Source organism: Aminobacter aminovorans, assembly GCF_900445235.1.
Taxonomy (GTDB): domain Bacteria; phylum Pseudomonadota; class Alphaproteobacteria; order Rhizobiales; family Rhizobiaceae; genus Aminobacter; species Aminobacter aminovorans.
In genome coordinates this window covers 4781150-4995958 of the sequence record NZ_UFSM01000001.1, presented here as the reverse complement: position 1 = coordinate 4995958, position 214809 = coordinate 4781150, and the positions used below count along the sequence as shown (strand labels likewise).

The 214809-nt window shown below is 63.4% G+C and carries 208 protein-coding genes, 4 tRNA genes, 1 other RNA gene, 2 pseudogenes and 1 riboswitch (1 of these 216 running past the window's edge); of the genes and pseudogenes, 120 read left to right on the top strand and 95 right to left on the bottom strand.

What is annotated here, in order from left to right:
* Positions 1 to 907: 907 nt before the first annotated feature.
* From rpsT to DY201_RS24625, 7 genes are all read right to left on the bottom strand, one after another.
* On the bottom strand, positions 908 to 1174 hold the full coding sequence (gene rpsT, locus DY201_RS24655; protein WP_067965745.1) for a 30S ribosomal protein S20: 267 nt from the start codon (positions 1172 to 1174) through the stop codon (positions 908 to 910).
* Positions 1175 to 1309: 135 nt separating this feature from the next.
* A complete protein-coding gene (locus tag DY201_RS24650; protein ID WP_115733491.1) occupies positions 1310 to 2083 on the bottom strand; it encodes an enoyl-CoA hydratase in 774 nt (257 codons plus the stop codon).
* A gap of 50 nt (positions 2084 to 2133) precedes the next feature.
* Positions 2134 to 3024: a bifunctional DNA-formamidopyrimidine glycosylase/DNA-(apurinic or apyrimidinic site) lyase gene (mutM, locus tag DY201_RS24645; RefSeq protein ID WP_115733490.1), complete on the bottom strand. Its 891-nt coding sequence runs from the start codon at positions 3022 to 3024 to the stop codon at positions 2134 to 2136.
* On the bottom strand, positions 3017 to 4255 hold the full coding sequence (locus DY201_RS24640) for a phosphopentomutase (protein ID WP_115733985.1): 1239 nt from the start codon (positions 4253 to 4255) through the stop codon (positions 3017 to 3019). Before DY201_RS24640 ends, mutM begins: the two co-directional genes overlap by 8 nt.
* Before the next feature lie 110 nt (positions 4256 to 4365).
* A complete protein-coding gene (locus DY201_RS24635) occupies positions 4366 to 4962 on the bottom strand; it encodes a TadE/TadG family type IV pilus assembly protein (RefSeq protein WP_245432091.1) in 597 nt (198 codons plus the stop codon).
* A 73-nt stretch (positions 4963 to 5035) separates the two neighbouring features.
* Entirely contained in the window at positions 5036 to 5545 is a 510-nt protein-coding gene (locus tag DY201_RS24630) for a TadE/TadG family type IV pilus assembly protein (RefSeq protein ID WP_245432090.1), read from the bottom strand.
* Positions 5546 to 5733: 188 nt separating this feature from the next.
* Positions 5734 to 6159 carry a pilus assembly protein N-terminal domain-containing protein gene (locus DY201_RS24625; protein ID WP_115733487.1) on the bottom strand — a complete coding sequence of 142 codons (426 nt, stop codon included), beginning with the start codon at positions 6157 to 6159 and terminating at the stop codon, positions 5734 to 5736.
* A gap of 367 nt (positions 6160 to 6526) precedes the next feature.
* Between DY201_RS24625 and DY201_RS24620 the strand changes: the two genes are divergently transcribed.
* The 9 genes from DY201_RS24620 (at position 6527) to DY201_RS24580 (ending at position 15460) form a co-directional block, all read left to right on the top strand.
* Positions 6527 to 6700 carry a Flp family type IVb pilin gene (locus DY201_RS24620; RefSeq protein WP_115733486.1) on the top strand — a complete coding sequence of 58 codons (174 nt, stop codon included), beginning with the start codon at positions 6527 to 6529 and terminating at the stop codon, positions 6698 to 6700.
* A gap of 156 nt (positions 6701 to 6856) precedes the next feature.
* A complete protein-coding gene (locus DY201_RS24615) occupies positions 6857 to 7378 on the top strand; it encodes an A24 family peptidase (RefSeq protein WP_115733485.1) in 522 nt (173 codons plus the stop codon).
* Positions 7379 to 7505: 127 nt separating this feature from the next.
* Positions 7506 to 8321 (top strand): Flp pilus assembly protein CpaB, encoded by an 816-nt coding sequence (cpaB, locus tag DY201_RS24610; RefSeq protein WP_115733484.1) that lies wholly within the window; start codon positions 7506 to 7508, stop codon positions 8319 to 8321.
* Positions 8318 to 9844, top strand: a complete 1527-nt coding sequence (locus tag DY201_RS24605; RefSeq protein ID WP_115733483.1) for a type II and III secretion system protein family protein — start codon at positions 8318 to 8320, stop codon at positions 9842 to 9844. The genes cpaB and DY201_RS24605 overlap by 4 nt, the downstream gene beginning before the upstream one ends.
* Positions 9845 to 9858: 14 nt before the next feature.
* Positions 9859 to 10569: a CpaD family pilus assembly protein gene (locus tag DY201_RS24600; RefSeq protein WP_165916074.1), complete on the top strand. Its 711-nt coding sequence runs from the start codon at positions 9859 to 9861 to the stop codon at positions 10567 to 10569.
* A 21-nt stretch (positions 10570 to 10590) separates the two neighbouring features.
* Positions 10591 to 11874, top strand: coding sequence for a CpaE/TadZ family protein (locus tag DY201_RS24595; RefSeq protein WP_115733481.1), 1284 nt, complete (start codon positions 10591 to 10593; stop codon positions 11872 to 11874).
* 29 nt (positions 11875 to 11903) lie between these two features.
* Positions 11904 to 13397: a TadA family conjugal transfer-associated ATPase gene (locus tag DY201_RS24590; RefSeq protein ID WP_115733480.1), complete on the top strand. Its 1494-nt coding sequence runs from the start codon at positions 11904 to 11906 to the stop codon at positions 13395 to 13397.
* 28 nt (positions 13398 to 13425) lie between these two features.
* Positions 13426 to 14439, top strand: coding sequence for a type II secretion system F family protein (locus tag DY201_RS24585; protein ID WP_115733479.1), 1014 nt, complete (start codon positions 13426 to 13428; stop codon positions 14437 to 14439).
* 4 nt (positions 14440 to 14443) lie between these two features.
* On the top strand, positions 14444 to 15460 hold the full coding sequence (locus tag DY201_RS24580) for a type II secretion system F family protein (protein WP_115733478.1): 1017 nt from the start codon (positions 14444 to 14446) through the stop codon (positions 15458 to 15460).
* A gap of 74 nt (positions 15461 to 15534) precedes the next feature.
* Here DY201_RS24580 and DY201_RS24575 read toward each other — a convergent pair whose 3' ends face one another.
* Positions 15535 to 16344, bottom strand: coding sequence for a tetratricopeptide repeat protein (locus DY201_RS24575; protein ID WP_115733477.1), 810 nt, complete (start codon positions 16342 to 16344; stop codon positions 15535 to 15537).
* Positions 16345 to 16477: 133 nt separating this feature from the next.
* On the opposite strand from DY201_RS24575, the gene DY201_RS24570 reads away from it, so the two are divergent.
* From DY201_RS24570 to DY201_RS24560, 3 genes are all read left to right on the top strand, one after another.
* Complete coding sequence (locus DY201_RS24570) at positions 16478 to 17842, top strand: leucyl aminopeptidase family protein (protein WP_115733476.1); 1365 nt, start codon at positions 16478 to 16480, stop codon at positions 17840 to 17842.
* Between the two features lie 151 nt (positions 17843 to 17993).
* Positions 17994 to 18344 (top strand): MarR family winged helix-turn-helix transcriptional regulator, encoded by a 351-nt coding sequence (locus DY201_RS24565; RefSeq protein ID WP_067967155.1) that lies wholly within the window; start codon positions 17994 to 17996, stop codon positions 18342 to 18344.
* Positions 18341 to 19201 (top strand): C40 family peptidase, encoded by an 861-nt coding sequence (locus tag DY201_RS24560; protein WP_115733475.1) that lies wholly within the window; start codon positions 18341 to 18343, stop codon positions 19199 to 19201. The genes DY201_RS24565 and DY201_RS24560 overlap by 4 nt, the downstream gene beginning before the upstream one ends.
* A 381-nt stretch (positions 19202 to 19582) precedes the next feature.
* On the opposite strand, the gene DY201_RS24555 is transcribed toward DY201_RS24560, so the two are convergent.
* The 7 genes from DY201_RS24555 to DY201_RS24525 form a co-directional block, all read right to left on the bottom strand.
* Complete coding sequence (locus DY201_RS24555) at positions 19583 to 20533, bottom strand: 2-hydroxyacid dehydrogenase (protein ID WP_115733474.1); 951 nt, start codon at positions 20531 to 20533, stop codon at positions 19583 to 19585.
* A gap of 18 nt (positions 20534 to 20551) precedes the next feature.
* Entirely contained in the window at positions 20552 to 22183 is a 1632-nt protein-coding gene (locus DY201_RS24550; RefSeq protein ID WP_115733473.1) for an ABC transporter ATP-binding protein, read from the bottom strand.
* A complete protein-coding gene (locus DY201_RS24545) occupies positions 22180 to 23322 on the bottom strand; it encodes an ABC transporter permease (RefSeq protein ID WP_115733472.1) in 1143 nt (380 codons plus the stop codon). Before DY201_RS24545 ends, DY201_RS24550 begins: the two co-directional genes overlap by 4 nt.
* Positions 23322 to 24428 carry a microcin C ABC transporter permease YejB gene (locus tag DY201_RS24540; protein ID WP_115733471.1) on the bottom strand — a complete coding sequence of 369 codons (1107 nt, stop codon included), beginning with the start codon at positions 24426 to 24428 and terminating at the stop codon, positions 23322 to 23324. Before DY201_RS24540 ends, DY201_RS24545 begins: the two co-directional genes overlap by 1 nt.
* Before the next feature lie 45 nt (positions 24429 to 24473).
* Positions 24474 to 26345 carry an extracellular solute-binding protein gene (locus DY201_RS24535; protein ID WP_115733470.1) on the bottom strand — a complete coding sequence of 624 codons (1872 nt, stop codon included), beginning with the start codon at positions 26343 to 26345 and terminating at the stop codon, positions 24474 to 24476.
* On the bottom strand, positions 26342 to 28222 hold the full coding sequence (locus DY201_RS24530) for an extracellular solute-binding protein (protein WP_115733984.1): 1881 nt from the start codon (positions 28220 to 28222) through the stop codon (positions 26342 to 26344). Before DY201_RS24530 ends, DY201_RS24535 begins: the two co-directional genes overlap by 4 nt.
* 154 nt (positions 28223 to 28376) lie before the next feature.
* Positions 28377 to 29027, bottom strand: coding sequence for a c-type cytochrome (locus tag DY201_RS24525; RefSeq protein WP_115733469.1), 651 nt, complete (start codon positions 29025 to 29027; stop codon positions 28377 to 28379).
* 199 nt (positions 29028 to 29226) lie between these two features.
* Between DY201_RS24525 and DY201_RS24520 the strand changes: the two genes are divergently transcribed.
* Both DY201_RS24520 and DY201_RS24515 read left to right on the top strand, forming a co-directional pair.
* Positions 29227 to 29955 (top strand): 3-deoxy-manno-octulosonate cytidylyltransferase, encoded by a 729-nt coding sequence (locus DY201_RS24520; RefSeq protein WP_115733468.1) that lies wholly within the window; start codon positions 29227 to 29229, stop codon positions 29953 to 29955.
* 37 nt (positions 29956 to 29992) lie between these two features.
* Positions 29993 to 30859: a prephenate dehydratase gene (locus tag DY201_RS24515; RefSeq protein ID WP_115733467.1), complete on the top strand. Its 867-nt coding sequence runs from the start codon at positions 29993 to 29995 to the stop codon at positions 30857 to 30859.
* Here the strand turns inward: DY201_RS24515 and DY201_RS24510 are convergent.
* The 3 genes from DY201_RS24510 to DY201_RS24500 are packed head-to-tail and all read right to left on the bottom strand — an operon-like array spanning position 30856 to position 33120.
* Positions 30856 to 31734 carry a phosphotransferase family protein gene (locus DY201_RS24510; protein ID WP_115733466.1) on the bottom strand — a complete coding sequence of 293 codons (879 nt, stop codon included), beginning with the start codon at positions 31732 to 31734 and terminating at the stop codon, positions 30856 to 30858. The two genes, DY201_RS24515 and DY201_RS24510, sit on opposite strands and share 4 nt — an antisense overlap.
* Positions 31731 to 32672: an NAD(+) diphosphatase gene (nudC, locus tag DY201_RS24505; protein ID WP_115733465.1), complete on the bottom strand. Its 942-nt coding sequence runs from the start codon at positions 32670 to 32672 to the stop codon at positions 31731 to 31733. The genes DY201_RS24510 and nudC overlap by 4 nt, the downstream gene beginning before the upstream one ends.
* 28 nt (positions 32673 to 32700) lie before the next feature.
* A complete protein-coding gene (locus tag DY201_RS24500; protein ID WP_115733464.1) occupies positions 32701 to 33120 on the bottom strand; it encodes an HIT domain-containing protein in 420 nt (139 codons plus the stop codon).
* Positions 33121 to 33273: 153 nt separating this feature from the next.
* Between DY201_RS24500 and DY201_RS24495 the strand changes: the two genes are divergently transcribed.
* From DY201_RS24495 to DY201_RS24480, 4 genes are all read left to right on the top strand, one after another.
* The gene (locus tag DY201_RS24495) at positions 33274 to 33714 is read left to right on the top strand and encodes an anthrone oxygenase family protein (protein WP_115733463.1); all 441 of its coding nucleotides are present in this window, start codon (positions 33274 to 33276) and stop codon (positions 33712 to 33714) included.
* Between the two features lie 65 nt (positions 33715 to 33779).
* An RNA gene (gene ffs / locus DY201_RS24490) (signal recognition particle sRNA small type) lies at positions 33780 to 33876 on the top strand.
* Positions 33877 to 33998: 122 nt separating this feature from the next.
* Positions 33999 to 35816 (top strand): DNA polymerase III subunit gamma/tau, encoded by a 1818-nt coding sequence (locus tag DY201_RS24485; RefSeq protein ID WP_115733462.1) that lies wholly within the window; start codon positions 33999 to 34001, stop codon positions 35814 to 35816.
* Between the two features lie 18 nt (positions 35817 to 35834).
* The gene (locus DY201_RS24480) at positions 35835 to 36158 is read left to right on the top strand and encodes a YbaB/EbfC family nucleoid-associated protein (RefSeq protein WP_115733461.1); all 324 of its coding nucleotides are present in this window, start codon (positions 35835 to 35837) and stop codon (positions 36156 to 36158) included.
* 75 nt (positions 36159 to 36233) lie between these two features.
* On the opposite strand, the gene DY201_RS24475 is transcribed toward DY201_RS24480, so the two are convergent.
* Positions 36234 to 37274, bottom strand: a complete 1041-nt coding sequence (locus DY201_RS24475; RefSeq protein WP_115733983.1) for a zinc-dependent alcohol dehydrogenase family protein — start codon at positions 37272 to 37274, stop codon at positions 36234 to 36236.
* Positions 37275 to 37488: 214 nt separating this feature from the next.
* Between DY201_RS24475 and DY201_RS24470 the strand changes: the two genes are divergently transcribed.
* From DY201_RS24470 to DY201_RS24460, 3 genes are all read left to right on the top strand, one after another.
* On the top strand, positions 37489 to 38181 hold the full coding sequence (locus DY201_RS24470) for a cell wall hydrolase (protein ID WP_115733982.1): 693 nt from the start codon (positions 37489 to 37491) through the stop codon (positions 38179 to 38181).
* Positions 38182 to 38271: 90 nt separating this feature from the next.
* The gene (gene recR / locus DY201_RS24465; RefSeq protein ID WP_115733981.1) at positions 38272 to 38877 is read left to right on the top strand and encodes a recombination mediator RecR; all 606 of its coding nucleotides are present in this window, start codon (positions 38272 to 38274) and stop codon (positions 38875 to 38877) included.
* Between the two features lie 25 nt (positions 38878 to 38902).
* Positions 38903 to 40315: a lytic murein transglycosylase gene (locus DY201_RS24460; RefSeq protein WP_245432089.1), complete on the top strand. Its 1413-nt coding sequence runs from the start codon at positions 38903 to 38905 to the stop codon at positions 40313 to 40315.
* Between the two features lie 145 nt (positions 40316 to 40460).
* Here the strand turns inward: DY201_RS24460 and DY201_RS24455 are convergent, their stop codons facing one another.
* Both DY201_RS24455 and DY201_RS24450 read right to left on the bottom strand, forming a co-directional pair.
* Positions 40461 to 41462: an LLM class flavin-dependent oxidoreductase gene (locus DY201_RS24455; protein ID WP_115733460.1), complete on the bottom strand. Its 1002-nt coding sequence runs from the start codon at positions 41460 to 41462 to the stop codon at positions 40461 to 40463.
* A 117-nt stretch (positions 41463 to 41579) separates the two neighbouring features.
* Positions 41580 to 42632 carry an LLM class flavin-dependent oxidoreductase gene (locus tag DY201_RS24450; RefSeq protein WP_115733459.1) on the bottom strand — a complete coding sequence of 351 codons (1053 nt, stop codon included), beginning with the start codon at positions 42630 to 42632 and terminating at the stop codon, positions 41580 to 41582.
* Between the two features lie 219 nt (positions 42633 to 42851).
* On the opposite strand from DY201_RS24450, the gene DY201_RS24445 reads away from it, so the two are divergent.
* The gene (locus tag DY201_RS24445) at positions 42852 to 43280 is read left to right on the top strand and encodes a DUF6481 family protein (RefSeq protein ID WP_115733458.1); all 429 of its coding nucleotides are present in this window, start codon (positions 42852 to 42854) and stop codon (positions 43278 to 43280) included.
* 242 nt (positions 43281 to 43522) lie between these two features.
* On the opposite strand, the gene sugE is transcribed toward DY201_RS24445, so the two are convergent.
* Both sugE and DY201_RS29180 read right to left on the bottom strand, forming a co-directional pair.
* Complete coding sequence (gene sugE / locus DY201_RS24440; protein ID WP_115733979.1) at positions 43523 to 43837, bottom strand: quaternary ammonium compound efflux SMR transporter SugE; 315 nt, start codon at positions 43835 to 43837, stop codon at positions 43523 to 43525.
* Positions 43838 to 43992: 155 nt separating this feature from the next.
* Positions 43993 to 44232, bottom strand: coding sequence for a hypothetical protein (locus DY201_RS29180; RefSeq protein ID WP_165916066.1), 240 nt, complete (start codon positions 44230 to 44232; stop codon positions 43993 to 43995).
* Between the two features lie 38 nt (positions 44233 to 44270).
* On the opposite strand from DY201_RS29180, the gene DY201_RS24430 reads away from it, so the two are divergent.
* Both DY201_RS24430 and DY201_RS24425 read left to right on the top strand, forming a co-directional pair.
* Positions 44271 to 45248, top strand: a complete 978-nt coding sequence (locus DY201_RS24430) for a cation diffusion facilitator family transporter (RefSeq protein ID WP_115733457.1) — start codon at positions 44271 to 44273, stop codon at positions 45246 to 45248.
* Between the two features lie 42 nt (positions 45249 to 45290).
* Positions 45291 to 45692 (top strand): GFA family protein, encoded by a 402-nt coding sequence (locus DY201_RS24425; RefSeq protein WP_115733456.1) that lies wholly within the window; start codon positions 45291 to 45293, stop codon positions 45690 to 45692.
* On the opposite strand, the gene DY201_RS24420 is transcribed toward DY201_RS24425, so the two are convergent.
* Positions 45689 to 46942 (bottom strand): DNA recombination protein RmuC, encoded by a 1254-nt coding sequence (locus tag DY201_RS24420; protein ID WP_115733455.1) that lies wholly within the window; start codon positions 46940 to 46942, stop codon positions 45689 to 45691. The genes DY201_RS24425 and DY201_RS24420 overlap by 4 nt on opposite strands.
* Positions 46943 to 47045: 103 nt before the next feature.
* On the opposite strand from DY201_RS24420, the gene def reads away from it, so the two are divergent.
* From def to truA, 4 genes are all read left to right on the top strand, one after another.
* Positions 47046 to 47576, top strand: coding sequence for a peptide deformylase (gene def / locus DY201_RS24415; protein WP_115733978.1), 531 nt, complete (start codon positions 47046 to 47048; stop codon positions 47574 to 47576).
* A gap of 116 nt (positions 47577 to 47692) precedes the next feature.
* Complete coding sequence (fmt, locus tag DY201_RS24410; RefSeq protein ID WP_115733454.1) at positions 47693 to 48628, top strand: methionyl-tRNA formyltransferase; 936 nt, start codon at positions 47693 to 47695, stop codon at positions 48626 to 48628.
* Positions 48625 to 49134: a GNAT family N-acetyltransferase gene (locus tag DY201_RS24405; protein WP_115733453.1), complete on the top strand. Its 510-nt coding sequence runs from the start codon at positions 48625 to 48627 to the stop codon at positions 49132 to 49134. The genes fmt and DY201_RS24405 overlap by 4 nt, the downstream gene beginning before the upstream one ends.
* A 22-nt stretch (positions 49135 to 49156) precedes the next feature.
* A complete protein-coding gene (gene truA / locus DY201_RS24400; protein WP_115733452.1) occupies positions 49157 to 49909 on the top strand; it encodes a tRNA pseudouridine(38-40) synthase TruA in 753 nt (250 codons plus the stop codon).
* A 3-nt stretch (positions 49910 to 49912) separates the two neighbouring features.
* Here truA and DY201_RS24395 read toward each other — a convergent pair whose 3' ends face one another.
* A complete protein-coding gene (locus tag DY201_RS24395) occupies positions 49913 to 50452 on the bottom strand; it encodes an Lrp/AsnC family transcriptional regulator (RefSeq protein WP_115733451.1) in 540 nt (179 codons plus the stop codon).
* 48 nt (positions 50453 to 50500) lie between these two features.
* On the opposite strand from DY201_RS24395, the gene DY201_RS24390 reads away from it, so the two are divergent.
* A complete protein-coding gene (locus DY201_RS24390) occupies positions 50501 to 51667 on the top strand; it encodes an MFS transporter (RefSeq protein WP_115733450.1) in 1167 nt (388 codons plus the stop codon).
* Between the two features lie 16 nt (positions 51668 to 51683).
* On the opposite strand, the gene DY201_RS24385 is transcribed toward DY201_RS24390, so the two are convergent.
* Entirely contained in the window at positions 51684 to 52280 is a 597-nt protein-coding gene (locus tag DY201_RS24385; protein WP_115733449.1) for a transporter, read from the bottom strand.
* Between the two features lie 10 nt (positions 52281 to 52290).
* The gene (gene dapE, locus DY201_RS24380) at positions 52291 to 53478 is read right to left on the bottom strand and encodes a succinyl-diaminopimelate desuccinylase (protein ID WP_115733977.1); all 1188 of its coding nucleotides are present in this window, start codon (positions 53476 to 53478) and stop codon (positions 52291 to 52293) included.
* A gap of 210 nt (positions 53479 to 53688) precedes the next feature.
* Here dapE and DY201_RS24375 point away from each other — a divergent pair, with 210 nt between their 5' ends.
* Both DY201_RS24375 and DY201_RS24370 read left to right on the top strand, forming a co-directional pair.
* Positions 53689 to 55476, top strand: a complete 1788-nt coding sequence (locus DY201_RS24375; protein WP_115733448.1) for a diguanylate cyclase — start codon at positions 53689 to 53691, stop codon at positions 55474 to 55476.
* Between the two features lie 102 nt (positions 55477 to 55578).
* Complete coding sequence (locus DY201_RS24370) at positions 55579 to 56598, top strand: 2-dehydropantoate 2-reductase (protein WP_115733447.1); 1020 nt, start codon at positions 55579 to 55581, stop codon at positions 56596 to 56598.
* Here the strand turns inward: DY201_RS24370 and DY201_RS24365 are convergent.
* The 4 genes from DY201_RS24365 to dapD all read right to left on the bottom strand — a co-directional run bounded on the left by DY201_RS24365 (position 56595) and on the right by dapD (position 58961).
* Entirely contained in the window at positions 56595 to 57293 is a 699-nt protein-coding gene (locus DY201_RS24365) for a hypothetical protein (protein WP_115733446.1), read from the bottom strand. The two genes, DY201_RS24370 and DY201_RS24365, sit on opposite strands and share 4 nt — an antisense overlap.
* 23 nt (positions 57294 to 57316) lie before the next feature.
* Complete coding sequence (locus tag DY201_RS24360) at positions 57317 to 57688, bottom strand: DUF805 domain-containing protein (protein WP_115733445.1); 372 nt, start codon at positions 57686 to 57688, stop codon at positions 57317 to 57319.
* Positions 57681 to 58034 carry a DUF805 domain-containing protein gene (locus tag DY201_RS24355; RefSeq protein ID WP_115733444.1) on the bottom strand — a complete coding sequence of 118 codons (354 nt, stop codon included), beginning with the start codon at positions 58032 to 58034 and terminating at the stop codon, positions 57681 to 57683. The genes DY201_RS24360 and DY201_RS24355 overlap by 8 nt, the downstream gene beginning before the upstream one ends.
* Before the next feature lie 72 nt (positions 58035 to 58106).
* Positions 58107 to 58961 (bottom strand): 2,3,4,5-tetrahydropyridine-2,6-dicarboxylate N-succinyltransferase, encoded by an 855-nt coding sequence (gene dapD, locus DY201_RS24350; RefSeq protein WP_115733443.1) that lies wholly within the window; start codon positions 58959 to 58961, stop codon positions 58107 to 58109.
* Between the two features lie 143 nt (positions 58962 to 59104).
* On the opposite strand from dapD, the gene DY201_RS24345 reads away from it, so the two are divergent.
* Positions 59105 to 59944 carry an LOG family protein gene (locus tag DY201_RS24345; RefSeq protein WP_108609491.1) on the top strand — a complete coding sequence of 280 codons (840 nt, stop codon included), beginning with the start codon at positions 59105 to 59107 and terminating at the stop codon, positions 59942 to 59944.
* A 6-nt stretch (positions 59945 to 59950) separates the two neighbouring features.
* Here DY201_RS24345 and DY201_RS24340 read toward each other — a convergent pair.
* Positions 59951 to 60796 (bottom strand): annotated as a pseudogene (locus DY201_RS24340) (DUF817 domain-containing protein); the annotation flags it as partial.
* Positions 60793 to 61503, bottom strand: a complete 711-nt coding sequence (locus DY201_RS24335; RefSeq protein WP_115733442.1) for a pyrimidine 5'-nucleotidase — start codon at positions 61501 to 61503, stop codon at positions 60793 to 60795. The pseudogene DY201_RS24340 and the gene DY201_RS24335, both read right to left, overlap by 4 nt.
* A gap of 177 nt (positions 61504 to 61680) precedes the next feature.
* On the opposite strand from DY201_RS24335, the gene DY201_RS24330 reads away from it, so the two are divergent.
* The 3 genes from DY201_RS24330 (at position 61681) to DY201_RS24320 (ending at position 65375) form a co-directional block, all read left to right on the top strand.
* Positions 61681 to 62442 (top strand): GGDEF domain-containing protein, encoded by a 762-nt coding sequence (locus DY201_RS24330; protein ID WP_115733976.1) that lies wholly within the window; start codon positions 61681 to 61683, stop codon positions 62440 to 62442.
* A gap of 389 nt (positions 62443 to 62831) precedes the next feature.
* Positions 62832 to 64328 (top strand): MFS transporter, encoded by a 1497-nt coding sequence (locus DY201_RS24325; RefSeq protein WP_245432088.1) that lies wholly within the window; start codon positions 62832 to 62834, stop codon positions 64326 to 64328.
* 141 nt (positions 64329 to 64469) lie between these two features.
* Positions 64470 to 65375, top strand: a complete 906-nt coding sequence (locus DY201_RS24320) for a DMT family transporter (RefSeq protein WP_115733441.1) — start codon at positions 64470 to 64472, stop codon at positions 65373 to 65375.
* A 4-nt stretch (positions 65376 to 65379) separates the two neighbouring features.
* Here the strand turns inward: DY201_RS24320 and phhA are convergent, their stop codons facing one another.
* The gene (phhA, locus tag DY201_RS24315) at positions 65380 to 66213 is read right to left on the bottom strand and encodes a phenylalanine 4-monooxygenase (protein WP_115733440.1); all 834 of its coding nucleotides are present in this window, start codon (positions 66211 to 66213) and stop codon (positions 65380 to 65382) included.
* Between the two features lie 132 nt (positions 66214 to 66345).
* Between phhA and DY201_RS24310 the strand changes: the two genes are divergently transcribed.
* On the top strand, positions 66346 to 66822 hold the full coding sequence (locus tag DY201_RS24310) for an Lrp/AsnC family transcriptional regulator (protein WP_115733974.1): 477 nt from the start codon (positions 66346 to 66348) through the stop codon (positions 66820 to 66822).
* A gap of 7 nt (positions 66823 to 66829) precedes the next feature.
* Here the strand turns inward: DY201_RS24310 and DY201_RS24305 are convergent, their stop codons facing one another.
* Both DY201_RS24305 and argB read right to left on the bottom strand, forming a co-directional pair.
* Positions 66830 to 67612, bottom strand: a complete 783-nt coding sequence (locus DY201_RS24305; RefSeq protein WP_115733439.1) for a DUF1194 domain-containing protein — start codon at positions 67610 to 67612, stop codon at positions 66830 to 66832.
* 157 nt (positions 67613 to 67769) lie between these two features.
* Entirely contained in the window at positions 67770 to 68672 is a 903-nt protein-coding gene (gene argB / locus DY201_RS24300; RefSeq protein WP_172582946.1) for an acetylglutamate kinase, read from the bottom strand.
* A gap of 178 nt (positions 68673 to 68850) precedes the next feature.
* Here argB and DY201_RS24295 point away from each other — a divergent pair, with 178 nt between their 5' ends.
* From DY201_RS24295 to DY201_RS24275, 5 genes are all read left to right on the top strand, one after another.
* The gene (locus DY201_RS24295) at positions 68851 to 69390 is read left to right on the top strand and encodes a sigma-70 family RNA polymerase sigma factor (RefSeq protein ID WP_067965623.1); all 540 of its coding nucleotides are present in this window, start codon (positions 68851 to 68853) and stop codon (positions 69388 to 69390) included.
* A complete protein-coding gene (locus tag DY201_RS24290) occupies positions 69387 to 70118 on the top strand; it encodes an anti-sigma factor (protein WP_115733438.1) in 732 nt (243 codons plus the stop codon). The genes DY201_RS24295 and DY201_RS24290 overlap by 4 nt, the downstream gene beginning before the upstream one ends.
* A gap of 187 nt (positions 70119 to 70305) precedes the next feature.
* Positions 70306 to 70857, top strand: a complete 552-nt coding sequence (locus DY201_RS24285) for a fasciclin domain-containing protein (RefSeq protein WP_115733437.1) — start codon at positions 70306 to 70308, stop codon at positions 70855 to 70857.
* Between the two features lie 194 nt (positions 70858 to 71051).
* Positions 71052 to 71549 carry a peptide-methionine (R)-S-oxide reductase MsrB gene (gene msrB, locus DY201_RS24280; protein ID WP_115733436.1) on the top strand — a complete coding sequence of 166 codons (498 nt, stop codon included), beginning with the start codon at positions 71052 to 71054 and terminating at the stop codon, positions 71547 to 71549.
* Between the two features lie 92 nt (positions 71550 to 71641).
* Positions 71642 to 71974, top strand: a complete 333-nt coding sequence (locus tag DY201_RS24275) for an antibiotic biosynthesis monooxygenase family protein (RefSeq protein WP_165916071.1) — start codon at positions 71642 to 71644, stop codon at positions 71972 to 71974.
* A gap of 35 nt (positions 71975 to 72009) precedes the next feature.
* Here DY201_RS24275 and yihA read toward each other — a convergent pair whose 3' ends face one another.
* The 5 genes from yihA to rpmH form a co-directional block, all read right to left on the bottom strand.
* The gene (yihA, locus tag DY201_RS24270; RefSeq protein ID WP_067965613.1) at positions 72010 to 72672 is read right to left on the bottom strand and encodes a ribosome biogenesis GTP-binding protein YihA/YsxC; all 663 of its coding nucleotides are present in this window, start codon (positions 72670 to 72672) and stop codon (positions 72010 to 72012) included.
* Complete coding sequence (locus DY201_RS24265; protein ID WP_115733434.1) at positions 72669 to 73307, bottom strand: CatB-related O-acetyltransferase; 639 nt, start codon at positions 73305 to 73307, stop codon at positions 72669 to 72671. The genes yihA and DY201_RS24265 overlap by 4 nt, the downstream gene beginning before the upstream one ends.
* A gap of 358 nt (positions 73308 to 73665) precedes the next feature.
* Positions 73666 to 75483: a membrane protein insertase YidC gene (yidC, locus tag DY201_RS24260; RefSeq protein ID WP_115733433.1), complete on the bottom strand. Its 1818-nt coding sequence runs from the start codon at positions 75481 to 75483 to the stop codon at positions 73666 to 73668.
* A gap of 9 nt (positions 75484 to 75492) precedes the next feature.
* On the bottom strand, positions 75493 to 75861 hold the full coding sequence (gene rnpA, locus DY201_RS24255; RefSeq protein ID WP_067965606.1) for a ribonuclease P protein component: 369 nt from the start codon (positions 75859 to 75861) through the stop codon (positions 75493 to 75495).
* A 16-nt stretch (positions 75862 to 75877) separates the two neighbouring features.
* Entirely contained in the window at positions 75878 to 76012 is a 135-nt protein-coding gene (gene rpmH, locus DY201_RS24250; protein WP_008833937.1) for a 50S ribosomal protein L34, read from the bottom strand.
* A gap of 352 nt (positions 76013 to 76364) precedes the next feature.
* Between rpmH and DY201_RS24245 the strand changes: the two genes are divergently transcribed.
* The 6 genes from DY201_RS24245 (at position 76365) to DY201_RS24220 (ending at position 82029) form a co-directional block, all read left to right on the top strand.
* Positions 76365 to 77852 carry a sensor histidine kinase gene (locus DY201_RS24245; protein WP_115733432.1) on the top strand — a complete coding sequence of 496 codons (1488 nt, stop codon included), beginning with the start codon at positions 76365 to 76367 and terminating at the stop codon, positions 77850 to 77852.
* Between the two features lie 111 nt (positions 77853 to 77963).
* A tRNA-Arg gene (locus tag DY201_RS24240) sits at positions 77964 to 78040 on the top strand.
* 429 nt (positions 78041 to 78469) lie between these two features.
* Positions 78470 to 78546, top strand: a tRNA-Arg gene (locus DY201_RS24235).
* An 89-nt stretch (positions 78547 to 78635) separates the two neighbouring features.
* Positions 78636 to 79355 (top strand): transporter substrate-binding domain-containing protein, encoded by a 720-nt coding sequence (locus tag DY201_RS24230; RefSeq protein ID WP_115733431.1) that lies wholly within the window; start codon positions 78636 to 78638, stop codon positions 79353 to 79355.
* Between the two features lie 434 nt (positions 79356 to 79789).
* Positions 79790 to 80434, top strand: coding sequence for a carbonic anhydrase (locus DY201_RS24225; protein ID WP_115733430.1), 645 nt, complete (start codon positions 79790 to 79792; stop codon positions 80432 to 80434).
* Positions 80435 to 80547: 113 nt separating this feature from the next.
* A complete protein-coding gene (locus DY201_RS24220; RefSeq protein ID WP_115733429.1) occupies positions 80548 to 82029 on the top strand; it encodes an aldehyde dehydrogenase family protein in 1482 nt (493 codons plus the stop codon).
* A 75-nt stretch (positions 82030 to 82104) separates the two neighbouring features.
* Here DY201_RS24220 and DY201_RS24215 read toward each other — a convergent pair whose 3' ends face one another.
* Positions 82105 to 83859, bottom strand: coding sequence for an ABC transporter ATP-binding protein (locus DY201_RS24215; RefSeq protein ID WP_165916070.1), 1755 nt, complete (start codon positions 83857 to 83859; stop codon positions 82105 to 82107).
* A 231-nt stretch (positions 83860 to 84090) separates the two neighbouring features.
* Here DY201_RS24215 and DY201_RS24210 point away from each other — a divergent pair, with 231 nt between their 5' ends.
* The 7 genes from DY201_RS24210 (at position 84091) to DY201_RS24175 (ending at position 91891) form a co-directional block, all read left to right on the top strand.
* Entirely contained in the window at positions 84091 to 85116 is a 1026-nt protein-coding gene (locus DY201_RS24210; protein ID WP_115733428.1) for a BMP family protein, read from the top strand.
* A gap of 129 nt (positions 85117 to 85245) precedes the next feature.
* Positions 85246 to 86793 carry an ABC transporter ATP-binding protein gene (locus tag DY201_RS24205; protein WP_425358748.1) on the top strand — a complete coding sequence of 516 codons (1548 nt, stop codon included), beginning with the start codon at positions 85246 to 85248 and terminating at the stop codon, positions 86791 to 86793.
* Positions 86794 to 87066: 273 nt separating this feature from the next.
* Positions 87067 to 88116 carry an ABC transporter permease gene (locus DY201_RS24195; protein ID WP_115733427.1) on the top strand — a complete coding sequence of 350 codons (1050 nt, stop codon included), beginning with the start codon at positions 87067 to 87069 and terminating at the stop codon, positions 88114 to 88116.
* Positions 88117 to 88288: 172 nt separating this feature from the next.
* Complete coding sequence (locus DY201_RS24190) at positions 88289 to 89230, top strand: ABC transporter permease (RefSeq protein WP_115733426.1); 942 nt, start codon at positions 88289 to 88291, stop codon at positions 89228 to 89230.
* On the top strand, positions 89227 to 90519 hold the full coding sequence (locus DY201_RS24185; RefSeq protein ID WP_115733425.1) for an amidohydrolase family protein: 1293 nt from the start codon (positions 89227 to 89229) through the stop codon (positions 90517 to 90519). The genes DY201_RS24190 and DY201_RS24185 overlap by 4 nt, the downstream gene beginning before the upstream one ends.
* 81 nt (positions 90520 to 90600) lie before the next feature.
* The gene (locus DY201_RS24180; RefSeq protein WP_115733424.1) at positions 90601 to 90858 is read left to right on the top strand and encodes a hypothetical protein; all 258 of its coding nucleotides are present in this window, start codon (positions 90601 to 90603) and stop codon (positions 90856 to 90858) included.
* Positions 90859 to 90970: 112 nt separating this feature from the next.
* On the top strand, positions 90971 to 91891 hold the full coding sequence (locus DY201_RS24175) for a DMT family transporter (RefSeq protein WP_115733969.1): 921 nt from the start codon (positions 90971 to 90973) through the stop codon (positions 91889 to 91891).
* Between the two features lie 132 nt (positions 91892 to 92023).
* Here the strand turns inward: DY201_RS24175 and DY201_RS24170 are convergent, their stop codons facing one another.
* The 3 genes from DY201_RS24170 to DY201_RS24160 form a co-directional block, all read right to left on the bottom strand.
* Positions 92024 to 92506 carry a CAP domain-containing protein gene (locus tag DY201_RS24170; RefSeq protein ID WP_245432086.1) on the bottom strand — a complete coding sequence of 161 codons (483 nt, stop codon included), beginning with the start codon at positions 92504 to 92506 and terminating at the stop codon, positions 92024 to 92026.
* Positions 92507 to 92649: 143 nt separating this feature from the next.
* Positions 92650 to 95091, bottom strand: a complete 2442-nt coding sequence (locus DY201_RS24165) for a GcvT family protein (protein WP_115733422.1) — start codon at positions 95089 to 95091, stop codon at positions 92650 to 92652.
* A gap of 2 nt (positions 95092 to 95093) precedes the next feature.
* Entirely contained in the window at positions 95094 to 95978 is an 885-nt protein-coding gene (locus DY201_RS24160) for a choline/ethanolamine kinase family protein (RefSeq protein WP_115733421.1), read from the bottom strand.
* Positions 95979 to 96190: 212 nt separating this feature from the next.
* On the opposite strand from DY201_RS24160, the gene DY201_RS24155 reads away from it, so the two are divergent.
* Positions 96191 to 96955, top strand: coding sequence for a DeoR/GlpR family DNA-binding transcription regulator (locus DY201_RS24155; protein ID WP_115733420.1), 765 nt, complete (start codon positions 96191 to 96193; stop codon positions 96953 to 96955).
* Positions 96956 to 96964: 9 nt separating this feature from the next.
* On the opposite strand, the gene DY201_RS24150 is transcribed toward DY201_RS24155, so the two are convergent.
* Both DY201_RS24150 and DY201_RS24145 read right to left on the bottom strand, forming a co-directional pair.
* A complete protein-coding gene (locus DY201_RS24150; RefSeq protein WP_115733419.1) occupies positions 96965 to 98347 on the bottom strand; it encodes a sensor histidine kinase in 1383 nt (460 codons plus the stop codon).
* Positions 98344 to 99018, bottom strand: a complete 675-nt coding sequence (locus DY201_RS24145; RefSeq protein WP_067965571.1) for a response regulator transcription factor — start codon at positions 99016 to 99018, stop codon at positions 98344 to 98346. Before DY201_RS24145 ends, DY201_RS24150 begins: the two co-directional genes overlap by 4 nt.
* A gap of 305 nt (positions 99019 to 99323) precedes the next feature.
* On the opposite strand from DY201_RS24145, the gene DY201_RS24140 reads away from it, so the two are divergent.
* Positions 99324 to 99824 carry a class I SAM-dependent methyltransferase gene (locus tag DY201_RS24140; protein ID WP_245432085.1) on the top strand — a complete coding sequence of 167 codons (501 nt, stop codon included), beginning with the start codon at positions 99324 to 99326 and terminating at the stop codon, positions 99822 to 99824.
* A complete protein-coding gene (locus DY201_RS24135) occupies positions 99821 to 100435 on the top strand; it encodes a DedA family protein (protein ID WP_115733417.1) in 615 nt (204 codons plus the stop codon). Before DY201_RS24140 ends, DY201_RS24135 begins: the two co-directional genes overlap by 4 nt.
* Positions 100436 to 100490: 55 nt before the next feature.
* Here the strand turns inward: DY201_RS24135 and DY201_RS24130 are convergent, their stop codons facing one another.
* The 14 genes from DY201_RS24130 to DY201_RS24065 form a co-directional block, all read right to left on the bottom strand.
* The gene (locus tag DY201_RS24130) at positions 100491 to 100808 is read right to left on the bottom strand and encodes a hypothetical protein (RefSeq protein WP_115733416.1); all 318 of its coding nucleotides are present in this window, start codon (positions 100806 to 100808) and stop codon (positions 100491 to 100493) included.
* A gap of 42 nt (positions 100809 to 100850) precedes the next feature.
* The gene (locus DY201_RS24125) at positions 100851 to 101213 is read right to left on the bottom strand and encodes a nuclear transport factor 2 family protein (protein WP_115733415.1); all 363 of its coding nucleotides are present in this window, start codon (positions 101211 to 101213) and stop codon (positions 100851 to 100853) included.
* Positions 101214 to 101282: 69 nt separating this feature from the next.
* On the bottom strand, positions 101283 to 101759 hold the full coding sequence (locus DY201_RS24120) for a carboxymuconolactone decarboxylase family protein (protein ID WP_115733414.1): 477 nt from the start codon (positions 101757 to 101759) through the stop codon (positions 101283 to 101285).
* Between the two features lie 104 nt (positions 101760 to 101863).
* On the bottom strand, positions 101864 to 103429 hold the full coding sequence (locus DY201_RS24115) for an alpha/beta fold hydrolase (RefSeq protein WP_115733413.1): 1566 nt from the start codon (positions 103427 to 103429) through the stop codon (positions 101864 to 101866).
* An 87-nt stretch (positions 103430 to 103516) separates the two neighbouring features.
* A complete protein-coding gene (locus tag DY201_RS24110; RefSeq protein WP_115733412.1) occupies positions 103517 to 103768 on the bottom strand; it encodes a formate dehydrogenase subunit delta in 252 nt (83 codons plus the stop codon).
* Positions 103758 to 104585, bottom strand: a complete 828-nt coding sequence (gene fdhD / locus DY201_RS24105; protein ID WP_115733411.1) for a formate dehydrogenase accessory sulfurtransferase FdhD — start codon at positions 104583 to 104585, stop codon at positions 103758 to 103760. Before fdhD ends, DY201_RS24110 begins: the two co-directional genes overlap by 11 nt.
* A 7-nt stretch (positions 104586 to 104592) precedes the next feature.
* Positions 104593 to 107472 carry a formate dehydrogenase subunit alpha gene (gene fdhF, locus DY201_RS24100; RefSeq protein ID WP_115733410.1) on the bottom strand — a complete coding sequence of 960 codons (2880 nt, stop codon included), beginning with the start codon at positions 107470 to 107472 and terminating at the stop codon, positions 104593 to 104595.
* Between the two features lie 11 nt (positions 107473 to 107483).
* Positions 107484 to 109040, bottom strand: a complete 1557-nt coding sequence (locus DY201_RS24095; RefSeq protein WP_115733409.1) for a formate dehydrogenase beta subunit — start codon at positions 109038 to 109040, stop codon at positions 107484 to 107486.
* Complete coding sequence (locus DY201_RS24090) at positions 109037 to 109516, bottom strand: formate dehydrogenase subunit gamma (RefSeq protein WP_067965552.1); 480 nt, start codon at positions 109514 to 109516, stop codon at positions 109037 to 109039. Before DY201_RS24090 ends, DY201_RS24095 begins: the two co-directional genes overlap by 4 nt.
* Before the next feature lie 141 nt (positions 109517 to 109657).
* Positions 109658 to 110557: a LysR family transcriptional regulator gene (locus DY201_RS24085; RefSeq protein WP_115733408.1), complete on the bottom strand. Its 900-nt coding sequence runs from the start codon at positions 110555 to 110557 to the stop codon at positions 109658 to 109660.
* A gap of 63 nt (positions 110558 to 110620) precedes the next feature.
* On the bottom strand, positions 110621 to 110998 hold the full coding sequence (locus DY201_RS24080; RefSeq protein ID WP_115733407.1) for a VOC family protein: 378 nt from the start codon (positions 110996 to 110998) through the stop codon (positions 110621 to 110623).
* Between the two features lie 96 nt (positions 110999 to 111094).
* Positions 111095 to 111646, bottom strand: coding sequence for an SRPBCC family protein (locus tag DY201_RS24075; protein ID WP_115733406.1), 552 nt, complete (start codon positions 111644 to 111646; stop codon positions 111095 to 111097).
* A gap of 24 nt (positions 111647 to 111670) precedes the next feature.
* Positions 111671 to 112081: a DoxX family protein gene (locus tag DY201_RS24070; RefSeq protein WP_115733405.1), complete on the bottom strand. Its 411-nt coding sequence runs from the start codon at positions 112079 to 112081 to the stop codon at positions 111671 to 111673.
* Positions 112082 to 112109: 28 nt separating this feature from the next.
* Positions 112110 to 112523, bottom strand: coding sequence for a VOC family protein (locus DY201_RS24065; protein ID WP_115733404.1), 414 nt, complete (start codon positions 112521 to 112523; stop codon positions 112110 to 112112).
* 212 nt (positions 112524 to 112735) lie between these two features.
* Between DY201_RS24065 and DY201_RS24060 the strand changes: the two genes are divergently transcribed.
* Entirely contained in the window at positions 112736 to 113905 is a 1170-nt protein-coding gene (locus DY201_RS24060; RefSeq protein ID WP_115733403.1) for an Mrp/NBP35 family ATP-binding protein, read from the top strand.
* Between the two features lie 122 nt (positions 113906 to 114027).
* On the opposite strand, the gene DY201_RS24055 is transcribed toward DY201_RS24060, so the two are convergent.
* From DY201_RS24055 to pgi, 3 genes are all read right to left on the bottom strand, one after another.
* Complete coding sequence (locus tag DY201_RS24055) at positions 114028 to 114489, bottom strand: GNAT family N-acetyltransferase (RefSeq protein WP_115733402.1); 462 nt, start codon at positions 114487 to 114489, stop codon at positions 114028 to 114030.
* Between the two features lie 45 nt (positions 114490 to 114534).
* Complete coding sequence (locus DY201_RS24050) at positions 114535 to 115242, bottom strand: HAD family hydrolase (RefSeq protein ID WP_115733401.1); 708 nt, start codon at positions 115240 to 115242, stop codon at positions 114535 to 114537.
* A gap of 76 nt (positions 115243 to 115318) precedes the next feature.
* Positions 115319 to 116968, bottom strand: coding sequence for a glucose-6-phosphate isomerase (gene pgi / locus DY201_RS24045; RefSeq protein ID WP_425358747.1), 1650 nt, complete (start codon positions 116966 to 116968; stop codon positions 115319 to 115321).
* Between the two features lie 250 nt (positions 116969 to 117218).
* Here pgi and pdxR point away from each other — a divergent pair, with 250 nt between their 5' ends.
* Positions 117219 to 118712 carry a MocR-like pyridoxine biosynthesis transcription factor PdxR gene (gene pdxR / locus DY201_RS24040; RefSeq protein ID WP_115733400.1) on the top strand — a complete coding sequence of 498 codons (1494 nt, stop codon included), beginning with the start codon at positions 117219 to 117221 and terminating at the stop codon, positions 118710 to 118712.
* 277 nt (positions 118713 to 118989) lie between these two features.
* On the top strand, positions 118990 to 120579 hold the full coding sequence (locus tag DY201_RS24035) for a trimethylamine methyltransferase family protein (protein WP_115733399.1): 1590 nt from the start codon (positions 118990 to 118992) through the stop codon (positions 120577 to 120579).
* A 45-nt stretch (positions 120580 to 120624) separates the two neighbouring features.
* Here the strand turns inward: DY201_RS24035 and DY201_RS24030 are convergent, their stop codons facing one another.
* Genes DY201_RS24030 through DY201_RS24020 form a run of 3 tightly spaced genes read right to left on the bottom strand, consistent with a single transcriptional unit; the run spans position 120625 to position 122792 of the window.
* Positions 120625 to 121863 carry an NAD(P)/FAD-dependent oxidoreductase gene (locus tag DY201_RS24030; RefSeq protein WP_115733398.1) on the bottom strand — a complete coding sequence of 413 codons (1239 nt, stop codon included), beginning with the start codon at positions 121861 to 121863 and terminating at the stop codon, positions 120625 to 120627.
* Positions 121863 to 122180 carry a 2Fe-2S iron-sulfur cluster-binding protein gene (locus DY201_RS24025; protein WP_115733397.1) on the bottom strand — a complete coding sequence of 106 codons (318 nt, stop codon included), beginning with the start codon at positions 122178 to 122180 and terminating at the stop codon, positions 121863 to 121865. Before DY201_RS24025 ends, DY201_RS24030 begins: the two co-directional genes overlap by 1 nt.
* A 9-nt stretch (positions 122181 to 122189) precedes the next feature.
* Positions 122190 to 122792 (bottom strand): MSMEG_1061 family FMN-dependent PPOX-type flavoprotein, encoded by a 603-nt coding sequence (locus DY201_RS24020; protein WP_115733396.1) that lies wholly within the window; start codon positions 122790 to 122792, stop codon positions 122190 to 122192.
* A 144-nt stretch (positions 122793 to 122936) separates the two neighbouring features.
* Between DY201_RS24020 and DY201_RS24015 the strand changes: the two genes are divergently transcribed.
* Entirely contained in the window at positions 122937 to 124088 is a 1152-nt protein-coding gene (locus DY201_RS24015; protein WP_115733395.1) for an ROK family transcriptional regulator, read from the top strand.
* Positions 124089 to 124146: 58 nt separating this feature from the next.
* Here the strand turns inward: DY201_RS24015 and DY201_RS24010 are convergent, their stop codons facing one another.
* Complete coding sequence (locus DY201_RS24010) at positions 124147 to 124545, bottom strand: hypothetical protein (protein WP_115733394.1); 399 nt, start codon at positions 124543 to 124545, stop codon at positions 124147 to 124149.
* A 355-nt stretch (positions 124546 to 124900) separates the two neighbouring features.
* Between DY201_RS24010 and DY201_RS24005 the strand changes: the two genes are divergently transcribed.
* The 5 genes from DY201_RS24005 to DY201_RS23985 all read left to right on the top strand — a co-directional run bounded on the left by DY201_RS24005 (position 124901) and on the right by DY201_RS23985 (position 127407).
* Positions 124901 to 125254: an ArsR/SmtB family transcription factor gene (locus DY201_RS24005; protein ID WP_115733393.1), complete on the top strand. Its 354-nt coding sequence runs from the start codon at positions 124901 to 124903 to the stop codon at positions 125252 to 125254.
* Positions 125238 to 125699, top strand: coding sequence for an SRPBCC family protein (locus tag DY201_RS24000; RefSeq protein ID WP_115733392.1), 462 nt, complete (start codon positions 125238 to 125240; stop codon positions 125697 to 125699). Before DY201_RS24005 ends, DY201_RS24000 begins: the two co-directional genes overlap by 17 nt.
* Positions 125700 to 125811: 112 nt before the next feature.
* On the top strand, positions 125812 to 126261 hold the full coding sequence (locus DY201_RS23995) for a GFA family protein (protein ID WP_115733391.1): 450 nt from the start codon (positions 125812 to 125814) through the stop codon (positions 126259 to 126261).
* Positions 126262 to 126347: 86 nt separating this feature from the next.
* Entirely contained in the window at positions 126348 to 127118 is a 771-nt protein-coding gene (locus DY201_RS23990; protein ID WP_245432084.1) for a DUF899 domain-containing protein, read from the top strand.
* A 43-nt stretch (positions 127119 to 127161) separates the two neighbouring features.
* Entirely contained in the window at positions 127162 to 127407 is a 246-nt protein-coding gene (locus tag DY201_RS23985; RefSeq protein WP_131922453.1) for a hypothetical protein, read from the top strand.
* A 70-nt stretch (positions 127408 to 127477) separates the two neighbouring features.
* On the opposite strand, the gene DY201_RS23980 is transcribed toward DY201_RS23985, so the two are convergent.
* The gene (locus DY201_RS23980) at positions 127478 to 129280 is read right to left on the bottom strand and encodes an IlvD/Edd family dehydratase (protein ID WP_115733388.1); all 1803 of its coding nucleotides are present in this window, start codon (positions 129278 to 129280) and stop codon (positions 127478 to 127480) included.
* A 221-nt stretch (positions 129281 to 129501) separates the two neighbouring features.
* On the opposite strand from DY201_RS23980, the gene DY201_RS23975 reads away from it, so the two are divergent.
* Together DY201_RS23975 and DY201_RS23970 are read left to right on the top strand one after the other, a co-directional pair.
* Positions 129502 to 130239: a class I SAM-dependent methyltransferase gene (locus tag DY201_RS23975; RefSeq protein ID WP_165916078.1), complete on the top strand. Its 738-nt coding sequence runs from the start codon at positions 129502 to 129504 to the stop codon at positions 130237 to 130239.
* A gap of 97 nt (positions 130240 to 130336) precedes the next feature.
* Complete coding sequence (locus DY201_RS23970) at positions 130337 to 130789, top strand: SRPBCC family protein (RefSeq protein WP_115733386.1); 453 nt, start codon at positions 130337 to 130339, stop codon at positions 130787 to 130789.
* Between the two features lie 102 nt (positions 130790 to 130891).
* On the opposite strand, the gene DY201_RS23965 is transcribed toward DY201_RS23970, so the two are convergent.
* Positions 130892 to 132085 carry a TCR/Tet family MFS transporter gene (locus DY201_RS23965; protein ID WP_115733385.1) on the bottom strand — a complete coding sequence of 398 codons (1194 nt, stop codon included), beginning with the start codon at positions 132083 to 132085 and terminating at the stop codon, positions 130892 to 130894.
* A gap of 319 nt (positions 132086 to 132404) precedes the next feature.
* Positions 132405 to 133118, bottom strand: coding sequence for a TrmH family RNA methyltransferase (locus DY201_RS23960; protein ID WP_115733384.1), 714 nt, complete (start codon positions 133116 to 133118; stop codon positions 132405 to 132407).
* A gap of 153 nt (positions 133119 to 133271) precedes the next feature.
* Between DY201_RS23960 and DY201_RS23955 the strand changes: the two genes are divergently transcribed.
* The 3 genes from DY201_RS23955 to DY201_RS23945 all read left to right on the top strand — a co-directional run bounded on the left by DY201_RS23955 (position 133272) and on the right by DY201_RS23945 (position 135051).
* A complete protein-coding gene (locus tag DY201_RS23955) occupies positions 133272 to 133478 on the top strand; it encodes a ParD-like family protein (protein ID WP_115733383.1) in 207 nt (68 codons plus the stop codon).
* Position 133479: 1 nt separating this feature from the next.
* Positions 133480 to 134259, top strand: a complete 780-nt coding sequence (gene map / locus DY201_RS23950; RefSeq protein WP_115733382.1) for a type I methionyl aminopeptidase — start codon at positions 133480 to 133482, stop codon at positions 134257 to 134259.
* Positions 134260 to 134421: 162 nt separating this feature from the next.
* Positions 134422 to 135051 (top strand): HAD-IA family hydrolase, encoded by a 630-nt coding sequence (locus tag DY201_RS23945; protein WP_115733381.1) that lies wholly within the window; start codon positions 134422 to 134424, stop codon positions 135049 to 135051.
* 297 nt (positions 135052 to 135348) lie between these two features.
* Here DY201_RS23945 and DY201_RS23940 read toward each other — a convergent pair whose 3' ends face one another.
* Positions 135349 to 137700 (bottom strand): long-chain-fatty-acid--CoA ligase, encoded by a 2352-nt coding sequence (locus DY201_RS23940; protein WP_280959933.1) that lies wholly within the window; start codon positions 137698 to 137700, stop codon positions 135349 to 135351.
* A 454-nt stretch (positions 137701 to 138154) separates the two neighbouring features.
* Between DY201_RS23940 and DY201_RS23930 the strand changes: the two genes are divergently transcribed.
* The 13 genes from DY201_RS23930 (at position 138155) to DY201_RS23860 (ending at position 150360) form a co-directional block, all read left to right on the top strand.
* The gene (locus tag DY201_RS23930; RefSeq protein WP_115733378.1) at positions 138155 to 139750 is read left to right on the top strand and encodes an ABC transporter substrate-binding protein; all 1596 of its coding nucleotides are present in this window, start codon (positions 138155 to 138157) and stop codon (positions 139748 to 139750) included.
* 110 nt (positions 139751 to 139860) lie between these two features.
* Positions 139861 to 140865 carry an ABC transporter permease subunit gene (locus tag DY201_RS23925; RefSeq protein ID WP_115733377.1) on the top strand — a complete coding sequence of 335 codons (1005 nt, stop codon included), beginning with the start codon at positions 139861 to 139863 and terminating at the stop codon, positions 140863 to 140865.
* 9 nt (positions 140866 to 140874) lie between these two features.
* Entirely contained in the window at positions 140875 to 141783 is a 909-nt protein-coding gene (locus DY201_RS23920; RefSeq protein ID WP_115733376.1) for an ABC transporter permease subunit, read from the top strand.
* Between the two features lies 1 nt (position 141784).
* Complete coding sequence (locus tag DY201_RS23915) at positions 141785 to 142636, top strand: ABC transporter ATP-binding protein (protein ID WP_115733375.1); 852 nt, start codon at positions 141785 to 141787, stop codon at positions 142634 to 142636.
* On the top strand, positions 142633 to 143460 hold the full coding sequence (locus tag DY201_RS23910; RefSeq protein WP_067965486.1) for an ABC transporter ATP-binding protein: 828 nt from the start codon (positions 142633 to 142635) through the stop codon (positions 143458 to 143460). Before DY201_RS23915 ends, DY201_RS23910 begins: the two co-directional genes overlap by 4 nt.
* 342 nt (positions 143461 to 143802) lie before the next feature.
* Positions 143803 to 145410 (top strand): ABC transporter substrate-binding protein, encoded by a 1608-nt coding sequence (locus DY201_RS23905; protein WP_115733374.1) that lies wholly within the window; start codon positions 143803 to 143805, stop codon positions 145408 to 145410.
* A gap of 295 nt (positions 145411 to 145705) precedes the next feature.
* Positions 145706 to 146692, top strand: coding sequence for an ABC transporter permease (locus tag DY201_RS23895; RefSeq protein WP_115733372.1), 987 nt, complete (start codon positions 145706 to 145708; stop codon positions 146690 to 146692).
* The gene (locus DY201_RS23890) at positions 146689 to 147516 is read left to right on the top strand and encodes an ABC transporter permease (RefSeq protein WP_115733371.1); all 828 of its coding nucleotides are present in this window, start codon (positions 146689 to 146691) and stop codon (positions 147514 to 147516) included. The genes DY201_RS23895 and DY201_RS23890 overlap by 4 nt, the downstream gene beginning before the upstream one ends.
* Entirely contained in the window at positions 147513 to 148289 is a 777-nt protein-coding gene (locus tag DY201_RS23885; RefSeq protein WP_115733370.1) for an ABC transporter ATP-binding protein, read from the top strand. The genes DY201_RS23890 and DY201_RS23885 overlap by 4 nt, the downstream gene beginning before the upstream one ends.
* Complete coding sequence (locus DY201_RS23880) at positions 148286 to 149092, top strand: ABC transporter ATP-binding protein (RefSeq protein WP_115733369.1); 807 nt, start codon at positions 148286 to 148288, stop codon at positions 149090 to 149092. The genes DY201_RS23885 and DY201_RS23880 overlap by 4 nt, the downstream gene beginning before the upstream one ends.
* Entirely contained in the window at positions 149089 to 149592 is a 504-nt protein-coding gene (locus DY201_RS23875; protein WP_115733368.1) for an L-2-amino-thiazoline-4-carboxylic acid hydrolase, read from the top strand. Before DY201_RS23880 ends, DY201_RS23875 begins: the two co-directional genes overlap by 4 nt.
* A 154-nt stretch (positions 149593 to 149746) precedes the next feature.
* Entirely contained in the window at positions 149747 to 149935 is a 189-nt protein-coding gene (locus tag DY201_RS23870) for a YegP family protein (protein WP_115733367.1), read from the top strand.
* Between the two features lie 170 nt (positions 149936 to 150105).
* Positions 150106 to 150360 (top strand): GlsB/YeaQ/YmgE family stress response membrane protein, encoded by a 255-nt coding sequence (locus tag DY201_RS23860; protein ID WP_115733365.1) that lies wholly within the window; start codon positions 150106 to 150108, stop codon positions 150358 to 150360.
* 90 nt (positions 150361 to 150450) lie between these two features.
* Here DY201_RS23860 and DY201_RS23855 read toward each other — a convergent pair whose 3' ends face one another.
* Together DY201_RS23855 and DY201_RS28810 are read right to left on the bottom strand one after the other, a co-directional pair.
* Positions 150451 to 151374 carry an acyl-CoA desaturase gene (locus DY201_RS23855; protein WP_115733364.1) on the bottom strand — a complete coding sequence of 308 codons (924 nt, stop codon included), beginning with the start codon at positions 151372 to 151374 and terminating at the stop codon, positions 150451 to 150453.
* A gap of 269 nt (positions 151375 to 151643) precedes the next feature.
* The gene (locus DY201_RS28810; RefSeq protein WP_131922451.1) at positions 151644 to 151862 is read right to left on the bottom strand and encodes a hypothetical protein; all 219 of its coding nucleotides are present in this window, start codon (positions 151860 to 151862) and stop codon (positions 151644 to 151646) included.
* Between the two features lie 350 nt (positions 151863 to 152212).
* Between DY201_RS28810 and DY201_RS23850 the strand changes: the two genes are divergently transcribed.
* Positions 152213 to 152875: an aldolase/citrate lyase family protein gene (locus DY201_RS23850; RefSeq protein WP_165916069.1), complete on the top strand. Its 663-nt coding sequence runs from the start codon at positions 152213 to 152215 to the stop codon at positions 152873 to 152875.
* 23 nt (positions 152876 to 152898) lie between these two features.
* Here DY201_RS23850 and DY201_RS23845 read toward each other — a convergent pair whose 3' ends face one another.
* Entirely contained in the window at positions 152899 to 153228 is a 330-nt protein-coding gene (locus tag DY201_RS23845) for a hypothetical protein (protein ID WP_245432083.1), read from the bottom strand.
* Between the two features lie 173 nt (positions 153229 to 153401).
* Here DY201_RS23845 and DY201_RS23840 point away from each other — a divergent pair, with 173 nt between their 5' ends.
* The 3 genes from DY201_RS23840 (at position 153402) to DY201_RS23830 (ending at position 155913) form a co-directional block, all read left to right on the top strand.
* Positions 153402 to 153758 (top strand): cupin domain-containing protein, encoded by a 357-nt coding sequence (locus tag DY201_RS23840; protein ID WP_115733966.1) that lies wholly within the window; start codon positions 153402 to 153404, stop codon positions 153756 to 153758.
* Between the two features lie 410 nt (positions 153759 to 154168).
* Positions 154169 to 154924 carry a glycosyltransferase gene (locus DY201_RS23835; RefSeq protein WP_115733362.1) on the top strand — a complete coding sequence of 252 codons (756 nt, stop codon included), beginning with the start codon at positions 154169 to 154171 and terminating at the stop codon, positions 154922 to 154924.
* Between the two features lie 20 nt (positions 154925 to 154944).
* Positions 154945 to 155913, top strand: a complete 969-nt coding sequence (locus tag DY201_RS23830; protein WP_115733361.1) for a polysaccharide pyruvyl transferase family protein — start codon at positions 154945 to 154947, stop codon at positions 155911 to 155913.
* A gap of 100 nt (positions 155914 to 156013) precedes the next feature.
* Here the strand turns inward: DY201_RS23830 and DY201_RS23825 are convergent.
* Both DY201_RS23825 and DY201_RS23820 read right to left on the bottom strand, forming a co-directional pair.
* Positions 156014 to 156089 (bottom strand) — tRNA-Thr (locus DY201_RS23825).
* A 227-nt stretch (positions 156090 to 156316) separates the two neighbouring features.
* Entirely contained in the window at positions 156317 to 157279 is a 963-nt protein-coding gene (locus tag DY201_RS23820) for an NAD(P)H-dependent flavin oxidoreductase (protein WP_115733360.1), read from the bottom strand.
* Between the two features lie 259 nt (positions 157280 to 157538).
* Between DY201_RS23820 and DY201_RS23815 the strand changes: the two genes are divergently transcribed.
* Positions 157539 to 158633 (top strand): hypothetical protein, encoded by a 1095-nt coding sequence (locus DY201_RS23815; protein WP_115733965.1) that lies wholly within the window; start codon positions 157539 to 157541, stop codon positions 158631 to 158633.
* Between the two features lie 75 nt (positions 158634 to 158708).
* Here the strand turns inward: DY201_RS23815 and DY201_RS23810 are convergent, their stop codons facing one another.
* Positions 158709 to 160307: a cisplatin damage response ATP-dependent DNA ligase gene (locus DY201_RS23810; RefSeq protein ID WP_115733359.1), complete on the bottom strand. Its 1599-nt coding sequence runs from the start codon at positions 160305 to 160307 to the stop codon at positions 158709 to 158711.
* A 262-nt stretch (positions 160308 to 160569) separates the two neighbouring features.
* Positions 160570 to 161580: a ligase-associated DNA damage response exonuclease gene (locus DY201_RS23800; RefSeq protein ID WP_115733358.1), complete on the bottom strand. Its 1011-nt coding sequence runs from the start codon at positions 161578 to 161580 to the stop codon at positions 160570 to 160572.
* Between the two features lie 84 nt (positions 161581 to 161664).
* Here DY201_RS23800 and DY201_RS23795 point away from each other — a divergent pair, with 84 nt between their 5' ends.
* The gene (locus DY201_RS23795) at positions 161665 to 162573 is read left to right on the top strand and encodes a class I SAM-dependent methyltransferase (protein ID WP_165916068.1); all 909 of its coding nucleotides are present in this window, start codon (positions 161665 to 161667) and stop codon (positions 162571 to 162573) included.
* On the opposite strand, the gene DY201_RS29175 is transcribed toward DY201_RS23795, so the two are convergent.
* Entirely contained in the window at positions 162570 to 162743 is a 174-nt protein-coding gene (locus DY201_RS29175) for a hypothetical protein (protein ID WP_165916067.1), read from the bottom strand. The genes DY201_RS23795 and DY201_RS29175 overlap by 4 nt on opposite strands.
* A gap of 214 nt (positions 162744 to 162957) precedes the next feature.
* Between DY201_RS29175 and DY201_RS23790 the strand changes: the two genes are divergently transcribed.
* Positions 162958 to 165459, top strand: a complete 2502-nt coding sequence (locus DY201_RS23790; protein WP_115733357.1) for a ligase-associated DNA damage response DEXH box helicase — start codon at positions 162958 to 162960, stop codon at positions 165457 to 165459.
* Entirely contained in the window at positions 165456 to 166169 is a 714-nt protein-coding gene (pdeM, locus tag DY201_RS23785) for a ligase-associated DNA damage response endonuclease PdeM (protein WP_115733356.1), read from the top strand. The genes DY201_RS23790 and pdeM overlap by 4 nt, the downstream gene beginning before the upstream one ends.
* A 149-nt stretch (positions 166170 to 166318) precedes the next feature.
* Here the strand turns inward: pdeM and DY201_RS23780 are convergent, their stop codons facing one another.
* Positions 166319 to 166771 (bottom strand): MerR family transcriptional regulator, encoded by a 453-nt coding sequence (locus DY201_RS23780; protein WP_067967102.1) that lies wholly within the window; start codon positions 166769 to 166771, stop codon positions 166319 to 166321.
* A gap of 441 nt (positions 166772 to 167212) precedes the next feature.
* Between DY201_RS23780 and DY201_RS23775 the strand changes: the two genes are divergently transcribed.
* From DY201_RS23775 to DY201_RS23720, 12 genes are all read left to right on the top strand, one after another.
* On the top strand, positions 167213 to 170950 hold the full coding sequence (locus DY201_RS23775) for an SEL1-like repeat protein (protein ID WP_115733355.1): 3738 nt from the start codon (positions 167213 to 167215) through the stop codon (positions 170948 to 170950).
* Between the two features lie 176 nt (positions 170951 to 171126).
* On the top strand, positions 171127 to 172053 hold the full coding sequence (locus DY201_RS23770; protein ID WP_115732510.1) for a sulfite exporter TauE/SafE family protein: 927 nt from the start codon (positions 171127 to 171129) through the stop codon (positions 172051 to 172053).
* Complete coding sequence (locus DY201_RS23765; protein ID WP_115732511.1) at positions 172053 to 172835, top strand: TIGR02186 family protein; 783 nt, start codon at positions 172053 to 172055, stop codon at positions 172833 to 172835. The genes DY201_RS23770 and DY201_RS23765 overlap by 1 nt, the downstream gene beginning before the upstream one ends.
* A gap of 349 nt (positions 172836 to 173184) precedes the next feature.
* Complete coding sequence (locus DY201_RS23760) at positions 173185 to 174981, top strand: acyl-CoA dehydrogenase (protein WP_115733354.1); 1797 nt, start codon at positions 173185 to 173187, stop codon at positions 174979 to 174981.
* Positions 174982 to 175017: 36 nt separating this feature from the next.
* A complete protein-coding gene (locus DY201_RS23755; protein WP_172582945.1) occupies positions 175018 to 176217 on the top strand; it encodes an acyl-CoA dehydrogenase family protein in 1200 nt (399 codons plus the stop codon).
* Between the two features lie 11 nt (positions 176218 to 176228).
* The gene (locus tag DY201_RS23750) at positions 176229 to 176630 is read left to right on the top strand and encodes a DUF4259 domain-containing protein (protein WP_115733352.1); all 402 of its coding nucleotides are present in this window, start codon (positions 176229 to 176231) and stop codon (positions 176628 to 176630) included.
* Between the two features lie 78 nt (positions 176631 to 176708).
* Positions 176709 to 177917, top strand: coding sequence for an acetyl-CoA C-acetyltransferase (locus DY201_RS23745; protein ID WP_115733351.1), 1209 nt, complete (start codon positions 176709 to 176711; stop codon positions 177915 to 177917).
* A 22-nt stretch (positions 177918 to 177939) separates the two neighbouring features.
* Complete coding sequence (locus DY201_RS23740) at positions 177940 to 180159, top strand: 3-hydroxyacyl-CoA dehydrogenase NAD-binding domain-containing protein (RefSeq protein ID WP_115733350.1); 2220 nt, start codon at positions 177940 to 177942, stop codon at positions 180157 to 180159.
* A 6-nt stretch (positions 180160 to 180165) separates the two neighbouring features.
* Positions 180166 to 180711: a thioesterase family protein gene (locus tag DY201_RS23735; protein ID WP_165916136.1), complete on the top strand. Its 546-nt coding sequence runs from the start codon at positions 180166 to 180168 to the stop codon at positions 180709 to 180711.
* 74 nt (positions 180712 to 180785) lie between these two features.
* Entirely contained in the window at positions 180786 to 181091 is a 306-nt protein-coding gene (locus DY201_RS23730; protein ID WP_115733348.1) for a hypothetical protein, read from the top strand.
* 137 nt (positions 181092 to 181228) lie between these two features.
* Positions 181229 to 181879, top strand: coding sequence for a S24 family peptidase (locus DY201_RS23725; RefSeq protein WP_115733347.1), 651 nt, complete (start codon positions 181229 to 181231; stop codon positions 181877 to 181879).
* 1 nt (position 181880) lies between these two features.
* Positions 181881 to 182684: a thermonuclease family protein gene (locus DY201_RS23720; protein WP_115733346.1), complete on the top strand. Its 804-nt coding sequence runs from the start codon at positions 181881 to 181883 to the stop codon at positions 182682 to 182684.
* 1 nt (position 182685) lies between these two features.
* Here the strand turns inward: DY201_RS23720 and DY201_RS23715 are convergent, their stop codons facing one another.
* Together DY201_RS23715 and DY201_RS23710 are read right to left on the bottom strand one after the other, a co-directional pair.
* On the bottom strand, positions 182686 to 183153 hold the full coding sequence (locus DY201_RS23715; RefSeq protein WP_245432082.1) for a GNAT family N-acetyltransferase: 468 nt from the start codon (positions 183151 to 183153) through the stop codon (positions 182686 to 182688).
* Between the two features lies 1 nt (position 183154).
* Positions 183155 to 184804 carry a lysine--tRNA ligase gene (locus DY201_RS23710; RefSeq protein WP_115733345.1) on the bottom strand — a complete coding sequence of 550 codons (1650 nt, stop codon included), beginning with the start codon at positions 184802 to 184804 and terminating at the stop codon, positions 183155 to 183157.
* A 153-nt stretch (positions 184805 to 184957) separates the two neighbouring features.
* Here DY201_RS23710 and DY201_RS23705 point away from each other — a divergent pair.
* A pseudogene (locus DY201_RS23705) lies at positions 184958 to 185358 on the top strand (tellurite resistance TerB family protein).
* A gap of 13 nt (positions 185359 to 185371) precedes the next feature.
* On the opposite strand, the gene DY201_RS23700 reads toward DY201_RS23705, so the two are convergent.
* Together DY201_RS23700 and ppk2 are read right to left on the bottom strand one after the other, a co-directional pair.
* The gene (locus DY201_RS23700) at positions 185372 to 186214 is read right to left on the bottom strand and encodes an ABC transporter substrate-binding protein (protein WP_115733344.1); all 843 of its coding nucleotides are present in this window, start codon (positions 186212 to 186214) and stop codon (positions 185372 to 185374) included.
* Positions 186215 to 186796: 582 nt separating this feature from the next.
* Positions 186797 to 187735 carry a polyphosphate kinase 2 gene (gene ppk2, locus DY201_RS23695; RefSeq protein ID WP_115733343.1) on the bottom strand — a complete coding sequence of 313 codons (939 nt, stop codon included), beginning with the start codon at positions 187733 to 187735 and terminating at the stop codon, positions 186797 to 186799.
* Between the two features lie 98 nt (positions 187736 to 187833).
* Between ppk2 and DY201_RS23690 the strand changes: the two genes are divergently transcribed.
* The 5 genes from DY201_RS23690 to DY201_RS23670 all read left to right on the top strand — a co-directional run bounded on the left by DY201_RS23690 (position 187834) and on the right by DY201_RS23670 (position 192168).
* Positions 187834 to 189111 carry an ATP-binding protein gene (locus DY201_RS23690; RefSeq protein WP_115733342.1) on the top strand — a complete coding sequence of 426 codons (1278 nt, stop codon included), beginning with the start codon at positions 187834 to 187836 and terminating at the stop codon, positions 189109 to 189111.
* 139 nt (positions 189112 to 189250) lie between these two features.
* The gene (locus DY201_RS23685; RefSeq protein ID WP_207904377.1) at positions 189251 to 189520 is read left to right on the top strand and encodes an autorepressor SdpR family transcription factor; all 270 of its coding nucleotides are present in this window, start codon (positions 189251 to 189253) and stop codon (positions 189518 to 189520) included.
* The gene (locus DY201_RS23680; RefSeq protein WP_115733341.1) at positions 189517 to 190167 is read left to right on the top strand and encodes an SdpI family protein; all 651 of its coding nucleotides are present in this window, start codon (positions 189517 to 189519) and stop codon (positions 190165 to 190167) included. Before DY201_RS23685 ends, DY201_RS23680 begins: the two co-directional genes overlap by 4 nt.
* Positions 190168 to 190337: 170 nt before the next feature.
* Positions 190338 to 191063 carry a phosphate signaling complex protein PhoU gene (gene phoU / locus DY201_RS23675; RefSeq protein ID WP_115733340.1) on the top strand — a complete coding sequence of 242 codons (726 nt, stop codon included), beginning with the start codon at positions 190338 to 190340 and terminating at the stop codon, positions 191061 to 191063.
* Positions 191064 to 191154: 91 nt separating this feature from the next.
* Positions 191155 to 192168 (top strand): magnesium and cobalt transport protein CorA, encoded by a 1014-nt coding sequence (locus DY201_RS23670; protein WP_115733339.1) that lies wholly within the window; start codon positions 191155 to 191157, stop codon positions 192166 to 192168.
* Between the two features lie 94 nt (positions 192169 to 192262).
* Here DY201_RS23670 and DY201_RS23665 read toward each other — a convergent pair whose 3' ends face one another.
* Positions 192263 to 192781: a GcrA family cell cycle regulator gene (locus DY201_RS23665; protein ID WP_115733338.1), complete on the bottom strand. Its 519-nt coding sequence runs from the start codon at positions 192779 to 192781 to the stop codon at positions 192263 to 192265.
* A gap of 353 nt (positions 192782 to 193134) precedes the next feature.
* On the opposite strand from DY201_RS23665, the gene DY201_RS23660 reads away from it, so the two are divergent.
* The 3 genes from DY201_RS23660 to DY201_RS23650 all read left to right on the top strand — a co-directional run bounded on the left by DY201_RS23660 (position 193135) and on the right by DY201_RS23650 (position 196370).
* Entirely contained in the window at positions 193135 to 194328 is a 1194-nt protein-coding gene (locus DY201_RS23660; RefSeq protein WP_115733337.1) for an aspartate aminotransferase family protein, read from the top strand.
* A gap of 15 nt (positions 194329 to 194343) precedes the next feature.
* Positions 194344 to 195261 carry an ornithine carbamoyltransferase gene (gene argF / locus DY201_RS23655; protein WP_115733336.1) on the top strand — a complete coding sequence of 306 codons (918 nt, stop codon included), beginning with the start codon at positions 194344 to 194346 and terminating at the stop codon, positions 195259 to 195261.
* A gap of 116 nt (positions 195262 to 195377) precedes the next feature.
* Positions 195378 to 196370: an Hsp33 family molecular chaperone gene (locus DY201_RS23650; RefSeq protein ID WP_115733335.1), complete on the top strand. Its 993-nt coding sequence runs from the start codon at positions 195378 to 195380 to the stop codon at positions 196368 to 196370.
* Positions 196371 to 196451: 81 nt separating this feature from the next.
* On the opposite strand, the gene apaG is transcribed toward DY201_RS23650, so the two are convergent.
* On the bottom strand, positions 196452 to 196844 hold the full coding sequence (apaG, locus tag DY201_RS23645) for a Co2+/Mg2+ efflux protein ApaG (RefSeq protein WP_115733334.1): 393 nt from the start codon (positions 196842 to 196844) through the stop codon (positions 196452 to 196454).
* 224 nt (positions 196845 to 197068) lie between these two features.
* The gene (locus tag DY201_RS23640; protein ID WP_115733333.1) at positions 197069 to 198262 is read right to left on the bottom strand and encodes an O-succinylhomoserine sulfhydrylase; all 1194 of its coding nucleotides are present in this window, start codon (positions 198260 to 198262) and stop codon (positions 197069 to 197071) included.
* A gap of 43 nt (positions 198263 to 198305) precedes the next feature.
* Positions 198306 to 198383, bottom strand: a riboswitch (SAM riboswitch).
* Positions 198384 to 198524: 141 nt separating this feature from the next.
* On the opposite strand from DY201_RS23640, the gene DY201_RS23635 reads away from it, so the two are divergent.
* Both DY201_RS23635 and DY201_RS23630 read left to right on the top strand, forming a co-directional pair.
* Positions 198525 to 199613 carry a 2'-deoxycytidine 5'-triphosphate deaminase gene (locus tag DY201_RS23635; protein ID WP_115733332.1) on the top strand — a complete coding sequence of 363 codons (1089 nt, stop codon included), beginning with the start codon at positions 198525 to 198527 and terminating at the stop codon, positions 199611 to 199613.
* A gap of 109 nt (positions 199614 to 199722) precedes the next feature.
* Positions 199723 to 200505, top strand: a complete 783-nt coding sequence (locus DY201_RS23630) for an ABC transporter substrate-binding protein (RefSeq protein ID WP_115733961.1) — start codon at positions 199723 to 199725, stop codon at positions 200503 to 200505.
* Positions 200506 to 200642: 137 nt separating this feature from the next.
* On the opposite strand, the gene DY201_RS23625 is transcribed toward DY201_RS23630, so the two are convergent.
* Together DY201_RS23625 and DY201_RS23620 are read right to left on the bottom strand one after the other, a co-directional pair.
* Positions 200643 to 200716 (bottom strand) — tRNA-Gly (locus DY201_RS23625).
* Positions 200717 to 200814: 98 nt separating this feature from the next.
* Positions 200815 to 202641 (bottom strand): glycosyltransferase, encoded by a 1827-nt coding sequence (locus DY201_RS23620; RefSeq protein ID WP_115733331.1) that lies wholly within the window; start codon positions 202639 to 202641, stop codon positions 200815 to 200817.
* A 116-nt stretch (positions 202642 to 202757) separates the two neighbouring features.
* Between DY201_RS23620 and DY201_RS23615 the strand changes: the two genes are divergently transcribed.
* On the top strand, positions 202758 to 203747 hold the full coding sequence (locus DY201_RS23615) for a UDP-glucuronic acid decarboxylase family protein (protein WP_115733960.1): 990 nt from the start codon (positions 202758 to 202760) through the stop codon (positions 203745 to 203747).
* Positions 203748 to 203765: 18 nt separating this feature from the next.
* Here DY201_RS23615 and DY201_RS23610 read toward each other — a convergent pair whose 3' ends face one another.
* Positions 203766 to 205754 (bottom strand): diguanylate cyclase domain-containing protein, encoded by a 1989-nt coding sequence (locus tag DY201_RS23610; RefSeq protein ID WP_131922518.1) that lies wholly within the window; start codon positions 205752 to 205754, stop codon positions 203766 to 203768.
* Between the two features lie 236 nt (positions 205755 to 205990).
* Here DY201_RS23610 and DY201_RS23605 point away from each other — a divergent pair, with 236 nt between their 5' ends.
* Entirely contained in the window at positions 205991 to 206254 is a 264-nt protein-coding gene (locus DY201_RS23605) for a DUF6460 domain-containing protein (RefSeq protein WP_115733329.1), read from the top strand.
* A 24-nt stretch (positions 206255 to 206278) separates the two neighbouring features.
* Here DY201_RS23605 and DY201_RS23600 read toward each other — a convergent pair whose 3' ends face one another.
* Positions 206279 to 207175, bottom strand: coding sequence for a histone deacetylase family protein (locus DY201_RS23600; protein WP_115733328.1), 897 nt, complete (start codon positions 207173 to 207175; stop codon positions 206279 to 206281).
* A gap of 49 nt (positions 207176 to 207224) precedes the next feature.
* On the opposite strand from DY201_RS23600, the gene DY201_RS23595 reads away from it, so the two are divergent.
* Positions 207225 to 208652 carry an MATE family efflux transporter gene (locus DY201_RS23595; RefSeq protein ID WP_425358746.1) on the top strand — a complete coding sequence of 476 codons (1428 nt, stop codon included), beginning with the start codon at positions 207225 to 207227 and terminating at the stop codon, positions 208650 to 208652.
* Here DY201_RS23595 and DY201_RS23590 read toward each other — a convergent pair.
* On the bottom strand, positions 208628 to 209704 hold the full coding sequence (locus DY201_RS23590) for a quinone-dependent dihydroorotate dehydrogenase (protein ID WP_115733326.1): 1077 nt from the start codon (positions 209702 to 209704) through the stop codon (positions 208628 to 208630). The two genes, DY201_RS23595 and DY201_RS23590, sit on opposite strands and share 25 nt — an antisense overlap.
* A complete protein-coding gene (locus DY201_RS23585; RefSeq protein WP_115733959.1) occupies positions 209701 to 210048 on the bottom strand; it encodes a DUF952 domain-containing protein in 348 nt (115 codons plus the stop codon). The genes DY201_RS23590 and DY201_RS23585 overlap by 4 nt, the downstream gene beginning before the upstream one ends.
* Before the next feature lie 112 nt (positions 210049 to 210160).
* Here DY201_RS23585 and DY201_RS23580 point away from each other — a divergent pair, with 112 nt between their 5' ends.
* Both DY201_RS23580 and DY201_RS23575 read left to right on the top strand, forming a co-directional pair.
* Positions 210161 to 210598, top strand: coding sequence for a hypothetical protein (locus tag DY201_RS23580; protein WP_425358745.1), 438 nt, complete (start codon positions 210161 to 210163; stop codon positions 210596 to 210598).
* A 152-nt stretch (positions 210599 to 210750) separates the two neighbouring features.
* Positions 210751 to 211407 (top strand): response regulator transcription factor, encoded by a 657-nt coding sequence (locus tag DY201_RS23575; protein WP_115733324.1) that lies wholly within the window; start codon positions 210751 to 210753, stop codon positions 211405 to 211407.
* Between the two features lie 59 nt (positions 211408 to 211466).
* Here the strand turns inward: DY201_RS23575 and DY201_RS23570 are convergent, their stop codons facing one another.
* On the bottom strand, positions 211467 to 214809 hold the 3' portion of the coding sequence (locus tag DY201_RS23570; protein ID WP_115733323.1) for a PAS domain-containing hybrid sensor histidine kinase/response regulator. The gene runs 152 nt beyond the window's last position; the window shows 3343 of its 3495 coding nt (coding positions 153-3495); its start codon lies off the right edge, out of view; it ends in the stop codon at positions 211467 to 211469.

Here is a 214809-nt window from a genome sequence, read left to right as displayed (position 1 = left end):
TTCATTGCCCTCGATCAGTTCGCCGGTAAAAAGAAAGCCCGCATTTGCTTCCCTTTCGATGCCGCTTTGCATTGTTTGCAATCCCTAACCTTCGGTCCTCGTTGCCGAGTGGGGACGCGCCGCTCGCGTCTCCATCGGTATATGTTCATTCGGGATGCTTGCCGTTTCCGGCGGAGCCCCAGTCACCTTCCTCTAGCGCCATGCAGCGCTTTCGGAAGGCCAGTGCCGCGGGGGCGGCAGCACCAGGCAAATGCGTAGCCATCCGGCGAAATCGCCGGTGCGATGCAAAGTCACCATGCCGTGTATCCCCACACGCCCCAAGTATACTTCGAAGTGGACATACCTCCCCCGGACGCGGATTCCATCCACGCCGAGAACGCCGCCGATTTTGTGGCTTTGCAGAGGGCTTGCTGCCCGTCCCTTCGATAAAAAGACCTTACAAAAATCGCTGTGGACAGGGCAAGGCCGAGTCTAACCCGTTTTTAATGAATCTGCTTACCTCGGCTCCGGATTCAAAGCTTGTCGGTACCCCTCAAAGGGGCAAAGCCGTTGTGATTCAAACCCTTTTCCGGGGATCGAAAAAAAGCGCAGGCGGTCCGAAATATTTTTAAAAGAATCCGCTTGACACCAACTTGTCCCCCGAGCCCTGCGGGCAGCTTGAACAAGCTGTGGATGACCGTTCATAAGTCTATGAAATTAAAGGGTAATTTCTGCCAGGCTGAGTCTGGTTGTAGAGCTGCTTCCGACAGTTGTAGTTATCAGAATAGCCGCATATGCCGGCAAAATTTCGACCCCCTGGAGACCCTGCTCGGACGGCCCTTCAGACGGGTTTTTCGGCCCCATGCCGGCAAAAGAAAAACCCGGCTGGTTAGGCCGGGTTGGTCAGAAATCCAATTGCTTGCAGGGCTTAGGCGGAAAGCGCCTTGAGCCGCTGTGCCAGACGCGAAACCTTGCGCGAGGCGGTGTTCTTGTGCAGGACGCCCTTGGTGGCGGCGCGCATCAGTTCCGGCTGGGCGGCGTTGAACGCGGCTTCTGCCTTTGCCTTGTCGCCCGAGGCCAGTGCCTCTTCGACCTGGCGGACATAAGTCCGTACGCGCGAGCGGCGGTTCTTGTTGACCGCTGCGCGGCGGGCGATCTTACGCGTTGCCTTCTTGGCCGAGGAGGTATTGGCCATGGTGCCTCTCTTTGATCTCTAGGTGGGCGCTCGCGGGTACCCGCAGAACGCAAAAATAAATCGGGCGTCCCTGGGGGGCGCCTCAGTTGGTGCGGCTTATAGTTCAGCTTGGTGCCAACGTCAACGCGATTCAGGTCAGCGGTTGCGGAAATTCGCAGTCCTTTTCTCAGCAAAGGCCGCCATGCCTTCCTTCTGGTCGTCGAGCGAAAACATCGAATGGAACACGCGGCGCTCGAAGCGCAGCCCTTCCGCCAGCGTTACTTCATAAGAACGATTGACCGCTTCCTTGCACATCATCACCGCCGGGAGCGAGAAGTCCGCGATCTTTGCCGCTGCCTTCATCGCCTCTTCCATCAGGTCGGCCGCAGGCACGACTCGCGAGACGAGACCGGAGCGCTCGGCTTCGGCGGCATCCATCATCCGGCCGGTCAGGCACATGTCCATCGCCTTCGACTTGCCGACGAAGCGTGTCAGGCGCTGCGAGCCGCCCATGCCGGGCATGACGCCCAGCGTGATCTCAGGCTGGCCGAACTTGGCCGAGTCGGCGGCGATGATGAAGTCGCACATCATGGCGAGTTCGCAGCCGCCGCCCAGCGCGTAGCCGGCGACCGCCGCGATCATAGGCTTGCGGTTGGCCGCAAAAGTCTCCCAACCGGAGAAGAAGTCCTCCATATAGGCGTCGACATAGGTCTTGCCCTGCATCTCCTTGATGTCGGCGCCAGCCGCGAAGGCCTTGTCCGAGCCGGTGATGACGATGGCGCCGATGCCCTGGTCGGCTTCGAAGGTACCGGTGGCGGCAAGCAGCTCGGCCAGCACAAGAGAATTGAGCGCATTGAGCGCCTTTGGACGGTTGAGCGTGATCAGCCCAACCTTGCCGCGTGTTTCCACGATGATCGTTTCATAGGCCATCTTGCGGCTCTCCCTCTCTCGCTGCGTCAACGATGAGACGTTGCTCTATCTCAGCGCTGGCACTGGCGGCAATAGAAGGTTGAGCGCCCGCTCTGCACGATGCGCTCGATATGGCCCGCACAGCCGCTGTGCGCGCAAGGTTCGCCCGCGCGGTCATAGACGGAGAAGGAGTGCTGGAAGTAGCCGAGCGAGCCGTCGGTGTGGACGTAGTCGCGCAGCGAGGAACCGCCGGCGGCGATGGCGTCGGCGATCACCTCCCGCACCGAAATTGCCAGAAGCGTCGCTCGCTCCTTCGCCACCTTGCCGTTGCCGGCAATCGTCCCGGCGGCCCGCGTCGGCGAAAGTCCGGCGCGCCACAGCGCCTCGGAGACATAGATGTTGCCCAGCCCAGCGATCAGCCGCTGGTCGAGCAGGGCGGCCTTGAGCGGGGTCTTCTTGCCCTCGAACAGCTGGGCGAGGAGGCTACCGTCGAGCGTGTTGCCCGTCGGCTCGACGCCAAGTCCCTGCAGCATCGGATGCTCGGTGCCGTTGCGCTCGGCAAACAGCATGAAGCCGAACCGCCTGGGGTCGTTGAAGACGACGCGTGCGGGAACACCTTTCGGATCCGCGACGTGGAAGACGACGTGATCGTGCGTCTCCGACTTCGAGCGTTCGTGATGGAAATTACCCGGTGTAGCTTCGTCCTCGTCGGTTTCGACGCGGAACGAGCCGGACATGCCGAGATGGCAGATCAGCAGCGGAGCATCCTCGACATCGGCGATGAGATATTTGGCGCGGCGGCCGAGCGAGGTGATCTTCCGGCCAGCGAGGCGCTCGCCGAACTTGTCGGGGAAGGGGTAACGCAGATTGGGGCGGCGGGTCTCGACGCGCTCGATGCGCGCGCCTTCCAGCACCGGCTGCAGTCCGCGCCGCACTGTCTCGACTTCGGGCAATTCAGGCATGGCTGGCGATCGTCTCCAGGAAGGAGTTGCCGTGGCGGCCGGGCGCCAGGCTGAGATGTTCGGCCACCGTTTCGCCGATGTCGGCAAAGGTCGGCCTCAACCCGATATCGCCGCCGGAACGGCCCTCGGCTATGCCAATCACCGGGATGCACTCACGCGTGTGGTCGGTGCCGGGCCAGGTCGGATCGTTGCCGTGGTCGGCGGTGAGGATGAGCAGGTCGTCCGGCTTCAGCCGCGCGAAGGCCTCGGGCAGGCGCCTGTCGAAGGCTTCGAGTGCAGCGGCATAACCCGGCACGTCGCGGCGATGACCGAATTCGGTGTCGAAGTCGACGAAATTGGCGAACACCAGGTCGCCGTCCTGGGCATCGTCCATGGCGCCAAGTGCCTTGTCGAACATCGCCATGTTGCCGACACCCTTGCGGATTTCGCTGATGCCGCGATGGGCAAAGATATCGCCGATCTTGCCGATGCCGATGACTTTGCTGCCGCGCGCGGTAAGCCGGTCGAGCAGCGTGGCTGCCGGCGGCGGGGTGGCATAGTCACGGCGGTTGGGCGTGCGCTGGAACGTCTCCTTGCTCTCGCCCAGGAACGGACGGGCGATGACCCTGCCGATCTTCAGCGGGTCGACGAGGCGGCGGACGAGCTGGCACAGTTGGTAGAGCCGCTCCAGCCCGAAATGGGTTTCGTGTGCTGCTATCTGCAGCACCGAATCCACTGATGTGTAGCAGATCGGCTTGCCTGTCCTGACATGCTCCTCGCCGAAGCGTTCGATGATTTCGACGCCGCCGGCATGGCAGTCGCCCAGAATGCCCGGGATCTTGCCTTCCCTGATGATCGCTTCGGTCAGCGAGGCAGGGAATGTCGGAATGGTCTGCGGAAAATAGCCCCAGTCGAAGGTAACGGGCAGGGCGGCGATTTCCCAATGGCCTGATGGCGTGTCCTTGCCGCTCGAGATCTCCTGGGCAGCGCCATGAAAGGCGCCTGTGCGGAGCGGCGCGTTGCTTGCAAACTCGAAGCCGGTCGCCCGCTTGGCCGCCAAACCGAGCCCGAGTGATGTCATGTTGGGCACCAAGAGCGGGCCGCTGCGCAGGCCTTCGCGATCGCCACGGCCGTCGGCGCAGGCGCGCGCAATATGTCCAAAGGTGTCCGAACCGACGTCGCCGAAGCGCGCGGCGTCGGCCGCGCCGCCAATGCCAAAGGAATCGAGGACGAACAGGAATGCACGCGCCATCTGATAAGGGCTCTCGGTTGCCAGTCCGCCAGACATAAGATCAGTTGCCGGCAATGGCAATTATCCCGCCGGACGGCAGCTGACAGGCTAGCTTGCTGGATCGAAGCCGCTCAGCAGTCGGAACAGGGGATCGACGCGCTCATGCGCGGGCGCAGATAATAGGTCTCGGACATAGCGATGCCGTCGAAAGCCGCTGCCAGGCCGAGGGTAGGCTTGCTCGTGGCCGCCCAAACGATGACGGGCTTGTAGTCAAGGTCGCTTTGGACGCGGATCAGGAACGTGCCTTTGACCTTGAGCGCCGTTGGAACAGTCGTAGGAGCGTCTTTTGGCGCATCCACCGAGGCCGTGCCGTTCACGAGTTTGCGCGACCACACAACCCTTACCTTGGGTGTCGCTTCATCGGTGACCTCGATCTGCGTGATCACGATCTTGCCAACGCTGCGATTGTAAGGCTGCAGGATTGCTTCGCCGATCTTCATGATCGCATCGATTTCGCTTTTGGTGATGGTCTGCTGCTGGGTGATGAGATCGGCGACCATCGAGCCGACACGGCTGACCTTCTTGTTGGTCTCGATCCCTTGCGAAACCTCCATGGTCACGAAATAGAGTGACAACAGCAACGGCGCGATGATGGCGAATTCGATGGCGGCAACGCCACGCCTGTCGCCGACCAGAGCGTGTGCGCAAGACCGCCAACGCCCCAGCATGGATCGTGCTCCCGCGCAGAAAGACATGCTGCCCCTTTTCCCAACCCCGGCTGTTGAAAGCCGATCAGTCCACTCAGTCGTTAAATGGCTCGTTCTGCCAGGTGACGGTCGCATATTGCAAAGTCTTGCCGCCCTTGAGGTTCGACATCGACGCGCGCATGAAGTCCGTGATGACTGGCCACTTGTAGATGACCTGCAACATGTTCTTGGACATTGATGGACCTGGCGTCACGGCGAAGCCTGTCGTGTCGATATCCCGGTCACCGGTCAATTTCAGCTTGACCTTCGCCGCGTCGGCAAAGGTCGGATAGCTGCGCAGATCGACGAGAAGCTGGTCCTTGCAGTCCTTAGACACCAAGATTTCCATCTTGGCGCAAATCTTGTCCTTCAACGTTTCTTCCGTGAAACCGGCGGCCTTGACCTGACCTGTACGCAACTGCCGGGCGACTTCGTCAGCGGCGTTGGCCAATACCTGCTGGCCGGCGAAGGCAATGCAGCTTTCCAGAATGGCAAACACCAGCAAGGAGAATGGAATCGCCAGTACGGCGAACTCGATCGCCGTACTGCCGCTCTGGTTCCACATGAACCGGGCAAGGAAGCCTGGCCTGGGTCCGTTCATGTCATTGCTTTCTGCACTCATGTCCCGACCGCTTCTGTGGTTCGCGTCGACCTATAGAGGAAAGCTGTTGAAGTCCGGTTTGAATGATCCGGAAAATTGCGCAGACCCGATTTGCCGGTCGCTAACCATGCCGCCGCGGCTGAGGGGCCAACTCATTGGCTGGCGTTCATTTCGCTCTCGGACATCCGCTCGGCATCGCTCTTATAGGAACTCTCGCAATAGGGCGTGCATGAGAGCGTCTGCACCTCCGAGCGCCGGTAGATCCGGACGGACGAGGCGTCGTGGCGGATGACGGTCACCTGCTCGTCGACGATCGGGCTGCCATCGGCATCGAGTACGACAAGGTTGGTGACGCCAAAGCCCTTGCCGGTGAGCACGATGGTCGAGGCGTCCTGAATCGCCGCGTCGGCGATGGCCGAGTTGCCGACAACGATGGTGTCGGCGGCGCGAGAAAGCCGCACGATCTTGGCCTGGTTCATCGTCACCTCTATGCCCGCGCCGGCATATGCATGCGTCGCAGCGGCGAACGATGCCAGCCAGATGCAGGTTCCCAGGAAATAAAGGTTCGGCTTAGCCATGATCGGCGCCCCCTCGGCGGCTGTCGGTGTCGGTCCACTGTTCAATGGAAGATGAACGACTTTGGTGAACCAACGGTTAAGCGCAGGGTAGGGACAACCATAGGACGAACGCTCCTTTCTGTCGGCGCGTTCGAAAATATCCATATTGCGGCTGCAAAACGTCGTAGCCCTGAGACGGCTGCATTTCCGACAATTGTCAGGTTCTGCTTAGGTTGGGATTAACCAAAGGGAGCCAAGTCGCAGGGAAAGGATTCGGTAAGGCTATTTCTTAAGTCGATCGAAAGAGCTCCCCGCTAGGTTGCAATCATCCGATCGACGACAAAGAAATGTTGGCGGAAGTGCTGTAACACGGAGCAAGGAGCTTACAATGTCTAACCTCATCGCACGTTTTGTTAAGGACGAATCCGGCGCGACCGCTATCGAATACGGTCTGATCGCCACCCTGATCGCGCTTGCCATCATCACCGCTGCTACCAGCGTCGGCACGCAGCTCAGCAGCCGCTTCTCGGCAGTGGCGACGGCGCTGACGCCTGCCCCGTGATATGGGCTTAATGCCTTTCGGCGCCTTGCCGGTAAGGTCTGCGAAAAGGCTGCTCGCACGAGCAGCCTTTTTTGCTTTTTCAGGCGCTGATGCTTCACCTGGCTTTAACGCCACGGTCCTAGTGTCGCTCAGGCTCTGGATGACGGATGGAAAACCATGCTGGAAGCGTTGATTTTTGTCGTTTTTCCTTTCTGCATGATGTTCGCGGCCATCTCGGACATGTTGTCGATGACGATTGCCAATCGCGTGCCGTTGTTGCTGCTCGCTGTGTTTGTTGTCGTTGCGCCGCTGACAGGGATGGCGTGGTCTGACATGGGCATGCATATAGCCGCCGGCGCCTTGTTGCTGACTGTCACTTTTGGACTGTTTGCTCTGGGTGGCATGGGTGGCGGCGATGCCAAGCTCATTGCTGCCACCGGCGTCTGGATGGGCTTTGGCATGCCGCTGATGGAGTACCTTCTCACGGCGACGATCCTTGGTGGCGTGTTGACGCTTGCGATCCTTGTGTTCCGCAGTTCGCCGCTGTCGCATGTCGTTGGCCGCAACATGCTTCTCAAGAACTTTTCCGAAGATGCCAAGGGCGTACCCTATGGCATCGCGCTCGGTTTGGGTGGCCTCTTGGCCTATCCCTCGTCACCATTGGTGGTCTGGGCGGTGGACCGTTTGGCCGCGCAATAGCTGCGGCCCCACCCTGCGTAAGAAACAATTAATCACGCTCGTAAGGATTGCATTAACCATAAGTTGACGATTGCCTATGCAAAGTCCGGCTTGGCTTGATGGGGTGCCAGGGCGAGGTTTCGGACAAATGGCTGCATCGCGACTGATGATATTGGGCGTGGCGGTCGCTGCCGCAGGCGGCGCCGGTTTTGTCGCCAAAAACATGGCGGCCCCGCCGCCGCCGGAGGTCATCGTTGAATCCGGCCCGCAGCAGCCGCAGATAGCGCTCACCGATGTGCTGGTTCTGACTGGCGACGTGCCCATGGGCGCCACTGTCGAAAACAACATCGGTTGGCAGCCCTGGCCGAGCGACGGCGTCAATCCCAACTTCATTACCCGGAATGCCGAGCCCGAGGCGCTTGAGAAGTTCAAGGCCTCGGTGGCGCGCCTTGCCATGTACAGCGGCGAACCGCTGCGCAAGTCCAAGCTGATCGGCGAAGGCCAGAGCTTCATGTCGGCCGTGCTGCCGTCCGGCATGCGCGCGGTTGCCACGACGATTTCCGCCGACACGTCGGCTGGCGGCTTCATTCTGCCCAACGATTATGTCGACGTCATCATGACACGCCGCGCCGACGCATCGAAGTCCGGCGGTGGCTTCACAACCGAGACCATCCTCAGCAACATCCGTGTGCTGGCCATCGATCAGGCCATCCAGGAGGACGAAGAGGGCAAGAAGGTCAAGGTCGGCGAGACGGCGACGCTGGAGCTTACCCCGCAACAGGCCGAAATCATCACGGTGGCGCAGCAGATGGCTGACCGGTTGACGCTGGCGCTGCGCTCGGTTGCCGACACACAGCAGAAGAACCTTGCCGAGGCCGACTACCTGGTTTCGGGTTCCGGCAAGCGCGGCACCGTGCGGCTCATCAAATCCGGCGAGATTTCTGAATCGGGAGCAAGGAAATGAGATCCTGCATCAGATTCCTGGCGACTGCCACCGCTGCACTTGGCATTTTTGCCGCAGGTGCTATCGCTACCGATTTCTCGTCGGCATCGGCGGCCCAGGCCAAGGTCGGCTCGAACAACGTCACCAGCCAGCGCGTCAAACTGGGGCTCAACAAGTCGGTGGTCATCGATCTGCCGAACGACGCCTATGACATCCTTGTCGCCAATCCGACCGTTGCGGACGCCGTCACCCGTACGGCCCGCCGCATCTATCTGTTCGGCAAGGCTGTGGGTGAAACCAATATCTTCGTCTTCGGTCCCAATGGCGAGCAGATCGTCAGCCTCGATCTCGCCGTCGAGCGCGACGTCGCCGGCCTCGAGGACTACATCAAGCGCTTCATTCCCGGCGCCGACATCAAGGTCGAGTTGCTGAACGACAACGTCGTGCTGACCGGCACCGTCGATACGCCCCTCGATGCCAAGCGCGCCGTCGACCTGGCGACTATCTTCGTTACTGGCGGTGAGGCCACGACCGGCCAGTATTCGCAGACCGCCACCGGTGGGTCCGAAAACGGCGGCGTCGACATCAACAACCCCGACCAGACACGCCAGAAGAGCAAGATCGTCAACCTGCTCCAGATCGTCGGCGACGATCAGGTCATGCTGAAGGTTACCGTCGCCGAAGTCAGCCGCAACATAATGAAGCAGCTTGGCGTCAACATGCTGGGTGGTGGGGTGAGCGACGGCATAAGATGGGGCGTAGGATCCGCCATACCAGGTGGCCTTGGCGCACCTTTGGCAATGGGCGGAGAGGGCACCTTCAGTCTGTCAAAAGATGGGCTCGGTGCCTCGATCAACGCGATGGAACAGGCCGGCGTGATGAAGACGCTGGCGGAGCCGACATTGACAGCGGTCTCGGGCGAGCAGGCGACTTTTCGCGTCGGCGGCGAATTCAACATGCTGCAGGAAGTTCAAGGCGAGAAGCGCAACAACGAGGGCGACGTAACCGACCCGGGCGGCCTCCGTTACGAGCGCGTCGAATACGGCATCAGTCTTGATTTCAAGCCAGTCGTCCTTTCCGCAGGACGTATCAGTCTAAAGATTCGTACGGCTGTATCCGAACCAACCAACGAATCGCCGGGTCTCGCTGGCGGAGGCCCAATGTTGCCGTCCCTGCGCAAGCGTCTCGCCGACACGACCGTTGAACTTCCTTCGGGCGGGTCGATGATGATTGCCGGACTTGTTCGCGACGACGTCAAGCAGGTGATGGGCGGCGTGCCCGGTCTGTCAAAAGTGCCGATCCTCGGTACCTTGTTCCGCAGCCGCGACTTCATACGCAACGAGACCGAGCTGGTCATCATCGTGACGCCATATCTTGCTCGCCCGACCCCGCGTAACGAACTCGCCAAGCCCGACGACAATTTCAACGCCGCCAGCGATGGTGCCGGCATGTTCCTCGGCCGCGTTAACCGGGTCTACGGCACCATGAAAACCGACAAGCCCATGGGCCGCTACCACGGCGTCGTCGGCTTCATCTACAAATGAGTGGGGATAGGGGCATGTCTCAGGCAATCTTCACACGCACCGCCGGTCGCGACAGATCGGCCAAAGCGCGCTCGTTTTGTTCACTCCTTGCAGTTGCGACGGTGGCGTTGCTGGCCGGCTGCGCCAATCGCGACAGCGTCGTCGTCGGCTCGATCCCGGATGACTATCGCACCAATCATCCGATCGTCATCGCCGAGAAGAACCAGACGATCGACATCCCGGTCGGTGCTGGCGATCGCGGCATCACCAGGGGCCAGAAGGTCACCTTTGAAGGATATCTGCAGAATTATGATCGTCAGGCAGCGCCCACACTGACGATCATGACGCCATCAGGTGGAGCCAACGACGTCGCCGCGTCGCATGCGGCGCGCGGATTGATGAACATCGCGATGAAGGCGGGCGTTCCCAGGAACCGGATCGCCGTCACCAGCTATCAGACCGAATACCCAGAGGCGTCTTCGCCGATCCGCGTCGTCTATCCGGCGATGCGGGCACAGACGGGACGCTGTGGAAGATGGCCAGCGGACATCGCCGACACCACCGAAAACAAGCTCCACGCCAATTTCGGTTGTTCCTATCAGAACAATCTCGCTGCGCAGATTGCCAACCCGGCGGACCTGCTCGGGCCGCGCAAGCAGAGCGAGATTGATGCCGAGAATCGCAACGTTGTGATTGATCAGTATCGAAAGCCGCCGGCCGCTTGGGATCCGGAAACGTTCTATTGATATGGCTAGGGGCAGTCTGACATGAGCAATCTCGCCTACGATTCCCCGCCCGAGGGTGCCGAGCTGTCGCAGCATGACCTCGATGTCATGCAGACATTGCGGCCGGTGCCGCGTATCTCGATCCAGGCATTCTGCGAGACAGACAGCGTCGCCGGGCCGATTGGCCGCGCCGGCGAGGACCGTCGGATGGCCAAGGCCCATCTTCAGGTCCATATGGGTGGCATCGAAACTGCCATCGAAGTCTATAGTGGTGCGCCGACGCCGAACCTCATCATCCTGGAATCGCGCAGCGAACCCAAGAGCCTGCTTGAGGCGCTGCACCGGCTGTCGGAATACTGCGACCCCAGCTCCAAGGTCGTGGTCATCGGCCACTACAACGACGTAGCACTCTATCGCGAGCTGATCCGCTCGGGCATTTCGGAATATGTCGTGGCGCCGGTTTCCACGGCGGATGTCGTCAGTGTCATCTCCTCGATCTTCGTCGACCCCGATGCCGAACCGATCGGGCGCTCGATCGCCTTCGTCGGCGCCAAGGGCGGCGTTGGCTCGTCCACCATCGCCCACAATATCGCCTGGGCGATGTCGAGCCTGTTCAAGTCCGAGGTCGTTGTGGCCGACCTCGATCTGGCCTTCGGCACAGCCAACATCAATTTCGACCAGGATCCCGCCCAAGGTATCGCTGAAGCGGTGTTTGCGCCCGAACGTGTCGACGAGGTCTATCTCGATCGCTTGCTCGCGCAGTGCGCCGAGCATCTGTCACTGCTTGCCGCACCGTCTACGCTTGAGCGCGTCTATGATTTCGACGCCGAGGCCTTCACCTCGATCATCGACACGGCCCAGCGCAGCTCGCCGATGCTCGTGCTCGACGTGCCCCATATCTGGAGCGGCTGGAGCAAGAACACGCTGCTCCGCGCCGACGAGGTGGTCATCACGGCGACGCCGGAGCTGGCCAATCTGCGCAACACCAAGAACATGGTCGACATGTTGAAGCGGCTGCGGCCCAACGATCCACCGCCCAGGCTGATCCTCAACCAGGCAGGCGTGCCGAAACGGCCGGAAATATCCGCCAAGGATTTCACGGAGCCACTCGGCATCACGCCGTTGGCGGTCATCCCGTTCGATCCGCTGCTGTTCGGCAATGCGGCCAACAATGGACGCATGCTGGGCGAGATGGATGCCAAGAATGCGATCGTCCAGACGATCAACGAGATCGCTCATGTGCTGACCGGAAGGTCAGAGGCCAAGGCCAAGAAGGCGTCTGCGCTTGGTGGAATTCTCAATCGGCTGAAGGCTCGCAAGAAGTAATGCCATTGCGGCGGAGGTGTTAGTCGATCATGTTTGGCAGGAGAGGCAACGACGACGGTAATCGCCCCACGCCGGGCTTCCGTCCGCTCGCAACGACGACGCCCCCCGCGGCGCCACAAGCCGGCGATACGCTGGTTGCCCCGCGCCCGGCGACGGCCGCGCCGGCAGCCGCATCGCGGCGCAACTTCGAGCCGACGCCCTCTTTTGCGCCCGAGCCTCGCAAGGCACAGCGCGAGCGCAGCGAGAGCTACTACGACACCAAGAGCCAGGTGTTTTCGGCGCTGATCGACACCATCGATCTGTCACAGCTTGCCAAGCTCGATTCCGACAGTGCCCGCGAGGAAATTCGCGACATCGTCAACGACATCATCGCGATCAAGAACTTCGCGATGTCGATTTCCGAGCAGGAAGAGCTGCTCGAGGACATCTGCAACGACGTGCTTGGCTATGGCCCGCTCGAACCGCTGCTGGCGCGCGACGAAATCGCCGACATCATGGTCAACGGCGCCAAGAACGTCTACATTGAGGTCAATGGCAAGGTCGAGCAGACCTCCATCCGCTTCAGAGACAACCAGCAACTGCTCAACATCTGCCAGCGCATCGTCAGCCAGGTCGGTCGCCGCGTCGATGAATCCTCGCCGATCTGCGATGCGCGCCTGCCCGATGGCTCCCGCGTCAACGTCATTGCGCCGCCGCTGTCGATCGATGGCGCCGCCCTCACCATCCGCAAGTTCAAGAAGGACAAGCTGACGCTCGATCAGCTCGTCAAGTTCGGTGCGATTTCGCAGCACGGCGCCGAAGTGCTCAAGATCATCGGTCGCGTCCGCTGCAACATCATCATTTCTGGCGGTACCGGCTCCGGCAAGACGACGCTGCTCAACTGCCTGACCAACTATATCGACCGCGACGAACGCGTCATCACCTGCGAGGACTCGGCGGAACTGCAACTGCAGCAGCCGCATGTCGTCCGTCTCGAAACGCGTCCGCCCAACCTGGAAGGCGAGGGCGAAGTGACGATGCGCGACCTCGTCAAAAACTGCCTCCGCATGCGTCCGGAGCGCATCATCGTCGGCGAAGTGCGCGGACCGGAGGTGTTTGATCTGCTGCAGGCGATGAATACCGGCCATGACGGTTCGATGGGCACGATCCACTCCAACAGCCCGCGCGAATGCCTGAACCGTATCGAGGCGATGATTGCCATGGGCGGCTATTCGCTGCCGCAGAAGACCGTGCGCGAGATCGTCGTCGGCTCGGTCGACATCATCATCCAGGCCGCCCGCCTGCGCGACGGTTCGCGCCGCATCACCCACATCACCGAGGTGATCGGCATGGAAGGCGATGTGATCATCACCCAGGACCTTGTGCTCTACAACATCAAGGGCGAGGACCAGAACGGCAGGCTGATCGGCAGCCACGTCTCCACCGGCATCGGCCGGCCGCATTTCTGGGACCGTGCTCGCTACTATGGCGAGGAAGCCCGCCTTGCGACGGCCCTCGAGGCCATGGAAAAGGCGGCGGACTGACATGCTCGAGATGAGGATCTGACGCGCCATGTTCGGCCTCGACCCCATGATGCTGATCTTCATTGCTCTCGCCGGTCTCAGCGCCGGCGCGGTCGCTTATGCCTTTCTGTTCAATCGCATCGAGACCCAGGCCAATACGGATCGTCGCATGGCCTTGGTCAGGCAGACGGAGTCGGACAAGTCGGTGGTCAAGGCTTCCCGCGACCGGGTCGCCGAAGTCGCCAAGCGGCGCAAGTCGGTGCAGGACACGCTCAAAGAGCTCGAGGAAAAGCAGAAGGCAAAGGACCGCAACATCAAGAAGCCGCCGCTGCGTGTCCAGATTCGCCAGGCCGGGATGTTGGTCACGATCGAGCGCTTCTACGTCTATTCGGCGATATGCGGTGTCGTCGTCACGCTTCTGATCTATCTGGCGGGTGCGCCTCTGATCCTGTTGCCCGGTGCGCTGCTTGCCGGCGGTATCGGCTTGCCCAGATGGTTCGTCGCCTTCCGGCGCGGCCGCCGCGTCAAGCAGTTCCTGGAAGAATTCCCCAATGCGCTCGACATCATCGTGCGGGCCGTGAAATCAGGTCTTCCGCTCAATGATGGCATCCGCCTCATCGCCTCGGAATCGCCCGAACCCGTTCGTGGTGAATTCCGTCGCCTCGTCGAAGCTCAGCAGGTCGGAGTTTCAATTCCGGACGCCGCTTTGCGAATGACCGAAACCATGCCGTGCCCCGAGGCCGGCTTCTTCGGCATCGTCATCCAGATCCAGAGCCAGGCAGGCGGCAACCTCTCCGAAGCGTTGGGAAACCTGTCGCGGGTGCTGCGCGACCGCAAGAAGATGAAAGCCAAGATCCAGGCCCTGTCGATGGAAGCCAAGGCCTCGGCTGCGATCATCGGCTCGCTGCCGGTCGTCGTCGCCGTGCTCGTCTTCTTCTCCAGTCCCAATTACATCATGCCGCTGTTTGTCACCAGCACTGGCCACCTCATCCTCGGCATCTCAGGTGTTTGGATGGCGATCGGCATTTTCGTGATGCGCAAGATGATGAACTTCGAGGTCTAGGCCGATGACGGACCAGGTTGTCAAGACGCTTACCGATCCCTCGTTCCTCATCGCGTTGCTCGTTGCAATCGCGGTGTTCGCCACCGTTTTCACCGTCATGCCCTCGTTGAGCGGCAATCCGCTCAAGGGTCGCATGAAGGCCGTGGCTCTGGAACGCGACGAGTTGCGCGCCAAGCAGCGCATGCGCCTTGCCGCGGAAGCCGACCGTCGCCACAAAGGTCTGCGCGAACAGCAGTCCATCGGCATGCGCAACATCGTCGAGCGGCTCGATCTGCGCCGCGCACTTGTCGACGAAGCTACGCTCAACAAGCTGAAGGTCGCCGGTTTTCGCGGCCAGAACCCGCTGACACGCTTCCTGTTCTTTCGCCTGGTCTTGCCGTTCGCCGGCCTGGTGCTGGGCATCTTCTATGTCTTCGTGCTAGGCGTGTTTGCCGACAAGCCGTTTGTGATGAAGATCTTTGTCTGCATTGCATTGGCATATGCCGGTTTTTACGCGCCTGTGCTTTACGTCACCAATCGCGCCACCAAGCGCAAGCAATCGATCCAGGCAGCCTGGCCCGATGCGCTCGACCTGATGCTGATCTGCGTCGAGTCGGGCATGTCGGTCGAAGCGGCCCTGCGAAAGGTTGCCGACGAGATCGGCGCACAGTCGGTCGATCTGGCCGAGGAGTTCGTGCTCACCAATGCCGAGTTGTCTTATCTGACCGAGCGCCGCCAGGCCTATGAAAACCTGGCCGGCCGCACCGGTCTCGAATCGGTCAAGTCGGTTACCCAGGCGCTGATCCAGGCTGAACGTTATGGCACGCCCGTCGCACATGCGTTGCGCGTGCTGGCAGCCGAAAGCCGTGACATGCGCATGAACGCTGCCGAAAAGAAGGCGGCTGCCCTGCCACCCAAGCTCACCGTGCCGATGATCCTGTTCTTCCTGCCGGTTCTTTTTGCCGTCATCCTCGGCCCCGCCGGCATGCAGATCAGCGAGCGCGGCATTATGGGCGACAAGCAACAGTCGAGCAGCGAGTAAGCGCGGCATCCTTCACGAAGCATAAAAAAAGCCGCGTCGTGACGCGGCTTTTTCATTTCAGGCAGACGGGTTCGTCAGTTCTTCTTCGACTTGTCGTCGGCCTTGATCTGGTTCCACGCGTTCTGCTGGGCCAGCATGCTCCTGAGATAGCTGACATTGGCCTGTGCCTGCTCGGGCGAGAGCTCCTGACTCGCAATCTTCTCGGCTTCGTCGAAGCGGCCCTGGAGTCCGACGGCGAGCGCGAGATTCTGGCGCACGCGGCTATCGGCGCCGGGTTGCGAAGCGGCCGAGCGGAGATAGGTCTCGGCCGATTTCAGGTCGCCTTCGAGCACATAGGACATTCCGAGATTGGACAGCACCGACGGTTCGTTCGGCTTGAGGTCGAGCGCCTTGCGATACAGGCCGCGTGCGTCCTGGGTCTGGCCGAGCTGGTCGAGGATCGCAGCCTCCGCCGACACCAGCTTCCAGTCGGGATATTCGGGCGTCTGCGCACGGCGCACGGCGTCAAGCGCCGGCTGGAATTGTCCCGAGGCGGCGAGTGCCTTGCCATAGGCCGCGAGCACGTCGCGGTCCTTTGGGTAGCCGATCGCGAGCTTGCGCATCACAGCCAGCGACTGGTCGGTCTGACCCTTTATCTGCAGTGCGGAGGCATATTGCAGCGCTACCGGCTTGTTGTTGGGATCGCTGGCATAGACCCGGCCAATCTGGTCGACGGAGCCGCCGATCGCGCCGGTCGACATGGTGTCGACCGATTTGCCGCGTCCGATCGAGCCGGTGGTCATCCTGGAGGCGCCGCAGCCGGCGACACTCGCCATCAGCAGCGTCAGCAAAGCCATTCTGGCGAGGCGTTTTCCCGTTGCGTTCATCGAGCGATTGGTCAACATCGGCGACGGGTCTCCATTCGTTCGCGTGGCCGTTCACAGGCCATTTCCCCGCTTTGGAGAAATATTCTGTTAACCCTAACGGATGGTTAAGAACGCCTGAAGGCATAGCCATCCGAGACTGAAGGAAGCCGAAATGCCGGTCGAACTGTTCGAGCAAAAGCCCTCCGACGCACTGCCGATCCACCTCGTTGCCAAGGGCGGTCTCGAAAATGCCGGGCTTGCTACAGATGTCCTGGCCTGGGCCCATGCCAACGGCTTCGCCGGCGAGGCCGGCAAGGTGCTGGCAATCCCCGGCACGAACGGCAGGCTTGCAGGCGCATTGTTCGGCATCGGCAACGGTGACAGCGGGCTTGCCTTCGGCGCTCTCGCGCGCAACCTGCCGGAGGGCAACTGGCATTTCCAGGGTGCCCCGGCGCAGGCCGAACTGGCGACCCTGGGCGTTGTGCTCGGCAGCTATGCTTTCACCCGCTACGGCAAGAAGCCGGGCAGGGCGCTCGGCCTCGAGGTGCCCGTGGGCGTCGATGCCGCAAGGCTGAACCGCAGCGTCGATGCAGTGTTCCTCGTCCGCGACCTCGTCAACACGCCGACCAACGACATGGGGCCGTCGTCGCTCGAGGCTGCAGCAAGGAAGCTGGCCGGCATCCATGGCGCCGAGGTCAGGGTCACGCTTGGCGACGACCTGCTCAAGCACAATTTTCCCATGATCCATGCCGTCGGCCGCGCCTCGGACGATGCGCCGCGCCTGATCGACCTGAACTGGGGTTCCCAAGATGCGCCAAAGGTCACGCTCGTCGGCAAGGGCGTCTGCTTTGACACCGGCGGCCTCGACATCAAGCCGGCATCGAGCATGCTGTTGATGAAGAAGGACATGGGCGGTGCGGCCAACGTTCTCGGTCTGGCTTCGATGATCATGGCGGCGAGGCTCAACGTCAGGCTGCGCGTGCTGATCCCGGCGGTCGAGAACTCGATCTCGGCCAATGCCTTCCGCCCCGGCGACGTGTTGCAGAGCCGCAAGGGCATATCAGTCGAGATCGGCAATACCGACGCCGAGGGCCGGCTGGTGCTGGCCGATGCACTGGCGCTTGCCGACGACGAACAGCCGGAACTGCTGATCGACATGGCAACGCTGACCGGTGCGGCGCGCGTGGCGCTCGGCCCCGACCTGCCGCCTTTCTACACCGACGACGAGACGCTCGCCGCAGACCTTGCTGCTGCGTCGCTGGCAGCAGAGGATCCAATCTGGCGCATGCCATTGTGGAAACCCTATGATTCGAAACTGTCGTCGAAGATCGCCGACATGAACAATGTCACGACGGACGGTTTCGCCGGCTCGATCACCGCCGCCCTGTTCCTCAAGCGCTTCGTTGAAAAGACATCAGGCTGGGCGCATTTCGATATCTTCGCCTGGAACCCGAGCGATCGTCCGCATGGTCCGACCGGCGGCGAGGCGCAAGCCATCCGCGCGCTGGAAAAGGTCATTTCTTCCCGGTTCGGGTAACGGCCGCTTCCCGTCTCCCCGTTTACGGGGAGACGGCGCGGCAGGCGGATGGGTGGGTGGCGCGCCCAATGCTGCGTCCTGCCTTACCCGTGCCGCAAAATTCCCTTTTGAATGAAACGGAACCGAAACAAATATAGTGGATGCTGGCGTCATGCCGATCGCATTGCGTCCGAGCCAATCGCTGAGACTGCTGCAGCAGTTTTCCCTCTCCGAGGTGCGCGACGACGCGCCAGATCTGACCTTGCGGCAGATGGCGATCCTGCTCACCATTTATCTCGACCCGCCGCCGCATACGGTGCGCGGGCTTGCCGCTCGCCTCGGCGTCAGCAAGCCCGTCATCACACGAGCGCTCGACACCATGGGCGCGCTCAAACTCGTGTCGCGCCACCGCGACGAGAGCGACAAGCGCAACGTGCTCATCCGGCGCACCGTTGAAGGCGCGCTCTATGTCGAGCGATTGGGCGATGCTATCATTGCCAAAGCCATGGAGCTTCCGATTTGACCGCCCGCGACAGCCGCCTTCACGCCTTCCGTCCCGATCTTGCCGACGCTCGCCTGCAAGGCGAGGTTACGGCCGAGCGCTTCGTCGCCGGTCGTCCGGCGCGCATTTCCGCAGCGGTCGCCGACGTCCGCAAGGCGCCGCGCCCTGATGCCGCCCTCAACACCCAGCTGCTTTACGGCGACGAGGTCGTTGTCTTCGACGAAACAGAAGGTTTTGCCTGGCTCCAGGCCGAGCGCGACGGCTATGTCGGTTATGTCTCGTCGGGCGACCTGGCACCGCGTGGCACGGAACCGACCCATGTCGTCGCTGCCTCGCGCACTTTCATCTATCCTGGCCCTGACATGAAGTTCCCGCGCAGCGGCCAGCTGTCCATCGGCTCGCAGGTCACGGTCACCGGCTTTGCCGAAACGCGCGGCACCCGCTACGGGCTCCTGCCATCGGGCGAGGCGTTGGTACTGCAGCACCTGGCGCCGCTCGGCACCACATCGGACGATTTCGTCGCCGTTGCTGAAAGGCTGAACGATACGCCCTATCTCTGGGGCGGCTTCAGTGCCTTCGGCATCGATTGTTCGGGCCTCGTCCAGCTGTCGATGCGCATGACCGGCCGCAACGTCCTGCGCGACTCCGACATGCAGGAAGCCTCGCTCGGCACCCCGGTCGATGCCGGCGCCGATTTTTCGCGGCTCAGGCGTGGCGACCTCGTTTTCTGGAAAGGCCATGTCGCGATCATGACCGATGCCGAGAACATGATCCACGCCAACGGCCATACCATGACCGTTGCCCACGAAGGCCTGCGCCAGGCCATTGACCGCATCGGTTACCTCTATGGTGGGCCGACAAGCTTCCGGCGGCCTTAGCGCGTTGCTTCAAGCGATATCGAGCACCACGAGGCGGGGAAATTCCCCACGCTCATTGTCTTTTCTCGCCGCCTCTATTTGGGGGCAATTCGGGCGCGCGGTGATCCTTCCCGCCCCCCTCTGGCATGCCGGCCATCTCCCACACAACCGGCGAGATCACGCCTTCATCAGTGGCCCGGCTGATCCCGAAAGCCGCAAGGCTTGTTTCTGCAGCCTCGCGGGATAGGCGCGGCCGTGGGCGAGACCAATCTCCCTCCTTGTGGGGGGAGATGGCCGGGCAGGCCAGAGGGGAGCGAAGAAACGGGGCGTTGTAGATTTGCCTGACGAGCGCCGCCGCGCGTCACCAACCCCGCATGGCGGGAGCAGTCTCTAGAATGTCTCTCAATATCCCGCATTGCGGTCGACGATATTCTCCAGCGGCGCGCCGCGTTCGAAGGCGTCCATCTGGCTGAGCATAGGGGCCACCAGGTGCGCGGGGTCGGAGGTCGCTGCCGCGTGCGGGGTGACGAACACCTTGGGGTGGTTCCACAGCGGGCTGGTCTTGGGCAGCGGCTCGACCTCGAAGACGTCGAGGCTCGCTTCCTTCAGCGTGCCGTCGTCGAGCGCGCGCAAAATGTCGGCGTCGCGCTGCAGCTTGCCGCGCCCGGCATTGATCAGCACGGCCCCGCCGAGGCCGTTGCGCCGGCGCAGTTCCTTGAGCAGGCCGTAATTGATGATGCCCTTGGTCGTCTCCGTCAGCGGCAGCAGCACGACGAGGATGTCGGTGGCGTTGAGGAAAGGCACCAGCCCGGCATCGCCGCTGAAGGTGGTGACGCCCGCAAGCTCCTGCGGCCGGCGGCTCCAACCGTTGATGCGGAAGCCGACCGCCTTGAGCAGGTCGGCCGCGGCGCGGCCGAGATTGCCCATGCCCATGATGCCGACGGAAATGTCCTCGGCCGGCCGCTGCGGCGGCTCGTGCCAGGCCTTCTTGGTCTGCTGGGCGCGGTAGAGCTGACCTTGGCGATGATGGTCGAGCACCCGCCACAGCACATACTCGCTCATATGCTGGCTGAGATTGTCGGCGACGACGCGTACGATCGGAACGTCGGGCAGGCCGGGATCGGCAAAGACATGGTCGACGCCGGCGCCGATCGAGAAGATCGCCTTGAGATTTGGCAGCTTGGCCAGCGTGCCCGGCTTCTGCTTCCACACCACAGCGTAGTCGATCGAAGGGTCGGCTGCGCCATTGGGTTCGAGCACCACCTCGCGATCAGCCGACAGCAGCTCGTACCAGCGCTGCGGGTTGAACCCGGTGATCGAAAGAAGGATCTTGCCCTTGGCCTTGGTCGACATGCTCTTCCCTTGCGCCTGCTATTCGCTGACCACTCCGGTCGGCGCCGTCTCGATCCGGAATGCCGCCGATATAAGCGCCCGAGTGTAGTCGGTTTGCGGGCGCTCGAAAATCTGTTCGGACGGCCCAGCCTCCACCACCTTGCCATTGCGCATGACGATGACCTCGTTGGCCAGCGCCCGCACCACCTTGAGATCGTGGCTGATGAACAGATAGGCAAGATCGTGCCTGGCCTGCAGGTTGCGCAACAGGTCGACGACCTGGGCCTGCACGCTCATGTCGAGCGCCGAGGTCGGTTCGTCGAGCATGACGAAGCGTGGCTTGAGCACCATGGCGCGCGCAATGGCGATGCGCTGGCGCTGGCCTCCGGAAAACTCGTGCGGATAGCGGAAGCGCGTTTCGGGGTCGAGACCGACCTCGCGCAGCACTTCGACGACCTTCTGGTCGCGTTCGGCCACCTTCAACTGGGGCTCGTGGATCTTGAGCCCTTCTTCGATGATGTCGGCGACCGACATGCGCGGGCTGAGCGAGCCGAACGGGTCCTGGAACACGATCTGCATCTCGCGGCGTAGCGGGCGCATGGCGCTGAAGCTGAACTTGTCGATCTCGCGGCCGTCGAAGTCGATCCGGCCTTGCGACGAGATCATGCGGGTCAGCGCCAGCCCGAGCGTCGTCTTGCCGGAGCCCGATTCGCCGACGACGCCGACCGTCTGGCCGGCACGCACCGATACATCGATGCCGTCGACCGCCTTCACGTGATCGACAGTCTTGCGGAAGAAACCCTGCTTGATCGGGAACCAGACCTTGACGTCCGAGCCCTGCATCACGGTCTTCGCCGACGAATCCACCACCGGCGGCTTGCCCTTTGGCTCGGCGGCCAGGAGGTGGCGCGTGTAGCTGTGCTGCGGATTGTCGAAGATTTCCTTGGTCGGCCCGGTCTCGACGATCTGGCCGTTTGTCATCACGCAAACCCGGTCGGCGATGCGCCGGACGATGCCGAGGTCGTGGGTGATGAACAGCATCGACATGCCCTTGCGGGCCTTGAGCTTGGCAAGCAACTCCAGGATCTGCGCCTGGACCGTCACGTCGAGCGCGGTCGTCGGCTCGTCGGCAATCAGAAGCTCCGGCTCGTTGGCCAGCGCCATGGCGATCATCACGCGCTGGCGCTGGCCGCCGGAAAGCTGGTGCGGATAGGCGTCGAGGCGCTTCTGGGGGTCGCGGATGCCAACCTCTTCGAGCAGTTCGAGCGTGCGCGCCTTGGCCTGCCGCTCGCCCATGCCCTGGTGCAGCGACAGCACTTCGACGACCTGCTGCTCGATCGTGTGCAGCGGGTTGAGCGAGGTCATCGGCTCCTGGAAGATCATGGTGATCTTGTTGCCGCGCACCTTGCGCAATGCGTTCTCGTTCAGGGAGAGCAGGTCCTGGCCGCCGAACATCATCTTGCCCGAGGGGTGGCTTGCCGGCGGATAGGGCAGGAGCTTGAGCACCGACAAGGCCGATACGGACTTGCCGGAACCCGATTCGCCGACCAGCGCTACCGTCTCGCCCTTGGCGATGTCGAAGGAGATGTGGTCGACGGCTATCGTCGTTTTGCCGCCCTGGCTAAAGGCGACCGACAGGTCCTGGACCGAAAGGAGAGGGGTCTCGCTCACTTGAACGTCTTCCTTGGGTCGAAGGCGTCGCGGGTCGCCTCACCGATGAAGATCAGCAGCGACAGCATCACCGAGATGACGACGAAGCCGGAGAGCCCGAGCCACGGCGCGTTGAGGTTGCGCTGGCCCTGCTTGAGCAGTTCGCCGAGCGAGGCCGAACCGGGCGGCAGGCCGAAGCCGAGGAAGTCGAGCGACGTCAGCGTCGAGATCGAACTGTTGAGGATGAACGGCAGGAAGGTCAGCGTCGCCACCATGGCGTTGGGCAAGAGGTGGCGGTAGATGATGGTGCGGTTGGGCACACCGAGCGCGCGGGCGGCATTGACGTATTCGAAGTTGCGGGCGCGCAGGAACTCTGCTCGCACCACGCCGACGAGAGCGACCCAGGAAAACAGCAGCATCAGCCCGAGCAGGATGAAGAAGCCCGGTGGCAGGATGGCGGCGACGATCAGCAGCAGATAGAGCACCGGGATCGCCGACCAGATTTCGATGAAGCGCTGGAACAGAAGGTCGGTCCAGCCGCCGAAATAGCCTTGCATCGCGCCGGCAGTCACGCCGATCAGCGCCGAGCCGGCCGTCAGGATCAAGCCGAACAGCACCGAGATGCGGAAGCCGTAGATGACCCGGGCCAGCACGTCGCGGGCCTGATCGTCGGTGCCGAGCCAGTTCCAGTTGCCGATCGTGCAGTTGGGATCGTCGACGCCAAGCGGATAGCGCTGGCATCGCACGTCCTTGGCATACATCCAGGATGGCTTGGCGGGTGCCGCTTCGGGAATCTCATTATTGGTGGTGCGGTAGGAATAGCGGACCGGCGGCCAGATCGCCCAGCCATTGGCCGCGATCGCCTCCTGCACCACCGAGATGCGGTAGTCCGTAACCGGCAGGAAACCCTCGTCGCCGAGGAACGTCTCCTCGGCATAGTCGCTGACGATCGGCGAGTAGAACTCGCCCTTGAAGCGGATCAGAAGCGGCCTGTCGTTGGCGATAAGTTCGGAAAACAGCGACAGCACGAACAGCACGAGGAAGATCCACAGCGACCAGTAGCCGCGGCGGTTTGCCTTGAAGCTCAGCCAGCGCCGCTTGTTGATCGGCGAGAGCCAGGGTCGCTTGACCGGCACGGATACGGTGTCGACGGCCGACATCAGACATCCCTCCGTTCGAAATCGATGCGAGGGTCTATCCAGGTGTAGATCAGATCGGAGATCAGGCTGACGAACAGGCCCAACAGCGAAAAGATGTAGAGATTGGCGAACACGACAGGGTAGTCGCGGTCGAGCACCGAGCGGAAGCCCAGCAGGCCTAGCCCGTCGAGCGAGAAGATGTTCTCGATCAGCAGCGAGCCGGTGAAGAAGGCCGAGATGAACGCGCCGGGGAAGCCGGCGACGACGATCAGCATGGCATTGCGGAAGACATGGCCGTAGAGCACGCGGTGCTCGGACAGGCCCTTGGCGCGGGCAGTGACGACGTACTGCTTGCGGATCTCGTCCAGGAACGAGTTCTTGGTGAGAAGCGTGGTGGTGGCGAAGGCCGACAGCACCAGTGCAGTCAGCGGCAGCGCCAGGTGCCAGAGATAGTCGAGCACCTTGCCGCCGAGCGAGAGCTGGTCGAAATTTTCCGAGGTCAGGCCGCGCAGCGGGAACCAGTCGAAGAACGAACCGCCGGCGAACACCACCATCAAAAGGATGGCGAACAGGAACGCCGGAATTGCGTAGCCGATGATGATGATGCCGCTGGTCCAGATGTCGAAGCTGGAGCCGTCCTTCACGGCCTTGCGGATGCCGAGCGGGATCGAGATCATGTAGGACAGCAGTGTGATCCAGATGCCGAGCGAGATCGACACGGGCATCTTTTCAAGAATCAGGTCTAGCACCGAGACATCGCGAAAGTAGCTCTCGCCGAAGTCGAAGCGGATGTAGTTCCACAGCATCATGAAAAAGCGCTCGAGCGGCGGCTTGTCGAAGCCGAACTGCTTTTCGAGCTTGGCAATGAACTCCGGGTCGAGGCCTTGCGCGCCGCGGTATTTGGAAGAGCCTTCGCCGCCCGCCGGGTCGAAATTGTTGTTGCCGCCGAGATCGCCGCTGCTGCCCGACAGCCTGTCTGCAGCGTCACCGCCCTGGCCGGTCAGCTTGGCGATGACCTGCTCCACCGGGCCACCGGGCGCGAACTGGATGACGGCGAACGAGATCGCCATGATGCCGAACAGGGTCGGGATCATCAGCAAGACGCGGCGGAGGATATAGGCGCCCATCAGGCGAGGCCCCTCGAAGTGAGGGCGGGTTCAGTCCTAGAAATCTCAGGTCTTGCCAATACGTGCAGCCTTGTCCTTGTCGAACCACCACATCGCCTCGACGGGAAAGCCGAAGTCCGGCTTCGGCTCCTTGTAGCCGAACATGTCCCAGAAGGCGGCGCGGTGATTCGCCGAAAACCAATTTGGAATCCAGTCTTGCCGGGCGCGCAAGAGCCGGTCGAGCGCGCGCATCGCAACCGTCAGCGATTCGCGATCCTTGGCCGCACCCACGGCGTCGATTAGCGCGTCGACGGCAGGATCGGCGGTGCCGGGCAGGTTGGTCGAGCCCTGCATGGTGGCTGAGCGCGAATGGAACAGCCCGTCGATCTCGTCACGGCTGGGCGTTGCCGAAAATCCGGCCGCCGCCGAAATGGCATCGTAGTCGAAGCTCGTCTGCCGAGCCTGGTACTGGGTCGAATCGACCATTCGCACCGAGGCGTCGATGCCGATCGCCCTCATGTTCTCGACCCAGGGCGAGTAGACGCGGACAAAACTGTCGTCGTCGACCAGCATTTCGAGGGTCAGGGCTTCTCCCTTTTTGTTGCGCAGCTTGCCGTCCTTGCGAGCCCAGCCGGCGTCAGCGAGCAGTTTCGAGGCCCGTCCGAGCAGCTTGCGGTCGCGGCCCGATCCGTCCGAAGGCGGCTGCAGCACGGCTGCGCCGAATGTCTCGTCGGGGATGCGTCCGCGGAACGGCTCAAGCAGCACCAGTTCGGCGGGCGAGGGCAAGCCCTCCGCCTTGTAGGCCGACTTCTCGAACGTCGACTGCGAACGCTCGTAGGAGCCGTAGAACAGGTTGCGTTTGGTCCACTCGAAATCGAAGCAAAGGGCAACGGCCTGGCGCACGCGCGGGTCGCGGAAGCGCGCCCGCCGCTGGTTAAGCGCCAGCGCCTGCATCGACGGTCGCTTCTCGCTGGGAAATTCGCGCTTGATCACTTTGCCCGCGGTGAAGGTTGGGAAATCGTAGCCCGTGGCCCAGATGCGCGCCGTGGCCTCCTGGCGGAAGCGGATGTCGCCCTTCTTGAAGGCTTCGAACGCCGCCTGCCTGTCCTGGTAGAACTCGATGCGGATGCGGTCGAAATTGTAGAGCCCGCGGTTGACCGGCAGGTCGCGGCCCCAATACTCGGCGACGCGCTCATATTCGATGGCCTGGCCGGGGAAGACGCGACCGACCTTGTAGGGGCCTGAGCCAAGCGGCGCCTTGAGCTCCGAAGCATCGAAGGGATGGGCCTCGAAGAAGGCCTTGGCCGGAATGGCGTAGGTCGCGATGTCGAGGAAGGTCCGGTCGGACTGCTTGCCGTTGAAGGTCAGCCGCAGCGTATGCGGGTCGAGGGCTTTCGCCTCCTTGAGGTGGCTGAGCGGCAGAAGCAGGTTGGGATGTCCGTCTTTCTTGAACAGGTCGAAGGCGAAGACGGCGTCGTCCGCGGTAAACGGCGTGCCGTCGTTGAAGCGCGCCTCTGGGCGCAGTGCGAAATCGAAGCTGTTGCGGTCATCGGAAATCGTCACCGACTTGGCCAAAAGGCCGTAGATCGCATCGGGCTCGTCGATCGCCCGCACCATCAAGGAATCATAGCACAGCTCCATGCGCGGCGGCGCATCGCCGCGGGCGACGAAGGTGTTGAGCGTGTTGAAGGTCAACGGGCTCTGGTTGAAGTACCAGTAGTTCGGCGAGAAATTGAAGGTGCCGCCTTTTGGCGCGTCGACGTTGACGAAGTCGAAATGGGTGAAGTCAGGGCCATATTTCAGGTCGCCAAAGGCGGACAGTCCATGCAGGCCGGTGCCGGTCGGGCTCGCCGCGAAGGCGCGCCCCGGGATGAATGGCGCGGCCGCAGCCGCCGCGCCGAGCGCCAGGAAGTCTCTGCGGGGGAGGCGCGAGCTCAATTGACGCCCTTGTACTTGGCGGCCAGCGCCGCTTCCTTGTCCTTGTCGATCCACCAGGAATTGATGTCGGCGCCGATGAAGCCCGGCTGCTTTTCGGGGATGCCGAACTTGTTCCAGTAGGCCAGCCACAGCACCGACCGGTGGTATTGCGGCACGACGTAGTAATTCCACAAAAGGACGCGATCGAGTGCATGGGTGGCTGCCAGGAGGTCGTCGCGGTCGGTGGCGAAGATCACGCGCTCGGCCAGCGCATCGACCACCGGGTCGCTGATGCCCATGACATTGCGCGAGCCGGGCTTGGCGGCGGCCTTCGACCCCCAGAAGTCGCGCTGCTCATTGCCTGGCGAGGACGACTGGTTGAGGGTCGTCGTCGTCACGTCGAAATCGTAGTTGTCGATCCGGTTGACGAACTGGCTGGTGTCGACCATGCGCAGCGTCGCGTCGATGCCCAGCCGGCGCAAGCTGTCGATGAAGGGGCTCGCGATGACCTCGTCGGTGGCATCCTTGCCGAGGAACTCGATCTTGAACTGCTCGCCCTTGTCGTTCATCAGCTTGCCGCCCTTGGCGCGCCAGCCGGCTTCTGCGAACAGGCCGATTGCCTGCCGGAGATACTGCCGCTCAGCCTGGGGCGTGTCGTAGACCGGCAGCTTGAACTCCTCGGTGAAGAGCTCCGGCGGCAGCTTGTCCTTGTACTGCGTCAACAGCTCCAGTTCCTTGCCGGTGGGCAAGCCGCTCGAGGCCAGATCCTGGCCCTGGAAATAGCTGCTGGTGCGGGTGTTGAGCCCGAAGAACAGCGTGCGGTTCATGTATTCGAAATTGTAGGCCAGCGTCAGCGCCTGCCGGACACGGCGATCCTGAAATTGCGGGCGGCGCAGGTTGAGCGCATAGCCTTGGAATGGCTCGCCCGATGTCGTCTTGAATTCCTTCTTGATGACGTCGCCTGCCTGGAGGGCGGGGAAATTATACTGCGTCGACCAGCGCCGCGAACTGTTCTCCGGCTTGATGTCCTCCAGGCCGCCCTTCTTGAAGGCTTCCCATTCGGCGTTGTCGTCGAGGAAGTAGGCGTAGCGGCGCTTGTCGAAATTATTGCGTCCGACATTGACCCCGACATTCGCGCCCCAATAGTCAGGGACGCGCGTCCAGATGATCTCGGTGCCCGGTTTGAAGCTCTCGACCTTATAGGCGCCCGAGCCCATCGGAATCTCAAGCGTCGGCCGGGTGATGTCGCGCTTCTTGCCCGCAGCGTCGGTCCCTTCCCACCAGTGCTTCGGCAGGACCACCAGGTCGCCCATGATTTTGGGCAGTTCCCGGTTACCCTTCTGATTGAAGCGGAAGGTCACCTCGCGTTCGCCCGTCGCCACCGCCTCGGTCACGTTGACGTAGTACTGGCCATATTGCGGGCTGTTGGCCTTCAGGACATTGAAAGACCAGATGACATCATCGGTCGTGATCGGCTGGCCGTCATGCCATTTGGCGCGTGGGTCAAGCCGATAGGTCGCGGAGGAATAGTCAGTCGGAAACTTGTAGGCGTCGGCAACCATCGGATGGCTGGTGCTGGGCTCGTCTATCGACTGCTCCATCAGCGTTTCATAGAGCAGTCCGCCACCGAAGCCGGCAAAGCCGGCCGCGGGCAGACCTTTGACGATGTAGGGATTGAAGCTGTCGAAGGTCCCTGGCGTCGTCGAGTTCAGCGTGCCGCCCTTGGGCGCGTTCGGGTTGACGAAATCGTACTGCTTGAAGTCCTGACCGTATTTGGAGGTGCCGTTCAGGGAAGAACTGGTTTGCCATTCCTGGGCAGTGGCGGGAGCCATGGCGCCGGACAGAACCGCCACGGCGAGACCCGCAATTGCAACAAACCTGGTCAACCCAACCCTCATCGACACTCCCCTTCGCCCGGTACTTCGTGACACTCTAATTCATTCGCGGCGCATGGAAACCGCACGTTAGACGATTGTCGCCCTATGTTTGCGTCGAGCAACAAAAAAGCCGGGCAAAACCCGGCTTTTTCAAGATGCGAAGATTACAAATCGCTTAGTGAGCGGTGGCCGGAGCGGCACCCTCTGCGGGAGCTGCAGGGGCCGCGCCTTCAGCCGGAGCGGCGGCAGGTGTTGCTGCCGGAGCTGCATCGGCCGCAGGCAGAGGTGCAGGGCTGTCCGACTGCGAATTCAGGTAGGCGATCAGGTTGGCGCGCTCGTCATCCTTCTTGATGCCTGCGAAGCCCATCGCGGTGCCCTTGATGTAGCCCTTGGGCGACGTCAGGAAGTGGTTGAGGTGCTCGAAATCCCAGACGACCTTGCCGCCTTCCGAGAATTCCTTCATCGGGCCCGAATAGCCGAAGCCTCCATGCGAGGCGATCGGACGGTTGACCACGCCCCACAGATCCGGACCGACCTTGTTGGGGCCGCCCTTCTCGATCGAGTGGCAGGCGGTGCACTTCTTGAAGACCGCAGCGCCTGCTTCGGCGTTGGCGCTGGCCAGCAGCTGGGCGATCGGTACGGCAGCCGGTGCAGCCTCGCCGCCGCCGGCACCTGCGCCGCCTTCTTCAGCGGCTTCGATGGCAAAGCCGGGCTTCTCGGGAACCGGCGCTGCGAAGATCGCATCCGACACCAGCGAGATGGAGAACACCACAAAGGCAGTACCCAGCAGGCCGCCAAGCACCTTGTTCATTTCGAATGAGTCCATACGCCCCTGGCTCCCTTATCCGGCCGATCGCTGTCCTCTGCGACCGCTGCCGTTCGTCGGTATCGTCTATCGCCCGGCTGGCCGGGTCAAATCGCGCGGAAACTAGGTCTTTTGCTTGCCGGTTGCAACACCTATAAGGGCCCTTCCAGTGAGACCTTTTGACACTTTCCAACACCATTTAGAAACAGTCGCGCAAGCCATGTCCACCCTTGTCCTGATCCCCGCCCGCATGGCTTCGACGCGCTTGCCGGGCAAGCCGCTTGCCGACATCGCCGGCCGCCCGATGATCGTCCATGTAGCTAGCCGCGCTTCGGAATGCGGGCTTGGCCGCGTTGTCGTGGCGACCGACACCGACATCGTTGCGGAAACGGTGAGGGCGCACGGCTTCGAGGCGGTGATGACCCGCGCCGACCACGAGTCAGGTTCGGATCGTATCTTCGAGGCGCTGACGACGCTCGATCCCAAAGGCGAGGTCGACACCATAGTCAACGTCCAGGGCGACTTGCCGACGATCGATCCGGCGATCGTCCAGGCCGCGCTGCGGCCGCTGGAGGACAAGGCAGTCGACATTTCGACGCTCGGCGTCGAAATCACCCGCCACGAGGAAAAGGTCGACCCCAACGTTCCCAAGATCATCGGCTCGCCGCTGTCGGCCGGCCGAATGAGGGCACTCTATTTTACCCGCGCGACCGCACCCTGGGGCGAAGGTCCGCTCTATCACCATGTCGGGCTTTATGTTTACCGCCGTGCAGCGCTTGAGCGCTTCGTCGGGCTCGGCCCGTCGCCGCTGGAAAAGCGCGAGCGTCTCGAGCAGTTGCGGGCGCTGGAAGCCGGCATGCGCATCGACGTCGAGATCGTCGACACGGTGCCGCTGGGCGTCGATACCCCGGAACATCTCGAACGCGCCCGCGAACTTCTGACGAAGTAAGCGAACTTCTCTCGAAATGAGCAAAGACAGGCCAGTCATGCCGACCACGACCAACAAGATTGCCTTCCAGGGCGAGCAGGGTGCCAATTCCGACACCGCTTGCCGCAACGTCTATCCAGACATGGAGCCGATGCCGTGTCCGACCTTTGAGGACGCCTTCAACGCGGTCGAGACGGGCAAGGCCGATCTGGCGATGATTCCGATCGAAAACACCATTGCCGGTCGTGTCGCCGACATCCATCACCTGCTGCCTGAGTCCAAGCTGCACATCGTCGGCGAGTATTTCCTGCCGATCCATTTCCAGCTGATGGTGCTGCCGGGTGTCAAGCGCTCGGAAATCAAGACGGTACACAGCCACATCCACGCGCTCGGCCAGTGCCGCAAATACATCCGCAAGAACAGCTGGAAGCCGGTCGTCGCCGGCGACACCGCAGGTGCCGCAAAACTCGTTTCCGAGGTCAAGGACCGCACGATGGCGGCACTCGCGCCGCGGCTGGCCTCCTCGCTCTACGGCCTCGACATCCTGGAAGAGAATGTCGAGGACACCGAAAACAACATCACCCGTTTCGTCGTGCTGTCGAAGGGCAAGAGTTGGGCCGAGCGCAGCAATCCCGACACCAAGATGATGACGACCTTCGTCTTCCGCGTCCGCAACGTGCCGGCCGCGCTCTACAAGGCGATGGGCGGCTTCGCCACCAACGGCGTCAACATGACCAAGCTGGAGAGCTACCAGCTCGGTGGGGAGTTTACCGCGACCCAGTTCTATTCGGACATCGAAGGCCACCCGGACGATCGTCTGGTGGCGCTGGCTTTGGAGGAACTGCGCTTCTTCACCCGTGAGGTGCGTATTCTCGGCGTCTACGAGGCCAACGAGTTCCGCGGCACGCAGAGCAACGGCGACTAAACCGTTCCTCGTGCCGCCCAGTCGGCAACATGCCCGAGCATCGCAGGCAGATGCTCGGGATCGTCGGCGGAGCCGGCGAGTTCCGATAGCCTGAGCACGCTGCTGAGCAGTTCGATGCGCTGCCGGTCGAGATGCCTGCCGGTCAACACTTCATATTCGCCGACGATCCGGGCCGTCAGGTCGCGCGAGATGAAGTTCGAATAGATGAACTCTTGCTGCAGGTCGCCGAAACCCGAATCGGCAGAGTCATAGACGCCGTTGAGCCGTTGGGCGGCATGATCGAACGCCATGTTCCAGCCATGGCCATCGAAGAAGCCATATGTGGTGCCGTGCGGATCGGCCGCCAGCTCCTGCCATGCAGCGACAGTTCTGTCGGCATAGGCGCACAGCCCTTCCGGCAGCACGGGTCGGATCCGGCGAAGGATTTCTTCAGGCACGATCCAGGCCTCGATCGGCCTGGCGCCGGCAGCTTCCAGCGCCGGACGGTCCAGTCGGTGGATCTCAGCGTAGAAAAGCCCCAACTTCTCGGCCAACTCCTGGCGGGCACGCTCAGGCAGCGCTTCATACTGCCTTGTCAGCAGATGCTCGCCTCTGAGCTTGCCGTGGTGTGAGAACATCGGTGGGCCTGCATGCAGCCTCAGGTCGGGCACCGGCATGGTCACACCAGTGCGGACAAGCCCGAGCAGTCTGGCTTCCCGCGCCAGCGCCTGTTCCGCCGCCTCGTGACGCGGGAACTTGAACACCAGCCTGTCGTCGACGTCGACAGCGTCGCTGTGCCAGCCGGGTGCGAGCAAAGTGAAGCTTGCGCCCTCAAGCTCGGGAAACGACCGGACGATGGCAGCGCGGAATGCGCCGAGCGCCGCATCAGGCGTCACTCTGCGTCGGCCCAAGTGCGGATGAGCTGATGGGCGATGGCGTGTCCTGGTGGCACCCTGAGCTCGTCGGGATGGGTGCCGGCGAGCATCTGCAGAACCTCCGCACGGGGAAACCAGCGGCAGTCCTCGAGCTCGTCGGTATCGGTCGCGATGTCTTCGTTGAGCGCCTCGCCATAACAGCCGATCATCAGCGAATAAGGGAACGGCCAGGGCTGGCTCGAATGATAGACGACGCGGCCGAGCCGGATACCGGCCTCCTCGAGTGTTTCGCGCCGCACCGCCGCCTCGATCGTTTCGCCCGGCTCGATGAAGCCGGCGAGCGCCGAATAGACGCCCGGCGCGAAATGCCGGCCGCGACCCATCAGGCACTTGTCACCCGACACGGTCAGCATGATGGCGACAGGGTCGGTGCGGGGAAAATGTTCTGTACCGCATCTGGTGCAGCGCCGCTTGTAGCCGCCGGCGCGCATCTCGGTTTCAGCGCCGCAGCGACCGCAGAAGCGGTGGCTGGCGTTCCAGGCAAGCAGTGCGGCGCCCTGTGCCAGGGCGCCGAGCCCGGCCTCGTCGGTCAGGCGTTGCGCCAGGATCGAGCGGAAGTCGATGGCCTTCAGGTGCTCCGGCAGGGCTTCCTGTTCGGCAGTGATCGGCAGGGCCAGCATGGCGATGTCATCTGCGCGGCCGAGCAGGATCGCCTCGCCGGTCTGGGCGCCGAGTGCCTCGGCCGCCGCGAGCGTGAAGTAGGGGGTGGGCGAAGTGTCGCTGAAATCGAGCACCAGCCGCCCCGACGCGACCAGAAGCAGCCTTGCGTCGGGTTCGGCGAGCGCTTTCACGGCGGAATCGTCGCTGCGCTTTTCCGACTGGCGGTCGATGATGTTGCCGGCGAAGCCGAGGAAATGGCTGGCTTCACGCCGAGGTGCGTCGAACAGGCTGAAAGGCATCTGAAACTCGGTCTGCGTCGGAGCCGCTTTATAGCGCCGACTTGATGCGCTCGGCAAACCGGTGGAGATCGTCGCGGCGATAGGGCTCGCGCACGCCATGGCCCCAGACCGGGCCGGGCCAGCCGGGATCGCCCTCGCTGCGGGCGACGACGTGGAAATGCAGCTGCCGCACGATGTTACCGAGCGCGCCGCTGTTGATCTTGGCGCAGCCGGTCGCACGCTTGAGCGCATGCGCCACCATGTTGCTCTCGAAGGTCAGCATCGCTTGATCGAGGGGGGTAAGGTCATGAATTTCCTCGATGCCGGGGCGCTGCGGCACCAGCACCAGCCAGGGCCAGCGCTGGTCGTTCATGACGCGCAATTCGCAGAGGCCAAGCCACATCAGCGGTTCGCTGTCGGCATCGAGACGCGAATCCAGCGTAAACCCGGCCTTGAGCCCCGAAATCATTGGCGTTTCCCTTGTTTTGTCGAAGGCTAGAGTGTGGCTGTCGCGGCTGCAAGCGAATCATTGAAAAGGCTGGGCGGGAAACGTCGTAAGGCGCACTGACGCGCCGCGCGTTGCACCGATATGCTATGCGTCGAACGTCATTGGAGATGCGCAATGCTTGCCGGTCAGATCGCCCTGGTTCTCGCGGCCGCCTTTGCCGGTGCGGCATTCTACATCAATTTCGCCGAACAGCCCGCACGGCTTGGCCTCGACGACAAAAATCTGCTTGCGCAGTGGAAACCGAGCTACGCCGCCGGCTTCACCATGCAGGCGAGCCTGGCGGTCGTCTCCGGCGTGCTCGGCCTGCTCGCTGCTTGGCTGAACGGGGACTGGCGCTGGGTGGTCGGCGCCTTGCTGATGCTCGCGAACTGGCCCTACACGATGCTTGGCATCATGCCGACCAACAAGCGTATCGAGGCGATACCGAACGAGGAGGGTGGTGCCGCCTCCCGCAGGCTGATCGTCCATTGGGGGACGCTGCATGCGCTGCGCACCGGCCTCGGCATTGCGGCAACGCTTGCCTATCTCTGGGCGTTGAATTTCGCCGGCGCCTGACTGCCGGGCCGACATGTCGCCGAAGGGCCTTGCAATTGGAGCGGCAATTGCCGATATGGAGGTTGGGAGGTTGGTGGTGGACGATCCACTCGCCAACCGGGTCAGGTCCGGAAGGAAGCAGCCCTAACGAGCCCGGAACGGGTCATTGTTCCAGCCTCCCGCCTCTTCGCCCTTCTCCGCGTCATTGACGGCGTTACGCCGTGCGGGCGAAACTCGTTTCGCGGAATCGGCCCTGCGCGGTCGAGGCAGGGGCGCCAATACGAACGGGCGAGCGAACGGGGCGGATGAGCGAAGCCGGACAAACCGATAACAGCAAGGCCTATCGCGTACTCGCGCGCAAATATCGCCCTGCGGATTTTACGGCACTCGTCGGCCAGGAGCCGATGGTCCAGACGCTGACCAATGCCTTTTCCTCAGGCCGCATCGCGCAGGCCTGGATGCTGACCGGCGTCCGCGGTGTCGGCAAGACCACCACCGCCCGCATCCTGGCGCGCGCACTCAACTACAAGACGCCTGATGTCGACCGCCCGTCGGTCGACCTCACCGTGCTGGGCGAGCATTGCCAGTCGATCATGGAAGGCCGGCATGTCGATGTCATCGAGATGGACGCCGCGTCCCACACCGGCATCGACGACATCAGGGACATCATCGACCGTGTCCGCTACGCGCCCGTTTCAGCTCGCTACAAGGTCTACATCATCGACGAGGTGCACATGCTCTCGACGCAGGCCTTCAACGGTCTGCTGAAGACGCTTGAAGAGCCGCCTCCGCATGTGAAGTTCATCTTCGCCACCACCGAAATCCGAAAAGTCCCGATCACGGTGCTGTCGCGCTGCCAGCGCTTCGACCTGCGCCGAATCGACGCCGGAAAGCTTGTCGGGCATCTCCGCAACATCGCCCGGCAGGAAGGCATTTCGGTCGAGGACGACGCGCTTGCCATGGTTGCGCGCGCGGCCGAGGGCTCGGCGCGCGATTCGCTGTCCATTCTCGACCAGGCCATCGCCCATGGCGGCGGCACGGTGACGTCAGACGCGGTGCGCGCCATGCTCGGCCTTGCCGATCGGGCGCGGGTCGTCGACCTGTTTGAAAACATCATGAAGGGCGATATCGCCGCTGCTCTTGGCGAATTGCGCGCCCAGTATGATACCGGCGCCGATCCGGTCGCCGTGCTGAACGACCTTGCTGAATTCACCCATCTTGTCACGCGCCTGCGCTTCGTGCCGTCGGCGGCCGACGACGCGTCGCTGTCAGAGGATGAGCGCAAGAGGGGCGTGGAGTTCGCCCGGTCACTTTCCATCAGGGTGCTTTCCCGCGCCTGGCAGATGCTGCTCAAGGGCATTCCCGAGGTGCAGTCCTCCAACCGGCCGGTGAGCGCCGCCGAAATGGTGCTGATACGGTTGGCGCATGCCGCCGACCTGCCGACGCTCGACGAAGCCCTGAAATCGCTCGGCGACGCGCCGTCGCAGCCTTCCGGCGCGCCCCGCAATGGCGGGATGCCTGCCGGCGGTGGCAATGGTGGAGCCGGCGCTTCGGCCGTGTCGCAGGCACGCATGCCGGTGAGCAATGGCGGCGGCCAGGCGATGCGCCTGGTGGAAAGCGCGCCCGCGCCCACCGCCTTTGTCGCGCCACCGCCCGCGCCTGAGCCGGTTGTCGATGCGGTGCCGGTGCGCACCATCGCCGATCTTGCCAACCTCGCCGAAGCCAACCGCGAAATGGCCTTCAAGGTGCTGATCCGCCGCGCCGTTCGCCCGGTGCGCATCGAACCCGGCCATATCGAATGCAGCCTGACATCGGACGCGCCGCGCACCTTCCTCAACGACCTGACGGCAAAGCTCAAGCTCTGGACTGGCCGCCATTGGATGGTGTCGCTGTCCAAGGAAGAAGGCGGGCCAACCCTTGCCGAGATCGAGGCTACCAAACGCGAGGTCGCCCTGACCGATGCCAAGGCCGACCCGACGGTGGCGGCGATCCTTGCGCGCTTTCCCGGCGCCAAGATCATAGACGTGCGGCTGCCGACGACGCCGGATGCACCCGATATCGATACCGACACCGAGTTGCCGCCCGACCCCGGCGTGGACAACGACGATGACGACCCGTTCTGAGACGAAAGGACAAACACGATGAAGGATCTCCTCGGCCTGATGGGCAAGGCGAAGGAAATGCAGGCCAAGCTGCAGGCCATGCAGGAAGAGGTCGCCCTGCTCGAAGCCACTGGCCAGTCGGGCGGCGGCCTCGTCACCGTGACCCTGTCCGGCAAGTCGGAAATGAAGGCGCTGAAGATCGATCCGTCGCTGCTTAAGGAAGGCGAGGGCGAGATCCTCGAGGACTTGATCGTCGCCGCGCACAACGACGCCAAGGCCAAGGTCGAGGCGACGATGCAGGAAAAGACCAAGGCGCTGACCGCCGGCCTGCCGATCCCCCCCGGCATGAAGCTGCCGTTCTGAGAAAGACCGGAAACGAACAGGAAATAGTGGGACGGCGCCTGATCTTCAGGCGCCGTTTCTCATCAAGCTACGCGCCTAGAATCGCGTCACCACGCTGATCCCCAGCCCTTCGAACCGGTCCATCGCCATCAGGGCGGCCGGCGCGTCGTCGAGGCTGATGTGCTTGCCAATGAGCAATTGCGGGGCAAGCTTGCCTGCCTCGATCATCTGCATCATCGCTTCGTAGCGGAACGCCTGCATGCCGTGGCTGCCGAGGATTTCGAGTTCGTGGGCGATCACCTTGCCCATCGGGATCTTCGGCTCGGCGTGGTCGCCCAGCATCAGCCCGACCTGGATGTGACGTCCGCGCCGCCTGAGGTTGGCGATCGAGTTGTAGCAGGTGACGGGATGGCCGAGCGCGTCGAGCGACAGATGTGCGCCGCCGCCTGTCAGTTCGCGCACAGCGCCGACGACGTCGGTCTCGCGTGAGGCGTTGATCGTCGCCACCGCGCCCATTTTCCTGGCAAAGTCGAGCTTTTCGTCCGAAAGGTCGATGGCGATTGCGTTGGCGCCCGACGCGGCGGCGATCATGATCGCCGACAGGCCGACGCCGCCGCAACCATGCACCGCCACCCATTCGCCCGGCTTGACGCGGCCCTGATCGACGACAGCGCGGAACGAGGTGACGAAACGGCAGCCGAGGCTGGCTGCGGTGATGAAATCCATGCTGTCGGGCAGCCGCACAAGATTGGTGTCGGCAAAGTCGACGGCCACATATTCGGCGAACGAACCCCAGGCGGTGAAGCCGGGCTGAAACTGGTGTTCGCAGACCTGGTGATTGCCCGACGTGCATTCGAAACAGCGGCCGCAGCCGCCAACGAAGGGCACCGTGACCCGGTCGCCCGCCTGCCAGCGTGTGACCAACCGCCCGGCAGCGACGATGACGCCGGCGAGCTCGTGGCCTGGCACATGCGGCAGGGTGATGTCGGCATCGTGTCCCATCCAGCCATGCCAGTCGCTGCGGCAGAGTCCTGTGGCTTCGACCTTGATCACCACGCCGCCGGGCGCCGGCGCCGGCTCGGCGACGTTCTGGACCTTCGGCGGTTGCCCAAATTGTTCGAACAGCACGGCTTTCACGGTCGCCTCCAACCAATTTCGGCCGCCCCGAAAGCGCGCCTTTTCTTGTCATCGACCGACCATATAGCGACCGCGCGTTGCAGAGGCGAGCCTGGCAAGAAGACGCGATCGGCGGCTCGGCCATCATTTTGCCCGAAACGGGCGCATTCTTGCTGCAATCTGGGGACGTGGCGGGCTTACGAGAGGGGCGCTTTTGATCGCCAAGAATTGGAAGATGCCGATTTTGGTCGGCGTCGTCGCCTCACCGTTTATCGTTTCCGGGTGCACCACCAGCAAGCTCGCTGACGGCATCACTACGAGTTCGGTTCGTTCGGGTTCCTACGCCTATACGGCGAAGGACAAGGAATGCCTGGCGCGCGCGATGTTTTTCGAATCCAACCGCTCGAGCCGCGACGGCCTCGTTGCTGTCGGCAGCGTCGTCATGAACCGGCTCAAGTCGGGCGAGTATGGCGACAGCGTCTGCGGTGTCGTCGGCCAGAAGGGCCAGTTCGCGCCTGGGGTGCTGTCGCGGCCGATGAATTCCCAGGCCTTGCCGGATGTGCAAGCGGCGGCGGAATCCGTGCTCAAGGGCGAGCGCCACCCCAAGGTGAAACCCGAGGTGATGTTCTTCCACACCGCCGGGCTGAAGTTCCCCTATAAGAACATGCACTACACCACGGTTGCCGGCGGCAATGCCTTCTACGAGAAGCGCAGTCGGCGCAAGCTGCCGGCGACTGAGCCGGAAACGATGATTGCTTCCGCCGCACAGCCGACGCTGCCCGGTGTCGTCGAGGCGCAGCCGACCACGGTTGCCTCTGCCGGCTCCGATGCGGCACTGGCCAGCGCGATGTCGTTCCAGGCGATGCCGGAAGATGCCGACGCCATCGGCGCGCTCATCGCCAGCCAGGACCGGCCGATGCAGGAATGAGCGAATAGTCGGTAGTGGATGGAGGAACCAGGCGGCTTCCCGCTTCACTATTCACTACTCACCGTTCCCTACACGTCTTATATCGCTTCCATGTCGAAGCGAATCGCCGGTCCCGAGATCGAACGCCTGATCCAGCTTCTGGCCAAGGTGCCGGGGCTCGGGCCGCGTTCGGCCCGCCGTGCTGCCCTTCACCTGATCAAGAAGAAGGAACAGCTGCTTGCGCCGCTGGCCGCCGCCATGGGCGAAGCGGTCGACAAGGTGCGGGTATGCTCGACCTGCGGCAATGTCGATACCTCGGATCCGTGCATGATCTGCACCGATCCGCGCCGCGACCCCACCACCATCATCGTCGTTGAGGACGTGTCCGATCTCTGGGCGCTGGAGCGGGCCGGTGCGATGAACGCGAAGTTCCATGTGCTCGGCGGCACGTTGTCGCCGCTCGACGGCATTGGCCCCGACCAGCTGACCATCAGGCAACTTGTGACCCGCATCGCCGAGGGCGGGGTGAGCGAGGTCATCCTGGCGGTCAATGCCACCGTCGAGGGCCAGACCACGGCGCATTATCTTACCGACCAGCTCTCCGGCTTCGACATCAAGGTGACAAGACTGGCGCATGGCGTGCCGGTTGGCGGCGAGCTCGACTATCTCGACGAAGGCACGCTGTCGGCGGCCCTCAAGTCGCGGACCGTGTTTTGACGTAATTGGCTTGCAGGGAGGCTGGATGACAAGCGCTCTACGTTGCCCCCCTCTGTCCCGCCGGACATCTCCCCCACAAGAGGGGAGATCAGCCCTTACGCCGATCTTCGCCAGTCTTCATCGCTGGCGGAAGAGCCGCGGCATAGCCGCTGGCAATCTCCGCCCTTGTGGGGGAGATGTCCGGCAGGACAGAGGCGGGCAACCTAGAGCGCTGTTCCTCAAATCAATCCTGCTTGCTGCGTGCTTCGTATTCGCCGTCCCCGCCGCCGCCGCGAAGATCGACGATCAGTTCCAGGCCTGGCTCACCAAGGACCTGTGGCCGGAAGCCAAGGCCAAGGGCATCTCCAGGGCGACCTTTGAAGCGGCCTTCGATGGCGTAAGACCCAATCTCAAGCTGCCCGACCTCGTGCTGCCGGGCGAAAAGCCGAAGACGCCGAAGCAGCAGCACCAGGCCGAGTTCGGCTCGCCTGGCAACTATTTCTCGGAGAAGACGCTCGGTGCGGTCACAGCAGGCGGACGCAGCCGTGCTGGCGCCAACGCCAAGACGCTCGCCTCGATCGAGAAGCGTTTCGGCGTGCCCGGCGGCGTCGTGCTGGCGATCTGGGGCCGGGAGTCCGGCTTCGGTGCGGCCAAGATGCCCTATGATGCCTTCGAGGTGCTGGGCACCAAGGCGTTCCTGGCCACCCGCAAGGAGATGTTCCGCAAGGAACTGCTGGCCGGCCTCGAGATGGTCGAGCGCGGGCTGGTCAGTCGCAAGGCGATGCGCTCGTCCTGGGCCGGCGCGCTTGGTCAGCCGCAGTTCCTGCCGACCTCGTTCCTCCAGCATGCCGTGGATTTCGACGGCGATGGCCGCGCCGACATCTGGAACTCGACACCCGACACCCTGGCCTCGATCGCCAACTATCTCGTCCACTATGGCTGGTTGAAGGGCCGCGACTGGGGTTTCGAGGTGTCGGTGCCGGAGAATGTTACCTGCGCGCTGGAGGGCCCCGACAAGGGTAAGAAGATAGCGGACTGGGCCGCGATGGGCATAACCCGGGTCGGCGGCAAGCCGTTCCCTGAGAATGAGGCACGGGCCGAAGGTTTTCTGATGATGCCGGCCGGGCGGAACGGCCCCGCCTTCATCGTCACGCCGAATTTCTACGTGCTCAAGGAATATAATGAGAGCGATGTCTACGCGCTGTTCATCGGCCATGGCGCCGACCGGATCGCGTCAGGCGACCGGCGTTTTGCCGGTAGCTGGGGCAAGGTCGACGGGCTCTACCGCTCCGATGTGGCCTTGATGCAGCGCGGGCTGGAAAAGCTTGGCTACGACGTCGGCGGAGCCGACGGTCTACCGGGCTTCAAGACGCGCCGGTCGATCGGCGACTGGCAGGCGAAGAATGGCCGTGCGGCCACGTGTTTTCCCGATAAGGGCCTCGTCGAGGCGATGCGGTAACTTCCTCCCCGAGCGGGAGGAAGGCGGTCCAGAGGGTCGGATGAAGGGGGCAGGGCAAAAACCTCCGCGCTCAGCGCTTGCCCCTTCATAGATTCGCTCGCAGCGCGCTGCGCTACCCTCTCACCGTAAACGGGTCCAGGGCGTGCTACGCAGCCTTCGCAAATCCGGCACCGACTTCCGCCAGGATTTCATACGAGCGCTTGCGCGCCTGATGATCAAACACCTGGGCCGTGACCATCAGTTCGTCGGCACCGGTACGCGAGATGAACGCCTCGACGCCGCGCTGCACTGTTTCGGGTGAACCGACGACGGCGCAGGCGAGCGTCTGCGACAGCATCTGGCGGGCGACGGGGTCGAGCTCGCGCTCATAACCATCGAGCGGCGCGGGCAGGCGGCCGGGGCGGCCGCTACGCAGATTGACAAAAGCCTGCTGCACCGAACTGAACAACAACTTTGCCTCTGCGTCAGTGTCGGCGGCAACGATGTTGATGCCGGCCATGACGTAGGGTTTTGCCAGCCGCTCCGAGGGTTGGAAGCGCGAGCGGTAGATTTCGATCGCGTGGTCGAGCTCTGAGGGGGCGAAGTGCGAGGCGAAGGCGTAGGGCAGGCCGAGCATGGCTGCCAACTGGGCGCCGTAGAGGCTGGAACCGAGAACCCAGACTTCGACCTGCTCGCCCTCGCCGGGTACGGCGCGGATGCGCTGTTCGGGCGTTGCCGGCTCGAAATAGCCCATCAACTCGACGACATCCTGCGGGAAATTATCGACGCCGGCTTCGAGATTGCGGCGCAGGGCGCGTGCGGTCAGCATGTCGGTGCCGGGCGCGCGGCCGATGCCGAGGTCGATGCGGCCGGGGTGCAGGGCGGCAAGTGTGCCGAACTGCTCGGCAATGACCAGCGGTGCGTGATTGGGCAACATGATGCCGCCGGCACCGACACGGATGGTGCTGGTGCCGGCCGCGACATGGGCGATGACGACAGAGGTGGCAGCACTTGCGATGCCGGCCATGTTGTGGTGCTCGGCCAGCCAGTAGCGATGGAAACCGAGTTTCTCTGCGTGACGCGCCAGGTCGAGCGTATTTCTCAGCGACTGGGCGGCAGTACTGCCTTCGGTGACCGGCGAAAGGTCGAGGACGGACAAGGTGGTCATGAGGCAGCTCCGGCGGGTGGGGACCCGCCGGATATAGGAAGCGTTAGCGGCGCAAACAAACCTTCCCGTTGAAGGTATGTTTTGGTCCAGCGAAAAAAGCGCGCCTCCGCCGATGCCTCAGCCTGCCGTGTCGACCTGGGGAACGCCCAGTTCCTTGCGCACCAGCGGCGCCACCCTGGTGCCGTACAGCTCGATCGCCTTCATGATCTTGTCATGTGGCATGATGCCGATCGCCATCTGCAGCAGGAACCGGTCGTTCTTGAAGATCTTGTGCTGGGCCACGATCTTTTCGGCCATCGCTTCCGGATTGCCGACGAAGAGCGCCCCGTTCGGGCCGCGCGACTGATCGAAATGCGCTCTCGACGTCGGCCCCCAGCCGCGCTCGCGGCCGATGCGGTTCATCACCTCGGCCTGCGGCAGGTAGAAGTCGTCCGCCGCCTGTTCTGTGGTTTCGCCGATGAAGCCATGCACATTGATGCTGGTGGCGAGCTTTGCCGTGTCCTGACCGGCGCGGCGTGCGGCCTCGCGGTAGAGATCGAAGAGCGGCGCGAACCGTGCTGGTTCGCCGCCGATGATGGCGAGCGCCAGCGGCAGTCCGAGCACGCCGGCACGCGCCGCCGACTGCGGTGTGCCGCCAATGGCGATCCAGATCGGCAGCAGGTCCTGATAAGGGCGGGGGTAGACGCCGCGATCGTTGATCGGCGCCCTGTGCGTGCCTTGCCAGGTCACGCGTTCGCTCTCGCGCAATGCCAGGAGCAGATCGAGTTTCTCGGCAAACAATTCGTCATAGTCCTCGAGATTGTAGCCGAACAGCGGAAACGATTCGATGAACGAGCCGCGCCCAGCCATGATCTCTGCGCGCCCGCCGGACAACTGATCAAGCGTGGCGAATTGCTGGAACACGCGCACGGGATCGTCTGAGGACAGCACCGTCACGGCGCTGGTCAGCCGGATGCGTTTGGTATGTTCAGCGGCGGCGGCAAGTGCGATGACGGGTGCCGAGGCGGCATAATCGGGGCGATGGTGCTCGCCAAGGCCGAAAACGTCGAGCCCGACCTGGTCGGCCAGTTCGATTTCTTCGATGAGATTGCGCAGTCGCTGGTGTGCTCCGATGGCACCAGGCCCCGGCTCTGGGCTAACGTCCGCAAAAGTGTAGAGGCCAAGTTCCATGAAGTCTGGTCCTATCGCTATTGTTTGTGCTAGAGGTAGCCCTCGCTCCACGAGGTCGCCAGACGCGATCTAGTGAACAATCCATATCGAGATTGGCGTCAAAGAGCGTTTCCTATCCGCAACATACCGCGAATTCATGGGAGACATGCCTTTTTGGCGCTTGAACTATGCCTTCGTCCGCGTATGTAAGCGGCGCGAAGTGACTCCAGGGAAATCAAATTGGCAATCTACCGAGAAAAAGACGTCTTTGAGCGGCGTAACGCTGCCAATGACGCAAAGAAAGCTCTCCTCGAAAAGTACAAGGCACGCCCCGCAGCTGACGATCCGGCCGTTCTGGCCCGTCAGGCCGAACGCAAGGCTATCCTCGAAGCTCGCGCCATCCGCGAAGCCGAGAAGGAAAAGCTGAGGCAGGAACGCCTGGCTCGCGAAGCCGTTGAGAAGGCCGAGCGCGAAGCCAAGGCTGAAGCCGAACGTCTCGCCGCCGAAGAGGCTGCGCAGGCAGAGGCAAAGGCACGTGAGGCCGAAGAGGCCGACCGTATCAGCCGCGTTCTGTCCGATGAAGCCGAACGCAAGGCCAAGCGCGACGCGCGTTATGCTGCCCGCAAGGCCCGCGGCAAGCGGATGCCGCCTTCGGCCAACTACGGCTGAGCGCAGGTCCACTTTCGCCTGCACGCGCCGGAATGACGCATCGGCCCGCTAGCCGGGCTCGATAGCGCAAAATTCACATCGTCAGCGATTCGCGACCGGGGACTTGCCAAACCTCGGGCGCGGATCGCTTTTGCGCGTCCTTGTATGCCGCTTCGACGTCAGTCGATGTCAGGTCATGCAAGACAGGAAATGGGGAAGGGTGAGGCCCGCCCGTTTCGGGCAGGCCGCCGCAAGGCCGCGGATCAGGCGACCAGCTTGAGGCCGACGATACCAGACACGATCAGGCCGATACAGGCGAGGCGCAGTGCCGTCGCGGGCTCGCCCAGGAGCCAGATGCCAAGCATCGCGGTGCCGACAGTGCCGATGCCGGTCCAGATCGCATAGGCGGTGCCGACGGGCAGCGTCTTCAGCGCAAGGCCGAGCAGGCCTAGGCTGACGATCATCGAGGCAATGGTGAGGACGGTCGGCATCGGCTTGGTGAAGCCGTCAGTATATTTCAGGCCGATAGCCCAGCCGATTTCAAACAGGCCGGCGAAGAACAGGTAAGTCCAAGCCATGGAACGCTCCATTGGGATGGCGGGTCGTCCCAGCCGGTTTTTTCGGGGAAGCGCAGGGCCGTCCCTGCGCCCGTTCAGATAAGGTTTTTCGAGGAGAAGTTCAACCCGCGCCCGGCCGTGACAGCCGGGCGAGGTCCGTGTCAGGCTCGTGAGGACTATTTGTCCTTGAGCTTGGTCGCTTGCACCGGAGGCGCCTTGAAAGCCGGCGCAGGTGCTGGCTTCTTGGCGTCTTTCTTGGGTTTCCGGGCTTCTTTCCCGGCTTTCATCGCACCCTTGGCCATGATTCGTTTCTCCCGCTGCTGAGAAGCGAAGTGAAACGCGAAGTTGTCGCGCTTGCAAGAGGGGTCTTGAGACACCGGAGCGCCTGATGCGGACAGCGAAAAGGGCTTGAGCATACCTATGCGCCCGCTACAGTCGCCGAGGTGAGGGATCGATGGCAGGACACTCCGGCTCCAGACTTGTGATCTTCGCAGCGATTGCCGGCAATCTGCTGATTGCCGTCACCAAGTTCGTGGCCGCCGCCTTCACCGGCAGCTCGGCGATGCTGTCGGAAGGCGTGCATTCGCTGGTCGACACCGGCAACGGGCTGCTTCTGCTCTATGGACTGCATCGCGCTGCCCGGCCACCCGACATCGCCCATCCGCTCGGCCATGGCCGGGAGCTTTATTTCTGGAGCTTTATCGTTGCCCTGCTCGTCTTCGCGCTCGGGGCCGGTGTCGCCTTCTACGAAGGCGTCCTCCACATGCTTCACCCTGAGCCGATCGAAAATCCACTGATCAACTATGTGGTGCTTGGCATCTGTATGGTGTTCGAGGGCGGTTCGTGGCTGGTCGCGCTCAAGGAGTTCCGCAGCAGCAAGGGCAGTCTCGGCTACATCCAGGCGGTGCGCCGCAGCAAGGACCCGAGCGTCTACACGGTGCTGTTCGAAGACAGCGCGGCATTGCTTGGTCTTGTCATTGCCTTTGCCGGCATTTTTGCCGCGCATTATTTCGAGCAGCCCTGGCTCGATGGCGCGGCTTCGATCGGCATCAGCCTGATTCTGGGCGCGACGGCGGTGTTCCTGGCGCGCGAGAGCAAGGGCTTGCTGATGGGCGAGCCGGCCCTGCCCGACGTCCAGGCTGCGATCCTGGCGATTGCCCAGGCCGATCCCGCCGTCGAGAAAGCCAATGGCGTGCTGACGGTGCATCTGGGGCCGGAGCAGGTCGTTGCCGGGCTGAGCCTCGATTTCGTCGACCAAATCTCGGCCGCGGAGATCGAAGCCTGCGTCGAACGGCTGGAAGCAAAGCTCAAGGCCGAGGTTCCCGAGGTGACGTCGGTGTTCGTCAAGCCGCAGACAGCGGAGCGATGGCAGCTGCGTCGTGATCGGATCGTAAACGCTGAGGCAGAGACACCGGTACCCGAGGGCGGCTAGTGTGCCGCGGAACCGCGCGTTGCAGGACAGGAGGATTTCGAAGTGCAGATCGAAGGCGGATGCCATTGCGGCGCCATTACCTACAAGGCCGAAGTCGACCCCGAAAAGACGGCCATCTGTCATTGCACCGATTGCCAGAAGCTGACCGGAACGGCTTTTCGCGTCACCGTGCCGGTGCCGGAGGACAAGATCGCGTTTTCGGGAGTGCCGAAAATCTACGTCAAGACAGGCGAGAGCGGCAACAAGCGTGCGCAGGGCTTCTGCCCCGAATGCGGCTCGCACCTGTTCGCCACTTCCGTGGGCGATGGGCCCAAGGTCTATGGGCTGAGGACCGGCACCTCGGACCAGCGCGAGCAATTGGTGCCGCGCAAGCAGGTCTGGTATCGCTCGGCGCTGCACTGGCTGCCGGAGTTCGACGGCATGGAGACGGTGGAGAAGGCCTAATCTTCTTCCACGACGCGCAGGCGGAGCTGGCCGGTCTTGGAATCGGCCGCACGCGCGGGCTGCCGCGGCGCTTCCTCGGATTCGGCGGCATGGCCGCTGCCGAACTCCAAGGCTTCGATCTTCTCGCCGCGCTTGGTGACCTTGGACGACGACACCAGGATGTCATCGATGTCCTTGCTGGCCTGGCCGAAATGCGTCTGCAGCTTGCGCACGCGTTCGTCGAGGCGGCCGACATCCTCCATCAGGCGGATGACCTCGCCCTGAATGAGATGGGCCTGTTCGCGCATGCGGGCGTCCTTGAGGATCGCCTGGATGACCTGGATCGACAGCATCAGGAGCGACGGCGAGACGATAACGATCCGGGCGCGGTGGGCCCTATGCACCAGCGATTCGAAGTTCTCGTGGATCTCGGCGAAGATCGATTCCGAGGGCACGAACATGAATGCCGTGTCTTGGGTCTCGCCCGAGATCAGGTATTTGTCGGCGATGGCCTTGATGTGGACCTCGAGATCGCGCCGGAAAGCCTGGGCGGCATATTTCTGCGCGTCTGACGCACCCTCGGCATCGGCTGCGGCCCGGATGGCATTCCAGGCCTCGAGCGGAAATTTGGCGTCGATCACCAGCGACGGCGCGCCGTTCGGCATCTTGACCAGGCAGTCCGGCCGATTGTTGTTCGACAGCGTCGCCTGGAATTCATAGGCGCCGAGCGGCAGGCCGTCGGCGACGATGGCTTCCATGCGCGACTGGCCGAAAGCGCCGCGCGTCTGCTTGTTGGACAGGATCGCCTGCAACTGCACCACCTGGCCGGCGAGCGACTGGATGTTGCCCTGGGCGGTGTCGATGACTGCCAGCCGTTCCTGCAGCTTGGCCAGGCTGTCATGCGTCGACTTGGTCTGCTCGGCCATGGTCTGGCCAAGGCGGCCGGTCATGGCGTCGAGCCGCTGGCTGAGCGACTGGGTCAGCTCCGCCTGGCGCGACCCGAAGATTTCGGCCACCGTGCCCAACCGTCCCTGCATCTCGGCCTGCGCCTGCAGGATGCCCGCCATGCGGGCCTCGGCATCGCGGGCGTGGTCGGCGGCCTCCGCGGCAGCAACCGCGCGTGCCTTGGCCGAGCGCCACAGCGCGACCATCAGGACGACGACCAGCGCGACGAACAGGAGGGCGGCGAACAACATGGCTTGCCCGAGCGTGAGCATGGAGGCGCCAAGCTGGGCGATGGGGGAGGACAGGATGCTGGAAAGCTCGTTCATGGCCCGCACCATAGCCGATTCGCACCAATGGGTCAGATCAAAAGGGGAACATCCCGGATCGAGCCCTGTTGACGGTTTTCGCCTGACATCCTAGTTGATGCGCATGACTATCAAGCCGCTCATCATCCTGCCCGATCCGCTCCTGCGCCTGGTTTCCAAGCCGGTCGAGCGCATCGACGACGCCACCCGCAAATTCGCGCGCGACATGCTCGACACCATGTATGACGCGCCGGGCATCGGCCTTGCGGCCATCCAGGTTGGCGAGCCGCTGCGCATGCTGGTGATCGACCTTGCCAAGGAAGGCGAGGAGCCGGCGCCGATGACGGTCATCAATCCCGAGATCGTTTCGCGCAGCGACGACCGCTCTGTCTATGAGGAAGGCTGTCTGTCGATCCCGGATTATTATGCCGAGGTCGAGCGCCCGGCCAAGGTGCGGGTCAAATATCTTGATGAGAATGCCAAGGAGCAGGAAGTCGAGGCCGACGGCCTGTTGGCCACCTGCCTGCAGCATGAGATCGACCATTTGGACGGCGTTCTGTTCATCGACTACATCTCCAAGCTCAAGCGCGACATGGTGATGAAGAAGTTCAAGAAGCTCGCCAAGGACCGTCCGCCGAGCCGCATGGTGGGGTAGGGCTTGGCTGGCCAGCAACTTCGACGGGCTTGACCTGAAGCTTGTAAACCCTTTTGAAGCGATGGCCTGAACGGTCGGCCGACGCCGCCCGGGGCTGTGCGGGATTGCCTGGCAGAATGAGCCTTCGTGTCATCTTTATGGGTACGCCGGATTTTTCCGTGCCGACGCTACGCGCAATATCAGAGGCCGGCCACGAGGTCGTTGCCGTCTATTCGCAGCCGCCGCGCGCTGCCGGCCGTCGCGGGCTTGAGCTGACGCCGTCGCCGGTGCAGCGCGAGGCCGAGCGGCTGGGCATCGAGATACGCACGCCGCTGTCGCTGAAAGGCGAGGCCGAGCAGGTCGCCTTCGCCGGCCTCGAGGCCGATGTCGCCGTCGTCGTCGCCTATGGCCTGCTGCTGCCGAAACCCATTCTCGAAGGCACGCGACTGGGCTGTTATAACGGCCATGCCTCGCTTCTTCCGCGTTGGCGCGGGGCGGCTCCTATCCAGCGCGCCATCATGGCGGGCGACACGGAGACTGGCATGATGGTCATGCAGATGGAAGAGGGATTGGACACCGGGCCGGTGGCGCGACTTGAAAAAGTCGCGATTGGACCCGACATGACGGCTGGCGAGCTGCACGACCGTCTGATGGTGGTGGGGGCTTTGCTGATGGTCGAGGCGCTGGCCGAGCTCGAAGCAGGCAGGCTGGAAACAATGCCGCAGCGATCGGAAGGCGTGACCTACGCCAAAAAAATCGATAAAGCGGAGACGCGGATCGATTGGACCTTCCCGGCGACGGCGGTCGACAACAATATCCGCGGCCTATCGCCCTTCCCCGGCGCATGGTGCGAAATCGAAATCGGCGGACGAACCGAGCGCTTGAAGCTGTTGCGCTCGCAACGCGCCGCCGGACAGGGAGAGCCGGGAACGGTTCTCGACGACCGGTTGGAGATTGCCTGCGGCGAAGCTGCCGTCAGGCTGGTCGAGGTACAAAGGGCGGGAGGTAAACCCGTCACCGCGGATGAGTTCCTGCGCGGTGCCAAGATCGAAAAAGGAATGAAGTTGTCATGAGCATGATGTCGATTCGGGCGGCTACGCCCCGCGACCGCGAGGCGATCCGCCTCGTAGAAGAACACGCCTTCGGGCAGCAGGCCGAGGCCGGTCTCGTCGATGCGCTGGTTGCCGAAGGCGACGCGGTCGTCGAACTGGTGGCCGAAGAGGACGGCGATGTGGTTGGCCACATCCTGTTTTCCAGGCTTTACATCCAGAACGGCGGCAAGACGGTTCCGGCGGTCGCACTCGCTCCGCTGGCAGTCGAGCCCGATTTCCACGGCACCGGCATCGGTGGCGCGCTGGTCCGCGAAGCCCATATCCGGCTCAAGGACGCCGGCGAGACGCTGGCGGTGGTGCTTGGCGATCCGGCCTATTACGGCCGTTTCGGCTATAGCCACGACCGCGCAGCAGGGTTCGAAAGCGACTACCAGTGCGACGCACTCCAGGCACTGGCCTGGGGCGATGCGCCCGAGACCGGCAAGCTGGTCTACGCCTCGGCCTTCGGTACGGCTCTGGCCGCGTAAGCGGCCGGCGTTTTCACAGCATATGCCGCGCTATCGCCTCGATCTCGAATATGACGGTCGTGCCTATGCCGGGTGGCAGCGGCAAGCCGGCCTGCATACCGTGCAGGCGGCGATCGAGCAGGCGATTCTGAAATTTTCGGGCGACGAAATCTCGTTGCGTGGCGCTGGTCGCACCGATGCCGGCGTGCATGCCACCGCGCAGGTTGCCCATGCCGACCTGACCAAGGCGTGGGCCGACGACAAGGTGCGCGACGCCGTCAACGCACATCTGCAGATGGCCGGCGAAACCGTTGCCATTCTCGCCGCGCGGCAGGTGCCGGATGAATTCGACGCCCGCTTCTCCGCCACGGGCCGGCACTACATATACCGCATCCTCAACCGCCGTGCGCCGGCAGCACTCGACCGCGGCAAGGTCTGGTGGGTGCCCAAGCGGCTCGACCACGAGGCGATGGCGGCCGCCGCCAAGCTTTTGCTTGGCCGACATGATTTCACCACCTTCCGCTCTACCCAGTGCCAGGCCAACAGTCCGCTGCGGACGCTCGCCCAACTCGACGTGGCGCGTATTGACGACGTGATCGAGGTCAGGACGTCAGCGCGCTCGTTCCTGCACAACCAGGTCCGCTCGATGGTCGGCAGCCTGAAACGGGTCGGCGAAGGCGGATGGACAGCCGACGATCTCAAGGCAGCACTCGAGGCGCGCAATCGGGCCGCCTGCGGTCAGGTGGCGCCGCCCGATGGGCTGTATCTCAGCGGCGTCGACTACCCGGTGACCTAGCTCCTAATACAGCGGCTGCGCCATGTGCTTGGGCGCCGGCCAGTCTTGGGTGATGCCAGGCTGCACTGGCCGTTCCAGATAGGTCGACAGCACGACATAGCTGCGTGTCGAAGTTACGCCCGGCGTGTCGTAGAGGCGCGCAAGAAGCCCTTCGAGCGCGCGCGTGTCCTCGGTCCGCACCTTGAGCAGCAGGCAGGCGTCGCCGGCAACGGTGTGTATCTCCTCGACCTCGGGAAACGACGAAACGGCCATCAGTTCGGGTGTCTTGCCCCAGCCCCTCGTGTCGACATGGACGAAGGCCAGCAAGGGCTTGCCCATCGCCTTGGGATCTGGCATCGCCACGGTCTGGCGGATGGCGCCTGACCGGCGCATGCGCTTGACCCGTTCGTGTGCTGCCGGCGCCGACAGGCCGGCTTTTTCGCCCAACTCGGCGTAGGAGACTGTCGCGTCCTCGACCAGGACGCCTAACAGCCTTCGGTCGGCCGCGTCGACCGTGCGCTCCGGCAAACGGTTCTGCCGAACGGTGTCTGTTTCTTCATCCATCGGGAAATTCTCCGTTGAAGCTGAACATCATTCGGCGAATATGCGCTCATGTCGAACTCTGATCAATTGTTACCTGCCCTAGCCGAACCCGTGGCCCGCATCCCCAGGGCCGCCTATCTGCTGACGGGCTGCATTGCCGTCATCGGCTCCAATTCGCTGGTCCTCGGACCGATCGCGCCCGAGGTAGCGGTTGGCTTCGGCAGTTCCGTGCCCACGGTCATGACGGCGGCGTCGGCATTCGGATTGGGCACCGCGGCGAGTGCCCTGTTCCTTGCCCGCTACATCGACCGCTTCGGCGCCAAGCGCATGCTGCAATGCGCGCTGGCGCTGCTGGCCGTAGCCCTTGTGGCGAGTGCTGCTGCACCTCAGGTCATCGTGCTGGTCGCAGCACAATTGATCGCCGGCATTGCCGCTGGCATTGCACTGCCGGCGATCTATGCCAGCGCCGCTGCAGTAGCGCCTCCGGGCCGCGAGAGCGGGACCATTGGCGTCGTGCTGACTGGCTGGACGCTGTCGATGGTAGCAGGCGTGTCTCTGTCGGCGGTGCTCGCCGACCTCGTTCACTGGCGCGCGGTATTTGCAGCAGTGGCACTGCTCGCGGCCATCGCGCTTCTGGCGATTTCAGCGATGTCTGCGGACGACAAGCCTGCCGGAGGTGTCGCGCCCGCACCGCTGGGGGCGCTGGCAACGCCTGGAATCGTGCCGCTGCTGATTGCCTGCGGTGCCTTCATGACGGCGTTCTACGGCGTCTATGGCTATCTCGGCGACCATTTGCACCAGGCGCTCGGCCGGCCGGTCAGCGCCAACGGCCTGGCCGCTATTTCCTACGGCATCGGTTTCGGTGCCGCAGCACTGCTCGACGGCATCGTCGACCGGCTCGGTGCCCGGCGCGTCATGCCGATCGCCTATCTCGGCGTGGCGGCCATCTATGTGCTGATATCAGCCGTTGCAGGCAATTTTGCCGTGCTGATCGCCACCATGGCCTTGTGGGGGCTGGGCAACCATTTCGGGCTGAACGTGCTGGTCATGCGCCTGTCGATGCTCGACCCTGGCAGGCGTGGCACCATCATGGGGCTGAACAGCGCGGTGACCTATCTCGCCGTGTCGGTCGGCACCACCGCCTTCGGTCCGCTCTATGCCAGCTACGGCTTCGCCGCCTCGTCCATCGTTGCGGCGGTGCTGATGCTGGGCGCAGCTGCGGCTGCCTGGCGTTGAGCTCCATGGCGGCGGGTCAGGCCGGCAATGTGATCCCGAGCAGGGCTTGAAGCGAAAACAGCACCAGCAGCGAAACGAAGAACATGCCGGTGAAGACGGCCGATCCGATCGCCGCACCCTTGCCGATTGTGGCATTGGTCATGCGCCAGGTGAACGCCATGGACAGGGCGAAAACAGCCAGCGACAACAGCATCGTGACGTTCTCAGCTGCCGGCAACAGCATGCGGGTGAGGGCCGCCGGCAACATCAGCCAGGCGATGATCGCCGACGTCCAGTTGCTGGCGACGACATAATGGACGAAGCGGTCCCCGATGCCGACGCGCGGCGCCACAAGCGCAAGCGCAATCAGCGGCAAGACCCAGGCGCCGATATCGACCATGGCGAGCCGCACGACGATGCCAAAGCGTCCGGCGAAGGTCGCCGTCTCCAGCGCGACGTCGTTTGACACGCCTGCCCAGCCGACAACGAGTGCCGGTACCGCCACCAGAATGGCAAAGAATGAATTCCAGAAGCCGTCGGCGCTGAGGTCGAGCAGGCGCAGGCCGTCGGCTTTGCCCAGCATCAGCCGCCAGGCACCCGCCAGGTTCTGCTCGATTTCATTGCTTGTCAGCATCAGTTTTTCGTCATCCGAACCAGTCTGCGAGGAACTGCTGGTAGACCTGTGTCAGCTGTTCGAGCTCGGCAAGCGGCACACGCTCATCGACCATATGCATCGTCTTGCCGACAAGCCCGAACTCGACGACCGGGCAGTAGTCCTTGATGAATCGTGCGTCTGAGGTGCCTCCCGTCGTCGACAGCTTGGGCTTGCGTCCGGTGACGCGCTTGATCGATCCGGCAAGAGCGTCGATCAGCTTGTCGTTGCGGGTCAGGAAAACGTGGCTCGGCCGGTCGCGCCAGACCAGCTCGAATTCGATCGGCTCCTTGCGCCCCTTGCGGTACTTCTTGCGCCCGCTCGCCTTGTCCAGTCGGTTGTGGATCTCGGCCTGCAGCGTCTCGGCCGTCCAGGTTTCGTTGAAGCGGATGTTGAAGGTGGCGGTCGCCCTGGCCGGAATGACGTTCGTCGCCGGGTTGCCGACGTCGAAGGTGGTGACCTCCAGGTTCGAAGGCTGGAAATCCTTGGTGCCCTTGTCGAAGACGGGATTGAGCAGCGCGTCGACCAGCGTCATCAGCCCGCGCACCGGATTGTCGGCGAGATGCGGGTAGGCGGCATGGCCCTGCCTGCCATTGACGTTGATGGTGGCCGACAGTGAGCCGCGGCGGCCGATCTTGATCATGTCGCCCAGCGCGTCGGGGTTTGTCGGTTCGCCGACCAGCGAGGCATCCCATTTTTCGCCGCGCGAGGCCGCCCATTCGAGCAGCTTGACCGTGCCGTTGATCGAAGGGCCTTCCTCGTCGCCGGTGATCAGCAGCGAGACTGAACCCCTGGGGCCGCCATGGGTTTCAACGTGGCGGGCAACCGCGGCGATGAAGCAGGCGATGCCGCCCTTCATGTCGACCGCGCCGCGGCCATACATCTCGCCATTGTCGATCGCGGCCGAAAACGGCGGGTGCTTCCACGCCGCCTCGTCGCCGACGGGTACCACATCGGTATGGCCGGCAAACATCAGATGCGGTCCATTGCCCGAGCGGCGCGCGTAGAGGTTCTCGACGTCAGGCGTGCCGTCCTCGGAAAAGGTCGGGCGGTCGACAGCGAAGCCAAGCGGCTTCAGCATGGTCTCAAGTGCCGTCAGCGCACCGCCCTCGGCTGGCGTAACCGACGGGCAGCGGATGAGGGCGGCGAGGTTCTCGGCGGGATCTGTAGGCAGCTTCATGGCGACAGCGATAATCGAATCGCCGGTTCCTGTCACGACGGTCGATTGTACCAGCGACGTCGGCCTCCAGCTTCGCAAAAGCGTGACGTGAATTCGAGCCGCCCTGCAGGACGGCCAAGGTGCGGTACCGCGGTAGCAGCGGCCGACGTCAACAGCGATTTTAAGCCTGTCCTTAAGTCTCCTGCAATCAGCGACGGCTATTGTCTTGGCATGAGAATCGCCACGATCACCCATTGGGCCTACGGCATCACTGTCGTCCTGACGGCGCTTTCCGGCGTTTCGTTCATGCTGTCGTCCAACAGCGCCCTCCAGGAGCGTGCCGCGGCCGAAGAACATCTGACACTCGACACACTGGCCGAAGAACTCGCCCTTGGCGCTGAAGTCCGCAGCGACGAGGCGAGGCTTTACGTGATGCGTGGCGAGGAACGTCATCTCCAGGCATTCCGCGCGCGCGAGATTGCGGAACGGCGGTTGGAGGCTGTCACGTCGGAACTGGCGGCACGCGATCCAGCGCCGGCGGAGGTGGCGGCGATACAGGCGATCGATGGCCAGGCGGAGGAATTGGACAAGATCGAAGCCGCGGCCATCGAAGCGTACCAGAATGGCAACAAGGCGGCCGCACAGGAGGCCCTCTTCGGCGCCGAGCACGAAAGGGTCCAGAACGCGCTGCTCCAGACGGTCGCCCATTTTCGCGACCTGACCGCCGTGCGCACGACTGCAACACTGGATGCGGCTCGCGAGCGCAGCAACTGGTGGAGCCTTGTCGCCAAGATCATGCTGGCGACCACAGGGGCGCTGTTTCTGGCGGTGCTCTATTTCGTTCTCAGTCGACGGGTGGCGACGCCGCTGCGCCACATGACCGGGATCGTCAGCCGGCTGGCCAGGCAGGATTACAGCGTCGAGCTCCCGATCCATCGTCGGGCCGACGAAATCGGCGAGATGAGCGACGCGATCGAGGGCTTCCGTACAAATCTGATCGAGCGCGAAAAGCTCGACGCCGAACGGCTTGCCGACCAGCATATGAAAGACCTCATCCTCCAGATGATGCACCGCGTGCAGGCATGCCGTGACCAGGTGGAACTGACTGATGTGATCGTGCGCTTTGCGCCCCAGATTTTCCCTGAGCTTGCCGGCGGCCTTTATGTCCTCAATGAAGGCAAGACAGCGCTGGCACGCGCCGGCCTGTGGCTCGATCCGGAACATTCCGCGTCGGAGTTCCCAGCCACCGCATGCTGGGGCCTGCGGCGCGGACGCTCGCATCACAGTGGCGTCAATGGCGCTGACGTTCCGTGTCAGCATGTAGATCCGCCAGGGGTGGCGACGCTCTGTGTTCCGCTCACCGCCCAAGGCGACATGATCGGGCTGCTCTATCTTGAAGAGCGCGAAGATGGCGCGCTTGAGCCGGCAGGGCCGCGGCTTTATCTCGAACTGATCGCCGAGAATGTCGGCCTCGCCATTGCCAATCTGCAATTGCAGGAGAAGCTGACCGCCCTTGCCGTGAGCGATCCGCTGACCGGCCTGTTCAACCGTCGGTTCCTCGACGAGACGCTGCGGCGGCACGCCCGAGACCGCAGGGACGAGCCGCTCGCCTGCCTGATGATCGACATCGACCATTTCAAGCGCTTCAACGACCAGTTCGGACACGATGCGGGCGATCTCGTCATGCAATTCGTCGGCCAGTCCCTGCGCGAAGCCTGCGCGTCTTCCGGCGATGCCTTCCGCTTCGGTGGCGAAGAGTTTACGGCACTTCTGCCGTCGTTTGGCGAGGCGGACGCCGTGGCGCTTGCCGACTTGCTGCGCGACAAGATCGGCAGCGTCGCACTCTCCCATGCCGGCCAGGTTCTCGGCGCGGTCTCCATATCCGTAGGCGTGGCGGCTTCGCCTACGGGCGGTTCGGTCGAGACACTTGTGACGCGCGCCGACGCCGCCCTGCTGGAAGCGAAAGCCGGCGGCCGCGACCGGACCATCGCCGCAAGCAAGATCAGAAAGTCTGCCTGAGGCGCTCGGCGCATGTCGACGCTGGACGATGCCATGTTCTGGAGCGCGCAGGCATTGTCAGGCGGGGGCTGCCGCTGCTTAAAGTGGGCTGGGGGAGGGCCTATGGCCAAGGACCACCAATCTATCGTCATTGCAGGCGCCGGCAGCATTGGTTGCCACGCCGGGGCGTGCCTGGCGCTGGCCGGGCGCGACGTGACCCTGTTGGCTCGGCCTCGCGTCGCTGACGCGATCAATGCCGGCGGCCTGCGGGTCAGCGACATCGATGGCTTTGATCGCCTGCTAGGCGATGGTGCAATCCCGCTCGCAGTCGACCCCTCGGTGCTATCGCACGCCGATGTCGTGCTGGTTGCGGTGAAGAGCGGCGATACCGCCGCAATGGCCGAGCTTGTCGCCCGGCATGCGCCGGAAAGTGCTGTCGTCGTCAGCCTGCAGAACGGCATCGACAATGTTGACCGGCTCCGGGCGGTGCTCGGCCGACGCCGGGTTGTCGCTGGCATGGTGCCGTTCAACGTCGTCCAGTCGGCCGAAGGTGAAATGCCGTTTCACGTCCACCGCGCCAGCGCCGGCACTGTGCTGATCGAGGCCGGGGACGAGGGCTTGCGCAAGCTGCTCGACGTTGCGGGCTTTGCGGTCGTCACCCACGCCGACATGCCGGCCGTCCAGTGGGGCAAGCTTTTGATGAACCTCAACAACGCGCTTGTGGCCTTGTCGGGATTGCCCCTGGCAGCACAACTGGCGGACGCCAGATGGCGCCGTATCCTCGCCACTCAGATCGACGAGGCGCTGGCAGCGATGAAGGCGAAGGGCATCGCACCGGCGAAGGTAGCGGCCGTGCCGCCTGCGCTGCTGCCCACTGTGCTGCGCCTGCCGGATTGGCTGTTCCTGCGCCTGGCAAGGCGCATGCTGGCCATTGACCCAATGGCGAGGTCGTCGATGTGGGAGGATCTCGAAAGGCGGCGGAAGACGGAGATCGGTGCGCTGCAGGGCGTGGTCCTTGGGTTGGCGCGCAAGGCGGGCACGCCGGCCCCGCTGACCGAGAGGATCGTCGCCCTGATCCACGACGCGGAAACCAGGGGCAAGGGTTCGCCAAGGCTGCCGCCGGAACAGGTCGCGGCCAACTAGCGCCGGGCCGTTTCGATCATCGTGATCTTCTGCCAGATCTTGCGCGAAAGGTTTGAGCCGAGGTCCTCGATGTCGTTGACCGCCTTCATCACGACGTCGTCATTGACCGATTGCGCGAACAGGGCGGCCAGCTTGCCGGTCAGCGACAGCATTTCGGAGCAATAGTCGAGATAACGCGCGAGGTCGGCGGAGTTGGTTATGCGCGCCGGCGAATGCGGGGTTGGGCTGAAACTTTCAGACAGTGTTGCCGGGTCCTTGGTCAACTGGTGCATGTCGATGACATGGATCAGCGAGCGCAGCCCATGCAACTGCCTGAACGTCCGCTTGCGCTTGATATGCTCCTCTGCGCGGATCAGCGCGAGGAAACCGAGCCCGGCGAGGATCAGCGTGTTGAGCGAGGCCTCGATGCCTTGCACGAAATCGAAGGCGCCGGTCGAGATGCGGTCGAACGACAGGATCGTGCCGATGAACAGGAAGATGCCGGCGCCCGATGCGATGGCGAGGCCGATGAGGACACGCAGCCACCAGATCGGCTGTTCCAGCGCCTTTGCCGAAGCGGCGAGATCGCGAGCCAGGCGCACCAGTTCCTGGCTGACACGGGCGGGGCCAGCATCGGGAAAACGCTCCGTGACGCGCTGGCTCAGCCTCTCGGCGGTTGCGATGATCTTGGCGGGGTCGAGCGTTCTGTAGGACATCGCACCCGAACCCTTGCCCCAGACTACTTCGGCGCGTTCGTGTGGTCGCCGAACTGGTTCGGACCCGGCGTGCCGGGGAAGAAGCACAGCGCGATGAAGGCGAAGATCGAGACCACCGGAATGAACAGAGCAACTGCAAACAGGCCGGGCTTGTCGAAGTCGTGCAGGCGTTTGACGCTGAAGGCGATATGCGCCCACAGGAAGGTCAGGAAGGTTGCGCCGAACAGCAGTGACCACATCTGTGCGGCGCCGCTGTCAGGGTGCACGCGCATGGACTGGTAGAGCGGGAACGACATCACCACCAGCATGAACAGGAAGCCAAGCAGATAGGCCGCGCGGTTGACGCGGCCCGAGAAGCGAAAGAACAACCAGAAGAGCTGGGATTTGTCAGGCAAGTGGGTCCGGTCCGAATTGGTTGGCGCCCCTGGTGCCTTCGAGGATGCCGAGTTCGACCAGGATCCAGATGGCGCCGATGACGGGCACGAGTGCAATCAGGCTCCACCAGCCCGACTTGTCGCGGTCATGCCAGCGTTTGGCATAGATTGCCAGCGCGAAATAGATCATGCCGATGCTGACGATGATCGAGATGACGCCGGCGCCTGAATCGCCGATGTCGAGACCGAGCATCATGTCGAGCAGGTTGGCAACGATACTGACGACGATCATCACGCCGATGCCGGCCCAGAACTTGGCCCGGTTGATGCGACCATCGAAGCTGGTCAGAAGATACTTCCAGTCCATTTCACCCCTCCGAAGCTAACCGGCGCACATATTCCGCGCGCCGGTCGAAGTTGCTTTGGATCGAGTGAAAGATCAATCGCGCAGCAGTTCGTTGATCGAGGTCTTGGAGCGGGTCTTGGCGTCGACGCGCTTGACGATAACGGCGCAATAGAGGCTCGGCCCGGCTTCGCCGTTCGGCAGCGGCTTGCCTGGCACGGAACCCGCAACGACGACCGAATTGGCCGGAACTTCGCCATAGAACACTTCACCGGTGGCGCGGTCGACGATCTTGGTCGACTGGCCAATGAACACGCCCATGCCGAGCACCGAGCCTTCGCGCACGATGCAGCCTTCGACGACCTCAGAACGCGCGCCGATGAAGCAGTTGTCCTCGATGATGGTCGGGCCAGCCTGCATCGGCTCAAGCACGCCACCGATGCCGACGCCGCCGGACAGGTGCACGTTCTTGCCGATCTGGGCGCAGGAGCCGACCGAGGCCCAGGTGTCGACCATGGTGCCGGTGTCGACATAGGCGCCGACATTGACAAAGGACGGCATCAGCACGGCGCCAGGGGCAACGAAGGCCGACTTGCGCACGACGGCCGAGGGCACGGCGCGGAAGCCGGCCTTTTCGAAGTCGACAGCGCCCCAGCCGTCAAACTTGGACGGCACCTTGTCCCACCACGATGCGCCGCCGGGCGCACCCGAGATCAGCTCCATCGGGTTGAGGCGGAAGGACATCAGCACCGCCTTCTTGAGCCATTGGTTGACCTGCCATTTGCCGTCGTCCTGGCGCTGGGCGACGCGGGCCGTGCCCTTGTCCAAAAGGTCGAGCGCGGTCTCGATGGCGTCGCGGACTTCGCCACGGGTCGACGTCGAAATGCCGTCGCGTTCCTCGAACGCCCGATCGATGGTCTTTTCCAGGCTGGCGAGATCGGGCTTCGACATAAACATCTCCGTTACGGGCCGTTAAGGTTAAGGCTTCTAAGCTGGCACAAAATCGCGCGGACCCTATTTCAGGCTTATCTGGGGGTCAATCGCGGTGACGCCGCGGAATGTCGCGGGCAACGAAATTTGAGGTCGAGCATAGAATGAATCCAATGGACAAGGCTGGCTGGACGCCGCTGCCGCACTCCGACGAGGATCTGGAGCGTTCAAAGAGCGTGCCCGACACGCCGCAGACACGCGCCTCGACCTACAGGCTTGCCTGGAACGACGAAGACTTCATGACCCAGCGCGACCTGCGCCCGGTGCGGCTGCAACTCGAACTCCTCAAGACCGAGATGATCCTCGCCGAGCGCGGTATTCGTTCGACGGTCATTTTGTTCGGCGGCGCGCGCATCCCGGAACCGGGCGGCGAAGCCTGGGCGGCGAAGAACGAAACGCAGCGCAAGAACCTTGAGGCCAACAGCCGCTACTACGAAGAAGCGCGCAAGTTTGCCCGCCTCTGCTCGCAGCATTCGGCCGCGTCCTATTATCGTGAGTTCGTCGTCGTCACCGGTGGCGGCCCTGGCGTGATGGAAGCCGGCAATCGTGGCGCCGATGACGTCGGAGCGCCGTCAATCGGCCTCAACATCGTGTTGCCGCACGAACAGGCGCCCAACGCCTATGTCACGCCGGAACTGTGTTTCAATTTTCACTACTTCGCCATCCGCAAGATGCATTTCGTCATGCGCGCCAAGGCTGTAGCGGTTTTCCCCGGCGGTTTCGGCACGATGGACGAATTCTTCGAAACGTTGACGCTGATCCAGACCGGACGCATGGAGCGCGTGCCGGTTATCCTGTTCGGCAAGTCATTTTGGGAGCGGGCGATCGATCTCGATTTCCTCGCCGACCAGGGCACGATCACGCCCGGTGACCAGGACATCATCGACTTTGTCGACACCGCCGATGAGGCCTGGGACATCATCGCCAAATTCTACAGCCTTTGAGCCGGTGTCCAGCGGCCGCGGCCGGTGGACGAGTGTCACCAGCACGAAGGAAATGATCATCAACAGATACCAAGCGCCGAGCTTCTGGATCGAAACCGGCGTCCAGCCGTCGTGCTGACCGGGATAGATCCAGGCGCGCGACCAGGTGCCGATGTTCTCGGCGAACCAGATGAACAGCGCGACCAGCAGAAAGCCGAGCAGCAGCGGCATGCGGTGACGGAAGCGGAAGACGCGGTAATGCACGACAGTGCGGAAGTAGAGTGCCGCGGTGACTGCAAACAGCCCATAGCGGATGTCGATGATGAAATGGTGGGCGAAGAAATTGACGTAGATCGCCGCGCACAACAGCACAGTCGCCCATAGCGGCGGATAAGACGTGTAGCGCATGTCGAAGATGCGACTGACGCGGGCGAGGTAGGAGCCCACGGCCGCATACATGAAGCCGGAAAACAGCGGCACGTCGCCGATACGGAACAGGCTGTCTTCCGGGTAGGCCCATGAGCCGGCCTGTGTCTTGAACACTTCCATCGCGGTGCCGACGATGTGGAAGATCAGGATGACCTTGGCTTCCGACGGCTTTTCCAGCTTGAGTGCCAGCATTGCCAGCTGAACGGCGACGGCCGAGAGGAACAGGAAGTCGTAGCGTGCCAGTGCGGCCCCATCCGGCCAGCACAGCTTGGTCGCCATGATCAGCGCCAGCATGGCGCCGCCGAACAGGCAGGCCCAGGCCTGCTTCAGCCCGAAGACGAGGAATTCGACGACCGCGCCCGAGATACCTCCTTCGGGCAGGCGGTCGAGGACGGCATGTGCGGCCGCATCGATCCGCGCCTCGACGGAGGTGAAGCGGCTCAAGCGGCGTTGGCCTCGACGATCGTTGTCAGGAAGTTCGCGAGATCGTCGGTGACGTAGTCGACGTCGTCCTCGTGGGTCGGATCGCTCTCCCATATCTCGGAGAAGGTCGGTTCGAAATTGCGCGGCACGATCAGCACCGTGGTCATGCCGAGCGACTTCGGCACCGAAAGGTTGCGTGCAAGGTCTTCGAACATCACGGCGTTGGCGCCGGTCACCTTGTGCAGGGCGGCAAAGGTCTCGTATGGCTGGCGCGCCGGCTTGGGCGTAAGCCCTGCGGCGACGATGTCGAATATGTCGTCGAAATGGTCAAGGATGCCGAGCTGGCGCGCGGTGCGCTCGGCATGGCTGCGGTTGCCGTTGGTGAATATGAACTTGCGGCCCGGCAACTGGCGGATCGCAGCACCCAGCACCGGGTCCGGCACCAGCCAAGAATAGTCGATGTCGTGAACGTGCTCAAGGAACGCGTCGGGATCGATGCCGTGGCGCTGCATCAGTCCGTTCAGCGTGGTGCCATACTCGAGATACAGCTCTTTCTGCAGCTTGCGCGCGTCCTCGCGCGACAACGTCAGCAGCTCCGCTACATAGCCAGTCATCTTCACGTCGATCTGCGAAAACAGATTCGAATGGTGTGGATACAGCGTGTTGTCGAGGTCGAAGACCCAGTCGGTGACGTGATCGAAGCGAGCGGGATCGGGTGTGTCGGTCATGACGCCCTTATGCCACGGTTCGAGAATTTTGGAAGCACCCGCATAAGGCCAGCTTGGCACTCGACAATGGCCAAAATTCGGAGGACACCTGATTCAACAAGGTGGGTCAAATTTTAACTATCGATGAAAGATGACCTTCAGTTGATGCTGGCATTTCAAAGCCGGCAGGGAGTCGAAATGAGAATCGTCGTTCTTAAAACAACCGCTGTGACCTTGATTTCGATCTTGGGTTCGCTTGCACTGGTCTTGACGATCGTGCCGGCACTGGGGGGGAAAGTTGGCGCAATCGCCTGGCTGATGTGCTTGCTTTGTCCGCTGTTCATTGCAACCCCGCTTGGCTTCTTCACTTTCATGCAGGAAAGAACGCTGAAGCTTGCCCATGAAGATTTGACGCGGGCCCACTCCCAACTCGCCGCCGCCCATCGCCGCCTGTCGGAAAAGGCGAGCCGCGACGAGATGACTGGCATGCTCAACCGTGAGAACTTCTTTGCCGCGCTCGACGGCAGCCGGCGCAAGTCGGACCGCGGCGCGCTGCTGATTATTGACGCCGATCACTTCAAGCAGATCAATGACAGTTTCGGCCATCTGACCGGCGACCAGGCCTTGCTGCAGATCGCAGCCGCGATCACCCGCGGCGTGCGCAGCGGCGACATCCTTGGCCGCATCGGCGGCGAGGAGTTCGGCGCGTTCCTGGTGGGCGCGACGGTCGACGAAGCCAAGTTGGTGGCCGAGCGCATTCGCAGCGAAGTCGAGGCGCTGCGTTTCCAGCCGAGCGACGAGCGTGCCGTGCCGCTGACCGTCAGCATCGGCGGAACGGACTGCGAAGCGGAAGCAAACGTGTCCGAGTTGATGCGAAACGCCGACAAGCGCCTTTACGAGGCCAAGCGTCGTGGGCGCAACCGCGCGATCTTCGACATGGGCGTTTCCGAAGCCGCGTAACGGCGCGCGAATCGGTTATGTGACTTGCTTTGAGGACGGCGGCACCAGCCACCGTCCTTTTTGCTTTGGGATCGCCCGCCACCATTCGCCACGACGAACATCATGCACGAAAATCGCGGTACATTCCGGCCGGCGCGGGCCCAAAAATGAGCATGGGCTTAGACAGGCCGGACGATTCGCCCTAGATCGACTCTTGGGCCTCGAACTTGTCTGGGGGGCGCTGGCGCAACGTTTTTTCCGAGCCTGTCGAAACAGGGCGGTTCAGAACGACATCTATCCGCATGCTTGATGCGATCTCGAAGGCAGACAACTGGATGGTCGTTCGGTGCCCTACCGGCAGGTCGGGGTGGCAATCCAAGGATCGGCCTTCGCAGTCAAAGGAACCGGAAATGACATTTTCCCATAGCTCGCCGGCGACGCCCGGGGATGCCTATCCCAAGCGTTGGATCGCGATGGCGATCCTGCTTCTGGCGGGCTTCATGAACCTGATCGACGTGACCATCGTCAACGTCGCGCTGCCGCGGCTGCAATCCGGCCTTGGCGCGACGAGCAGCCAGATCGAATGGGTGGTGGCGGCCTATGTGCTGGCCTTCGCGCTTGGCTTGCTGCCGTTTGGCAGGCTCGGCGACGTGGTTGGCCGCAAGCGCCTGTTTCTGATCGGCGTTGCCAGTTTCACTGTCTTCTCCGCCCTGTGCGGCCTAGCGCCTACAATGACGACTTTGATCGTTGCACGCGTGCTCCAAGGTCTGGCCGGCGCAATGATGATGCCGCAGGTACTGGCGATCACCCAGGTGATCTTTCCGCCGCAGGAACGTGGTTTCGCCTTTTCGCTGTTTGGCTTGACGGCGGGCCTCGCCTCGGTCGCTGGCCCTCTGGCCGGTGGCATGCTGATCAGCGCGGACCTGTTTGGCCTCGACTGGCGGCCGATCTTCCTCGTCAACGTTCCGGTAGGCATCCTGGCGGTCATTGCCGGCCGGGCACTCATCCCCGACATGCCCGGCCGGCCTGAACTGACGCAGGATCCGCTCGGCATACTGATCGCCAGTGCGGCTGTCTTCCTGCTGGTGTTCCCGCTCATCGAGGGCCATGCCTATGGCTGGCCGGTGTGGACCTTTGTGATGATCGTGCTGTCTATCGGCGCAATGGTCAGCTTCTTCCTGCATCAAAAGGCGCGGGCGAAGGGAGAGAAAAGCCAGTTGCTGCCGGTGGCCCTGATGACCAACGGCAACTTTCTGCTCGGCTCGGTGATGACGATGACCTTCTTCTCCGGCGTCGCCGGCTTCTTCCTGGTCCTCGCCGTCTTCCTGCAAACCGGCTTCGGGCTGACGCCGCTGCAGTCCGGGCTAACGACGGTGCCGTTTCCCATCGGTGTGCTGCTGGCCTCGCTCATTTCGGGGCGGCTGGGCAGCCGCTGGCCGCAGCGGCGCATCGTCGCCGGCGCGCTGGTCATGGGCACTGGCATGGGCTGGCTGCGTTTCGTGGTCGCCGGCGTTGGTGACGCCGTCGACCACTGGCATTTTGTGCTGCCTCTGCTGATGTGCGGTTTCGGCATGGGCATAGCCATCTCGTCGCTTTTCCAGACCGTGCTGTCGACGGTGCCGCCGCGCGATGCAGGCTCGGGGTCCGGGGCTGTGCAGGCCTTCCAGCAGATCGGTGCTGCCCTCGGCATCGCCGTTACCGGACAGATCTTCTTCTCGACACTGGACGGCAGCGCGAGCGAGCTTCCGCACATTGCCTTTGTCTCCGCCATGGAGCGCGCACTGGTCTACGAGATGGTGGCATTCGCCCTGGTGGCTGGGATGGTGTTCTTCCTGAAACCGGCGGTTCCGCAAGGCGGCCGAGGCGAGGCTGTCGAGGACAGGCAACCGCTCCCCGTGGAGATGTGACGAGTTAATGGCGCGACCGATGTGACGCACCATTCATATGAATCGACACATCGCCCTGAAAACCATTCCGAATTTCAGGGCGATGCTGTAGAGGCGCAAGTGTGGCCGCTCCGGTCGCCTCCCAGCCGACACTGAGCCGACATGCCATTGTGGATTCCCATCACTATTGCCGCCGCCTTCCTGCAGAACCTGCGGTCGGTGGTGCAGAAGCACCTCAAAGGCGTGATGGGCACGACCGGTGCCACATTCGTGCGCTTCGGTTTCGGCTTTCCCTTCGCGCTGGCCTTTGTCGCGGTCCTGCATTTTGCCGTCGGCTACGAACTGCCGGCCCTGAACAGGACGTTCTTCATCTGGGCGGTGGTCGGTGGCCTTGGCCAGATTGCCGCGACCTTCCTTTTGATCCACCTGTTCTCGTTCCGGAACTTTGCCGTCGGCACCGCCTATTCACGCACCGAACCGGCCCAGGCGGCGCTGTTCGGGTTGTTGTTCCTCGGCGAACGCGCAACCGCAGGTGCTGTCGCGGCCATTGCCATCAGCGTCTTCGGCGTAATGCTGATCTCTGTCGCCCACACCGCATTTACCGCGCGCACGCTGGTGACCTCGGTGCTCAGCCGCAATGCGCTGATCGGCCTGGCCTCGGGTACGTTCTTCGGCATTTCTGCGGTTGCCTACCGCGCGGCGTCGCTGGCGCTCGGCGGGCCGAATTTCATGATGCAGGCGGCAGTCACTCTGGCCATCGTCATCGTCTTCCAGACGCTGCTCATGCTGGTCTGGATCCTGTGGAAGGAGCGCGACGAGTTGCCCCGCATCGCCAAAGCCTGGCGCCCGGCGCTGTTCACCGGCCTCGTCGGCGCCTCGGCCTCGTTCGGCTGGTTCATGGCGATGACGTTGCAGCAGGCCGCAATCGTAAAGTCGCTCGCCCAGATCGAGATGCTGTTCACTTTCGCGTCGAGCGTTTTCTTCTTCCACGAGCGCATCAACCGGCTCGAAATAGCCGGTTGCGTGTTGATCGTCGGCGGCATCCTGGTGCTGCTCGCTCTGGGCTGAACGCCTAGACCGTCGCGGGATCGCGCGGCGGCTCGGCTTTCCAGCGCTTGATGATGGCGGCCAGGTCGCTGTTCTGGAACGCATCTTTCAGCGTGTCGAACGACGGCAGTACGAAATAGGCGCGCTGGAATTTGTCGATCTCGTAGGTGGTGCGCATCACCGTCTCGATGTCGAACGGCACCTGGTGCGCGTCGACGCTTTCGACCGCGAACTGCAGCTCGGTGAAGGACGACATCAGGCCCGCGCCGAATGCCTTGAGCGGCTGGCCGGGTTCCTGCATCAGCCCGTATTCGGCGGTGTACCAGTAGAGCCGGGTGATCATCTCGTCGCCACCGAGTGCAATGAGGTCGGTCGCTTTCTCACCATACATCTGCATAAAATCGCCGAACACTGGTTGGCTCAGCACCGGCACATGGCCGAAGAAGTCGTGGAACATGTCGGGCTCGACGATGTAGTCAAGTTCGTCGCGGGTCCTCAGCCAGTTGGTGACGGGGAAGCGGCGGTTGGCCAGGTGATCGAAGAAGGGCTGTGCCGGGATCAGTCCCGGCACCGCCACGATCTCCCAGCCGGAGAGCCTGCGCAGCTTTTCGCTGACGTCGTGAAAGTCCGGGATGCGGTCGACGAGACCGAGTGCCGACATGCCGTCGAGATAGGATTTGTGCGCCAGCCGCTGGGTCAGCTTGGTCTGGCGGTCGCAAAGCGTGCGCCAGACATCCTGCTCGGCTGGACTGTAGTCGTATTTCTGCTCGACGGTGAAATCCGCACGGCAGACGCTGTAGTCGCCGCGCAGCCCCTGGGCCGCACACTCCTGTGCATAGTCTTGAACGCTCACGCTCATGGTCCGATCCTCCCCGGAAACAGCTTCGATGAGGAATCATAAGCGCTGGGTTCGAGCGGAATTCACCTCTTTACGCGCATTGAGCCTTGATTTGAGTTATGCTCACCCGAATGGCCGGAATGGATGGTGAAAATGCCTCAGTTTGACGAGTTCGAGATCAGGATGCTCGACATCCTGCAGCGTGACGGGCGCAAGCCGGTTTCCGAGATCGCGCAGGAGATCGGCCTGTCCAACACCCCTTGTGCCCGCCGCTTCGAGGCACTGCAGGAAGCCGGTGTCATCAAGGGGTTCTCGGCCCGCATCGGCCGCCGCGCGGTCGGCCTGATGGTCGAGGTTTTCGTCCAGGTACGGTTGGTCAGCCATAGTGACGATTCGCCGGAAAAGTTCATCGCCGCCGTGCAGCGCATGGACGAGGTATCGGCCTGCTGGACGATGACCGGTGACTACGACTTCCTGCTGCATGTCATGGTGCCCAACGTCGACGACCTCAACGCCTTCGTCATGCACCGGCTGATGCGCCTGCAAGGCGTACGTGACGTCCACACCCAGCTGGTGCTGCAGAACATCAAGGGCCCCGGCCACGTGCCGCTCGCGCATTTGCGGGGCTAGGGGGCGACTATGGATCGGGATAGGTGAGCGGGTAGCGCTCGCCAACGAGACAATTGACGGGTTTCGAGGCCTGGATTTTCAGTACGCCGGGTGCATCCGCGATGCCGCCGACTTCGAGCACGAGCTTGCGGCGGATGGCCGTGACGAACTCGGTTCCGAGGTGGATTGGCAGCACGAACGAGCCCGGCCCGCCGGTGACGCATTCGGAGTAATAGCGGTCGATGTCTTCGAGGCTGCCCGTCGGCCGGACGAGGATCGGCAGGCCGTTGATGACGATACCCTTTGCAACTGCATTGTCGCGGGCCACCTCAACCGGTGCACCGAGATTGTTCGGCCCGTCCCCCGATATGTCGATGACCCTCTTTTCGCCCCGGAAGACGTTTTGTTCCAGCAGGCTCGCACCGAACGCCACGGCGTTCGAGATCGACGTGCCGCCGGATCCGCCGATGGGCTTGACGGCGAGCTGGGCGGCGAAGGCGTCGGCGCTCGAAGCATCGTCGATGATATGCCATGGGATGACCGATTCTGGCCGCACGGTCCCTGCCCACTCGAAATAGGTGACCGCGATACGGCCGCTCGAGCCCGCCAGGACGGCATTGATGAAGTCGGGATGGCGCAGCGCCTTGACGTAGCCGGCGCGCCGAAGCGCAAACTCGCCTTCGTCCATCGAACTCGAAACGTCGACGGCCAGCACCAGTTCGACATCCACCGTCCGGTCGTCCACGTCCATGGTCGGCGTGGCAGGTAATTCGCAACCCGTGCACAGGATCAGCGCCAGCGCGGCCAGCATGGTTCATCGTCCGGGGGAACCCGGCAATCAGTGTGCGTCAATGCGGGAAAAATGAAAGCCGCAGCACTTCAACGCTTCGTGAACGTGAAGCCTGCCATTGAAGCGACAAGGCCGGCAACAGCCGGACTGTCTTTGTCCTTCGGCTCGATTTCGCTCCTTACGGAACGATCAGCGTTCCCGCGCCGTGCTCGGTGAACAGTTCGAGCAGCACCGAATGCGGGGTCTTGCCGTTGAGGATGACGACGCCTTCGACGCCGCGCTCGATCGCCTCGATGCAGGTTTCGACCTTGGGGATCATGCCGCCCGAAATCGTGCCGTCCTTGATCAGCGCCTTGGCGTCGGCGACAGTCAGCTCGTCGATCAGCTTCTTGTCCTTGTCGAGCACGCCGGGCACGTCGGTCAGGAACAGCAGGCGCGAAGCCTTGACCGCGCCGGCAATGGCGCCGGCGAAGGTGTCGGCGTTGATGTTGTAGGTGTGGCCGTCGCGGCCGGGGGCGACTGGCGCCAGCACCGGGATCATTTCTGAACGGGCGAGAAGGTCGAGCAGCGTGCGGTCCACCTCGACCGGCTCGCCGACGAAGCCGAGATCGATCACCTTCTCGATGTTGCTGTCGGGATCGACCATCGTCTTCTTGGCCTTTTCGGCGAAGACCATGTTGCCGTCCTTGCCGCACAGGCCGATCGCCCATTCGCCCTCGGCATTGATGAGGGCGACGATCTCCTTGTTGATCGACCCGGCCAGCACCATCTCGACGATCTCGACAGTCTTCTGGTCGGTGACGCGCAGGCCGCCTTCGAATTTAGATTCGATGCCCATCTTGGTCAGCATGGCGCCGATCTGCGGGCCGCCGCCATGCACGACGATCGGGTTGACGCCCGACTGTTTGAGCAGCGCGATGTCGCGGGCGAAGGCACGGCCGAGCTCGACATTGCCCATGGCGTGGCCGCCATATTTCACCACGACGGTCTTGTTTTCGTAGCGCTGCATGTAGGGCAAGGCCGCGGAGAGCAGGGCGGCCTGCATTTCGGCGGTGGCGGCGACGTTCGTCGTCATCGGCATGGTCCCGGATCGGTGGAAAAGGTCGGCGCGGTCTTAGCCGGAAACCGAGCAGGGGGCAAATGGTTCGATGGCCTGGCGCGCATGCTGTTTTGCCGGCGCGCTGCGGAATGTGGTTGCATGGCGCCCGACGATCTAAACAGCAGTTGCAAATAGTTTTGCGCCACGTAACTTGGCTGGCATGACGCCGCAGGACATCACCAAGCTGATTGTTCGGACCTCGATGAAGGACCGTGCGGCCTTCGATTTGCTCTACCGGCAGACGAGCGCGAAACTTTTCGGCGTGTGCCTGCGTGTATTGAACGACAGGGCAGATGCCGAGGAAGCGCTGCAAGAGGTCTTCGTCAAGATCTGGACGAAAGCGGACCGCTTCGCAGTTTCTGATCTCAGCCCCATTTCGTGGCTTGTCGCAATCGCGCGCAATCATGCGATCGATCGCATACGGGCGCGGCGTCAGGCGCCTCTCGCGATTGATGAGGCGCTGGAGGTCGCGGACCCGGGACCGGGGCCAGAGGCTGCAGCAGTGGCGGGCGGCGAAGCCGAGCGCATCCATGGCTGCCTGGAGGAGCTTGAAAAGGACAAGGCCGCCGCGGTTCGCGGCGCTTATCTCAAGGGGGAGAGTTACAACGAACTCGCGGACCGCCACGGCGTGCCGCTGAACACGATGCGTACCTGGCTGCGCCGCAGCCTGCTCAAACTTAGGGAATGTCTGGAAAGATGACGCTCGCGCAAGACAATGGACAGGAACGTGGAGGCGACGACCTAGTCGCCGCCGAATACGTTCTCGGCGTCCTGCCTGCCGACGAGCGGCTTCAGGCAAGTGCCCGCATCGATGGCGAGCCCGGTTTTGCCCGCATGGTCGACCAGTGGGAGGTGCATCTCGCCCCGCTCGCCGCGGCCTATCCAGAGATCGAGGCCCCGGCCTCGGTGAAGCCTGCGATTGACCGAAGGCTGTTCTCGGGGACCGCCACTTCGTCGGCTCCAAGCTCGCAGCCCTCCGCGGGCCTGTGGGCCAGCATCGCCTTCTGGCGCGGCCTGGCAACGGCCGCTGTGGCTGCCCTGGCGCTCTATGTCGCCATGCCCTACATCAACTCGCCCGCGGGGCTGCCGCAGGAGCGGCGTGTCGCATCGCTCGCCGCCGACGGCAGCGATGTCAAGTACATGGCGATGTTTGACGCCTCCACCGGCGAGGTCGGCCTTTCACATGTCGCCGGTGAACGTGCTGCCGGCAAGGACTTCGAATTGTGGATGATCGAGGGCGGCAATCCGCCAGTCTCGCTGGGCGTGATCCCGGCGGGTGCGACGATCCACTTGCCGATCAAGCAGGACATGCGCGCCAGGCTCGCGGCGGGTGCCGTGCTTGCTGTCAGTCTTGAGCCGACGGGTGGCTCGCCGACCGGTCAGCCGACCGGCCCAGTCGTTGCCGCCGGCGACCTGCGCGACATCTGATCCAGAAAAATTTGCTCGAATTTGTAACGGGCTGAAACTTTTTCCCTGTGCAGCCCGTACCTGTGAGTTTTGCCAAAGATTAGATTGAAGAAAGAAAATATTTCTCTCAAGAAAGTGAAACTAACTAATTTCGCGACCGTAATTCCTTGTGCCTTTCCAATTCGGGAAAAATCCAAGGAGTTACAATATGCGTAAGATTTCTCTCGCTTTGCTCGCCGGTGCCTTCTCCGCTCTCGCCACCTTTGCCTATGCCGAAAACCCGATGGTTGGTGGTGCTGCGATGTTCGCCGACAAGAACATCGTCGAAAACGCGGTCAATTCGAAGGATCACACCACGCTCGTCGCTGCTGTGAAAGCCGCCGGCCTGGTCGAGACGCTGCAGGGCAAGGGCCCTTTCACCGTATTCGCGCCGACCAACGAAGCCTTCGCCGCACTTCCCGCCGGCACGGTCGAGACCCTGCTCAAGCCCGAGAACAAGGACAAGCTGACCAAGATCCTGACCTGCCATGTGGTCGGGGCCAAGGCGATGGCAGCCGATGTCACCAAGATGGTCGCCGATGACGGCGGTGCCCACAAGGCAAAGACTGTCGGCGGCTGCGAACTGACGCTGAAGGCCGATGGCGGCAAGGTTACCCTGACCGATGAGAATGGCAACGTCGCCAATGTCACCATTGCCGATGTCGAGCAGTCGAACGGCGTCATCCATGTCATCGACAAGGTTCTGCTGCCCAAGATGTAAGCCCGGGGGGCAGCGTGGTTGTGCGACGCTGTCGCTCCCTGAGGCTCGCGCAATCGGCAACGCGCCCCGCAACGGTCACCGTTGCGGGGCGCGGTTTGCTGTGCGCCGGCCCGTCGGCTTGCGCGCCAAACCCTCAAGCCCTGTTGATTTCGTCGTGATGCGGTGCCGGCCTATGGTCGGCCAGGAGAAATGCCATGGACCGCCGTACATTCCTGCTAGGCAGTGCCGCGATCGCCGTCCTCGCCGGCTTTGTCGTCTCGAGGCGATTGACCATCGCCGCCCCGGCGTTGGCTGAAAATTTCGAAGTCACCAAGACAGATGCCCAGTGGCGGGCAATCCTCTCACCCGCGGCGTTTGCGGTGCTGCGCCAGGAGGACACCGAGCTGCCAGGGTCGAGCCCGCTGCTCAACGAACATCGCAAGGGAACGTTCAACTGCGCCGGCTGCGACCTGGCCGCCTATTCGTCTGATACCAAGTTCGATTCCGGCACCGGCTGGCCGAGCTTCTGGGACGCGTTGCCCAATTCGATCGGCACCAACGCCGATACGTCGCTGCTGATGACCCGCACCGAAGTGCATTGCCGCCGCTGCGGCGGTCATTTCGGCCATATCTTTGACGATGGCCCGCCGCCGACCGGCAAGCGCCATTGCATCAACGGACTGGCGCTGTCCTTCAGGCCAGTTGCAGCCTGATTATTTTCCCAAAATGTCTCTTGACCTCAAGATATATTGAGGTTGCATGAATGCGCTCTCACGAGAACCAGAATCGAAAAAGGAGAGCGGCAATGAGCCAGAATGCAGAGAATAAACAGAATGGCCCGGTGGCCTTCGTCAACATCTTCACCCTGAAACCGGGCAAGCTGGACGAGTTCATCGCCCTGCAGAAGATCAACCTGGATCGTTCGATAGGCAATGTGCCGGGCTGGCGCGGCAGCCGGCTGCACCGGGCGATCGACGGCGACACGGCGATCATGATCAGCACCTTCGACACGGTTGCCGATCACCGGCGCGTGCACCAGACGCAAGGTTTCGCCGAGCATATCGCCAAGGTCGGACCGCTGATCGAGAGCGTGACGCCGGCTTATTATCAGCTCGTCCACGAGGTCACCCAGGCATGATGCGGATCGTCTCCGCAATCGCCCGGCGGCTGGGATCAGCCGCCGTTGACCACCAGCGCGATCGCCGCGCGCAACTCGTCCAGGCCTTCGTTCTTCTCGGATGAGGTCGCCAGCACGGTCGGAAAGGCAGCGGCGCGTTTCTTGATCTTGAGCAATGTGTCTTCAATCAGCGGCTGCACGCCGGCGGCCTTGATCTTGTCGGTCTTGGTCAGGACGATCTGGTAGGAGATTGCCGCCTTGTCGAGCAAGGTCAAGACTTCCTCGTCGTTCTTCTTGATGCCGTGGCGGGAATCGATCAGCAGATAGACACGCTTGAGCGTCACCCGGCCGCGCAGATAGTCGAACACCAGCTTTGTCCAGGCGTCGACCTGTTCCTTCGGCGCCTGGGCGTAGCCGTAGCCGGGCATGTCGACCAGCGCCATCGGGGGCAGGTCGCCTGCCTCCCCGGAAAAGCCATCCGGAACGAAGTAGTTGAGCTCCTGCGTGCGCCCCGGCGTGTTCGAGGTGCGGGCCAGGCCGCTATGGCGAACCAGTGCGTTGATCAGCGACGACTTGCCGACATTCGATCTGCCGGCGAAGGCGATCTCCGGCGGCCCTTCCGGCGGCAGGAACTTCATGGATGGCACGCCACGGATGAAAACCCAAGGGCGCTTGAAGAGCTCGGCATCCACCGTGCGATTGGTCGTATGTTCGTTCAAGCCGCTGCCTCCAGCAGAGAAATATCCGAGCCGCGAATGGCCTTGAGGTTGCGGCCGATCTTGTCCACCGGCCAATCCCACCAGGCAATCGTCAGAAGTCGTTCGATGGTCTTGTCGTCGAAACGCTTCTTGACCACGACGGAAGGATTGCCGGCTACGATCGCATAAGGCGGTACGTGTCTGCTGACAACCGATTTCGCAGCAATGATGGCGCCATGGCCGATATGGACCCCTGGCAGGATCACCGCTTCCATGCCGATCCAGACGTCGTTGCCGAGCACAGTGTCGCCGCGAACCTCCTGCTGCCAGGTGGCAAGGTCGAAGCCTTCCTCCCAGCCATGGCCGAAGATATTGAACGGATAGGTCGAAAATCCTGACATAGCGTGGTTGGCGCCGTTCATGATGAAGCGCGCGCCTTCGGCGATGGCGCAGAACTTGCCGATGATCAGCTTGTCGCCGATGAACGGGTAGTGGTGCAGCACGCATTTCTGCTGGAACAGGTCGGGTCCGTCGGGATCGTCGTAATAGGTGAAGTCGCCGATTTCGATATTTTCGGCGTCGACGAGGGACTTGAGGAAGCCGACGCGCTTGTGCATCGGTATCGGGTGCTTGATGGCAGGGTTAGGTCCATGCATGGCGTTTCGTCCCCATTGCTGCGCGTCAGTACCAGTATAGCGCGATCCGCGACGAAGACATCGGCGGCGATGATCTTCGAGATCTGGTTTTACGCAGCTGGAGACAGGTTTGTTCGGCCGGAATGCAAACCGGGGTTCCACAAGGGCTTGCGGAACCCCGGCCTTTGCCGAGACGGTTCAATTCTGACCGGGGGGGATGGTCAGAAACCGCCACCCCGCAGCTGATGCTTGAGAGGCATCGCTCAGCTACGCTGCCACCTGGAAAAAAGTTTCAGCTCCCGGTTGAAGAAAAGTCAGGTTCCTCACAATGCAAAAAAGCCCCGGAATTTCCGGGGCTTTTTTCGTCTCGACCGCCCGGCTATTCCGCCGGTGTCGGTTTCTTCTTGAACAACGCCATCAGATTGTCCCAGAGCTCGATCTTGGCGCCCTGGCGCTTCATGATCACGCCCTGCTGCAGGATCGACAGCGAGTTGTTCCACGCCCAGTAGATGACGAGGCCCGCCGGAAACGACGCCAGCATGAAGGTGAACAGGATCGGCATCCAGGTGAAGATCATCGCCTGGGTCGGATCCGGAGGCGTCGGGTTCATGCGCATCTGCAGGAACATGGTGACACCCATGATCAGCGGCCAGACGCCGATCATCAGGAAGGCCGGCACGCCCCATGGCAGCAGGCCGAACAGGTTGAACAGCGAGGTCGGATCCGGTGCGGCCAGGTCGTGGATCCAGCCGAAGAACGGCGCATGGCGCATTTCGATGGTGACGTAGAGCACCTTGTAGAGCGCGAAGAACACCGGGATCTGGATCAGCACCGGCCAGCAGCCCGCCAGCGGGTTGATCTTCTCGGTCTTGTACAGCTCCATCATCGCCTGCTGCTGCTTCATCTTGTCGTCCGCGTATTTCTCGCGGATTTCCAGCATCTTGGGCTGCACCATCTTCATGTTCGCCATCGATTTGTACGACTTGTTGGCGAGCGGGAAGAAGATGGCCTTGACGATGACGGTGGTGGCGAGGATCGCCAGACCGAAATTGCCGAGCATCTTGTAGAGCGTGTCGATAAGCCAGAACATCGGCTTGGTGATGAAGTAGAACCAGCCCCAGTCGATCAGAAGCTCGAATTGGCGGATCTGGCGGTCCGCTTCATAAGCGTTGATCTTGGCCACTTCCTTGGCGCCAGCGAAGACCAGCGTCTCGACGGTCGCCGATTGACCAGCGGCGACCGTGATCGGATCGGTCATGAAGTCGGCCTGGTAGCGCGGGCGGCCGTCCTCGAAATAGGAGAAGCGCGGCTGGAACGGCTGCTTGCCCGAAGGCACAAGTGCGGCAGCCCAGTACTTGTCGGTGATGCCGAGCCAGCCGTCGGTCGACTTTCCAGGCAGAACCTGCTTGTCGTCCTCGATGGTGGCGTAGTTGATTTCCTGCAGGCCCTCGGTGCCGGTCACGCCGATCAGACCTTCGTGCAGCACGTAGGTCGAGGCATGCAACGGCTTGTCGAAGCGGGTGAGGCGGCCGTAATTGGACAGCGCGACGTCGGTGCTGCCGGCATTCGCCACCGTATCGGTCACCGTGAACATGTAGTTCTGGTCGACGGCGATGGTACGCTTGAAGGTCAGGCCCTTGTCGTTGATGTAGGTCAGCGTCACCGGCGTTGCCGGTGTCAGCGTCGCATTGGGCTCGGCAGTCCAGACGGTGTCGGGACCCGGAACCGCGCCGGTCGCCTCGCTGCCGACGAAGCCGATTTCGCTGTAGAAGCCGGCTGGCAGCGCCTGCGGGTTCAAAAGCTCGATGACGGGTGAATTCGGTTCGACGGCGACGCGGTAGTGCTTGAGGCTGATGTCGTCGATGCGCGCGCCGGTCAGATTGATCGAACCCTTGAGGCTCGGTGTGTCGACCGGGATGCGGCCGGATGCTGCAATCGCCTGGGCGCGGTCGACAACGGCGACCTGCGTCGTCGGTGCGCCGGGGACACCGGCCTGCGGCGTCGCGGGCATGCTGACGCCGGTGCCCGGTGCGGCCCCAGGCTGCGCGGCCGGCGTCTGCTGGGTCACGCGCTCGGCTTCGATGCGCGCGGCTTCGCGCTGCGATTCGACGCGGGGGTTCATATAGAACACCTGCCAGAGCGTCAGGATCAGCACCGACAAGGCGATGGTGATGAAGAAGTTACGGTTGTTTTCCATCGAAAGCCCTTATCGCGTTCCGCGAATGCGCCGAGAAAGTTCGGCCGTGATCTGGCCGAAGGGGGCGGTGAGCACGTCTTCGCGCCCGACGATCACATAGTCTTTGCCGGCGGCCATGTCACCTGCGGCATGTGTACGAACGGCTTCCCTGAGGCGCCGCTTGACGCGATTGCGGACAACCGCGTTGCCGACCTTCTTGGTGACGGTATAGCCGACGCGCGGCCCCGCACTGTCGTCGCGATCCAGAACCTCGACGAGAAAAAACCGCCCGCGCCGCTTGTCACCGCGGCGGACGGCCAGAAACTGTTTTCTTTTCAGAAGCCGTTCGGGGCCGCGACCATGCGGAGCAGACCCCTCTGGCTTGCCGTCAGCGGGCAAGGTTCCCGCCTATGGCTTAGGCGGAAAGCCGCTTGCGGCCGCGGTTGCGGCGAGCTGCGACGACGCCACGACCACCCTTGGTTGCCATGCGAGCACGGAAACCATGACGGCGCTTACGGACGAGTTTGGACGGCTGATAGGTACGCTTCATTTGTTTTTACACCGCGGCGTGCGGCCCTTCTTGATTCTGTCACTTTGTAACAGGAGCTTGGCTCAGCTTGCTTCGACGCGATCAAAAACCGCGACGGAAGCGGGTCCCGAGCGTGTGCGGGCTTATAGAAAGAAGGTACCGCGAAGTCAATCCGCCCGTGCCGGCGCCACCGAAGGTTGATTCGCACCGCAGAAGACAGGGGGACAGCGCGTAGGTCCGGACATTTTGCAGTGCGGAATTTGCAACTGCGCTGCGATCGCCTATCTTTGCAATAAAGGGGACGCAAGGCAGTTCGTGCTCATTTTAGCCCGAAGCGCATCATTCCCGCACTGGCCTCGCAGCAAAGAACAGCATGACTGAAGCAGCCGATACCGGTGTATTTCCCGGAAAACAGGCGGACCGTTCGGTTCCGCTTTCGCGCGGCCTGTCGGCCAAGCTGCTGCTGCTGACCATCGCTTTCGTACTCTTCGCTGAGGTGCTGTTCTTCCTGCCCTCGGTGGCAAGCTTCCGTATTCGCTGGCTTGAGGAGCGTCTGGCCACTGCCGCTGCGGTCGCCACGATCCTGGTGCAGGGCGACCCGACCACACTTTCCCGCGCAGCCCAGAACGACGTGCTGGCGGCGATCGGCGCCAAGGCGATTGCCGTGCGCGACGGCGGCGCGTCCCGCCTGCTGGTCGTCGCCGACATGCCGCCCGAGGTCGACGAGCATATCGACATCGCCAAGGAAGGCGTGCTGGACTCGATGCCTGATGCCATCGACACGCTGTTGTTTGGCGGCGATCGCATGCTGCGCGTGTACGGCCGGGTCGGCGAGAGCGCCAAGGAGTTCGAGCTCGTCATCCCGGACTACCGGCTGCATCGCGCCATGCTCGCCAATGCGCGCTACATCGTCTTCGTCTCGCTCCTGATCTCGCTGTTCACCGCGGCACTCGTCTATGCCGCCATCGATCGCATCATGATAAAGCCCATCCGCACCATGACGCGCTCGATGCTGACCTTCTCCGATGCCCCGGACAATCCTGCCGGCGTCATCGTTCCCGAGGCCCGCTCGGACGAGATCGGCCTCGCCGAGCGCGAGCTGGCAGCGATGCAGACGCATCTGCAGCGGATGCTGCACGAGCAGAAGCATCTCGCCGACCTCGGTCTTGCCGTGTCCAAGATCAACCACGACATGCGCAACATCCTGGCGTCGGCCCAGCTGATGTCCGACCGCCTGCGCATGGTCAAGGATCCAGCCGTGCAGGCATTCGCGCCGAAGCTGCTGCGGACCCTCGACCGCGCCGTCGCCTATTCGGAGAACGTGCTGTCTTACGGCCGCGCCCAGGAGCCGGCACCGGCGCGCCGGCGCCTGCGGCTCAGCCAGCTTGTCGACGATGTGCATGGACTGCTCGGCCTCGAACCCGATTCGGGCATCGAGTTCTTCAATGCCGTCGACACCGAATTCGAGATCGAGGCCGATCCCGACCAACTGTTCAGGGTGCTGACCAATCTGTGCCGCAACGCCGTGCAGGCGATGGCCGGTGCCGCCGACAACGCCATCGTCAATCGCCTGACCGTCTATGCCGAGCGCGAGGGCAGCGTCAGCCGCATCCTCGTTGCCGATACCGGCCCCGGCCTGCCGCAAAAGGCGCGCGAGAACCTGTTTGCGGCCTTCCGCGGATCGGCCCGCAGTGGTGGCACCGGTCTTGGCCTCGCCATCGCCTACGAGTTGGTGCGCGCCCATGGCGGCCAGCTGGAGCTTGTCGAGAGCGCCGGCGGTCGCACCGTGTTTGCGGTCACCATCCCCGATCAGCCGGTTCGCCTCGATGAGGCGCGCCAGGGCATGCGCCGTCCGGCCTGATCAAAAAACTTTGCCGGCGGCGGCTTGCATTTCCCAATTCGAGCCGTTAGGTAGCGCCGGTCGCTGCAGTCGATTGACCGCAGCGTGTTGGCCGTTCACTCGGCCTGATGCGCGCCCGTAGCTCAGCTGGATAGAGCACCAGACTACGAATCTGGGGGTCAGAGGTTCGAATCCTTTCGGGCGCGCCATCTTCTCCTTATGACAACCGCCTCTGCCTCACGACAATCTCTATGCGCATGCTCGTGCCGGTCCGGCAGGGCATGAGGTGACCCGAGGGGCGTGGAGGATTCGACCTTGGCGAAAGCGCTGACGATATCGCAGCCATGACTGCCGCGGCGCTGAACGGCATCGAGGACATGCCAGATGCTGGCGCTGGTCTCGATGACGGAACGCGGCTGTTCATGCGGCTTCTGCGGGAAGCGGCATTGCGGTGAACGTTGCGGGCCGCCGCCTGATCAACTTTTGCCGCGCCTCCCGTCGCGTCACCGGGCGCCGACAGCTTTTCCCAGAAAGTTTGAACAGGGCGGCTTGCAATTCGCCAAGTCAGCGGCTAGTTAGCGCCGGTCGCTGCGGTCGATTGATCGGAGCTTCCCGGCCGTTTCTTGATGGCCTGATGCGCGCCCGTAGCTCAGCTGGATAGAGCACCAGACTACGAATCTGGGGGTCAGAGGTTCGAATCCTTTCGGGCGCGCCATTTTCTCCCCTCTGGGAATCGATTGCAGGGCCTTCGCCACGGCGCCGGCAATCGTATGATGCCGCGGCCGAACACGCTGCAGGTCCGCCATGAAATTTGCCTATCTGATCGAGCCGCCCTTCAACTTTCGGTCCGACGACGGGGAGGTGACGGGCTGCGACGTCGAACTGGCCCGATCTATCCTTGCGGATGTCGATGCTGGTGGCTTCGAGCCCGTGGAAACCGAGTTCGCGCAGCTGTTGCCGGGCCTGGCTGCAGGCAAATGGCGAATGACCACCGGTCTCTTCGCCACTGCCGAGCGCCGGCGGGTCGCCTCATTCAGCAGGCCGATCTGGGCTTTGTCCGATGGCCTGCTCGTCAGGAAACACAACCCGAAATGTCTGGCCGGCTATCTTTCAATTGCAGGTGACAACTCGGTCAGGCTTGCCGTGATCCGCGACCAGTTCCAGCATCGGTCGGCTGTCGATTTCGGCGTGCCGGACCATCGGATCTCCATTTTCGAATCCTATGCCCAAGCGGCTGAGGCGGTGATCAACGGAGCGGTCGATGCCTATGCAAGCGTCGGGCGTGCGCATACCGGCTTCGTCGAACAGCACCCGCAGGCCGAACTGGACCTTGTCATTGTCCCGCGGGAAGAAAAGCCGCCCGCCTTTGGATCATTCGCCTTTGCCAGAGAGGACAATCAGTTGCGTTGCGCCGTCGATGACGCGCTGGCGGTATTTCTCGGCTCGGACAAACATCGTGCGATGATGGCGCGGTTCGGCTTCAGCGAAGGCGAAGTCGATTTGGTTGCCAACTGGACCGAGTGAACATCCGTTCGTCGCCCACAGATCAGCTGACCGTGTTTTCCTTCTTGTGCTCGCAGTCCCCGCCACTGCCCTGGCCGCTTGGTCGCGGACAATTTTCGCCGGTACACTCCTGGGCCTGGGCGCGAGTGATTGCTATTGGCCAACTGGCGCTGGTGGCAAGGAGAATGGCGATCGAGAAGGCTGAAAGGAGCAGGCGCATTACATCTCTCCTTATGGCTTGGGGCGACCGGATGCCGGCAATCCGGCCGGTCGGCGCGGCATGATCGTCGGCGCACGGCAATCAGGCTGCCCTTGCGGCAGCATAGCGCAAGTGACGTTGCAATAACACATCGCTGTGGTCGGCTGACGGTGGGGAAAGAATGCCGCAGGGCGGCGTCGCAGCACCACCGCATTTGCATTTGCCGCGACGGCCGTTTTTGTTTAAGGCGGTGCTCATGTCGCATTTGCCCGAGACCCTGCTCGCCGGTTATCGCAACTTCATGAACGGTCGCTACGCGGCCGAGACGGACCGTTACAAGTCCCTGGCGCGCGAAGGCCAGTCGCCCGAGACCCTGGTCATTGCCTGCTGCGATTCCCGCGCTGCACCCGAAACCATCTTCGATTCTGGCCCCGGCGAGCTGTTCGTCGTCCGCAACGTCGCCAATCTCGTGCCGCCTTATTCGCCGGATGGCGAGTTCCACTCCACGTCGGCTGCACTCGAATTCGCCGTGCAGGCGCTGAAGGTTAAGAACATCGTCGTCATGGGTCACGGCCGTTGCGGCGGTATCCGTGCCGCGCTCGACCCCAATATGGCGCCGCTCTCGCCTGGCGACTTCATCGGCAAGTGGATGAGCCTTGTGGCGCCGGCTGCCGAAACTGTGACCAGTAACACGATGATGACGCAGACCGAGCGCCAGACGGCCCTCGAGCGCATCTCGATCCGCTACTCGATCGCCAATCTGCGTACCTTCCCATGCGTGAAGATTCTGGAGCAGAAGGGCAGGCTGGAGCTGTTCGGCGCCTGGTTCGACATCTCGGCCGGCGAGCTGTGGGTCATGGACCGCGAAACCGGCGATTTCGAGCGTACCTCCATCGCCTGACGCTGGTGGCTGGCCCCATCTCAGAGACTTGAATGGCCTGACGTCTCCGGCCTAGCTTTGCGCAGCAGCTCTGGGCGCCCGTGCCCGTGGCTGAGCCGGCGAGGAGCCAAGCCATGACGATTGCCAAGCCCCGCCATTTGCTCGATGGCAGCCACCGCCGCATGTTCATCGGTGGCGCATGGGTGGAAGCGGCGTCCGGGCAGACGATGGAAACGCGCAATCCTGCCACCGGCGCCGTGATCGCCACCGTGCCGCGTGCCGGCAAGAAGGACGTCGAGCGCGCCGTTGCCGCTGCCCGCAATGCGTTCGATGGGCCATGGAGCCGTTTCAAGCCGCATGAGCGGCAGAAGCTGCTGCTGAGGATTGCCGATCAGTTCGAGCGTCACTGGGAAGAGATTTGCGTCTCCGACACCACCGACATGGGTCTGCCAATCGCCCGAGCGCGGGCCAATGCCAACCGTGTCCTCGGCATGCTGCGCTACTACGCCGGCATGGCGACAGCGCTGCACGGCCAGACCATCGACAATTCGTTGCCCGGCGACATCGTCTCCTATACCCGCAAGGAGCCGGTAGGCGTCGTCGGCGCCATCATCCCGTGGAATGCCCCGACGGCCGCCTCGGTCTGGAAGATCGGCCCGGCTCTGGCCACGGGTTGCGCCGTTGTGCTGAAGCCGTCGGAGGAGGCACCTCTGACGCCATTGCTTATCGCTGAATTGATGGCCGAGGCCGGCGTGCCCGACGGGGTCGTCAATATCGTCACCGGTACCGGCGCGGAGGCAGGCGCGCCGCTCGCCGAGCATATGGGCGTCGACAAGATCGTCTTCACCGGCTCGACAGTGACCGGCCAGAGCATCGTCCGCGCCTCGGCCGGCAACCTCAAGCGCGTCTCGTTGGAGCTTGGCGGCAAGTCGCCGGTCATCGTCTGCGCCGACGCCGATCTCGAGCGCGCGGCGCCGGTCGCCGCCATGTCGGTCTTCGCCAATTCCGGCCAGATCTGTATCGCCGGTTCCCGGCTGTTCGTTGCGCGATCGATCCACGACGAGTTCGTTGCGCGTCTCGCCGTCTATGCGGCTGGCTTGCGCATCGGCAACGGCATCGACCCGGAGACCGAGATAGGCCCCCTGATTTCGCCGCGGCAGCTGCAGCGTGTCGAGGGTTATCTGCGGGCAGGTGCAGAGGAGGGTGCTCGGCTGGTCACGGGCGGCGCCAGGCTGTCGCAGGGCGCGCTTGCGGCCGGAAACTTCGTCGCCCCCACCGTCTTTGCCGGCGTCTCCGACACCATGCGCATTGCACGCGAGGAAATTTTCGGCCCGGTGATTTCGGCGCTGCCCTTCGATACGCTCGACGAGGTGGTGCGACGCGCCAACGACACGCCTTACGGCCTGGCTGCCGGCGTCTTCACCCGCGATCTTGCTACCGCACACCAGCTGTCGCGGCGGCTGCAAGCCGGCTCGGTGTGGGTCAACACCTATCATGCCATCGATCCGGCGGTGCCGTTCGGCGGCTACAAGATGAGCGGCTACGGTCGTGAGGGCGGTGTCGAACACCTCGACGAATATCTCAACACCAAGGGCGTATTCATCCGCATCGACTGAAGGCGTGCCAACCAAAAAAGCCACGCCCGGCTGCCGGTCGCGGCTTCTTTTTTCGACGCTGCCGTCTACACTTGTTCAGTCCATCAGCTGGAATTCGTAGAGCCTGCGGTAGAGACCTTCTGCCTCGATCAGGTCGACATGGCGACCCTGCTCGACGGCCTTGCCGTCCTGCATCACAACGATGTTGTCGGCCTGGTGAACAGTCGACAGGCGGTGCGCGATGGCAATCGTCGTGCGCCCGGACGAGAGTTTCTCCAGCGCCTCGCGGAACAGCGCTTCGGACTCGGCGTCGAGAGCGCTGGTGGCTTCGTCGAGCAGCAGAACATTGGCATCGCGAAGGATAGCGCGGGCGATCGACAGGCGCTGCTTTTGGCCACCGGAGAGCAGGGCGCCGTTTTCGCCGACCTGCGTGTCATAGCCACCCTTTAGCGCCATGATGAAGTCATGCGCATTGGCTGCCTTGGCGGCTGCGATCACCTCTTCATCGCTGGCGCCGTCGCGGCCAAGGCGAATGTTGTGCATGATCGTTCCGGAGAACAGGAACGTGTCCTGGCTGACATAGGCGATGCGATCGCGCACCGAATGCAGTGTCGCGTGAGCGATGTCCTGCCCGTCGAACAGCACCTGGCCGCTGTTGGGATCGTACATGCGCATGATCAGGTTCATGATCGTCGACTTGCCGCTGCCCGACGGGCCGACCAGCGCCGTCATCTTGCCGGGCGGGAAGGTGAGATCGAGGTCACGCAGCACCGGCTCGCCATCAGAATAGGAAAAGCTGACATCCTTGAGCTCGATCTTGCCCGAACCTGGCACAAGAGCTTCCGCGCCGGGCTTTTCGGCGAGCGTCAGCGGTCGGTCGGTGAGCTCGAACATCATGCGCACGCCAACCAGGCCCGCTTCCAGCGAGACACGGAAGCGGGCAAGCCGCTTGGCCGGCTCGTAGGCCAGCAGAAGTGCCGTGATGAACGACATGATGCTGCCCGGGGTCTGGCCGCCCTGGACGACGAGATAACCGCTGACCAAGACCACGCCGGCAATGGCGAGGCCGGCCAGCGTCTCCATGATCGGGCTGGTGCCGGCTTCGAGAGCCGCGATGGAGTTGGCGCGCCTTTCGACGTCGGAGACGGCGCGGTGCATGCGGACGCGCATCGCCGCTTCGAGGTTGAACGACTTGACGATCCTGACGCCGATGGTCGTTTCCTGCATCACCTGCACGATCTGGGCCAGGGACATGAACTCGGCCTCCATGATCTTGCGCACGCGGCGCAGGATCATGTTGACACCGAAGATGGCGATCGGCCCGACGATGAAGGCAACCAGCGACAGCACCGGTTGCTGGTAGATCATCACCGCTACGAGGCCGATGAGCGAAAACAGGTCGCGCACGAATGATGTGACGATGACGTCGAGTACCGCGCGCGCTGCCTGCGCGTTGTGCGTCACGCGGGTAATCAGGTCGCTCGAAGGTATCGAGTGGTAGAAGGATATGCCCTGGGCCAGGATGCGATCGTAGATCTTGCGCTGGCGGTCGGCGATGATCGAATTGCCGACCCGGCTGAGGAAGAACGCCTGCACGAACGTCGCGACACCCTTGAGGATGAAGATCCCCGCGACCATCGCCGCGATCATGTAGACGCGGTTGATGTCCTTGCCGATGACGAATTCATTGGTGATGTCCTGCATGATCCAGGCGCTGGCCGCCGTCATCGCGGCCACCACCAGCATCGCGACGATGGCGATGCCATAGCCGACCGCGTGCTGGCGGAACGACTCCCTGACCAGCCTCCAGATCAGAAGATGATTCTGCGTCGGGCGAAAAAATCGAGGCAAATCAATAAGTCCCTTGGGCAATAGTCTCCCGCGCCGGCCTGTATAGAGCACCTGTCAGCGAAGGGAAACTGCCGTTGATCTTTGACTTCGGGCGTACTGTCGCAGCCGCCACGGCACGGTGGACAGTCGGGAGCTCCAGATTGCCGCTGTCGGCGATTTCGCATACCGTTGACCGAACGATAAAAAGTCGCCTTCGCCAAAGAAGACCAAAACCAGCCAGAGGTGGATCGTATGCACAGCAATTCCAGCAATTCGGGCATTTCCAGACGCACCCTGATCAAGGTCGCCGGCGCGTCGGCCGCGGTCGCCACGGTGGGCGTGCCCGGCCGTCTTTTCGCCGCCGACCCGGTCAAGGTCGCGGCCGTCTACACCGTTCCGGTCGAGCAGCAGTGGGTCAGCCGCATCCACAAGGCTGCCAACGCCGCCAAGGACCGTGGCGAAATCGAATATGTCTATTCGGAAAACACTGCCAACAATGACTACGAGCGCGTCATGCGCGAATATTGCGAGGCCGGCCACAAGCTTATCCTCGGCGAGGTCTTCGGCGTCGAGGACGCTGCCCGTGCGGTGGCCAAGGACTATCCTGACGTCGCTTTCCTGATGGGCTCGAGCTTCAAGCCCGATGCCGCCGTGCCGAACTTCTCGGTCTTCGACAACTACATCCAGGACGCCTCTTATCTCTCCGGTATCGTTGCCGGCGCCATGACCAAGTCGAAGAACATCGGCATGGTCGGCGGCTATCCGATTCCCGAGGTCAATCGCCTGATGAACGCCTTTATGGCGGGCGTGAAGGAAGTGGCCCCCGACACCAAGTTCCAGGTCGCCTTCATCGGCTCGTGGTTCGATCCGCCCAAGGCCAAGGAGACCGCCTTCGCCCAGATCGACGGCGGCGCCGACCTGCTCTACGCCGAACGCTTCGGCGTGTCTGACGCGGCCAAGGAAAAGAAGGTGCTTGCCATCGGCAATGTCATCGACACCCAGGCCGACTATCCAGAAACCGTGGTCGCGTCGGCGCTGTGGCACTTCGAACCGACGCTCGACAAGGCAATCGCCGAAGTGAAGGCCGGCACCTTCAAGGCCGACGACTATGGCGTCTATTCCTTCATGAAGAACGGTGGGTCGTCGCTGGCGCCGCTCGGCACCTTCGAAGGCAAGGTGCCCGACGAGATCAAGGCCAAGGTCGCGGAGAAGGAAAAAGCGATCAAGGACGGTTCGTTCACCGTCGAGATCAACGACGCCGAGCCGAAGTCGAGCTAGAGCCGTTTCCTTCTCCCGGTCACGGGAGAAGGTGGCCCGAAGGGCCGGATGAGGGGCTGAGCCAGCTCTCGACGGTTCGCGCTGCCCCTCACCTGGCTGCCGCCATCCTCTCCCCCGGGGAGAGGAGCCTTGTCCGCAACGCCGGCCCCGATCGTCAACGTGACCAAGATCGTCCTCAGTCTTTCCGGCATCACCAAGCGTTTCGGCCCGCTGACGGCCAACGACGCCATTTCCTTCGAGCTGAAGCGCGGCGAGGTGATCGCGCTGCTTGGCGAGAACGGCGCCGGAAAGACGACGCTGATGAACATCCTGTTCGGCCACTATGTCGCCGACGAAGGCACGGTCGAGGCGTTCGGCAAGCCGCTGCCGCCGGGTGATCCGCGCGCAGCTCTCGATGCCGGCATCGGCATGGTGCACCAGCATTTCACCCTCGCCGACAACATGACGGTGCTGGAGAACATCGCGCTCGGCACGCAGAGCCTGTGGCAGGTGCGTCTCGACAGGACTGCGGCGCGCCGGCGCATCGAGCAATTGTCGGCCGATTTCGGCCTGACGGTCGATCCCGCCGCCACTGTCTCCACGCTTTCCGTCGGCGAGCGCCAGCGCGTGGAAATCCTCAAGGCGCTCTACCGTGACGCCCATGTGCTGATCCTCGACGAGCCGACGGCGGTGCTGACGCCAGCCGAGACCGACGCATTGTTCCGGACGCTTAGGCTGCTCGTCGCCAAGGGCCTGTCGATCATCTTCATCTCGCACAAGCTCCATGAGGTCATGGCCGTCAGCGACCGCGTGCTGGTGCTGCGCGCCGGCCGGCTTGCTGGCGAGCGCGAAACCAAGGCCACCGATCGCAAGGAACTGGCCGCACTCATGGTCGGCCAGGAAGTCAAGCCGGCGGAGGTCAGCCCGGCCAATGTAGGTGCACCGCTACTGGTGCTCGACCGGGTCTCGACCGCGCGCCACAATGGTGCCGGCCTCGATGAGGTGGCGTTGACCCTCAGTGCCGGCGAGATCACCGGGCTTGCCGGCGTTTCCGGCAACGGCCAGGCAGCGCTCGCCGCGCTCATATCAGGCACCCAGCGCCCGACGGGCGGCCGCATCTCGATCGGCGGTCAAGCTGTTGGCGATTGGTCGCCGCGCGCAGCGCTTGGCCATGGCATCGCCCGCATCCCCGAGGATCGCCACGCTGTCGGCACGATCGGCGACATGAGCGTCACCGAAAACGTCATCGCCGAGCGCTACGGCAGTTCGCGCTTCAGCCGGATGGGCTTTCTCGACTGGAAGGCGGCGCGCCGTTTCGCCGAGGAAGTCATCGCCGACTATGACGTCAAATGTCCGTCGCCCGAGGCACGCATCCGCCTGCTTTCGGGCGGCAACATGCAGAAGTTGATCCTCGGCCGGGCGCTTGATCCGGAGCCCGCGGTCATCCTCGCCAGCCAGCCGACACGTGGCCTCGACGTCGGCGCGGTGGCTTATGTCCACCGCATGCTGCTCGCCGCACGCGAGCGCGGGGCGGCGGTGCTGCTGATTTCGGAGGATCTGGAGGAAATCCTGGCGCTATCCGACCGCATCGTCGTGATGTCCAAGGGACGGCTGTCCGCGCCGTCGTCGCGCGGTGAGCGTACCATCCGCGAACTGGGAGAATTGATGGCAGGCCATGGCGGGGAGCAGGCGGCGTGAGGACCGAACGCGTCTTTGTTGGAGTGATGCTCCACGCCACCCCCCTCTGTCCTGCCGGACAGTCCCCCCGCAAGGGGGGAGATCAGCCTCCATTGACACCCGCGCCAATCTCCGACGCAGGACGAGGGTGGGGGCGGAAGCTGCCAATTGCCAATGGTTCAGGACGACCGGCCAGGGTGACGCTGCCAATTCCCCCCTTTGTGGGGGAGATGTCCGGCAGGACAGAGGGGAGCGCTGTCCCGCAGCCGTCTCAAGCCATTGGAAGGCAACAGCATGCGGCTTGAGCCCAAACCAGCGCCGTCACTGGCGGTCACCTTGCTGTTCCCGCTGGCGGCGATCGTTGCCACGCTGCTGATCACCTCGCTGCTGGTGCTCGCCGCCGGCGCCTCGCCGCTGTCGGTGTTCTACCTCGTCGCCAAGGGCGCGGCCGGCTCGCAGTTCGCCTTGCTCGAAACGCTGACGCGTGCGACGCCGCTGATCTTCACCGGCCTTGCTGTTGCCGTCGCCTTTCGCGCCAAGCTTTGGAACATCGGCGCCGAAGCTCAGCTCTATGTCGGTGGCATTGTCACCGTCGTGCTCGGCACCGGCGCGCTGCCGCTGCCCGCGCCCGTCCTGATCCCCGTCATCATGGTCGCAGCCATGGCCGCAGGCGCGGCTCTCCTGCTTGGCCCGGCCGTGCTGAAGACCCGCTTCGGCGTCGATGAGGTGGTGACCACGCTGCTGCTCAATTTTATCGTTTTGCTGTTCGTATCGATGTTGCTGGAAGGCGTGCTCAAGGACCCGATGGGGCTGGGCTGGCCGCAGTCGCAGAAGGTCATCGCCGAGGCGCAGCTGCCGCGCATCATCCAGGGCAAGCGCTTGCACTACGGCTTTGTCATCGCCGTCGTCTCGGCCATCGTCGTCTGGGTCATCATGAAGAAGACCGTTCTGGGCTATGAGATGCTCGCCGTCGGCCACAACCCCGAAGGCGCGCGCTTCGTCGGCATCCCGGTCAACCGGGTGCTGATGAAGACAGCGCTTCTGTCGGGCGGGCTCGCGGCACTCGCCGGCTTCTCCGAAGTGTCGGGCCTCAAGGGCAACCTGACGCTGGACCTGTCGCCGGGCTATGGCTACTCGGGCATCGTCGTCGCCATGCTGGCGATGCTCAACCCGCTCGGGGTGATTGCCTCGGCGATCTTCGTCGCCGGCATCTTCGTCGGCGCCGACGCCATGAGCCGGGTTGCCAAGGTGCCGAGCTACATCGCCGACGTGATGGTCGCGACGTCCCTCTTGACGATGGTGGTGGCGATCCTGCTGACGCGGTTCAGGGTGAGGTGGAGGTGATGATGCTTGCGGCAGCTCCCTCTCCGGACCTTCGGGCCAGCTCTCCCCAAAGGGTCGAGGGAACGCAGCTTCAACGCTGGCGCCTCTCCAGCTTGGCTTCCTCGCCTCTTTGGGGGAAGGTTCCGGGCGCAGCGAGGCGGAGTGGGGCACCTATGGCCGCCGGGAGCCATTGATGGACGCTTTTGAAATCCTCTTCACCGCTTCCTTCTGGGTCGCCGCCATCCGCATCGCCTCGCCGCTGATCTTCGCCACCATGGGCGAACTGATCTGCGAGCGCGCCGGCGTGCTCAATCTCGGCATCGAGGGCATCATGACGGCCGGCGCCTTTGCCGGCTGGTTCACCGTCTATGCCGGCGGCGATCTGTGGACAGGCGTGCTGGTCGCGGCTCTTGCGGGGGCCATGTTCGGCCTGTTGCACGCAACGCTGACAGTGCCGCTTGGCCTGTCGCAACATGTCGTCGGCATCGGGGTCACGCTGCTTGCCACAAGCCTCACCTATTTCACCTACCGCTTGGCGCTGCCGGAAGTGACCTCGCCGCCCAAAATCGAGCCGTTCCAGCCGTTGCCGATCACCGGCCTGTCGAAGATTCCTGTCGTCGGCGAGGCGCTGTTTTCGCAGACGCCGCTGACCTATCTCGCCTTCCTTACTGTCGCCATCGTTGCCTGGGTGCTCTACCGCACACCGGTCGGTCTTGCCGTCCGGGCCGCCGGCGAAAACCCTTCGGCTGTCGAGGCGCAAGGCATCTCCGTCACCGCCATCCGCATGGGCGCGGTGATGGTCGGCAGTGCGCTGATGGCTGTCGGTGGCGCTTTCCTCACCATGTCGGCGTTCAATTCGTTCTTCTTCGAGATGATCAACGGCCGAGGCTGGATCTGCATCGCCCTGGTCGTGTTCGGCTCGTGGCGGCCGGGCAAGGCGCTCGTCGGCGCCATCCTGTTTGCCGCCTTCGACGCCTATCAGGTGCGCCTGCAGCAGATGTCGGGCGGCATCGTGCCCTACCAGGTGTTCCTGATGATGCCTTATGCGCTGTCGATCCTGGCCCTGATCCTGGTGGCGCGCCGCGCCACCTATCCGAAAGCACTGATGATACCGTACCAGAAAGGCGAAAGATGAGCTTCGACCTGATCGTCAAGGGTGGCACGCTGCCTGATGGAACCGTGGCCGACATCGGCATCAAGGGCGACAGGATCGCGGCGATCGAACCGAAGATCGACGCTTCGGCCGGCGAGGTCGTCGACGCTTCCGGTAACCTCGTGTCGCAGCCCTTCGTCGACCCGCATTTCCATATGGACGCGACGCTGTCCTATGGCCTGCCGCGTATCAACGCTTCAGGCACGCTGCTCGAGGGTATCTCCTTGTGGGGCGAGCTCAAGCCGCTGCTGACGCATGAGGCGGTAAAGGAGCGTGCGCTCGCTTATTGCGACTGGGCCGTGTCGATGGGCCTGCTCGCCATTCGCACACATGTCGACACCTGCGACGACCGCCTGCTCGCCGTCGAAGCCTTGCTCGAGGTCAAGAAGCAGATCGCACCCTATATTGACCTGCAACTCGTCGCCTTCCCGCAGGACGGGCTCTATCGCTCGCCGACCGCCCGCGACAATACCCTGCGCGCCCTGGACATGGGAGTCGATGTCGTCGGCGGCATTCCACATTTCGAGCGCACCATGGCCGACGGCACCCGTTCGGTGACCGAACTGTGCGAGATCGCGGCGACACGCGGCCTGATGGTCGACCTGCATTGCGACGAGACCGACGATCCGCTGTCGCGCCACATCGAACAACTCGCATACGAGACCCAGCGGCTGGGTCTGCAGGGCAGGGTGGCCGGATCGCACCTGACGTCGATGCATTCGATGGACAATTATTACGTCTCGAAGTTGCTGCCGCTGATTGCGGAAGCTGGCGTATCGGCGATCCCCAACCCGCTCATCAACATCATGCTGCAGGGCCGCCATGATACCTATCCCAAGCGCCGCGGCATGACCCGCGTGCCGGAGATGCTGAAGGCCGGCATCCGTGTCGGCTGGGGCCAGGACTGCGTACTCGACCCCTGGTATTCACTCGGCACCGCCGACATGCTCGACGTCGCCTTCATGGGCCTGCACGTCGCCCAGATGTCCTCGCCCCAGGACATGCGCCGCTGCTTCGACATGGTGACGAAAGTCAATGCCGAGATCATGGGCCTCGACCATCTCGGGCTCGCAGTTGGCAAGACTGCCAGCCTGGTCGTGCTCGATGCCGGCAACCCTATCGAGGCGGTGCGCCTGCGGGCCGAGCGGCTATGCGTGATTGCCAAGGGCAAGGTCGTGGCCGAGCGGCCGAAGCGTGACACGGTACTGTCGATCAAGGGCCGCCCGGCTAGCATCAACCGCCGCCATGTGGTGCCGCCACAGGCGAGTTGACCTATCATGGCGCGTGGCTGACAGTCACAAAAAAGTCTACAACAGAACTCAAGATTCGCAGCGTTGCGGAAGGAGCAGGTCATGTTGTCGAGGTCGGTTTTCCTGGGTTTCGTGGCGGCTTTGCTTGCCGGCTGCGTATCGGTGGAAGAACAGCGAGCCCGCGACGAAGACAAGTGCCGCTCCTACGGCTTCACCAAGCGCAATGACGCCTTCGCCGAGTGCCTGCAGCGCATCGAGCTCGACCGTCGCGCCGAGTTTCGCCAGAGCAAGTCGGCGTTCGACGATTGGAACCGGCCTGTCGTGGTCTATCGCCCGGTCGTCGTTGCGCCCAGGCCGTAACCGATGGTACTGCGACGGAGCAACGCATGGTCCAGGCCAGATTGCTCTCGCCATCGACGTTTCTAGCGCATAGACAGCCGTGATCCGGGCCCGTCGCCCGGCGGATGGCATCATGACTTTTCGACAAGCCCTCGCCCTCCCGAAGAACAACATGGTTCTTGCGGGCATCCTGCTCATGTTGCTGGGCGACTTCATGTTCGCGCTCAACGACGCCATGGGCAAATGGCTGGTCACCAGCTTCTCGGTTGGCCAGGTGTTGTTCATCCGCTCGATCGGCGCCTTCATCATCCTCGGCCCGATGATTGTCAGGCAGGGGCTTGGCCCACTGACCAATGTCGAGCGCCCCGGCCTGCAGGTGCTGCGCGTCGTGCTCGCCACCGCCGACACCGCCTTCTTCTATGCTGCAGTCGCTTATCTGCCGCTGGCCGATGTCATGACCTTCTACATGGCCGGCCCGATATACATCGCCGCCCTGTCGCATTTCTTCCTTGGCGAAAAGGTCGGCTGGCGCCGCTGGCTTGCCATCGTGCTCGGATTCTGCGGCGTGGTCATCGCGCTGCGCCCATCGACGGCTTCGCTGTCCTGGCCGTCGCTCTTCGCGGTCGTCGGCAGCATGTCCTTTGCCATCAGCCTGATCCTCAGCCGCAAGCTGCGCGCCACCAACGACACGACCCTCGTCACCTGGCAGACGGTCGGCGCCTTGATCATGGGTGGCATCCTCGCCGCCTCCGACTGGCAGCCGGCAAGCGCCGTCGACTGGTCGGCAATGCTCCTGCTCGGCGTCGTCGCCTGCGCCGCACATCTTCTGATCACCCGGGCGCTCAAGCTCGCCCCTGCTTCGGTGCTCGCGCCCCTGCAATACACGCTGCTGATCTGGGCCGTGGTCATGGGCATCGCCTTTTTCGGCGACTATCCGGATGCGCAGATCCTGATCGGCTCGGCAATCATCGTCATCGCCGGCCTGTTCATCTTCCACCGCCAGAAGTTGGTGGACAAGGCCGAGCCCGAGACGGTGCCGACCAGCGTGCACTGAGGGGTATCCTTCCCCAATGTCCCAGCTTTAGCCCCTCCCCAGAAGCGCGAGGGGACTAGGCCTGCTCTCGGCAATGAGGTGTGACCGGCGGATGCTCGGATTACCTCCCCCTGCAGGTAGGAGGCTATCGACCTACCGCCCCAGCACAAGCGCCCAATAGCGCCTGTCGCTGCCCTTGCTCTCGCGCACATAGGCGAGGCCGAACTTGCCGAAGCGCGGGTCGAGCATGTTGCGGCGGTGGCCGGCGGAGTTCATCCACATCGAAAACAGCTTGGCTGGCTCCATGCCGCCATGGGCAATGTTTTCGGCCGCAGCGCCCTCGACGCCGCCATCCTTCATGCGCGCGGCAAAATCCTTGCCCCAGCCGGTGGTGTGCTCCATCTTGCCGCTGCGCGCCATGTAGGCGGCCTGCTTTAGTGCGGCGCGCTCAAGCGTGGAATCAGGGCTGAGCGGCGGCAAGCCATGCTCCGAGCGTATGGTCTGCAGATAGGCGATACCGGTGGCTGAAGCGCCGGCGCCGTCACCGGCGATGTTGGAGCCGGTCTGGCAGGCGGCCAAAAACAGCAGCGACCCGAAGGCGGTCGCCCGCATAAATGTGCCTGTCAGTCGCGCCATGATCTGGTCCTTGTCTGTCGTCGTCGACGACCGTTGATAAGGCAGATCATGGCTTTTTGGCGAGCTAGACGTCGGTTGTACGGCGTGGTTTGCGACCGCGCGCCGTCCGTTCGGACACTCGAACCCGGTTTTGCCGCTGCGCGCTATGCCTTCACCCTTGCAGCATCAGGATCGAACAACGGCTCGAGATGGATCTTCGCCGCCACGCGCTCCATGGCTACCACAAGCTCGTAGCTGCCACCTGTAAGGAAGGCGTCGTCGACGCCGCCGGCGTTTCTGACATAGCCGAAGCCGATGTTCTTGCCGACGGTGTAGCCATAGCCGCCGCTGGTCAGGTAGCCGACCGGCTGGCCGTCGCGCAGGATCGTCTCTCGACCAACAAGGACGACATCCTTGTCGTCGACGGTAAAGCAGGCGAGGCGCTTGGTCAGAGGCGCATTACCGAGCTTTTCCAGCGCCGTGCGGCCGAGGAACTCGGTGTCCTTCCTGAGCTTCACCGCCCAGCCGAGGCCGGCCTCGAACGGCGTGTCGTTAGGCGTGATGTCCGAGCCCCAGGCGCGATAGCCCTTCTCCAGCCTGAGTGACTCCAGCGCGCGGTAGCCGATGGGGCGGATGCCGTGTGGCTTGCCCGCCGCCATCAGCGCGTCGAACACCTCGCCGGTGGCACTGATCGGCACATGCAGTTCCCAGCCAAGCTCGCCGACATAGGTGACGCGCAAGGCCCGGACGGTGGCGCCGGCGATCGTGATCTCCCTGACATGGCCGAAGGGGATGGCGGCGTTGGAGACATCGGCATCGGTGACCGCTTCGAGCACCTTGCGCGCATCCGGTCCCATCAGCGACAGCGTGCCGAACTGCTCGGTCACATCAACGAGCTTCGCGTCCAGCCCTGAAGGGATGTGGTCGCTGATCCAGGCGAAGTCGTGGGTACGGAAACCGGTGCCGGTGACGATGTATAACTTGTCGTCGGCCAGCCGCGCCACGGTGAGGTCGGCCTCGATGCCGCCCCGCGTGTTGAGCAACTGCGTGTAGGTCAGCCGTCCCAAGGGCTTCGACACGTCGTTGGCACAGATGAAGTCGAGTGCCTTTTGTGCGTCCTTGCCTGTCATCTCGTATTTGGCGAAGGACGACTGGTCGAACACGCCCACTGCCTGGCGCACGTGCCTGTGTTCGTGGCCTACAGGCTCGAACCAGTTTTGGCGCCCCATGGCGTAGACGTCCTTCGCCTCCATGTCCTCGGGCGCGAACCAGTTGGGTCGTTCCCAGCCGAGCTTGGAGCCGAAGACCGCGCGGTGCTTTTTCAGTCGCTCATAGAGCGGCGAGACGATGTAGGGACGGCCGCTGGCATACTCCTCGTGCGGATAGCCGATGGTGTAGTGCTTGCCATAGGCTTCGAGTGTACGGTCAGACACCCATTGCCGGTCGCGATGCAGGCCCGAGAAGCGCCTAATGTCTACGACCCAGAGGTCGAGCGGCGCCTCGCCGTCGACCACCCACTGCGCCAGCACCCAGCCGGCGCCGCCGCCCGAAGCGATGCCGAAGGCGTTGAAGCCGGCGCCGACGAACATGTTCGAACATTCCGGCGCCACGCCGAGGATGAAGTTGCCGTCGGGGGTAAAGCTCTCGGGGCCGTTGATCATCTGCTTGACGCCGACATCGCCTAACCCCGGCACGCGCTCGATCGCCTGCAGCATGTGCTGCTCGAAGTGATCGAAATCGTCGTCGAACAGGCGGAATTCCCAGTCGTTGGGCACGTCATCAGTCGTCCAGCCCTGCGGGTTCGGCTCGTAGCCACCCATGACGAGCCCGCCGACTTCCTCCTTGAAATAGGTGCGGCGGTCTGGGTCGCGCAGCGTCGGCGCGTCGGTGGCGAGCCCCGGCAATTTCTCGGTGATGATGTACTGGTGCTTCACCGGCTGCAGCGGAACGTTGATGCCGGCCATTGCACCCACCTGCCGCGCCCATTGCCCGGCGCAGTTCACCACCTTGTCGCAGGCGATGTCGCCCTGGTCGGTCATGACCTTGAGAATGCGACCGTCCTTCATCTCGAAGCCGGTCACCCGCACATTCTCGAAAAGCTTGGCGCCGTGCATGCGTGCGCCCTTGGCCAGCGACTGGGTGATGTCGGAGGGGCTCGCCTGCCCGTCGGTCGGCAGCCATGAGGCGCCGACTAGGTCCGAGGTGTCCATCAGCGGCCACATGCGCTTGACCTCCTCCGGCGACACCAGCTGCATGTCCATGCCGAAGCTTTTCGCCGTCGTTGCCAGCCTCTTGTATTCGGTCCAACGGTCCTGGTTGGTGGCGAGCCTCAGGCAGCCGGACATCTTCCAGCCGGTCGCGAGCCCGGTCTCGGCCTCCAGCCCCTTGTACAGGTCGACCGAGTATTTCAGCACACGGGTGATCGAGGCCGACGAGCGCAACTGCCCGACCAGCCCGGCCGCATGCCAGGTCGAACCCGAGGTCAGCTTGCCTTGTTCGAGCAGGATGACGTCGGCCTTGTGGTCGCGTGCCAGGTGATAGGCCGTCGAGCAGCCGATGATGCCACCGCCGATGACGACGATCTGCGCGTGCGATGGGAGGGCCATGGCTACAGTTTCCCGTACTGGTTCTGGTAGGTTTCGAGTGCCGCTTCGAGCTTGTCGAGATTCTCGGCTGTGTAGGTGACGTAGTCACTGCCCGGCGCCGAAAGGTGGATCTCGGAGACCATGCTCCACATCGCTTCGCGCAGCAGCGAGGCGCATTGCATGGCCGCGTGCGAGCGGCGGATCGCCTGGTCCGGCTTGCCGCCGAAATAGACGGTCAGCAGCTCGTCCGACTCTTCCGGCGTCATGCCGGCGTTGGAGGCAGTGCCGGCAAGATCGAACATTGCGGTCGAGAAGCCGGCATATTCGAAGTCGATGAGCCAAAGCCTTGAGCCGTCGTCAAGGAAGTTGGCCGGCAGCAGGTCGTTGTGGCTGAAGATGACAGGCAGTGGCGCCTGCGCTTTTTCCAGCCTGTCGGCCAGGTCGAGATAACGGGGCAGTTCGGGTGCCATCCGGCTGCCACCGGCGGCCAGTGTGCGGGCATAGTCGCGGATGACGTGAAACGCCCAGAACATGAAGCCTGGTCCAGAGACATGTTTCGGCATCTCCTCATGGAAGCGTCGTACCAGTCGCGCAATGCGCGCAGCATTGGCCCGTACGTCGTCTGCGCCGTAGGTCTTGGCACCGAGGAACTCGCTCACCATCACCCCCGGAGCGGCATAGCGTAGCTCCGGCGCAAAACCTGCCTCATGGGCGGCGCGCGCCACCATCACCTCGCGCTCGCGGAAGACATGGTGGAACGGATAGTCCTTGCCGAACCGCACGACATGCCGGCCGTTGCCGTCCTCGACCAGCCAGCTCTCGTTGCTGATGCCGCCCTTGAGCGGCGAAATGGTAAGTGGCCCGTTCCACAGAGGCAGGGCGCGAATGCGTTCCTCGCTGTTCGACATCTAGCCCCTCCGTGCCGTGCCCGGCGCGTTCCCCTTGCGCCTTGATGTTGTTGTTGGGCACTCTCACGCAGCAGAAGCGGCAGTGTCAATCCGATTCTGTGGCTTTATTTGTTCATTTGACCGCATCTGTTGAAGAAGACCGCAAATGCGGTAGAGTCAGTCAGAAGAAATCTCAGAAACGGCCAATCTGGCCGGTCGAGCGGGACAACCGGATGAATCACTCCAAGCGCCACAGCGAAATTCTGCGCCTGCTCGAGGACGACGGCACAATCACCATCGCCGACCTCGCCGAGAAGCTCGGCGTCTCGCTTGAAACTGTACGGCGCGACGTCAAGCCGCTTGCCGACAATGGCTCGATCCTCAAGATGCACGGTGCCATCGGATTGCCTTCGGTGGTCGGCGAGGCGCCTTTCGAGCGACGCATGCGCGACAATGCCGACGCCAAGCGTGCCATCGCCAAGGCGGTCGCTGCCACCATTCATGACGGCGAGTCGGTTATGCTCGATACCGGCACCACCACCAGCTACCTGGCCCGCGAATTGCTCGGCCACCGCCGGCTGACGGTGGTGACCAATTCGTCCGACATCGCCCGCACGCTGGCGACGGTGAACGGCAACAAGGTCTACATGGCCGGCGGCGAGCTGCGCAGCGACAGTGGTGCGGCCTTCGGTGTGTCGGCGATCGAGTTCGTCAGCCGCTTCGCCGTCACCCACGCGGTGATCTCGGCGGGCGCAGTTGATGCCGAAAACGGCGTCATGGACTACAATCTCGAGGAGGCCGAGTTCGCCCGTGTCGTGCTGGCGCGCGGGCAGCGGTCGGTCGTCGTCACCGACCACAGCAAGTTCGGCCGCAAGGGCCTGGTCCAGGTCTGCGGCTTCCAGGGCTTCACCGAGTTGGTGACCGACAAACAGCCGTCCGAAGATCTCGCACAGGCGCTCGCCGACGCCGGGGCGCAGCTTACCATCGCGGGGCGTTGAGCCAGGGCCTCAGGCCTGTGCGAAGACCAGCCTGAAGCAGGCGCCCTTCCTGTCGCTGCCGGCGAGCTCTATGCGGCCGCCATGGATCTGCATGATCTCGTGCACGAGGTTTAGGCCGAGGCCGGCGCCATGTCCGCGCGGGCGCAGGCGGTAGAACGGCTCGAAGATCTTTTCCCGCTCCGCCGCCGGCACGCCCTCGCCCTCGTCCGAAACCTCGATCGTGGCCGGGCTGTTGACGCCGATGGTGATCCTGCCGGCGTTGCCGCCGTGCTCGACGGCGTTCTGCACCAGATTGGCGACAGCGCGCTCGACGGCGGTGCGGTCGCCATTGGCGAACAGCTCGCCGCGTGCCGGTTCGAACGACATCTCGTAGCCGGCGGCGAAGGCCATCGGCGCCAGGTCGACGACGACCCCGCGCGCCACCGCCACCAGGTCGAAGCGGGTGAATTGCTGTGTCTGGCGGCCGAGGCGCTGGATGTCGAGAAGCTGGTCCGTCAGCGTCGACAGCCGCGCCGTATCCTGCAGCAGCCGCGCCCGTTCGGGCGTCGCCGGCAGCGAGGTGATGCGGGTGTTGAGGATGGCGACCGGCGTGCGCAACTCATGCGCGGCGTCGATCAGGAAGCGTTTGTGACGCTCATAACCCTTGTCGAGACGGTCGAGTGCGCCGTTGACGGCCCTGACCAGCGGCGATATTTCGGTCGGGATGCCCTCGATCGGCAGTCGGACGCCACGTTCTTCTACGTCGATCTTCTCGGCCAGAGTGGCAGCACGCCGCATACCCTTGAAGGCGTTGCGCACAACGAGCGGAATGACGATCAAAGTCGCCAACCCCATCACGCCACCGACGGGCAGGATGATGTCGGTGAACAGCTCCGGGGTTATCGACAACAGCGCCATGTAGTGAAACTCACCTTGCGCCCCGGTAAAGATCTGCACGCGGCCAGCCGCGGTATCGGCCCACTGGACGGTCGCCGACGTCTGCGTGCCGCCAAACTGCTTCACAAAGGTCGCGTCGTTGATGTAGTCGAGCGCAGAAGGAATGTCGGTCAGCAGGCGGGGTACCTGGCCTTCGGAGATCTTGTTGCCTTCCGTATCCCGCACGATAAACCAGAGGTTTGGAACCTCGGCGCGCAATCCGGTGAGCAGCGGCCCTTCCTTGAGCGTCAGCTTGCCCGCCTCGTCCTTGCGCACGGTCTTGCGCAACACGTCGATCGCCCGTCCCTCATAATTGTCCGGGATCACGCCGGCGATGGTCAGCCCGGCGAGCAGGATAACGATCATCAGCGTCAGTAGCACGACCTGCAACACCACCAGGCGCCACACCAGCTGCCACTTCAGCGAGCGTGGTCGGAAGAAGCGCTGGACGTAGAGAAGCAGACGCGCAAGTCTCATGAAATCTCGCGAAGAAGGTAGCCGACGCCGCGCACGCCATTGATCTCGACCTTGCCGTCGGCTTCAGCCAGCTTGCGTCGGAGCCGCGACACATGTGTGTCGAGGGCATTGGACTGGATCTCGTCGTCGAGGCCGAACACCGCTTCCATCAGCGACGAACGCTGTACCATGCGGCCGGTCCGCCGCAGCAGCGCTTCCAGCACCAGCAGCTCGCGACGCGGCAGGGTCAGCGGCTCGCCGCGAACCATGACCTCGCGATGGCCGAGATCGAATGACAGGTCGCCGGCACGTATGACCTGCGTCTGAACATTCGCCGGCCGGCGCAGCAGAGCGCGCAGCCGAGCCAGCAGTTCCTCGAAGGCAAAGGGCTTGGCCAGGTAGTCATCGGCACCCATGTCGAGCCCGTCGACCTTGTCGGAGGTGTCGCTGCGCGCCGTCAGCACCAGGACCGGCGTTGCGTTGCCGCGTGCACGTATCTTCGGCACCAGCGTCAGGCCGTCGCCGTCGGGCAACTGCCGGTCGAGCAGGATCGCGTCGTAATTCTCGCTGGCCGCAAAGTCGCCGGCCTCCAGCAGCGACGCGGCGTGATCCACCACCATGTCGTATCGCCGCAACGCCGTTTTCAAAGCCGACGCCAGTTCTGGCTCGTCTTCCACAAGCAGTATGCGCATTTCACTCCTCGAAGGCCCTCGGTGCCACCGGCTATTGCTTCAACATTGCAGAAGCATTGCGTAATAAGCACGGCGACCGGGGCAGTCGCCAAAATGCCTGGTTCTGTGCCTTTGTCGCAATGCATGTGTAATCCAGCGGCCTCAAACAGCTTTCGCTAAAGGCAGGCGACCGATTCGCCGGCAGACGATTTCGAAAGAGGTTCGCAATGGCCGCAAATGACACTTTATCCTTTCTCATGGCATGGGCCACGGCGCCACTCAAGGTCGCCTCCATAACGCCGTCCAGCTCCAGCCTGGCGACACTGATGACCCAGGAGCTCGGCCCCGAGACCGGACCGGTCCTCGAACTCGGCGCCGGCACCGGCCCGTTCACCCGCGCCATGCTGGCCCGCGGGATCAGGGAAAGCGATATGACGCTGATCGAGTTCAACAGCGATTTCGCCCATTTGCTCAGGTGCCGCTTCCCCAAGTCGCGGGTGCTGGAAATGGATGCAGCCGAGCTGCGCTACCGGCCGATCTATGACGGTCCGGTCGCTGGCGCGGCCGTCAGCGGCCTGCCGTTCCTGGCGATTCCGCCACGCCAGACGCTCGCCATCCTCGAGGGCATTTTCGCCAATCTCAGGCCCGAAGGAGCGCTGTACCTATTCACATACGGCTTCCGGTGCCCTATTGATCAGCCGCTTCTCGACAGGCTCGATCTCGAAGTGACGCGCATTGGCCATACCTTCCGCAACCTGCCGCCGGCGGCTGTCTATCGGATCACAAGGATGAAGCCGGCAAAGAGTTACGACTGGCGCTTTTCATGATTCCATCTTTTCTGGGCTTCGGTCTGCTCGGCGCGGCTTGTCTTGCTTTTACCGAGAAGATTTCGCCTGTCCCGCCGTCGCATGTGCTGCTGTTGTTTCTCGGCATGACGGCGGCGCCCGACGTTCCGATGCTGGTCGCGCTGATGTTCGCAACCACGTTCGGTTCGACGCTGGGATCGATGATCTGGTACGCCGGCGGCAACTGGTTGGGAGCTGACCGCGCCGATGCCGCCGTCAGGCGGTTCGGCAAATACATCTTCCTCAAGCACGCCACCTATCAGCGGCTGACGGTAGCCTATCGCCGCAACAACTTCCGCGCCTCGCTGATCGCGCAGCTGGTGCCGGTGGCGCGCACTTATCTCGCGCTGGAGGCAGGGGTGTTGCGGCTGACGTTCGTGCCCTTCGCGCTCGCAACGGTGACCGGCGCCTTCATCTGGAACGCCGCCTTTCTGATTGGCGGCTATCTGATGCGCGACAGTGACCACGATCCGGTGACCATCGGCTTCCGCATCGTCGCCATCGTCGTCATAGCCGAGATCGTCTTTCTGCTTGCGCTGCGGCACAGCACCCGGAGGACGAATGACCATCCCCCGGGCAAGACGCATCCTTAGGCAGATTGCATTTCCAGGCACTGTGGAGGCTGTCCCGCCGCAGGCCGGAGCATGCCTAACTCTGGATCGCGCGATAGAAGTTCCAGTAGGACGAGCCTGACACCACGAACGGCTCGAGCTTCTTCCCCCATTGGGCATGGGCGTCGATCTTGGAGAGCTTGGCGAACATCTCTTCGATCTGCGCCAGGCTTTCGACGTTGTGGTTGACCTCGATGGTGGCTTCCTTGGCGCCGATCGATCCGGTCAGGATCTGCATGGCCATTTTGTCGGTTCCGGCCTGCGGACCAATTTCCCGTTCCCATTGGCGCAACAGATCGATGGCGCTTTGCTTGTGCCCGAAGCGGGCATCGATCTTCCAGCGTGCGACGAACATGGCTTCCTCCCATCTGGCGAGCGACCATTCGCCCGCATCCGATCACTCGTCCCAGGCCTGCACGACGGTCTGCCGCGCGATCTTGCCGTCCTTGAGTTCCAGCATCGCAGCGCAGAAGACCTTCGTGCCGTCGGGATAGGCGCAGTCCTGCGAGAAGGCGAGATTGTCGCCTTGCGCAATTGTCAGGTCGACGCGATGGCTCATCGCGCGGCTGCAGATGTCATCCCAGAAGGTGGTGATCGCCGCGCGGCCGCGGATTTCCCGCGGCTTGCTGGGCGGGTTGTTGCGGTCGATGACGCGCACCAGCGCGTCGTCGGCGTAGAAGCTGGAAAGCATCGGCCCGTCGCGGCCTTCGATCGCTTTTTTGATCGAGGCGCCAGTGACGGTTTCCTTGGTGGCAAGCATTTTATCCTCCTTTTGGCCGGCCTTGCGCGCGGCCCTGTGTCGTGGCGGCTCCAGCCTGGGCCCGAAAACCTATTGCGACTTCGCCTTGGCGGCGGCCATTGCCGTGTCGACCTCCTGTTTGAACTGGGGGTAGTCGACCTGCATGCCATTCAGCACCGTCGACCAGTGGCGGACGACGGCCGCCATCGCCACCGCCTCGCGGATTTCCTCGTCGGTGGCCCCATTGGCCTTGGCCGCTGCGGTGTGGAAATAGATGCAGTACTGGCACGGTATCTGGGCGGCGACGGCGAGGCCGAGTAACTCCTTGGTCTTGCCGTTCAGCTCGGTCTTTGGATTGAGCTGGATGCCCTTGAATTCGGCCCAGGCGCCTGCGATGCCGGTTTCCGGAAATGCCTTGAAGAAGCTGGGGACCGAACCGAGCGTGGCTTCGATGTCCTTGTACGTCGCCGCAGCCGACGCATCTTCGGCGCCGGCGCTCGATGCGGTCAAAACGGCGAGACCGGCCGCCATCGCCAGCGTGGTGAGCATTCCACTTGCCTTTGTCATGTCTTCCTCCTTGGCAGTTTCGAGGCGCTGTCTCCGCCTGCCTGCATCGGAAAACTTTAGTCCCGGACACTGCGTCGCCGCTTCGCCCGAAAAGGCCACTGGTCCTATGGCCCGTCCGGGCCAGCCTGTCTCACCGCGAATGCCGCCGCCGCCGCGCGCGATGGCAGGTCGAGCTTGGTCAAGATGTTGGCGACATGGCGCTTCACCGTGTGTTCGCTGAGGCTGAGTTCGATGGCGATGGCTGCATTGCTCTTGCCGTCGGCGATGAGGGCCACGACCTCGTTCTCGCGCGCCGTCAGTGCCAACGGCTCTACTGCAGCAGACGCACGGCTACGGCACGCCGGTTCGAGGTGCTGTTCCGACGTCGCCTCGACCAGCGCCAGTGGTCCCTCCAGATCGTCGAGCGCCAGCCGGCCGGCGTCGACGAAATGCACGCCCGAACTGGTCGCGATCTCTGAAACAAGCCGCGATGCGAGAATGCCGCCGCGCTCGGCATGCTCGGCAATCTTCACAGCGACCCGCACCGTCAGCCCCGAGGGCGGGCCGCGCGTTTCGATTTCGCCGACATGCACGCCCTGGGCACTGGCGATGCCGATGCCCTGGGCCGCGTCGCGCAGTGCGGCCGCGCACCGTATGGCACGTGCCGGCCCGTCGAAACGCGAAATCGCCACGTCGCCATACTGGTCGACGATACGGCCGCCGTGCCGGCCAACAAGCAGGCGCAGCGTTTCCTGGAAGCGCAGGCTGCGTTCGCTCCACATCCTGTCGCCGAGCCGCGCAGTGTCCGAAACGCGCGTCGCCAGCAGTGCCGCCAGCACCCGCTCGGTGTCGGGCGGTGCATGCGTGCCGGTCAGGAATTCCTCGATCAGGTCGGCGACGCGGTTGACATCGCCGGTCCAGATCGGATGGTCGCGTCCGGCAATCTCGCAGAGCCGGGCGCCGCGGATATTCCGCGCGAGGTAGCGGCTGGCCTCGGGGTCGACGCGGGCGTCGTTGCGGCGGTGGATCAGCAGCGTCTGCGCCCGGATACTGCCCAGCGCATCGCGCACGTCGATTTCGGCGTTCATCCGGGCCAGTGCCGCCGCTGCCGTCGGGCTTGCCGACAAGCGCTCGAAGCGCGCCCACCAGGCGGCGAACCTGATATCGTCGACCCGGCCCGGGGCGAAGTTCTGCAGCGTGGCGCCTGTGCCCCAACTGGTCTCTGCAGCTTTGATGAAGGTTTGCAGTCGGGCCGGGTCCATCACCCATTTGTGGAACTGGGCGTAACCGGCATAGAGCACCAGCGAGCGCGTTCTCTGGGGATAGGTCGCGGCGAACAGGATCGCCATCGGCGCACCCTCGGAGGCGCCGAGGATCGCAGCACGGCTGGAGCCGGCGGCATCCATCACCGCGCGCACGTCGTCCATGCGCGTTTCGAGGCTTGGCAGAGCGTTTGCATCGACGCGGTCGGAAAGCCCGGTGCCGCGCTTGTCGAACAGGATCAGGCGCGAGAAGGCGGACAGGCGCGAAAGCAGCCGGCTGTAGCCTTCGTCTTCCCAGTGCAGGTCGAGATTGGAGATGAAGCCGGGAACGAAGACGAGGTCGAGCGGACCCTGGCCAACCACCTGATAGGCGATCCGGACGTCACCGCTGCGCGCATATCGAGTAGCGATCGGCTTTGGCACAGCCATCCCGCCTGCGAATTGCATTAGGTCTGGCTAAGACTAGCAGGTTTCCGGCAGGAAGGTGAGGGGCCTTCGCCGATCCCGCGCCTGCTTTCAGGCCGCGTCCTGCCTAGGGCGACGGATCGTTGCGGCGGCGTCGATCACCAGCGGCTTCATGCCCTTGCCGCCTTCGTCGAACATCTCGAAGAACTGGCGTCGCATGCGCGGATCCCAGAAATCGTTGATGTGCTTGGCGACGCCGGCCACGCCTTCGTCATGCGGCTTGGATTCAAAGAAGGTCGCGATCTGGTTCGCCATGTAGACGAGCTTTTCCTTCGTCCCCATCTTGTGCTCTTCATGCGACATTTTTGGCGGCTCCGGTGGTCACGCGGTCTGGATGGGTGAAGATGTCGAAATCGTCGCCGCGCACGAGCGCGATCAGCGTCATGCCGGCCTGTTCGGCGGTGCGGATGGCCAATGCCGTCGGCGCCGAGACGGCAATGATGAAGGGCGCGCCGATGGCCGCCGTCTTCTGCACCATTTCCACCGACACGCGGCTGGTCACCACCACGGCACCCGAGGCGCCGTCAATCCTGGCCTTGTCGAGCGCACCGGCAAGCTTGTCGAGCGCGTTGTGGCGGCCGACGTCTTCGCGCGCCGCAACGATGCCCTTGCCCGGCACGTAGAAACCGGCAGCGTGCACTGCACCTGTTTCGGCATGCAGCGGCTGTGCCTTGGAGAGCAGCTTCACCGCCTGCACGATGTCGTCGGCGGAAAGCCCTGACGACGACTTGTGGACGTCGTCGACCGAACGCATCGCCTCTTCGATAGATTCGATGCCACAGAGGCCGCAACCGACGGGACCGGCAAGCCGGCGGCGGCGCTGCTCGAAGCGCTTGTTGGCCTTGTCCTTGAGCCTGATCTGGATGTCGATGCCCGCCTCGACATCCAGCACCTCGATCGACTCGATCTCCTCAACCGAGCCGATGATGCCTTCGGTCAGCGAGAAGCCGAGCGCGAAATCCTCGAAATCGGCCGGGCTTGCCATCATCACCGCATGGGTGGTGCCGCCATAGGACAGCGCCACCGGGGTCTCCTCCGGCACCATGCGATTGGCGACCGTGGTGCCGCTCGCCCGGCGGGCGAGGCGGCTTGTCTGGGTGATGGCAGGCCGGTCGGTCACCGCAAGTCTACTCCGCGGCTTCCAGATGGCCGGCGATGCGGCGGCTCTGCTGGGCCTGCTCGTTGTAGTCCTTCTGCCAATCCGAAGGACCGTTGGAGGCGCCGACCTGGACCGCGGTCACCTTGTACTCGGGGCAGTTTGTTGCCCAGTCCGAGAAGTCGGTGGTGATGACGTTTGCCTGCGTGTCGGGGTGGTGGAAGGTCGTGTAGACGACGCCCGGCGACACCCTGTCGGTGATCTGTGCCCTGAGCGTCGTTTCGCCGGCACGACTCTGCAGCCGCACCCAGTCGCCGTCGCGCAGGCCGCGCTGTTCGGCGTCGTGCGGATGGATTTCCAGCAGATCCTCGGCGTGCCATGCGACGTTCTCGGTACGCCTTGTCTGCGCGCCGACATTGTACTGGCTGAGGATGCGGCCGGTGGTCAAAAGCAGCGGGAAGCGCGGGCCGGTCTTTTCGTCGGTCGCGACATACTCGGTGCGGATGAACTTGCCCTTGCCGCGGACGAAGCCGTCAATGTGCATGATCGGCGTGCCTTCCGGAGCCTTCTCGTTGCACGGCCACTGTACCGAGCCCATCTTCTCCAGGAACTCGTAAGAGACGTTGGCGAAGCTTGGCGTCGTCTTGGCGACCTCGTCCATGATCTCGGACGGGTGCTTGTAGTTCCAGTTCAGGCCCATCGCCTGGGCGAGGCGCTGCGTCACTTCCCAGTCGGCAAGGCCGTTCTTCGGTGCCATTACCTTGCGCACGCGGTTGATGCGGCGCTCGGCGTTGGTGAAGGTGCCGTCCTTTTCGAGGAAGGTCGAGCCAGGCAGGAAGACGTGGGCGTAATTGGCGGTCTCGTTCAGGAACAGGTCCTGCACGACGACGCATTCCATGGCTTCCAGGCCGGCCGACACGTGTTTGGTGTCGGGGTCCGACTGCAGGATGTCCTCGCCCTGGATGTAGATGCCCTTGAAGGTGCCGTCGACGGCGGCATCCAGCATGTTGGGGATGCGCAGGCCCGGCTCGTTGTCGAGCTTGACGCCCCACAGGCTGTCATAGATGTCGCGCACGGCGTCGCCCGAGATGTGGCGGTAGCCCGGCAGTTCGTGCGGGAACGAACCCATGTCGCAGGCGCCCTGAACGTTGTTCTGGCCGCGCAGCGGGTTTACGCCGACGCCCTTGCGGCCGATATTGCCGGTCAGCATGGCGAGGTTGGCGATGCCGATGACGGTCGTCGAGCCTTGGCTGTGCTCGGTGACGCCGAGGCCGTAGTAGATCGCGCCGTTGCCGCCGGTGGCGTAGAGGCGCGCGGCACCACGGATGGTCTCGGCCGGAACGCCCGAAAGCTTTTCGACTTCCTCGGGGATGTGACGCGGATCCGAGACGAACTCGGCGTAATCCTGGAATTCCGACCAGTCGCAGCGTTCGCGAATGAACTTCTCGTCGAACAGGCCTTCGGTGACGATGACATGCGCGATTGCGGTAACCACGGCGACGTTCGTGCCCGGCTTCAGCGCCAGGTGGTGCTCTGCCTCGATATGGGCCGACTTCACCATCTCGGTGCGGCGCGGATCGATGACAATCAGCTTGGCGCCGGCGCGCAGGCGCTTCTTCAGGCGCGAAGCGAACACCGGGTGGGCCGATGCCGGGTTGGCGCCGATGATCAGCGCGACGTCGGTGTCTTCGACCGAGTCGAAGTCCTGGGTGCCGGCCGACGTACCGTAGGTCTGGCCGAGGCCGTAGCCGGTCGGCGAGTGGCAGACCCGGGCGCAGGTGTCGACGTTGTTGTTGCCGAAGCCCTGGCGGATCAGCTTCTGGACGAGGAACGTTTCCTCATTGGTGCAGCGCGAGGAGGTGATGCCGCCGATGGCACCGCGGCCATACTGGTATTGGATGCGGCGGAATTCCTTGGCCGTATGCGTCAGCGCCTCTTCCCATGACACTTCGCGCCACGGATCGGTGATCTTCTCGCGGATCATCGGGTTGAGGATGCGTTCCTTGTGCGTGGCATAACCATAGGCGAAGCGGCCCTTGACGCAGGAATGGCCACGATTGGCCTTGCCGTCCTTCCACGGGACCATGCGCACCAGCTCGTCGCCGCGCATCTCTGCCTTGAACGAACAGCCGACGCCGCAATAGGCGCAGGTGGTGACGACCGAGTGCTCGGGCTGGCCGATCTCGATTACCGACTTTTCAGTCAGCGTCGCCGTCGGGCAGGCCTGCACGCAGGCGCCGCAGGACACGCATTCGCTGTCGAGGAACAGTTCATGCGCACCGGGCGAAACGCGGCTGCCGAAGCCGCGGCCTTCGATGGTCAGTGCAAACGTGCCCTGCACCTCTTCGCAGGCCCGCACGCAGCGCGAGCAGACGATGCACTTGGACGGATCGTAGGTGAAGTACGGATTGGACTCGTCCTTGGCCATCCACTTGAAGTTTTCGAGGCCGTCGTTCTTGGCGCGAACGTGGTTGTCGCCTTCATAGCCGTAGCGCACGTCGCGCAGGCCGACAGCACCCGCCATGTCCTGCAATTCGCAGTCGCCATTGGCAGCACAGGTCAGGCAGTCGAGCGGGTGATCGGAGATGTAGAGCTCCATCACGCCCTTGCGGATGTCCTTGAGACGGCCGGTCTGGGTGTGCACCACCATGCCGGGCATGACGGGCGTCGTGCAGGACGACGGCGTGCCGTTGCGGCCTTCGATCTCGACCAGGCACAGACGGCAGGAGCCGAAGGCGTCGACCATGTCGGTGGCGCAGAGCTTCGGAATGGCAATGCCCGCTTCCATCGAAGCGCGCATGATCGAGGTGCCTTCGGGCACTGTGACCTCGAAGCCGTCGACGGTCAGCGTGACCTGTTTTTCTGACTTGGAGGCAGGGGTGCCGAAGTCGATTTCATGAATGAGACCCATGATGTTGTCTCCTATTCCGCTGCCTGGGCGACCGCTGCCGGCCGGAAGTCTTCTGGGAAATGGGTGAGGGCGCTCATAACAGGATACGGAGTAAAACCGCCGAGAGCGCAAAGGGATCCAAATTTCATCGTGTTGCAGAGGTCGGTCACCAGCGCGAGCTGCTTTTCCGGCTCGATGTTCTGCTTGAGCTTGTCGAGTGTCTCGACACCACGCGTCGAGCCGATGCGGCAGGGCGTGCACTTGCCGCAGCTTTCGATGGCGCAGAATTCCATGGCAAAGCGTGCCTGCTTCAGCATGTCGGCGCTGTCGTCGAACACGGTGATGCCGGCGTGGCCGATCAGGCCGTCGCGCTTGGCAAATTCTTCATAGTCGAACGGCGTGTCGAACAGAGCGCGCGGGAAATAGGCGCCGAGCGGGCCGCCGACCTGCACGGCCTTGACGGGACGACCGGTCGCCGTGCCGCCACCGATCTCGTCGACGATCTCGCCCAGCGTCAGGCCGAATGCCACTTCGAACAGGCCGCCATGCTTGACGTTGCCGGCGATCTGGATCGGGATGGTGCCGCGCGAACGGCCCATGCCGAAGTCCTTGTAGTACTGCGCGCCCTTGTCCATCACGATCGGCACCGAGGCGAGCGAGATGACGTTGTTGATGACCGTTGGTTTTCCAAAAAGTCCCTGGATCGCCGGCAGCGGCGGCTTGGCGCGGACCACGCCGCGCTTGCCTTCCAGGCTGTTAAGCAGCGAAGTTTCCTCGCCGCAGACATAGGCGCCGGCGCCCGAGCGGATTTCGATGTCGAAGCCTTGGGAGGATCCAAGCACACTCTTGCCGAGCACGCCGGCACGGCGCGCCACCTTGACTGCCTTTTCCATGACAGCGATGGCGTGCGGATATTCCGAGCGGATGTAGACGTAGCCCTTGGTGGCATGGGTCGCGAGACCGGCGATCGCCATGCCTTCGATCAGCACGAACGGGTCGCCTTCCATGATCATGCGGTCGGCGAAGGTCGCCGAGTCGCCCTCGTCGGCGTTGCAGACGATGTATTTCTGATCGGCCGCGGTATCGAGGACGGTCTTCCACTTGATGCCGGTCGGGAAGCCGGCGCCGCCACGGCCGCGCAGGCCGGAGTCGGTTACCTGCTTGACGATGTCGGCCGGCGCCATTGATACAGCCTTGCGCAGGCCGGCGAGGCCGCCATGGGCTTCGTAGTCTTCCAGAGAAATCGGGTCAGTGATGCCGCAGCGGGCGAATGTCAGCCGCGTCTGCTTGGCGACGAAAGGCAGCTTCTCCGGATCGCCGAGCGAAAGCTTGTGCTGGCCGCCCTTGGCGAGGCCGGCGTCGAACAGCGATGCGACGTCCTTGGCAGAGACGGGTCCGTAGGCAACGCGACCGGCTTCGGTCGCAACTTCAACCATGGGCTCGAGCCAGTACAGGCCGCGCGAACCGTTGCGCACGATCTTGGCGTCGATACCACGCGCTGCAACTTCGGTCTCGATCGCCTTGGCGACCTTTTCGGCGCCAAGCGACAGCGAACCCGAATCGCCGGGAATGTAGATCGTCACGCTCATGAGCGGATCTCCTCGGCGATTTCATCGATCTTGTCCGCATCGAGGCGGCCGATCACTTCGCCGTCGAGCATCGCGGCAGGGGCACAAGCGCACAGGCCGAGGCAATAGATCGGCTCCAGCGTCACGGCGCCGTCCTTGCTCGTCTCGTGGAAGCCGATGCCGAGCTTCTGCTTGATCTGGGCGGCGATGGCGTCGCTGCCCATCGACTGGCAGGCTTCGGCCTGGCAGACCTTGAGAACGTGCCGGCCGGCCGGGTGGTGGCGGAAATCGTGGTAGAAGGTGAAGACGCCGTGCACTTCGGCGCGCGACAGGTTCAGCGCCTCGGCGATGATCGGCAGGGTTTCCTGCGGCACATAGCCAAACTCTTCCTGGACGCCATGAAGGATCGGGATCAGCGGACCCTCGAGATTCTTCAATTCGCTGATCACCGCAGCGGTTCGCTCGGCGAGTTCGGTACTTGCTGGCTGCATGACCACGCAGCGCCCTCCCTGACACTGGCGCCTGACTTGGGCGCTATATTCCTATTGAAGCCGATCCTGGGGGCCGGAATCAATAAAGCTGTTTCGTCACATGATAAAAATTTTCTATCGAGTGGACGATTTCACTGGGAGTATAGCTCACGCGTTGCGGCGGAAATCGCCTGCCAGCGCCATGGCTTCGTCAAGCAGCGCCTGCACCAGCGTCGTGTTCGGATCGCGCCGCGCGACCACCAGCCCGACGGTGTGGCTGGCATCCGGTTCGACGATCGGAATTGCCCGGATCGGTTCGGCAAAACCGAAGGTTTCCGCGAGGTTGAGCGGCATGATCGACGACCATTTGCCGGTCCTGATATGCGAGAAAAGCACGATCATCGAGTTCGATTCGAGCGTCGGTCGCACCTGCACGCCGGCGTCTGCCAGATGCTGGTCGATGATACGGCGGTTCTGCATGTCGGGCGTCAGCAGGCACAAAGGCAGCGTGCTGACCTCTTCCCATGTCACCTTCTGTCGATCGGAATATTCGTTCCCCACCGCCGTGATCAGCTGATAACGCTCGGCATAGAGCGGCACGCTGGTCACACGGCCGAGTGGTTCGTTGTCGAGATAGGTGATTCCCGCGTCGATTTCGAAATTGCCGAGCAGCGACAGAACCTCGATCGAGGTGCGCGACAGGATCGAGAAGGTGACGCCGGGATGCTTGTCTCGGAATGGCGTCGTCAGCCTCGGCACCATGGCGAGTGCGGTTGGGATGGCGGCGATGCGGATGCGGCCGGACAGGCCGTGGCGGGCGGCGCGCATTTCCTCGCGCATGGCGCGGGTGTCGCCGACGATGCGTCGCGCCCAGTCCAGCACCTGCCGCCCTTCCGGCGTCAGGCCCTGGAAGCGCGATCCGCGCTGCACCAGCATCACGCCGAGGATGTCCTCGAGCTGCTTGATGCCGGCGGACAGCGTCGGCTGGGTGACGCCGCATTCCTCGGCGGCGCGGCCGAAATGTTGCTCCCTTGCGAGGGCGATGAAGAACTCAAGCTTGTCGATCATGCCGGAAGGCTATCCGGCGCCGGCCGGATTAGCCAGTCTTCACAAGGGACTACCGCATCAAAATCATTGGTTGATCAGGTTGAGGATATTGCCGTCGGGATCCTTGAACCAGGCAACTCGCAAGTCGCCGAAGACGTGGACGTCGCCCTCTAGCCGGGTGTCCGGCATGTCGTAATGCTCGAATGTCACGCCTTTCGACTTCAGCTCGGCGACGAAACTGTCGATCTTGTCGCCGACGGCCCAGGTGACCGAGGTCGCCTTGTTTGTCCCTGCAAAGTCCGAGCGGTAGACGTTGATCATGGTGTCGCCGCTCTTGAGAACCGATACTTCTTCGCCCATGTGCTCGACCTCCTTGAGGCCAAGCGTCTTTTCGTAGAAGGCCTTGGCGCGTCCGAGATCCTTGACGGCCACATTGGCAACCGCATTGATTTGACCAAGCATGTCAGTCTCCTCTCTGTTAGCCCCCGCATTTAGTCCCGGTTGAAGATAGCGCCGCCCAGGCGGGCGGCAGGTCTTGCTGCGGTGAGGTCGGCGCGCTCACGAGCCGGCGAGGCGTTTCCGCTCGGCGATCGCCTTGATGCTGGCGAGGCCCTTTTCGAAGTCCTTGCCGACCATCTGGTCGAAGTTCATGAACACCTGCATCACCTTGGACATGAAGGGCGACGGACCGGTCATCTCCCAGTTCAGGCGTGTTTTCCCAGCCCTCGGCTCCATCGTGAAGCGAGCCACATTGTGCGCTTCGAACGGCTTCAGGAAGTCGAGCTTGATGACAACCTTGTTCGGCGCCGCCACTTCCGTGATCTCCATCCGGCCGCTGCCGACCTTCTTGTTGCCGTCCCATTCATAGACCGCGCCGCGGCCTGATTCAGCACCGCTCATCTTGCGCTTGAGGTCGGGATCAAGCGCTTCCCAGGGCGACCAGTCGCGCCAGTTGTGGAAGTCGTTGATCAGCGGAAAGATGGCGTCCGGGGCAGAATCGATATCGGTCGTTCGCTGGATGCTGAAGGTGGCTGGCTTGGTCGCAGCGATCGCCAGGATGACAAGGATCGCGATCAAGAGCAGCCCAAGGATGATGGCAAGAATTGGCACGGTCGTCTCCTGAAAATGGCTGGATCAGCGACGGAAGGGGATCAGCGCCTGCAGACGCGGATCGCGCAGATAGAGCCCGCCCCAGGCCATCAGCCCGAGATAAACGCCGAACAAGGTGTGCGAGAACAAGGGGTTGCCGATGCGCAGGTGGATGGCGATGGCGCCGCCGAGATAGCCGGTCAGAAGGATCGCGCCGAGGATCGCCGTCCGCGGCCAGGCATAAAGTGCGGCACAGACAAGCGTCAGCACGCCGAGCGTCCGGGCCAGTTCGGGCGGAAAACCGAGTGCGGAGGTGGTGTCGATCACCACCTGCAGCGGGACCAGCTTTATCACCGCGTCAAAGACCAGGAACGCGATCAGGGCGCCGCTCAACACACGGCCGGTCCATAATGCGGGATTCGAAATTGCAGGAGTTTCAATGGCTGAATGGGTCATGTTTTCCTCGTAGAATCGCTTGTGCTGCTTATTCGCCAGCGTTGCCGCTGCTGATCATCCAGGGGGTGCCGAACTTGTCCTTCACCATGCCGAAACCCTTGGCCCAGAAGGTCGGGGCAAAAGGCATGGTTACTGTGCCGCTGTCGGCAAGTGCCGCGAAGATGCGCTCGGCCCGGGCGAGATCGTCGAGGTCGACCGAGATCGAGAACCCGCCCATTTCGCTCGCATATTGGGGTGGCGAGTCGGACGCCATCAGGGACTGGTCGCCGATCGACAGTTGCACGTTCATCACCTTGTCCTGCCAGTCAGCAGGCATGCTGCTCTCACCGGGTTCGTCGCGGTAGGTCACCAGGCCGATGACTTGTCCGCCGAACACTTCGGCGTAGAACTCGAAAGCTTCCCGGCAATTGCCGTTGAAGAAGAGGTAATTGACGAATTTCATCACGGTTCTCCGGCTGATTGCTCTCCGTATGCCCCAAGGACGAAGCAGGCAGCACCGATCCTACATCCGGGCCGAAGTTTCTTTCGCCGGTGTAATATGGAAGGTTGCCAAGCACTTGCCAGCGGCCAGGACCTGGCTGCCATTTCGGGTAGCTTGGTTCTTCCGCCAAACTGCATTATCTCAGGCTCGACACAGAGCAGCAGGTTCGACACATGACAGTCACCAAAGAAATCGTTGTGGAACGTCTCAAGACGGTCAACGGGCCGGATTTCTCAGGCAACATCGTCGATCTCGGATTGGTTTCCGACATCTTCATCGCCGACGGCAAGGTGTTCTTCTCGATCACCGTTCCGGCCGCGCGCGCGCAGGAGATGGAGCCGCTGCGCGCCGCAGCCGAACGCGTGGTCAAGGCCATCCCCGGCGTCACCGGCGCCGTTGTTGCCCTGACCGCCGAGAAGAAGGGCGGCGGCATGGAAGCGCCGGTGCCGCCGAAGCCGGCAGCGCCCCGTGCGGCGCCTGCACCTGCGTCACGTCCCGCGCCACACGCGCCCGCCTCGCAGTCGCAGGGCAAACGCGGCGTGCCGGGCATCGACTCGATCATCGCTGTTGCCTCCGGCAAGGGCGGCGTCGGCAAGTCGACGACTGCGGTCAACATAGCGCTCGGCCTTGCTGCCAACGGCCTCAAGGTCGGCGTGCTCGACGCCGATATCTACGGCCCGTCGATGCCCAAGCTGCTTGGCATCCATGGCCGCCCGGAAACTGTCGACGGCAAGATACTCAAGCCCATGCAGAACTACGGCCTCAAGGTCATGTCGATGGGTTTCCTCGTCGATGAGGAGACGCCGATGATCTGGCGCGGCCCGATGGTCATGTCGGCGCTCACCCAGATGCTGCGCGAGGTCGAATGGGGTCCGCTCGACGTGCTCGTCGTCGACATGCCGCCCGGCACCGGCGACGCCCAGCTGACCATGGCCCAGCAGGTGCCGCTGGCGGGTGCGGTCATCGTCTCGACGCCGCAGGACCTCGCTCTGATCGACGCGCGAAAGGGCTTGAACATGTTCAAGAAGGTCGATGTGCCGCTGCTCGGCATCGTCGAGAACATGAGCTATTTCATCGCCCCCGATACCGGCACGCGTTATGACATCTTCGGCCATGGCGGCGCGCGCAAGGAAGCCGAGCGCCTCGGTGTCACCTTCCTCGGCGAAGTGCCGCTGGAAATGGGCATCCGCGAAAGCTCAGACGCCGGCACGCCGGTAACTGTATCCAGGCCCGACAGCGCCCAGGCGCAGACCTATCGCGCCATCGCCACCAAGGTCTGGGAGCGCCTGCAGGAAGAGCAGGGCGCGGCCGCAGCCGCCACTCCGACGATCGTGTTCGAGTAGATTTCCGGCAAAGGGTTCGCTCCCTTGGCACCCGCTGGTCAACTGATCTCCCCCTCGAGAGGGAGATCAGTTGCGACGTCTCCGCTAGTCGCACTAAGCGCTGCCCTGGAGTTAGCTCCGCCTCAGCTCTCCCGCACCGGTAGCCGCCGCATCTCAAATCCCGTTTTGGTCGTCTGGAAGCCGGCGTTGCGGTAGAAACCCAGCGTCGCCGGCTCCTTCGAACTCGTAAGTAGCATCAGCTTGTAGCAGCCGAGTGCCCACGCTGCCTCGACGGCGGCCAGCAGCACGGCTTTGCCATAGCCCCGGCCGCGAAAGTCGGCGTGCGTCACGACATTCTCGATCAGTGCATAGTTGGCGCCACCGCGGACGAAATTGGGCACCACCACCAGCGTGCAGGTGGCAATCTGCCGGCCGTCGATCAGGCCGAGGAAGATGCCGCTCGGGCCATAGTGCGAGAACCGCTCCCAGATCTCCTCCGCATGTCTGGTGCCGACCGGCTCGTCCGGCACCAGATGGCGATAGAGCTGCACCAGTTCGGGCAGGTCCTCGCGGGTCGCCCGGCGGATGGTCAGCTCAGCGGACATGAAGTTTCCTTTGACAGCAGGGGGCTTGCGGGACGATCGCCCCGTTCAGCTCTCGCGCGCCAGATAGGCTGGCAGGTCGGCGATCGAATCGAGCACCACGTCAGCCATTGGCGTCAACGATTCCCGTGTCCCGGTGCCCGACAGCACGGCGATCGCCAGTGCGCCTCCGGCCTTGGCCATTTCGAGGTCGTGGCGGTTGTCGCCGACCATGGCGATCTCTGACGGCTTGAGCCCGGTGAGGTCGGAAAAGGCATGGATTGCATCGGGCGCCGGCTTGGGGTTGGCCACGGCGTCATAGCCATAGGCGGCGTCGAACATCTGGGCGATGCCGAGCGACAGCAGCGTCTTTTCCGCGCCGCCGGTCGAATCGTTGGTGGCGACACCGAGGCGGAAGCCGGCGCTGTGCAGGCTCGCCAGCGCATCCTTGCTGCCGGGCAGCGGCACGGCCTTGGCCGAGCCCTGTTCGGCCGACACCTGGTCGAATATCCTGATCAGCCCCGACCGTTCGTCGTCGGTCGCATCGGGATACCAGAGCGCCACGATATCGGCGTTGGTGCCGGCTGCAAAAACTGAATCGGCCTTGAAGCAATGGGCGGTGAAATCGTAGCCGGCTGCTTCCATCAGGGCGGTGGCCCGCGCCTGGTCACCATCCGCTGCCTTCAGCGCCATCATTTCGCCGATGGCGAACCATGTCGCCTGGAAGTCGACAAGGGTTCCGTCCTTGTCGAAAAGTATGCCCTTGATGCCCCTCAAATCACTCACTCCTCCGACCTTTCGCACCGGCGGAAGGCCGGATGCGCAGGTGCAATGCCAGGGGCGCCGTTCGCGGCTACTGCTCGCGCGGCGCTCTGAGGCGGTGGATATGCTCCACGAGCCCGGCTGTCGAGGAGTCATGACGCGCGGCATTTTCTCGCCCATCCACGACAGGCAGCAGCCCGGTGGCAAGTTCCTTGCCGAGTTCGACGCCCCATTGGTCGAAGGCGTTGATGCCGAACAGTTGCGCCTCGACGAAGACGCGGTGCTCGTAAAGCGCGATCAGCCGGCCGAGCATGTGAGGGGTAAGCTTGCGGTAGAGGATGGTCACCGACGGGCGATTGCCCGAGAAGACTCGGTGCGGGGCGATCTTGTCGACCTCCTCGGGTTTGATGCCCTTGGTCAGCATCTGCCGCCGCGCTTCTTCAAGCGTGCGTCCCTTCATAAGCGCTTCCGACTGCGCCAAGCAGTTGGCGAGCAGCAGGTCATGATGTTCCTGCAGATCAGGTTCATGGCCTTCGGCCGCCGCCAGGAACTCCACAGGAATGAAATCGGTGCCCTGATGCAGCAACTGGAAGAAGGCGTGCTGGCCGTTGGTGCCAGGCTCGCCCCAGACCAGCGGACCCGTCGGCGTCACCACGCCGCCGCCTGAAATCGTAACACTTTTGCCATTCGATTCCATGTCCAACTGCTGCAGGTAGGCCGGCAGACGCGACAGGCGCTGGTCATAGGGAATGACGGCGCGGGCCGGATAGTTGCACACTACTCGGTGCCAGAAGCCGATCAGCCCCATCAGCACTGGAATGTTCTTGAGCATCGGTGCGGTGGCGAAATGCCCGTCCATGGCATGCGCGCCGGCCAGGAATTCGCGGAAATTCTTCGGCCCAATGGCGATCATGATCGGCAGGCCGATCGCCGACCACAGCGAATAGCGGCCGCCGACCCAGTCCCAGAAGCCGAACACGCGTGAAGGTTCGATGCCGAAGGCAGCCACCTTGTCGAGGGCCGTCGACACGGCGGCGAAGTGGTGGCCCACCGCCTTGGCGCCGAGCTTCTCCTCGACCCAGCGCCGCGCGGTGGCGGCATTGGTCATGGTTTCGACCGTGGTGAAGGTCTTCGACGCGATGATGAACAGCGTGGTGCCGGCGTCGAGGCCCTTCAGCGTGTCATGGATGTGGGCGCCGTCGATATTGGAGACGAAGTGCGCACGCGGCCCGTCGTGATAGGGCGCCAGCGCCAGCGTCGCCATGGCCGGGCCAAGGTCGGAGCCGCCGATGCCGATATTGACGATGTCGGTGATCTTCTTGCCGGTGGCGCCCGCCGCCTTGCCAAAGCGGACATCGTCGGCAAAGGCCGACATGGCACCGAGCACGGCGTGAACGTCAGTCGTCACATCGTGGCCGTCGAGCATCACCGGCTCGCCCAGCGGGTTGCGCAGCGCCGTGTGCAGCACCGCCCGATCCTCGGTGATGTTGATGCGCTCGCCGGCAAACATCGCCGCACGCCTGCCTTCGAGATCGACCGATTGCGCCAGCTTTTGCAACAGCGCCATGGTCTCGGCGTCGACGGCGCATTTCGACCAATCGAGCAAAAGGTCATCGTCGGAGGCGGAAAAATGCTGGAACCGCTTCGGGTCGGAAGCGAATGCCGCCCTGAGGTTCTTCGGTGCGTCCTGATGGTGGTTGCGAAGCGCGGCCAGTGCCGCCTTGAAAGGTTGGTCGATCACCTGGGAACTCCGGAAATGTCAGCTGCTGGCATCATCCTAGCAGACCTTGAGACTCATTGAGAGGCGTCGCGGCGGACTATCGCGGCAAATTTCAATCGATTCAACCGGTGCCATTTGCAACCGCCGCTGGAAAGGTTCACTGGCATAAATCTATAGGATTAAAAAAATTGATTGGTGCAACTGCTTGTGCCAAGGATAGCTTTCTATAGTCCAGCGAAGTCAAAAGACTGGACATGCAGGAAACGTCCCCATGCCACAGCGAAACGATACGGCCATCTGGTCAGGCTTGTTCAGAATTTCGGCGGAATCAGGTCAGACGCTTCAGGCCCAGATCCGACAGGCGATCGTCGCCGCCATTCTCGACCGCCAGATCGCGGCCTCGATGCCGCTGCCGTCGTGCCGCATCCTCGCCGAAAAGCTGGGCGTCGCGCGTGGCACCGTGGTGCTGGCGTTCCAGCAGCTTGTCGACCAGGGCTTCCTGGTCGCGCGCGAGCGCCGCGGCCACTTCGTCAATCCCGAAGTGCTGGCGACGCCGGCCAAACCACAGCAGAAGAGCCCCGATCAGGCCAATGAAATCGATTGGAAAGCGCGCCGCCAGATCGCCGCCTCCGACATGCAGCCGCCGGCCAAGCTCGATAATTGGATCAAGTCGTCCTATCCCTTCGTCTACGGCCAGTTCGACCCGACGCTTTTTCCGACCGCCGAATGGCGCGAGTGCAACCGCATGGCGCTGGCGGTGCTCGAAATCCGCAACTGGGCGGCCGACATGGTCGATCGCGACGATCCGTTGCTGATCGAGCAAATCCAGGCACGTTTGCTGCCACGTCGCGGCATCTTCGCCAATCCGGACGAAATCATCGTCACGCTCGGCGCCCAGAATGCACTCTACATGCTGGCCACGCTGTTGATGAGCAAGGGCTCGAAGGTGGCGATGGAAGATCCGGGCTATCCGGACGCACGCTCGATCTTCCGTCTCGCCGGCGCCGACATCGAGCCTGTTCCCGTCGACCATTCGGGTATCGTTACCTCGGCGATCCCGTCGGATGCCGGCTTTGTCTTCGTCACGCCGAGCCATCAGTGCCCGACGATGGTGCCGCTGAGCGCCGAGCGCAGGCAGGATCTGCTGGCACGTGCTGCGCGCAACAACCAGATCATCATCGAGGACGGCTATGACAGCCAGTTGCTCGATGAAGCGCCGCAGCAGGCACTGAAGAGCCTCGATCGGTCCGGCCGCGTCGTCTATGTCGGCTCGATGTCGAAGACGCTCGCGCCCGGCCTGCGCCTTGGCTACATCGTCGCCTCGGCCGACCTCATCGCGGAACTGCGTGCGCTGCGCCGCTTCATGCTGCGCCACCCGCCGGCCAACAACCAGCGCGCCGTGGCGCTGTTCCTGTCGCTCGGCCACCATGAGGCACTGGTACGCCGCCTGTCGACGGCCTTCACCGAGAGGCGCAAGCGATTGGTCCAGGCGATCTCGGCTTTTCTGCCAGAATGGCAGTCGACCGACTCGGCCGGCGGCACGTCACTGTGGCTCGAAGGGCCACGCGGTACCGACTCGCGCGGGCTCGCGGCAGCTGCTGCGGCACGTTCTGTCATCATCGAACCGGGCGAGCGCTTCTTCGAGCATTCCGACAAGCCGACGCGTTTCATGCGGCTGGGCATTTCCTCGATCGCCCTGCAGCACATCGAGCCCGGAATCCGCGAATTGGCAACCGCCGCCGGACGCAGGCCCGCGGCTGCCTGAGCCCTCGGCAACGCTGCCCGCCTCCTGGCGCGCAGCGTTGCAGCACTTTGAACAAACCTCCGATCCACGACTGATTCCCGCTCCGGTTTCGAGTGTATTCCCGTGCCGGCCGCCACTCCGTGTCGCCGGTATGTATGACCGCCCTGGCATATCCGGCGGAATCTGCTGGCCCATAGTCTGGGCCAATGGACATTGCATAGTCGAGCAAAGGGAACGAGGCGACACGACGGTGGCATAATCACTGCGGGCCAGCCTCACACGAATTCGGAGGACCTGCATGTCAGTTGCCATCGAAAGCCATGATCTGTCCGCGGAACAACGTTCGCGAAGGTCGGGTGGCAGGGAGGCGCGACGAGCGATGCGTGCCGCTCCGCTGGCCGACGACATCCGCCCGGTACGTGCCGGCCTGGAGGGCGGCACCTTCAAGGCATTGGGCCAGAATGATCTCGAACGCATTCACGAGGCGGTGCTGACGCTGCTCGAGACCGTCGGTTTCGCCAACGCCATCCCGAGTTGCATCGAGGCACTGAAACGGGTCGGCGCCACCTACAGCGACGACGGCCGCATCCGCTTCCCGCGGGAGCTGGTGTTGTCGACCATCAGGAATGCCGCCCGCAACTTCACGCTTTGCGGCCAGGATCCCAAGCACGACATGCTGATCCAGGGCAGGCGGGTCCACTATGGCACGGCCGGTGCCGCCGTTCACCTCGTCGACGTCGAGAAACGCGAATATCGCGAAAGCCTGCTGCAGGACATCTACGACGCCGCCCGCATTGTCGACGGCCTCGACAACATCCACTTCTTCCAGCGCCCGATGGTGCCACGCGACATTCCCGACCCGCTGGAAATGGACTTCAACACCCTCTACGCCTGCGTCTCCGGTACCTCCAAGCATGTCGGCACCAGCTTCACCGTGCGTGAGAACGTCGCCCCTGCCTTGCAGATGCTCTACGAAATCGCTGGCGGCGAGGAAAATTTCCGCGCCCGTCCCTTCGTCTCCAATTCCAACTGCTTTGTCGTGCCGCCGATGAAGTTCGCCGAGGATGCCTGCGGCGTGCTCGAAGCCTGCGTCGAGGGCGGTATCCCGATCCTGCTGTTGTCCGCAGGCCAGGCTGGAGCCACTGCGCCCGCAGCGATCGCCGGTGCGGTCGTCCAGGCCGTCGCCGAGGTGTTGGCCGGTCTCGTCTATGTCAATGCGCTAAAGCCCGGCCATCCCGCCATTTTCGGCACCTGGCCCTTCGTCTCCGACTTGCGCACTGGGGCCATGTCAGGAGGCTCGGCCGAGCAGGCACTGCTGACGGCTGCCTGCGCCCAGATGGCCCAGTTCTACGACCTGCCCGGCGGGTCGGCCGCCGGCATGGCCGACTCCAAGCTGCCCGACATCCAGTCCGGCTATGAAAAGGGCATCACCAATGTCATGGCCGGGTTGTCGGGGCTCAATCTGGTCTATGAATCAGCCGGTATGCATGCCTCCCTGCTCGGCTTCTGCCTGGAAAGCCTGATCATCGACAACGACATGCTGGGCCAATGCCTGCGTTGCGTGCGCGGCATCGAGGTCTCGGACGAGGCGCTGTCCATCGCCACCATCTCTGAAGTCTGCCTCAACGGCCCCGGCCATTATCTCGGCAACGAGCAGACGCTCCGACTGATGCAGACGGAGTATTTCTATCCTGCCGTGGCTGACCGCTTCTCGCCCAAGGAATGGAACGAGAAGGGCAAGCCTGACCTGCTCGGCAAGGCAATCACGGAGAAGAAACGCATCCTCGCTGAGCGTTTTCCGCGGCATATTCCGCGCAGCCTCGACGACAAGCTCCGCGCCCAGTTTGGAGAGCTGATCAAGCTGCCGCGCTCCGGCATGGGCGGCTAGACGCCGGAAGACGCTCAGCGAACTTTCGACAGCCTTCTGCGGAACCTAGGCTGCGCATGGAGCCGCTGATGATCGCGCGGCGAGCGCCCTGGCATGGACCACCATGTCGAAATCAGGCGCGCAGGCCGCGTCCATCTCAAGTGGAATACCCGCATCGAGAATGCGCCGCGCCGCGACATGGATGCGGTTGGCGTTGATCGTCTCGACGGCGGCGAGCTGCCCGTTGCGGAAACATAGGGCGACATGCCCGCCGTCGACGGCAAGCGTCCGCACCGCATCGTCAGGCTGCTTCAAGCCGGCCATCTTCAGCCTGAGGTCGCCGATGTCACTCCAGAACCACGGCGTCTCGGCCGCCGGGGCCGGCCTGCCGCAGAGCCGGGCTGCAATGCAGCGCGCCTGAAATGTTGCACTGGCCACGCTCTCCAGCCGGGAACAGCCCCGAATCCGCGCACAGTCGCCTATGGCCGAAATGTTGGCTGCCGAGGTCGCCAGCGCCTCGTCGACCAAGATGCCGTTGTCGACATCGAGCCCGGCATATTTGGCAAGTCCGACATCGGGCACGGCGCCTATGCCGACGACCGCCAGCTCCGTCTCGCGCAGGCTGCCGTCGCCCAGCCGAACGCCTGTCACCCGGCGCCCATTGCCTTCGAAGCCGGCTATGCCGGTGCCGACGATCGTCTCAATGCCCATGTCCCGCAGCCCTGCCACAACCATCCTGGCTGTTTCAGGAGACACCGACCGGCCAAGCGGCAGCGGACGTGCTGCGGCGATGGTGACCTTAACGCCGTGCCTGGCGAGCGCTGCCGCCACTTCGAGGCCGAGATAACCGGCGCCGACGATGAAGGCCCTGGTGCCGATGACAATGGATGAGGCCAGCCTGTAGGCGTCGCCGAGATCACGGATCGAGACGATGCCGTCCAGCTCTTCGCCTGGAACTGCCAGGCTGCGGTTGCGCGACCCCGTGGCGAGGATCAGATGGTCATAAGCGAGGCGCTTGCCGCTGCCCAGCTTCAGCCGCTGTCCCCTCACGTCGATCTCCTCCACCGCTTTGCCCCGCCTGAGCCTGATGTCCTGCGCTGCATAGAACGCTGCCGGCCTGAGCGCGATCGCCTCGTCGGTCAGCCCTTCGGCAAAGCGTTTCGACAGTGGCGGGCGATGATAGGGCAGGGCGCTTTCGGCGCTGATCAGCTCGATCTCGCCGCCAAAACCCTCGTCGCGCAGCGAGGCGGCCGCTTGCACGCCGGCATGGCCGGCACCGACGATGACGATGCGCTTGCCCGCCATCAGGTCGCTCCCGGGACCGCCACGCTCAGCCCGTTCAGTTCGGGTGCGAGCCTTATCTGGCAAGCGAGGCGGCTCAGTGCGGTCACGTCCTCGGCCAGCGACAGCATGTCGGCCTCGTCGTCGGCCGGCGCCGGCAGCCTGCCGGTCCATTGCGGATCGACATGCACATGGCAGGTCCCGCATGAGCAGCCGCCGCCGCATTCGGCGACGATGCCCTTGACGCCGGCGCCGAGGATGGCGTTCAGCAGCGTGCCGCCGGGCTCACCGCTCAGGGTCCGCTTTTTGCCATCGGCTTCGGTGAAACTGATCTCGATCATGTCGTTCCCTCAGTAGAGAGTCCGCTGGTCGCCCACGCGGATCCATTCGATCATCTCGTCCTTGTCGAGCCCGGCGATCTGGTCGGCCAGCACCGCGCCCAGCGGCGGGAAATCCTCGCGCCTGGCAAAGGTCGCGGGGCTCCAGATCTTGGAGCGGATGACCGCCTTGGCGCAGTGGAACAACGCCTCGCGCACCCTTATGCGGATGGCGACCGGCGGCGTCTTGCCCTGGAAGGCGAGCTGCTCCAGCTCCGGCCCGACGACGAGATCGGCCTCGCCATTGATGCGCAGGATCTCGCCCAGCCCCGGCACCAGGAACAGGCAGCCGACGCGCGCATTGTCGAGGATGTTCTCCATCGTATCGAGCCGGTTGTTGCCCGGCCTGTCGGGAATCAGGATCGTCTGCCTGTCGATCGCCTTGACGAACCCTGCCGGATCGCCGCGCGGCGAGACATCGGCGCCGTTGTTGCCCTGCGTCGCGATCAGCAGGAACGGCGACAGCGACAGGAAATACAGGCAATGCTTGTCGAGCTGGGTCAACACCTTCTGCACCACCAGGTCGCCGGGTGGCGGAAACATGTCTCTCAGCTTCACGCGGTCGATCGACTGCATCGGTCCTCCCTCGGTTTGCGGCCCACCTTCATTGTGGACCCGTTCGATCCGCCGCGAGGCTAGTGGAAGCTGTTTTGAAGTCAATAAAGAAAATTCGTTGTTTTACTTTTATATGCTAACGGGACCGGAATCGAGGGAGGAAAGATGGCCAACGGCAATTCGGCGACGCTCACCCGACGCTACAACCGCACCGTCGTGCTCGACGCGCTGCGTCGCCACGGCAGCCTGTCGCGCATCGAGCTGGCGCGGCTTTCCGGGCTCACGCCCCAGGGCATCCGCAACATCATCGAGGACCTGATCGACACCGGGCTGGTGCGCGAGACCGGCCGCCGGCGCGGCCTGCGCGGCCAGCCGCAGATCGACATCGAGATCAATCCGGGTGCCGGCTATTGCCTCGGCCTTCACGTCGCATCTGGTCTATGTCACGCCATCGCCACCGACCTAGCCGGCAACGTCCTGGCGCGGCCGGAAGCGCGCGCCTTCGGCGGCGATCACGGCCAGCAACTGGACGCCTTGGGGGCTATCGCGCGCACGGTGGATGCTGCCGCCGGCGGGCTGCCGCGGCTTGGCACCGGTGTCGTTGTCTCGCGTCCGCTTGCCAGCCGCTGGTCGGCCGCAGGCGGGCTCGCCGACGCGCAGGCGGATTTCGCCAAACCATTCGAGGCGCTGTTTGCGTCGGCACCCCTGGTGTTCGAGAATGACGCCAATGCCGCGGCAATGGCCGAATACACCCATGGCAGGGCCAAGGGCCGTGGCGATTTCCTCTATCTGTTCCTCGGCGAGGGGGTTGGCGGCGCCATCGTGCAGGGCGGCGTGCCGATGCATGGCGGGCGCGGCAATGCCGGTGAGTTCGGCCACATCCTCATCGATCCCAGGGGCGCGCCATGCCATTGCGGCAATCGCGGGTGCCTGCATGGCTATCTCGCGCTCGATGGCCTCAGGCCCCTGCTTCCGGCAGGCGCCATGCTTGCGCAGGACAACCTGCCGCAGGCATGGCTGGATGGCGCGGCATCGGCCCTGTCGCGGGCGCTCGTCAGCCTTGAAAACATCTTTGATCCCCAGGCGATCGTGCTCGGCGGCACGGCACCTGCCTGGCTGCTGCACAGGCTGGTGGAAACAATGGGCGATCCAGGCCCGTCGGTGCGTTCGGATGTGGCGGAGCCGGGTATCGAGGTCAGCGGTCTTGGCCAGAGCTGTGCGCTGATCGGCGCGGCGGCCCTGCCGCTGCTTGCGCTCACCAGCCCGGATCCGGCCACCTTGATGAAGGAGCCGTCGGCCGAAACGGCTGCGGAGTAAGCGCAATTCCAGGAAAAGCGTGTCGCGCTTTCTCCGTCCGGAATTGCACAAGAACTATCTACCCGGCGCTGAGCCCGAAGCGCTCGACGACATCAGGGTTGATCAGCTTGGCATGCAGCGCCAGAAGCACGATCTTCGCATCGAAGCTGTCCTCGGCATCGAGTGCTGCCTCGATACGCTGCTCCACCCGCATGGCCATGTCGCCGCCGTTGGCGCCGGCAAAGGCGACCGCGCCGGCAATGCAGTAGCCGAACAACTGGGCGATGGGCGCATAGGCCGACACAGGTGGCTCGTTGGGCCAATGGTCCTTCATCAGGTTGACGATGGTGAGCTTCACGCCCTCCGGCACCAGCGCCGGATGCAGGTCGACAGCGCGCAGGGCGCCATCCAGTTCGCGTAGGTCGCTGGAGCGGCCGAAAAGGCCGAGAAAGCCGAGGGATGAGCGTCTTCTGGCCATGTTCGCTTCCGTTGTGTCGGCTTCCAGTTAGGCGAGCCCGAAGCCGAATACAAACACCGTCCTGAAGTCGCCGGCAGAAACTGCACTGTCCGAGGGAATAGCCATCAATGTCCCCCGTTTCTCCCCGCCAATCAACAAGCCCGGCAATCAACAAGAGTGTCGAACAGGAGATGACAGATGAAAAAGACCCTCGCCATTCTCGGTGCCCTTATCTTCGCCGCACCTCTGGCCTGCGCATGCCGACGACGACATCAGCCGCTTCTTCAAGACGGTTCTCGCTGGTGGCAAATTGCTTGACAGCTCAAAATTTTGGCTGTAGTTAACGGATATGTTAATTAACAAGTCTGCTAAATAAATGACCGAAGATCGCCTCGACGCAACATTCGCCAGCCTCGCCGACCCCACAAGGCGAGCCATCCTTGCCCGGCTCGCGCAGGGCGAGGCGACGGTCAACGAACTGGCCGAACCATTCGAGATGAGCCTGCCTGCAATCTCGCGCCATTTGAAAGTGCTGGAGCGCGCCGGTCTCATCAGCCGCGGCCGCGAGGCGCAGTGGCGCCCATGCCGGCTGGAGGCAGGGCCGCTCAAGGATATAGCCAACTGGGTCGAGCGCTACCGCCACTTCTGGGATCAGAGCTTCGACCGCATGGCCGATTATCTCAAGGAACTGCAGACGCCTAGGGGAGACCAGGATGACCGCAAGAACTGACACCGTCGCTGCACAATCGCTTGTCCTCGAATTTTCACGGGTCTTCGATGCGCCGCCGGCGCTCGTCTTCCGCATGTGGTCGAGCCCCGAGCATCTCTGCCGCTGGTGGGGGCCGAAGGGCTTTACGTCGAGTTGCGAGACGCACGAGTTCCACAAGGGCGGCAGCTACCATCTGCTCATTCATGGCCACGTCCAGGACGGCATGACCGGCACCTTCCGCGAGATCGTCGAAAATGAGCGGATCGTCTTCACCTTCGCCTGGGATCACGATCCCGACTGGCAGACGCTGGTGACGGTGACGCTGAAAGCCGAAGGAGACGGCACGCGGCTGACTTTCCGCCAAGAGCCGTTCCTCGACGTCGATACGCGCGACTCGCATCTGGGTGGCTGGGGCGAATGCCTCGATCGCCTCGCCGACGCGCTCGCCGGGCGACCGGTGGTCTGAAGCTTCGCGCGGAGGCTGATGCCGCCGGCGCGCCGAATGCCCGATTGAAAATGCTGTCACCGATGATCGTTGTCGATCATCGGAACGACAAGCCATGCGAGGAGAAACGAAGATGCTGAAATCCTACCGCGGCAGTTGCCATTGCGGGGCCGTGCATTTCGAATGCCAACTCGATCTCGCACCCGAGGGCCAACGCTCGAAGCCCGAGCTCGACGGCGTCTGGTGGACGTCGAGCTTCCGCTGCAACTGCTCCTGGTGCGCCAAGACCCGATTCTGGAAGAATTTTGCCCGGCCCGCTGGCTTTCGCGTCACGACGGGTGCCGACACACTGACCGAGTACCGCTTCGGCTCGTCGGCCATCCGCCACACCTTCTGTAGCCGCTGCGGCGTCCATCCCTTCGCCTCGGCCAGCTTCGACATCATGGGCGGCGACTTCTTTGCGGTGAACATCGCCTGTCTCGACGACATCTCGGCCGACGAACTGGCTGCCGTGCCGATCACCTATGAGGACGGCAAGAACGACGCCTGGGACCGCCCGCCTTTGGTGACCGCCTACCTCTAGCTGCAAGCATCGAAACTTCGAGCCGTGCATGACGGCCGCCACTGGGCGGCCGATTGAAAACCTGTGTCCAAACGATGGAGAGTGACATGGAGCATGAAATCGTATCGCGAGACGAATGGGTTGCGGCGCGCCGGACGCTGCTCGCCAAGGAAAAGGCAATGACAAAGGCGCGCGACGAATTGAGCGCCGAGCGGCGTGAACTGCCCTGGGTCAGGATCGACAAGCAATACTATTTCGACGGTCCCGGCGGACGGCTGCCGCTGTCCGACCTGTTCGATGGTCGCAGCCAACTGTTCATCAAGCATTTCATGATGGCGCCGGGCCAGCAGCACCATTGCGTCGGCTGTTCGTTCGAGATGGACAATGTCGACAGCGTGCTCGTCCATCTCGAGAACCACGACGTAAGCTACGTTGCGGTCACGCGTGCGCCGCTTGCCGAAGCCGAGGCGCTCAAGGCGCGCATGGGCTGGAAGGCGCGCTTCGTCTCGTCTTTCGGCAGCGACTTCAACTATGACTTCAATGTCTCCTACACCGCCGAGCAGTTTGCGGCGAAGAAGGCCGTCTACAACTTCGCCCCGCTCGACTTCGAGATCGAGGATCTCTCCGGCGACAGCGTTTTCTACAAGGACGACGACGGCCAGATCTACCAGACCTATTCGACCTTCGGTCGCGGCGCCGAGCAGTTCCTCGGCATCTATGGTTTTCTCGACGTGATGCCCAACGGCCGCGCCGAAAACGGGCCGTTCTACCTGCTCGCCGACTGGGTCAGGCCGCACGATATGTATGGCAAGGGCGGCATGGTCGAGATGACGGGACGATACCACCCGGCCGACTGCGGCTGCGGCAAGCACGGCTGAGCCGGCGATGTGCTGCGCCCTGACAGCAATGGTTTTCGCCGTGATGGCAGCTTGGCGCCGCTTTCGGAGAGCGGCGTCCGGTTGGCATTGCAGGCTGCGCTGGGCTGCGGCGGTCGTCGCCGCGCTGGTCGGTGGTGTCGGGGCAGCTGCCGCCGCGCAGCATCTTGGTCACTACGCCGTGCGCGCCGAGATCAATCAGCGCAGCATCGTCGCCGAAATGCTGGCGCAGCCGATCTGCTCCGGCAAGGCCGCGAGGTCCGGCGCGCAGTTGGCAATCAGCCTCGACTGACCGCTAACCTGCGGTCAGCGCTCGCGACAGGACCGAGGCGCCGAAGCTCAGGTGCCCCAAGTCCCATTCGCTAATGATTGTCGCGCGGCAGGCCCTTGGTCTGGGCGACGCGCTGATATTTGACCGCCGGCTTCAGCACCATGCCTTGTGCCAGCTGGTCGACCATGCCGCGCTGGATTTCCTGCCATGGCGTCTGGTGCGCCGGGAAGTGATAGCCGCCATTGCTCTGCAGTTCGGCGCGGCGGCGGGTGATCTCGTCGTCGCTGACGAGAATGTCAGCCGTGCCCTTGCGCAGATCGATGCGCACCCGGTCGCCCGATCTTAGAAGCGCCAGTCCGCCGCCGACGGCCGCTTCCGGCGAGGCGTTGAGGATCGACGGCGAACCCGACGTGCCGGACTGGCGGCCGTCGCCGATGCAGGGCAGCGAGTGAATACCGCGCTTGAGCAGATAGGCCGGCGGCTGCATGTTGACGACCTCGGCACCGCCGGGATAGCCGACGGGGCCCGCACCGCGCATGAACAGCACCGTGTTCTCGTCTATGTTCTCCGACGGATCGTCGATGCGGGCGTGATAATCCTCCGGCCCGTCAAACACTTTTGCGGTGCCCTCGAAGGCTTCGGGATCGCCAGGGTTCGACAAATAGCGGTCGCGGAACTCGGGCGAGATCACGCTGGTCTTCATGATCGCGCTGTCGAACAGATTGCCCTTGAGATTGATGAAGCCGGCATCCTTCTTCAGCGGGTCGGTGACAGATCTGATGACCTTGGTGTCCATGTTCTCTGTGGCGGCGCAGTTTTCGCCCATGGTCCGGCCATTGGCGGTGATCGCGTCGGGGTGCGGCAGCAGGCCTGCCTTCATCAGTTCGGCGACGACCGCCGGCACGCCACCGGCATGGTGGTAGTCCTCGCCGAGATACTCGCCGGCCGGCTGCAGATTGACCAAGAGCGGCACGTGGTGGCCGACCTTCTGCCAGTCGTCATTGTCGAGCGGCACGTCGAGATGGCGGGCGATGGCGTTGAGGTGGATCGGCGCATTGGTCGAGCCGCCGATCGCCGAGTTGATGACAATGGCGTTTTCGAAGGCTTCCCGGGTCATGATGTCGGAGGGCTTGAGGTCCTCGCGCACCATGTCGACGATGCGCTTGCCGGTCTCGTAAGAGATCTGGCCGCGTTCGCGATAGGGCGCGGGGATTGCCGCGGCTCCGGGCAGCTGCATGCCGAGCGCCTCGGCCAGACTGTTCATCGTCGTTGCCGTGCCCATGGTGTTGCAGTAGCCGACCGACGGCGCCGAAGAGGCGACGATGTCCATGAACTGTTCGTAGTCGATCTCGCCCGACGAAAGGCGCTCGCGCGATTTCCACACGATGGTGCCTGAGCCGGTGCGTTCACCCTTGTGCCAGCCATTGAGCATCGGCCCGACAGACAGCGCGATCGCCGGGATGTTGACGGTGGCGGCTGCCATCAAAAGCGCGGGGGTTGTCTTGTCACAGCCAATGGTCAGCACCACGCCGTCGAGCGGATAGCCGTAGAGCACTTCGACGAGGCTGAGATAGGCGAGGTTGCGGTCGAGCGAGGCGGTCGGGCGCTTGCCGGTTTCCTGGATCGGGTGGCAGGGAAATTCGAACGGCACGCCGCCGGCGGCAACGATGCCGTCGCGCACCCGCTTGGCCAGCTCGATGTGATGTCGGTTGCACGGCGACAGGTCCGAGCCGGTCTGGGCGATGCCGATCAGCGGCTTGCCCGACTGCAGCTCCTCACGCGTCAGGCCGAAATTCAGGTAGCGCTCGAGATAAAGCGCGGTCATGCCGGGATTGTCGGGATTGTCGAACCACTCCTGCGAACGGAGCTTCTTCGGTGTCTTTGTGCCGGCCATCAATTCCTCCCGAAATCCGGACTTGCATCGTTATGGCAAGGACCAAACAGCTGCAAGAGCGACGAAGGGTGCAGCACGCCCGATGCCACCGTGCGGTGCGGTGGTGCAACCGTCCAGGGGAAACTGGCACGCAACGCGAGGCTTTTCTCGCCGCGCGGCGATGATATGAATGCGCCGCCAGCGCGTAGTGCATTCCACAAGTTAGAGCGAGCAGTGCCTTGATCGACGACCGCCTCTATATCGACCCGGAGCTTGTCCAGTTCTACGATCTCGAGAACGAAGGCGGCGACGACGTCGACTTCCTCATGCGTTTCGTCGGCGATGCCCGTAGCGTGCTCGATCTCGGCTGCGGCACCGGCGCGCTGACTGCGATGCTGGCACCGGGCCGTGCCGTCACCGGCGCTGATCCCGCGCCTGCCATGCTCGACGTCGCCCGCAAGCGCCCCGGCGGCGACCGCGTCGAGTGGGTCCAGGGCGATGCCCGTTCGCTGCGCCTCGGCAAACGCTTCGACCTCGTGCTTCTGACCGGCCACGCCTTCCAGGTGTTCCTGACCGCCGAGGACCAGCGCGCGGCACTCGACACCATCGCCGCCCATCTCGCGCCGAACGGCCGCTTCATCTTCGATAGCCGCAATCCGTTGGCCCGGGCGTGGCTGGAATGGGGGCCCGATGATTCCAGGCGCACCGTCGTGCATCCCGCTTTCGGCGCCGTCGAGGCCTGGAACGACGCCGTCCAGGACGCGATATCAGGCATCGTTACCTACGACACCTTTTACCGCCTGCCGGCCGACGGCCGGCAGTTCCATGCCCAGTCGCGCATTGCCTTTCCGGGGCAGCAGTCGCTTGCCGCGATGATCGCCGAGGCCGGGCTTGTCGTCGACCACTGGCTCGGCAGCTGGCAGGGCGCACCCTATACGCCTGATATGGGCGAGATCATCCCGATCGGCCGCAAGGCCTGATCCCGATCGGCCGCAAGGCCTGATCCCGGCGCTGCGATGGACAATCGCCGGGCGCTGCGTTACGCCTCGGTAGGACCGGCATTCGGGAGGATAACGCATGGCCCTGGTGATCGAAGGCGAGGAAAAGATCGCCGCCCCCATCGACGTGGTATGGAAGGCGCTCAACGATCCGGCCGTGCTCAAGCAGAGCATCCCTGGCTGCGAGAGCCTTGAGATGTCGTCGCCGACCGAGATGGCCGCCAAGGTGGTGCTCAAGATCGGCCCGATCAAGGCGACCTTCACCGGCGAGGTAACGCTGAAAAACCTCAAGCCGCCGTACTCCTACACCATCGAAGGCGAGGGCAAGGGCGGTATCGCCGGCTTTGCCAAGGGCGGCGCCGACGTCACGCTGACCGAGGACGGGCCAGGTTCCACGATCCTCAAATATGAGGCCAAGGCCGATGTCGGCGGCAAGATCGCCCAGCTCGGCAGCCGCCTGATCACCTCGACCTCGAAGAAGCTGGCCGGGCAGTTCTTCTCGACTTTTAGCGAGAAGGTGGGGGGAGCATAGTCTTCCTTCCCCTACAGGAGAAGGTTCCCAAGGGGTGCATGACGGGTGCTGGACGGAATCCGTCAGCTCCAGTTTCCAGTCGTTGGCGATCCCGACCACCCGCTATGTCGCCGCTACAGGCGCCGTCTCCCGAAACCTCAGACCAAGCACCAATGGCACGCTGAGCCCGTAGAGGGCGATGACGGACAGCCAGATAGCGCCGGGCCATTGCGATCTGACGACGAAGTAAAAGCTGGAGAAGGCCAGCGGTCCGATGATCGAGGCCAGGCTGAGAGCCGAGGCCAGAACGCCCTGGAACTGTCCTTGCTGGCTCTCGTCGACCTGCCGGGTGGCGTGCGACTGCAAGGCCGGCACGCCGATGCCGCCGAGGGCAAACAGCGGCATGATGGCGAAGATCATCCAGCCCTCGCTGGCAAACGCCATGACGGCAAGCGCTGTGCAGGCGCAGGCGATGCCAACGAGGATGGCGGCGCGCTCGCCGATCAACTTGACCGCAGGACCAGGCAGGAAGGCCTGGGCGAGGGCCTGGCAGACGCCGAACGTGCCGAGCGACAGGCCGACCCACAGCCCGTTCCATTGGAACGCATCGCTGCCCCACAGCGCCCAGGAGGTGCCGTAGGCCTCGCCGGTGGCGCTGAAGATGAAGAAGACCGAGATGACGGGCAGAAGGTTCTTCATCGAAAACACCCAGCGCAGCGGCCGCAGCGGATTGAGCGCAGCGAAATCGATCATCTCCCGGCTGGGATTTCGCGACTCCGGCAAAACGAAAAATGCCATCAGGAGATTGCTGGCGTTGAGCACGGCGGCCGCGATGAAGGGCAGGCGCAGCCAATAGTCGCCGAGCACACCGCCCAACACCGGTCCGATGATGAAGCCTATGCCGAACATGGCGTTGAACAGGCCGAAGCGGCGGGCGCGCTGATGCTCGGCGGAAATGTCGGTGATGTAGGCCGTCGCCACCGAGACGTTGGCACTGGTCAGGCCGGCGATGGCGCGGCCGAGCAGCAGCATCCACAGGCTGGGCGCGAAAGCCAGGAACAGGTAGTTGACGACAGCACCGGCGAGCGAAATCAGCAGCACCGGGCGGCGGCCGAGCCGGTCGCTGAGCGAACCGAGGACCGGGGCGAAGACGAACTGCATGGCGGCGTAGAGAGCGGTCATGATGCCGATATAGGCGGCGACATTTCCGGTATGGGTGACGTCGCGCAGCAGCGCAGGCAGTATCGGGAAGATGAGGCCGATGCCGATGGCATCGAGGACTATGGCAACGAAGATGACGATGAGCGGCTTGCTCATGGCGGACTCCAATGAACGCAAGCGTACAGCGGCGTCGTGCGCCGATGGGTGCTCGCAATGGGGCCTGATCGATGTCAGGCGGGATGATTTTCGGGAGACGCTGGCGACCCACGCTCGAAACGGCAGGGGTGCTTGTGCTTGACCGCCTGGACGACTATTCGTCCACCTGTTTACTCCGCCACTGAGCGGATCAAGGGAAGCGGTCGCTTTTCGCGACGGGTTCCCTTTACGTCATGTCGCGGCGGGCGGCAAGAGGCGAGCGTTACGCCGCTTCTGTCCACGCTTCTCCGGCAATTTTCGCCGGAGCTTGCTTCGCCATTCAGCGGGCGCCTTCCATCGGACCCGATCCGTCCAATTGAAAGGCTGCGTCGGAGGTGCCTTCATCGCCTTCACGAGCCATGATGGTAGGCAAGGGTTCGGCGCGTTTTCCCTTCCGCCTGCTGCGGCGGTACAGGCTCTGATACCCGCGCCGCTGCTTCGTGACTTCATAGAGAACGATACCTGAGCACGTGCCGAGATTGAGGCTCTCGATCATCCCGAACATCGGGACAGCCACGCACATGTCGCTGCGCTCGACGGCGAGCGGACTGATGCCACGCGCCTCGTTGCCGAACCACACTGCCAGTTTGGTATGCTGCGTGTAGTCGCCTTCATGCAGGTAGACATTGGCCTTGCCCTTTACATGCGGCGAGGTGACCACCGATACGAAGCCGTTCTTTTCCAGATGCTCGAGGCAAGCTTCGGTGCTGTCGAAGCGCTTCACGAATGTCCATTTGACGGCGGAAACAGAAATCTTCGAAAGCGACTTTCGCTCGCGCATCTCCTGCCAGTCGTCGGGAAGCGCCTTGCCGGGGTCGACGATGTAGACCTTCTCTACGCCGAGCGCATTGGCGTTTCGGATGACCGTGCCGATATTCTTGATGTCGGCCGGGTCTTCGATGACCGCGACAAGGTTCTTGCAGCGAAACGACTTGATCGCTTCGGCGCGCTTGCGAACGGATGCTTTGGACTTCTCGGCTTCAACTGTTTCCATAAAGGCGTATTACCATGCGTCAATTGCTGTTCAATAGTGCTGACGCCGAGCGTGTCCATGAGCGGGAACAGCGGCGTCACTCGTTGCGACAACGGATTGATGGAGAAATATACGAAACATATATGATACGTATACTCGTTTCAGGAGACCTTCATGGGCATCGTGAAGATTGATGAGGATCTGCATGAGGAAGTCAGGCGGGCGAGCACGGTGATGTGCCGGTCGATCAATGCCCAAGCCGAGTTCTGGATGAAGGTCGGCATGCTTGCGGAAGCCAATCCGACAATGTCGTTCAATGAGATCGTCAGGATGCAGTTTGCGGCAGCACAAGTGCAGGTCCGGGATCTGGCGGTCGCCTGACATGGTCAAGTCACCGGACGAACTGGCGCTGATGCGCGTGGCGGGCAGGATGCTGGCGTCCGTCTTCGAGATGCTGGACGCGCAGGATTTGGCCGGCATGTCGACTTTGCAGGTCAATGATCTTGTCGAGCGCTTCATCACGGTCGACCTCGCCGCTCGTCCGGCGAGCAAGGGACAGTACGGTTTCAAGCACGTGCTGAACTGCTCGATCAATCATGTCGTCTGCCACGGCGTGCCTGACGGGCGCGAGATCATCCGCGACGGCGACATCGTCAATTTCGATATCACGCTCGAAAAGGGCGGCTACATCGCCGATTCGAGCAAGACCTACCTGGTCGGCAACGCCCCACCCGCGGCGGCCCGGCTGGTTCGGGTCGCGCAGGAGGCAATGTGGAAGGGCATAAGGCAGGTCCGGCCGGGAGCGCATCTGGGCGACATTGGTTTTGCGATCGAGCGGCATGCCAAGCGGAACGGCTATTCGGTGGTGCGGGAATATTGCGGGCACGGCATCGGCCGCGAGATGCACGAAGAACCGCAGGTACTCAACTTTGGACGGCCGGGAACGGGCCTGAGGCTGAGCGAAGGCATGGTCTTCACCATCGAGCCGATGGTCAACCAGGGCACCCGCAAGGTCGTAACCGAGAGCGATGGATGGACCGTCGTCACAGGCGACCGGAAGCTTTCGGCCCAGTTCGAGCACACGGTCGCTGTGACTGCGACCGGCGTCGAGGTGCTGACGCTGCGCCGCGACGAGACACGGATGCCGGAAGGCCGAGCGTGATCGCTGGTCTGCGCCAGTATCCCGGCCTTTGCTGGGAGCGCGGAAGGCAGGCGGTGCAGCCGGCGTCAGCACTGAACTGGGCGGCATCGGCGCGCTGAGCCAGCCGGCATTGACGCCGCAACGGCACTGGGGCAGTGACGCAGCGTTCATGGTGGCGGTGCGATGTCTTCCTTCTCCCTTGCGATTTTCGACTACGACGGAACGCTGGCCGACAGCTTTCCGTGGTTCTGCTCGGTGCTCAACCAGACTGCGCGGCAGTTTGGTTTTCGCGAGGTCACACAGGATGAGATTGACGAACTGCGGGCGCTTGGCACACGCGAGATCGTTGCGCGCCTGGGCGTCGCTAAATGGAAGTTGCCGGCGATCGCCATGCACATGCGCAAGCTGAGCGCTGAAAGCCGCGATGCGGTCGCATTGTTCCCCGGAGTCGGGCCGATGCTTGCGAGCCTTGCCGCAAGCAACATCCGTGTTGCCATTGTCAGCTCCAACACGGAAAACACAATCCGCCGGACGCTGGGGCCGGCCGCGGTTCACGTCAGCCATTTCCAGTGCGGCGCGTCTCTGTGGGGCAAGGGCGCGATGTTCAAGGCGGTCATCAAGCGCCTTGGTGCCGACAAGCGACGTACCATCGCCATCGGCGACGAGGTTCGCGACATCGAGGCGGCACGAGGCGCGGGCATTGCCTCGGGCGCGGTGACTTTCGGCTACAATGCCGGCGCCACCTTGCGTGCCCAGGGGCCCGATCTGGTTTTTGACAACTATGTCGATCTGGTCGCGAAGCTGACGGCCTGAGGTGGCATCTCCAGATCAGGCCGGCTTGATCGTACTGGCATCAAGGTCGCTCCATCATGAAAAGCGGCCGGAAATCGAACGCGCCTCGCGGCCGGCGCTCAAGTGCTGGTGATTTGCCAGTGCGGTGCCAGCCACATAGCGGGGTTGTTGAACTCAATTTCTGCCAGCACTTAGGTTAGTCCGAGAGTGGGCGACCTCTGGCTCGGGCAGCGACATAGAATGTCGAGTGACGTCCCTAACAACAAAACGGCCACCGTGGAAGCACTGTGGCCGTTGTCGTTTGGAGGTGGCGGAGCCTCAGCCGCGGAGTTCGCGCCTGAGAATCTTGCCGACATTGGTCTTCGGCAGTTCGGTGCGGAACTCGATGTATTTCGGCCGCTTGTAGCCGGTCAGGTTTTCGCGGCAGTAGGCGATCAGAGTCTCGACGGTAAGATCGGGATCCTTGCGCACGACGAACAGCTTCGGCACTTCGCCCGAATGCTCGTCCGGCACGCCGACGGCCGCAACCTCGAGCACGCCTGGGTGCTGGGCGACGACGTCCTCGAGTTCGTTGGGATAGACGTTGAAGCCCGAGACCAGGATCATGTCCTTCTTGCGGTCGACGATCTTGGTGAAGCCGCGCTCGTCCATGAAGCCCATGTCTCCCGACTTGAAGAAACCGTCCGGGGTCATCACCTTGGCGGTCTCGTCGGGGCGGTTCCAGTAGCCGGCCATGACCTGCGGCCCCTTGATGCAGATTTCGCCGACCTCGCCGAGCGGCATGTCGGTGTCGTTCTCGTCGCGGATGGCGATGTCGGTCGAGGGCAGGGGCAGGCCGATGGTGCCGGTGAAGTCAGGCGACGAGCACTTGTTGGCGGTCGCCACCGGCGAAGTTTCCGAAAGGCCGTAGCCTTCGGTGATGTGGTTGCCGGTCGTCTTCTTCCAGCGCTCGGCAACCGGACGCTGCACCGCCATGCCGCCCCCCAGAGACAGGATCAGGCCTGAAAAGTCGAGCTTGCGGAAGTCCTCATTGTTGGTCAGCGCGTTGAACAGCGTGTTGAGGCCGGGGAAGATGTTGAACTGGAACTTGGCCAATTCCTTGACGAAGCCGGGGATGTCGCGCGGGTTGGGGATCAGCACGTTGAGCGCGCCCTGCTGCATGCCCATCAGCGCGTTCACCGTGAGCGCGAAGATATGATAAAGCGGCAACGCGCAGACGAAAGTCAGGTGCGGCGGCTTCGGACGCACCGTGTAGGCGTCTTCTACCCACAGCGCCAGTTGGGCGACGTTGGCGAGCACGTTGGAGTGGATCAGCATCGCGCCCTTGGAGACGCCGGTCGTGCCGCCGGTATATTGCAGGAAGGCGATGTCGGAGGCGGCGACTGTGGCCGGTTTGAAGCTGAGGCTAGCGCCTTCCTTGAGCGCTGCCATGAACTTCACGTGGCCGGGCAACGACCAAGCCGGCACCAGCTTCTTGACCTTGCGCACGACGAGATTGACCAGCAGGCCCTTGAGCCCGAGCATCTCGCCCATCGAGGCGACGACGACATGCTTGACCTGGGTCTTGGCGACGACCGCCTGCAGCGTGGTGGCGAAGTTTTCGAGGATGATAATGGCCTCGGCGCCCGAATCCTTGAGCTGGTGCTCGAGTTCGCGCGGCGTGTAGAGCGGGTTGACGTTCACTACAGTATAGCCGGCGCGCAGGATCGCCATCATCGCGACCGGATATTGCAGCACGTTGGGCATCATGATGGCGACGCGGGCGCCCTTGGCGAGGCCCTTGGACTGCAGCCAGGCGGCGAATGCCGTCGACATGCGCGCAAGCTCGCCATAGCTCATTGACTTGCCCATGCACGAGAATGCGGGGCGTCCGGCATATTGGCGGCAGGCGTCGGTCAACAAATCGCCGATCGAGCTGTAGGCGAGCGGCGGCATCTCGGCTGGAACGTTGGCCGGGTAGCTCTTCAGCCACGGCTTGTCGCCGGATCTGGCTGCTGCCTTGGCGGGTGCCGCAGCCTTGGTCGCCGGTGCCGGCTTCGCGGCGGAGGCGGGTGCAGCCTTGGCGGCTGGCTTTGCCGCCGGTGACTTTTCTGCAGGCTTCACCTTGGCAGCGGGCTTGGGCGCTTCTGCTATCTTGGCCGGGGCGGCGGCTGCAGGCTTGGACGCCGAGGCCTCGACCTTCGATGCGGCGGGCTTGACGGCGGCCGGATTGGCGGCTGCGGGCTTAGCCTTGGCCGCAGCGGCTGGCTTCGGTGCTGCAGATTTTGCCTTGGTCGGAGCGGCTTCGGTCTTGGTCGCAGGCTTCGCGGCCACCCGCCTGGATGCCGTGGGTTTTGCGGCAGCTGATTTGGATGTCGTCGATTTGGCTGCGGTCGGCGTGGTTTTCACCGCAGCGGCAGGCTTTGTTTCGGTTTCCTGAGCCGGCTTGGTGGCTGGCTTGCTGGCCTGGGACTTGGGCTTCGGCGCAGCGGAAGTCTTTGCCGGCGCTGCAGCCATGGCTTTGGCGGGTGCGGCTTTCGACATCGCCGTCTTGGTCTTGGCAGTCGCTGGCTTCGGTGCCACGGCCTTGGCTGACGGTCTGGTTTCCGGCTTGGCCGTATCGGCTGGCTTGGCGGCCGCCTTCGTGGTTGCGGTCTTTGCCGTGCTTGCCTTGCCGGTCGATTTAGCCAATGCAGCCTCCCTGGTTGTTCTTGTTGTCCGGCATTGAAGGTCGCCGGCTTTCGCCCTCGTCCACGTCGCAGCGCCGCAAGAACAGTGCCGCGTCGGGGCATGTTGTAGTTGTTTGTATTGCCACCTGACGTTAACGGCAAGTATGACCCAACGTCACCTCGCAGAACGAATTTTAGGATTCGCAGTTATAGCCGGCCGAACCAGCAACAGCGCCGCAATTGCCTATGGCTGCGATGATAAAACCTGTCGCAGCCGAATCTAACGCGAAGTGCAAATGTCTGGCCGGCCAATGGAAATCGCAAATTTTCGACTATTTCGAAGCCATCTGTGGGTAAATTATTCTGCTTACCAAAGGGCAGGTAGGCGGGGAGTTCCAAAGCTAGATAAACGGTGCTTATATGCGCGCCTGCGAGCCTGACGGGTAGGGCTTGGGAAAAATCATAGGGAGTGTTCAATGTTGAAAAAAACGACCTTTGCGGCCGCGTTGCTGGCTGCAACCGTCCTCAGCGGTGCGGCGAGCGCTAAGACGTTCGTCTACTGCTCGGAAGGTTCGCCGGAAGGCTTTGATCCGGGCCTCTATACCGCCGGTACGACCTTCGACGCCGCCGCACACACCGTTTACAACCGCCTGCTTGAGTTCAAGAAGGGCACCACCGAAACCGAGCCGGGCCTGGCCGAGAGCTACACGGTTTCCGACGACGGCCTGGAGTACACCTTCAAGCTGCGTCCGGGCGTCAAGTACCAGACCACCGAGTTCTTCACGCCGAGCCGTGACTTCAATGCCGACGACGTCGTGTTCTCGTTCGAGCGCCAGCTGAAGGCTGACAATCCCTGGAACAAGTACGTGACCGGCGCTTCGTGGGAATATGCTGCCGGCATGGGCTTCCCGGAAGTGATCAAGTCGGTCGAGAAGGTCGACGACCTGACCGTCAAGATCACCCTGACCCGCAAGGAAGCGCCGTTCCTCGCCAACATCGCGATGCCGTTCGCTTCGATCGTGTCGAAGGAATATGCCGACAAGCTTCAGGCTGACGGCAAGATGAACCAGATGAACCAGCAGCCGCTCGGCACCGGTCCGTTCGCGTTCGTCGCCTACCAGCAGGACGCCATCATCCGCTACAAGGCCAACCCGGATTACTGGGGCGGCAAGCAGAAGATCGACGACCTCGTCTTCGCGATCACCCCTGACGCATCGGTTCGCTATCAGAAGCTGAAGGCCGGCGAATGCCACCTGATGCCGTTCCCGAACGCTGCCGACGTGGCTGCGATGAAGGCTGACTCGAACCTGAAGGTCGTGGAACAGGCTGGCCTGAACGTCGCCTACCTCGCCTACAACACCACCCAGGCTCCGTTCGACAAGCCGGAAGTCCGCAAGGCGCTCAACCAGGCCATCAACAAGCAGGCCATCGTCGACGCCGTGTTCCAGGGTGCTGCAACGCCGGCGACCAACCCGATCCCGCCGACCATGTGGTCGTACAACAAGGCCGTCGAAGACGACAAGTACGATCCGGAAGCATCGAAGAAGGGTCTTGAAGCCGCTGGCATCAAGGACCTCAAGATGAAGGTCTGGGCGATGCCGGTTTCGCGTCCTTACATGCTCAACGCCCGCCGCGCGGCGGAGCTGATCCAGTCCGATTTCGCCAAGGTTGGCGTTACGGTCGAGATCGTCTCCTACGAGTGGGCCGAGTATCTCGACAAGTCGAAGGCCAAGGATCGTGACGGCGCCGTCATGCTCGGCTGGACCGGCGACAATGGCGATCCGGACAACTTCCTCGACACCCTGCTCGGTTGCGACGCCGTCGGCGGCAACAACCGCGCCCAGTGGTGCAACAAGGAGTTCGACGATCTGGTGACGAAGGCCAAGGAGACCTCCGACATTGCCGAGCGCACCAAGCTCTACGAGCAGGCGCAGGTCTTGTTCAAGAAGGATGCTCCCTGGGCAACGATCGACCACTCGCTGTCCATCGTTCCGATGCGCAAGGGTGTCGAAGGCTTCGTTCAGAGCCCGCTCGGCGACTTCGCTTTCGACGGTGTTGACATCGCGGAGTAAGGTTGCCTAAACAGGCCAACCTTGGGTTGGGGCGCTTGGATCACAAGCGCCCCAATGCACATTTTGTGCTACCCTTACCTTTTCTCGGAACATTCACTTAAAGGTTCGACATGCTCCGGTTCCTGTTGGGACGGCTCGCCGTCCTGATCCCGACATTCATCGGGGTCTCAATCATCGCATTCTCCTTCATCCGTCTGTTGCCCGGCGATCCTGTCGCCCTGCTTTCCGGCGAGCGCGTCATGTCGCCGGAGCGCCACGCGGAAATCTCTGCCCAACTCGGTTTCGACCGGCCCATCGTCATCCAGTACCTCGACTATCTCTGGGGCGTGGTGCGTGGCGATTTCGGTACCTCGATCGTCACCAAGAGGCCTGTCGTCGACCAGTTCTTCGAACTGTTCCCGGCGACGGTCGAGCTGTCGCTCTGCGCTATCATCTTCGCCGTCGTGCTCGGCGTTCCGGCAGGCATCATCGCTGCGATCAAGCGTGGTTCCTTCGCCGATCAGGCGATGATGGGCACTGCACTCGTCGGCTTCTCGATGCCGATCTTCTGGTGGGGCCTGCTGCTGATCATGCTGGTATCGGGCATGCTCGGCTGGACGCCTGTCTCCGGCCGCATCTCTCTGATGTACTATTTCCCGCCCGTCACCGGCTTCATGCTGATCGACTCGCTGCTTTCAGGCCAGGCTGGCGCGTTCAAGTCGGCTATCAGCCACCTGATCCTTCCGACCATCGTTTTGGGTACCATCCCGCTTGCTGTCATTGCCCGCCAGACGCGCTCAGCGATGCTGGAAGTGCTGTCGGAGGATTATGTCCGCACGGCGCGCGCCAAGGGCCTGTCGACCTTCCGCGTCGTCGGCGTCCATGCGCTGCGCAACGCCATGATCCCCGTTGTCACGACAGTCGGTCTGCAGGTCGGCGTGATGCTGGCCGGCGCTATCCTGACCGAGACGATCTTTTCCTGGCCGGGTATCGGCAAGTGGATGGTCGATTCCGTGTCGCGGCGCGACTATGCCGTCATCCAGGGTGGCCTGCTCATGATCGCTGCCGTGATCATGCTGGTGAACCTTGCGGTCGACCTGATGTACGGCCTCATCAACCCGCGTATCCGGCACTAGGAGGGCACGATGTCTCAAGCTGCTGCAACCAGTGCTGTCTCGACCGACCCATCCCGCCGGGCGCGGCTGGCCGAGTTCTGGTACTATTTCTCTGAAAACCGCGGTGCCGTCATCGGCCTCGTGTTCTTCATCTTTCTCGTGCTCTTGGCGATCTTCGCGCCGCTGATCGCGCCGCATGATCCGACCCAGCAATACCGCGACGCGGTTCTGGTCCCGCCGGTCTGGCAGGAGGGCGGCCGCGCCGACTTCCTGCTTGGCACTGACGCCGTTGGCCGCGATATGCTTTCTCGCCTCGTCTTCGGCACCCAGTTCTCGCTGTTCGTCGGTGTCATCGTGACCGCGCTGTCACTGGTCATCGGCGTCGTCTTCGGCGTCATCGCGGGCTACTTCCGCGGCTGGGTCGATACCGCCATCATGCGCGTCATGGACATTATCCTGGCCTTCCCGTCCCTGCTGTTGGCACTCGTGCTGGTGGCGATCCTTGGACCGGGCCTGGTCAACGCGATGATTGCCATCTCGCTCGTCTACCAGCCGCATTTCGTGCGCCTGGCACGCGCCGCGGTGATGAGCGAAAAGACCCGCGACTACGTCGTCGCCGCCAAGGTGGCGGGTGCCGGCCACACCCGCCTGATGTTCAAGACCATCCTGCCGAATTGCATGGCACCGCTGATCGTCCAGGCGACGCTGTCGTTTTCTTCCGCCATTCTCGACGCCGCGGCACTGGGCTTCCTCGGCATGGGCGCGCAGCCGCCGACCCCGGAATGGGGCACCATGCTGGCCGAGGCCCGCGAGTTCATCCAGAGCAAGTGGTGGGTGGTGACGCTTCCGGGTGTTGCGATCCTGATCACCGTGCTGGCGATCAACCTGATGGGCGATGGCCTGCGCGACGCGCTCGACCCGAAGCTGAAGAGGTCCTGACATGGCGCTTCTTGAAATCGAAAACCTGGTCGTCGAGTTTGAGACGGCCTCCGGTCCCTTCCGCGCCGTCAATGGCGTGTCGATGAAGGTCCACGAGGGCGAGGTTCTTGCCATCGTCGGCGAGTCCGGTTCGGGCAAGTCGGTGTCGATGCTGGCCGCGATGGGCCTGCTGCCCTGGACGGCCAAGGTCACCGCCGACAAGCTGACCTTCAACGGCCGCGACCTGCTCGCCATGCCTGCCAACGAGCGGCGCAAGATCATCGGCAAGGACATTGCCATGATCTTCCAGGAGCCGGTGGCGAGCCTAAACCCGTGCTTCACCGTCGGCTTCCAGATCGAGGAAGTGCTGCGCGTGCACATGGGCCTCGACAAAGCTGCGCGCCGCAAGCGCGCGATCGAGCTTTTCCAGGCGGTCGGCATTCCAGATCCGGCCGAGCGCCTCAACTCCTACCCGCACCAGATGTCCGGCGGGCAGTGCCAGCGCGTGATGATCGCCATCGCCATTGCCTGCAATCCGAAGCTGCTCATTGCCGACGAGCCGACAACCGCTCTCGACGTGACGATCCAGAAGCAGATCCTCGACCTGTTGATGAAGCTGCAGGCCGACCACGGCATGGGCCTGATCATGATCACCCACAACATGGGTGTCGTGGCTGAGACCGCCGACCGCGTGGTCGTGCAGTACAAGGGCCGCAAGATGGAAGAAGCCGACGTGCTGACGCTGTTCGAAAACCCCAAGAGCAACTACACGCGCGCGCTGCTGGCGGCACTGCCGGACAATGCGACCGGCGATCGCCTGCCGACGATCTCGGAACTCTTCGTCGACGACCAGGTGGAGGGGGCTGCACGATGAGCGTCATTCTCGAAGCGCGCAACATCGTGCGCGACTACCACGTGCCCGGCAGCTTTCTGAAGAAGGCCAAGACCGTTCACGCCGTCAAAGGCGTGAGCTTCCAGGTCGAGAAGGGCAAGACGCTGGCGATCGTCGGCGAAAGCGGCTGCGGCAAATCCACGCTCGGCCGCATCCTGACGCTGATCGACCCGGCGACGTCGGGCGAGTTGCTGATCGAAGGCAAGACCGTCGACATCGCCAAGGGTGACCTGACGCCCGAGATGCGCCGCAAGGTGCAGATCGTGTTCCAGAATCCTTATGGCTCGCTCAATCCGCGCCAGAAGATCGGCGACATCCTGACCGAGCCGCTGGTCATCAACACCAAGACGCCGGCCGACGAACGCCGCGACCGCGCGATGACGCTGCTGAAGAAGGTTGGCCTCGAAGAGAAGCACTACAACCGCTATCCGCACATGTTCTCGGGCGGCCAGCGCCAGCGCATCGCAATCGCGCGCGCGCTGATGCTGAACCCGAAGCTTCTGGTGCTGGACGAGCCGGTGTCGGCGCTCGATCTTTCGGTGCAGGCGCAGGTGCTGAACCTGCTCGCCGACCTGCAGGACGAGTTCCAGCTGACCTACGTCTTCATCAGCCACGACCTTTCGGTCGTGCGCTACATCGCCGACGAGGTGATGGTGATGTATTTCGGCGAGGCGGTCGAATATGGCAGCCGCGACGAGGTCTTCGCCGACCCCAAGCACAGCTACACCAAGACGCTGTTTGCAGCGACGCCGCGCGCCGATGTCGAGAGCATCCGCGCCCGTCTGGCTAGGAAGAAGGCTGCCTGAGCGGCTGCTGGTTTCGACTGACTGATCAATGCCTCGGCCCGGAAATCGGAAACGGTTTCCGGGCCGAGGCATTTCCGGAAGCGTTCGCGCGCCGATAGGCTGCTCACGTAGCACAATGTTTTGGGCCAGCGGCCCAAAACGCCAATTTCGTCTCTCGCAAAAAGGCTTTCCCGGATCATAATCCCGGCCATCATCACTACAGCGCCGCGCGTCCACTTGGACGCGCAAAGGACGTTGTGAATTTTGGATCGGTGCATGATCCTTTCCGAAAATCGATTCCGATTTTCGGGGTCATGCACCAGGGCCCGGCGATGCCGCCGTGCCGAGGGCTTGGAGGCTGACATGGCGGGTTTTGAGATTTCGAGACGCAAGGTTCTGGCGGGATCGGCGTTCCTGCTGGCCTCGACGGCACTGCCCTCGATCGGCTGGGCGCAGGCAAGGAAGGGCGGCCGGCTGGTCGTTGCGGCGGATTCCGAGCCGCGCAACCTGAACCCGGCGATCGTTGCCTCCAACGGCGTGTTTTTCGTCGCGAGCAAGGTCATCGAGCCGCTGGCCGAGGCCTCGTTCGACGGCGAGGATGGGCTCGAGCCGCGGCTGGCGACGAGCTGGGAAGGTTCGGCCGACGGCCTGTCCGTCACCTTCAAGCTGCGCGAGGGCGTGACCTGGCACGACGGTCAGTCGTTCAGCTCGGCCGACGTGGCGTTTTCGGCACTCAATGTCTGGAAGCCGCTGCAGAATCTCGGCCGCGTCGTGTTCAAGAACCTGGAGGCGGTGGAGACGCCGGACGCAAACACCGCCGTGTTCAAGTTCTCCAAGCCGACGCCGCTGCAGCTGATCAAGAACGCGCTGCCGGCGCTTACGTCGGTGGTGCCGAAGCATGTCTATGACGGCAAGGATATTGCCGAGAACCCGGCCAATAATGCGCCGATCGGCACCGGGCCGTTCAAGTTTGCCGAGCACAAGGCGGGCGAATATTACCGGCTGGAGCGTTACGACAAATACTGGGGCGAAGGCGAGCCTCAGCTCGACGAGATCATCTATCGCGTGCTGCCCGACCGCGCCGCGGCCGCCGGCGCGCTGGAGGCGGAAGAGATCCAGCTTGCGGCATTCTCCGCCGTGCCGTTGGCCGATCTCGAGCGCATCTCCAAGGTTCCCGGTATCAAGGTCATCACCGAAGGCTACGAAGCGCTGACCTACCAACTGGTGGTCGAGATCAATCATCGCCGCAAGGAGATGGCCGACCTCAAGGTGCGCCAGGCGATCGCCCATGCCATCGACAAGGATTTCGTCGTCAAGACGATCTTCCTGGGCTATGCCAGGCCGGCGACCGGTATCGTACCGCAGAATGACAAGCAGTTCTACACGCCTGACGTTGAGACCTACGGCTTCGACGTCGCCAAGGCGAACGCGCTGCTGGACGAAGCCGGCTATCCGAAGAAGGATGACGGCAAGCGTTTTGCGCTCAAGCTTCTGCCGGCGCCCTATTTCAACGAGACCAAGCAGTTCGGCGACTATCTGCGCCAGGCGCTGGCCGCCGTCGGCATCGATGCCGAGATCGTCAACAATGATTCTGCCGCCCACCAGAAGGCCGTCTACACCGAGCACGCCTTCGACATCGCCATCGCCCCGCCGGTGTTCCGCGGCGACCCGGCGATCTCGACGACGATCCTGGTGCAGTCGGGTATTCCCGACGGTGTGCCCTTCTCCAACCAGGGCGGCTACAAGAACGACGAACTCGACGCGTTGATCGGCAAGGCTGCGGAGACGCTGGATCCGGCAGCGCGTATCGAGCTCTACAAGGAGTTCCAGAAGAAGGTGGCGGCCGACCTGCCGCTGATTAATGTCGCCGAATGGGGCTTCATCACGGTCGCGCGCGACACGGTGAAGAACGTCTCGAACAACCCGCGCTGGGCGGTTTCGAACTGGGCGGACACCTATGTCGAAACGTGACATCATCGTCTGAGCTGGATGATGATCCGTTATTGAGCATGCCCATCGCATTTGTGGTGCCCTACGTTGCCCCCCTTTGTCCTGCCGGACATCTCCCCCTCAAGGGGGAAGATTGGCCGTTGCGGGCGCATTCGCGTGCGCCTGCAACGGTGAAGCAAAGTGGTTGCGCCGATGACTACCGATCTTCCCCCTTGAGGGGAAGATCGCCCGCAGGCCAGAGGGGAGCGACTGGGCCGCAACACCTCCTGTCATGCCCGGCCATTTCCGTCCCATACCTGACGAAGATGAGACGCGCATGACCCGCGCCTTGCGCCTGCTGAGACGCCGATTGATCGGCAGCATTCCGGTGCTGCTGATCGTGGTTGTAGGTTCTTTCCTGTTGCTTGAAGCCGCGCCCGGCGATGCGGTTGACGCTTATGTTGCCTCCGTCGGCGGTGACGCCGGCATGATCGAGGCTTTGCGCCAGAGCTGGGGGCTCGACGCCTCGCCGATGACCCGGCTTGCCGCCTATCTCTGGGCGCTGCTGCATCTCGACCTCGGCCACTCGGTCGCTTTCTCCCGGCCGGTTCTGGATGTTGTGCTGGAGCGGCTGCCGAACACGCTGCTTTTGATGGGGGCGGCAACGGCACTGTCCTTCGCGCTTGGCACCGCACTCGGCATTCTTGCCGGCGCGCGGCCGGGCAGCGCCCGCGACCGGCTGCTGTCGATCGGCTCGCTGGCGCTTTATGCCGTGCCCGGCTTCTGGCTGGCGCTGGTGCTGACCATCGTCTTCTCGGTCGAGCTGCGCTGGCTGCCGCTGTCGGGCATGGAGACGATAGCATCCGGCAAGACAGGCTTTGCTCGCGCCCTCGATGTCGCCTGGCATATGGTGCTGCCGGTGACGAGCCTCGGCCTGATCTATCTCGCGCTCTATCTCAGAATGATGCGGGCCGGCATGGCCGAGGTCTGGCGCATGGACTTCACGCTCGCTGCACGCGCCCGTGGCATCCCGCGCCGGCGCATCGTGCTGAGCCATGTCGCGCGAAACGCGCTCTTGCCACTGGTCACCATGCTCGGCCTGCAGTCGGCGCAGATGCTGGGCGGCAGCGTGGTGATCGAAAGCGTCTTTTCGGTGCCGGGCCTCGGCCGGTTGGCGCAGGAGGCGGTGGGCTCGCGTGACACGCCGCTGCTGATCGGCATCATCCTGGTCAGCGCTGTGCTGGTGATCGTCATCAACCTGCTTGTCGACATCGCCTATGTCGCGCTCGACCCGCGCGTCGGCGCCAGCGAGGCGAATGCATGAGTGCGCGTCGCCTGTTCCGCACGCCCGAAGCCGTTGCCGGTTTTGCCATCCTCGGATTGCTTGGCCTGATGGCACTGGCCGCGCCCATGCTGTTCCCCGGCGACCCTCTGGCGATTGCCGGTCAGCCCTTGCTGCGGCCTTTCCAGGATTGGGCGCTGCCGTTGGGCACCGATAGGCTCGGTCGCGACGTGCTGGCCGGGCTGTTCCATGGTGCGCGCACGTCGCTCGCCGTCGGGCTCGCCGCAACTGCCGCCGCGATCCTCGTCGGCAGCATCCTGGGCACTGTGGCCGGCTTTGCCGGCGGGTTGGTCGACGAGGTGCTGATGCGTATCACCGACGCCTTCCAGACCGTGCCAGGCTTCCTGTTGTCGCTCGCCCTTGTCAGCGTCGTCGGGCCGTCGCTCGGCGTGGTGGTCGCGGCGATTGCGCTGAGCGCCTGGACCGGGCCGGCACGCATCGCCCGCGCCGAGGTGCTGTCCATCCGCGAGCGCGACTATGTCGCCTCGGCGCGGGTCATAGGCATGCATCCGGTCGAGATCGCCTTCCGCGAGGTGCTGCCCAACGCGCTGCCACAGGTTTTGGCGCTGTCGTCGGTGATCGTGGCCGCAGCCATCCTGACTGAGGCGGCACTGTCCTTCCTCGGCCTTGGCGATCCCAACCGCGTCACCTGGGGTGGCATGATCGCGGAGGGCAGGGCGGTGCTTCGCTCCGCCCCCTACCTCTCCGTCATCCCCGGCATCGCATTGGTGCTGGCTGTGCTTGGCGTCTACCTGGCCGGCGAGGGCGTGGTCGAAGGCACGGCGGCGCGCGAGGGGCAGGCATGAAACCGCTGCTTGAACTGCGTGGGCTGGGGGTGCGCTACAGGGTAGCCGTGGCGCCGGCGCTGGAAGGTGTCGACCTCGACCTCGCCGCCGGTGAACGGCTGGCCATCATCGGCGAAAGCGGCTCCGGCAAAAGCACCTTGGCACGGGCCGTTGCCGGGCTGCTGCCGCATACGGCGGCGATTGCTGGCACGGTCGCATGGCCGGGGCTCGACCATCCGGCGCGCAACGGCCGCGATGTCGGCTTCGTCTTCCAGGACCCGGCGTCGAGCCTCGATCCTGTCATGTCGGTTGGCGACCAGGTCGCCGAAGTGGCACTCGCCAATCTCGACATGGACTGGCGCGCAGCACGGCGGCTGGCGGTTGAGCTTCTCGACAGGGTGAAGCTGCCTGAGCCGGCGGCGCTGGCGCAGGCCTATCCACACCAGCTGTCGGGCGGGCAGAAACAGCGCGTGGCAATTGCTGCGGCGATTGCGGCCCGCCCGAAACTGTTGATCGCCGACGAGGCGACGAGCGCGCTCGACACTATCGTCCAGGCCGACATCGTGGCGTTGATTCGTGCGCTGGTGTCCGAGGACGGCATGGCGCTGCTGTTCGTCAGCCATGACATCGCCCTTGCCGCCAACCTCGCCGACCGCATCTCCGTTTTCCGCAATGGCCGCATGGTCGAGATGGCTGCGACGGCTGAACTGCTGTCGCGGCCTCGGAGCGACTACAGCCGTGCGCTGCTGGCCGCACATCTGGGGCTGGATGCCCATGCGGGTGCAGCCATATGAGCGCGCTGCTACGGGTTGAAGGGTTGTCGAAACGCTACCGGCGCGGCGACAGGGAGTTCGCTGCGCTCGACGGTGTTTCCTTCGAGATCGCCCCAGGCGAGACACTGGCGCTGGTCGGCCCCTCCGGCTCGGGCAAGTCGACGGTAGCGCGCATCCTGCTGCGGCTGGTCGAGCCTGATGCCGGCAGCATCCGCTTCAACGGTGAGGAACTGCTTGGATTGCGTGGTGCTGCTCTCAGGGCAACGCGGACGAAGCTGCAGATGGTGTTCCAGGATCCGCTGGCCGCCTTCAATCCGCGCGCCACGGTGGCTCGCCTGATCGACGATCCGCTGCGCATCCATGGCATTGTCGGGCGCGCCGATCGGCCAAAGGCGATTGCAGCATTGCTGGAACGTGTCGGCCTCGCTGCCGAGCTGGCCGGCCGCCGCGTGCACGAGATTTCGGGCGGCCAGCGCCAGCGCTTGGCGATTGCGCGCGCGCTTTCCACCAGGCCAGCGCTGATCGTGCTCGACGAGGCGGTGTCGGCACTCGATGTGCTGGTACGCGCCGACATTCTCGGTCTGCTTGCCGAACTGCAAAGGGATGAGGGCGTTGCCTATCTCTTCATCTCGCATGATCTGGGCACGGTGCGCGCCATGGCCCGCCGCATTGCCATCATGGATGGCGGCCGCATCGTCGAGCACGGCGACGCTGCTACCGTTATCGCCAGCCCGGCCTCGTCCACGGGCCGCGCTCTGGTGGCGGCCACGCCGGAACTGCCTGTCTTCCCAGGACTGCCTGCTTTCAAGGAGACCGTTTCGTGACCGAACATGCCATACGGGCCGAGAAACTTGCCGCAGAGCTCGATTCCGCCTTCCGCAACCGCGCCGACCTCTACCGTCTGATGCTGGACGAGCTTGCCGTCGAGCTTGGCGACGCCAAGGCGGAGGAGATCCTGGTGCGGGCGATCGAGAAGCGCGGCCGCGAGGTTGCCGTGCTGGCTTTCTCCAGCTTCGGGCCAAACGATGCGCGTGCCATCGGCGAGGCCTTCCTGGCCGTCAGCCCCGATGGCGGGCGGATGTACCCGACAGATGTCGAGCGCAGCGACCAGCACATCGCCTTCAAGGTCAAGCGTTGCCCACTGAAAGATGCCTGGGTGGGGGCAGGCGTAGGCGACGACAGGCTGGCGACCTTGTGCCGGATCGCCGGCGCCTTCGATCGTGGCCTGTTCGAGGCGACAGGCATCCGCTTTGACAACGTCACCTGGACGCCTGGCCACGGCTCCGGCTGCTGCCACATCTGCTTGACCGATCGCGACGCCTGAGATCGCTTGGGCCTGCCCGTCGCTGTCGCGGTCGAGGCAGGTTGCTCTGCGCATCGGCAGGACGGAAAAACGCTTCACGCTTTTCCTTCAATTGCTGCCGTGCGACGATTCGCCAGCGGCGTGAGTCGCGGATCGGCACATACGGGGAAATGCGATGTACAAATTCGAGGTCTACAAGGACAAGGGCGGCGAGTTTCGGTTCCGCTTCAGGGCTTCCAATGGCGAGGTGATGTTCAGCTCGGAAGGCTATGCCGCCAAGGCATCGGCGCTGAAGGCGATCGAGTCGATCAAGAAAAATACGCCCGCTGCCTCGGTGGACGATCAGACCACTGCGGTCACCTGACGGGCGGCATTTCCACGGCGGGTCGACTGGTCGGCCCGTCCCCAGCCTGCTTTTCGAGCATGATCTGACCGGCAATCGGTGCCTGCTTTCGATCATGCGCTAGTCGTTGCAACTGCGCATCGTGTCTCGTGACGCGCTCCGGCCGATGCGCCAGAACCTGGAGAGACCACATGGGTATCGAAAGCTTGCTCGTCTTCCTGATCATCGGCGCCGTTGCCGGCTGGCTCGCAGGCCAGTTGGTCAAGGGCTATGGCTTCGGCCTGATCGGCAACATCGTCGTCGGCATCGTCGGGGCGCTGATCGCCGGCTGGCTGTTTCCGGCGATCGGCATCAGCCTCGGCTCCGGCATCGTCGCCGCCATCATCCACGCCACTATCGGCGCGGTGATCCTGCTGGTGCTGCTGCGGTTGGTGAAACAGGCCTAGCGAAGTCGCCAGAGACGTTCCTGATATCGCCGGCAAGCACAGCTTCGCCGGCGATTTGGTTTCATGCCCTGCCGGAAATTTCCGGTGCCGCTAGTGGCCGTGCTTCCGCGGTTCGGCGATCTTGGTCGCCAGCCCGAGCACGCCCAGAAGCCTGATGGTCAGGTAGGTGACGTCGAATTCCCACCAGTGATGGCCATGGCGCGCCGAGCGCGGGTCGGCGTGGTGATTGTTGTGCCAGCCCTCACCATTGCTGAGCAGGCCGACGATGACATTGTTGGTGCTGTCGTCGGAGGTCTCATAGTTGCGGTAGCCCCAGACATGGGTCACCGAATTGACCGACCAGGTGATGTGCCAGGTAATCACGGTGCGCAGGAACACGCCCCAGACGAGCAGGCTGAGGCCGAACTGCATGGCTTCGTCCGTCGTGCCGCCGGCAATCAGGCTTGCGACGACGCCGCCGCCGAAAAACGCCACCCAGGACGCCAGGATGATGCCGAGATAGACATGCGGCTTGTCGAGCTTGCGGTAGAACGGGTCGCGGACGATGTCCTTGGCGTAGCGGCCGTAGATCTGCATGCGCTCCATGTCGGGCGATTTGACCAGCAGCCAGCCGACATGGGCCCACAGGAAGGTGACGATCGGGCTGTGCGGGTCGGGCTCTTCGTCGGCATGCTCGTGATGTCGGCGATGCACGGCCACCCAGCGCGCCGGCGTGTCCTGAAAGGCGCAGACGGCGATGATCGCTAGCCCATGCTCCAGCCATTTCGGGCAGGTGAAACCGCGGTGGGTGAGGAGCCTGTGGTAGCAGAGATTGATGCCGAGCGTGCCGAAGACGTAGATGCCGGCGATGCAGAGGATGACGCCGGTCCAGCTGAAGAACCAGGGCAAGAGGGCATAGAGTGCCACCAGATGATAGAAGGCCAGGCCGCTGACATTGAGCCAGTCGATACGGGCCAAGAGCGGCTGGCGCGCGACAGCGGACGTGGCGGCCTGTGCCGCGATCTGGTCGGACATATATGCTCCCCGTTGCGACCCGGACCGTTTCGTAACGACAGAGCCGCCTCCTCCATTTTCGGGCGAGGTTGCGCAGTTTCTAATGCAGGGTCAAGGCACGTTTGGAATTGCCCCGAAATATGCGCGTGGGGCAGCCGGCGTATCGGGCACGGCCTGCCGCCATAGCATGCGCCGTTTGCCGGATCGTCGGACAGTCGGCTCTCCGGCTGACAATCTGTGGCTGGGAAAGTACGCCCGGTGCCCACCAAGAGCCGTGTAATCGCAGACAGTCAGTCGTGATGCAGGCAATCGTCGCAGAGGCCAAACTTCCAAGCAGCTGCGGTGACGCCATTGAAGCGATGGTGGCAATGGATACATTCCATGTTGCCGCCTTCTTCTTCCTCGCGTGCCGACTGTGAGAGGATTTTTTGTAATGCGAAATAAGTTTCGCGCCGGTGCAGCAACTCTTCCCGCACTTCCCGCCGCGAATAGGACACTTGAATTGCCATGATCTACACCGCCCGCTGTCTGATCTACCCCAGTGCTATAGTCGCTGATGTTTCCCCGGGGTCAATTAGATCGATGGATTGACGTGTTGTACGGCGGGCTGCCGACGTCCTTCTGACGCCTGCCCTATTGCCTTCGACCCCGTTGCCGCAAGCGAGGCTTTCGGCCTTGCCTTCGAGCCAGATCAGGAAATCCGCGGGAACATTCGTCGATCCATTGAGGAGCGGATTGCGTGCCCGTGCCTTGGTAAAGACGTTGTGATAGTGGACGACCGAAAGCGGCAGGCGTTGCCGGTCGGCCCGCATCTGTCGAGCTGGGCAAGGCTGAACGCCAGGCGGGCCAGAAGACGCGGTTGTCAGGACACACGACCGAAGATCTGGCCGTTGTGGCGGCCTCGCTTCGGCGGGCGGAACTCTTCGTGCGCGTCAATCCGGTCAATGCGGGCACCACGGCCGAAATCGAGACTGTGCTGGGCCATGGCGCACAAGTGCTGATGCTGCCGTATTTCCGTACGGCGGGCGAGGTCGAGACCTTCGTCCGCCTCGTTGACGGGCGCGCAGCGGTGATGATCCTCGTCGAGACCGCGTCGGCGCTGGTCCGAATTCGCGAAATACTGGCCGTCCCGGGTGTCTGCGAGGTCATGGTCGGTCTCAACGATCTGCGCCTTGAACTCGGCGTGCGCAATCATTTCGAGGTGCTGGTCTCGCCGCTGATGGATGCGGTGGCGCGCGAGGTCCGGGCAGCGAAGCTACCCTTCTCGATCGGCGGCGTCGGTCGTGTCGATGATGTGTCGCTCCCCGTTTCCCCTAATCTGGTGCTTGCCCAATATGCACGCCTCGGCGCCACCGGTGCGTGGATTTCGCGGTCGTTCTTCGAGTGCGTGCCTGCGGATTGGGATTTCGGCGACGCGGTTGCATCGATCCGGCGGCGGCTCACCGAATGGGCGGATGCTTCGCCCGAGGCGCTGGAGCAGGCGCGCGACGAACTGTCCCTGCATGCGCGCCTGTGGCGGTGAGGCTTGAAGTAACCGCTTCGCGGTCACCGCGTTGCGGCAAGGCCTGCCGGAAGCGGCTGGCTCGAGCATTTCAGATGCATGTCACGGGCGAACTGTTTGCGCATCTTGGCCTGGTGCTGCTTGCCGGCCATTGCGATGCCAAGCCCGTATGGGCCGAGAAGCAAACCGGCGGAATAGCTCATGGTCTTTTTCTCGCTAGCCTCATGGTTCGATGCCGCTTCACGAGCTTTTGCGCATTCCGCCGAGCGCCATTTGGGATCCAGGGTTGAGAATGTGTTGGCATGTTCGGCTGGCTGGGTCGTGCACCCTGCGACTGCCAACATTGTCATGGCTGCGAACAGTTTTGCTTTCATCCATAAGCCTTCGCTAAATATGCTCCATCATCACCGGCAGCGGTAATTCCGCAAGGGGGCAGCGCTATCAAGCACGTGGACCCAGCGCCGTGGGATTTATCATCAGGAAACTAAGTTGCCTTGGTGTGGGTGTGTCGGCTATTCAGAAACGTCTGAAGAAGGAGGAAAACATCATGGCGCACAAAACCATCCTGAAGTTCGGCCGGCCGGAAGGTGCCGACTCCAGTGACCTGCCAGGTTGGGTCGTGGTCGAAGGAAAGCCGACGATGAAGACTGCCGTCCAGCACACGACCAGGGATGGCAAGGTGCTGTCGGGAACGTGGCAGGCCACCCCGGGCACCTACCACGCGAGCTACACCGACTACGAATTTGTCCACATGATCTCAGGCCGCATCATCATCACGCCAGACGGCGGCGAACCCGTCGAGGTTGGGCCGGGCGACGCGTTTGTCGTCGAAGCCGACTTCAAGGGGACCTGGAAGATCATCGAGCCGGTGACGAAGCACTTCGTCGTCACTGTTGGATCGTAGAAACCTAATAGCCCCAACAGCGCAACTGGCTGGCCCCGGCGATCGGAAAAGGCTGCCGGCCGGTTCGCACGCAGGACAATTGCCTGGTTGATTCGGCTCTGTTCGACATTGAGCGCGGAACCTGGCGCGCCGATGATGCATGGATATTCCTTGGGGAAAACGGGTGCAGCTTGCGTTGATCAAAAACGCGAAACGCATCGCAAACGCAGCGCTCTCCAACTGAGCAGGACCGCCTTTCCAAGCTTGGCAGCCGACGTTCGACAGCCTCATGGGGCGCCTGCGCAACCGCCATCAAGATCATCATCGACCCTGGCGGAGGCCAACTGCGAACTACCACCTGTGCTTGCAGGTGGTTGACCTTTGCCAGAGCTGGTTTATTTAGGGCGCGGGCAGATATGGGGTGGTGATTGATGTTGGCAGTGGTGAATTCGCTGTGGATTGGCAACAAACTGGGGCCGGTCCACGCGGGTTGTCTGAGGTCGTTTCTTAGACACGGGCATCGTGTCGTTCTGCACGTGTTCGACCGGCCGGAGGACGTACCGGAAGGTGTCGAACTTTTCGATGCCCAACGGTTGATGGCGCGGTCGGAAATAGTTGCGCATCAAGCCACCGGCAGCCTGGCCCTTGCGTCGGATATCTACCGCTACCGCATCCTCAAGGCTGGCCTCGGTATCTACGTCGATTGCGACGTCTATTGCCTGAGGCCGATCCAGCAGGAAGAATTCCTCTTCGGATGGGAGTCTGACAGCGCGATCAATGGCGCTGTCCTGGGGCTGCCTTCGCAACATGCGGCGCTCGCAGATCTGATCGCCGCATCCAGCGATCCTCATTTCATTCCGTGGTGGTATAGGAGCAGGAAGAGACGGTTGCTGCGTCTGCGCAAGGCCATGCGCTTGCCAGTCCCGGTATCTCGCCATCGATGGGGCGTGATTGGTCCGCAGTTGCTGACCAACGTCACCCGGCGCCATGAAATTGCTGGTTCGGCCAAACCGATAGACGTGTTCTACCCGGTCAGCTACCAGAACACGAGCCTGCTCTTTGATCGCGGGCTGTCCTGGCCCGACATAGCGACCAATCGAACGCTTGGCGTTCATTTGAGCGCCTCGGTCATATCAGGACGCGAAATCGTACGCGGCAGCCTGCTTGACGCGGTCATCACCTCATAACGCATTTCGAGACTTCATTTATGTCGCTGAAGAGCCGGCTCAGTTCCTTTCGCCGTGTGTACCTGGCTGCGCGTACGATAGAAACACCGCCTACACTTCTGTTCTGGTGGGGTAGCTACGGCTTCAAGGGCGGTCCCACGATCGGCGATCTGATGGCCGTCGACAATCTGTCGGCGAGCCTGCGTCGGCGCGGCATCGAGCATGCCGTCATTTCGCATCCGGAACTGCAGATTCCAGGCCATCTGCCGGTTGATGATATCTACTCGATCAAGCCGGTGAGAAAGGTCGTGTTCGTCTGCGGTCCGATCACCGACAGCCGGGACCTGAGCGACCTTTTGTCGATCCACAGACATGCCGGAAAAATCGCCGCAGGCGTCAGCATCCTGCCCAATCAGGCCAAGATGAATCGCCGGTTCGATCAAATTGTTGGTCGCGATGGCATTGATCCATCCTACTTCGATCTTGCCGTTTCAGAGACCGTCGAGCCTGCCGGCAAAAACCGGCCATTGGAGACAGTGGGTATTTGTCTTCGAGGCCCTCAAAGCGAGTATGGCGCCAGGCGAGCAGGGATGGCTTTGCAGGCGGAGACCATATTGCAGGATGCGGTGCGCGGGTCGGGCCTTCGTCCGCTCGAGATCGATACGGTGCTCTCGCCCTCGAACAGCGCCGGGGCGATCCATGCCTGCTTTGCATCCTCTGACATTGTGCTGACGACCCGCATGCATGGAGCACTGTTGGCGCTCGCTGCGGGAAAGCCTGTGATTGCGATCGATCAGGTGCCCGGTGGAGCAAAAGTTACCGCCGTGGTCGGGAAGACCGGCTGGCCATTTGTATTCCAGGCGGAAAAGGTGTCTGCCGAAACGGTGCGGGCGGCTCTTGACGAACTGCGCACCGGCAATTGGCGGACCCAGCTACTCGGCGCCCAGGCCAGGATCTGTGCGCTTGTCGAGGATGCGCTCGCGGCGAGTGTCGATGCAATCGCGCATTGATGCGCCAGCGCTGCCTGTGACGAGGCTCGTCCGGAAACAGCCAAAGATCTTCGGCCACATATGGTCTGCCGGCGGAAGAAGGAGGTCATACTCTGGAAACTGGTGCCGCTTAGGTGACTCGAACACCTGACCCCATCATTACGAATGATGTGCTCTACCAACTGAGCTAAAGCGGCTTCCAGGCTTCGCGACCCGAGGGGCGCGAGACAGTGAGCGCGTGATAACTTCATTGCGCGCGGATTTCAAGCGGCCTTTGCAGGGTTTTGACAAGAGGCGAACATGTCGCCGCCTGTCGTTGGAGAAGGTCGTTGCCAGCCGAGGACGGGCCCCGGCAGGACGAGCGGTCCAATCGGTTGGGTCGTTGCCCGGCCGAGCCTGTCCTAGGGGCGGCTTGCGCCGGCCCTCACACGCAGCCGGCGAGCCGCGCTTTCGCTGCGGCGTATTCGCTGGCGAGGCGGTCGACCAGCTCAGTGACCGGGACGACCTTGTCGACGGCGCCGATGCCCTGACCGCAGCCCCAGATGTCCTTCCAGGCCTTGTATTTGTTGTCGCCCTCGAAATCCATGTGGCTGGGATCGGAGACGGCAAGGTTGTCGGGGTCCATGCCGGCCGCGCGGACCGAACCCTTGAGGTAGTTGCCGTGGATGCCGGTGAACAGGTTGGAATAGACGATGTCGGCGGCCTTGGATTCGACGATCATCTGCTTGTAGGCGTCGGAGGCGCGCGCCTCCACCGTGGCGATGAAGGGCGAGCCGATATAGGCGAGGTCGGCACCCATGGCCTGGGCCGCGAGCACAGCACCGCCATTGGCGATGGCGCCCGAGAGCAGAAGCGGTCCGTCGAACCACTGGCGGATTTCCTGGATCAGAGCGAAGGGCGAAAGCGTGCCGGCATGGCCGCCGGCACCGGCCGCGACCGCAATCAGGCCGTCGGCGCCCATCTTGATCGCCTTGCGGGCATGGCGGTCATGGATGATGTCGTGCAGCACGATGCCGCCATAGGAGTGTACCGCCTGGTTGACCTCCTCGACGGCGCCGAGCGACGAGATGACGACCGGCACCTTGTATTTCACGCATAGGCGCAGATCGTGCTCGAGCCGCTTGTTGGACTTGTGGACGATCTGGTTGACGGCGAAGGGGGCGGCCGGACGGTCGGGGTTGGCGGCATCGTGGGCGGCAAGATCTTCGGTCACCTCGGCCAGCCATTCGTCAAGCTGAGCCTCGGGGCGGGCGTTGAGCGCCGGGAACGAGCCGACGACGCCGGCCTTGCATTGGGCCAGCACCAGTGGCGGATGCGAGATGATGAACAAAGGCGCGCCGATGACGGGAACACGCAAATTCTTCTTGAGGATTTCAGGCAATGCCACGCGTCTCTCCCGGGTATCGATTTTGACGTTTCCGTAAACGTCACTCCATATAGCAGATCGGGCAGGATCGACAATGCATCAGTCCCCGGGTCCCGGTCCGGCGCGCGCCGCAGACATCTGCGGCGAGGCGCTGGTTGTTTTGCCGGCCTTACCTGCCATTGCAGCCATTTTGGCCGACATTTCGCTAGAGGTGCCGTTGATTGATGCCTTTTCTGCCGCTAACCATCTGGCAACACAGGCGCGTTGCGAGGAACATCGGTTGGATTCGATCGAAAAAGCGATCCGGAACGCTTTCGAAAAAGGCGATCCCGAGAATCGTGAGTTTCGTGAAAAGGTCTATCGCGCCGCCTTCGGCGCGCTCGACCGCGCGCTCAAGGCCAATCCGGCGATGACGGTGGAGGCGGCGATCGGCCGCCGCAAGTCGCTGCAAGCAAAGATCACCGAGATCGAATCGGAATTCATGCCGGCGGCCCCATCCGTCTCGCTCGGTCAGGCTGGCGCCGCATCGGTGCCGGAAATCTCGCTCAACGGCAATGGTGCAACAACGGCGCCCTCGATTTCGATCGGTACGCCTGCGGCGGGTGTGACACCCGTCGTGCCCGACATCATGCCCGATGCGGTGCTGCCCGATGGACCGCCGGTCGAGATCACAGAGAAGCGCAGCCGGGCGGAACGGCGTGCCGCTGACCGTGCCAGCGCGCGGGCCGAGCGACGCCGCCCTTATGCGGCGATGTTTTTTGCCGTGACCTTGCTTGCCATGGGCGGCATCGGCGCTTGGTGGGCGGTGCAGACCGGCCAGTTCAAGTCGGCGGCGGAAATCGACACTTCGGTGCACAACCCCCCGAAGCAGCTCGAAAGCGAGGATTTTTCGCCGAACGACGCCGGACCGGCACGGCCAGGCGAGGTCGACCAGGCACGTAACTGGATCACCGTGTTCACGCCCACCGACCCAACCGATGTCAGCGCGCCGAGTGGCACATCGGCCGAAGTCGCCAAGGACGACACCGGCACCTTCTTGCGCATCCGTTCGGGCGATACCGGGTCGGCGATCGTCTTCGATGTCGGCCGTGGCGTGCTTGAGCAGATCGCCGGCAAGCATGCGGTGTTTGACATCATCGCGCGCGCCGAGGACGGCAAGGAAACGCAGATGGCTGTCGACTGCAATTTCGGCGAACTTGGCGACTGCGGCCGCAAGCGCTACCTCGTCGGCTATCAGCGCGGCGAATACCTGTTCGAGATGGACGTGCCCGACAAGGAGCCCGGTGCCGCCGGCACCATCGCCATCAACTCGGACCTGGGCAAGGAAGGCAAGGCGGTCGACATCTACGAGATCAGGGTCTCGGTGACCGAATAAGCCGCTGTGGGCATGATCTCGTTTCGAAAACGGCGTCCGATTTTCGGGACCCTATTTTGTTGAAGGCACGATGCGCTAGTCGAGCAGCGCCTGCAGCGTCTCGATGCGGTCCGCTTCTGCAGGCGGCTTGTCCCAGCGCAGCCGGGATATCCTGGGAAAGCGCATGGCGACGCCCGACTTGTGGCGGGTCGAGCGGTTGAGGCCCTCGAAAGCGACCTCCAGCACCAGACCGTGGCCCCTGTCGGCGCGCACCGATCGCACCGGGCCGAAGCGCTCGACGGTGTTGTCGCGCACGAACTTGTCGATCTGCTTGAGTTCCTCGTCGGTGAAGCCGAAATAGGCTTTGCCCACCGGCACCAGCTCTTCCGCCCCCGCAACGCCCGACCAGACGCCGAAGGTGTAATCCGAGTAGAAGCTCGAACGTTTGCCGTGGCCGCGCTGGGCATACATCAGCACTGCGTCGACAGTGTGCGGGTCGCGCTTCCACTTGAACCAGGGACCCTTGGGGCGGCCGGCGAGATAGGGCGAATCCAGTCGCTTCAGCATAACTCCCTCGATGATCGGGTGTGGTGGTTCTCTACGCATCGCTTCCAGCTGGCTCCAACTGTCGAAGGCTACCAGCGGCGACAGGTCGAAACGGCCGGGGTCGAGCTTGGCGATGAAGGCCTCGAGCCGCGTGCGGCGTTCGGTGAAGGGTAGCTCGCGCAGATCCTCGCCATCGATCTGCAGCAGGTCGTAGCAGCGCACGAAGGCGGGGTAGCGGTCCTGCATCTTGGCCGACACGGTCTTGCGGTTGAGGCGCTGCTGCAGGTCGGAGAATGTGCCGGTTGCCTCGCGGGGTACGCCGACGAGCAGTTCGCCATCGAGTGCCGCGTCGAAATCCATCGCCGCCACCACGTCGGGGAAGGCGCCGGAGACGTCGTCGCCGGTGCGCGAATAGAGCCTGCGGATGCCGCCCTCCGATACCGCCTGGACACGAATGCCATCCCATTTCCACTCGGCGGCGTATTCGGCGGGATTGAGCTTTTCGAGATCGCCATCGCCGATCGGATTGGACAGCATCACCGGTCGGAACAATGCCCGCGCAGCCTTCTCGGGCTTCCCAGCCTTGCCCTCCAGCCATGCGAACAGGCTGACATAGGGCGGGGTCAGCCCGTGCCATAGCTCCTCGATCTCGGCGACGTCGACGGAACCGAGATCGGCCAGCGCCTGCTTGGCTAGGCGGGCGGAAACGCCAATGCGCAGGCCGCCGGTGACAAGTTTGATGATGGCGAAGCGGGCCGACGTGCCGGCCTGATCGAGCAGGCGGGCGAGCACGGCCGGCCCGTCGGAGCGGCTGGCCGACTGCAGTTTCTGTACCACCTCGGCAAGCGTGATGTCGTGGTCGGGTCGGCTTTCGGGCACTTCTGGCCAGACGAGCGACACCGTCTCGGCGAGGTCACCGACATAGTCATAGGAATAGCCGAACAGGACAGGGTCCATGCGCTCGGAGACGAGCTGGCGCAACATTGCCGGCTTGACCGAGGTGATGTCGAGCTCGCCGGTAATTGCCGCCAGCGCCAGACCGCGGTCGGGATCCTCGACCGCGCGGAAGTAGTCGGTGATGAGCTTCAGCTTGCCATTGCGCGACGGCGTCAGCACCAGACGGTCGAGGAGTTCGGCGAAGCGGTTCATGGGGTGATGGTTCCCCGCGAAGGCTGAGCTTCGTCCCCTCTGGCCTGCCGGCCATCTCCCCCGCAAGGGGGGAGATCAGCTGCCATTCCGGCGTGCGCCAGTCGCCAATGTTGCAGGTCGAGCGGAGGCGGCGAGGCGAATGATCTCCCCCCTTGCGGGGGAGATGTCCGGCAGGACCGAGGGGGGCGCCGTCCCGCAAGCCGGCCAGTCTTGCCGTCCGGGACCAGGCAGGGGAGTGTGGGAAAGAACACCATGTTGGCCATCAATCCCCCTCATCCTCATAGCCGACGAGGTGCAACGGCCGAGCCGCTATGCCGTTGAGCTCGCACCAGCGCACCAGCGCTTCCTCGCGGCCGTGAGTGACCCAGACCTCGCCGGCGCCTGTTTCCGTGATCGTGGCAGTCAGCTCGGCCCAGTCGGAATGGTCTGAGATGACGAGCGGCAGCTCGACGCCGCCCTGCTTGGCGCGCTGCCGGATGCGCATCCATCCCGAGGCGAAGGCGGCGAGCGGGTCGGGGAAGCGCCGGGCCCAGCGGTCGGCGAAGGTTGAGGAGGGCGCAACGATGATGGCGCCGGCGAAATCGGCCTTGTCGCCGTCCTCGACGGTCGCCGGCTGAAGGTCACCGAGGTCGACGCGCTGGCTCTGGTAGTATTCGCTCAGTCGCGTGAGCGCGCCGTGGATGTAGATCGGCCTGTCATAGCCTTGGTCGCGCAACAGCCGCATCACCCGTTGTGCCTTGCCGAGCGCATAGGCGCCGACGAGATGCGCGCGTTCGGGAAACTGCCGGATGGATCTCAGAAGCTTGCCGATCTCCTCTGAAGCGTCGGGATGGCGGAAGACGGGCAGGGCGAAGGTGGCCTCTGATATGAACACGTCGCAGGGCACGACCTCGAAGCCGGCACAGGTCGGGTCCTTGACGCGCTTATAGTCGCCGGAGGCGACAATGCGCATGCCATTGCGCTCGACCGCAATCTGGGCCGAACCGAGCACGTGGCCGGCGGGGTGGAACGACACGGTGACGTCACCGAGCCGGATCTTCTCGCCGAGCGGCATCGCCTGGCTGGTGGCGGCGAAATGCGGCCCGTATCGTATTGCCATGATGTCGAGCGTCTCGCGCGTCGCCAGTACCTTGGCGTGGCCGGGGCGGGCATGGTCGGAATGGCCGTGCGTAATGAGCGCGCGTTCGACCGGCCGTACCGGGTCGATGTAGAAATCGCCGGATGGGCAGTAGAGCCCTTCGGGACGTGAATGGAGGAGGTCGCTGGGCCGCATCCTCTCAAGATAGGCATTTGCTGCTTGCGTGGAAGCCCGGTTTGGCAGTAATGCGCGCCACCCTCCTTGTCATGGATACCGCGCTTGACGCCGTTGCAGCTCTCTTCCAACGACCTGCTTGCCGACCGGCGGGCGGATTATGCCGAAATGCTGTTCGGTTCCGGCGACCATGTCGCCGCAGCCGAATTGATGCTCGGGGCACTTGAGCTCGCGCCCGGCTGGGCGATGGGCTGGTTCCGACTTGGCGAGATGCAGGAGGCTGCCGGCCAGAAGGAGGCCGCCGCCGAGGCGTGGCGCATGTCACTGAAGTTCGAGCCAGCCGATCGGCCGGGCGCTGCGCTCAAGCTGCAGCTGATCGGGGCAGCACCAGCAGCCGACAGTCCGCCCAGCGCCTTCGTCGAGATGCTGTTCGACCAATACGCCGAAAAGTTCGACCATGCGCTGGTGGAGACGTTGCATTACCGCGTGCCGGAGCTGCTGACGGCGGCGATCGCGGCGACCGGGCGCAACGCATTCATACATGCCGCCGATCTTGGCTGCGGCACCGGCCTGATGGGCGTCAAGCTCAGGCCGGTGGCGAAGCAACTCGACGGTTACGACATCTCGGCGGAGATGCTGCGCAAGGCGCGCGACAAGGGGGTGTACGACCATCTGGTCAAGGCCGATTTGCAGGAACTGGAGCCGGAGGGACCTACCGCCGATCTCGTCACGGCGGCCGACGTTTTTATGTATCTCGGCGCGCTTGACCAGGTGTTTTCGAGCGTCATGAAGATGCTGGCGCCTGGGGGCCTTTTTGCTTTTTCCGTCGAACGTCTCCAGGGCGAGGGAGTCTTCGAGCTGCAGGCCTCGCGACGCTACGCCCATTCCGAGGCCTACGTGCACGGCCTGATCGCCGCTGCCGGACTGCGGCTGGTTTCGCTGGAGCGCGCCGTCATCCGCCAGGATCGCCGCGAGCCGGTCGAGGGACTGATCGTGGTGACGGAGTACGCCTAGCGCCGACTGCTGATCGGGCTGCCGAACATGCCGCGCGAGCGCAGCGGCTTTTCAGCCGGTTTGGCGATGGGGGCTACCTGCTGTTGCAAGGCTTCCATTTGGGCCTGAAGGTCGCGGACGAGTTTTTCCAGCTCGGTGATGCGGGCTTCGTGGGAGGCGGTGTCGGTCATGGGGGGCAGTCCTGAGTTTGGCTTCCCATCTGATACGGCAGTGCTTCGGATGCAAGCCTGTTACGTCGCGAAGGAAGGGCACCTGGCCGGTCAGCGAAACGGGGATTATCTTGATCCCTTTTTGTTCCAGATTTCGCTTGGCGCAGCACGTTCGCCGCGCTAGGCATGGGGCGTGACGAGCCAAGCGCGACTGGAGCCGAATTCGACTGCCGCGATGCTGCCGGAGCCATTCGCGCGATGGTTCGCCGAGCGCGGTTGGTCGCCGCGTCCCCACCAGCTTGATCTCCTGGCCAGCGCGCAACAGGGCAACTCGGTGCTGCTGATCGCGCCCACCGGCGCCGGCAAGACGCTGGCCGGTTTCCTGCCGGCGCTGACGGATCTGGCGGTCAGGCCTAAGAAGCGCCCAGGCGAACCGCAGCGCGGCGTACATACGCTTTACATCTCGCCGCTCAAGGCGCTCGCCGTCGACATCGAGCGCAACCTCGGCAAGCCGGTCGACGAGATGAAGCTGCCGATCAAGATGGAGACGCGCACCGGCGACACACCGCAGCACAAGCGCACGCGACAGAAGCTGTCGCCGCCGGACATTCTGCTGACGACGCCCGAGCAGCTGGCGCTGCTGATTGCCTCGCCCGATGCCGACCGCTTCTTCAACGGCCTGCGCTATCTGGTGCTCGACGAGCTGCACTCGCTGGTGACTTCCAAGCGCGGGCATCTTCTGTCCCTCGGGCTAGCGCGGCTCAGGGCGTTCGTGCCGGACCTGCAGGCGATTGGCCTGTCGGCGACGGTGGCCGAGCCGGACGAGCTGCGGCGCTGGCTGGTCAGGCAGAATCCTGCAGGCCAGATGGCCGACCTGATCACGGTGTCGGGCGGGGCTAGGCCAGAGATCACGATCCTCGATTCCAAGGAACGCGTGCCGTGGTCGGGGCATTCGGCGCGTTATGCCATCCCCGAGGTCTACGACGCGATCCGCCGGCACCAGACGACGCTTTTGTTCGTCAACACCCGCAGCCAGGCGGAGCTCCTGTTCCAGGAGCTGTGGCGTGTGAACGACGACAATCTGCCGATTGCGCTGCATCATGGCTCGCTCGACGTCGGCCAGCGCCGCAAGGTCGAGAAGGCCATGGCCGACAACTTCCTACGCGCCGTCGTCGCCACCTCGACGCTCGACCTCGGCATCGACTGGGGCGACGTCGATCTCGTCGTCCATGTCGGCGCACCCAAGGGAGCGAGCCGGTTGGCCCAGCGCATCGGCCGCGCCAACCACAGGATGGACGAGCCGAGCCGGGCGATCCTGGTACCGGCCAACCGCTTCGAGGTACTGGAGTGTCGGGCAGCACTCGAGGCCAACTATTTGGGCGCGCAGGACACCCCGCCGCTAATCGACGGCGCGCTCGACGTGCTGGCCCAGCATGTGCTGGGTTGCGCCTGCGCAGCACCCTTTGATGCCGACGAGCTCTATGCCGAGGTGACTGGGGCGGCTCCCTATGCTGGGCTCGACCGCGACAGTTTCGACCGCGTCGTCGATTTCGTCGCCACTGGCGGCTACGCGCTGCGCAGCTACGAGCGTTATGCCCGTATCCGCAAGACCAAGGACGGCAAGTGGCGGGTGTCCAACCCGCGCATCGCCCAGCAATACAGATTGAATGTCGGCACCATCATCGAGGCGCCGATGCTGAACGTCCGCTACACCCGCGCCAAAGGCAAGGCGGGCGCGGGCACCGCTGCAGCACTTACGCTGCGCGGCGGCGCTCCGCTCGGCAAGATCGAGGAGTATTTCGTCGAGACGCTTTCGATCGGCGACATGTTCATGTTCGCCGGCAAGGTGCTGCGTTTCGAGGGCATCCGCGAGAACGAGTGTTATGTCTCGACGGGCGGCGGCGGCAACGTGCTTGTGCCGTCCTACGCCGGCGGCAAGTTTCCGCTGTCGACCTATCTCGCCGACCAGGTGCGCGGCATGCTGGCCGACCCCGCACGATGGCAGGCGCTGCCGGAGCAGGTGGCCGACTGGCTGCGCTTCCAGCAGGAGAAGTCGGTGCTGCCGCGCCAGGAGGACCTTCTGGTCGAGACCTTTCCGCGTGGTGAAAGGTTCTACATGGTCGCCTATCCCTTCGAGGGACGGCTGGCGCACCAGACGCTCGGCATGCTGTTGACCCGCCGACTGGAGCGCATGGGAGCCAGGCCGCTTGGCTTCGTCGCCACCGACTATTCGCTGGCGATCTGGGCGCTGGGCGATCTCGGGCGCATGTTCAAGGGCAGGAAGCCGTCACTGGCCGAGCTGTTCGACGAGGACATGCTTGGCGACGACCTCGAGGCCTGGCTCGCCGACAGCTGGCTGCTCAAACGCACCTTCCGCAACTGCGCCGTGATCGCGGGCCTGATAGAGAAGCGTTTCCCGGGGCAAGAAAAAAGCGGCCGGCAGGTGACAGTTTCGGCCGACCTCATCTACGACGTCTTGCGCAGCCATGAGCCCGACCACATCCTGCTCAAGGCGACGCGGGCGGACGCCGCAAGCGGGCTGCTCGATGTCAGGAGGCTGGCCGAGATGCTCTCGCGCATCCATGGGCGAATCGTTCATAAGATGCTCGACCAGATCTCGCCGCTGGCGGTGCCCGTCATGCTCGAGATCGGCCGCGAGCCGGTCAATGGCGAGGCCAACGACACGCTGCTTCTGGAGGCTGCGGACCTGATCGAAGAGGCGATGGGAAGCACATGAACATAGCCGCGCGTGAACTGACCAGGGTTGGCTGCGAGGCGATTGCGGTCGCTGGCGTGCGCGCGGCCTGCGATTGGCGCGGCGTTGTGCATTTCCCTGATATCGACCTGCTCGTCGTTTCCGACCTGCATCTGGAGAAGGGCTCGTCGCATGCCCGCCGCGGTCGGCTGATTCCGCCCTATGATACGGCGGCGACGCTTCGGCGGCTTGCCGAGGTGGTCGCGGACTACCAGCCGCGTACCATCGTCAGTCTCGGCGACAGTTTTCACGACGGCGAGGGTGCGGCACGGCTGCCCGAACCGTTTCGTGCCAGCCTGATGGCGATGATAGCCGGGCGGAGCTGGTTCTGGATCGCAGGCAACCACGATCCTGATGCGCCCGACGACCTGCCGGGCGAAACAGTCGAGGAGCTTGCGGTCGCCGGCCTGGTGTTTCGCCACGAGCCGTCGAAGGGCCACGCCGAGGGCGAGATTGCCGGCCACCTGCACCCTTGCGCCCGCATCGTCCAGCGCGGCCGCTCGGTTCGCCGGCGCTGCTTCGCCAGCGACGGCGCGCGCCTTATCATGCCTGCTTTCGGCGCCTTCACCGGTTCGCTCAACGTGCTCGACCGGGCTTATCGCGGCATGTTCCGGGAGGGAGCGCCGACGGCGTATATGATCGGGACGAGTCGGGTCTATCCGATTGCCGGGTCGTTACTCAGGCCGGGTTAATCTTTTTCGCTGGGCGGCGGAACGTTGCGCCATTGATGTGTCGACCCGATCGCTTCGCTCGCACCATCTAAAAAAAACGCCACCCCAATGCAAAACGACCCGGCGCAGTCTCCCGCGCCGGGCCATGTAGGAAGCAATGTTGCCTGATATCAGCTGGCAGCGCTTGCCTGGACGGCGGTGCGCTCGGCCAGCAGCTGGCGGACGACGGCCATGTGGTTGTTCAGTTCGCCGATCGCTTCGTCGAGCAACTGGCGCTGCTTCTGCAGGCGGCCCAACTGCTTGTCCGACTTGTCGAGGGTCAAGCGCAGCTGCTTGGCGTTGGTGCCGGTCGGATCGTAGAGGTCGATCATCTGCTTGACGTCGCGCAGCGAGAAACCGACCTTCCTGCCGAGCAGGATCAGCTTCAGCCGGGCGCGGTCGCGACGGGTGTAAAGGCGCGTCGCGCCCTCGCGCTTGGGGTTGAGCAACCCCTTGTCTTCGTAGAAACGCAGCGTCCGCAAGGTGACGCCATACTTCTTTGCCATTTCGCCGATGCGGACGTAGTCCTCGCCGGAGAGATTGTTTTCATTGGCCGCAACATCGGCGACCGATACAAGCTTCATCATCTACTCTGCTATCCCCAATTGCGAGCAATGGCGGCAAGGCCGGCCGGTGCTCTGATGGAAGCCGTAGGGGGCGAGGCTTCCGATCGTGGTTTCTATGTAAATGCTACCAAAAGACGGCGATCTGTACACGTCTTACGGTTACGTAAATGCTATAACGATGCAGCCTACCCTACGCAAGGGAAATCTGGCCGATCCGACCGCCAAGGCGGGAACACAACGTCGCACTTTCTTAAGCTTGGTTAAGAGCTTGTTTACCACGTTGAGGGAAATGTAGCCGTGTCGGTTTCCCCCGTGGTCATCATGTACCGAATTGTTCACGGTTTCGGAAGGCGGCGAAATGCCCAGGGCTAAAGTTCCCGTGGCAGATCGCAGCCTCCGTCCCGGCAAGGCTTGAGACTTCTGGTTCCGGCACCAGCACTCTGACCAACGGGCGTTTCGATGAACAGCAAGCGGTCCTATCTCGATTCCCTCAACGACGGCAGGCAGCGCCGCCCGCTGGCCTCGCTCGACGAACTCAATCGCTCGCTCGAAAATCTCGAGGCACGGCTCGAACGCCAGCGCAACGAGCAACGCGAGTCACCCGCTGATTCTTACCGCGCGCCGCCACGCCAGGCGCCGCCAGCCGGTTACACGCCGCGTGGCGAATATGGCCGCACCGCACCCTACGAGCGCCCCTACCAGGCCATCGCCCGGGACATAGACCGCGCCCGCGGTCAGGAGGATGGCGTCGCCGCTGTCGGCAAGATCGCCGTTGAACTCCGCGCGCTGCGCGAGGAGATGCATCACCAGATGAGCACCGGGCTGCAGCGCGAATTCGACCTGCTGCGCAAGGACATCGACCGCGCCAGCCAGTCCGGCGCCGTCGGCTCCCATGCAGCCGAGCTCGGCCTCGAACTGGAGCGTCTGTCGGGCGCCATCCACACGCTCGCCGAACGCAGCGACGACAAGAGCGTCAACACGTTGCGCCTGGAACTCGAACAGGTCCGCCGCTCGCTCGGCGATCTCGCACGCGAGGAGACAGTGCTTTCTGTCGACCGCCGCTGGGACGAGTTCGACCGCCGCTGGGATGAATTTGCCGACCGCATGTCGGCTGATGTCCGCCAGCGCCCCGAGGATCCGGCACTCGCCGCTCTTGCCGGCCGGCTCGAACAGATCAACGACGCCGTCAACAGCCTGCCCGAATCGCTGTCGCTGCGCTCCATCGAAGACAAGGTTCGCACGCTTGCGGGCGCAGTCGACCAGTTCGTGCGCCAGCGCGACAGCCATGGCGACGAGATGTTCAGCCTCATCGACGAGCGCCTCGACGAAATCTCGCGCGCCATCGTCGCTTCGACGGTCGCGGCACAGACGCCGCATTTCAATCCCGAGCCGTTCGAGCGGATCGAGGTGCGCATCGCTGCCCTTGCCCACCAGATCGAGGAAATCACCTCGGAGCAGCCGACCGCCGAGATCATCGACCGCCTCAACACACTTTCCGAGCGGGTCGACGACATCGCACAGCGCAGCGACATCCCTGAGCAGGCGGTCGAGCGCCTGACACGCCAGATCTCGCTGATCGCCGATAAGATCGAGCGCACGCCCGCCGCACCTGACGCCGGCCTGATCTTCCAGGGCATCGAGCAGCGCTTCGATGCGCTGGCCGACGTGTTCGAGCGTCGTCAGGGTGACGCTTTCGAACACGGCAATGTGTTGTTCCGCGATCTCGAACGCCGCCTCGAAGACCTGGGCGAGCGCCTCGATCGCCAGTCGACGCAGCCTGCCGCCGACCATTCCGGCATCATGGAAGCCATCGACGCGCGCTTCACCGCCTTTGCCCAGCGCCTCGAAACCAATCGCCCCGACCCTTCGACCGAACTCGCGATGCGCGGGCTCGAAGCCCGTCTCGACGACATCTCCAATCGTCTCGAAATCTCCGCCGCACAGGTGTCGAGTATCGATCCCGACCTCATCCGCGGCCTCGAAGCCCAGGTCAGCGAACTGTCGAACCACCTGGCACGGCCCGGCTCGCCGCTGCCCGAGTTCGAGGACATCCGGCCGCGTCTCGAGGAGATCGAGCGCTCGATTTCGGGCAACCATCATGCGCTCGTCGAGGCAGCCCGCCAGGCCGCCGAGGATGCGGTGCGTTCCTTCTCCGGCTCGGCCACGGAGGCGGCCGCGGTGGCCGGCCTTGCTCAGGACCTGAAGGCACTCGAAGCGCTGACCCGCCGCTCCGACGAGCGCAACGGCAAGACCTTCGAGGCGATCCACGACACGTTGCTGAAGATCGTCGACCGGCTTGGCTCGATCGAGACCAGCGAAGCGCCGGCGCCTGTCGAAGCGCCGCCCGCCTCCGTTGCCGAGCTGTTGTCGACGACAATGCTATCGCCGGCGCCGAAGCTGTCGCTCAGCGAAACGCCGTCGCTGGAGCCAGAAGCACCGGCGCCGCTGCCCGAAGCCCCTCATACCTTCGGCCGTCGCGCAAGCGACCGGCCTGACGACGACCGCCCTGCGCGCAGTCCGGCCCAGGCAGCCGCCGAAGCCGCCGCCGCAGTCGCTGCTCTCGACGGCGTGCGCGCTGAAAAGAAGGAGCAGAAGCCGCCCCGAACATCGATGCTGAGCGGTCTCGCCCGCGCCTTGACCAGCAAGAAGGCCAAGCCGCAGCCCATCGCCGCGGAAATTGCCGAGCCTGTCGTCGAGACGCCTGCGCCGGGCATGATGCTCGACGCGCCGCTCGATCCCAAGATCGCCAACCGTCCGCTGGAGCCGGGTTCCGGCGCACCCGACCTCAACGCCATCATGCGTCGCGTCCGCGACGAACGCGGTGAGACGGTGCGCGCCAACGAGCCCGACGCCTCGAAGTCCGACTTCATTGCCGCTGCCCGCCGCGCCGCCCAGGCCGCGGCTGCCGAGGCCGATGCGGCCAAGCGTAGCTCCGACCTCAAGGGCCCGGTGCGGGCGCTGCGCATCGGCGACCTCATCAAGTCCCGCCGCAAGTCGGTGCTGATGGCCGTCGGCGCCGTGATGCTTGCGCTCGCCGGTATGCAACTCGGCAAGGCATTCATCAGTGACCCGATCGAAACCGCAAGCATCACCGTAGCGCCAGCTGCATCGCTGCCGGTCAAGACGGCGTCCGCCGTGGCGCCGGCAAAGCCTGTCGAACTGGCCGCTGCACCGGTCCGCAATGCCGACAAGGCCGAGACCGCCAGCGCGCCCGCCATCGGGCCCGAGCAGATCGCCGACGCATCGACTGACCAGGTGCAGGCCGATGCTGCGCTCGACCAGACCAGCACGCAGTCGATCCCGGCGCAGCCTGTTACCACCGAGACCATAAAGCCGTCCGTCACCCCGGCAGCCTTCATGCCCGAAGCTGTCGGCCCGGAAGCGCTGCGCCAGGCGGCAAATGCCGGCGACGCCAAGGCGCTCTACGAGATGGGTTCGCGTTATGCCGAAGCGCGCGGCGCCAATGCCGACATGAAGGCAGCATCCCAATGGTACGAAAAGGCCGCTGAGCTCGGCTTCGCACCGGCGCAGTACCGCATCGGCAACATGTACGAGAAGGGCACCGGCGTCGAACGCGATGCCATCAAGGCCAAGACCTGGTACCAGCTTGCCGCCGCCCAGGGCAACGCCAGCGCCATGCACAATCTTGCCGTGCTGTTCGCCATGGGCGCCGACGGCACCGTCGACAACGACTCGGCCAACCGATGGTTCACCAGCGCTGCCGAACTCGGCATCAAGGACAGCCAGTTCAATCTTGGCATCCTCGCTGCCAAGGGCGTCGGAATGAAGCAGAACCTCGAAGAGTCCTACAAGTGGTTCGCCATCGTCGCCAAGCAGGGCGACAAGGATGCTGCCGCCAAGCGCGACGAGATCGCCAAGGCGCTAAAGCCCGAGCAGCTCAAGCGTGCTGAAGAGACGACTGCATTGTGGCAGCCCAAGCCGCTCGACCCGGCCGCCAACGCGGTCGAGGTGCCGGCTGCCTGGCAGGATGCGCCGGCCGCCAACGTCGACATGAAGCGGGCGGTGCAGAACATCCAGGCGATCCTCAACAGGAACGGCTACGAGGCCGGCAAGCCCGACGGCATGATGGGCCAGAAGACCAAGGACGCGATCATGGCGTTCCAGAAGGACAACGCTCTGGCGCCTACCGGCAATGTCGACGAGCCTCTGGTCGAGGCGCTCCTGGCGCGCAAATAATTAGCCACGGCTGATATCAGGTGGCCCGCCTTTACCGGCGGGTTAACTGATTGAGTTATTTTTCGTTTTGTGCCCGGTGAAGTTTGACTTCGCCGCAATGTCGGCGCAAGTACCCGGTAGCCAACAAGCTCCCAGGGATGGGCGTCGGCAACAATTCGATTTGCAGAGTCTGACGGGTGGGCATTTATCTCCCGATTGCTGAGATGTCGGTCAATGTGTTCGTGCTCCTTGCGATGGGTGCGGCGGTCGGCTTCCTGTCGGGCATGTTCGGGGTCGGCGGCGGTTTCCTGATCACGCCGCTTCTGATCTTCTACAACATCCCCCCCGCCATCGCTGTCGCCACCGGCGCCAACCAGGTCATCGCCTCGTCGTTCTCCGGCGCGCTTGCCCATCTCAAGCGCGGCACGCTCGACTTCAAGCTCGGCACGGTGCTGCTTGTCGGTGGCATTGCCGGCTCGGCGGCCGGCGGCTTCGTCTTTGCGCTGCTGCGCGCTATCGGCCAGCTCGACCTGTTCATTTCGCTGCTCTATGTCGTCTTTCTCGGCACCGTCGGCGGGCTGATGCTGATCGAAAGCGTCAATGCGCTGCGCCTGACCAAGGGCGGCGTGCCGCCGGCCCTGAAGAAGTCGGGCCAGCACAACTGGATCCACCGCCTGCCCTTCAAGATGCGCTTCCGCACCTCGAAGCTGTTCGTCTCGGTCATCCCGGTGCTCGGCATCGGCGCCGGCATCGGCTTTCTCTCCGCCATCATGGGCGTTGGCGGCGGCTTCATCATGGTGCCAGCGCTGATCTACCTGCTCAAGGTGCCGACCAACGTCGTCGTCGGAACCTCGTTGTTCCAGATCGTCGTCGTTTCGGCCTTCACCACCTTGGTGCACGCCTCGACCAACCAGACCGTCGACATCATCCTGGCGCTGGTGCTGATGGTCGGCGGCGTTGCCGGCGCCCAATACGGCGCCAAGGCCGGCCAGAAGCTGCGCGGCGAACAGCTGCGCGCGCTGCTCGCACTGCTGGTGCTTGCCGTTGCCTTGCGCCTCGGCTTCGACCTGTTCGTCAAGCCGCAGAACCTCTATTCGCTGACCGGCGTGAGCGGGCTTCTGTGATGCGGGTCGCGGCATGTCTCGCAGCCCTGATGCTGGCGGCAGCCCTTCCGGCCCGCGCCCAGGAGCCGGCGCATCCCGAAAGCATCCAGATCGGGCTCTCGACCGACCGCGTCGCCATCACCGCCGACTTCGCCGGTGCCGACCTCACCATCTTCGGTGCGCTCGAAAACGCCGACCCGCTGATCAACCGCCAGGGCCGCTACGATGTCTATGTCGTGCTCGAGGGTCCGGCACGGCCGGTGGTGGTGCGGCGCAAGAGCCGCGTGCTCGGCATGTGGATCAACACCCAGTCCGAAACCTTCGTCAACGTGCCGATGTCCTATTCGGTGGCGACCACCCGCCAGCCGCAGGACATCACCGATCCCAACAACTACCGCCAGCTCTCGCTCGGCGCCAACAACATCTACATGGAGCCCGAGGACAAGCGCGACAGCCCGCTGACCATCCAGGAGTTCACCGACGCGCTGCGCGAGCGCAAGCTGGCGACCGGGCTCTACTCCGACAATATCGGCGGCGTGCAGTTTTTGTCGCAGAGCCTGTTCCGCGCCACGCTGCACCTTGCCCCCAACGTTCCGGTCGGCACCCACAAGGCGCGGGCCTTCCTGTTTCGCAACGGCATCTTCATCAAGGAAACCTCGGCCCAGCTGGCCATCGTCAAGTCGGGCTTCGAGCAGACCATCTTTCGCTTCGCCACCGACCACGGCTTCGGCTACGGCCTCTTCGCCATCGGTCTCGCCATGCTCACGGGTTGGCTCGGCAGGATCATCTTCAGGAAGGACTGAAGGGGAGGCCAAGCTCTGTGCTTCTGCTCGGTGGTCGCCGGCACTCGACGGCTGACTGGCTATCGCATCCTCATATCGGCAAGTCCGGCACCGGCGTCGTAACGGTGACATTGGCAAGGGCGGAAGCAGCCAAGCAGCAGGCGCCTGCGCCTTTTCTCCGGCCAGCGCCTGCCTCAGCGCTGACGACCTCCTAAAAAGCTCAAAACGCACGGAAAATTTCGCCGAATTGCGGATTCACAAAAATTGACGTTTACGCAAACGTCAATTTTTGCTAATCGCGGTTCGACAAGCGGTTCCCCGTCGCATACCGTCTGGCCGGAACCGGCTCACATTTGCTGGAGGAAGAGCAATGCCGACATTTCGCGCGCCGGTCCAAGACACACTTTTCGTGCTCAATGACGTGCTCGGCTACGAGCGCTACAGCAACCTCGCCGGCTTCTCCGACGCCAGCCCCGACGTGCTGGAGGCGATCCTCGCAGAGGGGGCCAAACTCGCTGAAAACGTTATGCATCCGCTCAATCGCGTTGGCGACGTGGAGGGCTGCGTCCGCAACGACGACGGCTCGGTGACCACGCCCAAGGGCTTCAAGGAGGCCTTCGACCAGTATCGAGAGGGTGGCTGGATGGGGCTGGCCGTACCGGTCGAGCATGGCGGCCAGGGCCTGCCCTACACCGTGCACTCGGCGGTCGGCGAATACATGTCGGCGGCCAATATGGCGCTGATGATGTATCCCGGCCTGACCCAGGGCGCGATGGCTGCGATCCTCGTGCATGGTTCCGACGAGCAGAAGGCGACCTGGCTGCCGAAGATGGTCGAGGGCACCTGGACCGGTACCATGAACCTGACCGAGCCGCATTGCGGTACCGATCTCGGCCTGCTGCGCTCCAAGGCTGTGCCGAACGGCGATGGCTCCTACAAGATATCCGGCCAGAAGATCTTCATCTCGGCCGGCGAACACGACATGTCGGAGAACATCATCCATCTGGTGCTGGCCCGCATCGAAGGCGCGCCGGAAGGCGTCAAGGGCATCTCGCTGTTCATCGTGCCGAAGTTCAAGCTCGACGCAGCCGGTAATCCCGGCGCGCGCAACGCGGTGTCGTGCGGCTCGATCGAGGAGAAGATGGGCATCCACGGCAACTCGACCTGTGTCATGAATTATGACGAGGCCGAGGGCTTCCTGATCGGCGAGGCCAATGGCGGCCTGAAGGCGATGTTCACGATGATGAACGAGGCCCGCCTCGGCGTCGGCCTGCAAGGTCTTGCAGTCTCCGAGATCGCCTACCAGAACGCCGTTGCCTATGCCAAGGACCGCATCCAGGGCCGCTCGCTGACCGGGCCGAAGGCGCCCGACAAGAAGGCCGACCCGATCATCGTCCACCCCGACATCCGCCGCAAGCTGATGACCATGAAGGCCTTCAACGAGGCCGGCCGGGCGTTGGTGCTATGGACGGCGATCAATTCCGATGTCGCCCATCGCTCCGAGGATGGCGCCGAGCGTCAGGCGGCCGACGATCACATGGGCCTGATGACCCCGATCGTGAAGGGCGTGCTGACCGACAAAGGCTTCGAGCATGCCGTGATGGCGCAGCAGGTGTTTGGCGGCCACGGCTACATCGAAGAGCATGGCATGAGCCAGTTCGTCCGCGATGCTCGTATCGCCATGATCTATGAAGGTGCCAATGGCGTGCAGGCGCTCGACCTGGTCGGCCGCAAGCTCGGCCTCAACGGCGGCCGCGCCGTGCAGGCCTTCTTCAAGGACGTCGGCGAGTTCTGCGAGGCCAATCGCGGCGACGAGCAGATGGCGCCCTTCACCAAGGCGCTGAAGAAGGGTCTCAACGACCTGCAGGCGGCGACGATGTGGCTGGTGCAGAACGGCATGGCCAATCCGGACAATGCGGGTGCGGCCTCGACGGACTACATGCATCTCTTCGGCCTCGTGGCGCTTGGCTACATGTGGGGTCGGATGGTCAAGTCGGCTCAGGACAAGCTCGCAACCGGCGCCAATGGTTCGGCCGATTTCTACGAGACCAAGCTGGTGACGGGGCGCTACTTCATGGAGCGCGTCATGCCCGAGACCTCGGCGCATCTCGCGCGCCTGTCGACCGGCTCGGCGACGATGATGGCGCTCGCCGCGGAGGCGTTCTGATCCAAGACCTGGCGGCCGTTCGCGGCCGCCTCGCAAATGCGGCGTCGAAACGCGGAGGAGATCGTGGCGACAATTCCTGCAGATGTTCTGGGACTGCCCAGGCCCGCATGGGCCGGGGAAGACGTGGCGATGCTCTACGACATGGCGCACCGCTTCATGTCGGAAGAGGTTCTGCCGCACTACGACGGCTACGAGAAGAACGAGATCGTCGATCGCGCGGCCTGGGAAAAGGCCGGCGCCGCCGGCCTGCTCTGCGCCTCGATGCCTGAGGAATATGGCGGCTCGGGCGGCACCTTCGCCCATGAGAGCGCGATCATCGAGGCGATCGGCCATGTCGGCGTCGACGGCTTCGGCATCGCCCTGCACAATGCGATCGTCGCCCCCTATATTCTCCACTATGGCTCGGAAGAGCAGAAGAAGAAGTGGCTGCCCAGGATGGCGACCGGCGAACTGATCGGCGCCATTGCCATGACCGAGCCTGGCGCTGGCTCCGACCTGCAGGGCGTCAAGACGCGTGCCGAGAAGGACGGCAACCAGTACCGGATCAACGGCTCGAAAACCTTCATCACCAACGGCCAGCTGGCGAACCTGGTTATCGTGGTGACCAAGACCGACCCGTCCAAGGGCGCCAAGGGCACTTCGCTGATCGTCGTCGAGACCGATGAGGTCGACGGTTTCGAGCGCGGCCGCAACCTCGACAAGATCGGGCTCAAGGCAAACGACACCTCCGAGCTGTTCTTCAACGACGTGCGCGTGCCGACCTCCAACCTGCTGGGACAGGAAGAAGGCCAGGGTTTCGTCCAACTGATGCAGCAACTGCCGCAGGAGCGGCTGGAGATCGGCACGGGCGCCATCGCCATGATCGAGCGCGCGCTGGCCGTGACAATCGACTACGTCAAGGACCGCAAAGCCTTCGGCAAGGCGATCCTCGACTTCCAGAACACCCAGTTCAGGCTGGCCGAACTCAAGACCGAGGCGACCATCGGCAGGGTTTTCTACAACGACTGCGTCGCCCGCCATATTTCCGGCGGGCTCGATCCGGTAACTGCTTCGATGGCAAAGTATTGGCTGTCGGATCTGCAGTGCAAGATCGTCGACGAGTGCCTGCAATTGTTCGGCGGCTATGGTTATATGAACGAATACCCGATCGCCCGCATGTATCGCGACGCTCGCGTGCAGCGTATCTATGGCGGCACGAACGAGATCATGAAGTTGCTGATCGCGCGAAGCTTGTAGAGGAACTGGCAATGGGCGCCTGGGGCGTGAAACCCTTCGAGAACGATGATGCCGCTGACTTCGTTGCGGAGTTCGAGCAGCACGGTGTTGTCGCGATCTCGCGCGCCCTTGATGCCGGTTGTGGAACAGGCGGCTACATCGAGGCTCCGGACGGCTCCGTAGCCGTTGCGGCAGCGGCAATCGTGGCGACCGCTGGCGGGATGTCCGGCTTCCTGTCCGAGTCTGCCGAGACCGCACTCCGAAGTGTCTCGAGCTGGCAGGCTTTGACCGGTTTGAAGGCCAAAGCAATCAAAGCTGTCGAGTGCATCGGCGGACAGAATTCTGAGCTGATGGAACTTTGGAATGACGCCGAGCCGGCTGATGCAGCAGGCTTCAAGAGTGAACTGAGACGTTTGCGCGAGGCGCTGCGCTAGTCGGCGCGTCGGGCGAAAAGCTGTGGATCGACGCTGGGTGCCTGGAGCACTCGCGAACGAGCAAGAAAGGGACAGAAAATGGCTGACGCTTTTGTCTATGACGCCGTGCGCACGCCGCGCGGCAAGGGCAAGAAGGATGGATCGCTGCATGAGGTTCCGGCGGTGCGCCTCGGCGCCAAGGTGCTGGAAGCGCTGCGCGACCGCAACGGCTTCGACACGGCAGAAGTCGACGACATCATCTTCGGCTGCGTCGATCCCGTCGGCGAAGCCGGTTCGGTGATCCCGCGCTCGGCCGCCTTCGAGGCCGGCTACGACAACAAGGCGCCGGGCATGCAGATCTCGCGCTTCTGCGCCTCCGGCCTCGACGCCATCAACTTCGGCGCTGCGAAGATCGCGCAGGGCGCCGACGAGATCGTGATCGCCGGCGGCGTGGAATCGATGTCGCGCGTCGGCATGGGCATGTCGGGCGGCGCCTGGTTCATGGATCCCTCGGTCGGCATGCCGGCCTGGTTCATGCCACAGGGCGTGTCGGCCGACCTGATCGCCACCAAATATGGTTTCTCGCGCGACGACGTCGACGCCTATGCCGTCGAGAGCCAGAAGCGCGCCGCCAAGGCCTGGGAGAAGGGCTACTTCAAGAAGTCGGTGGTTCCGGTGAAGGACCAGAACGGCCTCACCATCCTTGCCCATGACGAGCACATGCGCCCGACCACAGACATGCAGTCGCTCGGCCAATTGCAGCCTTCCTTTGTCATCCCCGGCGAGATGGGCGGCTTCGATGCGGTTGCCGTTCAGCGCTATCCCGAGCTCGAAGAGGTCAATCACGTCCACCATGCCGGCAATTCGTCCGGCATCGTCGACGGTGCGGCCGCGGTCCTGCTCGGCTCGAAGAAGGCCGGCAAGACGATGGGCCTCAAGCCGCGCGCCCGCATCCGCGCCTTTTCCAATATCGGCTCGGAGCCGGCAATGATGCTGACCGGTCCGGTCGACGTGACCGAGAAGCTGCTCAAGCGCGCCAAGATGAAGATCTCCGACATCGACCTGTTCGAGCTCAACGAGGCCTTCGCCTCGGTGGTGCTGCGCTACATGCAGGCCTTCGAGATCCCGCACGACAAGATCAACGTCAATGGCGGCGCGATCGCCATGGGCCACCCACTGGGGGCGACCGGGGCGATGATCTTCGGCACCGTGCTCGACGAGCTGGAGCGCCGCGACCTCAACACCGCGCTGGTGACCTTGTGCATCGGCGCCGGCATGGGCACCGCAACGATCATCGAACGCGTTTGATTTCGGCCGGAAGGAGACAGACATGACCTACACCAACTTCACGGTCGACGTTGATGCCGATGGCATTGCGCTCGTCACCTGGAACATGCCCGACCGCTCGATGAACGTCTTCACCGAAGAGGTGATGGGCGAGCTCGACAAGATCATCGACCAGGTGGTTGCCGACGCCGGCATCAAGGGCGCCGTCATCACCTCGGGCAAGGAGACTTTTTCCGGTGGTGCCGATCTCACCATGCTGCAGAAGATGCTCGGCATCTATGCCAAGGAAAAGTCCAAGGATCCGGAGAAGGCAGCCAAGCTCCTGTTCGACAACGCCGGTCGCATGGGCGCGTTGTGGCGCAAGCTCGAGACCTCGGGCAAGCCATGGGTTTCGGCGATCAACGGCACCTGCATGGGCGGTGCCTTCGAGCTGTCGCTGGCCTGCCACGGACGTGTCGCGGCTGACTCGGACAAGGTCAAGATGGCCCTGCCGGAAGTGAAGGTCGGCATCTTCCCGGGCGCCGGCGGCACCCAGCGCGTGCCGAGGCTGGCCGACCCGCAGTCGGCGCTGCAGATGCTGACCTCGGGCCAGACGCTGTCGCCGCAGAAGGCGAAGGGCATGAACCTGATCCACGAGATCGCCGAGCCGAAGAAGCTGATCGAGACCGCCAAGGCGATGATCAGGAACGGCCTGAAGCCGGTCCAGCCGTGGGACGAGAAGGGCTTCAAGCTGCCGGGCGGTCCCGTCTATTCGGCCGCGGGTGCCAATCTCTGGCCGCCGGCAATCGCTATCCTGCGCCGCGAGACCTATGGCAACTATCCGGCTGCGACAGCGATCCTGAAATGCGTCTATGAAGGCCTTTTGGTGCCGTTCGACACCGGCCTGCGCATCGAGCAGCGCTACTTCACCGAGATCATGCAGACCAGGGAAGCGGCGGCGATGATCCGCTCGCTGTTCGTGTCGCTGCAGGAGCTGAACAAGGGCGCTCGCCGCCCCGAAGGCATCGCCGATACCAAGTTCAAGAAGATCGGCATCATCGGCGCCGGCTTCATGGGGGCGGGCATCGCCTTTGTCACCGCCAAGGCCGGCATCCCGGTGGTGCTCGTCGACCGCGACCAGGAAGCGGCCGACAAGGGCAAGGCGCACTCCGACAGCTTGATCTCCGACCAGGTCAAGAAGGGGCGGGCCAAGCCGGAGGAGCGCGAGAAGCTCCTGTCGCTGATCACGCCGAGCGCCGACTATGCCGACCTCGCCGGCTGCGACCTCGTGGTCGAGGCGGTGTTCGAGGATTCGGAAGTCAAGAAGGCGACGACCGAGAAGGCGGAAGCCGTGCTCAAGTCGTCGGCGGTGTTTGCCTCCAACACCTCGACAATACCGATCACCTCGCTTGGCAAGAACTCGGTTAGGCCGAAGAACTTCATCGGCATCCACTTCTTCTCACCGGTCGACAAGATGATGCTGGTCGAGATCATCATGGGCAAGAAGACCGGCGACAAGGCGCTTGCGGTGGCGATGGACTTCGTCCGCGCCATCAAGAAGACGCCGATCGTCGTCAACGACACGCGTGGCTTCTACGTCAACCGCTGCGTGCTGCGCTACATGTCGGAAGCCTTCAAGATGCTGATCGAAGGCGTGCCGGCAGCGATGATCGAGAACGCCGCCAAGGCTGCCGGCATGCCGGTCGGCCCGCTGGCGCTGACCGACGAGACCGCCGTCGACCTCGCCCAGAAGATCATGAAGCAGACCATCCGGGACCTCGGCGAGAAGGCTGTCGATCCACGCCAGATGGCGCTGATCAACACCATGGTCGACAGCCATGGTCGCCTCGGCCGCAAGAACACCAAGGGCTTCTACGATTACCCGGCAAAACCGGCGAAGAAGAAGCTGTGGCCCGGCCTCAAGGACCTCTATCCGCAGCTTGCTCCAGAGAAGGTCGATGTCGAGGAGATCAAGCAGCGCCTGCTGTCGGTCATCGCGCTCGAAGCCGTGCGCGTGATGGAGGAGGGCATCGTCACCGACCCGCGCGAGGCGGATGTCGGCTCGATCCTCGCCTTCGGCTTCGCGCCCTACACTGGCGGTGCGCTGTCCTACATCGACGGCATCGGCGCCAAGAAGTTCGTCAAGATCGCCAAGGACCTGCAGAAGAAGTACGGCGCCGAGTTCAAGGCGCCCAAGCTGCTGGTCGACATGGCCGAGAAGGGCGAGACCTTCTACCAGCGCTTCGATCCTTACGCGAAGGCAGAGGAAAAGAAGGCGGCCTGACGCAGCATGTACGTCTGGGCAAGACTGGCACGCATGGCCGCGACGAAATCTCGTCGCGGCCCTTACCGTTTTGGCGATGAGGGCCGGCTGTCGTTCCGCTGCCTGCCGACCGACATCGACTTCAACATGCATCTCAACAATGCGCGCTACATGATGCTGGCCGATGTCGGTCGCATCGACATCTTCATGCGCTCGGGCCTGATCGAGCTCGCCCGCAAGCGTGGCTGGGCACCGATGCTGGGTGGCCTGCAGACGGTGTTTGTGCGCGAAATCAGGTTGTGGAAGCGCTTCGACGTCGTCTCCTCAATCGAGACCTGGAGCGGCTCCGAGGTGATCGGCAAGCACCGCTTCGTGCTCGAAAACGGCGAGACAGCGGCGCTGATCATGACCAGCGCCGGTGTCTACGACCGGGCGAACCGCCGCTTCGTGCAGATCGACGATCTGGTGCGCGAGCTCGGCGCTGACATCACCCCGCGCGGCGCCAGCGAGGAGGAGAGCATCTTCATCGCCTCGCATAAGGGCCTGCGCACGCTGGCGAAGTCGAAGGACTGACGCAGCTTCAAGAGAGTCAGAAAGTGCTAAAATAGCGAGACCTGAACGATTGTGCATTGGGAGGAGTGTTCGCCATGCGCATGATGCTGAAGGTCTCAATCCCTACCGAAGACGGCAACAGGGCGATCAAGGACGGCTCGCTGCCCCAGGCCATTGAACGCGTCATGGCCGACCTCAAGCCGGAGGCAGCCTATTTCACTGCCGAGGCCGGGCGGCGTACGGCGTTCATCTTCCTCGATGTGGCCCATTCGTCCGACATGCCGATGGTCGCCGAGCGCTTCTTCTTTGGCTTCAACGCCAATGTCGACATGATCCCGGTGATGAATGCCGAGGATTTGAGGAAGGGCCCGCCGGCGACGATGGCCGTACTGGCAGGCTGATTTTTCATCGGCTTGTACGTTCATTGCTGCGTGACGCGCCGGCGTCGGCATACTGTCCGTCCGCATTGGCGGTGGACAATGGCGATCGTCATGGTTAAATGCCGAAAGGTATTTTTTCCTGTCCAAAGGGGAGCGCCATGCTCTCGCATGAACGTGTCTGGGCCGCCATAGACGCTCTCGCCGAGCGTTATTCGCTTTCGGCGTCGGGCCTCGCCAAGAAGGCCGGGCTCGACTCGACCGCGTTCAACAAATCCAAGCGCCAGTCCGTCGACGGGCGGCCGCGCTGGCCTTCGACGGAGTCGCTGGCCAAGATTCTCGAGGCCACCAACTCCTCGCTCGAAGAATTCCTAGGTTTTGTCGAGCCGGTGAGACCGGTCAACAAGTCCAAGGTGAGGGAGCGGGCGGCCGGCGTGCCGCTGCTGGGCTTTGCGCAGGCAGGCGCTGGCGGCTTCTTCGACGATGCCGGATTTCCCGCGGGACAAGGCTGGGACCTGATCGAGCTTCCGGCACGGGCCACCGAGAGCTCCTACGCGCTCGAGGTACAGGGCGACTCGATGCTGCCGCTTTACCGTAACGGCGACGTGCTGATCGTCGAACCGGGGGCCGTCGTGCGCAAGGGTGACCGCGTCGTGGTCAAGACTGTCTCGGGCGAGGTCATGGCCAAGGTGCTGGAGCGCCAGACGCAAGGCATCATCGAACTGGTGTCGCTCAACCCCGAACATCCGGTCAGGCGTTTCCAGACCCATGAGGTCGAATGGGTGGCGCGCATCGTCTGGGCGAGCCAGTAAGATGCGCCCGGCAGCCATGGCCGTCGCCGCCGTAGCGTTCGGCATTGCGGCCTTGCTCGTCACCATGGGCGGGCACAGGCTCGCGGCGATCGAGGCGCCCGAGATCGACGTGATCGACGAAAGCGACCTGCCTGACATGCCGCCGCCGGAAGAGGGTAGCACGTCGGCGGTCGAGCCGGAGGCGCTCGATGCCGAGGCTGCGTCGAGACCGGTGGCGCCTGAAGACATCGCCCCGCCGCCGCTCGAGCAGGGCGATCTTGTGCGCGAAGCACCGCGCCCGCCATTGAGCGAACTCAGCCTGGCGTTGCCGCCCAAGCCCAAGATGCCCGACGATTGGGACGGCACAACACTGTTCCAGCCGGTAGCGTCGGCTTCAGGCCTGATCGAGGCCAAAGGTTTCAGCGTGGCGATTGCGGGGGTGACCCCCGTCGATGTCGGCGAAAACTGCAGCTATGAGGGCAAGGAGTGGAACTGCGGAACGCGGGCGCGCACGGCGTTTCGCAGCTTTCTGCGCTCCCGCGCCGTGGTCTGCGATGTGCCGCCTCAGTCCGAGCGCGGCGTGATCGTTGCCCGCTGCCGCATTGGCAAGCAGGACGTCGGCCAATGGCTGGTCGCCAATGGCTGGGCCAAAGCCGAGGCCGGTGGTCCGTATGTCGAGGCGGGCAAGAAGGCCGAGGCCGAGAAGAAGGGCATCTACGGGCCGGTACCGACGCGCATCGAGATGACGCTCACGCCTGTGGGGACGAGCCTGCCCGCGGTCGAGCCGCCGCCATCCGAGCCGGCCGTCGAAGAGCCGGCGCAGTAATTCAGGCGCTTTCGGGCAACCGCTCCAGATAGAGGTCGAATTCGTCGCGATGGGTTTCGACGAAGCCGTGGCGCTCGTAAAAGCGCCGGGCGTCGCTGCCGCGCAACACGTCGAGGCGGATTGGCTTGGCACTCTCATTGGCCTCGCCCAACAGCTGTCGCAATATGGCGCCGCCGACACCACGCCCCTGCGCTTGCGGCACGAGATAGAAGTGCTCGAGCAACAACGCACCATCTTGTGGGCCAAAGGCGACGCAGCCTATCAGCTGTCCGGCCGGGTCCAGGATCAGGCGCGTATGCTCGGGGCGGAACGACGCGCGAAAGCGGGCACGCGCCCGCTCTGGATTGAAGCGGCCGATGCGCTCCAGGCTCGGCCGCATTGCAAGCAATCTAATCTCGAACAAGCGTTCGAAATCAGCCTCGCGGGCCGGCACCAGGCTGAACGCAGCGGCCGCGCCGGCTGGTGGCACGTCAGGCCGCCAGCTTGCCTTCCAGCGCCTTGGTGATCAGCGTCCGGGTTTCGGCGATGCCGTAAAGGACTGCGAACGAGCCGAAGCGGGGACCGCGTTCCTGGCCGATCAGCACCTGGTAGATCATCTGGAAGAAGGCGCCGGACACGCCTGGGCCACCCTCTGGACTCTTCTTGCTGTGGTCCTGGTAGCGCTCGATCTGGCGCGCGACGTTAAGCGAGGCGTTCTGGATGGCTTCGCCGTCAGCACCCGCGGGCAGGTCGGCAAGCGCCTTTTCCAGCGCTTCCAGTGCCGCCCGCTCGACGTCGTCGGCCGGCCGGAAGGTCTTGGTCGGCTTCACGAAATCGTCGAAGTAGCGGACGGCATAGCCGGTCAGCTTGTCGAGCTCGGGATGCGTCTCGGGCGTCACGCCGGGCGCATGGCGCGAGATGAAGCCCCACAGAACTGCCTTGTCATGCGCGTTGGAGGCGCTGACCAGGTTGAGCAGCATCGAGAACGGCACCGGCATGTCGATAACAGGCGGGTTGCCGTCATGCATGTGCCAGACAGGATTGCCCAGCCGTTCCTTCCATTCCTGTCGCGGATACGCGGAGAGGAAGGTGTAGTACTCGTCGACGGCGCGCGGGATGACGTCGAAATAGAGTTTCTTGGCCTGGCGCGGGCGCTGGTACATGTAGAGTCCAAGGCTTTCGGTCGGCGCGTAGGTCAGCCACTCGTCGATGGTCAGGCCGTTGCCCTTCGACTTCGAGATCTTCTGGCCGTTCTCGTCGAGGAACAGTTCGTAGACGAAGTGCTCCGGCGCGTGCCCGCCCAAAAGGTTGCAGATGCGGTCGTAGATGACGGCATTGGTCTGGTGATCCTTGCCGAACATTTCGAAGTCGACGCCGAGCGCTGCCCAGCGCATGCCGAAGTCCGGCTTCCACTGCAGCTTGACCCTGCCGCCGGTGACCGACAGCGTGGTTTCGGTGCCTTCGTCGTCGAAGGTGATCGTGCCGGTCTTGGCATCGACATGCTTCATCGGCACGTAGAGCACGCGGCCGCTCTTCGGCGAGATCGGCAGGAACGGGCTGTAGGTCGCCTGGCGCTCTTCGCCCAGCGTCGGCAGCATCACCGCCATGATCTGGTCGTAGCTCTCGGCGGCGCGCAACAGCATCGCATCGAACTTGCCGGCCTTGTAGTACTCGGTCGCACTGGCGAACTCGTACTCGAAACCGAAGGTATCGAGGAAGCGGCAGAGCATCGCGTTGTTGTGGTCGCCGAAGCTGGCATAGTCGCCGCCGAAGGGATTCGGCACCGCCGTCAGCGGCTTGTGCAGATGCGGTTCGAGGAACGCCCGGTCCGGTACGTTGTCGGGGATCTTGCGCATGCCATCCATGTCGTCGGAGAAGCACAGCAGCTTGGTCTTGACCTTGTCTTCGGTCAGCACGCGGAAGGCGTGGCGCACCATGGTGGTGCGCGCCACTTCGCCGAAGGTGCCGATATGCGGCAGACCGGACGGGCCGTAGCCGGTCTCGAACAGGACGGTCTCGGGGAATTCCTTGCCTTTGTAGCGCTCGACGATCTTTTTGGCCTCCTCGAACGGCCAGGCTTTGCTTTCAGCCGCTGCCGTGAGGAGTTCGGGGTTGAGATCGATGATGTTTGATCTCGTCATGTCGAGAGCCCTTTTCGTTGGACGGAACTTCCGCCGAAGAGGGCATGCTCTATGCGCGCAGGCCGCGGGCGTCAACGATTCCGGCCATTTTTCGTTGCAGCGGCGGGGTCGCGTTCCTAAGTTCGGGCGACATTCAACGCTTTGGAGAACTCCATGCCCTTGCCGACCGCCCACGAGGCGCTGATCTATCTGATGGTCATCACCGCGACATGACCGATGTCGAGCTGGCGCGGATCGGCGAGGTGGTCAAGTCATGGCCTGTTTTCATGGATTTCGATGACAAGCGGCTGATCGCCGTGGCCCAGGACTGCCAGCAACTGCTGCACGAGGAGCCAGGGCTGGAAGGCGTGCTCGAGCTCGCCCGCAGGGCAATTCCGGAGCGGCTGCACGACACCGCTTATGCGGCGGCTTTCGAGGTGGCCACAGTCGATCTCGAAATGCGGATGGAGGAGGTGCGTATCCTGCAGCGGCTGCGCCATCACCTGAGCGTCGATGCGCTCACCATCGCTGCGATCGAGCGCGCCACCAAGGCGCGCCACCGCACCCTGACCTGATCAGGACGGACGCCTAGAAGAAGCTGACTGGGAAGTAGCGGAGATAGAGCTCGGCGAAGGTGCCCTTTGCCGAGATTTCGTGCAGCGCATAGTCGAAGGCCGCCGTCAGGGCGGCGTTATCAGGCCTGGTCGCGATCGCAAGCCCGGTGCCGAGGTATTCCGGGGCAAGATAGGGCCCACCGGCAAAGCGGCAGCAGCCGGCGGCGTCGCTGCCGCTCAGCCAGAAGGACAGACGCAGGCCGTCGCCGAAGACGGCATCGAGCTTGCCCTCCTTGAGGTCGGCGTTGAGCCAGTCCGGCTTGGCGTAGGTAACGACCTTCAGATTGCCGAAGTAGTCCCTGAGCACGCGCTCATGCGCCGAGCCCGCAAGCACGCCGACGCGCTTGTCGCGCAACTTGTCGACCAGCGGCTCGGTGATGGCCTGCGCCTTCCTCATGATGAAGCGCGCCGGGAACTGGAGATAAGGCCGCGAGAAAGCATACTTTTCGCGCGTCTCGGCCGTCGCTGGCACGCCGGCGATGAGAGCTTCGCCTTCGCCTGAATTGAGCGCGCCACCAAGTTCATTCCACGGCAGGGCCTGGATCTGGCATTTCTCGGCAATGCCCAGTTCAGCGCAGATGGCGCGGGCGAGATCGACGTGGAAGCCCGACAGCCGGCCGGCCTTGTCGATGAAATTGAAGGGCGGGAAATCAGTGGTGGTCAGGAAGCGCAGGCGCGGCAGCGTCGACAGGTCAGGCTTCGGCAGCCGCTCCTTGCTGTCCCACAGCACCGGCACCCGCGGTTCGGCCGATCGGGCCGGGCTGAGCAGTGCTGCAAGCGACAGGACGATCGCAAGCATCAGCGGTGCGGGGTTCATGGCTGCTCCAGGCCTTTGGTTGCGACGCATCCGGTATGGATGCGCGTCGCTGGTGATCTCTGGCAGAAGCTTTAACGTCGTCGTCGCGCGCAGGCAAAGCCATTGTGGAGCAATGTGCGACAAGGCAGGCAAGCCCCCAATCGGAAACAACAATTTACATTAATTAGTCGGCGTCTCACCCATTCGGGGCATGGCCTCAGATGGGCCAATATGCATAATTGCCTGCGGGGAATTGCAGCATGGGGGTGTTGCAATGGAACTGGACCGGTCGCCTTGGGGAGGACGCACCTACGCGTGCGGGCTGTCTGATACAGCTGGCGTGGCTTGGTTCGATTACTGTCGTAGTATCCAAATTTACGGCTCGCAGGCCGTGGGTGCGTGATGGTTGCGGTCGACTCCAGTCACGCGACCATCCGCCCCATTTTTTTGCGCCCACCCCGTATCACACCTCCACCGAAGCCCAGGCGTTCGACAAAGCGACACCACCTCTGCGAGGTGTGTTGGCAAAAGCTCTGCCGGCTTGCATTGAAGCCAAGGGGCGGCGGCAGACGCCGCATCGGCGGCGTCGCGCAATAATCCGCTCTAGTCCTTCAGAAACTTCATGCCTTCGGCGATGATCTTTCCGTCGGGCCTGCCGACGGCGTCGAGGTCGCGCCCGTCATAGGCGAGCGCCCGCAGGATGTGCCGGATGACAGCGATGCGGCTGCGGCGCTTGTCATTGGCTTGGACGACGATCCATGGCGCGTGCTGGGTGTGGGTCTTTTCGACCATCAGGTTCAATGCCTTGGTGTAGTCGTCCCACTTGCTGATGCCGGCGATGTCCATCGGCGAGAATTTCCAGCTCTTGAGCAGGCTGTGGCGACGGTCGTGGAAGCGCTTGAGCTGCATCTCCTGGCTGATGTCGAGCCAGAATTTGAAGAAATGGATGCCCTCGTTGACGATCATCTTCTCGAAGTTTGGCGTTTCATCGAGGAACTGGCGGTGCTGCTCGGGCGTGCAGAAGCCCATGACCGGCTCGACGCCGGCGCGGTTATACCAGGAGCGGTCGAAAGTGACGAATTCGCCGGAAGTCGGGAACTGCTGGACGTAGCGTTGGAAATACCATTGGCCGCGCTCGGTCTCGGTCGGCTTGGTCAGTGCCACGTTGCGCGCGGTACGCGGGTTCATATATTCGCGCACGGCGGCGATGGTGCCGCCCTTGCCGGCGGCGTCGCGGCCTTCGAACAGGACGAGCACGCGCTTGCCGCTGGACTGCATCCAGGCCTGGAGCTTGACCAGCTCGATCTGCAGCTGCTCGATCGTCTGTTCGTATTCCTTCTGCGGCAGCTTGTCGTCATAGGGGTACTGGCCCGACGTCAGCGCCTTCTTGTCGATCCAGTCGGGCAGGACGGGGTCGTTGATGTCGAAGCTGCGCTCGTCCTTGCCGATGCGAATCTCGACCGGACCGGCGACCGACGTCGCATCGACCTTAACCGCCGCGCAGGCGGCGTTGTCCTTCTTGCTTTCCTTGTCTTTTTTCATGACCTCGGCACCTTTCCAGCTCGGCAAGTCATGCTATTGGGTGGCTTGGAAGCGGTCCAGAGGCTTCTTGCAGGTGCTGCGGCGCCGGAAACGTTCGTATGGCAGAGACCACCACGCAGACGAAGGCAAGGCGCACGGCGCGGATCGGGGTTGGCCGGCTGTACCAGAACCGCTGGATGCTGGCCGCGGCGATCCTTGCCGTTCTTGCCGTTCATGTCTTCCGCGGTGTCTCCGTGGCCTTCACGATCGCCACGATCGCGGCGTTAACGTTGTTTGCGCTTGTTGCGCCGCGCACGCCGGCGGCAAGGCGGATGGCGGAGGCCAATGCGGGGATCGAGCGCTCGCCGCTCGACAGGCTGTCGGGTGAGAAACTGGCGGCGGCCGTTGCCGATCCGCTGATCATCTTCGACCGAGACGGCACGGTGGTGCATGCCAATGCGGCTGCCGAAACCGCCTTCGGCGCGATCAGGCCGGAACTGCCGCTGCTCTTGAAGTTTCGTGCGCCCGAGATGCAGGTTCTGATCGAGGCCGTCTTGGCCGGCGAGGGCAACGGTCAGACCACAGACTATGTCGAGCGTGTGCCGTTCGAGCGGGTCTATCGTGTCACCGCATCGGCAGTCGGGCGCGGCACCGGGCTGTTCGTGCTGGCGTTCAAGGACCAGAGCGAAGCGCGCCGCATCGACCGCATGCGCGCCGACTTCATCGCCAATGCCAGCCATGAATTGCGCACGCCGCTCGCCTCGATTGCCGGCTTCGTCGAGACGCTGCGTGGCCCGGCCCGCAACGACCCCAATGCACGCGACCAGTTCCTGCAGATCATGCAGAGCCAGACGGGGCGCATGGCCCGCCTGATCGACGACCTTTTGTCGCTGTCACGGCTGGAGATGAAGCCCTATCTCAAGCCCGGCGTTCGGGTCGACCTGCGCCAGACGGTGGAGGCGGTCATCGCCTCGCTCGGCCCGCTGGCCGGCGAGACCGGTGTGATTGTCGAGCGCGATTTCGGCGGCGGGCCGTTCGAGGTTCACGGCGACCGCGACGAACTGTTCCAGGTGTTTCAGAACCTGCTCGAAAACGCCTGCAAATACGGCCAGTCGGGCGGAAGGGTGCAGGTGACGATGCGGCGCGTCGGGCAGGGCAGCGAAGCCGAGCTCGAAGTCACCGTCCGCGACTTCGGCCCGGGCATCCCGGAAGAGCATATCCCTCGCGTCACCGAACGGTTCTACCGCGTCGATGTCGAGACCAGCCGTGCTCAGAAGGGCACCGGCCTCGGCCTGTCGATCGTCAAGCATATCCTGACGCGGCATGGCGCAAGGCTGTCGATACGCTCAAAGCTGGGCGAAGGCTCGGCTTTCACAGTGCATTTCCCTGTCGCCTGAACGGCCGGCATGCTCGCCTAGTGCGGGCCGCATCGAACCGCCTGAGCGGGGGCTTGCCGCAATGCGCCTCAATAATTCGCATTGACTCTAATTAGAAGAATTTCTAAATAAAGTCGCAGACACAATCAGCGGCAGCCAGATGGGCATCAATGCGGTCTTTGAGGCGCTTTCACATCCAGTCCGGCGCCGGATCCTGGCGCTGCTCAAGAACGGACCGCTGAGTGCGGGAGAGCTTGCCGGTCATTTCGACCTGACCAAGCCGACGCTGTCGGTGCATTTCAACAAGCTCAAGGAGGCCGAGCTTGTCGTCTCCGAACGGCGCGGTACGAGCCTGATCTACCACCTCAACACATCGATCCTCGAGGAGGCCCTGGCCGGGCTTCTCAGTCTGAAGGACCCGGGAACATGAAACAGGCCCTGTTTTCGCGCATCAATCTGGCGCTTGCGGCAGCCCTCGCTGCCGTCACGCTTGCCGGTTACCTGCTGGTGCCGGCGGGCTCGATGTTGCCGATCCATTGGGGGCCGAGCGGCGAGGCCGATTCATTCTGGCCGCGCAACACCGCCCTGCTGCTGGCGCCGGTTGCGGTTATCGTGCTGTCGGCGTTGCTTGCCTTCATCGGCAACCGCGCCGGACCGGAGCAAATGGCGTCGAGCAAACATGCATTTGGCACTGTCATACCTGTCATTACGGGGCTGATGCTGGCGATCCAGAGTTCGATCGTGCTGATCGGCCTCGGCTATCCCGACCAGATGGTCCGGGTTATCACGCTATCCCTCGGTGTCATGCTGCTGCTGCTGGGTAATGTCATGCCCAAGACCCAGCCCAATGCCATCGCCGGCGTGCGCCTGCCGTGGATCATGAACGATCCCGCCCTTTGGCGCGCGACGCAGCGGCTGACCGGCATGCTGTTCGTTGCCGGCGGCATCTTGCTGGTGGTTTGCGCCTCGCTGGTGCAGCACCCGGCATGGCTGATCGTCGCATTGCTGGCAGCGTTCCTGGTGCCGCTCACCGTGGGCAGTTTCTACAGCTTTCTGATCGCCCGCCGCAGCCATTGATCCGCACTGAAAGCCGGCAAATAGTATGATGGCGCCCGGGATAATTCGGCGTTTGGCGATATGACGGCCAAATCCTTCTTCGGTTTCTTTTTTCCGTCATGCGGCTAGCGTAAAGCGCTAGATTCAGGATCACGATTCCCCGACGGGAAGCGACGAAAGAAAATTCGGCCATGCAGTCACAACACATAGTCAGTGCCTACGACGACGAGCTGAAATTCCTGGCGAGGAAGATCGCCGCAATGGGCGGCCAGGCCGAGCGTATGGTCGATCAGGCGATCGCTGCCCTGGTCAATGCCGACCCGGCACTTGGCCAGAGGGTGATCCAGGACGACATCGTACTCGACGAGGCCCAGCGCGAGATCGACGACAAGGCGATCCTGATCATCGCTAGGCGCCAGCCGATGGCGACCGACCTGCGCGAGATCGTCGGCGCGATCCGCATTTCGGCCGATCTCGAACGCGTCGGCGACCTTGGCAAGAACATCGCCAAGCGTGTGCTGGCCGTGGCCGAGGGCCGGCAGCCCAACAGCCTGTTCCGCGGGCTGGAGGCGTTGGCGGAACTCGCGCTGACGCAGCTCAAGGAAGTGCTCGACGTCTACGCCTCGCGTTCGGTCGAACGGATCGGTTTCGTGCGCGACCGCGACGAGCAGATCGACGCCATGTACACCTCGCTGTTCCGCGAACTTTTGACCTACATGATGGAAGATCCGCGCAACATCACGCCGTGCACGCATCTGTTGTTCGTGGCCAAGAACATCGAGCGCATTGGCGACCACGCCACCAACATTGCCGAGACGATCTATTACATCGTCACCGGCGATCAGATGCCGCCCGAGCGTCCCAAGGAAGACAAGAGCCATCACGTAACACTGGAAGGCGAAGGAAAGCCCGGCTGAGCCACGATGGACGCAGGCTCTTCTGCGCTGCGTGGTGAAGGTTTAGAATGATTGTCCGATCGGCGAGGCGGATGCCTCGCAGGGGTGCAGCATGACCGAACTTGCCAGGAAGTTCGATAAGGACCCCGAGCTGGAAGGCGGCGTCGTCGCGTCCAGCGTCTATTTCGGCGGGCGCCGTATTGCCGACATCCCCATCGAAGAAGCCGGCCTCTGGGCGGCCAAGGAAGGCCACGTCGTCTGGATCGGCCTGCTGGAGCCGGACCGCGACCTGCTGCTCAGGGTACAGCGCCAGTTCAACCTGCATGACCTCGCCATCGAGGATGCCGAGCATCCGCACCAGCGCCCCAAGATCGAGCAATATGGCGATGCCTTGTTCATCGTCGCGCGCACCGCGCAACTGGTGCAGGGCAGGGTGAATTTCGGCGAGACGCATATGTTCGTCGGCAAGGGCTACATCGTCAGCGTCCGTCACGGCGTGTCGACATCCTATGCCGCAGTCCGCCAGCATTGGGAAAGCTGTCCGAGCGCGCTGGCCAAGGGCGAGGACTTCATCCTCTATGCGATCCTCGACTTCATAGTCGACAACTACATGCCGGTGCTCGAGCAGATTGAGGAAGAGGTCGACCTCATTGAGGATGGCGTGCTGGCAAGGCCGATGATGTCAAAGGACATCGAGCGGCTCTACATGCTGCGCCGCGATCTGTTGCGCTTGCGCAATGCCGCTGGCCCCCTGGTCGAGGTCTGTCGCCGACTGACCAGCGCCGACTTGCCGCAATTGCGCCCGGCGATGCATCCGCTGTTTCGCGACGTCACCGACCACATCCGCACGGTGCTGGAAAAAGTCGATAATCTGCGTGAGGTGCTGGCCTTCGCCTTCGAGGCCAGCCTCTTGGTCGGCCAGAGCCAGGAAACGGCAATCGCCAAGAAGCTGGCCTCCTGGGCTGCCATCCTGGCGGTGCCGACAGCCCTTGCCGGCATCTACGGGATGAATTTCTCCGACATGCCGGAGCTGCATTTCGAATACGGCTATCCCACCGTGCTGGTCGCAATAGTTACGATCTGCTCGATCCTGTACTGGCGCTTCAGGAAGAATGGCTGGCTGTGAAAGAGCGAGTAGGCAATAGCGGGTGGCAATAAGGAAAGGGCCCCGGAACGCTTGGCGATCCGAGGCCCTTTCAAATCGTACTATCGCTATTCGCTCAGCGTGAGCGGCGGCGCTCAGAAGCCGGCTGGAAGGCGATCTTCGAGTGGTAGCCGCAATAAGGACCGCTCTCACCGGCTTCGTTGCCGCAGAAGCTGAAGTCTTCACTGAGCGGATCGCCGTTCGGCCACTTGCAGGTGCGCTCGCTGAGCTGAACCAGTTGCAGGCGGCGTGAGATCGGCACAACGACATTCTCGACCGGGCGAATGTACTGGCGGGCGACCGGCTCGACCTCGAACTGCGCCTGCAGCGCGGTTGCGCCGATGCTGGCGGTCACGGTGCGCGTCGCGGTGACGGTGCGCTGCACCGACTTGGTCGGGGTCGTTGCCTGCGTCGTCTTCTTCTGGCGTGCCGGAGCAGCCGTTGCCCGGCCGCGGCTCGACAGCTTCAGGCGGTGAACCTTGCCGATGACGGCATTGCGGCTGACACCGCCCAATTGTGCTGCGATCTGGCTCGCGCTCAGACCTTCCGACCACAATTTCCTGAGAAGTTCGACCCGCTCGTCAGTCCAATTCATGAGACAGTGCTCCTGATTTAACGCGCAGAATTCGGAATCCTTTTCCGTCCCGGCGAGCCGGGTGGACACCACATCTATTCGGTGAATATGTCCGCCGCACGAAATCTAGTTATTTCTCAATTACAATTACCGATGCGCCGAGTCCGTGACAAGAGTCGCGGAGGCTTTGCGATTCGGATTTTGCGGTTTTCCCCAACTTGCCGATTGCAGCGTGGCTACATGGCAACGGATGGCTTTGATCGCGTCGGCTTACGTGACGTTTTCGTTGACTTCATGGCAGAAAAACCTGATATAGCCGCAGGCCGCCGCTCTGAGGCGGCTTTTTGATTTTCCGGGGTTCGGAGACACATATAATGAGCGGATCGGCGCTTTTCGAGACCTTTGCTCGTGCACCTTTGGCTTTCGAGCGAGGTGAGGGGTCCTGGCTGATCACCGAAGCCGGCGAGCGATATCTCGATTTTGCTGGTGGCATCGCGGTGAATTCGTTGGGCCACAGCCATCCGCATCTCGTCGAAGCGCTGACCGAGCAGGCCGCCAAGCTCTGGCACGTTTCGAACCTGTACCAGATCCCCGGCCAGAGCCGGCTGGGCGAGCGCCTTGCCGAAAACTCCTTCGCCGACCGCGTCTTCTTCACCAATTCGGGTGCGGAAGCGCTGGAGTGCGCGATCAAGACCGCGCGCCGCTACCAGTATGTAAACGGCCATCCCGAGCGCTATCGCGTCATCACCTTCGAGGGCGCTTTCCATGGCCGCACGCTGGCGACCATCGCCGCCGGCGGCCAGGCCAAGTACCTGGAAGGCTTCGGTCCCAAGGTCGAAGGCTTCGACCAGGTCGCCTTCGATGACATCGATGCGGCGGAGAAGCTGATCGGCCCTGAGACGGCGGCAATCCTGCTTGAGCCGGTGCAGGGCGAGGGCGGCATCCGCCCGTTCCCGACCCAGTCGCTGAAGCGTCTGCGCCAGCTCTGCGACAAACACGGCCTGCTGCTGATTTTCGACGAGGTCCAGTGCGGCATCGGCCGGACCGGCAAGCTGTTTGCGCATGAATGGGCCGGCATCAACCCCGACCTGATGGCGATCGCCAAGGGCATCGGCGGCGGTTTTCCAATGGGTGCCTGCCTTGCCACCGAAGAGGCTGCAAGTGCGATGACCGCCGGCGTTCACGGCACCACCTTCGGCGGCAATCCGCTTGCCATGGCTGTCGGCAATGCCGTTCTCGACGTGGTGCTGGAGGAAGGGTTCCTCGACGAGGTCAGCCGTAAGGCGCTGCTGATCAAGCAGGGCCTCGCTGCAGTCGCCGACGAATTTCCCGACGTGATCGAGGGCATCCGCGGTTCAGGACTGATGCTCGGTCTCAAATGCACCATGCCCAACACCAAGGTGAACATGGCGCTGCGCGACCAAAAGCTGCTTGCGGTGCCGGCTGGTGATAATGTGATCCGCCTGCTGCCGCCGCTGACCACCAGCGACGCGGACATCCAAGAGGCACTCGCGCGCGTTCGCGCCGGAGCTGCCAGCCTCTCCAAGGCCGCCGCCAGCGGCGGCTGAACCCAGGGAAGTTACATGACCAGCGGGATTCGCCATTTCACCGACCTCTCGGCACTTTCCGGGAGCGACCTTCGCGGGATTCTCGACGACGCAGCTAAGCGCAAGGCGCGCCTGAAAGCCGGCGAGCGATCGAAGCCGCTGGAAGGCAAGGTGCTGGCGATGATCTTCGACAAGCCGTCGACGCGCACGCGCATCTCTTTCGACGTCGGCATGCGCCAGCTCGGCGGCGAAACCATCATGCTGACCGGCACCGAGATGCAGCTCGGCCGCTCGGAGTCGATCGCCGACACCGCCAAGGTGCTGTCGCGCTACGTCGATGCGATCATGATCCGCACCACGGCACATGATCGCCTGCTCGAGCTGACCGAGAATGCGACCATTCCCGTCATCAACGGCCTGACCGATGACACCCATCCGTGCCAGCTGATGGCCGATATCCTGACGTTCGAGGAGCATCGCGGACCGGTGCGCGGAAAGACCTTTGCCTGGACCGGCGACGGCAACAACGTGCTGCATTCGCTGCTCGAGGCCTCTGCCCGCTTCAGCTTCAACGTCAACATCGCCGTGCCGGAAGGCAGCGAGCCGGAGCAGAAGTACATCGACTGGGCCCGCGCCAATGGCGGCAAGGTCATGATCACCCGCTCGCCCGAAGACGCTGTTCGTGACGTCGACACCATCGTCACCGACTGCTGGGTGTCGATGGGCCAGGAACATCGCGCCCGCGGCCACAACGTCTTCCTGCCTTATCAGGTCAATGCCGATCTGATGAAGCACGCCAAGTCCGACGCCCTGTTCATGCACTGCCTGCCGGCGCATCGCGGCGAGGAAGTGACCGACGAGGTCATCGACGGGCCGAACTCGGTGGTCTTCGACGAGGCTGAAAACCGCCTGCACGCGCAGAAGGCCGTGCTCGCCTGGTGCCTGGGCGCTTGAATGCGTGATCCCGCGACCCTATCTGGGGCGGGATCATTCAATTGTCATCAAAGCCATGTTCTGCGACCGTCGGCGGACCGACCGGGCGCGGAATTCTATAGATGGGATAAGTTCCAGTGACTGAGACCGAACGCAAGCTCGGCGAATTCGGATTCGCCGGCGACGACCATGTTGTTCCATTCGCGGTCGAGCCGCTCGACGTGCGCGGGCGCACCGTCCAGCTCGGTCCGCTGCTCGACCAGATTCTCGGACGTCACGACTATCCGGAGCCGGTGGCCAGGCTTCTGGCCGAGGCCTGCGTGGTCACGGTGCTGCTGGGCACTTCGCTGAAATTCGAAGGCAAGTTCATCTTCCAGACCCGCACCGACGGGCCGGTGGACATGCTTGTCGCCGACTTCACCACACCGCATTCGCTGCGCGCCTATGCACGCTTCGACGCCGACCGCGTCGAGGCGGCGATCGCGGCGGGCATGACCTCGCCTGAAGACCTTTTGGGCAGCGGCGTCCTTGCCCTCACCATCGACCAGGGCGAGCACACCACGCGCTACCAGGGCATCGTCGAACTCAACGGCATCACGCTCGAAGAGGCGGCGCGCGCCTATTTCCGCCAGTCGGAACAGATCCCGACCGAGGTGAAGCTGTCGGTGGCGAAGCTGGTGCTGCCGGCCGAAGGCGGTCCGCGCGAGCATTGGCGCGCCGGTGGCCTGCTCGCGCAGTTCCTGCCCGACTCGCCGGAACGCCGGCGCGTGGCCGACATCCATGGCGGCGACGGCGACGAGCGCGACATCGCGATCCACCCCGACGACAATTCCTGGCAGGAGCTGCTGGCGCTTGTCGGAACCATCGAGCCGACCGAACTGATCGACCCGACAGTCGGCACCGAGAGGCTGCTCTACCGCCTGTTCCACGAGCATGGCGCGGTCGTCTATGAGGGCGTGCGAGTCGTCGACGAATGCTCGTGCTCGGGGCAGAAGATCAAGGGCATCCTGCAGGGCTTCACGGCCGAGGAAATCACCGACAGCGTCGAAGACGGCGTCATCCGGGTCGCCTGCGAGTTCTGCTCCAAGGCCTACGAATTCGACCCGGCCGAATTCGTACCGGCCCAATAGCCGCATAGGCTCGAATAGGACTGGCCGGTCGTTGGCCAATCCTGACCTGGGGGGCAAACTTTTCGCGGAAGCCTTTCGCCTCTAGTTCAGCCGGTGGCGGGCGTCTGGCAGGTCGAGCGAAAAGGCGGGAATGGCGATGTCGAACATCTCACCCGCCTCGTTGCGCATGGTGTAGCGCCCGACCATGATGCCTGAGGGCGTCGATAGCGGGCAGCCGGACGCATATTGATAGCTGTCGCCCGGATTGAGTTCGGGCTGGTCGCCCACGACGCCCGGCCCCCGGACTTCCTCGACCTTGCCGCTTGCATCGGTGATGTGCCAGTAGCGCGACAACAGCTGGACGAATTCGTCCGAGTTGTTCTCGATGGTGACGCGGTAACCCCAGACGTAACGGTTTTCCGACGGCTCGGACTGGTCCACCAGGTAGAAGGGCTCGACCTCGACCGCGATGTTGCGGGTGATTGCGCGATACATATGCAGCGCTCCTTGGCCTGCACGATTACAGAGTCCGCCGCACGAGGCGGCGGGTCAACTGGTCATAGACAAAATCACGCTGATTGTGATGACTGTGTGGTCGATTTCACTTCGCCGGCGCATCGGCGGCACCCGCAGACGTATACGGAACGAAGCCGCCGTAAGACGGATTAACAGAGACCGACGGCGTCCGGCTTGCAGAGCGCCGTCGGCCTTTGGTGCGTTTAGCGAGCCGCCTTCAGCGCGTCGCCGATGTCGTTGAGCAGGTCGTCGGCGTCTTCGAGGCCGACCGACAGACGCAGCGTGCCGTCGTCGATGCCAAGCTCGGCGCGGGCCTCGTCGGTGAGGTTCTTGTGCGTGGTCGTTGCCGGATGGGTGATCAGGCTCTTGGCGTCGCCGAGATTGTTCGAGATCAGCACGATCCGGAGCGCGTTCTCAAATGCGAAGGCCGCCTTCTTGCCACCCTTGACGTCAAAGCAGATCAACGTCGAGCCGCCCGACATCTGCTTCTTGACAATGTCGGCCTGCGGATGGTCGGCACGGCCCGGATAGATAAGGCGCGACACTTCGGGGCTATCGGCGAGGAAGTCGGCGATCTTGCCGGCGGTCTCGGTCTGCTGGCGCACGCGCAGCGGCAGGGTCTCGAGGCCCTTGAGCAGCGTCCAGGCATTGAACGGCGACAGGCTCGGGCCGGTGTGGCGGAAGTAGTCGTGCAAGTTCTCGTCGATCCACTTCTTGTCCGACAGGATCACGCCGCCGAGGCACCGACCCTGGCCGTCAATGTGCTTGGTGGCGGAATAGACGACGACGTGAGCGCCGAGTTCGAGCGGCTTCTGCTGCATCGGCGTGGCAAAGACGTTATCGACGACGAGGCGCGCGCCGATCGAATTGGCAAGGGCCGCGACCGCCGCAATGTCGACGACCTCGAGCGTCGGGTTGGTCGGGCTTTCCAGGAAGAACAGCTTGGTGTTGGGCTGGACTGCCTTTTCCCAATTCTCGATCAGCGTGCCGTCGACCAGCGTCGCCTCGATGCCATATTTGGGCGCCAGCGTCTCGACGACCCAGCGGCACGAGCCGAACAAGGCGCGGGCCGCAACGATGTGGTCACCGGCCTTGAGGCCGCACAGGATAGCGGCCGTGACGGCGGCCATGCCGGAAGCCGTGGCGCGCGCGTCCTCCGCGCCTTCGAGCGCGCACATGCGCTTCTCGAACATGTCGACGGTCGGATTGGCGTAGCGCGAATAGATGAAGCCGGGGGTCTCGCCCTTGAAACGGGCCTCGGCGCTTTCGGCGCTTTCATAGACATAGCCCTGGGTCAGGAAGATCGATTCCGAGGTCTCGCCGAAGTCGGAGCGAAGGCTGCCGCCATGGACGAGGGTGGTCTGGGGTTTCCAGTTACGCTGCTTTTCGGAGCTCATAGCCAAATCCAAATACAAAAAAACCGGTCGCGAAAAGTCGCAACCGGTCCACAACGCGGCCCTTTAGCGACTTGTTTAACGTGGCTGCAAGCCGACCGGCCAAATCACCACGGGATAAATGTCCTTTAGACCCGCAGCCTGCTTGCGTCAATTGCGTGGACGACTAAACGTTTTGGGCCACGCACATGACCCCGGAAACGGCCGGGATCCAGCGGCCTCGGCTCTGCATTCGGGCTGGTGGCGCTGTAGAGGAGTGAGGCAATTGCGGCAGTCGGGCATTCTTCCGGACCAGGACATCGCGGCGCTGTTTGCGTCGGGCGCGCTCAAGGCGCCGCCTTTGGATGCCGACCAGATCCAGCCGGCCAGCCTCGACCTCAGGCTTGGCGCAACCGCATTTCGCACCCGCGCCAGCTTCCTGCCGGGGCCTAATTCGCTGGTGTCGGAAAAGCTCGACCGGCTCAAGCTGCATGAGATCGATCTGAGCAACGGAGCGGTGCTGGAAACAGGCTGCGTCTATATCGTACCGCTGCTCGAGAGCCTGGCATTGCCGGCCGCGATATCGGCCTCGGCCAACCCGAAGAGCTCGACCGGCCGCCTCGACATCTTTACCCGCGTGATGACCGATCGCGGCCAGGAGTTCGACAAGATCCCTGCCGGCTACACCGGCCCGCTCTATCTCGAGGTCAGCCCGCGCACCTTCCCGATCGTTGCGCGCAAGGGCTCGCGCCTGTCACAGATCCGTTTCCGCAAAGGCAATGCGCTGCTGTCGGAGACCGAACTCAACGCGCTTCACCTGTCCGACCGGCTGGTCGCGATCGATCCGCCAAACATTTCGGGCGGCGGCATCGCATTGTCCATCGACCTCGCCGGCGAAGTGGGCAGCATCGTCGGTTATCGCGGCAAGCACCACACCGGTCTCGTCGATGTCGACAAGCGCGCCGCCCAGAAGGTCGTCGATTTCTGGGAGCCGATCTACAATCACGGTGCCGAGGAACTCGTGCTCGACCCGGACGAGTTCTACATCCTGGTGTCGCGCGAGGCGGTGCATGTGCCGCCGCTCTATGCCGCAGAGATGACGCCCTTCGACCCGCTGGTCGGCGAATTCCGCGTCCATTATGCCGGCTTCTTCGATCCAGGCTTCGGCCATTCCGGCGCCGGAGGCACCGGCAGCCGCGCCGTGCTCGAGGTGCGTAGCCACGAAGTGCCCTTCATTCTGGAACACGGCCAGGTCGTCGGCCGCCTCGTCTATGAGCACATGCTGGCGCGCCCGAAGGCGCTTTATGGCACCGACCTGGGCTCCAACTACCAGGCCCAGGGCCTGAAGCTCTCCAAGCATTTCCGCATGGACTGACCTTACGTCAGGGCGCGCCAACCTTAGTCTGCTTGTCCATTTCAAGCTGCTGTGCTTGGCTGCGGGCAGGGACGCTCAACATAAGGGCGCCCGGCAAATGGAGAGGATCATGCAGATTTCGTGGAAGTTCGCTTGCGCTGCTTCGCTGGCAGCGCTGTTGTCTGCGGCGGGCGGTGCTTGGGCGCAGGACGCTGCAAAGCTCAAGATCGCTACCGAGGGCGCATATCCGCCCTTCAACAATCTGAGCGCCGACGGCAAGCTCGTAGGCTTCGATGTCGACATCGCCAACGCGCTGTGCGCCCAGATGAAGGTCGAATGCGAGATTGTCGCCCAGGATTGGGACGGCATCATTCCGGCGTTGCAGGGCAAGAAGTTCGACGCCGTCGTCGCCTCGATGACAATCACCGAGGAACGCAAGAAGCAGGTCGCGTTCACCAACAAGTACTACACAACGCCGCTGGCTCTGATTGCGCTGAAGACCTCCGACCTGGCTTCGCCGGAGCCCGACGCATTGAAGGGCAAGTCGGTTGGTGCGCAGGCATCGACGACACAGAGCATCTATGCCGAGGATCACTATGCCAAGGCGGGCGCCGACGTGAAGCTCTATCCGACGCAGGACGAGGCCGTGGCTGACCTGACCAATGGCCGCCTCGATGCGGTTGTCGCCGACAAGTTCGTGCTCGTCGACTGGATGAAGACCACCGGCCAGGATTGCTGCAAGATGATCGGCGATCTCAAGGGCACGGAATCAGAAACCGGCATCGCGGTACGCCTGGACGACACGGCCCTGCGCGACAAGCTCAACGCGGCCATCGACGCCATCGTCAAGGACGGCACCTACGCCAAGATCAACGCCAAATATTTCGACTTCGATATCTACGGCGCGGATTGACGGCAAAGTCTGAGAACAAGGGCCGGGCGTTTGCGTCCGGCCTTTTTCGTATCCGAAGCCGGACTTTGTAAAACACGCTGTAAAATCTGCAGGTGGCTGCGGCCATCGCGTCGGGCGCAAAGTCTTTCCGCAAAAGCTGGAGCGGGTAGCGGGAATCGAACCCGCGCGTTCAGCTTGGGAAGCTGACAGGCTACCATTACATCATACCCGCGCGGGCACTTGGTTAGCATCAGCGTTGCTGGCAGGCAATCGGGAAACAGGATGTCTTGTCCGACGGCTGATGCAATTCGGCGATCTTGCCGAACGGCGCTATTTGCGCTTCCGAAGTATAGATGCTGCCTTGCGCGTCTCAGACAGCGCGATCTCGCCATAGGCACGTGGTTTGAGCTTGCCGCCAAAGCCGGCGCGCAGAATCTTACGGGCCTGGCTGCCGGAGTAACGCGCCAGGATCTCGCGACAAAAGACGCGCGAACGAAACTGGGGCGCGAGCTTTGGCGCGTTTGCCAGGAAGATCTCGAATACCTTCGGGTCGCCGTAGAAGCTGCGCAGCCGCTTGGGCGTTTCGCGGGTTATGAGGTCCAGCACCGACCAGAAGCCGCCATCGAGCATCCAGACATACCTGCCTGCATTGGCCAGGAGGAAGTCGATGTCCGTCAGTGTCGCTTCCTCGGCGAGCCGATAATATTCCGGTGTTCCCGACCGGAGCCAAGGCGAGCTTTCATGGTTCGAGAAAGCGTTTTGGCCATGCAGCCTGTAGCCTGACAGGACCACGTCGATGAGCGCGCTGCCGCCAAATCCGTGGCACATGAAGTTCAGGTAGCCGTCAGCCGACCGCATGTATCTGGCCTCGCCGCCGCGCCGGACCAGCCGCAGCTGAGATGCACGGTACATGTTGGCCGTACCTGGATTCCATTGCCAGCCGCTTGCCGATTTTGGGACGAGGGCAGTCCGCGCCGACAGCTGCTGGAAATCCTGGCGCGAAACCGTCGGCAGCCGCAGGACGGAGGCTTCGGCATGCAGGTTTCCCGTCTGGCTCTGACTGCCGCTGCCGACGTTGCCGCCGGCAGTTGCCAGGATGTTTCCGAGCGCGTCTGTCTCCACAACGCTCGAGGATGTGAAGGCCACGCTTTGCCGCAGCGCGAGGTGAGCCTGGACATGCATCGACGCGTAGGTCGACAACAGTACATCGTCGGCATCGACGAAGCTGACGAAGCCGCCCTTGATCTTGTCGAGCGACCAGAATGCCGCGCCAAGCTGGCCGAGATTTTCCGGCAGTGTTTCGATACGGAAGCGGTCGTCATTGCCGACATGCCTGGCGATGACCTCGACGCTGTCGTCGGTCGAACCGTTGTCGATGACCAGGCACTCGAAATTCGGGTAGTCCTGGGCCTTGATCGAGTCGATCGTGGCACCGACGTAGCGGCCATAGTTCCAGGCGATGACCACGAAGCTGACCAAGGGCGGCTTGATCGACCCGCCGGACGCCTCGTCGATACTCCGCCCGCCGATGGTGAAATCGGGCGCTGCGCGCTGGGATGGGGCCCACGTCTTCCGAATGATCACCTGGTAGTCACTGTGCAGGACCTCATACTCGCCTGCCTTGGCCTGGAGAAAGGCGTCGATGCCTGCCTGGGGCCGTTCGGCGGTGGGCTTGGCTGGCTGCCATAGATAGTCGTCGAGGATCATGATGCCGCCAGAGGCAAGCAGGTCCCAGCTTTGCTGGGCGTCGGTGAAGGCGGAGGCGGCGTGGTGGTCGCCGTCGACATAGACGACGTCGAAGCGGCGCGAGGTGCGCTGCAGTTCTGACAGCGCCTCGATCGAAAACGCCTTCAGCTTTTCAAGCCGATCGGCAAAGGGTCGTGTATTGGCGTCGAAACGCGCCTCCACTTCGACCATGTCCGTGTGATGGCGCGAGCCGGGCGTCCTGTGTTCGACGCTGCCCTCGAAGGTGTCGATGCATGTCAACTGGCAGTTTGGCAGGAACTGCAGGAAAAACAGGGCCGAGCGGCCTTCGAAGGAACCGATCTCCAGAACCCGCAACGGCTCGTGCGCGCGCTCGCGCAGCAACTGCTCCCAGACGGGAATGTGGTGGGATGTCCAGTCCCTGCTGAAAGCGCTGCCGTCGAAGTAGTTCATTCAAACGCGCCTATTGGCCTGGAAATGCTCAGCTTGTAGAAACATGAGTGACATCGCATGAGCCTGCCCAGCAGGCAATCTCTATAGCGAAGGCAGAGACCGACGTGCATCCGGAAATGCGGGTACTGGTGACAGGCGGAGCGGGTTTTCTAGGCTCTCATCTCTGCGAGCGACTTGTGGCAGCGGGTGCGCATGTCTTGTGCGCCGATAACTTCTATACCGGCGCGCGTGACAATGTCGCTCATCTTGTCGAACATCCCCGCTTCGAACTGATCGAACACGATGTCTGCCAGCCGCTGTATGTCGAGGTCGATGAGATCTACAACCTGGCTTGTCCGGCGTCACCCATCCACTATCAGCGCGATCCGGTCCAGACCACCAAGACCAGCGTCCTCGGCGCCATCAACATGCTTGGACTCGCCAAGCGTCTTGGGGCGAGGATACTCCAGGCGTCGACATCGGAAGTCTATGGCGACCCGGCCATCCACCCGCAGGACGAAGGCTACTGGGGTAACGTAAATCCGATCGGACCGCGCTCGTGCTACGATGAAGGCAAGCGCTGTGCCGAAACGCTGTTCTTCGATTATCGGCGCCAGCACGATCTGGAGATCAAGGTCGCCAGGATCTTCAACACCTATGGGCCGAGGATGCAACCCAATGACGGGCGCGTCGTCTCCAACTTCATCATGCAGGCATTGCGCGGCGACAGCATCTCGATCTTTGGCGGTGGCACGCAGACGCGGTCGTTCTGTTATGTCGACGATCTTGTCGACGGCCTTATCAGGTTGATGGCCTCTCCACGGGATTTCACCGGGCCGGTCAATCTGGGTAACCCCGAGGAGTTCTCGATGATCGATCTCGCCCGGGCGATTCTGGTGGAGACGGACAGAAGGTCGCAGCTTGAATTCCTCCCGCTGCCCGAGGACGACCCGAAGCAGCGACGGCCCGACATCACCTTGGCCGCCACCCTGGGCTGGCACCCGAAAACACCGCTGGAGGAGGGATTGCGGCGCACCGTCGCCTACTTCCGGGAGTTGATGATCGCTCAACCAAACCACAGGGCCGGCGGCGTCGATGCTGCCGGCCCTGTGGCCGCCGCTTCCTGATGCCGACCAGCGCCAGGCCTAGGCGCGTCCGTTGTTGCGCTCAGTCGCGTCCTGCGCCTCCACAGTGCCGCCCTTTGCCAGCTCGACCATGCCAGCGAGCAGCTCGACCTGATCAAAGAAGCAGACGCGGCCGCGGCCATCCTGCTTGGCGCGGTAGAGGGCCGCGTCGGCGCGCTTGAGGTAGCTGCCGATGTCGCTGCTGTTATCGCCGATCAGGGTGACGCCGACGCTGGCGCCGATGGAGATCTGGTGGCCGCCGATCTCGTAGGGCGCGCACAGCGCCTCGACGATGCGGCAGCCGAGAGACACCGAAGCGTCCGGCTGCCGGCTGTCGTTCTGGATGACGGCGAACTCGTCGCCGCCGAGGCGAACCAGGCAATCAGCCTCGCCCACACAGCCGCGCAGCCTGTCGGCGACCACGCAGAAAAGGGCATCGCCGACGGGGTGGCCGAGCGTGTCGTTCACCTGCTTGAACAGGTCCAGGTCAAGACAGAGCAAGGCGCCGTCGCGGCCGTCCCGGACATTGGCGACTGCCTGTTCGAGTTGCTGGCGGAACAGGGTGCGATTGCCTAGTCCGGTCAGCGTGTCGTGATGTGCCAGATAGGCGATGTCGGCCTGTGCGCGCTTGCGCTCGTCGATGTCCTCGAGCAGTCCGACCCATTCGATGAGGCTCCCATCGGCTTCGAACACCGGGGCGCCCTGGGAACGAACCCAGAGCCAGCGGCCGTCGCTGATCTTCAGACGGAACTCGACATCGAGCGGGGTGCCTTGCGCAAGCGCCGTCATCCAGGCCGCCGAGGTGAGGGGACGGTCTTCGGGATGGATGGCGCTGGTCCATTCCTGTCCCTCGACCTCGCTTTCCGGCCTGCCGGTCAACTGCTCCCAACCGGTGGCGAGACCCACTTCGCCATCGCCGTCGCGGCGCCAAAGCACGATGGCGCCGGTCTCGGCAATGGTGCGATAGCGCCGCTCTTCGTTACGCAGTGAGCGCTCGGCTCGCGCGAAGCTCTGGCGCAAAGTCTCGAACTCGCGAATGGACGAGGGCCTCACGGAAGCCGCGTCTGTCTCTTTTCCGTCGGCTATGGCGTTGCTGTAGCGGGCAAGCGATTGAACTGGCTGCAGGATGCGGCCACCGAGCCAGATTGCGGCACCTACGGCCAGCAACACGCTCGCGCCCGCGCCCAGCAACAGGTTCATGATCGGCTCGCGCCAGCGTGCATCGAAAATGCTCGTCGACTCGGCGACGATGACCACCCAGCCCGGTGTGCCCGCAAGCCTTTGGAAAGACAGGACGATCGGCAGGCCTTCAATTGTCTTGGCCGCGAAAATTCCCGCATCGGCGCTAGGTGCCTCCAACTTGGGCCAGTCCGGGGCAACCTGGCCAACGAACCGGTCGGCATCGCGTGAACGCGCCAGGATGCGCCCGTTGCCGTCGGTGACCGCCACGAGAATGTCGGTCGGCGCGCGCCGGCCGCGCTGCACCGTCTGGATCAGCGCCTGCGGCGATGTCGACATGACGTAGGCTGCAGTCCCGCGCTCGCCTGCAGGGGCGGGTACGGCCAGCACGAGGCGTGGCTGGCTGCCTGTGGTCAGCACGTTCGAGACGACGTTCGACTGCTTGCTCATGGCGAGCAACGCCGCGTCAGCGGCGGCATTCGACCGGGCGCGCAATACAGCTACGCGATCGCTGGTGATCAGCGCGACATTGTTGTCGGCGCCCAGCATCCACAGTTCCGGTTCGGGAAGCGGTTCGGAATCAGGAGTTTCGCGATGTTGCGCCAGCACCGACATATTTGCGAAGCGGCTTTCGATCTCGCCTTCGATCGCGTTGGCAAGCGTCCGGGCAGTGTCGTTCAGACGCGCGACCGCGGCATCCTTGTACGCGGTACCGGCAGACCAGACGGCGATAGCTGAGATTGCAACCACTGGCAGCAGGCAGGCGAGCGCCAGCGCGATAAGATAGCTGTTGAGACTGCGCTGCCCTTGCCATTGTTTCTCGACCTCCACCGCGAACGACACTCCCAACCAAGGTACAAAGGCGCAGCCGCCGTCGATCCATCAGAGGTTGCTAATCGCCCGAGAATGTTTTCCACAAGGTCAACGCAGGCATATCGTCATGCGTGAAATATCTGCGGGCCAGATGACGCGCAGGTTGTGCGTCCAGCGGAAACGCCGGGCCGCACCTTGATGCCGGCGCGCTTATCACGATATCCCTGTCAGGCTAGAATCGCAGGAGATCGAACTTGTCCGGATTGACGCGTTTTCTCGGAGACACCCCGCTCAGGGTGTTCATCAAGCTCCTGGTTATCTCCTTCCTCGTCGGCATCGTGATGAGTGCCTTCGGCTGGTCTCCCTTTGACGTGCTCTACGGCATTCGCGATTTCTTCGTCGACATCTGGCGCATGGGCTTCCGCGCTATCGACCGCTTCCTCGGTTACTTCCTGCTGGGTGCTGCGATCGTCATACCAGCCTTCATCATCCTCAGGCTGTTCAGCTATCGCAAATAGCTGCCGCCCCTTTTCGGGATCACGTTAGGCGAAGGCGGCTGCTGTTTCGAACAGGATGGCGTGGCGCGCGGCAAGTGCTGCAACGTCGGTCGAGTAGCCGCCGCCAATCACGCCGCATAGTGGTACGCCTGCCTCGCGAAAGTGCTCGATGACGAAGCGCTCGCGCCGGCGCAGACCTTCGTCGCTGAGCGCAAGACGGCCAAGCCTGTCGTCGCGATGCGGATCGACGCCGGCATTGTAGAAGACGACGTTCCACCCACCACGGCGTGACAAGCCGGCAAGGGCGTCGGCGAGAACCTCGAGATAGGCGTCGTCGCCGGTCTTGTCGGGCAGGCCGATGTCGAGACTGGAGGCGACCTTGCGCACCGGGTAGTTCTTCTCGGCATGCATCGAAAAGGTGAAGACGGAAGCGTTGCCGGCAAGGATCTCGGCGGTGCCGTCGCCTTGATGGACGTCAAGGTCGATAACGAGGATGTTTTCGGCGAGCCCGTCTTCGAGCAGCGCCAGTGCCGCGACTGCAACGTCATTGAAGGTGCAGAAGCCGGCGCCCTGGGCGCGGCGGGCATGGTGGCTGCCGCCGGCGGCGTTGCAGGCGATGCCGTGGCGGAGTGCCAGTCGGGCCGAAGCCAGCGTGCCGCCGGCAGCGAGCTGGGCACGGCGCGACACGCGCTCGCCGACGGGAAAGCCGATCTCGCGCTCGATGTGGGGTGGTACTGTGCAGGTCAGCGCCTGCTCGACATAGGTCTCGTCGTGAGCAAGCCTGAGGTAGCGCGGCCCGATCAACTCGGCCCGGTTCAGCCCCTCCGCCAGGCCAAGTGTTTCGAGCCTTGCCATCAGCGCCGTGTATTTGCCCATCGGGAAGCGGTGGCCGGCGGCAAAGCCGGCGTCGTAGTCGGGATGGCTGACGATCTGAAGCGGCATGGAGGGTTGCTGAACCAGGCGGGCGAAATCGATTGTTGCCGTAACTTAAATGGTTGCGGGCGTTGGGGAAACCGGGGCATGTGCCTTACGGGAGATTCGGCAGCTGGGAGGACTTTCGTTGGAATACGCATCGCCAGAGGGCCGCGTGACGCCTTTTTCCGTCACCAACCGCTCGGTGCTGGCGATTGCCGTGCCAATGACCCTGGCCTATCTGACCACCCCCTTCATCGGTCTCGTCGGTACCGGCGTGGTCGGTCAGTTTGGTGATGCCGCACTCCTTGGCGGCCTCGCTGCGGGTGCAGTTGCCTTCGACGTGGTCTTCACCAGCTTCAATTTCCTGCGAGCGGGTACGACGGCGCTTGTGGCGCAGGCTTTCGGCCGCGGCGATGCCTCCGAAGAGCAGGCGGTGTTCTGGCGCGCCGTGGTGATCGCCTTGATTGCCGGTATCGTGCTGGCGCTGACTGCACCTCTGACCTCGCATGCCGGACAATGGTTCATGCAGGCCGAGCCGCGCGTCAATGAGACACTCGACCACTATGTCCGCATCCGTATGCTGGGCGCGCCCTTCGCCCTGATCAACTACGCCATCCTCGGCTACATCCTCGGGCGCGGGGAGGGCAGCTTCGCGCTGTTCCTGCAAGCGACGCTCAACGGCGTCAACATCATCGTCTCCATCCTGCTCGGGCTGCATTTCGGCTGGGGCGTCGAAGGTGTTGCCTGGGCCGCAGTTGCCGGCGAGCTTGCCGGCATGGTCATCGGCCTGGCGGTGCTGCTGCGGCGCTTCGGGCGCGAGCCCAGGCTGGCGCGCCGGCGCATTTTCGATGCCGCCGCGTTCAAGCGGCTGTTCGTGCTCAACCGCGACATCATGATCCGCTCGCTGTCGCTGCTCATAGCCTTTGCGCTGTTCACCCGCCAGGGCGCCCAGTTCGGCACGGTGACCCTTGCAGCCAATGCGGTGCTGATGAATTTCTTCATCGCTGCCGGCTTCTTCCTTGACGGCTTTGCCGCCGCCGCCGAACAGCTCGCTGGCCGCGCCGTTGGCGCGCGCTATGAGCCGGCTTTCCGCAAAGCCGTCTACCTCTGCTCGATCTGGGGCTTTGCGCTGGCCGGCAGCATGACGGCGGCGCTGATGATCTTCGGCGCCGACCTGATCGCGCTGATCTCGACGGCCGAGGATGTGCGTACGGCAGCCATCGCCTTCCTGCCATGGGCGGCATTCACTGCGCTGAGCGGCGTGCTTGCCTTCCAGATGGATGGCATCTTCATCGGCGCCGCCTGGTCGCGCGACATGCGCAACATGATGGTCATCTCGCTGCTGGTCTTCATCGCAGCACTGCTGGTGCTGCCCTCAGCCTACGGCAATGCCGGCCTATGGGCGGCATTGCACCTGCTGCTGATCGTGCGCGGCCTGTGCCTGCTGGCGATCCTCAAGCCGAGGGCGCGGGCAACGTTTCAGAGCGGTGCCGCCGCCCACTGATCGAGCCTGCTGTCACGCAGCTCGGAAATGCTCTTCAGGCCTTCGCGCGCGGCCAAGTCGGACATGCCGCGCACGATGCGCGCAGGCAGCGACGGGCCGGCATAGACCATGCCGGTGTAGAGCTGGACCAGGTCGGCGCCGGCGCGAATCTTCTCTAGTGCCGTTTCGGTCGAATCGACACCGCCGACGCCGATGATGGCGCGCTGCGGGCCGAGCAGCTTGCGCATGCGCGCGAGAACCGCCGTCGAGCGCGCGAACAACGGCTTGCCCGACAGGCCGCCGGCCTCGCCGGTGTGTACCGGGCTGCTCAGCGCAGGCCTCGTGATCGTGGTGTTGGAGACGATGACGCCATCGATCGCCTTTTCGGTCACTTCGGCCGCGATGTCTTCGAGCTCCGCCTCGTGCAGGTCGGGTGCGATCTTGAGGAAGATCGGAACGGCATGGCCGGCTTCGGCGCGGGCGATCATGACGCTGGCCAGCAACTCGGCGAGTTGTTCGCGCGCCTGCATGTTGCGCAGGCCGGGCGTGTTGGGCGACGAGATGTTGACCGTAAGATAGGAGGCATGGCGGGCGAAGCGCTTCACGCCGAGCACGTAGTCACCGATGCGGTTTGTGCTGTCCTTGTTGGCGCCGATATTGACGCCGACGATGCCGGGCCGGCCGGCACGGGCGACGAGGCGCTTCTCGCAGGCGTCATGGCCTTCATTGTTGAAGCCGAGCCGATTGATGACGGCGTTGTCCTCGACGAGGCGGAAGATGCGCGGCTTGGGATTGCCGGTCTGCGGCAAGGGCGTCACCGTGCCGATCTCGGCGAAGCCGAAGCCGAGCCCGAGCAATGCGTCCGGCACCTCGCCGTTCTTGTCGTAGCCGGCGGCCATGCCGAGCGGATTGGCAACGTCGAGCCCGGCGATCTTCAGCCGCAGGCGGGCATCGCGAGGGGCGCGCCCACCGACCGGCAGGCCGCAGCGCAGCGCCTTGATCGACATGCCATGCGCGGTTTCGGCATCGAAGCTGAACAGCAGATGCCGGCCAAGACGGTCGAATGCGCTCATGCTTCAAGCTCCGGAAAATCGTGGGCGCCATCAGCCTTGAGCGGCAGGGGGCGGACCCATTTGGCAGCGCTGGTCTCGAGCTCTGCGTAGAGATGCGGAAACAATGCGCCGCCACGCGAGACTTCGTATTTCAGCGCCGGGCCGAGGCGTTCGGCGTCGATAGCGATGAGCAGCAGGTCGCCCTGCCCGGTGAAGTGCTTGGCAGCGGTTTCCACCACCTGCGCGGCGGTCGAGAAATGGATGAAGCCGTCGGCGAGATCGATCGGCGCACCGGTGAAGGTGCCGCTGCGTTCGGCCTCGCGCCACATCGCTTCTGGGCAGATCTTGTAGATGGTCTTCGTCATACGGGCGCTATAGGCTGAAAGCATGATGCGGGAAAGGGCAGCGTTCATTGCCCACCGTAATTTGGGCCCAATGCCCTCAGACAATGCGCACCGTCCGCGAATGGAGACAGCTATGCGCCGCGCCTTTTTGATGTTCGTTCCCCTGATTGCCGGCCTGGTTGCCGGACCGACCTTGGCCGCCGAAACGCAGCGCTACCAGATGGAAAAGACCGACAAGGGTTATGTCCGCATGGACACCCAGACTGGCGAGATGTCGATCTGCGAGGAGCGTGACAGCCAGCTGGTATGCAAGCTGGCCGCCGACGAGCGATCTGCCCTGCAGGACGAGCTCGGCCGGGTGCAGTCCGAGCTGAAGGCTCTCGACGAGCGCATCGTGAAACTCGAGAATTCGCTGACGGCCCAATTGGAATCGAAACTGCCGACCGAGGAAGAGTTCCAGAAGAGCATGGGCTACATGGAGCGTTTCTTCCGCAGCTTCATGGGCATCGTCAAGGACATGGAAAAGGAAGAGCAGGCGCCGCAGACGGCGCCCGTTCCGAACAAGACCTGAGCAGAATTCGCGCCTATCGGCCTGAAAGTTGAGCATGAATGGCCAACTCGCGGACGATTTGACTTTAGCTGCTTGAAAAGACGCCAGTGGGCCGCATAATCGCGCCCGACGGTCCAAGGCGCACAGAACGGTCGGGGCCTCGGGAGGGATATTTGCCAGCAGGCCACAAGTTCGTCATTGCGGACGACCATCCGCTTTTCCGCGGTGCTCTCAAGCAGGCTATTGCCGGGCTCGCCGACGTCTCGAGCGTGCTGGAGGCAGGCGACTTCGAGAGCGTCAAGGCGATCGTGGCGGCGCACGAAGACATCGACATCGTCCTGCTCGACCTGTCCATGCCCGGCGCCTCTGGGCTTTCAGGCCTGATCTCGCTGCGCGGCGTCCATGCTACCGTGCCGGTCGTCATCGTCTCCGCCCATGACGACCCCGAAACCATCCGCCGAGCGCTCGAACTGGGCGCCTCGGGCTTCATCTCCAAATCGGGGAGCATGGATGACATCCGCAACGCCATAGAGGCGGTGCTGTCGGGCGAGATCTCGGCCCCCGGCGACATCGATCTCGGCGTCGAGCGCGATCCCGAAATCTCAGACCTGATCAAGCGTCTGCAGTCGCTCACGCCGCAGCAGACGCGCGTGCTCGGTATGTTGGCCGAGGGCCTGCTCAACAAGCAGATCGCCTATGAACTCGGCGTCTCGGAAGCGACCATAAAGGCGCATGTCTCGGCGATCCTGCAGAAGCTCGGCGTCGACAGCCGCACCCAGGCGGTCATCCTGCTGTCCAAGATCGGTGGCGAGCCACGTCCGGTGGCGTGAGCATGATCCCGAAAAGTGGCTCGGGTTTTGGTAGGAGATCATGCTCATGAAGCAGGATTTCACTCGGCGGCATGCGCCATGCGCCGCATTCGGTTCATCATCGAACGCAGTACGGCGGGCTTGAGCGGCTTGTTCAGCACGGCGACGTCGATCTGGTCGGCGGCGGCGCGGACCTCGTTGGAACGGTCGGCGGTGATCAGCACGGCGGGTGTCGTTTCGCCATAGACCCTACGCAGCGAGCGGATGACATCGAGGCCGTTCTCGCCGTCGAGATGGTAGTCGGCGAGGATGATCTCGGGTGCCGGCCCGTCCGGTTCGGCGGCAATGAATGCCGCCGACCCCGAATAGGTTCTGACTTCGCAGCCCCAGCCTTCCAGCAGGAGCCGCATGCCTTCGAGGATGCGGGCATCGTTGTCGATGCAGGCGATGGTCAGTCCGTTGAGCGCGGCCGCAGCCTGGATGCGCGGCCGTGCGGTGGTTGCGGCCGGCAGTTCCTCGGCGGTGGTGACGGGCAGGATGACCGAGAAGCGAGTGCCCTTGCTCTTGTGCGACTCGATCTGGATCTCCAGCTTCAGCACACGGGCGATGCGGTCGACGATCGACAGGCCGAGCCCCAGGCCCTGGGCCTCGCGAATGCCGTCGTCGAGGCGGGTGAATTCTTGGAACACGGTGCCGAGCTTGTCGGCCGCGATGCCGATGCCACTGTCGATCACCTGGATTTCGGCAAGCTCGCCGCGTCGCCGCACGCCCACGACGACACGGCCGGTGCGGGTGTATTTGATCGCGTTGGAGACGAGGTTCTGGATCAGCCGGCGCAAGAGGTTGCGGTCGGTGTTGACGGCAAGCGTCGACGGCACGATCACCAGTTCCAGATCCTTGGCGCGGGCCATGGGCTGGAAGTCCGTACCGATCTGGCGCAGCAGGCCATCGAGGCGGAAGACGGTTTCGGCCGGTTTCATGGCGCCGGCGTCGAGGCGTGAAATGTCGAGCACGGCGCCGAGGATGGTCTCGACCGATTCCAGCGAGGACTCGATGTTGCGCGCAGCGATGCCGGCATTGCCCTTGCCTGCCTTCTCGATCAGCGACGAGCAGTAGAGGCGTGCAGCGTTGAGCGGCTGCAGGATGTCGTGGCCGGCAGCCGCGAGGAAGCGCGTCTTGCCGAGATTGGCCTCTTCGGCAAGCATCTGCGCCTGGGCGAGTTCCTCGTTGACACGGGTAAGTTCGGCGGTGCGGCTCTTCACCCGCTGTTCCAGCGACTCGTTGGCGCGCTTGAGGGCGAGGTCGGCGGCAACACGCGCGGAGATATCGGTGTAGGTCGCAACGATACCGCCGTCGGGCATTGGGTTGGAGCTCATCTCGATGATCCTGCCGCTGGTCTTGAGCTCGACCTGCCAGGGGCCGCCGAAGCTGCTCAGCCGGTCGAGCGTTCGCAGCCGCGAGTTGGGAGCAATGTCGCCGCGCGCGACGAGATAGGCGAGCACGCGGTCGATCGAGACACCGACCTGGCCCATCTCGTCGGGCAGGTCGAACAGCGAGCGGTACTGGCGGTTCCAGCAGATCAGGCGGAAATCCTGGTCGAAGACGGTGATGCCCTGTTCCATCTGGTCGAGCGCGATCTGCAAAAGGTCGCGGTTGTGCTGCAGCGCTTCGGTGGCGTCGTCGAGCAGGCGGAACGTGTCTTTCGAGGACTTGTCGCCGCGCTTGAACAGCAGGGACAGGATCAGCCGTGCCGAGGACGAGCCGACAGCACTTGCCATGAGCTGCTCGGAAAAGCGGATGACGTCCATGCCGGCGGGGTCGTTGCCGTTGAGCTTGCTGCCGCTCTCGTTCTGGAACGTCTGGAAAGAACGCTCGGTGCGCTCGACGCCGAGATATCTGGCGATGGTGTCCTTGAGATCGTTGACGGTGATGGTGGTGCGGAAGCGGCGCAGCGACGGCATCGGGCTCGCGTCGCGCGGCACGAAGATCGACGCCTGGATCCGTTCGAGCGGCACCGAGGCGCGCGACAGCGAGCCGAATACGAAGAACAGCGTGTTGATGGCCAAGCTCCACAGCACGCCGTGATTGAGCGGCTCGGCCGAGGTGCCGAACAGCGCCTGTGGCCGAAGTGCCTCGATGCCGAACAGCCCGTCGGTGATGACGGTGGTGTCGGGTGCCGCGAGTGTCGGCAGCATCAACGTGTAGCACCAGACCACGATGCCGGCAGCCATGCCGAGGGCGGCACCGCGTGCGTTGGCCCGGCGCCAGATCAACCCGCCGATGAACGAGGGGGCGAACTGCGCGATTGCGGCGAATGACATCAGGCCGATCGAGGCGAGCCGGGTGTTGGTGGTGCTCTCGCGGTAATAGAGGAAGGCGACGAACAGGATGATGAAGATCGAGGCGCGGCGGATGTTGAGGATGATCGTCGACCAATCCTCCGTGTCGGCCGACTTGAAGGTAATCAGGCGGCGCACGAAGATCGGGATGACCAGGTCGTTGGAGATCATGATCGACAGCGCCACGCTGGCGACGATGACCATGGCGGTCGCCGCCGAGAGGCCACCGATGAAGGCGATCATGGCGAGCAGGTCCTGGCCCTTGAGCAGCGGCAGCGACAGGACGTAAAGGTCGCTGGTGGTGGCGGTGCCCACTGTAGACAGCCCGGCGAAGGCGATCGGCAGCACGAACAGGTTGATCGCCACCAGATAGGCGGGGAAGACCCAGGTCGCGGTGCGCAGTTCGCTCTCGCTGCGGTTCTCGACGATCATGACGTAGAACTGGCGCGGCAGCATGATGATGGCGAAGCCGCTGATGATGGTGACCACCAGCCATGTGCCGAGCGAGGTGCCGTAGCCCATGGCATCGCCGACCTGTTCGGTTACGGAGAAACTGCGCAGCATGTCGCCGGGACCGTCGAACAGTGCGAAGGTGACGAATAGGCCGACGGCGAGGAAGGCGATCAGCTTGACGATCGACTCGACTGCGACCGCCAGCACAAGCCCGTTCTGGTGCTCGGTGGCGTCGGCATGGCGGGTGCCGAACAGCGTCGCAAACAGCGCCAACAACAGCGCCACGATCAACGAGATGTCGCTGACGAAAGGATCGAAGGACGGCGGCGAGCCGGTGTAGTGCTCGACCATCAGACTGACCGAACCTGAGATCGCCTTGAGCTGCAGTGCGATGTAGGGGATGGCGCCGACGGTGGCGATCAGGGTGGCGATGGAGGCGACGGCGAAGCTCTTGCCGTAGCGGGCGCCGAGGAAGTCGGCGATCGAGGTGATCTTCTCGGCTTTGGCCAGCTTGATGATGCGGCTGAGCAGGGGAAAACCGAACATGAAGACCAGCACCGGGCCGATATAGATGGCGAGGAATTCGAGACCGCGTTCGGACGCCAGTCCCACCGAGCCGAAGAAGGTCCAT

Bases quoted from the DNA above. Each gene is read 5' to 3' on its own strand.
- rpsT (WP_067965745.1), bottom strand. From the start codon at position 1,174: ATGGCCAATACCTCCTCGGCCAAGAAGGCAACGCGTAAGATCGCCCGC.
- DY201_RS24650 (WP_115733491.1), bottom strand. From the start codon at position 2,083: ATGGCCTATGAAACGATCATCGTGGAAACACGCGGCAAGGTTGGGCTG.
- mutM (WP_115733490.1), bottom strand. From the start codon at position 3,024: ATGCCTGAATTGCCCGAAGTCGAGACAGTGCGGCGCGGACTGCAGCCG.
- DY201_RS24640 (WP_115733985.1), bottom strand. From the start codon at position 4,255: ATGGCGCGTGCATTCCTGTTCGTCCTCGATTCCTTTGGCATTGGCGGC.
- DY201_RS24635 (WP_245432091.1), bottom strand. From the start codon at position 4,962: ATGCTGGGGCGTTGGCGGTCTTGCGCACACGCTCTGGTCGGCGACAGG.
- DY201_RS24630 (WP_245432090.1), bottom strand. From the start codon at position 5,545: ATGTGGAACCAGAGCGGCAGTACGGCGATCGAGTTCGCCGTACTGGCG.
- DY201_RS24625 (WP_115733487.1), bottom strand. From the start codon at position 6,159: ATGGCTAAGCCGAACCTTTATTTCCTGGGAACCTGCATCTGGCTGGCA.
- DY201_RS24620 (WP_115733486.1), top strand. From the start codon at position 6,527: ATGTCTAACCTCATCGCACGTTTTGTTAAGGACGAATCCGGCGCGACC.
- DY201_RS24615 (WP_115733485.1), top strand. From the start codon at position 6,857: ATGCTGGAAGCGTTGATTTTTGTCGTTTTTCCTTTCTGCATGATGTTC.
- cpaB (WP_115733484.1), top strand. From the start codon at position 7,506: ATGGCTGCATCGCGACTGATGATATTGGGCGTGGCGGTCGCTGCCGCA.
- DY201_RS24605 (WP_115733483.1), top strand. From the start codon at position 8,318: ATGAGATCCTGCATCAGATTCCTGGCGACTGCCACCGCTGCACTTGGC.
- DY201_RS24600 (WP_165916074.1), top strand. From the start codon at position 9,859: ATGTCTCAGGCAATCTTCACACGCACCGCCGGTCGCGACAGATCGGCC.
- DY201_RS24595 (WP_115733481.1), top strand. From the start codon at position 10,591: ATGAGCAATCTCGCCTACGATTCCCCGCCCGAGGGTGCCGAGCTGTCG.
- DY201_RS24590 (WP_115733480.1), top strand. From the start codon at position 11,904: ATGTTTGGCAGGAGAGGCAACGACGACGGTAATCGCCCCACGCCGGGC.
- DY201_RS24585 (WP_115733479.1), top strand. From the start codon at position 13,426: ATGTTCGGCCTCGACCCCATGATGCTGATCTTCATTGCTCTCGCCGGT.
- DY201_RS24580 (WP_115733478.1), top strand. From the start codon at position 14,444: ATGACGGACCAGGTTGTCAAGACGCTTACCGATCCCTCGTTCCTCATC.
- DY201_RS24575 (WP_115733477.1), bottom strand. From the start codon at position 16,344: ATGTTGACCAATCGCTCGATGAACGCAACGGGAAAACGCCTCGCCAGA.
- DY201_RS24570 (WP_115733476.1), top strand. From the start codon at position 16,478: ATGCCGGTCGAACTGTTCGAGCAAAAGCCCTCCGACGCACTGCCGATC.
- DY201_RS24565 (WP_067967155.1), top strand. From the start codon at position 17,994: ATGCCGATCGCATTGCGTCCGAGCCAATCGCTGAGACTGCTGCAGCAG.
- DY201_RS24555 (WP_115733474.1), bottom strand. From the start codon at position 20,533: ATGTCGACCAAGGCCAAGGGCAAGATCCTTCTTTCGATCACCGGGTTC.
- DY201_RS24545 (WP_115733472.1), bottom strand. From the start codon at position 23,322: ATGTCGGCCGTCGACACCGTATCCGTGCCGGTCAAGCGACCCTGGCTC.
- DY201_RS24540 (WP_115733471.1), bottom strand. From the start codon at position 24,428: ATGGGCGCCTATATCCTCCGCCGCGTCTTGCTGATGATCCCGACCCTG.
- DY201_RS24530 (WP_115733984.1), bottom strand. From the start codon at position 28,222: ATGAGGGTTGGGTTGACCAGGTTTGTTGCAATTGCGGGTCTCGCCGTG.
- DY201_RS24525 (WP_115733469.1), bottom strand. From the start codon at position 29,027: ATGGACTCATTCGAAATGAACAAGGTGCTTGGCGGCCTGCTGGGTACT.
- DY201_RS24520 (WP_115733468.1), top strand. From the start codon at position 29,227: ATGTCCACCCTTGTCCTGATCCCCGCCCGCATGGCTTCGACGCGCTTG.
- DY201_RS24515 (WP_115733467.1), top strand. From the start codon at position 29,993: ATGCCGACCACGACCAACAAGATTGCCTTCCAGGGCGAGCAGGGTGCC.
- nudC (WP_115733465.1), bottom strand. From the start codon at position 32,672: ATGCCTTTCAGCCTGTTCGACGCACCTCGGCGTGAAGCCAGCCATTTC.
- DY201_RS24500 (WP_115733464.1), bottom strand. From the start codon at position 33,120: ATGATTTCGGGGCTCAAGGCCGGGTTTACGCTGGATTCGCGTCTCGAT.
- DY201_RS24495 (WP_115733463.1), top strand. From the start codon at position 33,274: ATGCTTGCCGGTCAGATCGCCCTGGTTCTCGCGGCCGCCTTTGCCGGT.
- DY201_RS24485 (WP_115733462.1), top strand. From the start codon at position 33,999: ATGAGCGAAGCCGGACAAACCGATAACAGCAAGGCCTATCGCGTACTC.
- DY201_RS24480 (WP_115733461.1), top strand. From the start codon at position 35,835: ATGAAGGATCTCCTCGGCCTGATGGGCAAGGCGAAGGAAATGCAGGCC.
- DY201_RS24470 (WP_115733982.1), top strand. From the start codon at position 37,489: ATGCCGATTTTGGTCGGCGTCGTCGCCTCACCGTTTATCGTTTCCGGG.
- recR (WP_115733981.1), top strand. From the start codon at position 38,272: ATGTCGAAGCGAATCGCCGGTCCCGAGATCGAACGCCTGATCCAGCTT.
- DY201_RS24460 (WP_245432089.1), top strand. From the start codon at position 38,903: ATGACAAGCGCTCTACGTTGCCCCCCTCTGTCCCGCCGGACATCTCCC.
- DY201_RS24455 (WP_115733460.1), bottom strand. From the start codon at position 41,462: ATGACCACCTTGTCCGTCCTCGACCTTTCGCCGGTCACCGAAGGCAGT.
- DY201_RS24450 (WP_115733459.1), bottom strand. From the start codon at position 42,632: ATGGAACTTGGCCTCTACACTTTTGCGGACGTTAGCCCAGAGCCGGGG.
- sugE (WP_115733979.1), bottom strand. From the start codon at position 43,837: ATGGCTTGGACTTACCTGTTCTTCGCCGGCCTGTTTGAAATCGGCTGG.
- DY201_RS29180 (WP_165916066.1), bottom strand. From the start codon at position 44,232: ATGCTCAAGCCCTTTTCGCTGTCCGCATCAGGCGCTCCGGTGTCTCAA.
- DY201_RS24430 (WP_115733457.1), top strand. From the start codon at position 44,271: ATGGCAGGACACTCCGGCTCCAGACTTGTGATCTTCGCAGCGATTGCC.
- DY201_RS24420 (WP_115733455.1), bottom strand. From the start codon at position 46,942: ATGAACGAGCTTTCCAGCATCCTGTCCTCCCCCATCGCCCAGCTTGGC.
- def (WP_115733978.1), top strand. From the start codon at position 47,046: ATGACTATCAAGCCGCTCATCATCCTGCCCGATCCGCTCCTGCGCCTG.
- fmt (WP_115733454.1), top strand. From the start codon at position 47,693: ATGAGCCTTCGTGTCATCTTTATGGGTACGCCGGATTTTTCCGTGCCG.
- DY201_RS24405 (WP_115733453.1), top strand. From the start codon at position 48,625: ATGAGCATGATGTCGATTCGGGCGGCTACGCCCCGCGACCGCGAGGCG.
- truA (WP_115733452.1), top strand. From the start codon at position 49,157: ATGCCGCGCTATCGCCTCGATCTCGAATATGACGGTCGTGCCTATGCC.
- DY201_RS24395 (WP_115733451.1), bottom strand. From the start codon at position 50,452: ATGGATGAAGAAACAGACACCGTTCGGCAGAACCGTTTGCCGGAGCGC.
- DY201_RS24390 (WP_115733450.1), top strand. From the start codon at position 50,501: ATGTCGAACTCTGATCAATTGTTACCTGCCCTAGCCGAACCCGTGGCC.
- DY201_RS24385 (WP_115733449.1), bottom strand. From the start codon at position 52,280: ATGCTGACAAGCAATGAAATCGAGCAGAACCTGGCGGGTGCCTGGCGG.
- dapE (WP_115733977.1), bottom strand. From the start codon at position 53,478: ATGAAGCTGCCTACAGATCCCGCCGAGAACCTCGCCGCCCTCATCCGC.
- DY201_RS24375 (WP_115733448.1), top strand. From the start codon at position 53,689: ATGAGAATCGCCACGATCACCCATTGGGCCTACGGCATCACTGTCGTC.
- DY201_RS24370 (WP_115733447.1), top strand. From the start codon at position 55,579: ATGGCCAAGGACCACCAATCTATCGTCATTGCAGGCGCCGGCAGCATT.
- DY201_RS24365 (WP_115733446.1), bottom strand. From the start codon at position 57,293: ATGTCCTACAGAACGCTCGACCCCGCCAAGATCATCGCAACCGCCGAG.
- DY201_RS24355 (WP_115733444.1), bottom strand. From the start codon at position 58,034: ATGGACTGGAAGTATCTTCTGACCAGCTTCGATGGTCGCATCAACCGG.
- dapD (WP_115733443.1), bottom strand. From the start codon at position 58,961: ATGTCGAAGCCCGATCTCGCCAGCCTGGAAAAGACCATCGATCGGGCG.
- DY201_RS24345 (WP_108609491.1), top strand. From the start codon at position 59,105: ATGAATCCAATGGACAAGGCTGGCTGGACGCCGCTGCCGCACTCCGAC.
- DY201_RS24335 (WP_115733442.1), bottom strand. From the start codon at position 61,503: ATGACCGACACACCCGATCCCGCTCGCTTCGATCACGTCACCGACTGG.
- DY201_RS24330 (WP_115733976.1), top strand. From the start codon at position 61,681: ATGAGAATCGTCGTTCTTAAAACAACCGCTGTGACCTTGATTTCGATC.
- DY201_RS24325 (WP_245432088.1), top strand. From the start codon at position 62,832: ATGACATTTTCCCATAGCTCGCCGGCGACGCCCGGGGATGCCTATCCC.
- DY201_RS24320 (WP_115733441.1), top strand. From the start codon at position 64,470: ATGCCATTGTGGATTCCCATCACTATTGCCGCCGCCTTCCTGCAGAAC.
- phhA (WP_115733440.1), bottom strand. From the start codon at position 66,213: ATGAGCGTGAGCGTTCAAGACTATGCACAGGAGTGTGCGGCCCAGGGG.
- DY201_RS24310 (WP_115733974.1), top strand. From the start codon at position 66,346: ATGCCTCAGTTTGACGAGTTCGAGATCAGGATGCTCGACATCCTGCAG.
- DY201_RS24305 (WP_115733439.1), bottom strand. From the start codon at position 67,612: ATGCTGGCCGCGCTGGCGCTGATCCTGTGCACGGGTTGCGAATTACCT.
- argB (WP_172582946.1), bottom strand. From the start codon at position 68,672: ATGCCGATGACGACGAACGTCGCCGCCACCGCCGAAATGCAGGCCGCC.
- DY201_RS24295 (WP_067965623.1), top strand. From the start codon at position 68,851: ATGACGCCGCAGGACATCACCAAGCTGATTGTTCGGACCTCGATGAAG.
- DY201_RS24290 (WP_115733438.1), top strand. From the start codon at position 69,387: ATGACGCTCGCGCAAGACAATGGACAGGAACGTGGAGGCGACGACCTA.
- DY201_RS24285 (WP_115733437.1), top strand. From the start codon at position 70,306: ATGCGTAAGATTTCTCTCGCTTTGCTCGCCGGTGCCTTCTCCGCTCTC.
- msrB (WP_115733436.1), top strand. From the start codon at position 71,052: ATGGACCGCCGTACATTCCTGCTAGGCAGTGCCGCGATCGCCGTCCTC.
- DY201_RS24275 (WP_165916071.1), top strand. From the start codon at position 71,642: ATGAGCCAGAATGCAGAGAATAAACAGAATGGCCCGGTGGCCTTCGTC.
- DY201_RS24265 (WP_115733434.1), bottom strand. From the start codon at position 73,307: ATGCATGGACCTAACCCTGCCATCAAGCACCCGATACCGATGCACAAG.
- yidC (WP_115733433.1), bottom strand. From the start codon at position 75,483: ATGGAAAACAACCGTAACTTCTTCATCACCATCGCCTTGTCGGTGCTG.
- rpmH (WP_008833937.1), bottom strand. From the start codon at position 76,012: ATGAAGCGTACCTATCAGCCGTCCAAACTCGTCCGTAAGCGCCGTCAT.
- DY201_RS24245 (WP_115733432.1), top strand. From the start codon at position 76,365: ATGACTGAAGCAGCCGATACCGGTGTATTTCCCGGAAAACAGGCGGAC.
- DY201_RS24230 (WP_115733431.1), top strand. From the start codon at position 78,636: ATGAAATTTGCCTATCTGATCGAGCCGCCCTTCAACTTTCGGTCCGAC.
- DY201_RS24225 (WP_115733430.1), top strand. From the start codon at position 79,790: ATGTCGCATTTGCCCGAGACCCTGCTCGCCGGTTATCGCAACTTCATG.
- DY201_RS24220 (WP_115733429.1), top strand. From the start codon at position 80,548: ATGACGATTGCCAAGCCCCGCCATTTGCTCGATGGCAGCCACCGCCGC.
- DY201_RS24210 (WP_115733428.1), top strand. From the start codon at position 84,091: ATGCACAGCAATTCCAGCAATTCGGGCATTTCCAGACGCACCCTGATC.
- DY201_RS24195 (WP_115733427.1), top strand. From the start codon at position 87,067: ATGCGGCTTGAGCCCAAACCAGCGCCGTCACTGGCGGTCACCTTGCTG.
- DY201_RS24190 (WP_115733426.1), top strand. From the start codon at position 88,289: ATGGACGCTTTTGAAATCCTCTTCACCGCTTCCTTCTGGGTCGCCGCC.
- DY201_RS24185 (WP_115733425.1), top strand. From the start codon at position 89,227: ATGAGCTTCGACCTGATCGTCAAGGGTGGCACGCTGCCTGATGGAACC.
- DY201_RS24180 (WP_115733424.1), top strand. From the start codon at position 90,601: ATGTTGTCGAGGTCGGTTTTCCTGGGTTTCGTGGCGGCTTTGCTTGCC.
- DY201_RS24175 (WP_115733969.1), top strand. From the start codon at position 90,971: ATGACTTTTCGACAAGCCCTCGCCCTCCCGAAGAACAACATGGTTCTT.
- DY201_RS24170 (WP_245432086.1), bottom strand. From the start codon at position 92,506: ATGGCGCGACTGACAGGCACATTTATGCGGGCGACCGCCTTCGGGTCG.
- DY201_RS24165 (WP_115733422.1), bottom strand. From the start codon at position 95,091: ATGGCCCTCCCATCGCACGCGCAGATCGTCGTCATCGGCGGTGGCATC.
- DY201_RS24160 (WP_115733421.1), bottom strand. From the start codon at position 95,978: ATGTCGAACAGCGAGGAACGCATTCGCGCCCTGCCTCTGTGGAACGGG.
- DY201_RS24155 (WP_115733420.1), top strand. From the start codon at position 96,191: ATGAATCACTCCAAGCGCCACAGCGAAATTCTGCGCCTGCTCGAGGAC.
- DY201_RS24150 (WP_115733419.1), bottom strand. From the start codon at position 98,347: ATGAGACTTGCGCGTCTGCTTCTCTACGTCCAGCGCTTCTTCCGACCA.
- DY201_RS24145 (WP_067965571.1), bottom strand. From the start codon at position 99,018: ATGCGCATACTGCTTGTGGAAGACGAGCCAGAACTGGCGTCGGCTTTG.
- DY201_RS24140 (WP_245432085.1), top strand. From the start codon at position 99,324: ATGACCCAGGAGCTCGGCCCCGAGACCGGACCGGTCCTCGAACTCGGC.
- DY201_RS24135 (WP_115733417.1), top strand. From the start codon at position 99,821: ATGATTCCATCTTTTCTGGGCTTCGGTCTGCTCGGCGCGGCTTGTCTT.
- DY201_RS24130 (WP_115733416.1), bottom strand. From the start codon at position 100,808: ATGTTCGTCGCACGCTGGAAGATCGATGCCCGCTTCGGGCACAAGCAA.
- DY201_RS24125 (WP_115733415.1), bottom strand. From the start codon at position 101,213: ATGCTTGCCACCAAGGAAACCGTCACTGGCGCCTCGATCAAAAAAGCG.
- DY201_RS24120 (WP_115733414.1), bottom strand. From the start codon at position 101,759: ATGACAAAGGCAAGTGGAATGCTCACCACGCTGGCGATGGCGGCCGGT.
- DY201_RS24115 (WP_115733413.1), bottom strand. From the start codon at position 103,429: ATGGCTGTGCCAAAGCCGATCGCTACTCGATATGCGCGCAGCGGTGAC.
- DY201_RS24110 (WP_115733412.1), bottom strand. From the start codon at position 103,768: ATGTCGCATGAAGAGCACAAGATGGGGACGAAGGAAAAGCTCGTCTAC.
- fdhF (WP_115733410.1), bottom strand. From the start codon at position 107,472: ATGGGTCTCATTCATGAAATCGACTTCGGCACCCCTGCCTCCAAGTCA.
- DY201_RS24095 (WP_115733409.1), bottom strand. From the start codon at position 109,040: ATGAGCGTGACGATCTACATTCCCGGCGATTCGGGTTCGCTGTCGCTT.
- DY201_RS24085 (WP_115733408.1), bottom strand. From the start codon at position 110,557: ATGATCGACAAGCTTGAGTTCTTCATCGCCCTCGCAAGGGAGCAACAT.
- DY201_RS24080 (WP_115733407.1), bottom strand. From the start codon at position 110,998: ATGCTTGGTCAAATCAATGCGGTTGCCAATGTGGCCGTCAAGGATCTC.
- DY201_RS24070 (WP_115733405.1), bottom strand. From the start codon at position 112,081: ATGACCCATTCAGCCATTGAAACTCCTGCAATTTCGAATCCCGCATTA.
- DY201_RS24065 (WP_115733404.1), bottom strand. From the start codon at position 112,523: ATGAAATTCGTCAATTACCTCTTCTTCAACGGCAATTGCCGGGAAGCT.
- DY201_RS24060 (WP_115733403.1), top strand. From the start codon at position 112,736: ATGACAGTCACCAAAGAAATCGTTGTGGAACGTCTCAAGACGGTCAAC.
- DY201_RS24055 (WP_115733402.1), bottom strand. From the start codon at position 114,489: ATGTCCGCTGAGCTGACCATCCGCCGGGCGACCCGCGAGGACCTGCCC.
- pdxR (WP_115733400.1), top strand. From the start codon at position 117,219: ATGCCACAGCGAAACGATACGGCCATCTGGTCAGGCTTGTTCAGAATT.
- DY201_RS24035 (WP_115733399.1), top strand. From the start codon at position 118,990: ATGTCAGTTGCCATCGAAAGCCATGATCTGTCCGCGGAACAACGTTCG.
- DY201_RS24030 (WP_115733398.1), bottom strand. From the start codon at position 121,863: ATGGCGGGCAAGCGCATCGTCATCGTCGGTGCCGGCCATGCCGGCGTG.
- DY201_RS24025 (WP_115733397.1), bottom strand. From the start codon at position 122,180: ATGATCGAGATCAGTTTCACCGAAGCCGATGGCAAAAAGCGGACCCTG.
- DY201_RS24020 (WP_115733396.1), bottom strand. From the start codon at position 122,792: ATGCAGTCGATCGACCGCGTGAAGCTGAGAGACATGTTTCCGCCACCC.
- DY201_RS24015 (WP_115733395.1), top strand. From the start codon at position 122,937: ATGGCCAACGGCAATTCGGCGACGCTCACCCGACGCTACAACCGCACC.
- DY201_RS24010 (WP_115733394.1), bottom strand. From the start codon at position 124,545: ATGGCCAGAAGACGCTCATCCCTCGGCTTTCTCGGCCTTTTCGGCCGC.
- DY201_RS24005 (WP_115733393.1), top strand. From the start codon at position 124,901: ATGACCGAAGATCGCCTCGACGCAACATTCGCCAGCCTCGCCGACCCC.
- DY201_RS24000 (WP_115733392.1), top strand. From the start codon at position 125,238: ATGACCGCAAGAACTGACACCGTCGCTGCACAATCGCTTGTCCTCGAA.
- DY201_RS23995 (WP_115733391.1), top strand. From the start codon at position 125,812: ATGCTGAAATCCTACCGCGGCAGTTGCCATTGCGGGGCCGTGCATTTC.
- DY201_RS23990 (WP_245432084.1), top strand. From the start codon at position 126,348: ATGGAGCATGAAATCGTATCGCGAGACGAATGGGTTGCGGCGCGCCGG.
- DY201_RS23985 (WP_131922453.1), top strand. From the start codon at position 127,162: ATGGCAGCTTGGCGCCGCTTTCGGAGAGCGGCGTCCGGTTGGCATTGC.
- DY201_RS23980 (WP_115733388.1), bottom strand. From the start codon at position 129,280: ATGGCCGGCACAAAGACACCGAAGAAGCTCCGTTCGCAGGAGTGGTTC.
- DY201_RS23970 (WP_115733386.1), top strand. From the start codon at position 130,337: ATGGCCCTGGTGATCGAAGGCGAGGAAAAGATCGCCGCCCCCATCGAC.
- DY201_RS23965 (WP_115733385.1), bottom strand. From the start codon at position 132,085: ATGAGCAAGCCGCTCATCGTCATCTTCGTTGCCATAGTCCTCGATGCC.
- DY201_RS23960 (WP_115733384.1), bottom strand. From the start codon at position 133,118: ATGGAAACAGTTGAAGCCGAGAAGTCCAAAGCATCCGTTCGCAAGCGC.
- DY201_RS23955 (WP_115733383.1), top strand. From the start codon at position 133,272: ATGGGCATCGTGAAGATTGATGAGGATCTGCATGAGGAAGTCAGGCGG.
- map (WP_115733382.1), top strand. From the start codon at position 133,480: ATGGTCAAGTCACCGGACGAACTGGCGCTGATGCGCGTGGCGGGCAGG.
- DY201_RS23945 (WP_115733381.1), top strand. From the start codon at position 134,422: ATGTCTTCCTTCTCCCTTGCGATTTTCGACTACGACGGAACGCTGGCC.
- DY201_RS23930 (WP_115733378.1), top strand. From the start codon at position 138,155: ATGTTGAAAAAAACGACCTTTGCGGCCGCGTTGCTGGCTGCAACCGTC.
- DY201_RS23925 (WP_115733377.1), top strand. From the start codon at position 139,861: ATGCTCCGGTTCCTGTTGGGACGGCTCGCCGTCCTGATCCCGACATTC.
- DY201_RS23920 (WP_115733376.1), top strand. From the start codon at position 140,875: ATGTCTCAAGCTGCTGCAACCAGTGCTGTCTCGACCGACCCATCCCGC.
- DY201_RS23915 (WP_115733375.1), top strand. From the start codon at position 141,785: ATGGCGCTTCTTGAAATCGAAAACCTGGTCGTCGAGTTTGAGACGGCC.
- DY201_RS23910 (WP_067965486.1), top strand. From the start codon at position 142,633: ATGAGCGTCATTCTCGAAGCGCGCAACATCGTGCGCGACTACCACGTG.
- DY201_RS23905 (WP_115733374.1), top strand. From the start codon at position 143,803: ATGGCGGGTTTTGAGATTTCGAGACGCAAGGTTCTGGCGGGATCGGCG.
- DY201_RS23895 (WP_115733372.1), top strand. From the start codon at position 145,706: ATGACCCGCGCCTTGCGCCTGCTGAGACGCCGATTGATCGGCAGCATT.
- DY201_RS23890 (WP_115733371.1), top strand. From the start codon at position 146,689: ATGAGTGCGCGTCGCCTGTTCCGCACGCCCGAAGCCGTTGCCGGTTTT.
- DY201_RS23885 (WP_115733370.1), top strand. From the start codon at position 147,513: ATGAAACCGCTGCTTGAACTGCGTGGGCTGGGGGTGCGCTACAGGGTA.
- DY201_RS23880 (WP_115733369.1), top strand. From the start codon at position 148,286: ATGAGCGCGCTGCTACGGGTTGAAGGGTTGTCGAAACGCTACCGGCGC.
- DY201_RS23870 (WP_115733367.1), top strand. From the start codon at position 149,747: ATGTACAAATTCGAGGTCTACAAGGACAAGGGCGGCGAGTTTCGGTTC.
- DY201_RS23860 (WP_115733365.1), top strand. From the start codon at position 150,106: ATGGGTATCGAAAGCTTGCTCGTCTTCCTGATCATCGGCGCCGTTGCC.
- DY201_RS23855 (WP_115733364.1), bottom strand. From the start codon at position 151,374: ATGTCCGACCAGATCGCGGCACAGGCCGCCACGTCCGCTGTCGCGCGC.
- DY201_RS28810 (WP_131922451.1), bottom strand. From the start codon at position 151,862: ATGGCAATTCAAGTGTCCTATTCGCGGCGGGAAGTGCGGGAAGAGTTG.
- DY201_RS23845 (WP_245432083.1), bottom strand. From the start codon at position 153,228: ATGAAAGCAAAACTGTTCGCAGCCATGACAATGTTGGCAGTCGCAGGG.
- DY201_RS23840 (WP_115733966.1), top strand. From the start codon at position 153,402: ATGGCGCACAAAACCATCCTGAAGTTCGGCCGGCCGGAAGGTGCCGAC.
- DY201_RS23835 (WP_115733362.1), top strand. From the start codon at position 154,169: ATGTTGGCAGTGGTGAATTCGCTGTGGATTGGCAACAAACTGGGGCCG.
- DY201_RS23830 (WP_115733361.1), top strand. From the start codon at position 154,945: ATGTCGCTGAAGAGCCGGCTCAGTTCCTTTCGCCGTGTGTACCTGGCT.
- DY201_RS23810 (WP_115733359.1), bottom strand. From the start codon at position 160,307: ATGAACCGCTTCGCCGAACTCCTCGACCGTCTGGTGCTGACGCCGTCG.
- DY201_RS23800 (WP_115733358.1), bottom strand. From the start codon at position 161,580: ATGCGGCCCAGCGACCTCCTCCATTCACGTCCCGAAGGGCTCTACTGC.
- DY201_RS29175 (WP_165916067.1), bottom strand. From the start codon at position 162,743: ATGACCGACACCGCCTCCCACGAAGCCCGCATCACCGAGCTGGAAAAA.
- DY201_RS23790 (WP_115733357.1), top strand. From the start codon at position 162,958: ATGCTGCCGGAGCCATTCGCGCGATGGTTCGCCGAGCGCGGTTGGTCG.
- pdeM (WP_115733356.1), top strand. From the start codon at position 165,456: ATGAACATAGCCGCGCGTGAACTGACCAGGGTTGGCTGCGAGGCGATT.
- DY201_RS23780 (WP_067967102.1), bottom strand. From the start codon at position 166,771: ATGAAGCTTGTATCGGTCGCCGATGTTGCGGCCAATGAAAACAATCTC.
- DY201_RS23775 (WP_115733355.1), top strand. From the start codon at position 167,213: ATGAACAGCAAGCGGTCCTATCTCGATTCCCTCAACGACGGCAGGCAG.
- DY201_RS23765 (WP_115732511.1), top strand. From the start codon at position 172,053: ATGCGGGTCGCGGCATGTCTCGCAGCCCTGATGCTGGCGGCAGCCCTT.
- DY201_RS23760 (WP_115733354.1), top strand. From the start codon at position 173,185: ATGCCGACATTTCGCGCGCCGGTCCAAGACACACTTTTCGTGCTCAAT.
- DY201_RS23755 (WP_172582945.1), top strand. From the start codon at position 175,018: ATGCGGCGTCGAAACGCGGAGGAGATCGTGGCGACAATTCCTGCAGAT.
- DY201_RS23750 (WP_115733352.1), top strand. From the start codon at position 176,229: ATGGGCGCCTGGGGCGTGAAACCCTTCGAGAACGATGATGCCGCTGAC.
- DY201_RS23745 (WP_115733351.1), top strand. From the start codon at position 176,709: ATGGCTGACGCTTTTGTCTATGACGCCGTGCGCACGCCGCGCGGCAAG.
- DY201_RS23740 (WP_115733350.1), top strand. From the start codon at position 177,940: ATGACCTACACCAACTTCACGGTCGACGTTGATGCCGATGGCATTGCG.
- DY201_RS23735 (WP_165916136.1), top strand. From the start codon at position 180,166: ATGTACGTCTGGGCAAGACTGGCACGCATGGCCGCGACGAAATCTCGT.
- DY201_RS23730 (WP_115733348.1), top strand. From the start codon at position 180,786: ATGCGCATGATGCTGAAGGTCTCAATCCCTACCGAAGACGGCAACAGG.
- DY201_RS23725 (WP_115733347.1), top strand. From the start codon at position 181,229: ATGCTCTCGCATGAACGTGTCTGGGCCGCCATAGACGCTCTCGCCGAG.
- DY201_RS23720 (WP_115733346.1), top strand. From the start codon at position 181,881: ATGCGCCCGGCAGCCATGGCCGTCGCCGCCGTAGCGTTCGGCATTGCG.
- DY201_RS23710 (WP_115733345.1), bottom strand. From the start codon at position 184,804: ATGACGAGATCAAACATCATCGATCTCAACCCCGAACTCCTCACGGCA.
- DY201_RS23700 (WP_115733344.1), bottom strand. From the start codon at position 186,214: ATGAACCCCGCACCGCTGATGCTTGCGATCGTCCTGTCGCTTGCAGCA.
- ppk2 (WP_115733343.1), bottom strand. From the start codon at position 187,735: ATGAAAAAAGACAAGGAAAGCAAGAAGGACAACGCCGCCTGCGCGGCG.
- DY201_RS23690 (WP_115733342.1), top strand. From the start codon at position 187,834: ATGGCAGAGACCACCACGCAGACGAAGGCAAGGCGCACGGCGCGGATC.
- DY201_RS23685 (WP_207904377.1), top strand. From the start codon at position 189,251: ATGGGCATCAATGCGGTCTTTGAGGCGCTTTCACATCCAGTCCGGCGC.
- DY201_RS23680 (WP_115733341.1), top strand. From the start codon at position 189,517: ATGAAACAGGCCCTGTTTTCGCGCATCAATCTGGCGCTTGCGGCAGCC.
- phoU (WP_115733340.1), top strand. From the start codon at position 190,338: ATGCAGTCACAACACATAGTCAGTGCCTACGACGACGAGCTGAAATTC.
- DY201_RS23670 (WP_115733339.1), top strand. From the start codon at position 191,155: ATGACCGAACTTGCCAGGAAGTTCGATAAGGACCCCGAGCTGGAAGGC.
- DY201_RS23665 (WP_115733338.1), bottom strand. From the start codon at position 192,781: ATGAATTGGACTGACGAGCGGGTCGAACTTCTCAGGAAATTGTGGTCG.
- DY201_RS23660 (WP_115733337.1), top strand. From the start codon at position 193,135: ATGAGCGGATCGGCGCTTTTCGAGACCTTTGCTCGTGCACCTTTGGCT.
- argF (WP_115733336.1), top strand. From the start codon at position 194,344: ATGACCAGCGGGATTCGCCATTTCACCGACCTCTCGGCACTTTCCGGG.
- apaG (WP_115733334.1), bottom strand. From the start codon at position 196,844: ATGTATCGCGCAATCACCCGCAACATCGCGGTCGAGGTCGAGCCCTTC.
- DY201_RS23640 (WP_115733333.1), bottom strand. From the start codon at position 198,262: ATGAGCTCCGAAAAGCAGCGTAACTGGAAACCCCAGACCACCCTCGTC.
- DY201_RS23630 (WP_115733961.1), top strand. From the start codon at position 199,723: ATGCAGATTTCGTGGAAGTTCGCTTGCGCTGCTTCGCTGGCAGCGCTG.
- DY201_RS23620 (WP_115733331.1), bottom strand. From the start codon at position 202,641: ATGAACTACTTCGACGGCAGCGCTTTCAGCAGGGACTGGACATCCCAC.
- DY201_RS23615 (WP_115733960.1), top strand. From the start codon at position 202,758: ATGCGGGTACTGGTGACAGGCGGAGCGGGTTTTCTAGGCTCTCATCTC.
- DY201_RS23600 (WP_115733328.1), bottom strand. From the start codon at position 207,175: ATGCCGCTTCAGATCGTCAGCCATCCCGACTACGACGCCGGCTTTGCC.
- DY201_RS23595 (WP_425358746.1), top strand. From the start codon at position 207,225: ATGGTTGCGGGCGTTGGGGAAACCGGGGCATGTGCCTTACGGGAGATT.
- DY201_RS23590 (WP_115733326.1), bottom strand. From the start codon at position 209,704: ATGAGCGCATTCGACCGTCTTGGCCGGCATCTGCTGTTCAGCTTCGAT.
- DY201_RS23585 (WP_115733959.1), bottom strand. From the start codon at position 210,048: ATGACGAAGACCATCTACAAGATCTGCCCAGAAGCGATGTGGCGCGAG.
- DY201_RS23580 (WP_425358745.1), top strand. From the start codon at position 210,161: ATGCGCCGCGCCTTTTTGATGTTCGTTCCCCTGATTGCCGGCCTGGTT.